Below are 222298 nucleotides of genomic sequence, written 5' to 3' on the forward strand. Positions count from 1 at the left end.
CTGATCGGCGCCGACCTGCGCCTCGTCCCGGCGGTTCCCTATTCCAACCCCGACAATTACGTCCGCTATTCCGGCCGGCTGGCCGAGGAACTGGCGAAGACCGAGCCGAACGGCGTCGTCTGGGCCAACCAGTTCGACAACACCGCCAACCGCGAAGGCCACCGCACCACCACCGGCCCGGAGATCTGGGAGCAGACCGGCGGCAAGCTCGACGCCTTCACCTGCGCGGTGGGCAGCGGCGGCACGCTGGCCGGCATCGCCCTGGCGCTGAAGGCGCGGAACCCGAACATCCGCATCACGCTGGCCGACCCGATGGGCGCGGCCCTGTTCAGCTACTACACGAAGGGGGAGCTGAAGTCGGAAGGCAGCTCCATCACCGAAGGCATCGGCCAGGGCCGCATCACCGCCAACCTGGAAGACGCACCCATCGACGACGCGGTGCAGATTCCGGATGAAGAGGCGCTGCCGATCGTCTTCGACCTGATCAAGACCCAGGGTCTGGTTCTGGGCGGCTCGTCGGGCATCAACATCGCCGCGGCGATGCGGGTGGCGCGCGACCTCGGCCCCGGCCACACCGTGGTGACCATCCTGTGCGACGGGGGGCAGCGTTACCAATCGAAGCTCTTCAATCCTGACTTCCTCCGTGAGAAGAATCTTCCCGTGCCAGACTGGCTGGCCTGATTCCTTCCAAGGGAGCCCCAGGGAAGACATGGACGTGCTTTTCCGCGAGGACGCCTACGCCCGCAGTTGCATCGCCACCGTCGCCGCGGTGGACGAACGCGGCATCCGGCTCGACCGCACCGTCTTCTATCCGACCGGCGGCGGGCAGCCGGGCGACAGGGGGGTCCTGCGCTTCGACGGGCTGGAGGTCCGCATCAAGGACACGGTGAAGGGCGACGGCGGCCCCGACGACGTCATCCATGTGCCGGAGGACGGGCAGGATCTGCCCACCCCCGGCACGGCGGTTGAAGCGGTGATCGATTGGGACCGCCGGTACCGCCACATGCGCATGCACACCGCGCTGCACCTGCTGTGCGCCGTCGTTCCGGGATCGGTCACCGGCGGCCAGATCGGCGCGGACAAGAGCCGGCTCGACTTCAACGTCCCGGCCGAATCGCTGGACAAGGACGCCATCGCGGAGGCGGTGAACAGGCTGATCGCCGCCGACACGCCCGTCGGCACCCAGTGGATCACCGACGAGGAAATGGCGGCGAAGCCGGAACTGGTGCGGACCATGTCGGTGAAGCCGCCGACCGGCAGCGGCCGGGTGCGCCTGCTGAGCGTGGAAGGCGTCGATCTGCAGCCTTGCGGGGGCACCCATGTCGCCCGCACCGGCGAAATCGGCGGAATCGAGGTGACGAAGATCGAAAACAAGGGCAAGCAGAACCGGCGCATCGTCATCGCGCTGAAGGACTGACTGCTTATCCGACGATTCTCTGCCCGAACGATCCAATTCAAGGACGCGCAGCATGAGCGACAGCACCGTTGACCCGCTGACCGGCCCCGTCGTCTCCACCGACTGGCTCGCCCGCAACCTCGGCCGGCCGGGGCTCAAGCTGCTCGACGGGTCCTGGCACATGCCGGCCCTGAAGCGCGACATCCGGGCGGAGTTCGCCGCCAGCCATATCCCCGGTGCTCGACTGTGCGACGTGGACGAGGTGGCGGCGCCGGACACCCACCCGCTGCCCCACATGGCCCCGGACGAGCCGACTTTCGCCGCGAAGATCGGCGCGCTGGGCATCGGCGACGGCGACACGGTGGTGGTCTATGACACCGCCGGCATGGCGACCGCGGCGGCGCGCGTCTGGTGGCTGTTCCGCCTGTTCGGCTTCGACCGGGTGGCGGTTCTGGACGGTGGCCTGCCGAAATGGCTGGCGGAAGGACGCCCGACCGAATCGGGCGAACCCGCTCCTGCCCAACCGGCGAGCTTCACCGCGCGCAGGCGGCCGGACCTGATCCGCAGCGCCGATCAGGTGCTCGCCAACATCGATGCGAAGGCCGACCAAGTCACCGACGCCCGCGCCCAGCCGCGATTCGAAGGCGCGGTGACGGAGCCCTGGCCGGGCCGGCGCAGCGGGCGGATTCCCGGCAGCTTCAACCTGCCCCACACCGACCTGATCGACCCGGAAGCCAAGATCCTGCTGCCGCCGGACACCATCGCCGCCAAGGCGCGGGCCGCCGGGCTGAACCTCGACCGGCCGGTGGTCGCCTCCTGCGGCAGCGGCATCACTGCCTGCGTCATCGCGCTGGGTCTTGCCACCGCCGGCAAGCAGGATGTGGCGATCTATGACGGCTCCTGGGCCGAATGGGGCCTGCGCGAGGATCTTCCGCTGGAAACCGGGCCTTCGGAAGCCGTGGCGCGGCAGCCGTGACCGATCCCGTCACCGTCCGGCCATGCAGAGCGGAAGACCGCGACGCTGTCGTAGCGCTGTGGACGGCCTGCGGGCTGGTGGTGCCATGGAACGATCCGGCGGCTGATTTCGCGCTGGCTCTGTCGAAGGAGAATTCCACCGTCCTTGCCCTCTGTCTCGGCAACCGCATCGTCGCCACCGCCATGGTTGGCCAGGATGGACACCGCGGGTGGATCTATTACCTCGCGGTCGACCCCGCCCATCGGGGCAACGGCCTGGGCCGCCGCATGGTCGTCGAGGCAGAAAACTGGCTGGCGGCCACCGGAATGCCGAAGGTTCAGCTTCTGGTCAGAAGCACCAATGAACGGGTGCTGGCTTTCTACGAACACCTCGGCTACGTCAAACCACCCTCGACGTTGATGCAGAAATGGCTGACCAACCCTTCTCCCTGACCCGCCCCGACGTCTCCGCCGCCAGCCGGCCGGGCCATCTGCCGGTGATCGTCACCTATCTGCAGATGACCGCGCCGCCGGCCCACGAGCCGGTGCGCCAACCCAAAGGCAATTTGTCGCTGCAACGGGCGAATCCGCCGACCTGGTCCTTCTACCGCTATCTCTACGACACGGTGGGGGAACCCTGGCTGTGGCACGAACGCCGCCGCATGCCGCGCAAGGAGCTGGAGCGCTCGATCCTCGACCCGCTGGTGGAGGTTTGGGTGCTTTATGTCGACGGCACGCCCGCCGGCTTCGCGGAGCTGGACCGGCGGACCAGCGAAACCGATCTGTCTTATTTCGGCCTGATCCCCGACTTCATCGGCCACAAGCTCGGCCCCTGGCTGCTCGACAGCATCATCCGCAAGGCGTGGGAGGGCGGCGCAAAGAAGCTGCTCGTCAACACCTGCAGCTTCGACCATCCGAAGGCCCTGCCGCTCTACCAGAGCATGGGCTTCGTCCCCATCCGCCACGTCGCCCGCGAGGTGCGCGACCCGCGGCTCGACGGCGTTCTGCCGCGCAGCGCCGGGGAGCATATTCCGCTGGCGGGGTGAGGTTGGGGCATCGCCAGCCGACATCCCCCTCCCCCTTGACCACCCCAGCCACCCCGCCCCATCTACCGCGGAAGGCCGGAACCCACGTGTGGGCCGGTGCGTTCCTTTGGGCGAGGCGGAAGCTCCGCCGTGACGAGCGGGAGATGGGGCCTTGGTGGGCTGGATCATACGGACGCTGGTGCTGTGCTTCGTCGTCGGCTTCGTGCTGTCGTTTCTGAACATCAACCCGGCCAACATCCTGACCAACAGCTGGCAGACGGTTCAGGATATCGCAGCGCTGTTGGTCGAAGCCGGCGGCTGGGCCTTGCCCTATATCCTGATCGGTGCGGTGGTGGTGGTGCCGCTCTCGCTGCTCGGGCTGATCCTGCGCTGGAACCGCTCCCGTCCGCCTTCTTGAGAAAATCCTGAGTGCGGACAAAAAAACAGGAGGCACCGGAACCGGAGCCTCCTGTGAAACAGGGAGGGTTAGAGACAGCCATAGGTTTACGCCCTCGCCCGGCCGGCCGCGTTGATGCATGTCAACGGAGCGGCGCTTTTTGGCGGCAGCCCTGGCCGCAAAGAAAAACCGGAGACATCCATGCGGATGCTCCGGTTCAGTGATACAGGGAGGGTTAGAGACAAGACGGACCTTATCCCGAAACGGATATGCCTTTCGTTGATCTGCATCAAAAGCAGCGAAAATCACCGCAGCCCGATTGCCCCGCATCCCTCAACCGAGAATCTCGGCCAGCGCCACGACCAGCGCCTTGTTCTCCTCCTCGCGCCCGACGGTGATGCGCAGGCAATCGGACAGGCCATAGTCGGTGACCGGCTTCACCAAAATGCCGCGCCGGGCGAGATGGTCGATCACCGCCTGGGTGCCCAGCGACGGGTCGGTCGGCACGCGGGCCAGCACGAAGTTGCAGACGCTGGGATAGACGCGCAACCCCACCCGCTCCAACTCTCGCGACAGCCAGGGCAGCCACTGCGCATTGTGGGCGAAGGTCGCCTCCTCATGCTCCGCATCGCTCAGCGCGGCGGCGGCGGTCATTTGGGCGGGCAGCGAGACGTTGAAGGCGCCGCGAATGGCGTTCACCGCCTCGATCACCGTGGAAGGGCCGTATCCCCAGCCCACCCGCAGGCCGGCCAGTCCATGCATCTTGGAAAAGGTGCGGATCAGCATGACGTTGTCGGAATTTTCGACGATCTCCGTCCCGTCGCTGTAGTCCGGCATCCGGCAATAATCGGCATAGGCCGAATCCAGCACCAGAAGCGTGTGAGACGGCAGGCCGGCCCGCAGCCGCTGCACCGCGTCGGCCGGGATATAGGTGCCGGTCGGGTTGTTCGGGTTGGCGAGGAAGCAGATCCGCGTGCGCTCCGTCGCGCGGTCGATCATCGCCTCCACATCCACGACCATGTCGCGCTCCGCCGCGACGACCGCGGTGGCGCCGGTGGCACGAATCGCCTTGATGAAGCCGCGATAGCCGCGCTCGTGGCACAGCACCTCGTCACCGGGGCCGGCGAAGGCCTGGGCGACCAGATGGATCAGCTCCTCCGATCCGGCGGTGCAGACGATATGGTCGGCGTCGATGGAATGGCGACGCGCAATGGCGTGGCGCAGCGGATCCTGGTCCCAGTCGGGATAGCAGTGGATGCGGGCCGCCGCCTCGCAATAGGCATCGAGGGCAAGCGGGCTGGGTCCAAGCGGATTGTGGGTCAGGGACAGGTCGATCCACCGGCGGCCGTCGCGGGGCGGGCGAACGGGACGGTACGGCTTGATCTGGCCAACGCTGGGACGGGGGCTGAGCAGGTCCATAACCTCGGTCTCCGTGAGCGATTCGGTCGAACAGCACGTCAGGCGACCGATTGAACCGCAAACCGGTGCGCGGCGCCACAGGACATTGCGCCGCGCACCATGAGTCGAGGTGCTTTGTTTCCCAAAGGCGGACCGACGGGAATTGCCGGTCCGCAGCCGGGATCAGTGGTTCAGGATTTGGCTGAGGAACAGGCGCGTGCGGTCCGATTTCGGATTCGAGAAGAAATTGTCCGGAGTGTCCTGCTCGACGATCTCACCGCGGTCCATGAAGATCACGCGGTCGGCGACCGACTTGGCGAAGCCCATCTCGTGCGTGACGCACAGCATGGTCATGCCGTCCTCGGCCAAACCGATCATGACGTCCAGCACTTCCTTGACCATTTCGGGGTCGAGCGCCGATGTCGGTTCGTCGAACAGCATCACCTTCGGGCTCATGCACAGCGACCGCGCGATGGCGACGCGCTGCTGCTGGCCGCCCGAAAGCTGGCCAGGATACTTATGGGCCTGCTCGGCGATGCGCACACGCTTCAGATAGCTCATCGCGATCTCCTCCGCTTCCGCCTTCGGCTTCTTGCGGACCCAGATCGGGGCGAGCGTGCAGTTCTCCAGCACGGTCAGGTGCGGGAACAGGTTGAAGTGCTGGAACACCATGCCGACTTCGCGCCGGACCAGTTCGATGTTCTTCAGATTGTTGGTCAGCTCGATCCCATCGATGACGATGGTGCCCTTCTGATGCTCCTCGAGCCGGTTCAGGCAGCGGATCATCGTCGATTTGCCAGAGCCCGACGGGCCGCAGACAACGATGCGCTCACCCTTCTGGACGCTGAGGTCGATGTTCTTCAGGACGTGGAATTCGCCATACCATTTGTTGACGCCGGTGCAGCGGATGATTTCCTCGCCGCTGAGGACGTGCTTGGCCTTGGCGGTGCCCTGGGACATGGCCTGGGACATGTGACGTGGTCTCCCTTGACGGCGTGGATCTAGCGACGGTGGCCGCGATTGAGATCGCGTTCCAGCTTCTGGCTGTACTTGGACATGCTGTAGCAGAAGACCCAATAGATCACGCCGATGAACAGATAGGCCTCGCGGTAGAAACCGCGCCAGGACGGATCGGACAGCGCGGCCTTCGCGGTGCCGAGCAGGTCGTACAGGCCGATGATGATGACCAGCGAGGTGTCCTTGAAGAAGCTGATGAAGGTGTTCACCAGCGGCGGAATGGCGATGGCCAGCGCCTGCGGCAGGATGATCTTGCGCATCTTCTGCCAATAGGACAGCCCCAGCCCGTCCGCGGCCTCGTATTGGCCCTTGGGGATCGCCTGCAGGCCGCCGCGGATGGCTTCGGCCATATAGGCGGCGGCGAACATGATGAAGGCGATCTGCGCGCGCAGCAGCTTGTCGATCGACACGCCGTTGGGCAGGAACAGCGGCAGCATCACCGACGCCATGAACAGCAGGCTGATCAGCGGTACGCCGCGGATCAGCTCGATGTAGGTGACGCACAGCACCTTCACCGCCGGCATGTTCGACCGGCGGCCCAGAGCCAGCAGGATCGCCACCGGGAAGGCCACGGCCAGACCGATCACCGACAGGATGAGGGTCAGCGGCAGGCCACCCCACAGCGTGTTCTCGACATAGGTCAGACCGAGAACGCCGCCCCACATCAGCACGGCGACCAGCGCCAGCCCGGCGGCCCAGACAAGCCCGAGCCAGGGCTTCCAGAACCGGCGGTCGCAGCTGACGACCAGCAGCGCGATGATGACGCAGATCGTCACCAGCGGGCGCCACTGCTCATCCCACGGGAACATCCCGAACATGATGAAGCGCAGCTTCTCGCTGATGAAACCCCAGCAGGCGCCGCCGGCATCCTGCCGGCAAACGGTGGAGGCGGCATCGAACCCGTGGGCGCGGATCAGCAGCCAGTTGACGAAAGGCGGGACCGCCGACGCCAGAAGGGCAAGCACCAACAGCGTCAGGACGGCGTTGTACCAGGAGTTGAAAAGGTTGTTCCGCAGCCACGCGAGGGGGCCGACGGTGTTGGCCGGCGGACGCTCGTCCGGCAGGCCGACGCTTTGCACGTTGTCGGTCATGGCCGTTACCGCTCCACCAGCGCGATGCGCTTGTTGTACCAATTCATGAAGATCGAGATGCTGAGGCTGATGACCAGATAGGTGCCCATGATCATCGTCACGCCTTCGATCGCCTGACCGGTCTGGTTCAGCGTCGTATTGGCGATCGACACCAGATCCGGATAGCCGATGGCGAGCGCCAGCGAACTGTTCTTGGTCAGGTTCAGGTACTGGCTGGTCAGCGGCGGCACGATCACCCGCAGCGCCTGCGGCAGGATGACGAGGCGCAGAGTCGGGCCGCCGGGCAGGCCGAGCGCACGCGCCGCCTCAGTCTGGCCCCAGTTGACCGCCGTGATGCCGCTACGCACCACCTCGGCGATGAAGGCGGAGGTGTAGATGGTCAGGCCGGTCAGGATGGCGAAGAACTCGGGCGAGATTGCGACGCCGCCTGTGAAATTGAAGCCCGCCAGCTTCGGCATATCCAGCGCCATCGGCGCGCCGCCGGCGAGCCAGGTTAGCAGAGGCAGGCCGACGATCAGCCCGAGCCCGGCCCAGCCGGCCGGAAAGATCTGCCCGGTCCGCGCCTGCCGCGCCTTTGCCCAGCGCGATACCCCCCAGGCAGCAATGACGGCGACCAGCAGGGCGATACCCATGTTGACCCAGACGGGGTCGGGGGCCGGAACCGGTACGCGCAGGCCGCGCTGGGACAGGAAGACGCCCGGAACCGGATTCAATGCCTGACGCACCGGCGGCAGGCTTTCCGATACCAGGGCGTACCAGAAGAACAGCTGCAGCAGCGGTGGGATGTTGCGCACGACCTCGACGAAGGTCGAGGCGAGCTTGGCGATCAGCCAGTTGCTGGACAGGCGGGCGACGCCGATGATCGTGCCGATGATCGTCGCCAGGATGACGCCGATGATCGACACCTTCAGCGTGTTCAGCACGCCGACCAGGAAGGCTCTGCCATAGCTGTCCTTCGGCGAATAGTCGATCAGCGATTCGCCGATGCCGAAGGCCGCTTCACGCTCCAGGAAATCGTAACCGGTCGCGATCGAGCGCCGCGCGAGGTTGTCGAGCGTGTTGGAAATCAGGAACCAGCCGACCAGGACGACCGCGCCGACCACCAGGATCTGGTAGACGATGGCACGGAACGTCGGGTCGCTGAGGGAAAACGATACGCCACCCGGCGGCGGAGCGCCTTGGGTGGTCCGGGTCTCGGTCGCCACGGACTACTCTCCCCCAACCATCGCGCCCCATACGGTGCCCACGCGGTCCCGGACGTTCTTCCGGGCATTTCCCACACCGTAGGGGATGCGACATGTCTCCCAATGCGGTCCCCTGCGCGGGCGCTTCACCGGCACCCTTCGCGACCGCTCCTCAAAGAACCGGAAGGCCGCCCCCGGCAACGGGCCTGCGGGCGGCGCTTCAAACGGTGCCGTGCCTTACCGGAACGGCTGGGCGTACATCAGGCCGCCCTTGGTCCACAGCGCGTTCAGGCCACGCTCCAGCTTCAGCGGGGTGCCCGGACCGACGTTGCGGTCGAAGATCTCGCCGTAGTTGCCGACCTTCTTGACGACGTTGTAGGCCCACTTCTCGTCCAGGCCCAGAGCCTTGCCCATGCCCGGCGTGGTGCCGAGATAGCGCTGGATGTCCGGGTTCTTGGAGTTGGTGAACTCGTCGATGTTCTTGGAGGTGATGCCGAACTCCTCGGCCTGGATGGTCGCGAAGACCGTCCACTTCACGATGTCGAACCACTGGTCGTCGCCATGGCGCACGGCCGGGGCCAGCGGCTCCTTGGAGATGACTTCCGGCAGGATGACATGGTCGTCCGGAACCGGGGCGACGCCGGCGCGGGTGCCGGCCAGACCGGACACGTCGGTGGTCAGCACGTCGCAGCGGCCGGCGAAGTAGGCGGCGTTGACCTCGTCGTTCGATTCGATGACGACCGGGTTGTAGCTCATGCCGTTGGCGCGGAAATAGTCCGCAAGGTTCAGTTCGGTCGTGGTGCCGGACTGGACGCAGACGGTGGCGCCGTTCAGCTCCTTGGCGCTCTTCACGCCCAGCTTCTTCGGAACCATGAAGCCCTGGCCGTCATAATAGGTGACGGGGGCGAAGTTCAGGCCGACGGAGGTGTCGCGGGTCAGCGTGGCAGTCGTGTTGCGCGACAGCAGGTCGACTTCGCCCGACTGGATGGCCGGGAAGCGCTGCTGGGCCGACAGCGGGGTGAACTTGACCTTGTTCGGGTCGTTGAAGATGGCGACGGCGACGGCACGGCAATAGTCGACGTCCAGGCCGGTCCAGTTGCCGGCGCTGTCGGGGTTGCCGAAGCCCGGCAGACCGGCATTCACGCCGCACTGAACGAAGCCGCGCTGCTTGACGGTGTCGAGCGTCGCAGCACCGGCTGCGACACTGGCGGAAACGACCACGGCCGCTGCGGCGGCGGCCAGGAACCCTGACTTCATATTATGAACTCCACCCTGTTCTTGCGTTCTTCGCATTTGAGCGGTCTGACGACGCGCCTGACAACGCCGGCCGATTGCTCCCGACGGGCCGGCACCTGGGCCAACCCTGTGGGGATCGCGACGCAGCCATGCGCGTGGGACAAGAGTGCATCAAGTTGATCCGACTTGTCGAATCCTCTGTGCATCGGTGGTGTTACCAGAAGATCGCGACAGCGGGCGGCCCCCCCGACACAATCGGCGATGGCCGCAGGGCTCTCGGGATGACACAATGTTCGGCCGTGCCGCCATCGCCCCCGGGGAGGCAACCTCACCGATGGGCGACTCAATGCGGGCCGGATTACCGCTCCAGCCAAACGGACAGTCGATGAAGGACGTCACGCAGGACACGATTCTCGTTCATGCCGGCCGCGATCCGCGGAACAACCACGGCATCATCAATCCTCCAGTCTATCACTGTTCGACGGTGCTGTTCCCGACCCTCGACGCGCTGGAGGAAGGCGACCGTAACATGCTGTCAAGCGTGCATTACGGCCGCATGGGCACACCCACGACCTTCGCCTTCGAAGAGGCGGCGGCAGAGCTGGAAGGCGGCTACAAGTCGGTGAACACCGGGTCCGGCCTCACCGCCATCGCCATCGCGCTGTCGGCCTTCACCAAGGCGGGTGACCATGTGCTGATCACCGACAGCGTCTACAGCCCCACCCGCCGGTTCGCCAGGGAAACGCTGGCCCCCTACGGAGTGGAGGTCGAATACTATGATCCCTGCATCGGCGCCGGCATCTCGGCCCTGCTGCGGCCAAACACCAGCGTGGTCTTCCTCGAATCGCCGGGATCGCTGACCTTCGAGGTGCAGGACGTGCCGGCCATCGCCGCGGCGGCGAAGAAGGCCGGCGCCACGGTCATGATCGACAACACCTGGGCCACCCCGCTGTTCTTCCGCCCCTTCGACCATGGCGTCGACGTGTCGATCCATGCCGCGACCAAATACATGGTGGGCCATGCCGATGCGATGCTGGGCGTCGTCACCTGCCGCGACGAGGCGACCTGGACCGCGGTGAAGAAGGCGGCGACCCGTTTCGGCATCTGCGGCGGGCCGGACGACCTCTATCTCGGCCTGCGCGGCCTGCGGACGCTGGCGGTGCGCATGCGCCAGCATCAGGAAAGCGCGCTGGCACTCGCCGACTGGCTGGCGACCCGGCCGGAGGTGACGCGCGTGCTGCACCCCGCCCGTCCCGACTTCCCCGGCCATGCCCTGTGGAAGCGCGACTTCACCGGGTCGAGTGGCCTTTTCTCCATCGTCATCGACCAGGTGCCGCGCAAGGCGCTGGCGGCGATGCTGGACGGGATGGAGCTGTTCGGCATGGGCTACAGCTGGGGCGGCTTCGAAAGCCTGATCCTGCCGACGCGGCCGGCCGCCGTGCGCTCCGCCACCCGCTGGACCGATCCGGGGCAGGTTCTGCGCCTGCACGCCGGGCTGGAAAGTGCCGACGACCTGATCCGCGACCTGGACGCCGGCTTCCGCCGGATGGCCGCCGCCCTGTAAGCTGCGGACCTGTGAGGAGTGATTTGCCATGACGGACACACCGTCTCTTGAATCGGCGCCGTTCGAAGAGGTTCTGGCCGCCATCCGCTTCACCGCTGACGGGCTGGTGCCCGCCATCGCCCAGGCGGACGGCACCGGCGAGATCCTGATGATGGCCTGGATGAACCGCGATGCGGTGGTCGAGACGCTGTCGACCGGCCGCGTCTGCTACTGGTCGCGGTCGCGCGGCGGGCTGTGGCGCAAGGGGGAGACCTCGGGTCAGGTGCAGCGGCTGATCGATTTCAGGGTCGACTGCGACGGCGACACCCTGCTGCTGATCGTGGAGCAGGACGGTGTCGCCTGCCACACCGGACGGCGCAGCTGCTTCTATCGCGCCTGGCGCGACGGGCGGCTGGAGACCATCCAGGAGGTCGAGACCGATCCGGCCATCCTCTATGGCGGGCATTCGCACAGCCACGGCTGAGGAGGCGGACGGGGACGAGTCGCCACCGACGCGATGACGGTTCGTGAAAGATCGTTGATCCACATCAACGCCGCACCCCCGCCGAAGGGTATAGAAACCCTCTTGTCTCTAACCCTCCCTGTATATGACTGCACCGGGCGTTCCGATGAACGCCCGGTTATTTTTTGCCCGGCCGCCGGCTTCGCAGTCTCGGTCAACGGATGGCGCGTTTGCGCCGCCGAACCTCTTTCGGACGATCCGCTCCGTCACTGTCTTCCGACCGGGGCCTAGCGCCTTCCTTTGCGCAACATGCCCTTCGGCCCGACAAACGGTGTCCTTTTGCAAGCCGAAGCCTGTCCATATGGGGGAGAAAACCCGCTTTCCGTCTCAACAGCGACCCACAGCAAGTCACAGATGCATCAAAACAAGAAACATAATGGACAGGTTCTTTAATCAATCTATGAACATCTGTGTCATTTCATCAAATCCCCTTTGTATTGCCCCTTTATCGCTTTTCGACAACCCCGGACCCATGGTTAACATCTTGTTAATCGTTAACAAAACGTTAACGGCACTGATGGAGAGACGCCATGCGCCAGTTCTGGGGGACTTCGAACAACGACACCATGACCGGCACCGCCTCTGACGACCGTCTCGACGGTCTGGACGGGGACGACCGTATCAACGGCGCCGGCGGGAACGATCTGCTGTATGGCGAGCGCGGAAACGACTCGCTGATCGGCGGGCTGGGCAACGACAGATTCCACGGCGGCGACGGCAACGATTGGCTCGGCGATCCCTATGGCGGGAACGAGGCCGGGAATGACTCGATGTGGGGCGATGCCGGCAACGACCAGCTGTTCGGCGGCGAGGGCAACGACTGGCTGAACGGCGGCACCGGCGACGACATCGTCAAGGGCATGCGGGGCGACGACACCATGATCGGCGGCAGCGGCAACGACATGCTGTATGACAGCTACCGTGACGGCGGCGCCGACCTGTTCCAGCCGGGCACCGGCAACGACACCATGGTCAGCTTTGCCGACGGACTGGTGGACCGCTTCCTGATCGAACAGGCGACCGGCGGCTTCGGCACCGACACCATCAACTACTTCGAGAAGGGCGTCGACCAGATCGAGTTCCATGGCTATGCCGCTTGGGAGATGGCGATGACCAGCAACGGCTCGGCGACCACCTTCGCCTTCACCGACGGCTCGTCGCTGACGGTCGACCAGATCGGGCTCAGCTCCGGCCACGACTTCATCTTCACCTGAACCCTGTCCGGACGGAGGGCTTCCGCGGGCGATGGGGTCACCCCGTCGGCGCGCGGGACCTCCGGCACGGCTTGGACTGTTGTACTGGCGGACACACCTGCGCCCTTTGAAGGCGCGCCGCCAGAAGAAGGGCTGAGAATCGATGGACCGACGCCGCCATTCCCACCGACCGCGCCGCCTCCTGCTGTCGGTGCCCCTCCTGTCGGCATTGGCGCTGGGCGCCTGCGCCGCCTCCTCCGACATGGGCGGCGTGCCTTCGGCCGAGGTGGCGACCAGACCGCCGATCGAACTGGTCGGACTGACGGTGCAGACGCCGGACGGCCGCCGCATCCTGGGCAACGTCTCCGATCTGGTGATCGGGCCGACCAACCGGGTGGAGCAGGCGATCGTCACCGTCGGAGCCCCCCGTTACCCGACCGAGCACAAGGTGACGGTCAACAGCGAAAACCTGCGCTATGCCCACAACCGTCAGGCCGTGATCCTCACCGGCATGACGGTGGAGCAGTTCGCCGCCCTGCCGCCCACGGGCGTCAGCGACCGCATGATGTCGCTTGGGGGCGGCCCTGGGGGCGGGGCTCCCCTCGCTACCGGCGGAATGGCGCCGACCGACTGGGCAGGGGCCACCCAGCCCCGCTGATCTCTTCCGCTGACCCTTTCCCACTGGAAACGCACGCAAAAAAAGGGGGCCGGACGAACCGGCCCCCATTCTCGTTCAGGCTTCCGTTCAGGCTACCCGCCGTCACTTGCCTTGAAGCTGCTTCATGATGTCGTCGGCCTGATTGTTCTCCGGCTCGGCAGGAGCGCCGAAGGGCGGAGCCACGTCCTGGTTGTCGAAGGCCGGAATCTCGATCTTCACGTCGTCCAGGTTGATCGCCGGGCCCTTGTCGCGGCCGGCATCCACCAACTGCGGGAAGGAGATGACGAGCGCGACCATGATGAGCTGGATGACCACGAAGGGCACCGCACCCCAATAGATCTGGCCGGTGGTGATCTTCGCCACCTTCTTGCCGGTCACCTTGTCGATGTAATCCGTCTTCGGCGCGACGGATCGCAGGAAGAACAGGGCGAAACCGAAGGGCGGATGCATGAAGCTGGTCTGCATGTTGACGCCCATCAGCACGCCGAACCAGATCAGGTCGATGCCCAGCTTGTCGGCAACCGGCCCCAGCAACGGAATGATGATGAAGGCCAGCTCGAAGAAATCGAGGAAGAAGGCCAGCACGAAGACCAGGATGTTGCAGACGATCAGGAAGCCCAGCTGACCGCCCGGCAGGCTGGTCATCAGATGCTCGACCCACAGATCGCCGTTGACGGCGCGGAACACCAGACCGAAGACGGTCGAACCGATCAGGATGAACACCACGAAGGACGACAGCTTGGCGGTGGAGTCCATCGCCTGGCGCATCAGGCCCCAGCCGAGCTTCCGCTTGGCGAGAGCCAGCAGGATGGCGCCGGTCGCCCCCATGGCGCCGCCCTCCGTCGGGGTGGCGATGCCGAGGAAGATGGTGCCCAGCACCAGGAAGATCAGCACCAGCGGCGGCACCAGCGAGGTGATGACGCGCAGAAGCAGCTGGAAACCACGCAGCGTACGGGCCTCCGGCGGCAGGGCCGGCACCGCCGACGGGCGGATGATGCTGGTGAGCAGGATGTAGCCGGTGTAGAGGCCGGTCAGCACGAGGCCGGGGACCAGCGCGCCGGCATACATGTCGCCGACCGAGCGGCCGAGCTGGTCGGCCAGCACGATCAGCACCAGCGACGGCGGGATGATCTGGGCCAGCGTACCCGAGGCAGCGATGACGCCGGTGGCGATGCGGCGGTCATAGCCGTAGCGCAGCATGATCGGCAGCGAGATCAGACCCATGGAGATGACCGACGCGGCGACGACGCCGGTGGTCGCCGCCAGCAGAGCGCCGACGAAGATCACCGCATAGGCCAGGCCGCCGCGGATCGGACCGAACAGCTGCCCGATGGTGTCGAGCAGATCCTCGGCCATGCCGGAGCGTTCCAGGATCAGGCCCATGAAGGTGAAGAAGGGAATGGCCAGCAGCGTGTCGTTGCGCATGATGCCGAACACGCGTTCCGGCAGCGCCTGCATCAGCGCCGGGGTCAACAGTCCCAGCTCGATGCCGATCAGGCCGAACACGAGGCCGTTCGCGGCCAGCGCGAAGGCGACCGGGAAACCCATCAACAGGAATAGCACCAGGGCGCCGAACATCAGCGGCGCCATATTGGCGGTTACGAACTCGACCATCAGGGGCGCTCCCGGTCCTTAGGAATGGCTGTGCATCTTCTCGCCCGGCTCGTCACGATGGCCGGTGAGATAGGCGATGCGCTTGATCAGCTCCGACACACCCTGTGCGGTGAGCAGGAAGAAGCCGACCGGGACCAAGATCTTCGCGGGCCAGCGGATCAGGCCGCCGGCATCGCTCGACATCTCGTTGGTGAGATAGCTGTCCAGGAACATCGGCCAGGACAACACCATGATCAGGATCGTCATCGGGAACATGAAGACCAGGATCCCGAAGATGTCGACCCAGGCCTGTACCCGTTTGGAGAAGCGACCCAGGATGATGTCGATGCGGATATGTTCATTGCGCAGGAACGTATAGCCCGCGCACAGCAGGAACACTGCCGAGAACAGATACCATTGCAGCTCCAGCCATGCATTGGAGCTGGTGTTCAACCCATAGCGGATGAACGCGTTGGCCGAACTGACGATGACGGCGACCAGCACGAGCCAGTATGCCAGCTTGCCGATGCCCTCGTTCACGGCATCGATCAGCCCGCTTAGTTTGAGCAGACCTCTCAAAGGAGAAACCTCCCTGTTGCAGGGGGCGCGGTCTTGGCCGTCCCCTTTTGCTTTTGTTGCAGCCGAATAGACGCGGCAGGTCGCAACCCTCTCTCGGACGGAGGGTATACCAAAAGATAGGATTGGACGGGACTATTCCTTTCCGGGCATTGACCGGCAAGGGCTACGTTGGAGCTACGTAGAAACACGTAGATCGGATTGCGGTGCGGACCGGGTGCTGTGCGAACCGGGTCCCCGGCACCGGACCCGCGTCACTCGTCCGCCGGAATGTCCGCGGTGCGCCAGCCGTCCTCGCCCAGGCATTGCAGCGGGTGGAACTTCGCCTTGTAGGCCATCTTGCGGCTGTGGGCGATCCAATAGCCGAGATAGACATAGGGCATGCCGGCCAGCCGCGCCCGTTCGATCAGGCCCAGGATCATGAAGGTGCCGAGGCTGCGGCGATCCTGCGCCGCATCGTAGAAGCTGTAGACCGCCGAATAGCCATCCGACAGCCGGTCGGTCAGCATGCAGCCCACCAGCTGGCCGCGGTCGTCACGGGCCTCCAAGAGGCTGGTGTCCGCCCTGCCCTCGTCCACCATGGCGGCGAAATCGCCCATCGCCATCCGGGCCATGTCGGAATCGCCGTGGCGGGAGTTCTGGTAGAGCGAGAAAAGCCGGTATTGCTCGGACGTGGCGTAGGCCGGCCGCTCGGTCAGCGTTACCCCGCCATTCAGCTTCAGCACCCGCCGCTGCGACCGCGACGGCACGAACTCCGCAACCGGGACGCGCACCGGCACGCAGGCCTGGCAGTTGGGACAGACCGGGCGATAGACGATGTCATGGCTGCGGCGGAAACCGGCCCGCGACAGGGTGGAGTTCACCTCGGTCGCGTAGGGACCGATCAGGCGGGTGAACAGCTTGCGTTCCACACGCCCCGGCAGGTAGGGACAGGGCATGGGCCCCGACCGGAAGAATTGCTGCAGGGGACGCTGCGGCGGCTGGATGACCGACATTCTGACCGACAACCACCACGACAGTGAGGACGATACGGAGGAGCGTCGCCGCCCCTCCGCCGAACCCGCAGCTTACTGCGACTGGCTCTGAACCGCCAGAGGCGGCTGAACGCCGAAGAAGGCCTGGGCGATCTCCGTGGTGATGACGCTCAATTGCAGCTGGATCCAGTCGAGATACTCGTGCAGGCCGTCGCGCAGCACCGCGTCGATCGGACGGGACAGCAGGGCGGCAAGCAGTTCGTCCACCCGCTCCATCGCCGCCGACCCGCCGCGCAGGTCATAGCGGGAGCGCATCCGAGTCAGCACCCCGTCGATCTGCCGCACGCACATCACGACCGACCGCGGGAACCCTTCGTTGAACAGCATGAAGCCGGCGACCGTGGTCGGCGACATGCCGCGGGGATAGACGCGGCGGAAGGCATGATAGCCGGCGGTGCAGCGCAGCACCGTCGTCCATTGGCTGACGTCCAGCGTGGAGCCGACCTCGACCGGAGACGGCAGCAGCGTGTGGTATTTGATGTCGAGCAGGCGCGTCGTCTGGTCCGCCCGCTCGATATACTTGCCCATCTGGTAAAAGTACCAGCCCTGGTCGCGGTAGAAGGTGCCCTCGGTGATGCCGGTGTGGGTCTGGCATTCCTCCTTGATCCAGGTGCAGACCTTGGACAGGTTCTGCGTCGCCACGTCCTTGACCGACATCTCCAACAGCTTGTTGTGGAACACGTTGATCTGCGTCCACATCTCCGTCGAGATCCAGGGGCGCAGGGTCCGCGCGTTCTCCCGCGCCATCCGCAGCATCGACAGCAGCGAATTCTGGTTCTGCGCGTCGAACATGTAATAGTGGATCACCGCCTCTGCCGTCGGGCGGTCGTGACGGCTGAAGAAATCCTTCTCGTCGGCGTTCAGCTGGACGATGGAGAACCAGTTGGTGGCTCCGCGGGTGTCGCGCGCGAAGGTCTCGTGCACGTCCAGGATGCGGGCCAGATTCTCGGCCCGCTCCATGTAGCGGGCCATCCAGAAAATGCACTCGGCGTAACGGGACAGCAGGTTCATGCCGCACCACCTTCCAGAACCCAGGTGTCCTTGGAGCCGCCGCCCTGGGACGAGTTGACGATCAGCGTGCCCTTCTTCAGCGCCACGCGCGACAGGCCGCCGGGCAGGACCCAGGTGCTCTTGCCGGTGATGGCGAAGGGGCGCAGATCGACGTGGCGCGGCTCGATGGCGTCGTCGCAGACGGTCGGGCAGACCGACAGGTCGACGACCGGCTGGCTGATGTAGTTGGACGGATCGGCCAGCAGCTTGGTCCGGCAATCCTCCAGCTCCGCCTTGCTGGCGCGCGGGCCGATGGTGATGCCGTAGCCGCCGGCCTCGCCCACCGGCTTCACCACCAGATCGGCCAGATTGTCCAGCGTGTATTGCAGGGCGTCCGGCTCGCGGCAGATGCGGGTGTCGACGTTGGGGATGATCGGGTCCTGGTCCAGGTAGTATTTGATCATCCGCGGGACATAGCAGTAGACCGCCTTGTCGTCGGCCACGCCGGTGCCGATGGCGTTCGCCAGCGCGACATTGCCCTTGCGGTAGGCCTCCAGGATGCCGGGCACGCCCAGCAGGCTATCGGGGTTGAAGGCCTTCGGATCGAGAAAGGCGTCGTCCAGCCGGCGGTAGATCGAGTGGACCGGGGCCAGACCGTTGGTCGTCTTCATGAAGACGCGGTCGTTGTCGACCACCAGATCGCGCCCCTCGACCAGCGGCACGCCCATCTCGCGCGCCAGGAAGATGTGCTCGAAATAGGCGGAGTTGTAGGTGCCCGGCGACAGCAGCACCACCTGCGGGTCGTCGACCGGCGCGATCTCCACCATGGCGTCGAGCAGCTTGTGGCCGTAATTGTCCACCGGGCGGATGCCGATGTCCTGCATCAGGTCGGGGAAGACCCGCTGCATCATGTGGCGGTTTTCGACGACGTAGGAGACGCCCGACGGCACGCGTCCATTGTCCTCCAGCACCCGGAAGGTGCCATGGCGGTCGCGCACCAGATCGGTGCCCATGATGTGGATGTAGGTGTTGAAGGGAACGTCCAGCCCGATCATCTGCGGCCGGAAGTTATGGTTCCCTTCGACCAGATCCCGCGGGATCACCCCGTCCTTCAGGATCTTCTGGTCGTGATAGATGTCGTGCAGGAACAGGTTCAGCGCGGCGACCCGCTGGGTGACGCCCGACTCCAGATGCTTCCATTCCGGTGCGGAGATCACCCGCGGGATCACGTCGAACGGCAGGATGCGGTCGACGGCGTCCTTGTCGGAATAGACGATGAAGGTGATGCCGAGATTGTAAAGCTCGCGCTCCGCATCCTGCGCACGTCGGCGCAATTCATCGAAATCGAGTGCGGCCAGCCTCTGGCGGATCAGCGCCGTATGTTCGGCCGGTAAATCCATGGCTCCGAACAATTCGTCGAAGTACAGGCCAGGATTGTAGGATGACAAAAGGTCGGACGGTTTGCCCTCGGGTACGCTCACAGACTCCCCCGCGCTTGTATCTGACCGATCATCGCGGGCCGGGCGGCATCGCCCCGGCCATGTCGCATTGTGCAGGAAGTATGACCCATCGCCGCGCGCTTTGAACAGGGCAAACGCGTGCGCCGTTGTGCGACGCGATCACAAAGCAAGAAATCGGACGCGGACGATTCCGGAAATTAGCGCCAAAGTACCGGTGGCGCGAACCCCCTATCGTGCTTTGGTGGCACCCGCGGCGGCATTGGGAGCGGCGGTATTGCCGGACTGGCCCCCGGCAGCGGGAGCCGCCTGGGTTTCGCGCAGCAGGACCATGGTGATGCGCCGGTTGCGCGGGCTGTTGGGCTGATCGGCGACCAGCGGGTCGCGGTCGGCCTTGCCGACGACATCCTGGATTCGCACCGGATCGATGCCGCCGGCCAGCAGGGCGCGGCGGGTGGCATTCGCCCGCTCCGTCGACAGGTCCCAGTTGTCGCGGCCCGACCCGGCCGGGAAGGGGGTGGAGTCGGTGTGGCCGCTGATCGACAGCTTGTTGGGCAGCTTGGACAGGGCCTTGGCCACCTGCTGCACCAGTTGGCGGGTCTGCGGATACATCTGGCCGGAACCACCGGGGAACATCGACACGCGGTCCTGGTCGACGATCTGGATGCGCAGGCCTTCCGGCGTCTGGTCGATCATCAGGTTCTGGGCCAGCGGCTCCAGTTCCGGCACCGACTGGATGGCCTGACGGATCTCGGTCGCGGCCTGCTGGAACTGACGGGCCTCCTTGGCCGCACCCTGCAGGCTCTCCATCGCCTCCTTCACCCGCTCACCGAAATCGGACAGCTTCTCGCCGGGCTTCTGGCCGGGAATGCCCAGCTGCTTGGCAAGTTCCTCCATCCGCTTCTGGAATTCGGCGCGGGTCTCATTCGGCTTCTGGTCGGCGACATCGGCATCCGCCGCGGCGCCGTTGGCCGCGGCCTCCGTGCCGGACTGGCCGGGACCGGTGCCCTGGCCGGGGCCGGCGGTGGATTCGGTCGGGTCGTCGGCGTCGTCGGTCTGCTGCGAGGAATAGCCGGGCGGTCCCGAAACCGGCACGTCGGCGGACATGGGCGAGCTGGGGGAGATCTGTGCGCCCGGCACCGTGATGGTCTTGCCGCCCAGCATGCCGCCGGAGCCCGACTGTTCCCGGCTGACCGAAACGGGCGAGAAATAGTCGGCGATGCCCTTGCGCTGGTCCGACGTGGTGACGTTCAGCAGCCACAGCAGCAGGAAGAAGGCCATCATCGCGGTCACGAAGTCGGCATAGGCGACCTTCCACGCGCCGCCATGATGGCCGCCGTGCCCGCCCTTCTTCTTCTTGATGATGATCGGCCGCTCGTTGCCGCCGGAATTCCCGCTCATGCCCTGGCCGTGGCGAATGGTTCGCAGCCCGAAGGCCGATTTTCGCGCGCGGCGCCCCGACGGAAGCCGCAGTGGAAGCAGCGGCCGTCCGCCGCGGCAAAACCCTGACCGGGTTTCATTAAGATCCGTTTAACGACGTTGCCGGGGGCGACGGAGAGGCGGAGATGCGGCTTGCGCGGGGTGGCGTGCTGGATTAATTCCGGCTATTTCCTACTTTGAGTGTCACCTTCGCCGGCTCCAAGGCCGCCGGCAGTTGCCCTGCCCTGTCATCCCCTCCACTTTGGCCCGCATCACAGGACGTCATGACCACCGAACAGCCGATCGATCCGCTTGCGTTCCGTTCCGCCCTCGGCTGCTTCGCCACCGGGATCGCCGTCATCACCACCATCGCCCCCGACGGGCTGCCGCTGGGGGTCACGGTGAATTCCTTCTCGTCGGTGTCGCTCGATCCGCCGCTGGTGCAGTTCTGCCTGGGCCGGGCGGCGATGTCCTTCGAAGCCTTCAACGTCGCGCCGCATTTCGCCGTCAACATCCTGGCTGCCGACCAGGAGGATCTGTCCAACCGCTTCTCCCGCCGCGACCTGCAGGAGCGTTGGGCCGGCCTGGAAACCACCACCGGCCGCGGCGGCGTGCGCCTGCTGGCCGGCTGCCTCGCGACCCTGGAATGCGACCGCGAGCATCTGCTGGACGGCGGCGACCACGTCATCGTGCTGGGCCGCGTGCGCAAGCTGACCTCGCGCGAGGACGGCGACCCGCTGCTGTATTTCCGCGGCCGCTACGCCCGTCTGGGCTGATTTGGTGAGTTCCTACCCGGCCGCGCGGTGAAGGTCGCGGCCGGTCAGGTGGATGTTGGCGTCGGGGTCAAGGGCGCGCGCCAGGATGCGCTGCTCGGTCGCCCGTTCGAACAGGGTGCGGTTCATGCAGACCTGCTGAACCGCCTCGTCCGGCTTCGGCGTATGGCCGACGATGCCCTGCAGGGTGCGGCGGGTGACGAAGACCCGGCCCAGATATTCCCCGACCTGCACCGGAAACTCCACGGCATCGGCCTCCTCGTTCCAGAAGGGCTCGTCGGGAAACAGGAAAATGGGCATCGGGTCCTCGGCAGGCAGAAATCACTTCAGAACATAGGTGATATCATAGCCGCTGCGTTTGAAGCGCGTCTTCAGCAGCGTCCCGTCCGCCGCGAACCACAGGTCGCGTTCGACATCGCCTTCGATGCGGTGATGGGCGGCCTCCTGCGCCTTGCCACCGGCCTCCACGCTCTCCGCCCCGACCTTGCGCGCCGCGACCTTGTAGGGGGCGCCGTCGATGACCGACAGAAGCTGCGTGTGTTTCAGCACCTGCGGCGTCCACAGGGTCAGTGGCAGGGTGCCGGCGGGCGCCTGCTGGGTCTTGCCGTCCACCGTCAGGCGATAGCCGCCGGCCTCGCGCGCCATCTCGATCCTGTGCGGCGTGCCGTCGTCGTCGGTGGTGGCGGTCATCGATTCGAGAATGCCGCCCTTCCACAGCTCCTCCCGCTTGTGGTCGTAGCGGAAGTTGATGAACAGCACCTTCACCCGCGTGGTTGCGGTGACGGTGACCTTGGTGCGGTCGCCCTGAGGGTCGATCTTCACCTGTTCGCTGCCGATGGGATCCTCGCCCATCAGGATCTGGTAGGTCAGCGTCCGTGCTGTTCCCTGGGCCGTCCCCTGGGCCGAGGCCGAGCCCGGCAGACTTATCAGCAGCGAGGCCGCCAGCAGGGCAGCGGACAGGGTGGCGCATTTGGTGCGCATCGTCGTCATGTGTGTTTCCTCCCGGTTTGGTGCGGTCAGCGGCTCTTGCGGCCGCTCAGTCGTCCAGCAGCTGCGCCAGCTTCATGGCGACGCCCATCGATCCCTCGACCTTCAGCTTGCCCATGGTGAAGGCCAGCATCGGGTTCAGCTTGCCGTTGATCAGCTTCTGCAGGTTTTCCGGCGAGATGCGGATGGTGCAGTCGGCCTCGGCATCCTCGCGGCTGATGCTGATCGGATTGGCGCGGCCATCGACCCGGATCACCTCGCCCTCCTTGCCCAGCAGGAAACGGACTGAGGCGTTGAGCGAGCGCAGATCGCCGCTGCGGCTGCGCAGTTCCTGCAGAATGTCGTCGACCATGAAAGCATGCCCTCAGGATTGTTCGTAGGACTGGCCTTGACAGTAGGCGCGCATTACGTTTACGTCAACGTCATAACGAAAGCGTTTCAGACGCCCGCCGCCCCTCGACTTCGGCTGCCAGGCGATCCGGAACGCGCCACCGCCGAGGGGAGCGAAACATGCCCGAGCCGCTTGCGCAGAGTGCCCACCCGACCACCGACGCCGCTACCGACTCCGCCCGGCCCTGGCTGGCGCATTATCCCAAGGGGATCGCCTGGGATCAGGACTTCGCGCCGATGCCGCTGCATAAGCTGTTCGAGGAAGCGGCCGGGCGTTATGCCGACCGCCCCTGCCTCGACTTCCTGGGCCGCCGCTACAGCTATGCCGAGGTTCTCAATCTGGTGAACCGAGCCGCCCGCGGCTTCCAGGATCTGGGCGTCGGGCCGGGGGTGAGGGTGGGCTTGTGCCTGCCCAACTGCCCGACCTACGTCATCTCCTATTTCGCGGTGCTGAAGGCCGGCGGGACCGTCGTCAACTACAACCCGCTCTATGTCGAACGGGAGCTGGAGCACCAGATCACCGACTCGCAGACCGAGATCATGGTGACGCTGGACCTCAAGCAGATCTACCCGCGCGTCGCGGCGATGCTGGACCGCACGCCGTTGAAGCGGATCGTCGTCTGCCGGATGGCGAGCATCCTGCCGGCGGTCAAGAAGGCGCTGTTCAGCGTGCTGAAACGCGGCGAACTGGCCGCGGTGCCGCGCGACGGCCGCCATCTCGATTTCGACAGTCTGCTGGTCAACGACGGCACGCTGCGCCCGGTACGGATCGACGGACTGCGCGACATAGCCGTGCTGCAATACACCGGCGGCACCACCGGCGTGCCGAAGGGCGCGATGCTGACCCACCACAATCTGCTGTCAAACGCCCGGCAGGTGCAGGCCTGGTTCCCCAATGTGGCGTTGGGCCAGGAGCGCATGCTGGCGGTGCTGCCCTTCTTCCATGTCTTCGCCATGACCGTGGTGCTGAACATGGGGCTGGCCTGCGGGGCCGAGTTGATCATGCTGCCGCGCTTCGAGACGGAGCAGGTGCTGAAGACCATCGCCAAGCGCAAGCCGACTCTCGTGCCCGGCGTGCCCACAATGTACAAGGCGCTGCTGGGCCACCCGCAGGTCGCCCGCTATCCGATGACCTCGATCCGCTACTGCATCTCCGGCGGCGCGCCGCTGCCGATGGAGTTGAAGCGGCAGTTCGAAACGGCGACCGGCTGTGTCCTGATCGAAGGCTACGGCCTGTCGGAAGCCTCCCCGGTCTGCGCCGCCAATCCGCTGAACGGTATCAACAAAGAGGGCTCCATCGGGTTGCCGCTGCCCGGCATCGCCATCGAGATCCGCGACCTGGAGGATCCCACCCGCAAGCTCGGCATCGGCGAGAAGGGGCAGGTGGCGATTTCCGGCCCAAACGTCATGGCCGGCTATTGGGGCCGGGCGGAGGAGAGCGACCGCACCGTGGTAGACGGCTTCCTGCTGACCGGCGATGTCGGCACGATGGACGAGGACGGCTACGTCTTCCTGCTCGACCGGCTGAAGGACCTCATCATCTGCAGCGGCTACAACGTCTATCCGCGCATGATCGAGGAGGCGATCTACCAGCATCCCGACGTGGTCGCCGTCTGCGTCATCGGGCTGCCCGACGATTACCGCGGCCAGACGCCGAAGGCCTTCGTGCAGTTGAAGCCGGGCGCCACCCTGACCACCGAGGCGCTGCGCGACTTCCTGCGCGACAAGATCTCCCGCATCGAAATGCCGACCGCTTTCGAGTTCCGCGAGGAACTGCCGAAGACCGCCGTCGGCAAGCTGTCGAAGAAGGAGCTGATCGCCGAGGCGCAGCAGGCTCTGTCGAACGGCGGATGACCCAAAGTCACCATCCTGACCCGGACGTAAAGGGAAGCCTTATCACGCGACGGCAGCTGTGCTACCAAACGGCAGGCGCATTGTGCCGGAAACGAACAAAAGGTCTTCCCAGGGATGGAACAGCTCTACACGGTCAACCAGCTTGCGGAAGAGCTGGGCATCACGCCGCGGGCTCTGCGCTTCTACGAGGTCAAGGGATTGCTGGCGCCCAACCGTGTCGGCAACAACCGGGTCTATACGAAGCGCGACCGCGCCCGGCTGAAGCTGATTCTGCGCGGCAAGCGCCTGGGTTTCTCGCTGGCGGAGATCCGCGAGTATCTGGACCTCTACAACGTCAATGGCGGGGTGGAGCAGCAGAAGAACCTGTTGAAGCGCGTGCAGAAGCGGCTGAAGGACCTCGCCCAGCAGCGCGAGGACCTGGAGGCCACCGTCCAGGAACTGCACGACATCGAGGTGCAGGTCGCCAATACCCTGGCGGAGCTGAAGGCCGCCACGAAGGACAGCTGACCGGTCGGGCGCCCGACGCGCTCCGGTCGGCCCTGACAAGGGATCGGAGCATGAAGGGACAGTCTCGACCTCAGACGGCAGCCGACCGCCTTCAGGGTGATGCGGGAGAGCGGTCATGAACCTGATCTTCCGGCTGCTGGCGGTTGCTGTCGCCGCCATCGTCGCGGTATTGCGCGGCCGCCGCGCCGGGTTGCTGGAGCCGTCGACGCTGCGGTTCCGGGTCTGGCCGACCGACCTGGACATCAACCTGCACATGACCAACGCGCGCTATTTCAGCGTGATGGATCTGGGGCGGGCCGATCTGACGATCCGCGTCGGGCTGGGGCCGGCGATCCTGCGCAACCGCTGGCAGCCGGTGCTGGGCGGGGCCACCATCCGCTACCGCCGCTCGCTGCGGCCGTTCCAGCGCTTCACCCTGGTCAGCCGGGTGCTGTGCTGGGACGACAAATACATCTTCATCGAACACCGCATGGAAACGCGGGGCGGGCTGGCTGCGCTGGCCGTCGTCCAGGGCGCCTTCGTCGGTGCCGGGAGTGTCATTCCGCCGGTCGAGGTGCTGGCGGAACTGGGCACCACCGCCGCCTCCCCACCGATTCCCGATGCGGTCGCCGCCTTGCGCGGACAAAGCCTGTCCGCCGCCTGAGTCGAAACAAGAACACCATCCGAGAGGAGACACGCCATCATGAAGGTGCTGGTGCCCGTGAAGCGGGTCGTCGACTACAACGTGAAGGTCCGCGTCAAGGCGGACGGCAGCGGAGTCGAGACCGCCAACGTCAAGATGAGCATGAACCCCTTCGACGAGATCGCCGTCGAAGAGGCCGTCCGCCTGAAGGAGGCCGGCAAGGCGACCGAGATCGTCGTCGTGTCCGTCGGCCCGACCCAGGCCCAGGAAACGCTGCGCACCGCCCTCGCCATGGGTGCCGACCGCGCCATCCTGGTGCAGACCGACGTGGAGACACAGCCGTTGGCCGTTGCCAAGGTTCTCAAGGCGCTGGTCGGGAAGGAGGCGCCGGGGATGGTGATCCTCGGCAAGCAGGCCATCGACGACGACTGCAACCAGACCGGCCAGATGCTGGCGGCTCTGCTCGGCTGGGGCCAGGGCACCTTCGCCTCCAAGGTCGTCGCCGGCGACGGCACGGTCGCAGTGACGCGCGAGATCGACGGCGGGCTGGAGACGGTGGAGCTGAAGCTGCCGGCGGTGGTCACCGCCGACCTGCGCCTCAACGAGCCGCGCTATGCCTCGCTGCCCAACATCATGAAGGCGAAGAAGAAGCCGCTGGAGACGGTCACGCCGGATGCGTTGGGTGTCGATGTGACGCCGCGGCTGAAGACGGTGAAGGTCGCCGAGCCGGCCAAGCGTCAGGCCGGCATCAAGGTGCCGGATATCGCCACCCTGGTCGACAAGCTGAAGAACGAGGCGCGGGTGATCTGAGCGGGCGCCGGCTTCGGTGCCCCCACCCTAACCCTCCCCCGCTACGCAGGGGAGGGAACTCGGCCGCTCTCCCGCATCAGCATTTACCCCCTCCCCCGCATCGGACGGACCTTCGGTCCGCCGAGAGCGGGGGAGGGTGGGGTGGGGGCAAGTGACTGCACTCCCACACCCCGCCCGACAGAGGAATCCGCCATGCCCATCCTGATCCTCGCCGACCACGACAACGCCAGCCTCAAGCCCGCCACCGCCCACGCGGTCACCGCCGCTGCCAAGCTCGGCGCCGACATCCACGTCCTGGTCGCCGGCCGCAACGCCGCCCCGGCCGCGGAACAGGCCGCCAAGCTGGCCGGCGTCGCCAAGGTGCTGCTCGCCGACGATGCCGCCTACGAACATGCCCTGGCCGAGCCGGTGGCAGCATTGCTGGTCTCGCTCGCTTCCGGCTACAGCCATCTCCTCGCCGCCGCCACCTCGGTGGGCAAGAATGTGCTGCCGCGCGTCGCCGCCTTGCTCGACGTGGCGATGATCTCCGAGATCACCGCCGTGGTCTCCGCCGATACCTTCGAGCGGCCGATCTATGCCGGCAACGCCATCGCCACCGTGCAGTCGGCCGACGCGGTGAAGGTCGTCACCGTCCGTACCACCGCCTTCGAGGCCGCCGCCGCCGCCAACGCCGCCCCGGTGGAAAGCGTCGCCGCCGTGGCCGACCCCGCCCTGTCCTGCTTCGTCTCGGCCGAGCTGTCGAAGTCGGAGCGTCCGGAGCTGACCTCGGCGCGCATCGTGATTTCCGGCGGGCGCGGCATGCAGTCGGGCGACAACTTCCACCTGCTGGAGGCCATCGCCGACAAGCTGGGCGCTGCGGTGGGTGCCAGCCGCGCCGCCGTCGATGCCGGCTTCGTGCCCAACGACTATCAGGTCGGCCAGACCGGCAAGATCGTCGCACCCGACCTGTATGTCGCCGTCGGCATCTCGGGCGCCATCCAGCATCTGGCCGGCATGAAGGACAGCAAGGTGATCGTCGCCATCAACAAGGACGAGGAGGCACCGATCTTCCAGGTCGCCGACTACGGCCTCGTCGCCGACCTGTTCAAGGCCCTGCCGGAGCTGCAGCAGGCGCTATGACCTGCGAGGCCGGGCCTCCCGCGCCGAGGCCCGGCCGCTTCGCCCTTGCCGAGGCCGGCCGGCTGTTCTATCGCTGACGGCACAGCAACCCGACAGCGGCAGGACGCCATGAGCATCGACGGCATCACCGGACTGGACCATCTGGTCATCGCGACCCGCGACCTGGACGCGGCGCGCGATGCCTACAGCCGGCTCGGCTTCACGGTGACGTCGCGCGGACACCACACGCAGCTGAAGTCCGCCAACCACACCATCCTGTTCCCGACCGGCACCTATCTGGAACTGCTGGGGATCGAGGAACAGCGTCCCGCCAACGCCCATTACGCCGCCTTCCTGCGCCAGCGCGAGGGCATCGCCGCCATCGCGTTGAAGACGCCGGATGCCCGCGCCGCCGCCGGGCCGCTGGCTGCTGCGGGCTTCCCGGCCGCGGAGTCCGTCGATTTCGGCCGACCCGTGGAGCTGCCGGAGGGGACGCGCGACGCCAGATTCACCATCACCCAGATCGATCCCGCCGCCACGCCTGCCGGCCGCGTCTTACTGTGCCAGCATCACACGCCGGAGCTCGTCTGGCGCCCCGACCAGTTGGAGCACGCAAACAGTGCCATCGGGCTGGAAGCGCTGGTGATCGCCGCCGCCGATCCCGACGCGGTGGCCGCGACCTATGCCCGGCTGCTGGGCGGCACCGTCACCGACCGCGGGGCCGCCCGTGTGGTGCAGCCGGGCCAGCCGGGCGACGGGCAGGTCCCGGTGATGGTCGCAACGCCGGACCGGCTGCATTGGGCCTGGACCGCCGATCCGGCCTTCGCCACCCCCCTGCCCTTCTTCGCCGGCTTCGTCTTGCGCGTTGCCGACCCGGTCAAGGCCCAGCAGGCCCTGCAGAAGAGCAAGGTGCCGACCGTGGTCGGCAACGGCGTGATGCGGGTGAACTCGCCCGGCGCCTGCGGTGCGATGATCGCGTTCGCGCAGGATTTCGACCTCGACTCCCTGATTCCGTGAGGTCGCGAGCCATCGGCAACCGCATCCGGTTCACATCGATATGAAATAGAGACAATTCGCGTCGAATTGGGCATAGGACGGGCAATATTGCTTGTGTAGTGTTCGGCGACGGTGGCACCCGCGGATGGGGTGCCGGCTGTGGAGATACACATGATGGCAGCGGGCGGGACCAGGGGTGCGGCGGGGGCTCCGGGGGCGGAGAACCACCCGATGCCGGATCCTCTGTTCGACGCCCTGCCCGTTCCGGCTCTGGTGCGCGGCGGCGATGGACGGCTGTGCGGCAACCGCTGTTTCCTTGCCCGGTTCGGCAGTGCGGACGCCATACCGGCCGATCTGGCAGAGGCGCCCCCCGGCACGGTGCGGGAGGTTGCCACCGGCTCCGGCGCGGGCGAACCGCGCGACCTGCTGGTCCGCGTCGGCGGCCCGCCATGGGTCGCGACGGTGGAGGACGTGACCGACCAGCGCCGCACCGCCCGCAGCCTCGATCTGGCGACCGAGAAGCTGGAGGAGGCGTATCACACCGCCAAGCTCGGTTACTGGGAATACGGCATCCGGTCGGGCGAGCTGGTGCTGACCGACTCCGCGCTCGCCGTGCTGGGCCATGGCCGCGACCGCTTCGCCTCCGGATTCGACGCTCTGCTGACCATCCTGCATCCGGACGACCGACCGCGCTTCGGCAACATGCTGGAAAGCGTGGTCGACAATCCCAAGCGGGTCTATGTCGAGTATCGCGTCCATGACGGGGATGGCCGGGTCCGCTATGTCTCCTCCTCCTGCGCACCGCGGCTGGATGCGGATGGACGGCTGACCCACGTCTTCGGCGTCATGATGGACAGCACCGAGCGGGCCGAGGCGGCGGCGCAGCTGGAGGCCGCCAAACAGCGGCTGGAGGAGGCCTACCGAACCGGCCATCTCGGCTATTGGGAATACGGCATCCACAGCGGCACGCTGGTCTGGAACCGCGAGGCCTTCGGCATCTACGGCCAGGATCCGGAACGGTTCGAGCCGACCTTCGACCGCCTGCTGGATATTCTCCACCCCGATGACCGCCTGTCCTTCGGCAACATGCTGGAGAGCGTGATCGGCAACTCCAAGCGGGTCTATGTCGAGTATCGGGTGCTCGATCCGGCGGGGGATGTCCGCTACGTGTCCTCCTCCTGCGCGCCGCGCTTCGACCTCGACGGGCGGCTGACCCACCTGTTCGGGGTGATGCTGGACACCACCGAGCGGGCACGCGCCGCAGAGGCCCTGCGTGCCGCCAAGGAACGGGTGGAACAGGCTTATCGCGACCTGCAGGACGCCCAGGACAGCCTGGTCCAGACCGAGAAGATGGCCTCGCTCGGCCAGCTCGTCGCCGGGGTGGCGCATGAGGTGAACGGCCCGGTCGGCGTGGCGCTGACCACCGCCTCGCACCTGCTGAGCCGGGCCGAGGACGTGAAACGCCAGTTCGCCGCCAACGCCCTGACCCGCTCCGCCCTTGCCGGATTCCTGGAGGTGGCGCAGGAGGCCGGGCAGCTTCTGGTCGGCAACACCGAACGGATCGCGTCGCTGGTCCACATGTTCAAGCAGGTGGCCGCCGACCAGACCGGCGACGAGCGCCGCACCTTCTACGTGCGCGAATACACCGAGGATGTGCTGCTGAGCCTGCACACGCAGATCGGATCGTCCGGCCACCGGGTGGAGCTGGTCTGCCCCGAAGCGCTGCAGTTGGAGAGCTTCCCCGGCGCCTTCGCCCGCGTGCTGACCCATCTGGTGCGCAACTCGCTGATGCACGCCTTCCGTCCGGAACAGAGCGGGCGGATCGTCATCGACATCCATGCCGACGGCGACGACTGGATCGAGGTGGTGCACGGCGACGACGGACAGGGCATCCTGGAGACCGATCTGCCGCGGATCTTCGATCCCTTCTTCACCACCGCGCGCCATGCCGGCTGCGTCGGCCTGGGCCTGCACATCGCCTATAATCTGGCGACGCAGACGCTGGGCGGCCAGCTGAGCGCCGGCAATGCCCCAGGCGGGGGCGCCGTCTTCACCCTGCGGGTGCCGCGGCAGGCACCGGATCTCGCCTGACGGGTTGGGCTTCGCCTACAGTCTGTCCGGTGCTTATTGAAGCACAGGACAGACTGTAGGCTTATGGTTTTCCGTGTGATTCACGCTTCAAGCGATTCCGCTTGAACCGATCACACTCTAAGCGACCGTCTGGCGTTCGCGCAGCAGCGGCTCCAGCGCCTCGGCGACAGCGCGCCGCAGGTCGGCGGCGATCACCGGCTTGTGCATGACACGGAAATTGCCGGCCTCCGCCTCCTGGGCACGGGCGGGGGCGGTGTCGCCGGTGACCAGGATGCCCGGCAGGATGCGGCCAAGGGCCAGACGCACCTCGCGGATCGCCTCCGTCCCGGTGCGGCCGTCGCGCAGGCGGTAATCGGCGACGATCAGGTCGGGCGGCGGCCCGCAATTGGCGAGATCCAGCGCCTCGGCGCAGGATTCGGCTGCCAGCACCGTGTAGCCCCATTCGGCCAGCATGGCGCGAAGCCCCTCGCGAACGATCCCATCATCCTCGATCACCAGCACCGTGGTCGCGAATGCCGGACGCGGCACCAAAGCCGGGTTGAGCGCCTTGGCGGGCGGCGACGGCGCCAGCGGCACCTCGACCGAAAAGACGGAGCCCTGGCCAGGCATGGAGCGCACCATCACCGAATGGCCGAGCATGACCGACAGCCGCCGCACCACCGCCAGCCCGAGGCCCAGCCCCTGGTCGCGGTTGCGGCTGGCATTGCCGACCTGCACGAACTCCTGAAAGATGTCGTCCTGCCGGTCGGCCGGGATGCCGATGCCGGTGTCCCACACCTCGATCCGCAGGTTCCCGCCGCGGCGGCGGCAACCGATCAGGATGCGCCCCCTGTCGGTGTAGCGCAGCGCATTTTCCACAAAATTCTGCAGGATGCGTCCCAGCAACATCGGGTCGCTGCGCACATGGGCGCGGCTGGGCACGATGTGCAGGATCAGCCCCTTCTGTACGGCGACGGATCGGCTGTTGGCGGCCACGCGGTCCATCACCTCGGACAGGGCGAACACCTCCACCTCCGGCACCACGACGCCGGCCTCCAGCCGGGATACATCGAGCAGACCGTCCAGCAGCATCTTCAGTGCGCCGAGCGCCCGTTCCATCGTGCCCAGAACGTTGCGCGTCATCCCGTCCGTGACCCGGCCGGACAGCACCTCCATCAGCAGCATCAGCGACTGAACGGGCTGGCGCAGGTCGTGGCTGGCGGCGGCCAGGAATTTCGATTTGGCGACATTGGCAAGGTCGGCCTCCCGTCGGGCATCGGTCAGCGCCGCCTGGGCGCGCTTGTGCTCGGAGATGTCGCGGACGGTCGCGATCAGGCTGACCAGCCGGTTGTCGTGGTCGCGCACCGGTGAAGCGCTCAGTTCCAGACAGCGGAGATCCTCCGGACCGTCGCCAGCCCGCGCCAGTTCCACCCGCGCGTCGCGGCCGACGACGATGGCGTCGCGCAGCGGCTGCAGCGCCGCCCGGTCGTTCGTGGCCCGTTCCAGCGCCGTCAGGGCGCCGCTGCCCATCAGGCCCGACATCGGCGTGCCCAGCAGCTTTTCCAGCGCCGGGTTGACATAAACGATGGGCATGCCGGGCTGGGTTGCGTCGGCGATCATGATGCCGTCGTTGCTCCAGGCCAACGCGCGGTTCCGGACGCGCAGGGCGCGGTCGGTGTGGCGGCGCCATTGCAGTTCGACGATGAAGGCGACGATGAACAGCAGGATCACCACCGTGGTGGCGACCGCCCAGCCGATGTAAAGGCGGGCATTGTCACGCCAGGGTCCGAAAACCGTTTCCACCGATTCGCCGACGATGGCGATCACCGGATAGTCCGGGGCCGACCGGAAGGCCAGGATCCGCTCCACCCCGTCGACCGGGCTGACCATGCGAAGATGGCCGATGGGGTTCTGCTTCACCGCCTGCCACAGTTCGGAGTTGGCGGTGCCACGGCCGGACAGGTTGTTGGAGCCGACATTGCGGGCGATGATGACGCCATCCGCGCGCAGCAGCGCCGCCGCCCCATCCGGGGGAAGCCCCAGCACGCGATAATAGCGGACGAAGGATTCGACCGGAATGTCGGCCACGGCGATGCCCGCGAAGGTGCCGTCGCCCTTCTCCAGCCGGCGCGAAACGGGGATCAGGATATCCTGCGTCTCCGACGACGCATAGGGCATGCCGATCACCAGCCCGCGCGGCGCGCTGTCGCGGGCGATGCGGAACTCGTCACGCTCGGTGACGCTGCCCTGGAAGGTCGCGCGTCCGCCGCCCATGGTCAGCAACCCGGCCGCATCATAAACGCGCACCCCCACCACCAGCCCCTCCTCGAAGGCGCGGCGGGCGTCCAGGCGCATGGCCCGGTTGCGTTCCGTATTGGCGATCAGATCCAGCAGAAGGTCGTCCACCCGGCGGAAGGTGGAGATCGCATGCTCCTCGACCAAGCGGGCGACGACGGCGGTCTTTTCATGGACCGTGAGGTCCAGCAGCCGCTCTTCCCGCTCCAGCCGGTCGAGCAGAATCCACCACAGGGCGGCAATCGCGAGCACGACCGCCAGGGCGGGCAGGACCAGACGTCCGCCGAAACCGGAGAAAAGCCAGAGCGCCCGCTTCACGTATACCCCGAACGCAGTGGATCGTCCGCCGGCCGCGTCCATCGGCGAAAGGCGGACGGCGGCGGCAGGCGGACGCAAGCATGCCGCAACGCAGATACGGACGCAACGGCGTTACCGGCAAGGTGGCAGCACAACCAAGTTGCTCCACCGATGCGAACCGGAGGTGGCGACGGCACACCCCGGACGCTCCGGCCATGTGCTCCGGCCATACGCTCCGGCCCACCGGCCAGCCGGCTGGGCAGGGCCGACCCGCCGAATTGCCGGCTTTGCGGAGTTCCGGCCGACCGCTATACCGCGGGAATGAGCTTTGCCCGCGCCATCGCCACCGTCGGCGGACTGACCCTGCTGAGCCGGCTAGCTGGCTTCGCACGCGACATTTTGACCGCCGCTGTGCTGGGGGCCGGTCCGGTGGCCGACGCCTTCTTCGTCGCGCTGAAGCTGCCCAACCTGTTCCGCCGCCTGTTCGCCGAAGGCGCCTTCGGCGTCGCCTTCGTCCCCCTGTTCGCCGCGGAACTCCAGACCCGCGGCCGGGCCGCGGCCGTCCGCTTCGCGGAAGAGTCGCTGGCGATGCTGCTGGCGATGCTGCTGCCCTTCACGCTGGCGGCCGTCGTCGTCATGCCATGGCTGATGCACGGCCTCGCCCCCGGCTTCTCCGACGAGCCTGCCAAGTTCGCCCTGGCCGTGGACATGGCCCGGCTGACCTTTCCCTATCTGGCGCTGATCTCTCTGGTGGCGTTGCTGGGCGGGGTGCTGAATGCGCTGGACCGCTTCGGTCCCTTCGCCGCCGCTCCCATCGCCTTCAACCTGACCCTGGTCGCCGCCCTGCTGGTCGCGCCACGGCTGGGGCTGGAACCGGGCATCGCCATGGCGGCGGCGGTCACCCTGTCCGGAGCGGTGCAGGTCGGATGGATGGCCTGGGCCTGCCGCAATGCCGGCGTGACCCTGCGCCTGCGCCGGCCCCGGATGACGGAGGGCATGCGGCGGCTGTTCCGGCTGATCGGGCCGGGGGCCATCGGGGCCGGCGTCATGCAGATCAACCTGTTCCTGAACATCGTGCTCGCCTCGCTGCTGCCGTCGGGCGCCGTCTCGTTCCTTTATTATGCCGACCGGCTGAACCAGATGCCGCTGGGCGTGATCGGCATCGCCATCGGAACCGCCCTGCTGCCGGTGCTGGCCCGCCACGCCGCCGCCGGTGACGAGGGCATGGTGCGCCATTACCTGAGCCGCGCTCTGGAATTCAGCCTGCTGCTCGGCCTGCCCGCTGCGGTCGCACTGGGCGTGGCGGGGGAGCCGATGGTGTCCGTCCTGTTCCAGCGCGGTGCCTTCGGCGCTCACGAGGCGCACGCCACCGCCATGGCGCTCGCCGCCTATGCCGTCGGCATCCCGGCCTATGTGATCGTGAAGTCGCTGAACGCCGCCTTCTTCGCCCGCCACGACACGGTGACGCCGGTGCGCGTCGCGGTCATCGTGACCGTCGCGACCGCCGCGCTGGCGCTGGTGCTGATGCCGTGGCTGGAGCATGTCGGCATCGCGCTCGCCACCGGGCTGACGGCATGGCTGGATGTCGGGCTGCTGGTGGCGGCGATGCGCAAGGGCGGCCTGTTCGACCTGGACGACCGGCTGAAACGCCGCGCCCCGCGCATCGCCGTGGCGGCGGTGGGCATGGGGGCGGTGCTGGCGCTGGGCGGCGGAGCGCTGGCGCCATGGCTGGAGGCTCCGTCCACGACAGCGCGCTTCGCCGCCCTGGCTCTTCTGGTCGCCGGCGGTGCCGCGGCCTTCGGAGCGCTGGCGGTGGCTCTGGGCGGGGCAAGCCTGGCGGACGTGAAGGGCATGCTGTCGAAATCCCCTGTTCCTGCAGAGGAGAGGGGATGACGATGCGGGGCTACCCCACTTGACGGCGGTCATAGGCAGTCGTACAAGCGAGCCCACGTGGTGATTTGGTCGACCGGCTTGCGGGCCACGTAAAACAACCCGCTAAAAAGGTCCGAGCCGCGTCCGCGCCTCGACCCGATCGGTCGGGGCTTTTTTTGTTTTCGGCCGGCCCTGCCCCACCGGCGATCTTCAGGGGAGAGTGGCGGAATGTCGCGCACCGATCATCGCAATCCGAACGTCTCGGGCCTGCGCCCGCGGTCCAAGCTGGTTCATGGCGGCATCCGCCGCTCGCAGTTCGACGAGACCTGCGAGGCGCTGTACCAGACCTCCGGCTTCGTCTACGGCTCGGCCGAGGAGGCGGAGAACGCCTTCGCCAACGACGGCTCGCGCCATGTCTATTCCCGGTTCCGCAACCCGACATCGGCGATGTTCGAGGATCGGCTGGCCGAATATGAAGGGGCGGAGTGGGCCTATGCCACCTCCAGCGGCATGGCTGCGGTGCATGGCGCGCTGATGAGCGGGCTGCGGACCGGCGACCGGGTGGTGGCGCCGCGTTCGCTCTTCATCTCCTGCTACTGGATCGTCAAGGAGCTGTGCAGCCGCTTCGGCATCGAATCGGTGTTCGTCGACGGCACCGATCTGGCGGAGTGGGAAGAGGCGCTGTCCAAGCCGACCAAGGCGGTCTTCCTGGAAACCCCGTCGAACCCCGGCCTGGAGGTCGTCGACCTGGAAGCCGTCTGCAAGCTGGCCCACGCAGCGGGTGCGGTGGTCGTCGCCGACAACGCCTTCGCGACGCCGGTGCTGCAGCGCCCGTTCGAGTTCGGCGCCGACGTCGTCATCTATTCGGCAACCAAGCACATCGACGGCCAGGGCCGCTGCCTGGGCGGCGTCATCCTGGCCAAGGACAGGAAGTACGGGTCGGACGTCATCCATCCCTTCCTGCGCCACACCGGCCCGACCATTTCCCCCTTCAATTCCTGGCTGCTGCTGAAGGGCATGGAGACGCTGGAGCTGCGCGTGCACGCCCAGTCGGCGGCGGCGCTGCAGGTGGCGGAGTTCCTGGAAAGCCATCCCAAGGTCGCCCAGGTGCTCTATCCGCTGCTGCCCAGCCACCCGCAATACGATCTGGTGCGCAAGCAGATGACCGGCGGCGGCAACATGCTGTCGGTCTTCCTGAAGGGCGGCAAGACCGAGGCGTTCAATGCCCTGAACGGCCTGCGGATGGTGATGATCTCCAACAATCTCGGCGATTCGAAGAGCCTGATCACCCACCCCGCCACCACCACCCATTCCAAGCTGACCGACGAGGAAAAGGTCGCCGCCCGGATCGAACCCGGCCTGCTGCGCCTGTCCGTTGGTCTCGAGGACCCGCAGGACATCATCGAAGATCTCGACCGCGCGCTCGCCGAGGCGTAAAGATCGTGCCGGAACTTATGCTGCAGTGCAGCGTTGACGCTGAAGCTCCGGTTCCGGCAACGATTTGAGAGAGGCGACGCCCATGTCACGACAGAACGCCGGCAACGGCCATCCCACCGACAGGCTTCTCGCGGTGGCGGGCCAGCTCACCAAGACCGGCCTTCGCAGCAGCGAAATGGGCGTCGCGGCAGCTCAGACCATCGGCTACCGCACGGCAATGATGGCGGCGGCGATGTCGAACCCCATCGACTTCGCCAACCCGGAATTCATCCGCATGGGGGCCGAAAAGGTCGAAGCGGCGGTGGAGGCTTTCCATGCCGTCGCCACCGGCATCAGCGAATTCGGGCAGGCCTGGTTCACCATGGTGACGAAGCAGACCCAGGCGGCTGCCGTCACCATCGGCGGCCTTGCCGCGTGCAAGAATCCGGTGGAGATCGCCGACGTTCAACAGCGCCTGCTGGCCGACGCGGTCGATGCCGGCATCCATGCCAACCTGCGCCTGATCGAGGCGACGGCGGCGCTGGCCGCCGCCGGCATGACCCCCGCCTACCGCAAGGTGCGGGCAAACGCCCGCCGCCTAGCCCGCGAACAGGCCTGATCGCTCACACCACGTCCGCCGGAGCCAGACGGCAGCAGCTGCCGTCATGCTCCACCTGGATGGTGGCGTGGCCGATGCCGAAGCGATCCTTCAGCACCGACGAGATTTCCAGCAGCAGCGCGTCGTCCTGGTTCATGCCGGGACGGACCAGATGGGCGGTCAGCGCGGTTTCCGTCGTGCTGATCGGCCAGATGTGCAGGTCATGCACCGCGGCGACGCCCGGCAGTCCGGCCAGATAGCGCTCCACCCCCGCCCGGTCGATGCCGTCGGGCACCGCATTCATCGCCAGCCGCACCGAATCGCGCAGCAATCCCCAGGTGCCGGCGACGATCACCAGCGCGATCACGATGCTGGTCACCGGGTCCAGCCAGAACCAGCCGGTGAAGCGGATGGCCAGCGCCGCCGCCACCACGCCGACGGACACCGCCGCGTCCGCCACCATGTGCAGATAGGCGCCGCGCAGGTTGATGTCCTGCTTCTGCCCGCCGATGAACAGCCAGGCGGTCCAGCTGTTGATGACGATGCCGATCGCCGCCACCACCATGACCGTGGTCTCCGCCACCGGTTCGGGTTCCACCAGCCGGGTCGCCGCCTCCAGCAGGATGGCGCCGACGGCGATCAGCAGGATCATCGCGTTCAGCAGCGACGCCAGGATCGAGGCGTTCCCGAAGCCGTAGGTGTAGCGCCCTTCCGGCAGACGTCGCCCCAGCCACGCCGCCCCCCAGGCCAGCAGCAGCCCCATCACGTCGCTGAGGTTGTGCCCGGCGTCCGCCAGCAGCGCGGTCGAGTTGGCAAGCAGCCCATAGACCGCCTCCACCACCACGAAGCCGATGTTCAGCAGCGCGCCCAGAGCGAAGGAACGGTCGTAGCCGGCGGGGGCGTGATGATGGCCGCCATGGGTATGGGGGCCGTGGGTGTGACCGCCATGGGAATGGCCGCCGTGGGTGTGTCCATGCGGCATGATGGAAAGCCTCGTCGGAAGGTGCATTGCAGCACACGCAACCATGGGCCCGCCGTCGCAGGAGGGCAAGAGCCGCGCAACGGTGGTCCGCCCCCTCTTGCGCCGATCCGCTGCGGCGCCTAGCTTCGCGCGGTCACTCACACCAACCGTGAACGAAGGAATTGGTCATGAAGGCGCGCGTCACCTGGGTGGACGGCAAGATGTTCGTCGGCGAATCCGGCAGCGGCCATGCCGTGGTGATGGATGGCGCGCCCGAATCCGGCGGTCGCAACGCCGGCATCCGTCCGATGGAAATGCTGCTGATCGGGATGGGCGGCTGCACCTGTTTCGATATCGTGATGATCCTGGAGAAGGGCCGCCAGCAGATCACCGACTGCGTCGCCGCCATCGAGGCCGAGCGGGCGGAGACCGACCCGAAGGTCTTCACCAAGATCCACGTCCACTTCACGGTGACAGGCCGCAAGCTGGATCCGGCCAAGGTGGAGCGCGCCATTGCGCTGTCGGCGGAAAAATACTGCTCCGCCTCCATCATGCTGGGCCAGACCGCGACCATCACCCACGACTTCGAGGTGGTCGAGGCGCCGTAAGGGCACCCTCCGCGGTTGCCGCCACCTTTTTCAGTTGCATCCATACGCATGAAAAGCGAAGGATCGGGCGAACCTTCCGCTCCTTCGCGATCATCGCGTGCGCATTCTCGCTCTGCTCATCCTTGTTGCTGCCTTCCCCGCCCTTGCCGACGACGAGCGATCCAGCCTGTCCGGATCAAGCCTGTCCGATTGGGGCGGGGTCGGGCTTTTGCAGATGCCGACTGCGCGGATGGCTCCCGACGGATCGATGAGCGGCGGGTTGACGGCGCTCGGCGACCTGCACCGTCACTATGCCATCTCCGCGCAGCCGCTGCCCTGGCTTGAGGTCACGGCGCGCAACAGCGCCTATCCCGGCTATTACGGCCTCAGCGAACCCGGCCTGGACCTCAAGCTTCGCCTGCGGCGGGAGGACGAACATGGTCCGGCACTGGTCATCGGCGGACGTGACGTGACCGGCTCCGGGCTCGACCTGCCGGGCAAGGGGCGCTTCGCCGGTGAGTACATTGCCCTGTCGCGCCGCTGGTGGGACCTGGACCTCACGGTCGGCATGGGATGGGGGACGCTCGGCGAGGCCGGGCAATTGCGCAATCCGCTGCGCTTCCTGGGCGGCCGGTTCCGCCGCGACCGCGACCCATCGGCATGGCCGACCAGCCGCGGACCAGGGGCATGGTTCAGCGGCGAGCGGGTGGCCCTGTTCGGCGGGGCGGAATGGCACATGCCGGCCATGGGACCGCTGGAAGGGCTGAGCCTGAAGCTGGAGTCATCCGGCGACCGTTTCCGGGCGCAGCGGCAGGACGAGCCGGGCTTCGATCCCGGCAGCCGCTACAGCCTCGGCCTGTCCTGGCGCCCGGTCTCCTGGGCCGATCTGGGCGCCGCCTATGAACAGGGGCGGCGGATGATGCTGCGCCTGTCGGTCCGTTTCGATCCAGCTGTGGATGCCGACCGCTTCCAACGCCCTCCCCCTGCGGTCGGGCCGCGGCCGTCGGAGGGGGCTGCGCTGTCGGCGGAGGCCATCGCGCTGGTCGCCCGCAGCCGCGGCCTGCCCGCGCGGTCCGCCCGCATCGACGGCGACGTGGCGACCCTCTGGCTCGACCCGGCCGGCGGCGGGCGTCTGCCGCTGGCACGCGAAGTCGGCGACGCGGCACGGCTGCTTGCCGATCTCGCCCCGCCGCAGGTGGAGAGGCTGCGCGTGGTCACCGGTGCGGCGGGAATCGCGTCCGCCGCCACCACCCTGCTGCGCCGCGATCTGGAGCGGGCCGCCGGTCACCGCGGCAGTTCCGAAGAGATCTGGCGCACGACCGTCATAGAGCCGTCCGCCGGCCCGGTGCCGGACTGGCGTCCGCGGCTCGACCTGTCGACCCGGCTGGTCGCGACCTTCGATCTGGCGGAACTTGGAACCCCGCTCACCCAACGCACCCACACCGATGTGATGCTGCGCGGCGAGCCTGTTCGCGGGCTGGTGCTCGGCGGCGGCCTGCGCATGAACGCCGCAAGCGACATCGACCTGCTCGATACCAACGCCCTGCCGGCCGCCCATCCGGTGCGTAGCGACCTGCCGCGCTATGTGGACCGCCCGCTGTCGCTCGACCATGCCTATGCGGCGTGGTTCGCCAACCCGGTGGACGGGCTGACCACGCGGCTGTCGCTGGGCCAGTTGGAAGAGATGTATGGCGGCATCGGCGCGGAGGCTCTGTACCAGCCGCTGGCCGCCCGCTGGGCTCTCGGCCTCGACCTCAATCAGGTCTGGAAGCGGCGGCCGGACAACCTGTTCGGCATCGACCAAGACGATGCGCGCGGCACCGGCCATGCCAGCCTCTATTGGGAGGCGCCGGGGGCGGGCACCACCACGGCGTTGCGGCTTGGGCGCTATCTCGGCGGCGACTGGGGCGGAACGGTGGAGGTGATGCGGCGCTTCGACGGCGGCATCGGCCTGACCGCCCACGCCACCTGGACCGAGGGGCCGGACGGCGCCCAAAGCCGCTTCGGCGGGCGGATGGATTGGGGGCTGGCGCTGGTGGTGCCGATCGGGGCATCGGGCTCGATGCCGGTCGGCGGCACCGTCGAGACGGCGGTGCGCACGCTGGGGCGCGATGCCGGGCAGCGCCTGCAGCAGCCGCTGCCGCTCTACGACCTGCGGGTGCCGGGAGGCTACGGCCGCCTCGCCGGCACATGGTCCCGCCTCTTGAACTGAGGTCAGCGGGCCGGCGCAGCGGTGGGGGTCGTGGCGGCGGTATGCGGGTCGAGGACCACGGTCGTCCATTGGCCCTGCCGGTCCATGGCGCTGGCGACGTACCGGTCGCCATCCTTGCGGAAATCACGCACCGACACAAAGCCGGCGGCGCTGAGCTGATTCAGCAGCGTGGTCTGCTGCAATTCGACCGGCTTCTGACCGGGAACGCGGCGGGCGCGCATATCGGACGAGGCTCCGCCGGAGCGTCCCATGCCGGTCGACATTGATCCGTCGGTGCCTGTGCTGCCGGAATAGGTGCTTGAATAGGTATGTTGCGCCATCACGGCGGGAGCCGCCGCGAGCGTGATGGCGAAAGCCGCCAACCAGAGCCTGCTCTTCATCTTTTCCTCTCCTGCGGATGGTCGCCGCGACCGGAGCGCGGCGTCGCCGGAGGTCGAACCGCCGGCCGTCAGGGGAAGGAAACGCCCAAGAGCGCCGATTGTTGCATAAATGCCAGAGCACCAAGGTCGGAGCATGCACGGCTATTCCGGACAATACAGGAATCGGGAACATCGTGCCCGCGGCATTGTTCTGTACTTCGAATGCCGCCGCACCGGTTGTGCTTACCGTCACCTTGGCCCGTCTTTCCGGAGTGGAAGACACCGGGGTGCGGAAATGACGGGACGGCGGATGCGTCCAAGACTTGTCTCATGCGCGACGCCAGAAGTTCTTTGCATATCTTCGGCCGAGCGAGGGAGGGTATGATGCTCTATTGGGCTCTTGTTTTCTTCGTCATCGCGCTCATCGCCGGCGCGCTCGGGTTCGGTGGGATCGCCTCGGCCAGTTCCGGCGTCGCACAGATCCTGTTCTTCCTGTTCCTGGTGCTGTTCGCCATCAGCCTGATCATGGGTCTGGTCCGGCGACGGTAGCGCCGGGGCAGCCACCGGGCGATCCGGCGATGGCTTACCCGTTTTGGGATGGAACCATCGGCGGATCGTCCGGTTGATTGCGGCATCTCCTGAGGCTGCTAGACTCTCTCCCCCAGAGGCCACGTCAGGGCCGGCAAGCCAGGACGGTGCTTCGATTGTCCCCGCCTTCGGCGGCGTCTCCCCCGGACGCCGCCGTTCCTTTTTCGCACCGCCAGAGACGCAGCCAGAGACGCAGACGGTGTGCGGACATGAGAACGGGGCGCCCGGCGACCGGACACCCCGTGTTCAACAAGGCTCGATACTGCGGTTCAGGCGTCCGCATCCTCCCCCGGATCGCGGCCTTCCATCAGCAGGCGGAGCGCGCGACGGCCGCGCGACAGGCGCGATTTCACCGTCCCGATCGAAATGGCGAGAATATCGGCCGCTTCGTTGTAGGAAATCCCCTCCAGGCCGATCAGCAGCACGACCTCCCGCTGTTCGTTCGGCAGCAGGGCGAGCGCGCGACGCAGGTCGCGAAGTTCCATCCGCACGAATTGCGACCCCGGTGCCGCGCCGATGGCAGCCTGCGCCTCAGCGTCGATGTCGACCACCGGCTGGCGGCGGCGAACGCCGTTGATGTGCAGGTTGCGCAGGATGGTGAACAGCCAGGCGCGCAGGTTGGTGCCGGGCCGCCACAGATGCAGGCGGGACAGCGCGCGTTCAAGGCATTCCTGGACCAGATCGTCGGCCAGCGTGGCATCGCGCACCATGGCGCGGGCGAAACGGCGCAGGCGCGGGATTTCCTCTTCGATCTGCCGGATCACCGCCGGATCAGGCGGGGCATTGGGATCTGGACGGAATTCGTCGGCGGCGGGCGTAGCGGCGGCTGGGTCGATGTGGGCCGCGTCCATCTCGGTTGCGTCATTCTTAGCCGCATCGCTTCCGGCTTCGGCCTCGATGGCCTCGGCATGAACGTTCAAATGGGTCTCCGTCTGAGCCGCGGCATTCTGCGCGCCGTTGGTGGCGGCGCGGCCGTTGCGGGCATCGGTGGGGTCCTGGTCAGTGTACGTCGGCGCGCAGTCCGAACGGGTCCGGCCGACGGCCTCGGCGCCGAAGGCTACAGGCTCGACCGGGGCCGGGCCGCGCATTCGGTGGCTCAAGGTGGTCGCGACGTGGTTCGCCATCGGTGAAACGATGCCTCCTTCAATGCCGTTCGCCACGGCCGTACCGACCGCTTTCGCGGTTCTCCGGCACTGCCGGGGCCTCCGGCGCGACGGCCCCGGACGAGGAGTGCTTCCTTCATCCGGGGCCGTCGAATTTGCAGCCGATTATCTGGCCCGATCCCTACGTAATGAGCGTACAAAGGGGCTGCCAGTTGGGAAAAAGGCTAGTGGGTCATACAATCGGGACAGATTACCCATAGAGTACCCCGTGTATCCCAGGGCAATCACCGTTCGGGCATTGGCTTAAAAATTGGTCCTTCGTTATCTCTCCAACACGATTGGAGGACGCATGACCAACTTTAAAATAAAAAGACCGACCAAGACACGCCGGTCGGTCTATGAATTTTTTATTGGTGGCGCCACATCAAGCAGTTTTGGCGACGTAGTGACAGGCAGCCTGCCTTCCGTTTTGCATTATGCCGTCAAATCTGCCGTTTGGTGCAGCAGACGCAGCGGCGTCCTCCCTGTGAGTTCTGACCTCGACCTTTCGATGGTCTCGAACGGTTTCAACAAAATCATACAGGGGGGTCCGGTGGAACACCACACGAACCTTTGCGGTACGCCGTCCGCGTCGCACGCGTCTGCAATCCAGCGGCGCAGAGGCCGAAAGGTCTCCAGCGGAGCGTGCATCGGTGCGCTGACCGCCGCCCTGATGCTGTCGGGCATGCTGGCCGCCGTTCCCGCCAAGGCCGGCGTGGCGGAAAAGACCGTCGCAGCGCTGGAGGCCCTCGCCAACAAGGGCAGCGTCCGAGCTCAATATGAACTGGCACAGCATTACGAACGGGCCGACGGGGTGAAGGCCGACCCGCGGCTGGCCTTATCGCTTTACTGCCGTGCGGCCCGTCAGGACTATGCCGACGCGGCATTGATGGCCGGGCGCATGCACATGGCGGGCGCCGGCGGCGTCAGCAAGGATGCGGAGCTTGGCCGTGCCTGGCTGCGGAAGGCCGCCGCGCTGGGCAGCGAACAGGCGGAGCGGCTGGTCGGCAGCGTAAGCGGCAACGTCAAGACCCCGGACCGCTGCGAACCGCCCAATCTGCGCTGGGGCGTCATCCGCAAGCCGCCCGCCGAAATCCGCGCCATGGTGCAGAAGATGGCGCCGACCTACGGCCTCGACCCCGATCTCGTCCTGGCGGTCATCGCGGTGGAGTCCGGCTATCGCGTCGACGTGGTGTCGAACAAGAACGCCCAGGGCCTGATGCAGCTGATCCCGGAGACGGCGGAGCGCTTCGGCGTCACCAATCCGTTCGACGCGGAACAGAACCTGCGCGGCGGCATGAAGTACCTGCGCTGGCTGCTGGCCTATTTCGACGGAAACGTCCCTCATGCGCTGGCCGGCTACAATGCCGGCGAGGGGGCGGTCCTGCAGTACAAGGGCATTCCGCCCTACCGCGAGACCCAGGATTACGTCGTCAAGATCCGCAGCATCTACGCGCAGACCCATCACCCCTTCAACCGCGGAATCGTGCAGTCCGCCGGCCTGATCAGCACCGCGCGAGAAGAGGTTGCCGAGCTGTCGCTTTCGACCAAGGCGCGCATCAGCGGAAAGCGCTGAGAACGACAGATTGCGACTCGGAAAAATGCGACTCGGGCGACTCGGGGCGTGGTTGGTTAACACTTTGGTTATAAAGAGACGATTACCCTCTGGGAGCGACGGATTTCGCAGGCGCTGGCGTCTTGGACAAGGACGCCTTCCCGCGTCACCCGCCAGCGTCTAACCCGCAACGTTTCATCCGAACGTTTCCCGAGGACCTGCCCGATGCCCATGGCCGCCGACGTCGACACCATCGAACGCACCTCCATCGTCGCCTACACGCTGTTGAACGAACTTCATGAAGTCCTGGCCCTGCCCAAGGCTCCGGATGACGTCACGCTCGGGATTCTGATGGGCATGGCCATGTTCCTCGACGACAAGGTCGGCCCGATGCGCGCCAAGCGCCTGATGAGCGAGGCGCCGTCCATCGTGCTGAAGACGGACGCCCATGTCACGGCCGACCAGACCCAGCGCATCATGCCGGTCCTGCGCGCCTTCGGCGACCACCTGAAGGAACTGCGCATGAAGGCCGAACGCCCGGTGAGCGGCACCGTCGGCTGACCGCCCGCCTTTCTCCAGACGGACCTTCGACCAGCCCCTTCAATCGGACGGACCCGGCGCCTGAAACAGCGCCGGGTTTTCGGTTTTTGCGCGATGGTCACGGATTGTCAGGCAGCTTGACCAATTGGTGAAATGGGCGGAAGCTTTCCGCCCATGGACTGGTTCACCGGGATCAGCATCGTCGCCATTGCGGCCGGCGTGACCATCAGCCTTGTCGTGCTGGTGGCCGTCGGATCGATCCGCCGCAGCCTGAACGAGGCGTCGGCGCGCCAGTCCCAGCAAATCCGCAAGCTGACGGAGACGGTGGCGACCCTGTCTGCGCAGCATCAGGCGGCGCAGACCCGCATCCAGCAACTGACCGACGCCAACCGCAAGATGTCCGACGAGCTGACGGCTCTCGGCGAGCGGCTGAGCGACGCCGACACGGTCCAGCGCGTGGCCGGCACGGCGAGGCTTCTTCATTGACCGCGACACTGCTTTCCGACTCCGCCAGTCCAGACGCCGCCCGCGAGCGCGACCGCTGGGCCGCCAGCGCCGATGCCTGGGACCGCTGGGCCGACCCGATGGCCGATCTGGCCGACAAGCTGAACCGCCCGTTGCTGGATTCCGCCGGACTGGCGGAGGGCGAACGGCTGCTCGATCTCGCGTCCGGTGCGGGAGAGCCGGCGCTGAGTGCCGCGCGTCGGGCCGGGCCGGGCGGGCTGGTGGTCGGCAGCGATCTCGTTCCCGGCATGATGGCCGGCGCGGTGCGCCGTGCCCGCGGCGTCGATGGGGCGGCGCCCGCCTTCACCGCGGCGGACATGACCGCCCTGCCCTTTGCCGATGCCGCCTTCGACCGCGTGACCTGCCGCTTCGGGATCATGTTCGTGCCGGCGGTGGAAGCCGCGCTGCGTGAAGTCCGTCGCGTGCTGCGCCCCGGCGGCAAGGCCGCCTTCATGGTATGGGGGCCGCGCGCCGGCAACGGCCTGTTCGCCGAGATCGGCGACGTCGTGGCCGCCCATCTGGGCGAGGATGGCAGCCTGGACCCGCTGTTCCGCTTTGCCGAGCCTGGACTGCTCGCCGACGCGATGCGGGCCGCGGGGTTCGGCGAGACCGCGGAGACCGACCTGACCCCGGTCCGCAAGGCCCCGGCCGGCCAGCCCTTCTGGCGCGCCGCCCTCGACATGAGCTTCGGCCACCGGTTGGGCGGCCTGGACGCGGCACGGCGCGACGCGCTGGAGGCGGACATCGCACGGTGGTTCGACGCGCAGGCAGTGGATGGCGTCGTGCCGGTGCCATCGCATGCCCGGATCGTGGTGGGTTGGTAAGGCCGGCCGCAGCGACCCTCTCCGAAAAGCAGAAAGGCCGGGCAGATGCCCGGCCTTTCCAATTTCAAACCACTTGTACTCAGGCGAAGGCTTTGTACGCGATCAGGGTGAAGGTATCGCGCACCCCCGGCAGGGTCTGGACATGCTCGGTCACGAAGCGGCCGATGTCGTCATCCTGCTTCAGATAGCACTTCATCAGCAGATCGTACTGGCCAGAGATGGAATGCACCTCCGACACCTGTTCGATTGCCTGCACGGCCTGATCGGCGACCTCATAGGCCTTTCCGAGATCACATTTGACCATGACGAAGATGGTCTGCACGGGCTCAGCCCTCCTGCGACTGTTCGGTCGAGCTTTCGGCGGACGGACGCGGGCGGGCGGAGCGCAGCATGAAGGCCGGCATATGGTCGCCGAAACCGATCACCGGCACGTCGTCGTCATCCTCATCACGGCGGCGACGGCGGTCACGGTCACGGTCACGGTCACGGCGCGGATCGTTGCCACGGCGCGCCTCGGCAGCGGCCAGCGATTCGCGGGGCTGACGCTCCTCGCGGACCGGACGGTCGTCGCGGGCAGCGCGCTCCTCGCGAACCGGCCGCTCTTCGCGAACCGGCCGTTCCTCACGGACGGCGCGCTCTTCGCGGGGCGGCCGATCCTCACGGACCGCGCGTTCCTCACGCGGGGCGCGGTCTTCACGGCCGCCACGGGGCGGACGGGCTTCCGACTTGACAGCGCGGCCGCCACGGCCACGGCCACGCCCGCGGGAGCTGCTGTCTTCCTCGCCGAACTCGGCCGTCTCCAGGCCGTCGATGGCGATCATGGGAATCTCCCGCTTGATGAGGCGCGCGATGGCGCCGACCAGTTTCGTGTCGTCGGGCGTGGCCAGCATGAAGGCGCGGCCCTTGTTGCCCGCGCGGCCGGTGCGGCCGATGCGGTGGACATAGTCGTCCGGGGTCAGCGGCACGTCGAAATTGAAGACGTGGCTGAGCCCCTGCACATCGATGCCGCGGGCGGCGACGTCGGAACAGACCAGCAGGCTGATTTCGCCCTGCTTGAAGCGCTCCAGCGTTTCGGTCCGCTTGGACTGCACCATGTCGCCATGCAGCGCGCCGACATTGAAGCCGTGGCGTTCCAGCGACTTCTGCAGCACGGCGATGTCACGCTTGCGGTTGCAGAAGATGAAGGCGTTCTTGACATCCTCGGTCTGCAGCAGATGGCGCAGCGCCTTGCGCTTGTCCATCTCATGCACCAGGACCATCGCCTGCGTCACCGTCTCCGCCGGCGAGGCGGGCGGCGCAACGCTGATCTCCATGGGGTCGCTGAGGAAGGCATCGGCCAGACGGCGGATTTCCGGCGGCATGGTCGCCGAGAAGAACAGGGTCTGCCGGTTCTTCGGCAGCTTGCTGACGATGCGCTCGATATCGGGAATGAAGCCCATGTCGAGCATGCGGTCGGCCTCGTCGATGACGAAGACCTTGATGTCGTTCAGCATGATGTTGCCGCGCTCGAACAGGTCTATCAGACGACCCGGAGTCGCGATCAGCACATCCACGCCGCGGTCGAGCTTCTTCACCTGTTCGGTGAAAGTCTCGCCGCCGATCAGCAGCGCCATGCTGAGCTTGTGGTGCTTGCCGTAGGTCTCGAAGCTTTCCGACACCTGGGCGGCCAGCTCGCGCGTCGGCTCCAGGATCAGGGACCGCGGCATCCGCGCCCGGGCACGGCCCGACGCCAGGATGTCGATCATGGGCAAAGTGAAGCTCGCCGTCTTGCCGGTGCCCGTCTGCGCGCAGCCCAGCACGTCGCGGCGTTGCAGGACACAGGGAATTGCCTGTTCCTGAATGGGCGTCGGTTGGGTGTAACCCTTGTCCTCGATGGCGCGCAGGACGTCAGGGCCAAGCCCAAGTTCCGAAAAAAGCATCCAACCTGTTTCTGTTCTGGAGTGCGCAAATCGAGCGATCATCGCTCGATGCCTGGATGAGGCCGAAGAATAGGTAGGCAAAGCGCCATGTCAATAGATCCGATGTTCCGAAGCCGAAAATAGGCGCGGAAACACGCCGCGTTGGCGAAATCGATACCCTGCGCTAGGCTGTCCGACGGCGTTGCCGCGAGTCGCGGCCATTGCCGGTGCCCTGGACAAGGGCGCCAAGCCCCAAATGGAACGGTCGAGTGCATTTGATGATTCTTCGTGCCCAGGAATCGGTGCTGGTGGTGGTCGACGTCCAGGAACGCCTGCTGCCGGCCATCCACGAATCCGACCGCGTCGTCCGGCATGCCGGGATGCTGTTGAAGGCGGCGGCCGCCCTGTCCGTGCCGGTGCTGGTGACGGAGCAGTATCCCCGCGGCCTTGGGCCGACGGTGGAGGCTGTGCGCGCCGACCTGCCGCCCGGCACCCCGGTGATCGAGAAGATCACCTTCGGCTGCACCGGAGAGCCGGCCTTCAATGCCGCGGTGGAGGAACTGAAGCGTCCGCAGATCGTGCTGTGCGGCACGGAGGCGCATGTCTGCGTGATGCAGACGGCGCTGGGGCTGCGCCAGCAGGGCCATGCGGTCTATCTGGTCGCCGACGCTGTGTCCTCGCGCACCCCCGCCAACCACGCCGCCGCGCTGGAGCGGATGCGCGCCGCCGGCGTCACCATCGTCACCACCGAGATGGTGCTGTTCGAATGGATGGAGCGGGCCGGCACGCCGGTCTTCAAGGTCGTCAGCGCCCTGGTGAAGTGAGCGCAGGAGAAGCCCGATGTCGAACAGCCGCCCGTCCGGGCGCCCTGCCCTGATCCTGCTGCCCGGCATGCCGCTGGATGCGGCGCTGTGGGATCATCAGCTCCGCCACCTCGCCGACGTCGCCGACCCGCTGGTGGTCGAGTTGGCGGAGTGCGAGTCGATCGCCGCCATGGCCGACAAGGTGCTGGCGACGGCGCCCGACCGGTTCGCCGTCGCCGGCCTGTCGATGGGCGGCTATGTCGCCCTGGAGATCCTGCGCCGCTCGCCGGAGCGGGTAGACAGGTTGGCGCTGCTCGACACCAACGCCCGCGCCGACACGGCGGAGGCGACCGCCACCCGGCGCGAGGCGGTGGCGCTCGCCCGCCAGGGCCGCTATGGGCAGGTGATCCGTGCCGCCCTGCCCCGCCTGATCCACCCCGACCGCATGGCCGACGAAGGTTTCGTCCGGTCGGTGCTGGACCAGATGGAGCGGGTGGGGGTCGACGGCTATGCCCGCGAGCAGGAGGCGATCATCAACCGTCCCGACAGCCGGCCCGGCCTCGCCGCCATCCGCTGCCCCACGCTGGTGGTCTGCGGACGCCAGGACGTGCTGACCCCGCCCGCCCTGCACGAGGAAATGGCGGACGCCATCCCCGGCGCAAGGCTGGTGCTGGTCGAGGACTGCGGGCACCTGTCGGCGATGGAACAGCCGCAGGCGGTGACCGCGCTGATGCGCGACTGGCTGCTGCGCGACTGACGGGTCGCGACTGCCGTCAGCAGTCGATGGCGCCGCAGAACAGGTCGGCCCGCCGGCTGGGGAACAGGGTGAAGGTCATGTCGCTGATCAGGCTGCGGAAATCCGGATCGTCCGGCCCCTGCGGCCGGTCGAGCCAGCCCGTGGCCGAGGTCAGCGCCCCGCCGGAGCGGCAGAACGCCCCCTGCACGACGATGGGTCCGCCCGGCGGCGAGGTGGGAATCGGCCCGTCGGTGCAGAGCGACGAGTTCAGCATCGTCTCCGCGACGTTGAAGGCCAGAACCACCTTGTAATCCCGCCGTGCCGTGTCGTTCGGCGTGGTGGTGAGGTTGGTCTTCACCCCGGACACGCGGTTCTGCATGTGGGGCAGGACCTTTTCCGCGAAGCGCTCCGGCGGCAGGCCGAAGGGGTCGCCATGCAGGACCACCCGCAGGTCTCGGTTCCCCGCCGCATAGGAGACCTCGCTGCGCGTGTAGGCGGGCGCTGGCTCGCTCGCCACCACCCGCTCGTTGGTGCAGGCGGCGAGGACGGAGGCACCCAGCAGCAGGGCGGCGAGCGGCGGGAGCATACGCATGATCGGATCGTCCGTTGGGATTTCTGCCCCCGATATGGGAGCCCGCGGCCGGCATGGCGAGTGGCGGCTCCCAATCGCGCTCGCCAGCCGCCCATTGAACCTAGACGTCGATATCGTCCGCCTTCACGAACTTCGCGTTGTCCTGGATGAAGCGGAAGCGAAGCTCCGCCTTCTTGCCCATCAGTTCCTCGACCAGGGAGCGGGTGCGCTCGAACTCCGGCTTTTCCTCCGGATCGGCGGCGTTGGGAACCACCACGCGCAGGAGCGAGCGCTTGGACGGGTCCATCGTCGTGTCGCGCAGCTGGGCCGGCATCATCTCGCCAAGGCCCTTGAAGCGGCTGATGTCGGGCTTCTTGCCCTTGAACATCTTCGACAGCAGCTCGTCCTTGTGGGCGTCGTCGCGGGCGTAGACCTGCTTGTTGCCGTGGCTGAGGCGGTAGAGCGGCGGCAGGGCGAGATACAGGTGGCCTTCCTGGATCAGGCCCGGCATCTCGCGGTAGAAGAAGGTCATCAGCAGCGACGCGATATGGGCGCCGTCGACGTCGGCGTCCGTCATGATGATGACCCGCTCGTAGCGCAGCTTGTCGGTCGAGAAGTCCTTGCCGACGCCGCAGCCCAGCGCCTGCACCAGATCGTTCAGCTCCTGGTTGGCCTTCATCTTGTCGACCGAGGCGCTGGCGACGTTCAGGATCTTGCCGCGGAGCGGCAGGATCGCCTGGGTCTCGCGCTGACGCGCCTGCTTGGCGGAGCCGCCGGCCGAGTCGCCCTCGACCAGGAAAAGCTCGGTGCCCTCGGGGGAGTTGCGCGAGCAGTCCGCCAGCTTGCCGGGCAGGCGCAGGCGGCGGGTGGCCGACTTGCGCGTCATTTCCTTGGACTGCTTGCGGCGCGCCCGTTCCTCGGCCTTTTCGATCAGGCGTTCCAGCAGGGCGTTGGCGCTCTGCGGATCGCCGGACAGCCAATGGTCGAAATGGTCCTTCACCGCGGTTTCGACGAGGCGCTGCGCCTCCGCCGTCACCAGCTTCTCCTTGGTCTGGCCCTGGAAATGCGGTTCGCGGATGAAGACCGACAGCAGGATGCAGGCGTCGCCCATCACGTCGTCGGCGGTGACCTGCCCGGCGCGCTTGTTGTTCGTCAGCTCGCCATAGGCCTTCAGGCCGCGGGTCAGCGCGGTGCGCAGGCCGGCCTCGTGCGTGCCGCCCTGGGGGGTCGGGACGGTGTTGCAGTAGGTGTGCGAGAAGCCCTCGTCGTCATCGGGCCATGCCACCGCCCATTCCACCCGGCCCTGGCCGTTGGGAAAGTCGAGAGCGCCGGCGAAGGGCGACGGCGTCAGCGTCTTGCGGTCCTTCAGCGCGGCGGTCAGGTAATCCAGCAGGCCGCCCGGGAAATGCAGGGTCTCCGACGCCGGCGTGGTGGCGTCGACCGACAGCAGCGCCGGATCGCAGCTCCACCGGATCTCCACCCCACGGAACAGATAGGCCTTGGAGCGCGCCAGCCGGTACAGCCGGTGCGGTTCGAAATGAGCGGTCTCGCCGAAGATCTCCGCATCCGCATGGAAGCGGATGGTGGTCCCGCGGCGGTTGACGTTGCCGCGGTGGGCCAGCGGCCCCTGCGGCAGGCCGCGGCTGTAGTCCTGGACGTAGAGCTGCTTTTCGCGGGCGATCTCGACGGTCAGCCGGTCCGACAGGGCGTTCACCACCGACAGGCCGACGCCGTGCAGGCCGCCCGAGGTCTGGTAGACCTTGTTGGAGAATTTGCCGCCGGAATGCAGCGTGGTCATGATGACCTCCAACGCCGACTTGCCCGGATATTTCGGGTGGTCGTCGATGGGGATGCCGCGCCCGTTGTCGCGGACCATCACCGTGCCGTCGGCGGCCAGCTCCAGGTCGATGCGGCTGGCATGTCCGGCCACCGCCTCGTCCATGGCGTTGTCCAGGACCTCCGCCACCAGATGGTGCAGCGCACGGTCGTCGGTGCCGCCGATATACATGCCCGGACGGCGCCGGACAGGCTCCAGCCCCTCCAGAACCTCGATGTCCTGGGCGGAATAGCTGTCGGCCTTGGGGGCCGTGTTCTCGAAAAGATCGCTCATGGCGGGATGATAGGAATTTCGTCAGGGGTGCGCAAGCGCGTCCTGGGCCGTTTATAGTGCGGTGCCACAGGCTTTGGGGCAGGAATTTTTCGTGACGCCGGAGGAAGCATGAGCGCAGCGGACGCATACGACTTCGACAATGGCCCTGCCCTGCGGGCCATCGCGATGCCGGCGGACACCAATCCGAACGGCGACATCTTCGGCGGCTGGTTGCTGGCGCAGATGGATCTGGCCGGCGGAACGGTGGCGGTGCGGCGCAGCCATGGCCGCGTCGCCACCGTCGGGATCGAGGCGATGACCTTCCACAAGCCGGTCTTCGTCGGCGACGAGGTCAGCTGCTTCGCCCGCATCGAGAAGGTCGGCCGCACTTCGTTGCGCGTCCGTATCGAGACCTGGGTGCGGCGCGAACGTTCCGGCTCCGACCCGATCAAGGTGACGGAGGGCGTGTTCACCTACGTCGCCATCGGCGAGGACCGCAAGCCGCGCGAGGTTCCGCCGGAGTGAGTGCCGTCAGGCCGCCGGTGCCTTGACGAAATGCTGATGCCCGTGGTCGCACTGGCCGCGGGCGTGCTTGTCGTCGCAGCTCTCGCCGGAGGTCAGGCCGATCCAGCCATGCAGTGTGGCGGGGTCGAAGCCGGCCTCGCGGCGGTCGCCGACCTGGATCAGCGGGCGGCGGATCAGGTCGCGGTCGGCCAGCATCGCGGACAATGCGGCGGACTCGTCGAGACCGTCGGGCTTGACGGCGCCCGACTTCACGGCGGCGGCGCGGCGGTTGAACCAGGCGTCGACGTCCTTGTCGCCGAAGAAGGCGCGGAGATCGGCAGCGGTCAGTTCGGCGGTGGCAAGGTCGCGTTCGACCAGCGTGTGGCCGGCGGCAGCCAGCTGCTGCTTCTGCTTGGCGTTCGCCGGACAACCGGCCATTCCGTAGAAAATCACCTCGGCCATGGGGCACTCCGCTGCTGGAGGAAGGGTCCTGATCCGGGGAGCAATCAGGACCGATTTCGTCCAGTCTAACGGCAGCGCAGCATGAAAAAGGGCGCGACGGAATGTCGCGCCCACATTTTTTATATGGGTATTCGGGAACAGAGCGCGAGACTCACTTCTGCAGGCGCTTCAGGGCATCCTCGACATACTGGTTGGTGTAGGTCTTGGACAAATCGATGCTGGCCGACGCCACCGCCGGGTCGAAGGCCTTCAACACCTTCAGTGCGGCTTCGGCGCCGACCTGGGTGAAGCGGCCGTCCGGTGAATAGGTCGGCTTGGAATGCTCGAAAGCCTGGGCGTAGAGCGACTTGTTGCCCAGGAAATACTCCTCCGGCAGCACCTTCAGCACGTCCTCCGTGCTGGCCTTGTTCAGCCACAGCATGGTGCGGACGAAGACGTCGGTCAGCGCCTGGGTGGTCTTCGGGTTCTCCTTGATGAAGTCGGGCTTCATGTAAAGCACCGCGGCGGGATAGGGACCGCCATAGACGTCCATGGTGCCCTTTTCCGTCCGGGTGTCGGCCAGGATGGTGATGTCGCCGTCGGCCTGGGCCTGGCTGATCACCGGGTCCAGATTGACGATGGCGTCGATTTCCCCGCGCTTGATCGCCGCGATGGCGCTGGGACCGCCGCCGACGCCGATGACCGAGGCATCCTCCGGCTTCATGCCCATGGAGGTGAGCACATAGTTCAGCATGAAGTTGGTGGAGGAACCGGGGGCGGTCACGCCGATCTTCTTGCCCTTCAGATCCTTCACCGACTTGACGGTGCCCGCCTTGTTGACGGCGGCCAGCACGATGCCGGGATAGCGGCCGAGCTGAGTCACCGCCACGATGGGCTGGCTCTTGGCCTGCATCTGGATGGTGTGGTCGTAGGCGCCGGTCACCACGTCGGCCGAGCCGCCGATCAGTGCCTGCAGGCTCTTGGAGCCGCCGCCGAAATCGTTGATCTCGACGTTCAGCCCGGCGTCCTTGAAGTACCCCAGCCGCTCGGCGAGCGTCAGCGGCAGGTAATAGAGCAGCGGCTTGCCGCCGACGGCGATCTTGATGTCGGTCTTCTCAAGTGCCTGCTGGGCTGCGGCCAGTCCGGCCGTTCCCAGCGCCAAGGTTCCCATGGTCACGGCGACCGCGGCGGCCGTGATCAGCGATTTGAGCTTCATCGTTTTCCTCCCCCAAATTTGAAATCAGTGCTGGCCGCCGCTGGTATCCTGCGGGCGCCAGTGCAGAAGCCGCTTTTCGATCATGGTGACGGCGGAATCGATCAGGACAACGAAGATCGTCAGCACCAGCATGCCGGAGAAGACGCCAACCGTGTCGAACACGCCTTCCGCCTGATGGATGCGGTAGCCGAGCCCGGCGGCGGAGCCCAGATATTCGCCCACCACCGCACCGACCATGGCGAAGCCGACGGCGGTGTGCAGCGAGGAGAAGACCCAGGACAGGGCCGAGGGCAGATAGACATGCCGGAACAGGTCGCGGGAGCTGGCCCCCAGCATGCGGGCATTGGCCAGCACCACCGGGCTGACCTCCTTCACGCCCTGGTAGACGTTGAAGAAGACGATGAAGAAGACCAGCGTCACCCCCAGCGCCACTTTCGACCAGATGCCGAGCCCGAGCCACAGGGCGAAGATCGGCGCCAGGACCACGCGGGGCAGCGCGTTGACCGCCTTGATGTAGGGGTCGAAGACGAGGGAGACCAACGGCGCGCGGGCGAACCAGAAGCCGAAGGCGATGCCCGCCACCGTGCCGATGACGAAGGCCAGCGCGGTCTCCAGCAGCGTGATGCCCAGGTGATACCAGATGACGCCCGAGGCGAAATCGGCCCAGGTGCGGGCCAGCACCGCCCCCGGCGTGCCGAAGAAGAAGGGGCTGAGGATCCCGGTGTCGGTCAGGACGTGCCAGACCAGGAAGAAGGCGATCAGGACGCCCAGCTGAAGCAGCAGGATGACCGGACGGCCGGGCAGGCGTTTGGCATGGGATCTCATGATGTCGTCACCGCAGCTTGGTCTGGGCGTAGCCCTTCAGAACTTCGTCGCGCAGCTGGCCCCAGATTTCCTTGTGAAGGTCCAGGAACTGCGGCGTCATGCGGATTTCCGCCACGTCGCGCGGGCGGTCCAGGTCGATCCGGTACTCGCCGATCAGCCGGGCGCCCGGGCCGGCGGACAGCACCAGCACCCGGTCGGACATGGCGATGGCCTCCTCCAGGTCATGGGTGATGAAGACCACCGACTTGCGGTCCGCCGCCCACAGCTCGAGCAGCTCGTTCTCCATCATCTGTCGGGTCTGGACGTCGAGCGCCGAGAAGGGCTCGTCCATCAGGATGATCTTGGGATCGACGATCAGCGTCTGGGCCAGCGCGACGCGCTTGCGCATGCCGCCGGAGAGCTGGTGCGGGAAACGGTCGCCGAACCCCTCCAGCCCGACGCGCGACAGCCAGGGTTGTGCGCGCTCCCGCGCTTCCGCCTTGGAAACGCCGCGGAACTCCAGCCCGGCAGCGACATTGTCGAGCGCCGATTTCCAGGGCATCAGCGCCTCGGCCTGGAACATGTAGCCGGCCTTGGGATTGATGCCGGTCACCGGCTGCCCGAAGGAAAGCGCGCGGCCCTCGCTGGGCTTCAGCAGGCCGGCGGCGACATTCAGCATCGTCGACTTGCCGCTGCCGGTCGGGCCGACGATCGACACGAACTCCCCGTCCGCGACGGTGAAGCTGGCTCCCTGTACGGCGGTATAGGAACGTCCCCGGCCGTCGGGTGAAGGAAAGGTGCAGGTCACGCCGTCCAGTTGGAGGGCGGGCGCCGCGGCGGCCTCGGCCATATCGGTGTGGTCCTTATCGTTCGGGCGGATCACTTTGGTTGGGAGATCATACTGTCCGAAACTCTTCCTATCGGCAACCGCTTGAGATCCCCATGAGATCCGTGACGAGCCATTCCGTAAACGCACCGCTTACGGTGTCAAAGAAGGGACCGCGGGCGTTATCGGTTGCAGCCGCGCCGGCCTGTCCCGCATCACTGTCATAGATCGAAAGCCAGCCCTTCATATCGCGGAGTCGAGATGCCCACGCTGCCGAAACGCCCGATGATCGCGCTTGCCGTCCTGGCCGCCCTGCTCGCCGCGTGGCTCGGCTTCGCGGCATGGTACGATCACAGCCAACGGGCGGACGAACAGCCGGCGACCTACAGCGCGTTGATCGAGCGGGCCGTCCGCGGCGAGATCGAGTCCGTCACCTTCTCCAACGGCATCGGACATGCGGTGGCCACGGACGGCAGCCGCTATCGCACCGTGATGCCGGTGACCGACGATCTGCTGAAGGAAATGCGCAGCCACAAGGTCGCCATTGCCTTCGGCGAGGGGCCGGACGGGCTGATGGCGCAGACGGTCCGCGTGCTCGACCGCGTGGCTCCCTTCCTGATGGTGGCCCTGCTGATCGGCGGACTGATGCTCAGCGGCGGGCAGTTCTTCGGCATGGGACGCGCAACCCGCGTGCGCCCGGAGGACACCGACACCGTCTTCGCCGACGTGGCGGGCGTGGACGAGGCCAAGGAGGAACTGCGCGAGACGGTGCAATTCCTGAAGGATCCGCGCCGCTTCGCCATGGCCGGCGCCCGCGTGCCCAAGGGCATCCTGCTGGTCGGCCCGCCCGGCACCGGCAAGACCATGCTGGCCAAGGCCGCGGCGGGCGAGGCCGGCGTGCCTTTCTTCGCCGCATCGGGTTCCGATTTCGTCGAGATGTTCGTCGGCCTGGGCGCAGCACGCGTCCGCAGCCTGTTCAAGACCGCCCGCGCGAGCGCGCCCTGCATCCTGTTCATCGACGAGATCGATGCGCTTGCCGGCAAGCGCGGCGAATCGAACAGCCATTCGGAACGCGAGCAGACGCTCAACCAGTTGCTGGTGGAGATGGACGGCATCGTCGAGGGCGGCGCGGTGGTGGTGATCGCCGCCACCAACCGGGCGGAAATGCTGGATGCCGCGGTGCTGCGCCCCGGCCGCTTCGACCGCCACATCCATGTCAGCCTGCCCGATGTGGCGGGGCGCGAGGCCATCCTGGGCGTGCATGCCGGCCGGCTGACGCTGGCCCCCGACGTCTGCGCCCGCACAGTGGCGCGCGGCACCCCCGGCTTCTCCGGGGCGGAGCTGGCGAACCTGACCAACGAGGCCGCCCTGTCGGCTGCGCGCCAGGGCCGTGTCGTCGTCACCATGGCGGATTACGAAGCCGCCAAGGACCGTGTGCTGATGGGCACCGAGCGCCGCAGCCTCGCCCTGTCGGCGCATGAGCGGCGGCTGATCGCGGTCCATGAGGCAGGCCATGCGCTGGTGTCCCTGCGCTGCCCGCAGGCCGACCCGATCCACAAGGCCACCATCATCCCGCGCGGCGGCGCGCTGGGCATGGTGGTGCGGCTGCCGGAAGGCGACCGCGTGTCGGTCTCCCGCGCCAAGCTGATGGCCGACATCGCCGTCGCCATGGCCGGCCGGGCCGCCGAGGAGATCGTTTTCGGCCCCGATCACGTCACCACCGGTGCTGAAGCCGACTTCCGCGCCGCCACCGACCTTGCCCGCCGCATGGTCACGGCGTGGGGGATGAGCGAGGAGATCGGCTATGTCGCCCATGCCGCCGTCGAGCCGGGTGCGCGATCCGAGCGCACCGCATGGCGCATCGACGAGGAGGTCCGGCGCATCACCGACGAAGGCATGGAGCATGCCCGCCGCCTGCTGCGCACCGACCGCGCCGCGCTGGACGGCATCGCCCAGGCGCTGCTGGAGCGCGAGACCCTGACCGGCGGCGAAATCACGGAACTGGCGGACCGACAGGAAGAGCGCGCGACGGAGGCGGCCTGAGACCGCGCTGGCAGGAAATTATGGGGTCGACGATCCTGCCCCACTCCTCCACCGACAGGAAATGTCCCGGATTGCGGCATGGATGCATACCGGAGTAGACTAATCCGGATGCGAATGGGAGTAATACGAGGGGGAACGCGATGACCGGACCGCTATCCCGCCGCACGGTTCTACGAACCGCGCTGCCCCTCCTGGCCTCCCTGCCCCTGCTCGCGGTCTGTCCGGTCCCCTCGCACGCGGCGCCAGCCGATGCTTCGGCCGTCGTCAGGGTCGGCGCCTACGAATTTCCCCCTTACGTCGATGAGACCGGCGGCGGCGTGACCCGCGACCTGCTGGACCTTTTCAACGCCGCCCAATCGGAACGGCGGTTCGAGATGGTTCGCACCGCCCCGCAGCGGCGGTACGAGGACCTGGAACAGGGGCGATTCGACATGATCGCCTTCGAATGCCGGAATTGGGGCTGGGAAGGCCGGGCGGTCGATGCCACCCGCCCCTTCCTGCGCGATGCCGAGGTGTTCATCGCCCGGGCGGCTCCCGGCATCGACCAGCGCTATTTCGACGATCTGTCCGGCAAGTCGATTCTCGGACGGCTCGGCTTCCATTACGCGTTCGCCGGGTTCGAGGCCGACCCGAAGATCCTCGAACAGCGGTTCCGCACCCGCGTTACGGTGACGCATGAAGGCAATGTCCGCAGCGTCGTCGCCGGCCGAGCCGATCTGGCCATCGTCACCCGCTCCTTCCTGACCCGCTTCCTGCAGCGCGAACCCGAACTGGCCCGGCAGTTGGTGGTGTCCGAGCGTTCCGACCAGATCTACGAGCACACCATCCTGACAAGGCAGGGGGGAAGCGTCGCGACCGCCTGGCTCGATTCGCTGCTCGACCGCCTCGCCGCGGACGGGCGCCTGGAGTCGCTGTGGCGGCGGAGCGGAATCCTGTCATGAAACGCCGCTCCTCCCTGCTGGCGCGGGTGGCCGGGGCCATCCTGTTGACGACCGCGACCATCGGATCGGCGTCCGTGCTGCTGTCGGAGTGGATCGTCGAGGGCCAACGCCACCAGGACCTGCTGCGTCGCGCCGAGTTGGTCGCGGCGACCCAGGCCGACGCGCTGAGCGGCCCGGTGTGGGAGCTGGACAACCGCAGCGCCCAGCGGATGATCGAGGCACTGACCGCCCGCGATCCCGCCATCCGCTCCATCACGGTCTTCGAAACCGACCGCAATGTGCCGCTGGCCGAGATCATTGTTGGCGGCGAGAACGACGCCGAACGCGTCACCGTCGAACGCCCCATCGTCCTGCATGGACGCGAAGGGCGGGTTCAGACGGTGGGAACCCTGCGGATCGCCTTTTCGACGGCGGAGGTCCGGCAGGCGACCCTGGATGCGCTGATACCGGTGGTCGGGCTTCTGCTGCTGTCGCTGCTGGGAGCGATGGCGGTGCTTGGCCTGACGCTGAACCGCATGGTGCTGCACCCGTTGCGCCGGTTGACCCAACTGGCCAGCGCCATGGCGCACGGCGACTATGGCGCCCGCATGGACACCGGCCGTACCGACGAGATCGGCGTGCTGGCCGACGGCTTCAACCGCATGGCGGCAACCGTGCAGGACCACACCAGCACGCTCGAAAGCCGGGTCCGCGACCGGACCGAGGCATTGGCCGCCACCAACCGCGCCATCATGGACAGCATCAACTATGCGCAGCTGATCCAGTCCTCGATTCTGCCATCGGCCGACGTGCTGTCCGCCGGCTTGACCGAGCATTTCGTCCTGTGGCGCCCACGCGACGTGGTCAGCGGCGATTTCTATGTCTGCCGGGAGGTGCCGGACGGATTCGTCGTCGCGGTCGCCGACTGCACGGGGCATGGCGTGCCCGGCGCCTTCATGACCATGACCGCCAGCGCGATGCTGAACAACGCACTGGACCTCCTGGGTGCGTCCGACCCGGCGGCGGTGCTTGCCGCCGTCGACCGCAAGGTCCGCGCCGCCCTGCACCAGGAGGGTGAAGCCCGCAATGGAGCCGAGTGCTTCGACAACGGTCTGGATCTCGCGCTCTGCCACATCCGGCCAGCCGACGGGAGGCTGGTTTACGCCGGCGCGCGCATTCCCCTGCTGATCGTCAGCGACGACGGCGTGACGGAACTGCGCGCCGACCGGCGCAGCCTGGGTTACCGCCCGGCCGGTCAGCCCGCAGGGCGCTGTGGAGCTGAGTCGTCCTTCACGAATCACAGCATTCTTCTGCGACCGGGCCAGACCTTCATCCTGGGAACCGATGGGCTGGCCGATCAGAGCGGCGGCGAGCGCGGACGCAGCTTCGGCAGAGCCCGCCTGCGGGAGATGCTCCGGCAGGGCGGCACCGGTCCGCTGGATCGGCTGAAGTCGGAGCTGGAAAACTCCCTCGACCATTTCCAGTCGGGCCACGAACAGCGCGACGACATCACGCTGTTCGGATTCCGCGTGCGGCTGACCGACGCAGCGGCGGCTTCCCAGCCGGGATCCGACAAGCGGGCCGCATAAAAGACCTGGACCGATTGTGCGAATCTGTTACAGAGATGTCACCTTTTGTGACAGGTTGTAACGCGCCATCTGCGACAGGCCAGGGACAAATTCAGAGGAAGTTTCCACGGCTTATCGACTTTGATTTAAAATTTAGACATCCTAGGGTATGTTCCACCCGTCGTAGTGGTGTGCAAAGGCGCGGCATCAGGGAGAGCACGGCATGGCAGGTCCGACGATCGTCGTGGTCGAAGATGAGAGTTCGCTCCGGTCCGACATGATTGAATACCTGACGGGCTGCGGATTTCATGCGATCGGCGCACGCGACGGTGCGGAACTCGACCGTCTGCTCCAGAGCCACAGCGCGTCCATCGTGGTCCTGGACGTGAACCTGCCGGACGAGGACGGGTTCAAGATCGCCGCACGTCTGCGCGATAGCCATGGCGCCGGCATCATCATGGTCACCGCCCGCAGTTCCACCGTCGACCGCATTGTCGGGCTGGAGATCGGCGCCGACGCCTATCTGGTGAAGCCGGTCGAATTGCGCGAACTTGAAGCGCAGGTGAAGTCGCTGCTGCGCCGGATGAGCGAACGCGCCGCCGAATCGGCGGCCCAGGCCGCCGGCAGCGCCGCACCGGCCGACCCCGTCCATGACGGCATCGACGAGGCGCGCTGGTCGCTGGACCCCACGGAATGGAGCCTGACCAACCCGGCCGGCATCCGCATCAGCCTGACCAGCATGGAAATGAAGCTGACCAGCCTGCTGGCTGCCCAGGCGCGCAAACCGGCGACCCGCGACCAGATCTCCCAGGCTCTGTACAATCGCCGCTGGAACCCGGAAGACCGTTCCATCGACACCGTCGTCGGCCGCCTGCGCCACAAGGTGGAGGGCGCCATCGGCGGCCCGGCTCCGCTGAAGTCGGTGCATGGCGTCGGCTATGTCTTTTCCGCGCCGATCCGGGTGCTGGGCGCGGCACAAGGTTAAGTCAGCCCTGCCCCGGCGTCCGGTGCGGGAACAGCAGCGTGAAACTGGTCCCACGGTCCAGCACGCTGTCCACCGTGATCGATCCCTTCAGAACGCCGACCACCAGATTGTGGACGATGTGCAGCCCCAGTCCGCTGCCGCCGCGTCCACGCCGCGTCGTAAAGAATGGCTCGAACACCCGGGCCCGGTCCTCCTCGCTCATGCCGCGGCCATTGTCGGTGAAGCACAGCCGGACGATATCCCGGGTCGGGAGGTCCACCGCGATCGCCATGTCGCCCGGCCGGCCATCGGCAAAGGCATGGGTCAGGGCGTTCATCACCAGATTCGACAGGATCTGCGACAGCACGCCCGGATAGCTGTCCAGTTCCAGATCGCCGGGACAGCTCACCGCCACCGCATGTCCCGACGGCCGCAGCTTCGGCTGCAGGCTGACCAGCGTATCCTGGATATAGGCGGCAAGATTGACGCTGCGCCGCTCCGCGCTGGCCCGGTCGACCGCGACCTGCTTGAAGCCGGCGATCAGCTGCGACGCCCGTTCGCAATTGCCCAGGATCAGGTCGGTGGTGTCGATGGCGGTGGCGAGGTAGCGGGCGAACTCCGCCTTGCCAAGTTCCCCCGCCTCCGCCCGGCGGCGCAGGGCCTGGGTGGCATCGGCGAGATGGGACGCGCAGGAGACGGCGATTCCGACCGGCGTGTTGATCTCGTGCGCGACCCCGGCGACCAGCGCACCGAGGGACGCCAGCTTTTCCGACTGGACCATCGCCTCCTGCGCCTCGCGCAGGCTTTCCAGCGCGGCTTCTGCCTCGCTACGCCGGCGTTCCAGCTCGTGGTTGGCGTCGCTCAACTGGGCCTGCAGGCGATCGCTGACCCGCACCAGCCGCTGCTGCTCCCGGGTGCTGAGTTCGAAGGCGGCAACGAATTCGCGGAATTCGGACAGACACTGCGGCGCCAGCGCCGCCAGCCTCGTCTCCAGCGCGCGGGCCTTGGCGAGGGCCTCCTCCTCCGCAGCGAAGAGGTTGAAGCTCATGGATCGCCGCTGGCGGGAATCTCCCGCATCCGGAAGACGACATGCCGCAGATCCTCGGCGAAATCCTCGCCCAGTTCGCGCATGGCCTCGTCGTTTTCCTCCACGCACCAGGTCAGCGTCACCGGCCGGCCGGTCTTGGCTACGGTCTCCAGCATCTGGAAGATGTTCATCAATGCTTTGGCGCTGGAACTGTTGAAATACAGCAATTCCATGTTGAAATGGATCGGAGCGCCATCGGTGCGGGCCAGATAGCCACGCAGCGCGTCGAACACCGGGCCGAAGAAGCCGGCGACGTCGTCGGGATAGGATTCGCCGGTCATGCGTAAATGGCCGCCGGCGAAGTCGAAGGAGACGCCCGGCGTGCGTCCGGTGGCGGGGATGGTCAGGCTGTCCATGGCTCGTCGCTCGGTTCGGCCGCTCAGACGCGGACCTTGAGGCAGAAGAAGCTGCGGTCCGCGTCCATCGCGTCGAAGTCGTAGTCGATGGGATCGCTGGCCCGCCGGGCGATCTCGATCAGCCCCAGGGTCGCACCGCGACTGCCGTCGTCCGGTTCCTCCCGAAGCTGTTCGCGGTAGTAGTTCTTGATGCCATCGCGGTCGAGGCTCTTCAGATGGTCCAGCCTCTGCTTCAGGCGTGGAACGTCACCATTGCGCACGGTGTTGCCGCAGACGATGAAGACCTTGCCGTCCTCCACCCCAATGGTCACCATTCCGGCGCTGAGTTCGACCGCGCGGCCGGCGCTGCCGGACATCTTTTCCGCCGAATAGCGGATGATGTTCTGCATCTGCTCGACAAAAACGGAGAAGACCCGGCGGATGGTGGGACCGTCGGCCTCTTCCAAAGCCATCTTTTCCCGCAACGCCTCGCCCAAGGAATAAAGTATCCCTTCCGACAAGTATCCGCTGAAGGAAAACAGAATACCCTTGTCATCCAGATCGCGTTTTATCGCCGCATACTGCTGTGCAAGCATGGGAGCCGCCGGATTTTCCGTCAGTGCCTGACATGTGCCAACTATCTCATTCCCTAGGCCAAAGGGCCATAGCCTTTCGAACAGGCGCGAGATCCGGAGCCATCACACCGGCAACACGACCCGAAAGGTCGATCCCTTGCCGAGTTCGCTGTCCACCGCCACGGCACCGCCATGAAGCAGAACAATCTGCTGCACGGTGTGCAGCCCTATACCGGTGCCCGGAATACCCGAGGCGCCGGAGCCGCGAAAGAAACGGTCGAACAGGCGCGGTATCTCCGATTCCGGAATACCCCGGCCACGGTCGGTCACTTCGATCACCGCCATCGCGCCGTCGGTATCGCCATGCAGCAGGATCGGCCCGCCCTGTCCGGAATATTTGACCGCGTTGTTGACCAGATTGGTCAGAACCAGTCCGATGAGATGGGCGTCGATTTCCGCGCGACGTGGCAACCCATCCAACTCCATCCGGAAGTCACGGTCCGGATAGGCGACGCGAAAGGGGCGGACGACACTGCGGATCAGATCGGGAAGATCGACCTCCGCGCGTTCGAGCACCAGCGCATTGCTCTGCAGCCGTTCGTCGGTCAGATGGGCGTCGATCAGGCCGGTCAAGCGCTGGACGCTGCCACGGATCACCGCCAGCCTTTCCAGCATCTCCGGCTCCACCTGTTCCGCCTTCATGGCGAGCAGCTGGGCGGCGCTGTCGATGATGGCGAGAGGGGTGCGGAACTCGTGGCTGACCATGCCCAGGAACTGGCGCTGGCGGTCGCGCGCCAGCAATTCGCACTCCAGCGCGCGCTCCACCCGTTCCTTGGCCAGGATCAGCGCCTTCTGGTTGGCGGCCAATTCGTTGGTGCGCTCCTCCACACGCCGCTCGAGCGAGCGGTTCAGCGCCACCAGCTCCTCATACAGGCAGACATTGTCGAAGCCGATCGCGACGCGGTTGCAGAACAGTTCCAGCAGCCGGTGCTCGTCGGGGGTGTAGGGCTCCGCCCGCTCCAGCCGGAAGACGGTCACTCCATGCTCGCGCGTGCGGAAAACCAGCACGCACCGGTCATCCCGGTACAGGTTGCGCTGGCTCCGCAGCACATCCTCGATCTCCGCCGTCGCGTCGGCCGGAAGAACGTCGGCAACGGGCATGCCGATGCTGCAGGCGAACTCCCCAAGTCCGGCCACCAGCGCCACCGACCGGCTGCCGTCACCGCGCTCCAGCGGACGGCAGGCAAGCACGGAGGGTGTGCCGCCCGGATCGACGAGACGGGCAATCTGCTCCACCAGCTGTTCGACGAAGGCGCGCATCGACCGCATTTCGAACAGGGAGGCCGATGCATGGAGGATGCGCTCCAGCCCCTGTCTGTTGCGTTCGATCGTCACGATGTCGCGCCACGCCCGCAGCGCGCTCACCAGCGTGGTGAACAGGCGCTGCGCCGTCAGCTCGCTCTTGGCCTTGTAGTCGTTGATGTCGTAGCCGACGATGACGTCGCGCTCCGGCGCCTGCCCCGGCTGGCCGGTGCGCAGGATGATGCGCATGCGCTGGTTTCCCAGCTCCTCCCGGATGTGGCGGACCAGCCGGAGGCCGGCATCCTCCGTCTCCATCACCACGTCCAGCAAGGCGACGGGAAGATCCGGCCGCAGCGCCAGCACCGCCTTCGCCTCTTCCGCCGACAAGGCGCTGACCACCTCGAAGGGACGGCCGTCGAAGTCGAAATCGCGCAGGAGCACTGCGGTCATCGCATGAACCTGCGGGTCGTCGTCCACCACCAGGATGGGCCAGGGCAAGCCCGACGGCCGTTGCGGACGCACCGCCGTGACGGTCCCGTCCTCCGGGCCGAACAGCAGTTCGTCGTCGGCCCCTCCCCCCATACCCGTCATGCCCCGCCTCCCCGTAGCCCTTGCAGGTTGGCTCCGGCCCTCCCGCCTGACCTGCCTGTACGACGTTCAGCTGTGATGGAAGCATTGTACGTCGCCGCTTCCAAGTCCGATTCGGCCTGTTCGGTAGCATTCGTTTCAATTTGTCGCATATGACCGAAGATTGTCGCCGGCCGCCGATAATCTTCCGTAAGAAGACGCCGTTTCGACTGAATGCGGAAGCTTCCGTAGGGAAAGGTTCAGTGTATTTACGACAACAAGGCTTCCAACCGGCAACGCCGCACCGCCGCGATTCCCTTTTCCCATTGGCCCGGATGGTTTCCCTCCCTGTCCCCACCGCTGCGCGCCGCACAGCGGTGTTCCCACTTTCCAACCCGACCATAACGAGACAATCGCAACAATTTCATCCCTGAATGGTTGTGGGATGACGGATGCGGGAGGTTGCGCTATGCTTGAGCATAGCCATCGCCCCGATTCAAAGGAACGCCACGTCCAGATGCCACCCGCCGGCTTCGAACGGGATGCACGCGCCGCCGGGACGACGACGTCCATTCACGGGCCGGATGCGGTTCGATTGGGACGCAAGGCCGCTTCGCCTGCGGTCCTGGCGCTGCTGGCTGGCGCCCTTGCCCTAACGGTCGCAATGCTGGCGATCGCCTTCCACCAGTACCGCAGCCAGGTGATGGCGGAGGCGGAGAGTCGCAGTTCCGCCATCGTCCGTGTGCTGGAGGAACATGCGGCAAAGACTCTCGGCATCCACGCCATGACGCTGTTTCACCTGGAATGGATGGTCGACGATCTGGGATGGGATCGGATAGACGGCTCCCCTCTGCTGCATGAACGGTTGAAGGCGCTGGCCTCGCAAACGCCGGAGGTTCAGTCCTACTGGATCACCGACGAGACGGGACGCGTCCGCGCCAGCAGCTTCGAATGGCCGATGCGCGTGCTGAGCGCCGCCGACCGCGAGTATTTCCGCGCCCATCTCGGTACCGGCGATGCCATCCATATCGGTCCGCGGTTGAGCGGCAAGATCAATTCGGAGATCTTCTTCACCCTCAGCCGCCGGATGGAACTGCCCGGCAACCGTTTCCAGGGCGTGGCGCAGATCTCTCTTCTGCCCGGCTATTTCGCCGACTTCTACCGGTCGGTCCTGCATGATCCGGGCGACATCATCCTGCTTCTGCGCGACGATGGCCGTGCGATTGTCCGGCAACCCCTGGGCAGCGCCCCGGACAATGCCGACATCGGCCATTTTCCTGAACTGATCGCCACGCCCAACGCGAACGGCACCTTCCGCGCCGTGACCTCCTTCGACGGGGTGGAGCGGGTGCTGGCCCGACGCAAGGTTCCCAATCTTCCGGTCTATGTGGTCTACGGCACCGATGTCGCCTCCATCGAAGCGGCATGGCGTGATCGGGTGGAGCCTTATGCCCTGTTCGCCGTCCCGTCGATCGGACTGCTCGGATTGCTCGGCGTCATCGCGCTGCGCCGGTCGCGGCAGGCCGCCGATGCGCAGGAAGCGCTGCGCCGCGCCAACGAAGCGCTGGAAAGCCGCATCGCCGAGCGGACCCGCCACCTGGACCAGGCGCTGGCCGACAAGGAGGTGCTGCTGCGCGACATCCATCACCGGGTGAAAAACAACCTGCAGGTCATTCTCAGCCTGCTGGAGTTGCAGGCCCAGCGCTCGCCGGAACTGGAGGCGCCGTTCAGCGAAGCGTTGAGCCGTATCAACACGATGGGACTGATCCATGAGCAGATCTACCGCTCGACCGGAGTGTCCTCGGTTCGGCTCGACGATTTCATCGAGGCGCTGATCGGCCATCTGAGCAGCTTCCACCGGCGCCCGGGTCGGGAGATCGCCATTCATCATGACGTGGAACCGGTTGCCATCGACTTGAACCGGGTGGTTCCCTTCGCCCTGATCCTGAACGAGGTGCTGTCGAACGCCTTCAAGCATGCTTTCGCGGATCGCTGTTCCGGCACCGTCACCATCGCCGTAACGGCGGAAGACGGCATGCTGCACCTGACGGTGGAGGATGATGGCACCGGCACCCCCGAGCCGGAGCCGGCAGTCGAGCCAGGACGGCGTTCCATGGGCATGGATCTGATCCGCGCCTTTGCCCGCCAGATCCGCGGCGAGTATCGCTTCACCCGCACAGTCGGCACGCGCTTCGACCTCGTCTTCCCGCTGGAGGACGAGGTGTCCTAGGGCCTGTTGACATTTGAGGAACGAAAGGGGATTCCGCTGGCCTCTGAAATCTGATTCAAGGCTTCCAAAAAGGAGGTATCCTTGGATCGGATGGTTCTGCGGGACGATCAGTGGGAGCGGATAGCGGCGCTTCTTCCGGGCAAAGTCGGCGATCCCGGCCGCTCGGGGGCGGACAATCGGCTGTTTCTGGAGGCGGTCCTGTGGATCGTCCGTGTTGGGTCACCCTGGCGGGACTTGCCCGAAGCCTTCGGTAATTGGAACTCGGTGTTCCAACGCTTTCGCCGATGGGCCAAGGCCGGTGTCTTCGATGAGGTCTTCGCCGCCTTATCGAGCGACGCGGACTTCGAGTACGCGATCATCGATGGAACGATTGTCCGGGTGCATCAGCACGGCACCGGCGCAAGGGGGGGACTCAGGCTCAGGCCATTGGCCGCTCTCGCGGCGGACTGACGACCAAGATCCTGGCCGTCGTCGATGGGTTGGGAAACCTTGGGCGCTTCATCCTGCTGCCGGGCCAACGACATGACAGCGTTGGCGTCGAACCGGTGCTGGACGGTATCGAGTTCTCCGCCTTGCTGGCTGATAGAGCCTTCGACAGCAACGCCATCCGCACCTTGATCGCCGAGCGTGGCGCGGTCGCCGTCATTCCGTCCAAGACCAGCCGCACCACTCCGATTCCCCATGACGCCGAAATGTACAAATGGCGCCATCTGGTCGAGAACTTCTTCTGCAAAATCAAGGAATTTCGCCGTATTGCCACGCGATACGACAAAACAGACACAAGCTACGCCGCTGCCATCAACCTCGTCGCTACCGTCTTGGCAACACGGTGAATGTCAACAGACCCTAGATCGGATCGCGTAAAATCGGAATCGATCTGGAGCGTGAATCCGATCGCCAAACATAAAGCTACAGCGTCGTGCATTTCATATTAAACGCACGACGCTGTAGACTCAGCGCTTGCCGCGTTTGGCCGCCGCGGTTGCCACGCTGTTGATCGGATCGTCGGTCTTCGGCAGTTTTTCCGCTATCCCATAAGCCAGTTCCCGTCGGCGCAGTTCGGCAAGGATTTCGTCGGGCGCGATGTCCAGGTCTGCCAGCAGGACGACGAGATTGTAGAGTAGGTCGGCCCCTTCCATCACCAGCGCGTCACGGTCGCCGCGCATGGCCTCGATCGCCACCTCGATCGCTTCCTCCCCCACCTTGCGCGCCATGCGGGCACGCCCCTGGGCCAGCAACTTTGCCGTGCGCGAGGCTTCGGGAACGGCGGATGGCTCGCGCCGCAGGGTTTGCACGGCATCGTACAGGCTGCGGAGCGGATCGGGACCGATGTATTGAACCATGGACTTGAAGTCGTTTTTTCCGCCTGGACTGTCAAGACGTTGGTTGGTCGTTCGAACATTTAAGCCATGCGCTGGGAGCGCCTCCGACGGTTCGATCGGTGAGAAATCGCTCGCTAAGCCGATTAATCGCTTTCCAAATGATCAGCCCAAGAAAATCTCGGTACAGCCGTAATTTTTGCAGCAACCAGCAATGCGCAAGAAGCATATTTGGCATTGGGTATACCAGAATATAGTCTCCTCACCAGCTTGATGGAGACCGATCATGACCACCGCCACTTTCCAGCCCGGCACCGACAACCACGCTTCGACCGATGCCCTGCATGCCGTCACCGAATTCCCGGTGGCCTGGTTCGAAGCCACTCCGGCCTATCTGGTCCTGCGCCCGGTTGCGGCCTTCCTGCGCGAATGGGTCGCCGCCACTCCGGCCGCCATCGTCCTCGGCCTGCTGAAGCACTGATCCGGCCGCCGACCTCCCCGCATTCTTCAACGGAGATCATCATGAGCAGCCTCAGCCTTCATCGCGGTGATCACGGCATTTCTGGCGACGGTCTGTCGCTGCATCCGCTCCGCGATTTCGTCGCGGATTGGCTCGAAGCCACCCCGGCGGCCATCCTGATGCGTCCGGTCGGCGCCTTCCTGGCGGACTGGGTGCAGGCCAGCCCCATGGCGATCCTGGTCCGCTCGCTGCAGCGCTGATGTCGGCGCAGCGCGTCGACCGGGTCCGAAAGGCGACCGCGGCACAGCCCGTCCACACGGGCGGCCGCGGCCTTTTCGTTTTTGGGCTCGTCCATCGTTGAGCCCGGCCGGCAGGGTACAGGGTCCGGTTATCGGCGCGTCACGCGCCGCCGCGAACATCCTCGACCAGCAATTCCAGCTTCGGCAGGTCGCGCACCACCAGCGCATCGGGGCGCCGTTCCAGAACACCGTCGCGGGTCAGATCGCTCAGCACGCGGGCGACAGTCTCGCGGGTCGTGCTGACGCGGGCAGCAATGTCGGAATGAACCGGAATGGGAGCGATGATCGCCGAGGTCCCCCGCTGCGTGGCCCGTTTGGCAAGGCGTAGAAGCTCAGCGTGGATGCGGTTGTTGGCGCCCAGCGTCGACAGTTCCATGATGCGGTCGGTGGCGCTGCGCAGCTTGTCGCACAGCCGCAGCATCATCGCCATCGCCAGTTCGGGGTGGGCCGCAACGAGCTGCTGGAAGGGCCGGGCCGGCAAGAAGGCGATCAAGGCCCCCTCCCCCAGCGCCACGACGGAGGCGGAGCGCGGCCGGCCGTCCAGCGCCGACATCTCCCCGACCAGTTCCCCGCTTTCGATGTCGCTGAAGCTCACCTCGCGCCCACCGGCGGAGTGGCTGACCACCCGCACGCGCCCGTCCACGATGAAGGCGACGTCACGGGTGTCCGCCCAATGGTCGATCAACTGCTCGTCCGGGGCAAAGCGGCGCCAGCGGCATTGGCGCGCCACGGCCGACCGCTGCTCCGCAGTCAGCGGGCGGAGCAGCGCGATGCGGTCCAGCCCGCCGGGTGGCGCTTCGGGCATGGCGTCTGAGTTCGGCAACTCGGCTTTAGACACGGGACTGTTTCGGCCTCCTGCCCGGACTGCTTGTTGCGCGAAAGAATAGCTCGACCTGCACAAAGGAGGAAGGCGTTGTGACCAATGGCCAGTGTCAACCCTCCGTTAACGCTGAGCGGGCAGAAGGGACTCGAGACCCCGCCGACCAGCCCCTCCTCCGCCCTCTCACCTGTTGCCGGAGCGTCGATCATGCCCAGCCTGTTCCCCGTGCCCACCGCCCGCCGCGTCGATTCCCAGCGCCTGCTGTCGGTCGCCCTGATCCCCCTCGCCGCGTCCATCGCCATGGCGAGCACGGTCGCCGCCACCGGCTTCACCGCCAGCCCGCTGGGCGAATCGACCAGCACGCTCGGCTTCCTTCTGGACTTCACCACATTTTGCTATCTGGCCGTCGCCATGGCCCACCTGTCGGGCGCGATTGCCGACCGCACCTGCGGCGGGATGGCCGCCGGCCTGTCGATGGACGAGTTCGACGCGCCGGAGCCGATCTCCGGCGAAGAGTTCTGGCAGGCCTTCCCCAACCATGTCGATGGCGCCGCCATCGCCGGGGCCGTCACCCTGCTGTGCGTGATCGCCGGATCGCTTGTCGGCTGACCCGTCCTCTCCACGCGGCAGTTGAGAGCGGCGCGCGCTTGCCCCACTATGGCGCGGGTAGACGACAGGCGGGTGGGCAGGCGTGAGCGGAGATCAGAAGGACCTGAAGGCACAGGAGAAATCCCAGCCGGCGGAACCGGCGCGGCACCGCCGCGAGGGCATCGGCTTCATGGGACGCCTGCGCGCCTATTTCCTGGCCGGCATCCTGGTCACCGCCCCCATTGCCATCACCGCCTATATCGCCTGGTGGTTCGTTTCGCTGATAGACGGCCATATCCGGCCCCTGATCCCAAGCGCCTACAACCCTGAAAACTACCTGCCCTTCTCGATCCCCGGCCTTGGGCTGCTGGTGGTGATCGTCGTCGTCACCCTGATCGGCGCCTTCGCCGCCGGCTATGTCGGCCGGCTGGTTCTGAGTGTCGGCGAAGGGGTGGTCGGGCGCATGCCGGTCGTCCGCTCCGTCTATGGCGCGGTGAAGCAGATCTTCGAAACCGTGCTTGCCAAGAAATCCAACGCCTTCCGCGAAGTGGTGGTGATCCAGTATCCGCGCCCCGGCGTGTGGTCGCTGGGCTTCATCACCGGCAATGCCCATCCGGAGGTGCAGTTGCAGCTGGCCGGACAGGTAGAGGAGATGGTCAACGTCTTCATCCCCTGCGCGCCGCCCACTGCCGGCTATCTGGCGATGGTGCCGCGTCGCGAGGTGACCGCGCTGAACATGTCGGTGGAAGACGGCCTGAAGCTGGTGATGTCCGGCGGCATCGTCGTTCCGCCCGAGCGCCGCCCGCCCCTGGTGGAGCCGCCGGCCGACCATGACCAAAATCCGGACGACGACCGGGATCAGCCCGACCGCAAGGTCTTGGCCGCCGCGTCGCGTTCGAAGAGGTAGAGCAGAGTCCGCAGCGCCTGCCCGCGCGGGCTGGCGAGATCCGGATCACGCTCCACCACCAGCCGGGCGTCGTCGCGCGCCACCGCCAGCAGATCGCCATGCACCGCCAGATCGGCCAGCCGGAAGCCCGGAAGGCCGGATTGGCGCGTGCCCAGCACCTCGCCGGCGCCGCGCAGCCGCAGATCCTCCTCGGCGATGACGAAGCCGTCCTCGGTGTCGCGCAGCGTCTTCAGCCGCGCCCGCGCCGTCTCGGTCAGGTTCGAGTCGAACAGCAGAAGGCAGCTCGACGGCTTCTCGCCGCGCCCGACCCGGCCGCGCAGCTGGTGGAGCTGGGCAAGGCCGAAACGCTCGGCATGCTCGATCACCATCACCGTCGCTTCCGGCACATTCACGCCGACCTCGATCACGGTGGTGGCGACCAGCACGTCGAGGCTGCCGGCGGCGAAGGCGGCCATCACCGCATCCTTGTCCGGCCCGCGCATCTTGCCATGCACCAGCCCGACGCGGTCGCCGAAGCTGGCACGCAGGAAGGCATGGCGTTCGGTGGCGGCGGCGAGATCGCTCTGCTCCGATTCGTCGACCAGCGGGCAGACCCAATAGACCCTGGCCCCCTCCGCCACCTTGCGCTGGATGCCGCCCACCACCTCCTCCAGCCGGTCGAGCGCGATGGTGACGGTCTGCACCGGCTTGCGGCCGGCCGGCTTCTCGGTCAGGCGCGACACGTCCATGTCGCCGTAGGCGGTCAGCGTCAGGGTGCGCGGGATCGGCGTCGCGGTCATCACCAGCACGTCCACCGCCCGCCCCTTGGCCGACAGCTGAAGGCGCTGATGGACGCCGAACCGGTGCTGTTCGTCGATCACCGCCAGCGCCAGATCCTTGAAGGCGACATCCTCCTGGAACAGGGCGTGGGTCCCGACCAGCAGCGGCAGCTCGCCCGATGCCAGCCGGTCGAGCACCGCCTGACGCGCCTTGCCCTTGTCGCGCCCGGTCAGCAGCCCGATCTCCACCCCCGCCGCCTTGCACAGCGGCTCCAGACTCTCGGCATGCTGGCGGGCGAGAATCTCGGTCGGTGCCATCAGGGCGGCCTGGGCGCCGGCCTCCACCGCGTTCAGCATCGCCATCAACGCGACGACGGTCTTGCCGCTGCCGACATCGCCCTGCAAAAGCCGCAGCATGCGCCGCTCGGCCGCCATGTCGGCGTAGATGTCCTCCAGCGACGCAGCCTGCGAGCCGGTCAGCGAGAAGGGCAATGCCGCCAGTGCGGCGCGGCGCAGGTTGCCGTCGCCCTGCGTCACCCGACCGGACAGCCGCCGCTGGCTGGCCCGCACCAGCATCAGCGCCAGCTGGTTCGCCAGCAGCTCGTCATAGGCAAGGCGGCAGCGGATGGGCGCGGTGGCGGCGAGGTCGCCCTCGTCCTCCGGCGTGTGGGCGCGGGTCAGCGCCTCCGCCCAGGTCGGCCATTGCCGGCGGGCGAGCCAAGCCGGGTCCTGCCATTCGTCGAGCTTCGGAACATCGCCGAGGGCGGCGCGCACCGCCTTGCGCAGGGTCTTGGCCGGCAGGCCGGCGGTCATGGGATAGACCGGCTCCACCAGTTCCAGCTCTTCCTTTGAATCGACTGGAACGACGGCATCGGGATGGGTGATCTGGGCGGTGTCGTTGAACCACTCCACCTTGCCGGAGACCACCATGGTGGTTCCCGCCGGAATCTGCTTCGACAGCCAATCGCCGCGAATGTGGAAGTAAACCAGTTCCAGAACGCCGGTCTCGTCGGTGCAGCGGATCTTGTAGGGATGGCGCGGGTTCACCGGCGGCGCATGCGAATCGATGCGCACCGTCAGGGTGGCGATGCGGCCATGCGGCGCCTGCGCGATCTTCGGCGAGAAGCGGCGGTCGACCACCCCGCAGGGCAGATGCCAGAGCAGATCGACCACATGGGCTCCGGCCAGCTTTTCCACCAGCTTGCCCAGCCGGGGGCCGAGGCCGGGGAGTGCCGTGACCGGTTTGAACAGCGGAAACAGGATGGCGGGACGCACGGGCGGGACGCTATCGGGAAAGCCTTGGACGGCCTTCAGAAAGCCGGTTGGACGGCGTGGCGTCAAGGCCGCTGGAGGCGATCCGAGAAAAGGCGGGCGGGGAAAGAAGGAACGGCGGAGCGCACCGATGGCCGGGGGCCTGTGGTGGGGGGCAACGTCGGCCGGGGAAATGGCCATGGACGCGCTCCGCCGATAGGTACCGTCCGGGGGCAAACGGGAGAACCGGCCGGTCATGTCCGATGGCAGGGGACCATCGGGAAGAGACACCAGATGAGAAGACGCTCTATCGTGACTGGCCGGTGTTTCAGGGGGGCTGGCCCGACCGCGTCACAAGAAGGACATTAGCCCGGCCGCCCTGTACCGAACCTGACCCGACCATGAAATTCGCGTCATGAAACGGCGTTCATGCTGGGGTGAAGCGCTGCTGTGGCCGCCTCCCGCCGCTGGGCCGCGGCGGCCAGACGGTAGAGTTCGTCGCCGTCCAGGATGATGACGATGCGGCCGTCGTTCAGAAGGGAGACGCCGCCGACCCCGGGCACATCGGCAAGACCGGGGTGGCTTTCGCGGACGAACAGGTCGCCCCGGCGCAGCAGCCTGTCGATCTCCAGCCCGATGCGGCGGTTGCCGTGGCGGAGCACGACGACAAGCCGCTGGCCGGAGCCGACCGGCGGCCATTCGCCTTCGGCGGGGAAACCCAGCGCGTCGGCCAGCCGGACCACGGGCAGCACCCGTTTGCGCCGCATCACGGTCCAGCAGCCGGACACGAGGTGGAAGTCGTCGGCGGTGAAGCCGCAGACCTCCTCGACGAAGCGGTCGGGGACCGCCAACACCTGATCGTCCACCTGGACCAGCAAGGTGCGCAGGATCGCGGCCGACAGCGGCAGGTCGATGGCGAAGGCTGTGCCCGCCCCCTCCCGCGTGCGGATGGCGATGCTGCCGCCCAGCCGGGTGATGGCGTTGCGCACCACGTCCATGCCGACACCGCGGCCCGAGGTTTCCGTCACCGTGTCGGCGGTGGAGAAGCCGGGGGCGAAGATGAACTCGCGCACGGCCTCGGGCGAGAGCCGCAGGCTGTCCTCCTCACCGATCAACCCCTGGCGAACCGCCTTGGCACGCACTGCTTCAGTGGCGATGCCGCGACCGTCGTCGGCGATCTCCACCACCACCCGGCTGTTGCGCTGGATGGCGCGGAGGCAAAGCGTCGCCTGGGCCGGCTTGCCTGCGGCCTCGCGGTCGGCCGGGGTCTCGATGCCGTGGTCGATGGCGTTGCGGACCATGTGCATCAACGGGTCGTAGAGCGTTTCCACCATGCTCTTGTCGATGCGCACCTCGCCGCCCTCCATGACGAAGCGCACCGACTTGCCCTGGATGCGCGCCAGTTCGCGCACGACGCGGGGGAACTGGTTGAACAGGGTTTCGATGGGCACGACGCGCAGGTCGAGCGCCGCCTCCCGCAGCCGGTCGACGGAGCGGCTGAGCTGGGTGTCGAGGTCGTGCAGATCGCGGCGGTGATGCTCCACGGCTTCCTGCAGGGCACGCAGATCGGGATCGCCGGCGCCCAGCCGCTCGGCCACAGCCGCCAGCGCCTTTTCGAGCCGCAGGTCGTTCGCCGTGGCGTTGAGGTCGCCGGACAGCAGGACCATGCCGTCGATGCGCGCCATGAAGCGGTCGACCACCTCCCCCGGCACGCGCAACACGCCGCCGCCGGGGGCTGCGGCCGGCCGGGCGGGAGCGGCGGGCATGGCCGGCAGAATGCCGGGAGCAGGGACGGCCATCGTCGCGGCAGCGGCGGGGGGAGTGAGTGCCGGGAGGGCTGGGCTTGCCGGTTCTTCGACGGTCCCGGCGGCGGTTCCCTCCTCGCTCGCCGCGGTCAGTTCGGAGGGGGTGCAGGACCGGATGCGCAGGAACCCGCCACCGGGATCGATGCCGGCCAGCGCGTCGGCCAGCGCGGAAAGTTCCTGCGGCGAGGCGATCAGCACGCGCAGCCAGGTCTTGCCGTCGATGAATTCCGGCCAGTTGGTGATCGCCCGTACCTTGCTGCCCATCCATTGGACGAAGCCGGACGCCACCTCCGCCGAGGTCTCCAGGAAGGCGGTGACCTCATAGAGGCGGACGGACGGGTCGGCGATGGCGGCGCGCAGGTCGGCGGTGCTGTCCGGAGACAGGAAACGCAGCAGGCCGGGGTCGAGCCCGAGGGCGGACAGTTCATCCGCGCTCAGCGGGCGACGCGCCTCCCCGGCCTCCATTTCGGCGGAGACGGCATCGACGAAGGCACGCAGGCGCCCTTCCAGCGTCGCGGCACCATCGGCGTCGAGATCCTCGGCCGGGTCGCGGGAGGCCCGCTCCGCCAGATCGGCCAGCGCGCTGCGGGCGTCGGCCAGCAGGATGGGCCAGTCGGCATGACCGGCGGCGGGTGCCCGGCGCATCACATCCGCCAGAACCCGCAACAGGGCGGAGCCGCGGGGAAGACGAACGATGTCCAACGTTGACGCCATCCGGTCGAGCAGGCCCGCCAACTCTCCGGCAGCGCCTCCATTGGCCAGTGCCGCCGGATCGGACAGCAGCGCATCGGAGCGGGCGCTGCCCTGGGCGAGGATCTGGGCATTGTGGTCGGCCAGCAGCGTCGCCAGGATCGTTGCCCCGGCGTCCTTGCCGGTCAGCCGGCCGATGCGGGCGCTGGCGGTGGCGACGCCCTGAAGCTCGCGCAGGATCGCGTCGGCATCGCGCGCAGCCAGCGCTTCGCGGAAGCGGCGCAGCGTGTCGGCGAAGGGAAGGAAGTTCAGCCGCTCGCAGGCCAACTCCAACCGGTCGGCGGTATCGTCGACGGTGCGGAGCCCCTCCTCATCCAAGCTGTCGAGGTCGAGCGCACGGGTCAGCGTCGCCATGCCGTCATGCAGCAGCCCGACGAAGAGACCGAGCATGCGCTCGTTTTCATGCAGCCGCACCGGTGGGGGCGGCGGCGATGCCGGTCCCGGCTTCACCGCCGAGGTCTCGCTGCCCAGCGCGTCGAGCCGTGCCAGCAGGTCGGCCGGCGCCTGCCCGTCCCGGCGGTCGCGGATGCCGGACTCCGCCAGACCGCGCAACGCATCCAGCGCTTCCAAAAGCGGGGCGGCGACCTCCTCCGTCAGGGGCAGCGCGCCGGTGCGCACGCGGCCGAGAATCGTCTCCGCCCGGTGGGCAACCGCCTCCATGGCGAAGAGGTCCATGGCTCGGGCCGCCCCTTTCAGCGAGTGGAAGGAGCGGAACAGGGCGGCGATCCGCTCGGTGTCCGGCCCGTCACCGGGCGTGGCGGAGAGCAGCTTTTCCAGCAGGTCGAAATGCTCGCCGGCCTCGACGCCGAACTGCCGCCACAGGGTCTCGATCAGTTCGCTGCTCATGGGTCACCGCGCAAGGGGGCGTCGAGCCGGGGATCAGGGCTTCACGGGCGGGGGAAGGCCGGCGGCGCGGCGGATGGCGGCGACGATGTCGTGGCCCTTCTTGTGAGCGAGGTCGAGGCTCATGGTGCCGGACGGCTTGGCGATGATCTCCACCGCTCCCAACGCGCGGGCCTCGGTCGCCTCGGGCGAGCCGACCTGGGCGACGGAGGAGATGATGATCACCTTGGCGCGCGACATCAGCGACAGATGCTCCATCACCTCCAGCCCCGACATCTCCGGCATTTCGATGTCGAGCAGGACGATGTCCGGCTTCAGGCTCTTGACCATCTCCAGGGCCACCTTGCCGTTTTCGGCCGCGCCGACGAGGGACAGCTCGTCGTCCGCGCGCACGATGTCGCCGATGATGGTGCGCATCAGCACCGAGTCATCGACCAGCAGGATCGTCGGCTTCGCCATCGGTTACAGTTTCCTATGCTTGCAGTGCCAAACGGCGTTCAGGTCGGGTGTCGTGGTCAGGCGAGTGAGAAGAGGGCATTCAGCTTGCGGGCGATTGCCGCGACCGGCAACACCTCCGTGGCGACACCGGCGCGGATCGCCGCCTTCGGCATGCCGTCGACGGCGCAGGTCGCCGGATCCTGGACCAGGACGCTGAGGCGCCGCTCGGCGAAGGCGGCGGCGCCGGTGCTGCCGTCTTCGCCCATGCCGGTCAGCACGACGGCGACAGGCGACTCCGCCGCCTCCGCTGCGCTGCGGAACAGCCGGTCGGCGGAGGGATGGTAGATGGTCCCGGCAGGGTCCGCCGCATGCAGGGAGAATCGGCCGGAAGGCAGACGGCGCACGATCCAGTCGCCGCCGCCGCGCAGGATGGTCACGGTGCCTGGATCGAGCACCGCACCGTCACCGCCCTCCACCACCGGCCGGCCGAGCGACCGGGCGAGCGAGGCGGCGAATCCCGCGGTGAAGCTGGCCGGCATATGCTGCGCCACCACCAGCGGACAGTGCAGCGGCCCCAGCGTGCCCAGCAGTTCCGCCAGCGCAACCGGTCCGCCGGTGGAGACGCCCACCACGATCAGGTCCGGGCGATGACCGCGAGCCACGGGGCGCGGAGCCACCGCCGGCTCCACCGCGGGCGTCGGCGACGGGGTGCGGACGGTCTCCCCGGTCAGAGCCATGCGCCAGCGGCCCCAGTGGCGAACCTTCTCGGTCAGCTGGCGTTCGATGGACGCCATGTCGAATGTGATGAAGGAGCTGTTCTTGCAGACGAAATCCACCGCACCGGTCTCCAGCGCCCGGATGGTGGCGGCCGCTCCCTCGGAGGTCTCGTTGGAGACCATGATGCAGGGCGGCCCCTTCTCCGCCGCAATGGCCTGCACCGATTCGATGCCGTCCATGATCGGCATGTTCAGGTCCATGGCGACGACATGCGGTTTCAGCTTGCGCGACAGGCGCAATGCCTCGGCACCGTTGCGGGCCTCGCCGACGATCTCGATGTCCGAGGCCGGTTCCAGCATCTTGCGGAGCGCGATGCGGACGAAGTTGCTGTCGTCGACCACCAGCAGACGGATGCGCGGATCGGTCATGGCGCTGCGGTCCCGGCCGGAAGGGCCCTGGTTGCGGAGGGAATGGCGGAAGAGGCGGCGGTCAGCCCCTCCGGCCGCAGCACCGGGATCAATGCATGGTCCAGACGGATGACCGCGGCGGTCAGGCGGTCGGACAGCGGATCGACGTCCTCCGCGGCGATCTTGCGGATGCGCTGGAGCTCGTCGGCGATCACCGCCACGGTTCCGCCGTCGATCTCCACCAGGATGGCGATCCCGGGCGTATCGGGCGCGGCGCCGACCGTCCCCCGCGACAACAACCGCCGCAGATCGAGCACCGGCAGAATGCGGCCGTCCACGTCGGTCAATCCGTCGAAATTCTCCGCCCCCTGCGGCAGACGAAGGCGGTCGGAGGGTTCCACGACGCGGCGCACCTGCTCGAATTCCAGGGCGTAGACCCGCGCCTCCACCACAAAGGTCAGGAAGCGGCGGTAGAAGCGGCGCGGCAGACGGCTTTCGGACAGATCGTCGTCCGGGTCGCCTCCCTCGGGTATGAAGCCACCGATGTCGTCGAGATGATCGCCCAGCATGTGCGCCCCGCTCTTCACGTCGAGCCAAGTTCCATCGTAATCCACCACCTGTGCCGGTGCACCGGCCTCGCCAGCGCGCACCCGGTCCAACGGCACGCGGACCACCCCGCGCACGCCGTCCATCCGCACGCCAACGGGGCCACGGCTGGTCCGCAGCACGGCGACATAGCCGCCGGTACGGTCGCCCACCCCCAGTGGATCGGTGACCAGCACGGACCGCTTCTGCACCGGCGCCACACCGCGCACGACGGCCGGCGCATTGGGCAGAGGGCGCAGGTCGGCCAATGGGAAGACCAGCAGGAGGTCGGCCATGTCCAACGCCTGCGGCCGCCCGGCGAGTTCCACCATCAGCAGGCGGATGCTTGCCCGCTCTCGCGACTGGTCGGGTGGCTCGGCGGCGGCCCCGGTCAGCGCGTCGGCATCGAACAGCCCGGCATGGACGGCGCCGCGCCCCAGTTCCATCCGATCCGGGTCGAGCAGGCGCAGCGAGCGGTCGCCATGGCGCAGGCGTCCGGCAACCGGCGTCCCGCAATCCTCCGGCTCCGCCTCGGCGAGCGTCACCCGCTCCGCCGGCAGTGTGCCGCCGATCCGGCCGGTGCGCAGGGCCAGCAGCCCGGCCCCGGCACGCAGCACGATCAGCAGGCCGCCCCGCCGGCCGCCGCTCCAAGCCAGCCCGAGCGACGGATAGCCGGCGATGTCCAGCACCGGCAGGATGCGCCCGCCGACGGTCGCCAGCCCTTCCACCTGCGGCGGGGCGAAGGGCAACCGGGTGGCGCGGGTCGATTCGGCAACCTCCTCCACCCGGTCGGACGGAACGGCAAAGGGAGTGCCGGCGATGTCGAAGCTCAGGAAGCCATGGGCCGTCATGGCGCAGCCTCCCGCCGCCGGTAGGCGAGCGCGCGGTCGCCGCGGTGACGCTCGAACCGGCCGTCTTCTCCCAGGCGGTCGGTGGTGCCCAGCACCAGCCAGCCGCCCGGCGCCACCGCAGCCGTCAGCAGGTCCAGCGCGCAGTCACGGCTGTCGTCGTCGAAATAGATCATCACGTTGCGGCAGGACACGAGGTCGAAGCCGCCCTCCGGCGCCCCATCCGGCAAATCCGCATCCATCAGGTTGTGGCGGACGAAGTGGACGATCCGGCGGGCATCGGCACGCACCCGGCGGTGCAGCGGCGCCTCGCTCCCCAGCGGGACGAACCAACCGTCATAACCATCCGGCATCTCGCGGAACGGCCCCAACCCTTCCCCACCATAGCAGGCGTTGGCAGCTTGCCGCACGGCGATGCGGCTGAGATCGGTCCCCAGCACCTGCACGTCCCAATCGGTTTCCAGGCCATGGCCGGTCCGGCGGGCCTCACCGGCGTCGGCCAGCGCCTCCAGCGTCACGATGGCGAGGCTGTAGGCCTCCTCCCCGGTGGCACAGCCGGCGCTCCACAGCCGCAGGGTCCGCGCGGCGCGGCGGTCGGCGATCAGCCGGGGAAGCAGGTGCCCACGCAGATGGGCGTGGTGCGGCAGGTCGCGGAAGAAATAGGTCTCGTGGATCGTCAGGTTCTCGATCAGGCTGAGCCAGTCCGGGCTGTCGGCCGGCGCCCGCTCGATCTGCCCCACCCACTCCTCCAGCACCGGCAAGGGCATCGCCGCAAGGATGCGCGCCAGCTTGCGTTCCAGCGGGCGGTCGTGGCGGATGCCCGCCTTGCGCCGGACATCGTCCAGCAGCCGCCGCGCCAGGGCGTCGAGCGGGCCGAGAGGGGTCCCGCCCTCGCTCACGGCGCCCGGAAGCGTTCGGCCAGCCGCCGCGTGTCGTCGGCCAGCCGGGAGAGGTGGACCATGGTCGCGGTGATCTCCTCCGACGCGGCGGCATTCTTCGACGCAACGGTGCGTATGTTGCCGACGTTCGATTCGATCTCGACGATGTGGTCCTGCTGATGGGCCATGGCGGCGGCGACCGATTGCACCATTCGGTCGATCTGGGCGACGCGCTCGGCGATGCCGTCCATCATCTGCACGACCTCCGCGGTGGCGGCCATCCCCTCCTCCGCCATCGCCGCGGCGGCCTCGACGATCTCGGCGATCTGGCGGGCGCTCTCCACGGCATTGTCGGCGAGCTTGCCGACTTCCTCGGCGACGACCTCGAACCCCTTGCCCTGCTCGCCGGCGCGGGCGGCCTCGATGGAGGCGTTGACCGACAGGATGTTGGTCTTCACCGCGATCTGAGTGATCGCCTCGGTGATGCGGCCGATGCGGCGGCTGTTGTCGCCGATGGTCTGCGACACCCGGACGAGCCGTGCCATCTCCAGCTTGCCCTTGTCGGCGAATCCGGCGGTGACGCGCACCATGTCGGAGGCAGCGCGTGTGCTGTCGGTCACCTCCGCAATGGCACGGACGGACCGGCCGACGGCGTTCACCACCCTGTCGAGATCCTCGGTCTGGATGGAAGCGCCGTCGGCGACCTGCGACACCGCGGTGCTGGCCTGGCCCGCAGCGACGGCGACCTGGGCCGCCTGCTGGCCGATACGCAGGAAGGAGTTGCGGGCATCCTCCACCAGGGCCGCCATTTCGGCATACCGGCCGGGCATCGCCGGCAGGTGCCTATCGCCATCGTCCGGCTCGTGGGTCAGGCGGCGAAGGGCGGCATGCAGCGCCTCCTGAGCCGACAGGGTGCGGGCCAGCGCCGCAGCGACCGCGCCCGTCTCGTCCCTGCGGAGGAGCGGTGCGGAAGCATCATCCGCCGTGCCGTCGGCAAGCCGAACGGCGGCATCCTGAAGCCGGGCCAGCGCGTCCGACAGGTCGAGCGCCAGCATGAGCGCGATAGTCAGCGCCAGGGCCAGCGCTCCGCCCGTCGCCAGCCACAGGGATTGCAGCGCGATGTCCGGGATCAGACGGGGCAGCAGAAGGGGCAGGAGCGCCGTAGCGGAAGGCAACAGGACGGCAATGCCGAACCGGGGAAGAACTCGCAGGCTGGCCGGAAAGGACATGGCGATGACGGCTCCTCACAATCGACCACGGGCGCTCCGCGACAACTCGCGGACGACGCACGCCCCCTTATGACTTGCCGGATGCACCCCAACCGAAGCAAGGTGATTCCGGCGGGTGATGACGGACGCCGCATGACGCGGTTGCGGTCTCCCGTCCTGTTGCCCGCTCAACCCGGCTCCGCCGCCACGCGGCCCTGAATGGACCTCCACCGGCATGTCGATCGCCACCCGAATCGCCCTGGGTTTCGCCGCCGTCCTGCTGCTGACCCTTGCCGTCGCCGTCGCCGGATGGAGCGGCCTGAACACTTACGCCACACAGGTGGAGATCGCCGCCCGCACCTCCCGCCTCGACACGCTGCTGCTCAGCGCAAGGCAGGAGGAGGCCCGCTATCTGATCGACGTCGATCCGTCCGCCAGCCGGCGGGTGCGCCAGCTGACCGAGCAGCTGAAGGCTGAAGCGGAGGCCCTGCTGGCCCAGCCCGGCCATGCCGTCGCCCCCGACGTGCTGCAGGACGTGCTGGCGAAGCTGGCGGCCTACCGGAAGTCCTTCGACGAGGTGGTCCAGCTGGAGGTCGAGCGCTTCGCCAGCCTGGCGAAGCTCCGCAAGCAGACGGCGGCCCTGCTGGTGGTGGCGCAGACGCTGACGCAAGAGCAGTCGGCGCACTATGCCGACGCGCTGGCACGGCTGAAGGCCGATCCCGGCGACGGAGCCGCTCTGCGGGCTTTGGAGTCCTCCGCCCTGCTGTCCACCATCGCCGGCCGGCTGATCCAGGAAACCCGCAGCGCCTTGCTGGACGTCCAGCAGTATCTGATCGAGCAGGGCGGGTCCGGCCGCAATTCACCGAACGCCGCCATCGACCGGCTGCTGACCATCGTCGGCGACGTCCAGAAGGCGTCCAGTGCCCCCGAAATCCTGCGCGAAGCGGCGAAGCTGACTGCCGCCGTGATGGGGGTGGAAACGGAATTCCTGCTGGTCGCCGACATCGTGGTCCGACGCAGCGCAGCCCGCGCGGCGATGCGCGAAGCAGCCGCATCCGTCAGCGATCAGGTCGCGCAATTGGTCCAGACCCAGACCGCGGAACGGGAGGCCGGCCGGTCGCGTGCCGTGCTGCTTCTGTGGAGCGGCGCACTGGGCGCGCTGGCGGTCGGCGCGGTGCTGTCGATGCTGATCGCCCGCAGCCTGACCGGCCCCATCGCTGCCACGACGGCAGCGGTCCAGCGACTTTCCGAAGGCGACCTGACGGTCGCGGTGCCCAACACCGGCCGCCGCGACGAGTTGGGCTCCATCGGTCGCGCCGTCGCCACCGTCATCCAGGTTCTGCACGGGCTGCATGGGGAAATGCATCGGTTGTCCGGCAAGCAGGTGGATGAGGCCGCGACGGGGCATCCCCCGGTTTTCCAGGGCGCCTATGGCGAAATGGTGGCGCTGCTGCAGGAGACCGGCGTCGCCTTCCGCGCCATCGGGGAGCAGGCGACACAGGTGGCCGTCGCGGCGGGCCAGGCGAGCACGGCCATCGCCCAGGTCTCCGACGGCGCATCGGAGCAGACCGACGACCTCGACCATGTGGCGACCGCGGTCGGCCAATCGGCCCGCGCCATCGCCCACGTCACCGACAGCACGCGCGACGCCTCCGACATGGTGAAGGACGCCGCCGATTTCGCCGACCGCGGCCGGGAGGACATGGCGCGCCTGCTGCGCGTGTCTCAGACCATCGCAGAGAACAGCCGCCGCATCGGCCGCATCACAGAAGCGATCACCCAGATCGCGGTGAAGACCAACATCCTGTCGGTCAACGCTTCCATCGAGGCCGCCCGCGCCGGCGAGCAGGGCAAGGGCTTCGAAGTGGTCGCCGAAGAGGTTGGCAAGCTCGCCGACAATGCGGTGGAGAGCGCCCGCCAGATCGCCGAGATCATCGAAGCCGCCGCCGCTCTGGCGGAAGAAGGCAAGGCCGTCACCGAACAGGCCCGTCGCCGCATGGATGGGCTGGCCGACCGGGTGGACCGCATCGACGGTGCCTTCCAGTCGGTCGCCGTGGCGATGGAGGAGCAGCAGGCATCGGTGCGTGAGATCGAACGGTCGGTTGAAAGCGTTCGAACCGTCGCCTCCAAAAACGCCGCCGCGTCGGAGGAGATCGCCGCGACCATGGTCCATCTCTCCCGGCTGGCCGACGAGACGCGGCGTCAGGTCTCGCGTTTCCAGAGCAGCTGAAGCACGGCTATTGCCAGGGTTGTTTCACGCCACACAGATGCCACGGCTGACAGCCGGAGCAAATCCATCCGATAGCGGTCCACTGCACCAATATCCGAAGTGGTAATTCTTAATCCCACGACAGAGATATATGGCATTTAAAGTTCTTTTAACCCTATTCCACGCTTAATCCACACGCGGGAACGCTCGGTCCCGAGAAGACACCCACTCGAACATTAGACCCACACGATACCGAGGGAGCTATCCATGCCCGCACAGATGGTCGCCGATGAAGTCCGCATGGCCAGCCGCATCCACGCGCGCCTTCTGGACGCCTTCATCGCCCTGACGGAGCGGGAACTGGCCGGACTGGCCCCGGGCTTCGCCGAAGAAAGCCTGCTGGAAGCGCTGGAAGGGCTGCGCGCCGCCCGCAAATCCTACGGCACGACCGCCGGGGTCATGGTCGTCTCGAATCTACAGTTGCCGCAGGCCTCCAACGCTGCATGATGCCGCGCCAGCAATGGCGATGACCAATCAGGCCGATTCCGTCTTGCGGGTCCGTGGCTTGCGCGTCTTGGGCGGCTCGCCTGCCACAGCTTCCGGCGCGACACCGGTCGGTTCGGTGGTCTTGACCGCCTTCGGCTTGGCGTTGGTGGTCTTGCGCGGCGCCTTCACGACCGCCACGACCGGAGAGCGGTCTGGAACCACCGCCGTTTCCGCCAGGATCGCACGTTCGGCCCGAAACCAGTGCTCGGCGTCACGCCCTTCCGGACAGCCCTCGTCCAGCCAGATCGCATAGGCGCGGTCACGGACGCGCTGCTCGACATCCACGGTCATCACATCTCCCCAGGGAATGGTGATCAGGTTTGCTGCACTGCAAAGTCTGCCGAAATTGTGGGGTACGCGCAACCAAGCGAATGGTTACCGGCACTCCGCCTCAGCCATCGGCCGTCATTCCGATGACGTTTCGCCGGGCTCCGACTGCCGGTTCTGCTGGAACTCTCGCCACTTGGCGACATTGCGATTGTGATCCGGCAACGACTTGGCGAAGACATGTCCGCCGGTCCCGTCGGCAACGAAATACAGGAACTCGTGCCGTTCCGGCTTCATCACCGCCTGAAGCGACGCCTTCCCCGGGTTGGCGATCGGGCCCGGCGGCAGGCCGGTGATCTGATAGGTGTTGTAGGGCGACTCGAGCTTCCAGTCATTGCGGGTCAGTGTCCGACCAAGGTCACCGCTGCCATGGGTCAAGGCGTAGATCACGGTGGGATCGGACTGCAGCTTCATGCCGGATTCGAGCCGGTTGACGAAAACGCCCGCTACCCTCGGCCGTTCCGCCGCAACGCCGGTCTCCTTCTCGACGATGGAGGCCAGCGTCAGCGCCTGCTGGGGGGTCTCATAGGGAAGGTTCGGCTCCCGGTTCCTCCACGCTTCCGCCAAGGCCTGCGTCATCGCAGTCTGCATGCGCTCGAGCAATGCGGGACGGCTGTCACCATAGGCAAAATGGTAGGTCTCCGGCAGGATGGAGCCTTCCTTCGGCGGCTTCGCGATCTCGCCGGTCAGCACCGTCTCGCGCTCCAGAAGCGCCACCACCTGGGCGGAGGTCAACCCTTCGGGAACGGTGATGCGGCGCACCACGGTGCGGCCCTGGCGCATTTGCTCCAATACGCCTTCGATGCTGATTCCGGCCGGGAACTGGTACTCGCCGGCCTTCAACTCGCGGAAGGTTCCAGTCAGCTTGGCTGCTGCGGCAAAAACCAGAGGAGATCCGATTACGCCGGAATCGCCCAACGTGATGGCAATAGCCTCCAAGCCACTGCCGCGGGGAATGACGACGGTCTCGGCCTGCTCAAGCGGTCCGGGTGAGGTGTAGCGCTGGACCCCCCAGACGCCTACCCCGCCCGCTGCAGCGGCCGCGAGGGCCAACGTCCCCGCGAATAGTCGGAGACCCCAGCCCATCGCTCACCTCATGAAGGCAGAAAATCGCAACGCCGGTGAAGGCCTTGGCTTACGCGAATTCCTTGAACACCAACGACGCATTGGTGCCGCCGAACCCGAAGGAGTTCGACAGAGCAGCACGGACACGGCGTTCCTGCGCCACCTTCGGCACCAGATTCACGCCCAGGCAGCTTTCCGAGGGATTCTCGAGATTCAGCGTGGGCGGAACGATGCCGTGGTTGATCGCCTTGATCGAATAGATCGCCTCGACCGCACCGGCGGCGCCCAACAGATGGCCGATGGCCGACTTGGTGGACGACATCGCCAGATTGTCCATGGCATCGCCGAACAGACGCTTCACAGCGCCGAGCTCGATCTCGTCACCCAGCGGTGTCGAGGTGCCGTGGGCGTTGACGTAATCGATGTCGGACGGGTTCATCCCGGCACGCTTCAGCGCAGCCTTCATGGCGCGGAAACCGCCGTTGCCGTCCTCCGCCGGAGCGGAGATGTGGTGGGCATCGCCCGACATGCCGTAGCCGACGACTTCGGCATAGATGGTGGCGCCGCGCTTCTTCGCGTGCTCCAACTCTTCCAGCACCACGACACCGGCACCCTCACCGATGACGAAGCCGTCACGATCCTTGTCGTAGGGCCGCGAGGCCTTTTCGGGCGTGTCGTTGAAGTTAGTGGACAGCGCGCGCATGGCGGCGAAGCCGCCGACACCGAGACGGCTGACCGCCGCCTCCGTACCGCCGGCGACCATGACATCGGCGTCGTCCCACATGATCAGGCGGGCGGCGTCGCCGATGGCGTGCGCGCCGGTCGAGCAGGCGGTGACGACCGCGTGGTTGGGGCCCTTGAAGCCATGCTGGATCGAAATGTGGCCGGAGGCCAGATTGATCAGGCAGGCCGGGATGAAGAAGGGCGACAGGCGGCGCGGCCCCTTTTCATTCATGGTCACGGCGCCATCGGCGATGCCCGGAAGGCCGCCGATGCCGGAGCCGACCATGACGCCGGTCCGTTCACGTTCCTCATCGGTCTGGGGAGCCCAGCCGGAATCCTTGATTGCTTCCTGTGCCGCGGCAATGGCGAAGATGATGAAGTCATCCATCTTGCGCTGATCCTTCGGCGAAACGAAGGAGTCGGCGTTGAACTCGCCCTCCCCTGTTCCGCGCGGGAGCTGCCCGGCGACTCTGGAGGCTAGGTCCGAAGCATCGAACCCCGTGATGCCGCGGATTCCCGAAGTTCCGGAAATCAGCCGCTCCCAGTTCAGCGTGTGGCCGACGCCGAGCGGCGTGACCATACCGAGGCCGGTGACGACGACACGTCTCATGAGGCTCTTCCTTGACCTTTCCTCGAAAATAATGTCGACGAACGAGTCGTCGACGGCCAGGCCCCGCGTTGCGGATGAAGCAGGTACGGTTTGCCTGGCCCTCGGGGGCTCAATGCCCGCGGCCCGATCAGGCGGCGGCGTTGGCCTTGATGAAGTCGATGGCGTCCTTCACCGACAGGATCTTCTCCGCGGCGTCGTCCGGGATCTCGACACCGAACTCTTCCTCGAAGGCCATGACCAGCTCGACGGTGTCGAGGCTGTCAGCGCCCAGATCGTCGATGAAGGAGGCGTTCTCCACCACCTTCGACTCCTCGACACCCAGGTGGTCCACAACGATCTTCTTCACGCGCTCGGCGATGTCGCTCATCTTTTAAGACCTTCCAATCCTTGAATCCGCTCGGGATAATCCGGTCGGAGCAACACGCGAAGAACGTGCCGTCCTGCCGCGAAAAGCCCCGTCCGATAACACATTTCAGCAGCCTTGACCAGCACCCGCGAGGGTTCCTGGTTGGCGCCGTTCTTCACACGTGGCGATACCGCCCCGTCGGATCCTCATCAGATCATGGCCATGCCGCCGTTGATATGCAGCGTCTGGCCGGTGACGTAGGCGGCCTCCTCGCTCGCGAGGTACACGACCCCGGCGGCGATCTCTTCCGGCTGGCCCATGCGGCCGGCCGGGATGACGGGGAGCAGCTTCTGCTTCTGCTCGTCGTTCAGGGCGTCGGTCATGGCCGTGGCGATGAAGCCCGGCGCGACGCAGTTGACGGTGATGCTGCGCGAGGCCAGTTCGGCCGCCAGCGACTTGGACATGCCGATCAGGCCTGCCTTCGACGCGGCGTAGTTGGCCTGGCCCGGATTGCCGGTGACGCCGACGACCGACGTGATGTTGACGATGCGGCCCCAGCGGCGCTTCATCATGCCGCGCATGGCGGCCCGCGACAGGCGGAAGGCCGCCGTCAGGTTCACGTCGATCACCGACTGCCAGTCCTCGTCCTTCAGCCGCATCGCGATCTGGTCGCGGGTCAGGCCGGCGTTGTTGACGAGAATGTCGATCTTCCCCAGCGCCGCCTCGGCGTCCTTGAACAGCTGCTCGGTCGCCGCCGCCTCGGAGAGGTTTCCGGGCACGACGAAGGCACGCTCGCCCAGTTCGGCCGCCAGTGCTTCCAGCGGGGCGACACGGGTGCCGGACAGGGCGACGGCGGCGCCCTGGGCGTGCAGGGCACGGGCGATCGATGCGCCGATGCCGCCGGACGCGCCGGTGACGAGGGCCGACTTGCCGGTCAGGTCAAACATGGATGGCCTCACGAGGCTGATGTATCAGGAGACTGTTGGTCACAGGGTCTTCAGGAACGACTCGACATCGGCCGGCGTGCCGACCGACACCGCCGCAAGGTCCTTGTCGATGCGCTTGGTCAGTCCGGCCAGCACCTTGCCCGACCCGACTTCAACAAGCCGCTCGACGCCCTGCTCCTTCATGGAGAGAACGCATTCGCGCCAGCGGACCATGCCCGTCACCTGTTCCACCAGCAGACGGCGGATGGCGTTGGGGTCCGACACGGCCGACGCCGTGACGTTGGCGATGACCGGAACGACCGGGGCCGAAATGGTGACGTTCGCCAGAGCCTCCGCCATCGCATCGGCGGCAGGCTGCATCAGCGAGCAATGGAAGGGAGCCGACACAGGCAGCCGGACCGAGCGCTTCAGCCCGCGTTCCGCTGCCAGCACGATGGCGCGGTCGATGGCCTCGGCACTGCCGGAGATCACCACCTGCCCGACCGAATTGTCGTTGGCGATGCTGCACACCTCGCCCTGGGCGGCGTCGGCGGCGATCGCCTGCGCCTGCTCCAGATCGGCGCCCAGCAGGGCAGCCATGGCGCCCTTGCCGACCGGCACGGCCTTCTGCATCGCCTGACCGCGCAGCTTCAGCAGGCGCGCGGTGTCGGCCAGCGTGAAGGCCCCGGCGGCGCAGAGCGCGGAATATTCGCCCAGCGAGTGGCCGGCGACGAACGCGGCATGCTTGGACAGGTCGACCCCGCCCTCGCTCGCCAGAACCCGCATCACCGCGACGCTGACCGCCATCAGGGCCGGCTGCGCATTCTCGGTCAAGGTCAGGTCGGCCTCGGGGCCTTCAGCCATCAGGCGCGACAGCCGCTGGTTCAGCGCATCGTCCACCTCTTCAAAGGTGAGACGAGCGACTTCGAACGCCTCGGCGAGTTCGCGGCCCATGCCGACGGCCTGGCTGCCTTGCCCCGGAAAGACGAACGCCCTGGTCATGCTTCGGTGTAACCCTGGATGAAAGCGCCCCGCCCCTGCGGCGGCACCATGGATTGGGCGACAGTCATACCCTCACTTTTTAGCAAGTCAAGCGACGCGCGATGACCAAAGCGCCAACGGCGCGATAAAACGCCACATATTAAGGGAGAACGCCCACGAAAAACCTCCCGGAGAACGGGGATGTTCGCGGGCGTTGTGCGCCGGGTCTTGGGCTGTATCCTGCGCTGCAAACAAAGCGGACAAATCAACGAGGCATCAAGGGCGGAACGGGAGGCCGGCGATCACGCCTTGCCGACCAGCACCACACGGGTCCAGGGCCTCAACCGCGCCAGCGCCTCCAGCACCATCGGCCCGACCAGCCCCGAGATCAGCGCAACGCAGAAGATCACGCCGTCCCCGGCATCCATGCGGTGCAGCAGCACGCGGGTCCCTGCGGCGAACATCGCGTGATGCAGATAGATCGCGTAGGAGGACGCTCCCACCATGCGGAAAACGCGGCTGGACGGCATCGCATGGAGAAGGGTCACGGCTCCGCCCATGCCGCACAGCAGCGCGACGCCGCTGTTCCAGCCGAAATGGGGCAAATACCCCCAGAGCGAGGCCTGATGCAGGGCGATGCCCAACCCCAGCGCCGTTCCGGCGGTACCCGGCAACATCGTGCCCGGCACCATCGCGCGGAAGCGGGTCACCCCCACCCCCAGCAGGAAATGCGGCAACAGGAAGCAGGCTTCGTTCACCGACAAGATATTCGAGTCGAAATGCACGGTCAGACAGGCGGCAACCGCGACTGCCATCGCGAGCGCAAATCGGCCCGGCCGGTCCATCAAATGCGCCGCGTCGAGCAACGCCACCACGGAGAAGATCAGGAACAGCGCCTGCAGGTACCAGAAATGGGCATAGGGGAAGACATAGATCCGCCACATCGAATCGGGGACGAGTGTCCCGTTGGCTCCGGGTGCGTGGGTCTGAAGGAAATAGAAGAGAGCGGACACCACCAGGAACGGGAAGCCCAGCCGGCGCAGCTTCTTGAGGAAGAAGGTCGTCAGCAGCTCGACCCGGGCCGGATTCACGGCATAGACGAGCCCGGAAATGAAGGTGAAGAGCGGCATGCGAATCAGCTCGAAGCTGTCGGTGGCGTACCGGTAGATGGAACCATCCGCCACCTGCATGCCCGCCCCCGGGGTGCCGACCACATGGTAGGCGACCAGCAGGATGCAGGCCAGCCCCCTCAACTCCACCACATGATACGGCAATAGATTCCTGCGCATGGCTACTCCGGGCACCGGGCTGACATCGCCGGAGGCGGGTCGGCAGGCCCGGATGGACCCAACCGCAAGCTCCGCCTTGAGCGGCTTGCGGAACATGGCGCCTGCGCAGGTCGATTGCACTTCGGTCAAATGCGCTGAAGCTATCCCCGGCGATATCCACCGTTGCACCGGGCTTACCCAGCGCACGGCCGGAGCGGCGCGCCCGGGCTCATCCGGCCGGTTCCCTGGAAAGGGGATGGTTTTCCCGAAGGTGGCAGCGCGAGCGGCCGGATTTCCGCTTGCTACCACCGCCGGCCTGTGCATACTGCGCCGCTTCATAACTCCTTGCCGGCGGTCCGCCGTCGGCTAGGCCCGGGCGGCTGATCCGATCCATGAGGGATGGGGCGCAGCGCCGGACCATGAACAGCCATGGGGAGTGCAATGGCACTTTACGAGTGCGTGCTGATCGCGCGCCAGGACATTTCGGCCGCCCAGGCCGAGCAACTCTCTGAGCAGTTCGCCCAGATCGTCCGCGACAACGGCGGCACGATCGCCAAGAGCGAATACTGGGGTCTGAAGACCCTCACCTACAAGATCAAGAAGAACCGCAAGGGTCACTACACCCTCTTCAACATCGACGCGCCGGCCGCCGCCGTTGCCGAGATGGAGCGGAACATGAGCATCAGCGAAGACGTGCTGCGCTTCATGACCGTGCGTGTCGACGCCCTCGATGCCAACCCGTCGGCGATGATGCAGAGCCGCAACGAGCGTAGCGAGCGCGGCGACCGTGGCGACCGTGGTCCGCGTCGCTTCGACGACCGTGGCCCGCGTCCGCCGCGTCGCCAGGAAAACGTTGCCGCCGCCGAAGGGGAGACCGCGTAAATGTCCGACAAGCAGACCACGGGCGCTCCCGCCCGCACCGGCGGCGCCCGCCGCCCGTTCTTCCGTCGCCGCAAGACCTGCCCGTTCTCGGGTGCGAACGCTCCGGCGATCGACTACAAGGACGTCAAGCTGCTGTCCCGCTTCATCTCCGAGCGCGGGAAGATCGTCCCGAGCCGCATCACCGCGGTCTCGACGAAGAAGCAGCGTGAACTGGCCCGCGCCATCAAGCGCGCCCGTTTCCTGGCCCTTCTCCCCTACGTGGTGAAGTAAGCCCGGCAAAGGGCCGAAGGGTTTCGGTGAAGGCAGTCAAGGGGTTTCCATGGCCTTGGGTCCGGCCGGTCCGCTGGTGGTCGCCGTCGGCGGCGGCCTGATAAGTGCGTTCTTCTACCTGTCCGTGATGTTCGGCGGGATGGGAGCGCTGATCCTGGGCTATCTGGCCCCCCTGCCCCTGTTCCTCACGGGACTGTGGCTGGGGGCGCCCGCGGCGACGATGGCCGGCCTGGCCGGCGCCGCCGCGGTGTTGCTGGGCACCTCCGGCAGCATGCTGGTGGCGCTGTCCTACCTGGTGACCGGGGCCGCCCCGGCGATCCTGGTGGTGCGGCAGTCGCTTCTGGCACGCTCACGAGAGGATGGAACCCTGGAATGGTATCCGCCCGGCCGGGTCCTGATGGGCCTAACCGGGATGGGCGTGGCGGCGCTGCTCGCCGCGGTGATCCTGACGCTCGGTCAGCCCGGTGGGCTGGAAGGGCTGATGCGGCAGACACTGGCTCGAGTCGTCGAGCCGGCGTTTCGCATGCAGGGCCAGCAGGCTCCGGATCCCGAGGCATTCTGGGTGGCGGCCGTCCTGCCGGGACTGGTTGCGGTCTCATGGCTTGTCATGATGATCGTCAACGCGGTGCTGGCGCAGGGGGCGCTGATGCGGTTCGGCCGCAACCGGCGCCCTGCCATGCGTCTGGCCGAGCTGGAGTTGCCAAACTGGCTGGCGCCGCTTTTCGCGGTGTCGGTCGCGGCGGCTTCGGTCGTGCCGGGAACCCTCGGGTTCCTGGCGGTCAATCTGGCGCTGATCCTGGCGGTTCCTTTCGCCTTCGCCGGGCTTTCGGTGGTTCATGTATTCGCCAGCAGCCGGTCGGCCCGCACGCTGATCCTCGTTGGCTTCTACATGATGCTGTTTCTCTTCGGGTGGCCGATCCTGCTTTTGGTCGGCCTGGGCATGATCGAGCAATGGATCGGGCTGCGCCGCCGGTTTTCCCCCGCGGCCCCCGGTCAGGAGGACGAGTGATGGAAGTTATTCTGCTGGAGCGGGTCGAGAAGCTCGGCCAGATGGGCCAGGTCGTCAATGTGCGTCCCGGCTTCGCCCGCAACTATCTGCTGCCGCAGCGGAAGGCCATGCGCGCCACCAAGGCGAACCTGGCCGTCTTCGAGAAGCAGAAGGCCCACCTTGAGGCCGTGAACCTCGAGCGCCGCAAGGACGCCGAGCATGTCGCGACCAAGATGGACAACGTGACGGTCGTCGTGATCCGTCAGGCCGCCGAGACCGGCGTCCTGTACGGCTCTGTGACCACCCGCGACGTTTCCGACGCGCTGACCGCCGCCGGCTATAAGACCGACCGCAAGCAGGTCCAGATCGATACCCCGATCAAGACCCTGGGTCTGTTCAAGCTGCGCGTCGTCCTGCATCCGGAAGTGTCGATCACGGTCACGGTCAACGTCGCCCGTTCGGCCGAAGAGGCCGAGCTGCAGGCCCAGCGCGGTGGCATGATCACCGCCGCCGACCTGCGCGACGAGGACGAGGAAGAAGAGACCTACGTCGAAGAGACCGCGACCGAGGAAGAGGAGGGCTGATCGCCCTTCTGCCAATGTCTGGCCGGACCTGTGTCCGGGAGGCTGCGGCATCGTCGCACCGCTCGTCCGGAAACCGCCCGCCCCAACCGGGGCCGGGCGGTTTTCCGCATTCGGGCGGGGGTTCCGCTGCGGAACCTCAGCACTGACCCGCATGCATATATCCGTGACGTCCGATTTGGGTAGCAGTCCTGACCGATCGACCGATTGTCGCACCCCCTCCCCACGCGCATGCTGGATTCGGCACCGCGGAAGGAGTTCGGCATGCTGCTGGTTCGTCTGCTTGCCGCCGCCAAGGGCGACGGAACCCTGAATCTCGTCACCGTCGATGGAGAACACCATCGGATCGGCTCCGGTCCACCCAAACTGACGCTTCGGCTCCACGACCGCGCTGTGGAGCGGGACCTGCTGATCAATCCCCGCCTGCGCTTCGGCGAAGCCTATATGGATGGGCGCCTGTCCATCGAGGGCGGCACCATCTACGACCTGCTGTCGATGCTGATGAGTGGCAGCGAGGTGCAGGGGGCGCTCGGCCGCGCCGTTGAAGCGCTGTCGCCGATTCTGCGCCGTGCGCAGCAGTACAATCCGATGCGGCGCTCACGGCAGAACGTCGAGCATCACTACAACCTATCGCGCGAGTTCTACGAACTCTTTCTCGACCGCGATATGCAGTATTCCTGTGCCTACTTTTCCGAACCGGGCATGTCGCTGGACGACGCGCAGGAAGCCAAGAAGCGCCACATCGCAGCCAAACTGCTTTTGGTGCCTGGGATGCGCGTACTCGACATCGGCTGCGGCTGGGGTGGCATGGCGCTTTATCTTGCCCGGCACACGGGAGCGCGGGTGACCGGCATCACGCTGTCCTCCGAACAGTTCGAGGTGGCGAAGCGGCGGGCCGAGGAGACTGGGCTGTCCGACCGCGTCACCTTCGAACTGCGGGACTATCGGGAGTTCGCCGGCACCCACCCGGCCGCATTCGACCGCATCGTCTCGGTCGGCATGTTCGAGCATGTCGGCGTGCCGCAGTACCGCACATATTTCGACGCCGTCCGCGGCATGCTGAACGAAGATGGCGTGGCGTTGATCCACTCCATCGGCCGGCTGAAGGAGCCGGGAGCCACCAATCCGTGGATTCGGAAATACATTTTCCCCGGCGGCTATTCCCCTGCTCTGTCGGAGGTGTTGCCGGTCATCGAGCGGTCCGGACTGTTCACGACCGACCTGGAGGTGCTGCGCCTGCATTACGCGGAGACCCTGCGCCATTGGCGCAGCCGGTTCGACGCGCGGCGGGACGAAGCTAAGGCACTGTATGACGAACGCTTCTGCAGGATGTGGGAGTTTTATCTGGCCGGTGCGGAACTTTCGTTCCTGCTGCAGGGGCACATGGTGTTCCAGGTGCAGGTCGCACGCAACTTGGGTGCGGTGCCGCTGACGCGCGACTACATGGTGAATGCGGAACGCCATCTGGCGAAGGGATCGGCCGGCATCGGTGCGAGCGTCGGCGGTGTGCCGATGCTCCGGCCCGCACACAGCCCGGAGTCGGCGAACTGACCGGTTGAACGCTGCGATCGGCGGCTTTCCGGCAATTTCCGACGGCTGGAACGGCAATATCCAGCCAACCGGTAATACCAATTGACCATCATGGCCGGCTGTAGTGCCGCGTTGCAAGCGGAATCATGCGACATCGACGCCTAAGCCGCCGCCGTGCCTTCCTTTCCGTCACGGGGCGATGCTATATAACCGCGATTGATTTCCGCCCGGGGTACCGGGGAGCCACCCATGCGGCATGCTCCCCGGCAACAAGCGCCCGCTGGACGACGCGCCCGGCTCCCAAGGAATGACAACGCCCTTACCCGTTCGGGGAGATCTCGCACCCATGACCAAGATCAAGGTAGCCAATCCGGTCGTCGAACTCGACGGCGACGAGATGACGCGCATCATCTGGCAGTTCATCAAAGACAAGCTGATCCTGCCCTACCTCGACATCGACCTGAAGTACTACGACCTCGGCATCGAGAACCGCGACAAGACCGACGACAAGGTCACCGTCGAGTCGGCGAACGCCATCAAGCAGTATGGCGTCGGCGTGAAGTGCGCGACCATCACCCCGGATGAGGCGCGGGTGAAGGAGTTCAACCTCAAGAAGATGTGGAAGTCGCCGAACGGCACGATCCGCAACATCCTGGGCGGCACCGTCTTCCGCGAGCCGATCGTCTGCTCGAACGTTCCGCGCTACGTCCCGGGCTGGACCAAGCCGATCATCATCGGCCGCCACGCCTTCGGCGACCAGTACAAGGCCACCGACTTCGTCGTTCCCGGCCCGGGCAAGATGACGATCAAGTGGGAAGCCGCCGACGGCAGCAGCCAGATCGAGCATGAGGTGTTCGACTACCCGAGCGCCGGTGTGGCGATGGGCATGTACAACCTCGACGATTCGATCGAAGGCTTCGCCCACTCCAGCTTCATGTATGGTCTGGAGCGCGGCTACTCGGTCTATCTGTCGACGAAGAACACGATCCTGAAGGCCTATGACGGCCGCTTCAAGGACATCTTCCAGAAGATCTTCGACGAGACCTATGCCGACCAGTTCAAGGCCAAGGGTCTGGTCTATGAGCACCGCCTGATCGACGACATGGTCGCCTCCGCCCTGAAGTGGGAAGGCGGCTTCGTCTGGGCCTGCAAGAACTACGACGGCGATGTGGAGTCGGACGTGGTGGCGCAGGGCTTCGGCTCGCTGGGCCTGATGACCTCGGTGCTGGTGACGCCGGACGGCAAGACCGTCGAGGCCGAGGCCGCCCACGGCACGGTGACCCGCCATTACCGCGAGCACCAGAAGGGCAAGGAGACCTCGACCAACCCGATCGCGTCGATCTATGCCTGGACCCAGGGTCTGGCCTATCGCGGCAAGTTCGACGATACCCCGGACGTGGTCAAGTTCGCCCAGACGCTGGAGCGCGTCTGCGTCGAGACCGTCGAGTCCGGCTACATGACCAAGGATCTCGCCATCCTGATCGGCCCGCAGCAGCCGTGGCTGACCACCAAGCAGTTCCTGGACAAGCTGTCGGACAATCTGGAAAAGAAGATGGCCGCCTGGTCGTAAGACCTGCACTGTCTTTCTCAGGGTGCGACGCCGCGTCCGGGTCAAACCGGATCGCGGCTCGGCTAGGGTTCGGGCGGGGAGTTTCGGCTCCCCGCCTTTTTCTTATCCGGTTCAGGAAGGACCCAACCCGATGCCCAACGATCTGTTCCGCGTCGCCGTCGTCGGCGCTGGCGAGACCGGAACGCCCCTGTTGCGCAAGCTGCTGGCCGCCCCGTTCGTCGAACTTCTGGGCGTGGCCGACCTTGATGCAGAGGCGCCGGGCATGCGCCTCGCCAGTCACCGCGGCGTCAAGACCACCACCGACTTTCAGGAATTGGCCCGGTTGGGCGAGCAGCTGGACGTGCTGATCGATGTCACCGGCGTACCGGCGGTCCGCGAATCCCTGCGCAAGGCGATGCAGGAAACCGGCAACCATCACACGGTGATCGTCCACGAGATGGTCGTGCAACTGATGCTGTCGCTCCTGAATGGCGAGTTGGTGCGCTTGAAGCACGATACGCAGGACTATTGAGGCGGCGGCGTTTGCAGGCTCCGCGAATTGCCTCATGATGGGCCGAGGGTGTCCACCGCGGCGCCCGCCCATATCGGGAGCCCATGTCAGGAGCGGCCATCGCATGGAACTCGGCATTCTGGTCATTGCGGCGTTCGTTCTGGTCGTCATCCTGGCGATCACCAGCGTTCGCATCGTCCCCCAGGGGTTCAACTTCATCGTCGAACGGCTGGGCCGTTATCAGGAAACGCTGCTGCCGGGCTTCAACGTCATTTTTCCGGTCATCAGCTCCGTCCGCGCGAAGGTCGACATGCGCGAGACGGTGGTGGACGTGCCGTCGCAGAGCGTGATCACCAAGGACAACGCCGCGGTGACCGCCGATGGCGTGCTGTATTTTCAGGTGCTTGATCCGATGAAGGCGACCTATGAGGTCAATGACCTGCAGCGGGCGATCCAGACGCTGGCGATGACCACCACCCGCACGGTGATGGGCTCCATGGATCTGGACGAGTTGCTGAGCCAGCGCGAAGCGATCAACGCCAGCCTGCTCCGCGCGGTGGACGAGGCGACTGCCTCCTGGGGCGTGCGGGTGACCCGCATCGAGTTGCGCGACATCACCCCGCCCGAGGACATCGTGCAGGCGATGGGCCGCCAGTTGAAGGCTGAGCGCCTCCGCCGTGCCCAAATCCTGGAGGCCGACGCGGAGAAGGAAAGCCAGATCCGCATTGCCCAGGGCAAGCTGGAAGCCGCCAAGCTGGAGGCCGAAGCGCGTGAACGACTGGCAGAGGCGGAAGCCAAGGCGACCCGACTGGTCTCGGAGGCGGTGGCACAGGGATCGAACCAGGCCCTGGGCTATTTTCTCGGCCAGAAATACATGGAGGCGTTGAAAGCCTTCGCCGCCTCTCCCAACCAGAAAACCATGATCCTGCCAGTGGAATTGGCTGGCGTCGCCGGTGCCCTGGCCGGGCTGGGCGATTTGGTGCGCGATGCCACCCCACCCCGGACGCCCGCCGCATCACAGCCCCCGCCGCGCAATCCGTGGTCAGTGCCACCGACTTCGTCCTCGGCGGACGGGGAGTGACCGCATGTCGCCGCTGCTGTGGGGAGCGCTGGGTGCTTTGCTGATTGCAGCGGAATTGGTGCTGCCCGGAATCTTCCTGATCTGGTTCGGCGGGGCGGCTTTGCTCACCGGCCTCGTCACTGCACTCTGGCACGATTGGGGGCTGATCAACGAGGCTGGCTTCTTCACCATCGCCGCGGGCACCGCAGTGGGCATCGCCATTGCCCATGCCCGGCGGCGCAACGCGTCGGCGGAAGTCGACGCCTCACGGATCAACGACCGTGCAGGCCAGTTGGTCGGTCGGGCAGTGATGCTGACTGAACCGATCGCCAACGGCCACGGACGCGTGTTCGTCGGCGACACGCTATGGGCGGTGGAAGGGCCGGACCGGCCGGCCGGAACCGCCATGGTGGTCGCCGGGCACCGCGGAATGATACTGCTGCTTCAAGATGCGACGGAGCCACCACGGCAGAGTACGTATCACGGTGCGGCGGAGTGACCGGGAATCCGCCGAAAAGGCGCTGCATGCCGACACACCGTCTCCTGCCCGACGGGGAGCCATCAAGCTCCGTTGGAGGAGCGCCGAGCACGAACAGGCGGTGAGAGCAGAAATCGTTGGCGTTGAGCGAGGTGGCTGCCGTTGTCCGTCGGCCCGTTGCGGGGTGGCGGCTTTATCCCCCTGCGACGGGTGAGCAAATCTCGACCAGACATCCATCGATATCGCGGACATAGCCGACGATCTGACCACAGGGCTTCTCGACCGGCGGTGATACGGCGTCCGCTCCCGCAGCGATGGCCGTCGCATAGGCCGCCCGCGGATCGTCGGTCACGAGAGCGATCTCGAAACCGGAGGAAATCTCGCCCTTGAGGTTGGGACGGATCGCGAGGCCATTCATTTCCGCCATCGGCTCGCCGGCGAAGGCCAAGGTCGTTTCTCCGGTATCGAGCTCCGCGTACAGGTTGCTTTCATGCACGAAGCGACGCTTCAGGCCAAAGGCACGTTCGTAGAAATCAATCGTGGCAAGCACGTCGGCAACATAGATGATGGTGTATCCGAGCTTCATGCTGCGCTCCCGACCTGTTTGCGGTGCCCCGCTTTCTGCGTTCTTCCCCTCGCAGCCACCAAACAAAAAAGCCCGTCTCTCCCCCGAGAGCGGGCTTTTTGAACAACCGTTCGGCGGATCAGGCAGCGCCGACGTTGCGGTCCTCGTCACGCTTCTTGCTGCCCGACGCCGGCTGGTAGGCCAGGGCGGCATGTTCGGCGCAATAGGGCATGCCGGGCAAAGCGGTCTTGCCGCAGAAATGGAAGTCCTGATGCTTGGGATCGCCGACCGGCCATTTGCACATCCGCTCCGTCAGAGCAAGAATGGTGGCGCCACGCGTCGGCTTCTTCTTGATAGGCGACGGCCGGCCTGACAAGCCCAGACGGTGGGCCTTGCCGATGACCGCGTTGCGGGTGATGTCTCCCAGAATGTCGGCGATCTCGCTCGCGCTCAACCCCTGGGACCAGAGATCCTTGAGCTGTTGAATCCGCTCGTCCGTCCAACTCATCCCCGAGTACTCCCGATCCGGTGTCCGGTTATGTTGTGGCAAACAGGTCACGGTCTAGTGCCGTTTTCCATAAGCCGCAACATTTTGTGCCAGCCGGTGAGGAAGCTACCAGATGACGGCCGCTGACGATAGGGGGCGCGGCAACATTCCTGTTGATAAGTCGGTGGGTAGACTCATGAATTCAGAGCGCCATACACCTCCTCGGCGACGCCGGACAGAGTGTCCCGGTCGAGCTCGCCAGTGACGGCCAGCGCCAAGCCATTGTCTTTCCAATACAATGCACGCACTCCACCATCCTGGGCGAAACGGAATGCCGAACCTGAGGTGTTAGGATCGGGGCGGATATACAACGTGATGCGACGCCCGGCCGCATCCTCGTACATGTACAAGGCCACAGGCCCAGCGGAATCGGCCAGAAGACGCCCGCCGATCAGCTGGTAGCCTCCCTTTGTGACTTTTGGGCAACGCATAGTCTTGCCCAGCCGCTTTGACAGCCAGTTCACCAGATGCGCCTCGTCCTCCACACCGATCTCGACCGGGTGGCGGACCTCGACGGAGAAAACGCGATGGGCGGCGACTGCATCGGCGATGAAGGCGGCGGTCGGCGCCTCTACCGCTCCGGCCATCCGCTCGCGCAGGAGCCAGCCGCCGGCCCCGCCGGCAACGAAGACCAGGAGAGAGGCGGCGACCGCCGTACCCCACACTGCCCCCCTGCCCCACTGCGCAACACTCCAGCGGCTGACCGCAGGGTCGGGATGCTCGCGCGCGGTGAAGGGCGGGGTCAGGCGGTCGGGCAGCGGCCGGTCGATCAGCGGACCGAAACACTGCCCCAGCATGGCCCGCTGAGCGCGGTAGCGTTCGAAGCGCTGGGCGATCTCGGGATGGTCGGCAAGATGGCGCTCGACGTCGGCCAGACGCTCCTCCGGCAATTCGCCGTCCAGCCAGGCATGCAGCTCGGCCTCGGTTACGGGATTGCGGGTGCCGCTCATCACTTGATCCTCCTGACCACCTGCTGGGTTCCACCGTCCAACAGGACCCTCAGCTTTTCGCGCGCCCGGGCCAGCCGCGACATCACCGTCCCGATCGGCAATCCCAGAACCTCCGCCACCTCGCGGTAGGACAGCCCCTCCATTCCCGTCAGCAGCAGGATGGTGCGGTGTTCGTCGCTCAGCTGGGCGAAGGCGCGGGCGAAGTCGCGCACCGCCCCGCGGTCGGCCGGCGGTGCGCTCAGCGCCAGATCGTCGGCCAGATCCTCCACCGGCACCTCCGCCCCGCGCCGCCGCCGCCCGCGCTGGCCGGAGATGTGCAGGTTGTGCAGGATGGTCATCAGCCAGCCGCCAAGCTTCGACGGGTCGCGCAGCGCATGGCGGTTGGCCAGCGCCTTTTCCACGCAATCCTGGACCAGATCGTCGGCGTCGGAACGGTTGCCCACCAGGGCGGTGGCATAGCGCCGAAGCCGCGGCACATGGTCGGCGATGGCGCGATCATCGATATCGGGCGGGCTCATCAAAGATCCGGGAAGGGCGTCGTCACCTGTCATGACGCCCTGCCCTGCCGCTTTATTCCGGCCGCGCCCATCGAAATTCACTGCCCCGGCGAGGAGAAGCCGGCCTTGCCGTCGAAATTGCAGAGGTTCTCGGTCTGGGTGAAGTCGATTCCGGCCTCTGCCAGCCGCCCCAGCAACTCGACGATGGCCCCATGCTGCACCGGCCCGCCATTCGCCAGGAAGCGGCAGCGCCAATGGTCGGTGCAGAAGACGTCGGCGTTGCCGTCCGGCCAGACCCGCTGCGAGCGGTTGGAGATGCTGGCGAGCGTCAGCGCCTCGGTCGACAGCGGCAGCACCAGCTCCGCCAGATCGTCGGGCAGGCCGCCGGACCATTGCAGGAAGACGTCGACCCCCACCAGTTCCTTGAGCGCGCGGACGCGCGGCGCCAGCCGGTTCAACCCGTCATAGGCCGGCCGCATGGTGGAGTAGCCGACCGGCGGCATGGTGACGGGGGTCTGCCCCAGCCGCTCCACCACCGCCTCGGCGAAGGCGTTGGTGCCGGCACGCACCCGGCCCAGGCCGCGGGCATAGATGTCGGCGGTGTGGATGCCGTCCTCGATGGTCTTCAGCCACGCATTGTGGATGCGCGCGGCGATGTCGCCCTGGCCGATATGGACCAGCATCATCACCGCGGCCATCAGCAGGCCGGACGGGTTGGCGATCCCCTGCCCGGCGATCATCGGGGCGGAGCCGTGGATCGCCTCGAACATGGCGCAGGTCTCGCCGATGTTGGCGGAGCCGGCCAGCCCGACCGAGCCGGTCAGCTGGGCGGCGATGTCCGACACGATGTCGCCGTACAGGTTCAGGGTGACGATGACGTCGAAGCGCTCAGGCTGGTCGGCCAGCCGGGCGGCGCCGATATCGACGATCATGTGGTCGGCCTTGATCTCCGGATAATCGGCGGCGATCTCGTAGAAGATCTTCAGGAACAGCCCGTCCGTCATCTTCATGACGTTGTCCTTGACGAAGGCCGTCACCTTTTGCCGGTGGTTGGAGCGGGCAAAGTCGAAGGCGTAGCGGACGATGCGCTCCGAGCCCGGACGCGAGATCAGCTTCACCGACTGGATCACGTCGTCGGTCTGCCGGTGCTCGATCCCGGCATAGAGGTCTTCCTCGTTCTCGCGGATGATGACCACGTCCATGCGCGGGTGCCGGGTCCGCACATAGGGGTGGTAGGACACGCAGGGGCGGACATTGGCGAACAGGCCCAGCGTGGTGCGGGCGACGACGTTGAGCGACTTGTTGCCGTATCCCTGGGGCATGGTGATCGGCCCCTTGAGGAAGACGCGCGTGCGGCGGATCGAACCCCAGCCGGCGGCATCCAGCCCGCCGGGGTGGCCGCGCTTGTAGACCGCCTCGCCCGCCGGAACCTCTTCCACCTTCAGCCGCGCGCCGGCCGCGTTCATCACATATAGCACCGCATCCGTGATCTCTGGGCCGATGCCGTCGCCGCGGGCGACCGTGACGGGGGTGATATCGCGCATGCACTCACTCCAAGGGGACGCGCGACCGTAGACGGAAACCGGGGGATTTTTCAATGGTTGGAGGCAGCGACGGATCGCAGCAACCGGCCGGCGGCGGCGGGGCGACCCCCTCTTCCCGCCGGGGCGAGGAAGAGGGGGCGGCAACCGGTCAGTGATGGGCCCCGGCGAGGCCGCCACGGCCGTCCGGCACGCCGATGCTGACATTCTGCATCATGCCCTGGTCCTCATGGTCGAGGATGTGGCAGTGCAGCACGAATTCGCCGATGAAGCGTTCGTAGCGGGTGCGGACGGTCACCTTGTAGGTGCCCTTCGGCGGCTCGGTGGAGCTGAGCGGCTGGGTGATGTCGCTCTTCACCCAGATGGTGTCCTTCCACACGCCCTTCATGCCGGCATAGTCGGGATCGCCGGAGCCGGCCTCGCTGACGTCACGCCCGTCGGGGCCGATGACCGACACGATCTGGAACGGGTTGACGTGGATGTGGAAGGGATGGCTGACGAAGTAGGACTGCAGTTCCCACTGCTGGGCCGTGCCCAGCACCACCGGCCGGTCGACCACGTTCGGCTGGTAGGCGGACGCACCCTTGGGGCCATAGGTGCCGTCGGGGTTCTGCACCACCTCGAAGCTGTTGGAGACCTGGAACAGCGGGTTGGTCCGCGTCGCCCCATTGGGCGGGATGTTGATGTAGAAGACCAGTTCCTGCTTGGGCTGGTGCACCACCTCATGCGCGGTGATCGGCGGATGGGCGGTGAAGCGGGTGAAGCGCGGGCAATAGGGGGTGTCGACCATCGTCTTGCCGAGACAACGGGCGTTCAGGTCGCCGATAACCTCCTTGGCGACGGCCGGCGCGTATTTGGTCGCGTTGACCGACAGCTGACGGATGATCTCCTTCACCGGGTCCTTGACCACGCGGTCGCCGCGCACGCGGACGAAGCCGAGCACGCCGGTGGAGGTCGCGGTCTGGTCGGGGCTGGCGTTGGCCGCCGCCGGCTTGTTGACCACGCAGTAGATGCCGGGTTCGGGGAAGTTGACCAGCAGGTCGTCGCGATAGCCCGGCTGCATCGGCACGCTGGTGCGCACCTGCCCCTCGGTCATGGTCAGGCCGTCCGAGGCGGCCAGGATGTAGGGGACCGGCTGTCCGGTGCAGCGTTCCTTGGCGAAGCGGTCCTGGTCGGCGGCTGACAGGGTCTTCTCCCGCTGGAAGAAGTCGGTGACGTCGAGCTTGCGGAACTCCACCGTGATGGGGGAGCGCACGCCGCCATGGATCAGGCGCCAGCGCTCGGTCTCGCCGACCTTGGCATTGGCGAAGATCGGACGCACGCGGCCGTTGACGGTGGTGAAGCGACCGGATTGTTCCCAGGTGCCCGGCCCGAACTGATCGTAGGACACGATCTCGCCCACCTCGCCCGGCGCGCAGCTCCAGTCGATGGACCCGTCTGGCTTGGTCTTCAGCTTGCCGTCCTTGGTGCAGGCGTAGGGGATCTGCTCGAACAGCAGGACCCGCTCGGTCATCGCCACGCCCTTGGGGCTCTTCAGCAGGGTGTCGAGATCGCCGTTGACATCGCGCGTCGGCGGACGGTCGCCGCGGATGATCAGCGCCCCGGCCATACCGCTGCCGACCTGCAGCGCGGTGGAGCCATGGCGGTGCGGGTGGTACCAGAAGGTGCCCGCCGGATGATCGGCCGGAATATTGTATTCATATTCGAACGCGACGCCGGGATTGATCGACACCAGCACATTGTCGCTGTTGCCGGTCGGGCTGACCCAGACGCCATGGCTGTGCAGGTTGGTGCCGTTGAAGCAGTGCGGGTTGTTGATGTCCGCCTGCGCCTGATTGTTGCAGTCCGGGTCGGGCGGCAGCTGGTTCTGCAGCTTGATGCGCACCGTGTCGCCCGGCGTCGCTTCGATGGTGGGGGCGACATAGGGGTGGTTGGGGTCGACATCGGTGCCGCGGTAGCTGCGCAGCCGCACCGGGTCGGGCCGGCCCTGCGCCGGGTTGCGGATGTAGCCGTCGGTGAAGGTCACGAACAGGTCGTAATTGCGCACCTGACCGGCATGCGGCCGGGGAGCCGCCTGCGGCTGGCGCAGCAGAAGCGAACCGGCGCGCGGCGAGGCCGAATTCTTCAGCAGCGGCGGATTGCCGAACGCCTCGCCGGCCGGCTCGGCAGCGCCCTTGGCAGGAGCGGTTGCCGCCATGGCGGCCGGCGCCGCGCCCAGCGCCAGGGGCAGCAGCAGACCTATTAAATATGCATTCTTCATGAAACGCTCCATCGGGAACCGGTCATGAAGCCTATTATGCGTCCTGAAAATTGTTAATTGTAACATTGTCACACGTTGAATCACTCCCCGGTCCCTAACCGCCTCCTGCCGGCCGCGGCGGCCCGGACAATGGTGGCCCGGACGGGGGCGGCCCGGACGATGGCGGCCCGGACGGGGCGGCTGGAACGTTTGAAACGCTGTGAACCGTTTTCGCGGCGGCGTTCAACCGTTCCATCCGCTTACCTGGAGGCCGTTCACCGGGAGCCGCTCACCGGGGGCCGCTCACCGGCGGCGGGTGTAGGGCCCGTCCCCGCCCTGCCGTTCCAGCGCGGACCCGAGATTCGGATAGGGATCGCTGGGATTGTAGGTCCAGGGATAGACGCCCTTCGGCCCCTCGGCCTCCGGCCGGGCAAGGATGGCGGCGATGTCGTCCGCTTCGGGCCGGCGACGTTCGCGGATCGCGCCGGGAACGCTGTCGTCGTCGAAAGCGGGGACGGGCGCAGCGGGCATCCCGGCGGCCGGCGCGTCCGGGGCGGCGGCAGCGGGGCAGCGGTTGCCGGGGGAGGTCTGGGCGGTGTCCGGCCGGTCGGCGCCGAAATCCTTCAACAGGCCCAGCTTCTCGGCCAGCCAGCGCACGGTGCCGGGATCGCCGATGGAAACCAGCCGTTCGATCTGCTCCGTCACCAGGGCGCGGAGCGAGGACAGGCGAAGCTCCGCCTCCCGGTTCAGCGCCTGCCTCTCCCACCAGACGCGATGGCGGAAGGGCTGCGAGCCGTAATAGGCCCGCCACAGCGTGGTGCGGCTGCACCCCATGGCACGGGCGACCTGCTGGAAGGAGGCGCCGCGCGCCAGCATGCCGGCGGCCATGATCCACTGTTCCTCGTGAAAGCGCGATCCGGGAACCAGCGAGCCCTCCGGCGGGACCGGCGGCTCTTCGGCCCAGCAGGGGAAATTGTCGGCGGGACGGGCGGTGGAGGTGGCGGCTTCGGCGGGGTTCAGGCAGTCGGGCATGGGGTGGCTCCTGGGTTGATTGGGCACAGGCTCCTATTTCAGCGGGAAAATCCGGTTCATGGTAGGATAAAAATCATATTTTTAACTTCGGCCCGTCCGATGGCCGAGCTGCCTCGCCATGGGACAGGGCGGCGGCAGCCGTCACCACCACGGCCGGCCACGGCATGGCCCGGCGGATGGGGCACATCCTTGGAAATCAGTTGATGAGAAAACAAGTCCGATTTGGACACATTCCGTTGAATGATACATCTTGCTGCAAAAGACGACCATTTTTGCGCGCCTACCATCGTAGTGATCTTAGGCGTCATTCAACGCGATGAGTATCGTCGACGACAATCACCCACCGAGACGAAAACTCGACGAGGATAGTTGTTATCGTCACGGCAAATGCAGATCATACGATTGCAATAAAAATCACTTCGTTTTCCACGCCCACACAATAGCGTTCATTATTTATTGAATACATGAGTACATCGAGAGACTCATTTCGTCATACATATCTGATTCTTTTTGAATCAATCAGATCGTTGATAAATAATTCAGTCGGAACGATATTCGATTTGCACCGGGCAACGATGTCTTGTGTGCGCTGGATTAACGATAGTCATAGAAACCAGGAGCATAGAAATGCGTTCTTCTTTCAAGGTTGGCATGATCGGCACCGTTCTGGCCATTGCGGCTTTCGCGGCCGGCGCCGCCCACGCCGACACGGTGGTCATCTCCTCCCACGCCATCGTCGGCGCGCCGGTGCAGAACCCCTCCGCCAGCATGACCTGGGCGGCGAATCCGACCACGGACAACCTGACGGTCCAGGTGGCCGGCAAGACCTGCACGCTGGTCAGCTCGGCCAAGGCCATCGGCTCCACCGGCTGCAACTATGCCCTGAACGTCGGCCCGGACGGCACGATCACCGGCGCGCTGACCGCCGGCAACCCGGGCTGCACCCCGACCGCCCAGGTCGCCAGCAGCTGCAAGTAATGCTCTAAGCATCGGCGGCATGGCTCACGCCACAGCCGCCGATGACGGTCCGGCAAGCACCCCCGCCCTCGCGTTCATCGCCGAGCCGACGCGGAGGGGGTGCTTGGCCGGATTTTTTGCGTTTGGAGAGAAGGGCGATTGAAAAGTAAGTACACAGTAGGGGATTTGCAAAAAATAGGCAGTCGCTTGATCCACTCTTTTACCAGGGCGCGAAGCAAGGACAGGCGAAGCTTTGCCTCCCGGTTCAGCGCCTGCCTCACCCACCAGACCCGATGGCGAAAAGCCTGCCACCCGTAATTAGGCTTGCCACAGCGTGGTGCGGCTGCAGCCCAAGGCGCGGGCGACCTGCTGGAAGGAGGCGCCGCGCGCCAGCATGCCGGCGGCCATCACCCACTGTTCCTCGTGGAAGCGCGAACCGGGGACTAGCGAGCCCTCCGGCGGGACGGGCGGTGGAGGTGGCGGCTTCGGCGGGGTTCAGGCAGTCAGGCATGGGGAGGCTCCTCAAGCTATAGGCAACCGCACCCAACACACAGGATTATGGGTTTAGCTATAGGGTGAAAATCCAATAAACTTTAACGCTCGATGCGTTGGTTAAGTTCTCCCGGCAATGCTGCTGAAGCTCGCCGCACTCTATCGAAGTGACGATCACCCATTTAAAAAAGTGGAATAGGGGAAATCAGCCCTATTCCACCGAGACATTAAGCTACTACTTTTGATGCAAACTCGCTAAATGTCGCCTGCTGCAAGTTCTTTATTGAAGCAACTACACCGACAAAATTTGGAACAGTTCTATTCACGCTTTCATTCGAAATACGATTTCTGGAAAAAGCTGACTCAAGTTGATTTGATAAAGACAGCATCATATCGACTATTGGCGTCCACAATTCAACCGCGCTTCCTGGACTAATATTATCGCGGAAAGTTAAATCAAAACGGTTCGGTATAGGCTTTGATAGTATTGTCTCCATGCATTGAGAAATCACATGAAGCAACAAATAATTGGATCCTTTATTATTCAGAAAGTCCAGACTGTTTTTTTCAATCTGAGTGAGTGATTGCTTGTCTTGCTTTTCTCTCGAAGAAAGATCGAGTCTTTTCTCATTTATAGCTTTCAAAAGAGAATAACAGAATACAATATGCCTAGCGGTTGTCCTTTCTGTGAATATTTGTCGGTAATTGTTTTCATTCGTCCAGAGCTCCGACTTTTTATCATAAGCTGTTACTGGGTTGCCGTGAAATGCCGACAAAGATTGACCGACCGTATACGAAGGAAGTGTAAACTTGCTCCTTTTGATGGCGTCGCTAGCCCCCCCACGCCTTCCACCTTCGTACTCAGCCTCGGGAATGTCATCGAATTCCAATCTCAGACGCTCTTGTATCTGATCAGTGCTCTTAAAGTCAGCAGCTTGCAGCTTGTTCTGAAGATTATTATATCTAACTACATTTGCTACGATAAAGTCTTTACTTGCCTTGACAAACCGAATCGGAATCTTGAGATCTCCAGACGGGTAGTTCTCGAGGCTGCCGATTGAGCCTGTAGTTTGCGCGCCATTTACGATTGCAATTCCAGTAATTTTCAGCTTTCTTCCGGACTTTGTGCGACGCCCAAGCTCATAATCGAGCACTAATGCTGTAACTCCGTTATTGTACACATAGAAATTCTTCGGCTGCGTGTTAGCAGTGCTTTTAATGCCGTTGTTAATGTTAGAATCACTATCTCTAGATCCTAGATACCCTCTCAGATTCGCAGAAAACAGGTCAGTCCCATATTTGTTGTATAATCTATACAGCCACTCACCACTTACATTAGTTACAACTGAACTCCAATCGGTCTCTTCGGTTTGCACAGCATCAGGAACAGAAAGATTAAACTCATCTGTTACAATGACCGTTCTCTCAGCCTGCATGTAAAGGCGACTAAGTTTATTTTTACACATTTCTTCAGAAAATATGTTGATGTCGCGACCAGAAGGGTAATTAGACAATGCTGCACGAGCAGATTTTTCAACCGCCCGAAGCTCTTCCTCGACATTTTTAGAGGAAGGATTATTGTGAACATACCATATATATATTTGCTTAACATCGCCAGAATTAATGGCTGACCTAAGTTCATCAGCTCGCCCCCTAATGCTGGGAGGCAATTTATCAATGTCTGCAGATAGAAGCCAAGTTATAGCGGTATTTAAATCAGATGCCTTGTTAGAAGGAGCAGCCTCGCGAACTCTCTGGGAAACATAACATTGGGCAATAATAGCAATTCTTCGTTCCTTATCGACGTATAGAACATCGCACTTCTTGTCATCACCACCTCCGGTGATGGACTCTGCTGCGATTGTTTGTATGTCATCAAGATTAAACCTAAGATTTATTGCGAAAACTCCGATTGCATCGTCTGACAGATTATAATTCTCCTTCATAATTCGGAATGCATTGAACCAGGAGGAATCTACATCTTGTGACATTATAGAGCCCTTACGATAATCTAGAAAATGGAAGCGGAGACATGATAATAGCACGCATGGGGGGAAATCAATCAAATCCGTTATCGCTTTCTAGCTTCGTGAAAACCGCATCATAAGCGAGGAAAAATTCCGCGATAGCATAGATAAAATTATCAATGCCTCAATGGTTTTCTCGCCACTTTTAAATTTTACTCTTAATGCTTAAAATAATAGCGAATAAATATAAAACGATATATTCAATAACCTGGACCGCACAACCACAAAGCGGTACACAACTTATTTCTAATACACATTCTCCCCAAACAAATTATCTTCATTTTGTTCTTCATTCTCACCTCCCCAACTCCCGCATAGCCCCGTCCAGCCCCTCCAGCGTCAGTGCGAACATGCGCCCGCCCATCAGGCGCTGGAGCAGGCGGGTGCTTTCCGTGTAGTCCCAGTATTGCGGAGGGGTCGGGTTCAGCCAGACCGCCTTGGCGTAGACCGACAGCAGGCGCTGCATCCACACCTGTCCGGCTTCCTCGTTCCAATGCTCGACGCTGCCGCCGGGGTAGACGATCTCGTAGGGGCTCATGGCGGCGTCGCCGACGAAGACCAGCTTGTAGTCGGCGGGATAGGTGTGCAGGACGTCCCAAGTGGAGATGCGCTCGGTATGGCGCCGCGCGTTGTCGCGCCAGACGCCCTCGTAAACGCAGTTGTGGAAGTAGAAGTGCTCCAGGTGCTTGAATTCGCTGCGCGCGGCGGAGAACAGCTCCTCCACCAGACGGATGTGGTCGTCCATCGAGCCGCCGATGTCGAGGAACAGCAGGACCTTGATCGTGTTGTGACGCTCCGGAACCATCTTCAGGTCGAGCCAGCCGGCGTTGTTGGCGGTGGCGCGGATGGTGCCGGGCAGGTCCAGCTCGCTGGCCGCGCCGCTGCGGGCGAATTTGCGCAGGCGGCGCAGGGCCACCTTGATGTTGCGGGTGCCGATCTCCACCCGGTCGTCCAGATTGCGGAACTCGCGGCGGTCCCACACCTTCACGGCGCGGCGGTGGCGGCTCTCGTGCTGGCCGATGCGCACGCCCTCCGGGTTGTAGCCATAGGCGCCGAAGGGGGAGGTGCCGGCGGTGCCGATCCATTTCGAGCCGCCCTGGTGCCGGCCCTTCTGCTCGGCAAGGCGCTGGGCCAGCGTCTCCATCAGCTTGTCCCAGCCGCCGAGCGCCTGGACCTGCGCCTTCTCCTCGTCGGTCAGGAAGCGTTCGGCCAGCTTGCGCAGCCACTCCTCCGGCAGGTCGGCGACGGGGACCTCCTCGCCGGCGGCTGGCGTGTCGTCGGTCAGGCCCTTGAAGGTGGCACCGAAGACGCGGTCGAAGCGGTCGAGATTGCGCTCGTCCTTAACCAAGCATGCACGACTGAGATAATAGAAATCCTCGACGCGGAAGGACGCGGTGCCCTGCTTCATGGCCTCCATGAGCGTCAGGTACTCCGTCAGCGAGACGGGGACGCCGGCCTTGCGCAGATCGAAGAAGAAACTCGTGAACATGAGAGCGGTCCTTCGCACGGTCCTACCAAGCGGAGAGTAATGCCCCAGCCGAGAGAACGCCATGAGCCTGCCGAACGCTTCATTGCCGAACGCCCCCCTCCTCGATTTCGCGCGGGCGCTGGATTTCGCCGCGCACAAGCACATCGACCAGCGCCGCAAGGGCGTGCGCGCCGAACCCTATGTCAACCACCTGTCGGAAGTGGCCCTGCTGGTGGCGGAGGCGACGGCCGGCAAGGACCCGGTCGTGGTGATCGCCGCGCTGCTGCACGACACGCTGGAGGACACCGACGCCAGCTATGAGGAGATCGAGCAGCTGTTCGGGGCGGAGGTGGTGCAGGTCGTCGCCGAGACCACCGACGACAAGCGCATGTCGAAGGCCGAGCGCAAGCAGCACCAGATCGACGCCGCGCCCCATGCCTCGACGCGGGCGAAGCTGGTGAAGCTGGCCGACAAGGTGTCGAACCTGCGCTCCATGGCGCACAGCCCGCCCGCCGACTGGCCGCTGTCGCGCAAGGTCGAATATTTCGAATGGGCGCATGCGGTGGTCGCCGGCCTGCGCGGCACCGACGCCCGGCTGGAGTCCCTGTTCGACCGCGCCTATCACGACGGGCTGGCGGAGCTGCGCGGACAGAGCGTGTGAGGGGGCCGGCATGCACGGGCCGGGAGGCTGAAACGGGGCCGGATTGATATCGCGCAATGCGGCTCCATGACGGAAGTCTTATGGAGAAGGGACAAAGCTGACGCCACCCGTGCCGCTGACGGCCGAGGAACCACGCCATGTCCCTTCCGCAAGACGACTCCACCCTCACCCGTCGCCCCGCCCAGGCCGCCAAACAGGGCGCACCGGCCCCGACCGAGCCGCATGAGGAGCCGGGCCGGCACTGGTTCGTGAACCGGCCGAAGGTCTATGCCGCCGACGTCAAGGGGCGTTTCCGCCAGTTGAAATGGGCGGCCCTGATCGTGCTGCTGGCGATCTACTACATCACGCCGTGGATTCGCTGGGAGCGCGGGCCGGGCATCCCGGACCAGGCCGTTCTGGTCGACATGGTCGGGCGCCGCGCCTATTTCCTGTGGATCGAGATCTGGCCGCAGGAGGTCTATTACCTGACCGGCCTGCTGATCCTGGGCACCTTCGGCATCTTCTTCGCCACCACGCTGGCCGGGCGCATCTGGTGCGGCTACGCCTGCCCGCAGACGGTGTGGACCGACCTGTTCATGTGGGTGGAGCGCAAGATCGAAGGGCCGCGCACCGCCCGCATCCGGCTGGACAAGGCGCCGATGACAGGGGCCAAGCTGGCGCGCAAGGGGGCCAAGCATGCGGCGTGGGTGGCGATCTCGGTGCTGACCGGCGGGGCGTGGGTCTTCTACTTCAACGACGCGCCGACGCTGATGAACGAGCTGCTGCACGGGCAGATCACCAGCGGCGTCGCCACCTTCATCGCGCTGTTCAGTTTCACCACCTATTTCTTCGCCGGCTGGGCGCGCGAGCAGATCTGCATCTATGTCTGCCCGTGGCGCAGCTTCCAGTCGGCGATGGTGGACGAGGACACCTTCCTGGTCACCTATGAGGACTGGCGCGGCGAGGGCCGCGCGCCGCTGCGCAAGTCGCAGAGCTGGGAGGAGCGCAAGGCGGCGGGGTTGGGCGACTGCATCGACTGCAAGCAGTGCGTCCATGTCTGCCCCACCGGCACCGACATCCGCGAGGGACAGCAGATCTCCTGCATCGGCTGCGGCCTGTGCGTCGATGCCTGCAACGACGTGATGAAGCAGATCGGCCGGCCCATCGACCTCGTGCGCTTCGACACCCAGTCGAACCAGATCGCCAAGATCGACGGCAAGCCGGAACGGGTGAAGCTGGTGCGCGCCCGCACCGTCATCTATTCGCTGATCATGCTGGTCGTGGCCTGCGCCATGGGCATCGCCCTGCTGCTGCGCCCGACGCTGGACGTCAGCGTGCTGCGCGACCGGGCGCCGCTGTTCGTGACGCTGTCGGACGGGTCGGTGCAGAACGCCTACACCATCAAGCTGCTGAACAAGACGCACATCGCCCGCAGCTATGCGGTGACGGTCGAGGGACTGACCGGCGCGCATCTGTCGGTGGCTGGCAATGACGAGGCCGGCAGCGGCACCAGCCTGACCCTGCGGGCGGAGGCCGACTCGGTGGCGACCTACCGCGTCTTCGTGAAGGTGCCGGCCGCGGCGGTGAAGTCGGGGTCGACGGATGTGTCGGTGATCGCCAAGGACCAGACCAGCGGCGAGGTCGGCAAGCACATCAGCGTGTTCATGGCGCCCTGATGGGCAAAAGGGAACCGGCGGAAAGCCCGACGCACTGGGCTTTCCGCTGTCCTGCGGAACCGCAGTCGCGGTGCGATCCGCCGCTACCGCAGGCTTAAGCTCAGGTTGCCAGATCGAGATATTTCAGGTCATTGCAATAGGTCATACTGGTATCGCCCTGCTTCAAATAGCATTCATTGAACTGAATCTTTTTGCCATCCTCACTGAAGCCGGAGAAGAAGTAATTGATCGTCGCCCCTTCTCCGGGATAGTGGTAATCTCCGCCATAAAAATAGTGGTCTTTGTTTAGATCGATGGAATATTTGTCTTTCCCAACCGTTATGGTCAACCACATTCTATTGAAATCACCCCACTTAGCGCCATCATAATCCATGACATATGTGCTTTTGTCATTGATCTTGGCCGGCTTTTTCATTTTGCTGTCCTGAGGGGAATTGAAAATAACGGTATCGTTGATCTTCAGATAATTGATCTCAAGGCTAGAGCAGGCCACATTGGTGAATGCGATGCTTCCCATTTTGGACTCTTCCTTTTCAATTGGAATTTCTGGAAACCATGACTGAGCGATTTGAATCAATCATGCAGTCTTGAGATACTTCAAGTCGCTTGAATATTTGTATCGGTCCAAATCAGGTGAGTTATAGGCGTAGTTGATCTGGATCGCTTTCTTGTCATCACTCAGCCCGCTGAGGATATAGCGCACTTTCGAACCGGAGCCAGGATAGCGGTACTGACCTCCGCCGAAATAGTGATCCTTGTTCAGATCAACCTTGTATGTTTGGCCATTCGTCTCGACTTCCATGATGAAATCGCTGAAACTCTGCCAATCCTTGTCTCTGTAATCAAACTCGACCGTCTGCAACCGGGCAATTTGGTATTGCCCGACCGATATGCTGGTTCCGTTGATTATCATTGACTTGAGATTCATTTTTCCACTCGTCAGATTGACGACACTGATATTCGCCATGGCCAGACCTCCATTGATTTGGTTGCGTCACCTTGCATCACCCCGCCGCACTGGCGTCATGGCAGGCAAAGGGCAATTTAAAGGAGGCGCATGCCAAAGAATGATCGACCATGTCGAATGATCGATCAAGCACTGGCGCGTTAAAGGTGTTTATTCGCCACAAAATTACAATTTTAAAACAGAGAAACCCGCATTCCATTCCCTGATGGTGACGAGTTGAATCAATTCTCTCCAAATGATTGAAAAACTTGTCGATCGTTGGAGATGACAGGACACCGGCGCACGGCTTTCCAATACCGGACTCGCAGGGAGTTGGAGAACTCCGCACAGCCCAACGATGTGGGCGCGCCTTCCTGTTGATCTGAGGCCGCGGTTGCCGGGCACGCAGAGCGGCCCGGACCGCGGCGCCGATCCCTCAAGTGCCGGCGAGCTTGGTTCTGGTGCGCTTGACCGTGGCCGGCGGCGGGGCGTCGCCGGTGGGGTCGTCGAGGGCGCTCAGCAGGCGTTCCTTGATCTTCGCCAGCTTGCCTTCATGCGTCACCTTCAGGCCGAAGACATCCTTCACATAGAAGACGTCGATGGCCTTCTCGCCGAAGGTGGAGACCTTGGCCGAACTGATCTGCAGGGTCAGGTTCGACAGCGCGCGGGTCAGGTCGTAGAGCAGGCCGGGACGGTCGCGGCCGCTCACCTCGATCACCGTATGGGTGGTGGAGGCGTTGTTGTCGATCAGCACGCGCGGCGGCACATGGAAGACGCGGGTGCGGCTGGCCTGGGTGGTGCGGCGGGTCGACAGGTCGTTCAGCGGCTTCAATTGGCCCGACAGCACCTTCTCGATCATCACCGACAGCTTGGCCAGCTTGTCGCCGCTCTCGAAGGCGCAACGCACACAAAAAATTGCAACTGATTTACACTCATTGTGATATGTTTGTGAATCATTTCGCGTATAAAATGTTATTTACAAAATGAAATATACTTATGATCATTTATCGAGGCAGAAGCACCTCTCAAATAGAGATGCATTATTATTAGCAACTAAGGAGGGTTGGAGATGGTCGGCTTTGTTAACTTCCCTAACGATGAAGACAATCCAGATAGCAACTTCTTTGGTCGTTGGGTCGACCTCGGACCTGTAAAGCTTGAAGAAAACGTGACAATCGAATGTTATTTCAGAACAAATGTGAATGCGAGAATGCCCCTCATCGGCTGGTTTGTCAGCAATGAGGAAGGTAATATAACCAATCAACTTTCAATCTCCGTCGGCCCAAAGATCCTTGGTGATGACAGGCCGATGTCATTTGTAAATGTTGCTTACAATTCTCATAAATACACAGTTCCTGATAGAAATAAAAGAATAAAATTTCTTATGGATGGTAAATGGCATCAAATTTCACTAAAAATTACAACTATAAAAAAAGAATTTGTCCAGAAAACCCAAGGACTTGATGTTTATATAGATGGAAATCTGGTTGGGGGAGCATCAGAAACACATATTTTTCAAGACAATCCAGAAACTGGTCGTCTTGTTTTAGGAAATGGCATGTTTTCAGTACAAGGCATAGATTATCAAAGCTGGATTGGAGATATTTCTGAAGTCAGAATATGGAATGGTGACAGGAATTTTCTGCCATACACTCGCGAGCCCGTGGCAGTTGATGCCGAATATCTGCGCGGCTATTGGCCTTTTTGGGGGGCGTACCCCAACGGCAAACAGAATGTGAGCACAAAGAGCTCGACTGGAACCTTTTCATCCCCCATCTTCAAAGACACCGTCTTCATGATCGAGAATGGCGGTTATTATAATCTCTACACGGATACGATCCTGAATGGGGTTTATAAAAAATTTCCACAATTTGAGACGGCAGCGGATAAGGAAGCAATTACATATATATTGGATGAACTAAAAAGCCAATCCCATGGGCGCGTCATCCAGAAAAATGTAGATAATCTGACTGAGTTTAGAAATATCTATAAAAACAGCTTAAACTCTATTGGGAACATATTTTCCTCTCTATCGAATCTGATTCCAAAAAAGGAATGGAATAATGATGATGTGAAAAAATCTTTTGAAATTGTAAAAGGGCAGCTCCTTGTTGAGCTGAATGCCGTTACGTTGGTATACAACTGCAGCAGCCGTCTATATGATTTCATGGATAATTATGCGATCAATGCCGAAAGTGCATTGACATCCTTGGCAAAACTATCGCCGATTCCCGACGATGTCGACGTGCAGATCGATATAGAAAAATACATCGAAGCCGCTCAATTGGCTTTGCGGGTGATATCGATCATTCTGGTTGAAAACAATCAGGAGACGCAATCCGAACAATCCCTGATAAACCCGGAAAAGGCAGTCGAAAATTTCGGGACCGCACTCGAAATCGCATCGGCGGTCATCGATTATTCAAACCCAAAGCCAACCGTATCCACGGATGGGGTCGTAACTTCAAATTATGTAAACATGAATAAAAAATTCATCAATTATTACAATGAGAGAAACGCAAAAATTGAATCTGTGGCAAAAGAAATGGTCGCAGATTGGGGTAAGCTGGAGTTCATTTCGCAAGACAATCGGGAGTTTATTTTTCCAAGAATATTAAGCGATTACGCCGCAAATGTCCTAAGGAGAAAAATTGCGAAGGAATTTGCCCTGTCGTGCCTATCAAGTTATTATACAAAATTCGTCTTTACCAACATGACGGAACCTTATCCATCCTATACCGGCATGGAGAATTTCCAGAAAATCGATATGAAGTTGGCAAAGGTAGAAGAATATTGGAGCTATATAGCGGGGAAGAAAAAATACAAGATAACCACGATATGCCGAGCCAACAATGGAAAAATTACAGAAGCTCCATCATTCGATATAGTCGATAATATTAACAATTTATTTGGTGGAGACACCATATCAACTCACTCGATACTATCCTATGACGACTTCAAAACAGAAACCCGCAATTGCGGAAACGGCCTTATCACCTTCTCCAAAGAAGGTTTCTCTGAGGAACAACTAAAGGAGTACATCGCGAACTGGGGCGATGAAGGTGATGGGCGAACCGTAACCGCGCCATAGCAACGGAAGGCGATCCACGGCTCGTTGCCCCTACAGCGTCGTGCGTTTTATATCAAACGCACGACGCTGTAGGCTTTTGTTCAGCGATAGGATAGACGCTCCAAATCGATTCCGATTTTGCGCGATCCGATCCGGCGCCATGCATCCTTCCGAATGCATGACGCCAGGAGTGCCGTAGAGCCGAAGGAGCGGTGACATCCGTCACCGGTGCCGGCCGACCGGATTTCGGGATCAGCGCCCGCCCTCGCCCTCGCCCCCGGTCACCTTCGTCCGCGTCCGCTTCACCGTGGCCGGCGGCGGGGCGTCGCCGCTGGGGTCGTCGAGCGCGCTCAGCAGGCGTTCCTTGATCTTCGCCAGTTTGCCCTCATGCGTCACCTTCAGACCGAAGACGTCCTTCACATAGAAGACGTCGATGGCCTTCTCGCCAAAGGTGGAGACCTTGGCCGAGCTGATCTGCAGGGTCAGGTTCGACAGCGCGCGGGTCAGGTCGTAGAGCAGGCCGGGACGGTCGCGGCCGTTCACCTCGATCACCGTGTGGGTGGTGGAGGCGTTGTTGTCGATCAGCACGCGCGGCGGCACATGGAAGACGCGGGTGCGGCTGGCCTGGGTGGTGCGGCGGGTCGACAGGTCGTTCAGCGGCTTCAATTGGCCCGACAGCACCTTCTCGATCATCACCGACAGCTTGGCCAGCTTGTCGCCGCTCTCGAACGCACCGCCACCGGCGGCGTCCTGCACCGAGAAGACGTCGAGCGCCATGCCGTTGGTCATGGTGAAGATGCGGGCATCGACGATGTCGGCGCCACAGGCGGCCAGCGCCCCGGCAAGGCGAGAGAACAGACCGCTGTGGTCGGTGGCGTAGATCGTCACCTCCGTCACCGCGCGGCCGCGGTCGACGCGGGTCTGCACCGTCAGCGGACGCTGCTCCCGCTCCGCATCGCGGACGATGCGGGCCTGATGGGCCAGCGTTTCGGCGTCGAAGGCCAGCCAGTAGGCGGGGTAGCCAAGGCCCTTGTGATGCTCGAAGGCGGCGTCGTCGAAGTCGGTCAGCTCGGCACGCAGGGCGGACTGGGCCGACTGGATGCGCCGCCCCCTGCCCTCCACCGTCATGCCGCCGGACATCATCTCTTCGGAACGGTTGTAGAGCTCGCGGAGCAGCGTGGCCTTCCAGTTGTTCCAGCGTTGCGGACCCACCGCGCGGATGTCCGCCACCGTCAGCACCAGCAGCAGGCGCAGGCGTTCCGGCGACTGGACCAGCGCCACGAAGTCGCGGACGGTCTTGTCGTCCTCCAGATCGCGCTTGAAGGCGGTGTGCGACATGGCCAGGTGCCAGCGCACCAGCCACGCCACCGTCTCCGTCTCCTCCGCCGTCAGGCCAAGGCGTGGGCAGAGCTTCTCCGCCACGCGGGCGCCCAGCACCGAATGGTCGCCGCCGCGGCCCTTGGCGATGTCGTGCAGAAGCACGGCGACATAGAGCGCCCGCTTCGACACCACCTTGTGGATCACCTCGGTGGACAGCGGCAGCTCGTCGGCATGCTCGCGTGCGGCGATCTTGTGCAGGATGCCGAGGGCGAACAGCGTGTGCTCGTCCACCGTGTAGACATGGTACATGTCATATTGCATCTGCGCGACGACCCGGCCGAAGTCGGGGATGAAGCGGGCCATCACCCCGGCCTCGTTCATGCGGCGCAGCGTGATCTCCGGATCCTTCGGCCCGGTCAGGATGTCGAGGAACAGCCGGTTGGCCTCCGGATCGTTGCGCAGCTTCGGCCCGATGGCGGACAGAGAGCGGGTGATGGAGCGCAGCGCCGCCGGGTGGATGTCGATGTCGTGGATCTGGGCGGTGTGAAACAGGCGGATCATGTCGATCGGCTGTTCCTTGAACTGCTTGTCGCTGCGGGCGTTCAGCCGCTCGCCGTCGACGATGAAGCCGTCCACGTCCTTGCGCCGGGCGACCGAGGCCAGCCGCAGCAGGTTGAACTTGGGCGGACGCTTCGATTCGGCCTCCAGCGCCGCGCAGAAGATGCGCGTCAGGTCGCCGACATCCTTGGCGACCAGGAAGTAATGCTTCATGAAGCGCTCGACGCCCTTGGTGCCGGCATGGTCGGTATAGCCCATGGCGGCGCCGATGCTGGTCTGGACGTCGAAGGTCAGGCGGTCTTCCAGCCGGCCGGTCAGGTAATGCAGGTGGCAGCGCGCGGTCCACAGGAAGTTCTGCGCCTTGGCGAAGCGCTGCGCCTCCTCCGGCGTCAGCACCTTCTTGCCGACCAGCTCATCGACGCCCTCGACGCGGTAGAGATACTTGGCGATCCAGAACAGGGTCTGCAGGTCGCGCAAGCCACCCTTGCCGTCCTTCAGGTTGGGTTCCAGCACATAGCGGCTGTCGCCCATCTTCAGGTGCCGGTTGTCGCGCTCCGCCAGCTTGGCCTCGACGAATTCGGGGCCGGAGCCGGCGACGACCTCCTTGTCGTAGCGCTTGCGCAGCTCGGCGAACAGCTTCCCCGGACCCCAGAGATAGCGCGATTCGAGAATGGCGGTGCGGATGGTGACGTCGGCCTTGGACTGGCGGATGCAATCGTCCACGCTGCGCACGGCATGGCCGACCTTCAGCCCCAGATCCCACAGGATATAGAGCATGTATTCGACCACCTGCTCCACCCGTGGCGTGCGCTTGTAGGGCAGCAGGAACAGCAGGTCGATGTCGGAGAAGGGCGCCAGCTCGCCACGGCCATAGCCGCCGGTGGCCGCCACGTCGAACACCTCGCCGGAGGTCGGGTTGGCGGTGGGGAAGATGAAGCGGACGGTGAAATCGGCAAGCGTGCCCACCACCCGGTCGGCGAGATAGCAGTTCTCCCGCACGCACTGTTCGCCCGATCCGCCATCGTCAAAGCGGCGCCGCACCTCCGCCCGCCCTTCGGCCAGCGTCTTGCGCAGGCAGGCGATCAACGCCGGGCGCAGCTTGTCGCCGGTGCCGTGTTCGGCGACCAGATCCTCAAGCTCCCCCGACAGCTTGCGGCGGGAGATGATGGCGCGCTTGTTGGGGATGGCCGACGCAGGGGTTTCAGGCGGAGTCGGCGTCTTGGAGCGGGCGGACAGCATCGGTCGGGGAAAACCTCGGCATTCTGGCGGCTTTCGGGCGATCCGGACTGGCCGCGGCATTCGCACTATAGCGGTAAAGCCTTCAGGTAGCACGCCCGCACTGGAAAACCAGCCCCACCGGCATGCTGCGGGATTCACAGATCTCACGGGCCATCAAGGCACTGCGATCACGGTACTTCTTCGGCCGTCATTCCCGCGAAGGCGGGAATCCATCCGTTCAAGGCGCTTGAATGCGGAGTTTCCTGGATCCCCGCCTTCGCGGGGATGACGCAAAGTTCCTTTGGTTCCAGGGGCTTAATGTCGCTCCAGGATCTGTGCATGCCACAGCACCGGCATGGGGGAGTGACGGCCGTCACAGCGCCACCCGGATTGCGGGGACAGACTGTCCCGCAAGGATCGCAATGCGGGAGACGGATCATGGCCGGCGGGAAGAGCATGGATCGCGCGGCGGGCGAGTCCCCGGCGAAGGGGCGGCGGGAGCTGGCGGCACTGAACGATGCGCTGACGCTGGCCGAACGGGGCCTGGGCCGTCAATCGACGGCGGCGCTGATGGCGCGGCTGCTGAGGGTGGCGGCGATGCATCCGCGGTCGGTGGACGACACGCTGATGTGGCAGGTCACCGACCTCGTCACCGGCGACGACGTGTCGGACGCGGTGAAGCTGACGCTGATCCGCATGGGCTGGGCGTCCATCGTCCAGGCGCAGTACCGGGCGCATGGGCTGCGGATGGTGGAGCCCAGGCTGGCGGTGATGGCGGCGGCATGACGGTGTCCGGGCATCCCGTACGGGGAGACCGAAAGTCGCCGTGCCTGCCTTAAGACGCCATCCTGCACGCCCAACCCGGAGAACCTGCCTTGTAACCTGATCTGCCAATACCAGATGAACTTGATCGCCCGCGAAGATCGAGCGGCGGGCGGCTGAGAGAGTCCATGTGCTCCCGCTTTGGTCAGTGGAGGGGCACATGTCCCAGGCAATGAAGCGCACCGACTACTCTTGCGAAGAGCTCCTCCTCTGGAGCCACAAGATTATCGAGAAGACGGCGGAAATCGGTGCATGTGCGGTGCGTGTGAAGGACTCCGTCAGGTATTTCTCCGCCCACGCCTCCGCACGGAGTGCGGCTCTTCGCGAGGACGCCGAAGTCAGGCAATCGCGGGCCGAGGAAATGCGCCTCTGGTGCCAACAGGCGGAGGTGCGGGCAAGACATGCGGTTGACGCGAATAGACGGGCTTTCCCGAACTCCGCAATCCTGCAAAACCTGTTCTACGCAAGGGCTTCCGTGGAAAACCTCCACACAGCGACCGAAGCCGCCAAGCGCCGACGGGATTCCTAGGCAAGTGCGTCTTCGACCCGCCCGCGGTCGCCATCCGCGCGCCCGCGGCGGCGCTATGGGATGCACAGATCTCGCATTTGCGAAAGAACAGCAGCTTTTGGTAGCGAGTAGCCCTTCTCCCCTTGCGGGGCGGGATCGGCCAAACGCCAACGGCGTTTTGCCGACCCGCGGGTTGGGATGAAGGGTGCGACCGGCTGAAAGCCGGTGGAAATCAAGGTTCCGCCCCTTGTATCTGGAATGGGTCCCAGTTTCGTGATGGAACTTGGATAGCGCCGGGTCCGGTGGCCACCGGACCCGGCGCGAGGCGGACGGCGCCCGATGCCCCTCAGGCCACAACCGTGGGTGAGCCATGGGACCGCTGCCTTTGTCACGCACGACCGAACAGTCGCCAGATCGTCCATCGCACGCGCAAGGCAGGTTACCGTGGCACACCTCATCTGTGGAGTGGATGTTTCGTCCGAGACGCTGGATGCCCGGATCGGCGACAGCGGGCCGATGAAGCGGTTCGACCGTACGTCGGAGGGGATCGCGGCATTGGCCGCCTTCTGCCGCGACAATGATGTCACCCTGGTGGCGATGGAGGCCACCGGCGGATACGAACGGCTGCCTTTCGGCCTGCTGTGGGGCCATGGCTTGCCGGTGGCGGTGCTCAACCCTCGCTCGGTGCGGCAGTTCGCCGAAGCGATGGGCTTCCTGGAGAAGACCGACCGGATCGACGCCGGCCTGATCGCCCGCTTTGCCGAGGTCAAGCGCATCACGCCCCAACCGCCGGCCAGCCAGAGCCAGCAACGCCTGCAAGCGCTGGTAACCCGCCTGCGCCAGCTCACCCAGACGCGCACGGTGCAGACTAACCAGCGCCGCTTGGTGACCGAGCCTACCGTGCTGGGCTCGATCGACGAGCTCGTCTCGCTGCTCAACCGCCAAATCCGGGCCTTCGAGACCGAGGTCGCTGCCATGATCGGAAAGGACCCGCTCTGGCAGCGGCTGGACGAGGCGTTCCGAACCATCAAGGGCGTCGCCGACCGCACCGTCGCCCGGCTCATGGCCGATCTGCCCGAGATCGGTACCTTGACCGGCAAAGCCGTCGCCAAGCTCGTCGGGGTCGCCCCGCTGGCGCGCGACAGCGGAAAGGCAACAGGAAAGCGACGGGTACGCGGCGGGCGTGATAGCGTCCGCTCCATCCTCTTCGTCGTCGCCGAGGTCGTCCGAAGACATGACCCCGACTTCGCTGCCTTCCACAAAAAGTTGAGCGACGCTGGAAAGCCTAAAAAGGCAATCCGCGTCGCCCTCGCCAGAAAGCTGCTCGTCAGGCTCAATGCCAAAGCCCGCGAGGTTCGTGCTGGACTCACTGTGGAGGCTTGACAGGCCAGACAGTCGCTCACCCCAACCCCTCTCCCGCGAGGGGAGAGGGGCTTTGCGTGCGAACAAACTCCAAATGCGATTGCCCCTGGCGGCGGCGGGGGTTCCCGTTGCCCGCGGGCGACCGCCGCGCTTATGCTGGCCTCCCCTCCACGGCCATGGACCGTCCGGTGCTGTCCTTCATCCTGTCGAAGCTGCTTTGGGCCGTGGTGGCGCCGGGCAACGCGCTGGTTCTGACGGTGGCTCTGGGCGCGCTGCTGCTGCGGACGCGGCGCTGGCAGCGGGCGGGCATGCGGATGGTCACGCTGGCGGCGCTCCTGCTGCTGCTGGTCACTTACACCGGGCTGGGCGCGCTGGTGGCGCTGCCGCTGGAGAACCGCTTCCCGAAGGCCGAGCCGGAGGGGCGCATCGACGGCATCATCATGCTGGGCGGCGCGCTCAACCCGCCGATTACCGCCGACCGCGGCGATCCCTCCCTCAACGACGCGGCTGAGCGGATCCTGGGCTTCGCCGATCTCGTCCGCCGCCATCCCGAAGCCAGGGCCGTCTTCACCGGCGGGTCGGGCCGGCTGCTGGGGCAGGAATACAAGGAGGACGTGACCGCCCGCGCAGCCCTGGCGCAGGCCGGTATCCCCGACGACCGCGTGATCTACGAGGCGCAATCCCGCAACACCTGGGAAAACGCCGTGTTCAGCAAGGAGCTGGTGAAGCCGGCACCGGGCGAGCGTTGGGTGCTCGTCACCTCCGCCATGCACATGCCGCGGTCGGTCGGCATCTTCCGCGCAATCGGCTGGGAGGTGATCCCCTACCCCGTCGATTACCGCACCCGGACCGGTGCCAAGCCCTTTCTGCGCATCGAGTTCGCCCAGAATCTGGTGATCCTCGACGATGCGGTGCGGGAATGGATCGGCCTGACCGCCTATTGGATGATGGGCCGCACCGATGCGCTGTTCCCGGCGCCCTGACATCCAGGATCAATTCTCACCTGTGTCATCGTGTTTCCCGGCATTTCCAGCCATTGGCGCGGCCGTGCCACTCGGCTAGAGTGCCGCCGCCTTGGCGGTTCGAGGCGACCGGGAGATCGAGGGGTTTGGCGGATGCGTCGCTGGCGCGGGGTGGGCAGGATCGTCGTGCTGGTCGGCGTGGCAACGCTCGCCGCCTGTGCGCAGAAGCCGGCCGGCACCGGCTCGGGCCTGCCGACCAGCGGCATCTACAAGGTGGGAAAGCCTTATCAGATCAATGGCGTCTGGTATTATCCCAAGGAAGACTACAGCTATGACGAGACGGGCATCGCGTCCTGGTACGGGCCCGGCTTCCATGAGAAGAATACCGCCAACGGCGAGATCTACGACCAGAACGAACTGACCGCCGCGCACAGGACCCTGCCGATGCCGAGCCTGGTGCGCGTCACCAACCTGGACAACGGCCGGTCAATCGTGGTTCGGGTGAACGACCGCGGCCCCTTCGCCAATGGCCGCATCATCGACATGTCGCGCCGCGGCGCCCAGTTGCTGGGCTTCGACGGTCCCGGCACGGCGAAGGTCCGCGTGCAGATCCTGGCGGAGGAAAGCCGCGCCATCGCCGCCGCCGCGCGCCAGGGAACCCCGGCGCCGCTGCTGGCGGAAATCGACGGCCCGCCGCCGAAGGCCGCCCCGCGCGGCCGGATCGAGGTGAGCGGACCGTCGGGTCCGGTGACGACGGTTTCGGCCTCGGCAGGCGCGCCGCGCCCGGCGGTGGTCGGCGCCCCGGTGCCGCCGCCCGCCACCGTCGCCGGCAGCATGTCGGAAGGCCGCTTCGTGCCGGCGCCGGTGGTGGCGCAGTTGCCGGTGAAGCCGCAGGAGGCGATCTATGTGCAGGTCGGCGCCTTCGGCAGCGAAGAGAATGTGGCGAAGGCCCGCGCCCGGCTGTCCGCCATGGGCCAGCGTGCCAGCGTCAGCCTGACGCGGTCGGGCGGCATGTCCCTGCATCGCGTCAGGGTCGGGCCGCTGGACAGCGTCGATCGTGCCGACACCCTGCTCAACCAGATCATACAGGCCGGCCTTACGGAGGCCAAAATCGTGGTGGATTGAACCGGCCAGCCGAAACCCACCTCGACCGCTCTGCCGAGCGCCTGTGACCGAGTGCCCTTGGAGGATTGTTGCCATGAACGCTGTTGTCGTCCGCCTGTGCGCCGTTTTCGGCCGTTCCGTCGCTGTCGCGGCCGGAATCGCGATGGCCGGGGCCACGATAGGCGCCGGCATGACCGCGGCCCAGGTCCAGGCCGCGACCATCGACACCATCGCCAAGCAGGCGATCCTGCTCGACCTGACCTCGAACACCGTGCTGTTCGAGAAGAACGCCGACGAGCGCATGGCGCCGTCGTCGATGAGCAAGATCATGACCGCCTATCTGACCTTCGAGGCGATCAAGGCCGGCCGCCTGACGCTGGAGAGTTCGCTGCCGGTCAGCGAGCGGGCGTGGCGGATGCAGGGCTCCAAGATGTTCGTGGAGCTTCACAACAACATCAAGGTCGACGACCTGATCAAAGGCATGATCGTCCAGTCCGGCAACGACGCCTGCATCGTGCTGGCCGAGGGTCTGGCCGGGTCGGAAGGCTCCTTCGCCGAGCAGGCGAACCGCAAGGCGCGCGAGCTGGGGCTGAAGAACACCAACCTCGTCAACTCCACCGGCTGGCCCGACCCCAACCACTACATGACGGCCCGCGATCTGGCGCTGCTGGCCGAGCATCTGATCAAGGACTTCCCGGAATACTACCATTATTATTCGATCCGGGAGTTCAAGTACCACGGCATCAACCAGGGCAACCGCAACCCGCTGCTGTATCGCGGCATGGACGTGGACGGCATGAAGACCGGCCACACCGACGCCGGCGGCTATGGCCTGACCGCGTCGGGCGAGCGCGAGGGGCGCCGCCTGCTGCTGGTCGTCAACGGCCTGCCCAGCATGCAGGCGCGCGCCGACGAATCGGCCCGCCTGATCGAATGGGGCTTCCGCGAGTTCGCCTCCTACACGCTCTACAAGGGCGGCGAGACCATCGAGCAGGTGCCGGTCTGGCTGGGCGAGCAGGAGACCGTTCCCGTCACCGTGCCGCAGAATCTGAGCGTCACCATGGGCCGCGCCGACCGCCCCGGCATGAAGGTGTCGCTGGTCAGCAACGCCCCCGTCGCCGCGCCGATCAAGAAGGGCGACACGGTGGGCAAGCTGGTGATCTCCGCCCCCGGCTTCCCGGGCAAGGAGGTGCCGGTGGTGGCCGCCCAGGACGTGCCGAAGGCCGGCATCTTCGGCCGCGCCTTCGCCGCCGCCAAGTACCTCGTCTTCGGCAACAGCCTGTGACCGTGACGACCATGCCGACCGCCTCAATTCCCGGCCATCGCGGGCGCTTCATCACGCTGGAAGGCGGCGAAGGGGCCGGCAAGTCGACGCAGCTGCGCCGGCTGGCCGAGACCCTGCGCGAGGCCCTGCGCGCCCGCGGCCTTGAGTTGGTGACGACGCGCGAGCCGGGCGGGTCGCCGGGAGCCGAGGAGATCCGCGGCCTGCTGGTGACCGGCGAGACCGGACGCTGGAGCCCGGTGACGGAGGCGCTGCTGCACACCGCCGCCCGCCGCGACCATCTGGAACGCACGGTCTGGCCGGCGCTGGAGGCCGGGAACTGGGTGCTGTGCGACCGCTTCTTCGACAGCACCATGGCCTATCAGGGCTATGGGCTGGGGCTGGGGCGCGAGCTGGTGGAGACCTTGCAGACGGCTGCGCTGGGCGGTTTCCGCCCCGACCTGACGCTGATCCTCGACATCGACGTGGAGACCGGGCTGCGCCGGGCGGTGGCGCGCCATGGCGGCGAGGACCGCTATGAGCGGATGGACATCGGCTTTCACCAGCGGCTGCGCGACGGCTTCCTCGACATCGCCCGGCGGGAGCCGGAGCGCTGCGCCGTGGTCGATGCCGACGCCGACCTCGACACCGTGCAGGCCCGCATCCGGGACGCGGTGGCCGGGCGGCTGGGGCTGGAGCTGACGCCGTGAGCAAGGCGCGCACCCCTGCCCCGGCGGCACCCGCCGCCGAAGAGGCGCTCGCACCCCGGCGCAACCCGGACCTCGTCGGTCATGGGGAGGCGGAACGGCTGCTGCTGGAGGCGTGGAACTCCGGCCGGCTGCCGCATGCCTGGCTGATCGGCGGGACGCCGGGGATCGGCAAGGCGACGCTGGCCTTCCGCTTCGCCCGCTTCGTCCTGGCGCAGGAGCAGGCGGGCGACAGCCTGTTTGGCGGGGCCGCGCCCGTCACCTCGCTGCATATCGGGCCGGACCATCCGGTGTTCCGGCGGGTGGCGTCGGGCGGGCATGCCGACATGCTGACCATCGAGCGCCAGCGCGACGAGAAGAAGGGCCGGCTGAAGCGCGACATCGCGGTGGACGACGTGCGCAAGATCGGCCCCTTCCTGCGCCGCACCTCGGCGGAAGGCGGCTGGCGCGTCGCGGTGATCGACGGCGCCGACCGCATGAACCTGAGCGGCCTGAACGCCATCCTGAAGATCCTGGAGGAGCCGCCGCCCGGCGCCCTGCTGCTGCTGGTCAGCGACAATCCCGGCGGCATGCTGCCGACCATCCGCTCGCGCTGCCGCAAGCTGACGCTGAAGCCGCTGGCCGAAGAGACGGTGATAGACCTGCTGGGGCAGCACCGGCCGGACATCGCCGCCGACGACCGCCCGGCGCTGGCCCGTTTGTCGGAGGGCAGCGTCGGCCGCGCCATCGATCTGGCCGACGCCGGCGGGCTGGCACTCTACCGCGAGATGATCGGGCTGCTGTCCGACCTGCCGCGCCTCGACATCGTCGCGGCGCATGCCTTCGGCGACAAGCTGACCCGCAAGCAGGACGACGGGATGTTCGAGACGGCGACGGAACTGCTGGTCTGGTGGCTGGCCCGCTTCGCCCGGTCGCTCGCCCGCGGCTCCTGGCCGGCGGAGGTGGTGCCGGGAGAGGCCGCCCTGATGACCCGGTTGGCCAATGCCCCCAACCCCAATGTTCGTAGTCTTGAACGTTGGGTGGAGGTGTGGGAAAAGGTTCAGCGTCTTTTCGCGCGCGCGGAATCCGCAAACCTGGACCGCAAGCAGGTGGTCCTGAACGCCCTGTCGGCGCTGGAAACGGCCGCCGCCTAGCGTTCCTTGAGACGAGCCGACAAACCTTTTTGGAAGAAAGTGCCGCAAATGGCCGGGCCGAAGACCTTCTACCTGACGACGCCGATCTATTACGTGAACGACGTGCCGCACATCGGCCACGCCTACACGACGCTTGCCTGCGACGTCCTCGCCCGGTTCATGCGCCTCGACGGCTATGACGTGAAGTTCCTGACCGGCACCGACGAGCATGGCCAGAAGGTGGAGAAGTCGGCGGAGAAGGCCGGCATCGCGCCGCAGGACTTCACCGACCGGGTGTCGCAGAACTTCCGCGATCTCGTCTCGCTGATGAACTACTCCAACGACGACTTCATCCGCACCACCGAGCCGCGCCACGTCAAGTCGGTGCAGGCGTTGTGGACGGTGCTGAAGGATCGCGGCGAGATTTATCTGGGATCCTACGCCGGCTGGTATTCGGTCCGCGACGAGGCTTTCTATGGCGAGGACGAGCTGACCACCAGCCCGACCGGCAAGAAGATCGCCCCGACCGGCGCTGAATGCGAGTGGGTGGAGGAGCCGTCCTACTTCTTCAAGCTCTCGGCCTGGCAGGACCGGCTGATCGAGTTCTATGAGCAGAACCCGGATTTCATCGCGCCGGCCGGCAAGCGCAACGAGGTGATGGCCTTCGTCAAGTCGGGGCTGAAGGATTTGTCGGTCAGCCGCACCACCTTCAAGTGGGGCATCCCGGTGCCGGGCGACGACGCCCACATCATGTATGTCTGGCTCGACGCGCTGGCGAACTACATCACCGCCGTCGGCTATCCCGACACCACCGGCGAGTATGCGAAGTACTGGCCGGCCGACCTGCACATGGTCGGCAAGGACATCCTGCGCTTCCACGCCGTCTATTGGCCGGCCTTCCTGATGGCCGCCGGCCTGCAGCCGCCGAAGAGGGTGTTCGCCCACGGCTGGTGGACCATCGAAGGCCAGAAGATGTCGAAGTCTCTCGGCAACGTCATCGCGCCGGAGACGCTGGTCGACACCTATGGCCTCGACCAGACCCGCTATTTCCTGCTGCGCGAAGTGCCGTTCGGCAATGACGGCGATTTCTCGCACAAGCAGATGGTCAACCGGATCAACGGCAACCTCGCCAACGATTACGGCAATCTGGTGCAGCGCGTGCTGTCGATGATCGGCAAGAACTGCGGCGCCGCGGTGCCGACGCCGGGCGAGTTCACCGAAGCGGACAACGCGCTGCTGGGTGCCGCCTACGGCATGATCGACATCGTGCGGGCGGAGATCAGGGCGCAGGCCTTCCACAAGGCGCTGGATGCCATCTGGGCCGTGGTCGGCGATGCCAACCGCTATGTCGACGAACAGGCCCCCTGGGCGTTGAAGAAGACCGATCCGGCGCGCATGGCGACCGTGCTGTATGTGCTGGCCGAGACGATCCGCCATCTCGCCATCCTGACCCAGCCGGTGATGCCGGACAGCTCCGCCCGGATCCTCGACCTGCTGGCGCTGGGTCCGGATGCGCGCGGCTTCGGCACGCTGGGTCCGGCGGGGGCGCTGGTCGCCGGCACGCCGCTGCCGACGCCGCAGGGCGTCTTCCCGCGTTACGTCGAAGAACCGAAGGCCTGAGTTCCGCTTATGCTCGTCGACAGCCATTGCCATCTGGACTTTCCCGATTTCGCCGAAGAGCTGGACGCGGTCGTCGACCGCGCCCGGCAGGCCGGCATCGGGCGGATGGTCACCATCTGCACCTATATCAGCCGGTTCGACCGCATCCTGGCGGTGGCGGAGCGCTATGACGACATCCTCTGCTCGGTTGGGGTCCATCCCCATCAGGCGGCGGAGGAGTTCGCCATCACCACCGTCGAGAAGCTGGTGGAGCTGTCGCGCCATCCCAAGGTGATCGGGCTGGGCGAGACCGGGCTCGATTACTTCTATGACAAGAGCCCCCGCGACCAGCAGCAGGAATGCTTCCGCCGGCATATCCGCGCCAGCCTGGAAACCGGCCTGCCGCTGATCATCCATACCCGCGACGCCGACGACGACACCATGCGCATCGTCAAGGAGGAAGCCGCCGGACAAACGGTGAAGGGGCTGCTGCACTGCTTCAGCTCTGGCCGCGCGCTGGCGGAAGAGGCGGTGGAGTACGGTTTCAGCCTGTCGCTGTCGGGGATCGTCACCTTCAAGAAGTCGGAAGACCTGCGCGCCATCGTGAAGGACGTGCCGCTCGACCGCATCCTGGTGGAGACGGACGCGCCCTATCTGGCGCCGATCCCCTTCCGCGGCAAGCGCAACGAGCCGGCCTATGTCGCCCACACCGCGGCCTGCGTGGCGGAGGTGAAGGGGGTGTCGGCCGAGGAGCTGGCGCGCGTGACCACCGACAACTTCTTCCGCCTGTTCGACAAGGCCGCCCCAGGCAAGGCGGCTGCATGACGCTGGACGGCGCATCAACCGGCGCGATGCGCGTGACCGTCCTCGGCTGCGGCGGGTCGCGCGGCGTTCCGGTGATCGCCGGTGTGCCGGGTGGCCAGTGGGGCCGCTGCGATCCTGCCAACCCGAAGAACCGCCGCATGCGCCCGTCGGTGCTGGTCGAGAGCGGCGGGGTGTCGGTTCTGGTCGACACCTCCCCCGACCTGCGGCAGCAGTTGCTGGACAGCGGCTGTGCGCGGCTGGATGCCGTGCTGTGGACGCACCAGCATGCCGACCATTGCCACGGCATCGACGAGCTGCGCGAGATCTGCCGGCAGATGCATGCGCCCATCGACGCCTATGGCTGGGACGAGCATCTGCGCGACATCGAGATCCGCTTCCCCTATTGCTTCGATCCGCTGCCGGAGGGGTATCCGTTCTACCGGCCGGTGCTGAAGACGCACCGCATCACCGGCCCGTTCAGCGTGAAGGGGCTGGAGGTGACGCCGTTCGAGCAGGACCACGGCTATATGCGGACGGTGGGCTACCGGTTCGGCGGCTTCGCCTATTCGACCGACGTGGTGCGGCTGGACGAGCGGGCCTTCGCGGCGCTGGCGGGGGTGGACACCTGGGTGGTCGATTGCGGCCGGATCGAGCCGCCGCATCCGGTGCATGCGCATCTGGCGCTGACGCTGGAATGGATCGAACGGGTGCAGCCGCGGCGGGCCTATCTGACCCACATGGACAACACGATGGATTACGACAGCCTGCGGCGGATTCTGCCGGAGGGGGTCGAGCCGGCGTATGACGGGATGGTGATCGAGGTGTGAGGGTGGCTAGCCCCCTCCCCATCCCTCCCCCGCTTCGCGGGAGAGGGGGTAGGACGCTTGTCGGAGTGACTTAACTGCCGAAGCGGCGGCAGTCCCCTCTCCCGCCAAAGGCGGGGGAGGGTTAGGGAGGGGGCAAAAGCCTGAACCTCCCCACCCAAAAGCCCCTTACTTCTTCTTCTCGAGCGGCGGGGCCGCGTAGACGAAGCGGTCGAAGCTGTATTCGGCGACGCGGAACCACAGATACTCTTCCTCGCGGAACTTCTTCCACGCCTCGTAGACCTTGCGGAACTTCTCGTTCTTTGCGGCCTCTTCCTCGTACACCTCGATGGCGGCCTGATAGCAGGCCTGCATCACCTCGTTGGGGAAGGGGCGCAGCTGGGTGCCGGCGGCGACCAGACGCTTCAGCGCGGTCATGTTCTGGACGTCGTACTTGCCCAGCATGTCCAGCGTCGCGTCGGCGCAGGCCGCCTGCAGCGCCGCCTTGTAGGCCGGCGGCAGCGAATCGAACTTCTCCTTGCCGAACAGCATGGAGACCTGCGGGCCGCCTTCCCACCAGCCGGGATAGTAGTAGTACTTGGCGACCTTGTTGAAGCCGAGCTTCTCGTCGTCATAGGGGCCGACGAACTCGGCGCCGTCGATGGTGCCCTTTTCCAGCGCCGGATAGATGTCGCCGCCGCCGATCTGCTGCGGAACGACGCCCAGGCGGGCCATGATGGTGCCGGCATAGCCGCCGATGCGGAACTTCAGGCCCTTCAGGTCTTCGACCGTTTTGATTTCCTTGCGGAACCAGCCGCCCATCTGGGTGCCGGTGTTGCCGGCGCCGATGGCGACGAGGTTATGGCCGGCGAAGAACTCCGCCATCAGCTCCTTGCCGCCGCCATGGGTCATCCAGGCGTTCTGCTGGCGCGCGTTCAGGCCGAACGGCATCGCCGCGTCGAAGGCGAAGGTCGGATCCTTGCCGACGTAGTAATAGGAGACGGTGTGGCCGCACTCGATGGTGTTGTCCTTGACCGCATCCAGAACCTGCAGCGCCGGGACGATCTCGCCCGCCGCGAAGACACGGATCTGGAACTTGCCGTCGGTCAGCTCGGCCACGCGCTTGGACACGAACTCCGCACCACCATAGATGGTGTCGAGGCTCTTCGGGAAGCTGGAGGCGCAACGCCACTTGATCTCGGGCGAGGACTGGGCGATGGCGGGGGCGGCAAGCGTGCTGGCGGCGACGCCCACACCGGCCGAGGTCAGAAATGCACGACGTTTCATCCAGAAGCTCCCTTTGTCCGTTCTCTGTTATGCGTTGTTATGCGTTCTTGTCACCGGACCGCGACCGGACGGCCCGCAACCGGCAGGACCGGCCGCTGGCTGCAGCCGGCCGCAGCAGGTCGAGCGAAAAAGCAAAATGGCTGGATTCTAAGCCCGGCCAAGCGGACGGCACGGCAAGGGGGCGTCTTGAGGCGGGAAGTCATGGGGCAGGCGTCACGGGAACCTGATGCGTCCGCGCATGGCCAGCCCAATCGGTCCCCCGGAGTTCCGCCATGTTCCTTGCGCGTCCTCCCAACCATCCGGGTTTGCAGCCGGCCTTCCGGCCGATCCGTCCCAGCTTTCTTTCGCTGTTCGGATTATGCAGGAAGCGAACGGTCGCGATCAAGCGCGAAGCGGAATTGACGTCCGTATTTCAGGGGTTTAACGGTGCGGCGGGAAGCCGCGGAGTCCATTCGGCCGGGCCGGCGGAGCGCAGGGCGACGCCGGGGCGTCGCTCCGGCTCATCACCGCTGCATCATCGCGCTTTCCTTGCCGCAGAGGAAGAACACCTTCGAATAGACCTTCAGCAGCGCGTCGGTCAGCGCCTGCACTTCCGGGCTGCCCATGGCGCGCGGCTTGGCGGGGTCGACATGCAGGACGCAGCTGTCCTTCACGTCGTTGAAGGCGGCCAGCGCATGGATGCGGTCGGGGCGGAACTCGTCGGGGAAATTCTCGTCCATCAGCCAGAAGCACTGGAAGTTCCGGCAGGATTGCGGCCGCTCCTCGTAGATCGAGCAGCCCTTGCCCTGGTCGCAGGACGCGCACCATTTGGCCGAAGGCTTCTTCAATTCCGGCACCCCCATCAGCTTGCAGCAGAGGGTGCATTCACCGCAGTTGCGGTCGGACATCACAAACTCCAAATCAGCGGCTCGCAACGGCTTCAGGCCGGTGCTGGCAGGGCGATGTGCGCGTCTTCGGCGGCCAGCAGCCGCTCCACCGCGTCCGGCGGGGCCGGGCGGGCGAAGTGATAGCCTTGGGCGTACTTGCACAGACCGCGCAGATACACCGCTTCGTCCGCCGTTTCCACCCCTTCCGCCACGGCGTCGAGCCGCAAAATGGTGGCAAGGCCGGCGATGACCTGGACGATGGCGGCGTTGCCCTCCCCCGTCGACACCGCGCGGACGAAGCTGCGGTCGATCTTCAGCACATCCACCGGCAGCTTGTGCAGGTAGGCCAGCGAGGAATAGCCGGTGCCGAAATCGTCGATGGACAGCCGGACATCCATGTCGCGGATGCTCTGCATCAGCATCCGGCATTCGTCCGGGTCCTGCATCAGCAGGCTTTCGGTCAGCTCCAGCTTCAGGCTCGACGGCGGGATCGGCACGGCGTCCAGCAGGTCGCGCACCGCCCCGACCAGATCGTCGTCGCGGAACTGGCGGGTGGAGACGTTGACGCTCATGAACAGCGGCGCCGGCCGCGGGAAGCGCGCCTGCCAGAGCGCCAACTGTCGCACCGCCTCGCCCAATGCCCAGCGGCCCATCGGCGCGATCAGGCCGGTCTCCTCGGCCAGCGGGATGAACTCCGCCGGCGGAACCAGGCCGCGGTCGGGGTGGTTCCAGCGCATCAGCGCCTCGAACCCGGCGATGGCCCCGGTCTCCAGCAGGACGATGGGCTGGTAATGCAGGCAGAGCTGGCCCTGTTCCAGCGCGGCGCGCAGGTCGGCCTCCATCCGCATGGCGGCCATCGCCTGCCGGCGCAGATTGGCGTCGAACACGTCGATGCGCGCCCGCCCGCCGCTCTTGGCGCGGTACATCGACAGGCTGGCGTCGCGCAGCATGTCCTCCGCCCGGTCATAGCCGGTCTGGCTCAGCGCCACGCCGATGGAGGCAGTCAGCACGAGGTCGCCCCCCTCCTCCAGCGTGATGGGGCGGGAGATGGCGCGGGCCATCCGTTCCGCCGCCTCCAGCGCGTCGCCGGCATCGTCCAGTTCGTCCACCAGCACGGCGAATTCGTCGGCGGACAGCCGGGCCAGCGTGTCGCCGACGCGGCGGCTGATGTCGAGGCGCTGGGCGACGATGCGCAGCACGCGGTCGCCGGCGCTGGTGCCAAGCGCGTCGTTGATCGCCTTGAAGCGGTCCAGGTCGATGATGATCGCGGCGAAGGGCCGGGCGCCGACCCGGCGGTTGCGGTCCAGCGCCTGCCCGATGCGGTCGAGCAGAAGGGTGCGGTTGGGCAGACCGGTCATGGCGTCGTGGACGGCGTCGAACAGGATCTGCTGCTCGGCCTTCTTGCGCGCGGTGATGTCGGTCATCGAGCCGGCCATGCGGACGGCGCAGCCCCGGTCGTCGCGCACCGCCAGCCCGCGCACCAGCATCCACAACTCCGCGCCGGCCTTGTCGCGGATGCGGAATTCATGCTGAAGGTGCGGGCGCTCGCCGGTCAGGTGCAGGTCGATGGCGGAGCGCAGCCCGTCCAGATCGCCGGGCAGGACATGTTGGAACCATTCGTCGACGGTGTCGCCGATCTCGGCGTCCCCATAGCCCAGCATCGCCTTCCAGCGCGGGGAGTAATAGACCTCGCCGCTGTCGATGTGCCAGTCCCACAGCCCGTCGGCGGCACCGGCGGCGGCGAGCGCATAGCGCTCCTCGCTCTGGCGCAGGCGCTGTTCGGCGAGCTTGCGGTCGGTGATGTCGGCGACGGAGCCGACCAGCCGGATCGGATAGCCCAGATCGTCCATCACCGCCATGCCTCGGCAGACCAGCCAGCGCCATTGCGCTTTGTCGGACGCGGCGGAAACGGAATCGGCACGGCGGACGCGGTGTTCGATCTGGAAGGGCACCGACAGCCCGACCATCTGCGCTTCGAACGAGGCGTGCAGCCAGTCGATGTCCTCCGGGTGGACCAGCGACAGCCAGTCGTTCGGCCGGTTGGTCTCGCGGCTGGGATCGCCCGGGGGCAGACCGAGGAAGTCCTTGAAGCGGGGGGAGAGATACAGCGTGTCGCTGCGCAGGTCCCAGTCCCAGACGCCTTCGGAGCCGGCCTTCTCCGCCAGCAGATATCGGTCGATGTTGGTGTTCAAGACCCCTCGTCGGACCCGTTGGCGGCGAGCGATTGGTGGGGCCTCCCACCGTTGAGGTCACGATTGTAGGGAGCGTTCGGTGAAGAATCCGTGAATGCTCTCAATGCGGGCGGGACCGCTTGTCATGACCGGTTCCCTTGGGGAGATTTTTTCCTATATTAGGATAGCTCGCCACCTCATCCGCGAACGGCACCGATGGATTGGTCCGATCAGGCAATCGTTCTGTCCGCCCGCCCCCAGGGGGAAGGGTCCGCCGTCGCGACCCTGCTGACGCGCGAGCACGGCCGCCATGCCGGCATGGTGATGGGTGGCCGGTCGGCGCGCCAGCGCGGCACTCTGGAACCGGGGACGCTGGTCCACGCCCGTTGGCGCGGGCGTCTGCCGGAGCATCTCGGCCATTTCACGCTGGAGTCGGTGAAGGGCTATGCCGCCAATTTCTTCGACGACGCCCAGGCGCTGGCCGCGCTGATCAGCGCCTGCGCCCTGTTGGAGGCGGCATTGCCGGAGCGGGAGGCCCACCCCGCCCTGTTCGACGGGCTGCTCGCCCTGTTCGACCTGCTGGACAGCCCGGCCTGGGCGGAAAGCTATGTCCGGTGGGAGATCGGGCTGCTGGCGGAGCTTGGATTCGGCCTCGACCTCGACCGCTGCGCGGTGTCGGGGGCCAACGACTATCTCGCCTATGTCAGCCCGCGCACCGGCCGCGCGGTGACCGCGTCGGTGGGCGAGCCCTATCGCGACCGGCTGCTTCCCCTGCCCGATTTCCTGGCCGGGCGCGGCGGCGGCGGGCCGGCTTCGGTGTCCGACGGGCTGCGGCTGACCGCGCATTTCCTGGAACGCCACGTGCTGAACGGGCCGCTGCCGCCCGCGCGCGAAAGGCTGAGAGAACGTTACGCGAACGCGGTAGCGCGTTCCGCCTGAAACTGCTAGACCCCATCATCATGAAGCCGCAAAACCCCGCCTCCGAAATCCTGGAAAAGCCGCTGGCCGACGCGCTCGGCGAGCGGTATCTCAGCTATGCGCTGTCCACCATCATGTCCCGCTCGCTGCCCGACGTGCGCGACGGGCTGAAGCCGGTGCACCGACGCCTGCTGTTCGCCATGAGCCAGCTCCGGCTGGAACCGACGACCCCGCCCAAGAAGTCGGCGCGCGTCGTCGGCGACGTGATCGGCAAGTTCCACCCGCACGGCGACAGCTCGGTCTACGACGCGCTGGTGCGGCTGGCGCAGGACTTCTCCGTCCGCTATCCGCTGGTCGACGGCCAGGGCAATTTCGGCAACATCGACGGCGATAACGCCGCGGCGATGCGATACACCGAAGCCCGCCTGACCGAAGTCGCCAAGGCCCTGCTGGAGGGCATCGACGAGGACGCGGTCGATTTCCGCCCGACCTATGACGGCGACGGCGACGAGCCGGCGGTCCTGCCCTCCAACTTCCCGAACCTCCTGGCCAACGGGTCCAGCGGCATCGCGGTCGGCATGGCGACCAACATCCCGCCGCACAATGTCGGCGAGATCTGCGACGCGCTGCGCCACCTGATCAAGCACCGCGACGCCAGCATCGAGACGCTGGTCGGCTTCATGCCCGGCCCCGATTTCCCCACCGGTGGCGTGCTGGTCGAGTCGCGGGAGAATGTGATCGAGGCCTACCGCACCGGCCGCGGCTCCTTCCGCCTGCGCGCCCGCTGGGAGGTGGAGAAGCTGGGCCAGGGCACCTGGCAGATCGTCGTCACCGAGGTCCCCTATCAGGTGCAGAAGGCCCGGCTGGTCGAGAAGATCGCCGAGCTGCTGCTGGCCAAGAAGCTGATCCTGCTGGAGGATGTCCGCGACGAATCGGCGGAGGATGTCCGCCTCGTCCTGGTGCCGAAGAGCCGGAACGTGGATCCCGAGGTGCTGATGGCCTCGCTGTTCCAGGCCACCGACCTGGAGATCCGCTTCTCGCTGAACATGAACGTGCTGGGCGCCGACCATGTGCCGCGGGTGATGAACCTGCGCGAGGTGCTGCAGGCCTTCCTCGACCACCGGCACGAGGTGCTGGTCCGCCGGTCCAACCACCGGCTGCGGCAGATCGACCACCGGCTGGAGGTTCTCGGCGGTTACCTCGCCGCCTATCTGAACCTGGACGAGGTCATCCGCATCATCCGCGAGGAGGACGAGCCGAAGCAGGAGCTGATCCGCGCCTTCACCCTGACCGACGTGCAAGCCGACGCCATCCTCAACATGCGGCTGCGCAACCTGCGCAAGCTGGAGGAGATGGAGATCCGGCGCGAGCACGACACGCTGACCGGCGAGAAGAACGGCCTGCTGGAGCTGCTGGGCGACGAGACCCTGCGCTGGAAGCGGATCGCCGAAAGCGTGGCCGAGATCAAGAAGAAGTTCGGCGGCGGCGCGCTGGGCAAGCGGCGCACCGACGTGGCCGACGCGCCGGCGGTGATCGAGGTGCCGCTGGACGCGCTGGTGGAGCGCGAGCCGGTGACCGTCATCTGCTCCGCCAAGGGCTGGATCCGCACGGTGCGCGGCCACCTGACCGACGCGGAAGCGGAGGATGTGAAGTACAAGGACGGCGACGCCCGCGGCTTCATCGAGCGCTGCGAGACGACCGACAAGCTTCTGGTCTTCGCCAGCAACGGCAAGTTCTTCACCATCGGCGTCGACAAGCTGCCGCGCGGCCGCGGATTCGGCGAGCCGGTGCGGCTGATGATCGACCTCGGCAACGACGTCGACATCGTCGACCTGTTCCGCCACCAGCCCGGCCGCACCCTGCTGGTGGTGTCGGAGGATGGCCGCGGCTTCCGCGTGGAAGAGGCGGAGGTGCTGGCCCAGACCCGCGCGGGCAAGCAGGTGCTGAACCTGGAGGACGGCAAGTCGGCCCGCATCTGCCATCCGGTGAGCGGCGACACCCTCGCCATCATCGGCAACAACCGCAAGATGCTGGTCTTCCCGCTGGATCAGGTGCCGGTGATGACCCGCGGCAAGGGCGTCCAGCTTCAGAAATACAAGGACGCCAGCGTCGCCGACGTGAAGACCTTCACGCTGGCCGAGGGCTTGAGCTGGAGGAACGGCGAGCGGAACTTCGTCGTCACCGACCTGACCGGCTGGATGGGCGACCGCGCCGGCCAGGGCAAGATGCCGCCGAACGGCTTCCCGAAGAACAACCGGTTCCTGTGAGGGGGGGGAGTTGGGGGTGCTTGCTGGTGCCCCCACCCTCCCACGGCTTCGCCGCGGGTCCCTCCCTCCCCCGCCCTCGGCCGACCGAAGGTCGGTTCGATCGCGGGAGAGGGTAGATTCGCAAGACGGCGGCAGTCCCCTCTCCCACCGAAGGTGGGGGAGGGTTAGGGAGGGGGCACCGCTGAGTGCCCCACCAAGTAAAATCGTCCCTACTTCGGCGCCGTGATCGTTGCCGACAGCGGCACGCGGCGCTCGACCAATGCCGAGGTGACTTCCTTGGCCTTCACCGGGTCCATGGCGGCCAGGATCGGCGCGGTCTTCTGTTCCTTCATCTTCTGGATGACGCCCAGCAGAACCGGCATGTCGAGTTCCTCGAAGATGCGGGCCGCTTCCTTCGGCTTCATCGTCTCGTAGATCTTCACCAGACTTTCCAGCTGGGCCGACTGCTTCTCGTCGCCCTGGGCCATCAGCTTCTGGATGTCGGCGCGGGTCTTCTCCATCTCCGCGACCTTCTGGTCGATCCGCTTCTCGGCGGCGGCCAGCAGGGCCTCGCGCTGCTCCATCTCCTTGGTGCGGCGCTCGATCTCGGCGCGGCGCTCGGCGAAATGCTGGAGCAGTTCCTGGTTGTCGATGGGACCGAGCGGAGCCAGGGGCGCGTTCGCCGGGCCGCTCGACCCGCCGGGGGCCGGAGGAGCCTCCTTGCCGGGCTGGCCGGCGCCGGCGTTTGCAACCGGCTTGGTGGTGGCGGCAGGAGCCTGACCCGGCGGCACCTGACCCGGCGGAACCTGGGCGGGCGGCGTCGCCGGGGTGGAGCTCTGCGGCCCCTGGGCGAGGCTGACCGGGAAGTCCGGCAGGCGGGCATCATGGGTGGCGAGGCGCCACAAATCGCCGACCCGGACCCCCAGCATCATCACCGCGACGAAGATGGTCAGCGGCAACAGGCGGAAACGGAAGCCGCGCAGCCGCGCCCGCAACCGCTCGGTCAGCGGCACGCGCGGCGACGCCGGCTTGCGCGGCTTGCCCTTGGCCTTGGCCTTGCCCTTCTTCGCCGGGAGCTTGGTGCCCGCGGCGGAACGCACCGCCGGCAGTTGCGCCTGCTGGGCCTGTTGGGTCGCCAGCGTGGAGGAGGTGCGGACGCCGGTCGGCGCGGCACCGGCCGGGCGGATCACGACCTTCTGTTCCTGAGAAGCTGCCGCCGTGGCGGGCTTGCCGTCATTGGTGCGCATGGTCATCCAAGCCCCTTACCGGCATTCTCGATCGCCTGCAGAAGTTCGCGTTCGGCCCTGGACAGGCTCTCGCCATCTCTGGTGATCGGATCCCGGGCAATGGGATCGCGCGGCTCGGCAGCCGGTTCGGCACGCGCGGCGGCGCGGCGCGGCGGCGCGTCCAGCCGGGCCGGCGGCGGGGCATGGTCGTGCTCGTCCTCGGCCGGCAGGCTGCGCAGGGCCGGACGCGGCGCCACCAGCGGCGTCTTGGCCGGGATGCGCGAGGCCAGCGCCGGAGCCACGGCATTGGAGCGCCCGCCATCACGCCCGCCGCCATCGCGCCCACTGTCGCGCCGGCCGCCGTCCCGCTCGCCGACACTGCCCAGCCGGTTGGCCAGCGCGTCGGCCGCCTCGATCATGAACTCCAGCTCGTCGCGCAGGGTCTGCGCCTTGTTGACGGTGCGCTGAAGATCCTCGCCGGTGTCGCTGGCCGCCTTCTTCAGCGTGCGCACGCCGGTCTCCGCCCGCGCCATCGCATCGTTCAGGCCCTGGATCAGCTCGGCCATCTCGCCGCGACTCTCGCGCAGCGCGATGATCTGCCGGTTCAGGATGATCGCATAGGCGATGGTCGCGGCCAGCAGGCCGACCATCACGACGTCGATGACGATGGAGATCAGCGGACTCATAGCCTCATGACCTCCTGCTTGGGCAGTTCCTTTTCCAGGCGGACGGCGATATGCCCGCCCTTGCGCCCCATCCGCCCCTGGAACATCGACACGTCGCCGCAGCGCAGCTCGATGGCGCCGTCGGGTGTGGCGTTCAGCAGGATACGGGTGCCGACGCGCCAGTTCAGCACGTCGTGCAGGGTCATCGTCACCTCGTCGAGCACGGCCGACAGGTCGACGTCCGTCACCATCAGTTCGGACGCCAGGTGGGTTTCCCAGATCGAGTCACGGCCGAACTTCTCGCCCATGAACATCTGGAGCAGCAGCTCACGCACCGGCTCCAGCGTCGCGTAGGGGATCATCAGCTCCAGCCGGCCGCCGCGATCCTCCATGTCGATGCGCAGCTTGACCAGCACCGCCGCGTTGGCGGGCCGCGCGATGGTGGCGAAGCGCGGATTGGTCTCCAGCCGGTCGAAGCGGAAGGTGACGGGCGACAGCGGATCGAAGGCGGCGGACAGGTCGGACAGCACCACATGGACCATGCGTTCCACGAGGTTGCGTTCGATGGTGGTGTAGGGGCGCCCTTCGATGCGCATCGCCGCGGTGCCGCGCCGGCCGCCCAGCAGCACGTCGACGATGGAATAGATCAGGGCGGAGTCGACGACCATCAGGCCGTAATTGTCCCACTCCTCCGCCTTGAAGACCGACAGCATCGCCGGCAGCGGGATGGAGTTCAGGTAATCGCCGAAACGGACCGAGGAAATCTGGTCGAGGCTGACCTCGACGTTGTCGGAGGTGAAGTTGCGGAGGCTGGTCGACATCATGCGGACGAGGCGGTCGAACACCACCTCCAGCATCGGCAGGCGTTCGTAGTTGACCAGCGCCGAGTTGACCAGCGCCATGATGCCGGAGTTGTCGCCGTCGCCGGCGCCACCCTGGTCGAAGCCCAGCAGGCTGTCGATCTCGTCCTGGTTCAGGACGCGGGTCGACCCGCCGCCGCCCACTTCGCCGACATCGCCGCTGTCCTCGGCCAATGCCGCCCATTCCGCGGCAAGCCGTTCCTCTTCGCTCAGTTCACCGGTGTCGCTCATCGGTCCACATCCCCACCTGACCGGACCCTCACTGGACCAGCATTTCCTTGAACAGCACGTCCTTCACCTTCACCGGATAGGCAGCGGCGGTGATGCGCAGAAGCAGTTCCTGTCGCAGCCGGTACATGCCGGCCGACCCGCGCAAATCCTCCAGCCGCAATTCGCGCAGATAGACCTGGAAGTTGTCGATGATGCGCGGCAGCACATGTTCCACCGCACCGACATCCTCCGGCTTCGACAGCTGGATGGAGATCTTGATCTTCAGGAAGGCCGGACGCTTGTTACCGGTGTTCAGGTTCACCAGCATGTCCGGCAGATCGTAGAAGACCGGGGCCGCATGCGGATCGGGCTTGCCGGGCTCGGCCGCATGCTCGCCTTCCGCCGCGGCATGTTCGCCCTCGGCCGCCTGTTCCTCCTTGCCCAGCAGGCTGTCGAGCAGGCCGGAGAAATAGACGCCGGCACCGGCGCCGATCAGCAGGACCAGGGGAAGGACGACGAACAGGACCAGCTTCTTGCCGCTGAATTTCTTCCGCGGCAGGCCGTCGGTCGAAAGTTCCCCGGCGTCGGTTTCGGCAGCCATGACATCCTGGTTCGTTCGAGGTGCGCAACAGGTGCAGGCATCCGCCGCCCGCCCCACCGTCTGTCCATGCCAAAGCTACTTTTGGGATAGTTAATAACTCCTTTCGAGTGGCTGATGGGACACCCCGGGCGAGCAGGTTTCACCCCGTTGTGGCGGTTTCGGCACGGTTCTTGATTGGGCCTGCCCGGCAGTCCGCCACCGCCCTGCCGCGCAAGGCCCAACCGCGCCCGGACTCCGCCCCCCGGCTGCCCGCCGCCCCCTCGGGATCGCGGGCTTGCCGTCCATCGCCCTGCCGCACCAGCCCTGCGGCGGGAACGGGAGAGTCTTGCCCGGCGGAACCCGGCAAGGAACGCCCGTACCCCGGCAGATTCTGCCCGGCATCCCCTGCCCCATGCGGCGGGATTGCCCCCGGCTTGCCCGGAGTCACGGGATTTCAGGGCTTCGGCGACGTTGGCACGGCACCTGCATTACCCCTTTCGCCGGTCGGACGCAGTCGCCCGATCCGTTCGCAAGGTGAAGAGGCCGCAAGATGGAAAATTCGATCTACGTCGCCCTGTCGCACCAGATGGCCCTGCGGCGCCAGCTGGACGTGACGTCGAACAACATCGCGAACGTCAACACGACCGGCTACAAGAACCAGCGGATGCTGTTCACCGAGTTCCTGGAAAAGCCCGGCCTTCACGAGAAGCTCAGCTTCGTCCAGGACCGCGCGGTGGTGCGCGACCTGTCCAACGGCGCCATGACCCAGACCGGCAATCCGCTGGATCTGGCGCTGACCGGCCAGGGTTACTTCACCGTCGATACGGCCAGCGGCCCCCGCTACACCCGTGCCGGCAATTTCCGCCTGAACGACGAGCGCCAGCTGGTGGATGCCGGAGGCCTGCCGGTCCTGGCCAACAACGGCCAGCCCATCACCATCCCGGCCGGCACCAGCGACGTGAAGGTCAGCGGCGACGGCACCGTCGCCACCGAGCTGGGCCCGGTGGGCAAGCTGAACATCGTCACCTTCAAGAACGAGCAGCTGATGACCGAGGTCGGCAACGGCCTGTACGTCACCGACGAGCAGCCCGAGCCCGCCCCGGCCGAGACCAAAGTGGCACAGGGATTGCTTGAAGGTTCGAACGTGAAGCCAGTGGTCGAGATGACGCAGATGATCGAACTTCAGCGCCAGTACATGTCCGCACAGCGGATGATGGACAACGAACACGAGCGCATCCGCACGATGCTTCAGCGTCTGGGCCGTACGGCCTGACCCCGACCGACGACGAGAGGAGAAGACCACCATGCGCAGCCTCGCCATCGGCGCCACCGGCATGATCGCCCAGCAGCTCAACGTCGAGACGATCTCCAACAACATCGCCAACTCGACCACCACTGGCTACAAGAAGCAGCGGGCGGAATTCCAGGACCTGCTGTACCAGAATTTCCGCCGCATCGGCTCGACCTCGTCGGATGCGGGCACCGTCGTGCCGACCGGCGTGCAGGTGGGTGCCGGCGTGCGCGTCGCCGCGGTGGCCCGCGTGCTGGAACAGGGCAACCTGAACATCACCGACAACAAGCTGGACGTCGCGATCAACGGATCGGGTTACTTCCAGGTGACTCTGCCCAGCGGTGACACCGCCTACACCCGCGCCGGCAATTTCAAGCTGTCGCCGGAAGGCATGATCGTCACCGCCGACGGCTATCCGGTCCAGCCGAACATCACCATCCCGAACAACGCGGTGGACATCTCCATCAACTCGTCGGGCGAGGTGCTGATCAAGCTGGACGGCCAGACCGCCACGCAGAATGTCGGTCAGATCCAGCTCGCCACCTTCGCCAACGCCGCCGGCCTGGAAGCCACCGGCGACAACCTGTTCATGGAATCCGGCGCCTCCGGCCAGGCGGTGACCGGCAACCCCGGCGCCCCCGGCTTCGGCCGCGTCACCCAGGGCGCCCTGGAGACCTCCAACGTCAACGTCGTGCAGGAGATCACCACCCTGATCACCGCACAGCGCGCGTACGAGATGAACTCCAAGGTCATCAAGACCACCGACGAGATGATGCAGCAGGCCAGCCAGATGAAGTAACGCCGGCACCGCCGGCGCCTCGCTTCAGCCTCGAATTCGGGAACCACCGCCATGATCCGCCACCTCGCCACCCGCCGCCTGCCCGCCCTGATCCTCGGCGCCGCCCTGCTGACCGCCCCGGTCGCCGCGCCGGCCGCCACGGCTCCGGGCGCGGGTGCGGCGGCAACCGGTACGACGGCGCCGGTTCCGGACGTCGTCTATGGCATGCCGCATGTGGAGGCGGTGCTGTCGGACGCGCTGTCGCGGATCGTCACCGTCGGCCGGCTCCAGATGGAGCTGGACAGCCGCGCGGTCGAGCTGCGGGCGCCCCAGGGCGCCGGCGGTCTGGCGGTGGAGAATCTCTATTACAGCCCGGTCCAGGGCCGCTTCGCCGCGGAGATCGTGGCAACGGGCAGCCAGGTCCGCCTGCCGGTGTCGGGCCGCGCCTTCGGCGTGGTGCAGATCCCGGTGCTGTCGCGCCGCGTCATCCCCGGCGACATCATCGGCCCGGGCGACATCGACTGGCTGGACGTGCGCGCCGACCAGACCACCAGCGACACCGCCGCCACCGACGCGCAGCTGATCGGCATGACGCCCAGGCGCGGCGTGTCCACCAACCAGCCCGTCCGCCTGCGCGACCTGCAATCGCCGCGCATGGTCGACAAGGGATCCCTGGTGACCATCACCCTGTCGACGCCGTCCATGACGCTGACCACCCAGGGCAAGGCCCTGCAGGACGGCGGCAGGGGCGAGGTCATCCGCGTCGTGAACACCCAATCCAACCGCATCGTCGAAGCGACGGTCGCGGGCCCCAACGTCGTCGCCGTGGCAAAGCCCGGCACCATCGCGCAGTGAGGAGAAAGCTCCAATGTCCGCCACCAAGACCGCCCGTCTGATCCGCTTCGCGATGATCGCCGCCGCCGCCACCTCGCTGACCGCCTGCGGCGCCGCCTCGCGCATCGCCGACATCGGCAAGGCGCCGGAACTGTCGACCATCCAGGACCCGCAGGCCAAGGCCGGCTATCAGCCGATCAGCCTGCCGATGCCGACCCCGCTGCCGACGGAGCGCAACCCGAACTCGCTGTGGCGGAACGGCTCGAAGGCCTTCTTCAAGGACCAGCGCGCCAACAAGGTGGGCGACATCCTGACCATCAACATCTCGATCTCCGACCAGGCCAAGCTGTCGAACGAGAGCAAGCGGTCGCGCGCCAACACCGAAGCGGCCGGAATGCCGAACCTGTTCGGCCTGGAGGGCGACACGCTGAGCCGCGTGCTGCCGTCGGGCGCCTCGGCGTCGAACCTCGTGAACCTGAACAGTTCCACCAACAATGACGGCAAGGGGTCGGTCGACCGCAACGAGCAGATCGAACTGAAGGTGGCGGCGCTGGTGACCCAGACCTTGCCCAACGGCAATCTCGTCATCCAGGGCCGTCAGGAGGTCCGCGTCAATTACGAGCTGCGCGACCTGCAGATCCACGGCGTGATCCGCCCCGAGGACATCACCGCCCAGAACACCATCAGCTACGAAAAGATCGCCGAGGCCCGCATCTCCTACGGCGGCCGCGGCCAGATCACCGACGTCCAGCAGCCGCGCTATGGCCAGCAGCTGTACGACATCATCATGCCGTTCTGAGGACGTTTCGCGAACTGAGCGACGGAAATCGCAGAAGAAACAAGGCCATAGCGGGAGAAATCCCCCTATGGCCGTGTTGCATGCCGTTTCATGACGAAACCCAGCAAATCCGCCGTTTTCCGATCATTCCCGAAAACTCCATGCAACACGGACGCAACACGGGCCGGCCGATTGTTCGCGCCCTGTTCCCGTGGGAAATTGCTGCCGCCCGGTGGGTTGTGCCGGGCCGATGTTGCCGGGGCGCATTGTCGACATGGATCAGGCCGGCGGCACAGCAAGCCGGCCCTGTACCGCTTCTGTCGGCTCGGCTATCCCGCCAACACGCCCGGCCGGATCACGATCATTAACCGCGCTGGGCTGGCGCGCGAGTGGGGGGCTGAGTTCAGGCGCAAGAAAGCCCGCCGGCCGGGTGGCGGCGGGCCATGGTGGGGTATGGATAGCTTTAGGCCTTCAGCAGAGCGATGATCAGGCCGGCGACCGCAACGATACCCGCATTTATCGCCAGCATGGTCCCGCCTATCGACCACAGCGTAGGGACCTGCCGAAGCTGGCCCTCGATGCCAGTCAAGCGCCCTTTCATCTCCGCGAGATCCTCCCGAACCTTCGGCATGCCGTCAGCGATCTGCTTGATTGATGGCACGAGCTCGCGAAGGGCCTTGTCGATGCCCTGAACCGTCTCTTCGAGCTTTGCAACGCGCTGTTCCATACCAGGATCATGGGGGCCACCCCCGCCGCCGTCAAGCGGGAGGGCGTCCAACCCGCGCGCCCTGCGGCGCCCTTCGGTCTCCGCCATCCGGCGCTCCCACCTTTCAAGTGGTTGCGTCATTTTTTCCCCCAATAGCTCTCGCGATTTTCTCAATATTCCCGACTACATTGTAAGCGCGCTCAACCTCATCCCTGTCTGCTTCTATCAGTTTTTCTATTCTGCCCATGAATTCCACTAAGCCTTTATCTGTCTCTTTCTCTTTAGCCAGCATCAACATGAATTCCGCGAACATCGTAAGCGCATCAATCTTGTTGATACTTCTCTCGGCAAGTGCACTGAGCGCAAGTACCGCCTCAGACAACAACTTTTCTTTTTCCATATCTGCCATAATAGGCTTCTTTCGCATATTGACCCGGTGGATGATGGTAGGCCCTGCTTGCCGTATTCTCCTTACCCGTCCCCCAGCCTGTTCATCACCCGCTCCAGCACGTCGGCAATCGTGCCTACCGTCTCCGGCGGCGCACCCGGCCGCTCGGAAGCAAGCCGCGTCCTCCCGCCCATTGCCTGACGCAGCGCTCCGGCCGGATCGTCAGCCATCATCACGCGCTCCAGGATCAGCTGCTCGACCAGCAGTTCGAGCGCGGCCACGCGGGCGGGGAGGTTGGTCATGGGGAGGTTGCCCGCCGCGAGGGTCAGCGTTTGAATGGTACGGAGCCCATCACCTGCTTGGAGCCGGCATCGTAGACGATGGCGCACTCCGGGGTAAATTTCAGGGCCTCAACCTTCGTGGCCGATTCGATTGGGAGGCTGATGGTCGCCCCCTGATAAGCCTCCCCGGTAACAACGAATGGCGGCAAAAGGCGACCGGCCATCATCACGTACATGCTGTTCTTGGCAACCATTGCATCTCGCGGGGCCATGGCCTTCGTTATCGCTGAAAATTCAGATGGCCAACCGCTCAGGGCCTTGCCGGGAACGAGGACGCCAGTATCCATCGTGGCAATCTTGATCACGTTCTTCTTCACGCCGAACGCATTGGAACCGACATAGGTTGAGGAGCCGACGCGCTTTGAAGAAGTCGGGATATACCCCTCTGCCCCGAGCGCCCACTTCGAAGGCAACAGCCCTATATACCGGGAGACGGTTGAGCCGATTGTGATCTGCCCCTTGTCAGCATCGTACGACATGCTGCTGGGCCGGAGCGGGAAGGCGAGGATAACGCGCTCCTGATCGGTTGTTGCTCTTGCCTTTGCGGCGATCTTCTCCAGGGCGGGCGTGAATTTCCCCTCATACTCGGCCGTCGTTTCGAACTCACCTTTCTTCCGTGCGAGCGGCCGCAGGGCTGCCAACAGGTCGTCGACCTTCATCGCCTTCGCCGGCCCCAGAGCCGCTGCCTCCTCACAAGACAAGCCGCGCTGAGGTTGAGCGGCTGTTGGCGTGGCCAATGGCGGAATTGCCGCCGACGTAGTCGCAATCGAAGAGTCAGCAGCCCCTTGCGGTACCGGCGTATCGCCTTTGGAGCAGTTGGCGCCATGGACCGTATAGATGATTCCTGTTAGGCCAGAACGGCATGTTGCAGCCCCACCGACATTGGAAGCGGCTGCTCCTGAATAGAATGCCTGGTTCGCTGCACCACGCGGCGATTGGCAAGCGCTCAGCGCCACTGCCGTTAGGCCCAATCCAACCGTCCAGGCACACTGCATCCCCGCCCCCTATCCCATGGCGAGAGCCGGAGCGGCTCAGCGCAACCAACATTATGAAGGGGCAATAGCCGGGAGTCGATATCGGGAAGAAACTGTGGCGAAAGAGCGCGGGCTGGACCGGAAGTGAGCTTGGTGCGTTCATTCTCCACCACGCTCATTCGGACGAGGCTCCGGCGGACGGGACAACTTGGCGAAGGCGCACACCAGGCGCGCCGTGATTCAGAAGCTCCAGGCCTGCATCCATCAGCGCGCGTTCAACCTTCCGCAGCGTCTCCGCATTTGCCTTGATCGGACCGTCACCTGCCTCCATTCGCCGGATGGTGTTGATCGCAACTCCAGCCGCATCGGCAAGCTGCTGTTGCTCCCATCCGATCAATGCGCGCGCCGCCTTCATCTGGCGGCTTAACGTGAGCGACATTCCTGTCCGCTGATGCTCTGACCTAAGCGAAAGTATTTCGGGTGCTGGCTTAGCAATGAACCTGGAATGCGCGCGCTTCGGTGCTGCATTCGCTATCAGTTGCTCTACCAGCGACTTCTTCGTAATGGCACGAGCAACAAGGATACCAAGATAGGTCTCTGGCAAGAGAAGAGCGCGTTTCTTTCCATTACACGCCGCACATGCCAATGTCAGATTTACCAGATCATTTTCACCACCAGCAGAAACCGGGATTATGTGATCGACGTGATTTGAATTTTCATCTCCACAATACTGACATTTCCCGGCATATGCTTTGATAATGGCATTCCTTACAATTGAAGGAATGGGCTGACGCGGCCCAAACTCGATTCGGTTCGCGTTGTCCTCTCCGTCCATGGGCTCACCCCTTGATCTTACGCAAGCGAACCCCCGGCTCACCACCGTTGAAAAACTCAATGCCCACCGCCTCCAGCGCCTGCTGAATGGAGTTCATGGTGCTGACCCGAGGATCGGTTGCACCACGCTCTATGTTGGCAAGGGCGGTTTCGGAGATGCCGGCGGCGGCAGCCAGATCGGATTGCTTCCAATCGAGAAGCACGCGGGCGGCTTTGATATGTTTCGGCGTTATCATAGGGGCATCCTAGCGCATACGGCCCCCAGGCACAACGGCGGTGAAGTTTATCTTCACTTCCCGCTTGACCGCCTCGAAAATGAAGTTTAACTTCACTTTCGGAAAGTCCATCAACTCTTATGAAAGGAGCATCTCGTGAAAGCCCGAGTCGTACCGGCCGCGCAACTTGCTCCACCCACCCTCGCCGACGACATCCTGCAAGGTGCCGACAGCATCGCGAAGTTCATGGGCGTCACGCGTCGGCAGGCTTACCATTTCGTCGCCGATGGCCGCATCCCGACCTTCAGGATCGGCGCCATCATCTGCGCGCGGAAGTCCACCATCCTGAATTGGATCGCCGATCAAGAGCGTCACGCCACCAGTTCCGCCATCGGCTGACCGCCGCCTGACGCTGCCCACACCAATGACCAGCCACCACGCAACGCGCCGTCCGGCGTGAACGCCCCTGCCTTGCCTGGAGGATCCAGCCCATGAGCCGCCTCGCCCTGATCGCCACCGCCGCGGCCGTCGCCGCCACCATCGCCGCCGGCGCCGCCTCCTTCGCCAACCAGCAGCCGGAGCCTGAGCCGGTGCTGCGGATCGCCACCGAGGGCGCCTTCGCCCCGTGGAACGCTACCACCGCCGACGGTAAGCTTGTTGGCTTCGAGGTTGACCTTGCGCAAGACCTCTGCCGCCGGATGCGGGTCCGCTGCGCCATCGTCGCCGAGGACTGGACCGGCATCCTGCCCGGCCTGCAGCAGGGCCGGTATGACGCTGTCATGGCGGGTGTCACGGCCACCGCCGAACGCGCCGCCGTGGTCGACTTCAGCGCCGCCTATGCCGCCGACCCCGCCGTGTTCGCGGTGCGGCCGGGCTCCGAGCTGGCCGGCGCGCTGCCTGACGTGGCGCACGCAGACCTCTCCGCCCCGGCCGGTCAGCGCATCGTCGGCAGCGCCGCGCGCGTCCTGGACGGGAAGGTGATCGCCGTGCAGGCCTCGACCATCCACGCCCACATGCTCGAGACGCTGTTCCCCCGCGCCCGGGTGCGCTTCTACGAGACGGTGGATGCTGCCGCCCTGGACCTCGCCGCCGGCCGCGTCGACGCGATGCTGACCGCCCTGACATCCATCGAGGCCCTGCGCGCCGCCGGCGGGAACCTGATCCCGGCCGGCCCCGCCTTCAGCGGCGGTGCGTTGGGCGGTGGCGTGGCTGTCGCCGTCCGCAAGGGCGACCAGCTGTCCGCCCACTTCACCCAGGCCATCGCCAGCGCCGCCGAGGACGGCACCACCGCGCGCCTGTCCGGCCGCTGGTTCGGCGCCGACCTGTCGGCAAAATAGGTGCCATCCGCCAATCCCCCACTCTTCGATGGAATGCCCGAGTGCGAGCGACAATCCATCAGGCGTTGGACAAGCTCTCAACTGGCATTGAGGAGAAATCCTTTCAGTAAACGTACTATTTAGGAACTCAACGCACCTCTGTGTTCAGCGGTTTTATTGGGAACGCGCACCGGCTCTCACACCCCGGTCGTCGACTTTCCTGCATCGCTCAATCATGGAGGCAGCTATGCCCGACACCCATCTCGTCATGCCCCGCACCCTGTCGGCTCCCTACGCCGAGTTGCTGGAGGCAGAAACGCCCCAAACTATGACGGCGAGCGATGCACCCCCGAACGGCACGGCTGCAGCAGCAGTTGCGTTCGCGCGGCTCCTCGCGTCCGGAGATCACGCAATGCAGCCGGAAACCACCACCGATAAGCCTGCGGCCAATGCGCCAGCCAGAGATACCGCGCATCCCCCGCATAGTCTGCGCGCCATGCTGCTGGGCAGCAGCACCCTTCCGGCACTCGGCATGACGATTGCCGAGGCCAGCCAGAAGACTGCGGAGCTGCTGGCGGAGAACGACGGACCCGCCCCGCTGAACGACGAGCAGGCCGACGCCCTCGCCGCCCGGTGGAGCGCGTTGGAGAACGCCGTCATACGCGCCGCGGCGGCGCTCTGCCGGGCCGTACGGCAGATGCTCAGTGTGACCAACGACGCCGAGGTGCTCGGGGTGTTCGTTCTGTCCCTCCGTCGCCACGCGCAGATGCTTGAGGCGAACATAAAGCGGTCTCAGTCGTTGATCGTCGGGCCTGACCTTTCCGTTCCTGAAGCTGGAGAAGAGGCGCCACAGGACACCCTTGCCAGCCTCTATGTACGGTGGGTCCAAGCGCGCGCTCGTTACCTTGATGAAGGGCTGTCCGAAGAAGACCACGAAGCCGCGGAAGCGGCTCTCGACGAACTCGAAGACCGGCTGGAACTGGAACCGGTGCAGCATCTTAGTGGCGCCATTGTAAAGCTGGGCTATTTTCTCAAGAGATCGAACGATCTGCTTGATGATGAGCTTCTGCCGAATATCGACGAGAGCAGCTCACGTCCATGGCCGCGCCTGCTTTTCCTGATCGAGGGCGGTGCCGACCAACTGCCCGCCAATATGCGGGAACCGTTCCGGGCGATGGTCACGGGGCTGCGGCAGCTGATGCAGCGGCATGTGAAGTTGGCGGAGGAGGCTGAACGAAGGGAGGAAGTCTATCAACTCCCCGAGGAGATTTCCCGAGCCATGCAGGCCGTATGCACGCGCAACAGGGCAGCGAGTGCGGATGAGGAGGTTCGGGCGCCTGATCTGGCACAGGGGCAGCGCGATGAAGCACTCAGGCGCTTCTGTGCGCTGAAGCCGGAACGGCGGGAAGCGTTCCTGTCGTTCATGCGCTTCTTGCCCGTTTCGTCCCATCTGCACAGCGCCATGCTGGACTTTGCTCGCGAGCATGGAATGACCTGGGAATACCGCCAATGGATGGAGGACCATCTCGCCGACATCCCGGCCGAACAAGGCGGTGCCAACGATCAGCACCAGGACGCCGACGCCTTCGCCGATACGGTCGCCGCCTTCGAGGCCGAGGCGCCCGCCACTCTGGCCCTGCCGCTGGAGCCGACCGGCCGCATGGTCGACGCCGGGGCCAGCGCCGCCGGCATCACCCCGGAGCAGTTCCAGGCCGCCTATGCCGCCGCGGTGGAGGCCCTGAAGCTGGAGCGCGCGGCATGACCATCCTCGCCTTCCCCACTCAGGACCGGGGCGCCCAGCGCCCCGCCGTCCCGCCGGAGACAACCATCGTCCGGCTGACGCTCGCCGAGGCGACGGACTGGCAGCGCAACATCGTGGCGGAGTGCCGGCGCCAGCGCGTGCTGACGCCCTCCCTGCCCGCCTTCCTGAAGCGCGCCGGTCTGATGGACCGCTGCACCTTCCTGTCCAGCGCCGGCCCGGCCGAACCTCTGTGCTTCCGGCACCTGGGGGTGCCGACCCTGTCGGTTCTCGGCCGCGCCTGGGGCCGGGCCGTCATCAACCAACCCGACGAAGCGGATCCCCATGTCGAGTTCGCGCACAGCATCGGGGCGCAGTATGCCGAGAGCATCGGCGCCGGCGAGGCGGTCTTCAACCGGGTGACGGTCTCGGGCGTCGGCCGGCCCTTCGTCTACACCCACGCCCTCTATGGGTGGGAGGACCGGGGCCGCCGCGCCGTCCTGTCTGCCGTCAACATCCAGACCCTGCATTGAGCGCGCCCGCGCCGCGTCCCGCAGGTCGAGCAGCACCGCCGGCCAGCTCCACCGCATGAAGTGGAGCGGCAGCCGCCCGACGCCCGCCTGCTGGTAGAGCACCGCGGGCAGGTGCTCCAACAGCGCCCGGCCGGCGCAGCGGCGCACCCACACCGGCACAGATTCCGGATCGACCAGCCCGACCACCCACCGCGGCGACCAGCGATCCAGTGCCACCAGCCGCGCTACGGCACCCAGCAGGTGGAACAACCCCCTGCCCCGCCAGTCCGGCCGGTTCCAGCCAGCGACGATCCACGCCACCGCCCCGCGCGTCTCATGTGCAGCCGGCGAGGCACAGAACCCGAACTCTTCCGACGGAGCAGCACCAGGATCATGGAACGCCGTCAGGTCACCGACTCGGGCGCCGAAGCTGACCGCCGAGCAGTCGAGCAGCACCACACCATGGGTGGCGACGAACTCGCCGTCAGCATCGACCGCAGCCACCCAGAAGGACGGTGCCGCCGCCGGCCGGGGAAGGAGGGGGAACCAATCGCCGCGGTGCCGGGCGTTCAGCCGCTGCAGCGCCTCCCATTCCTCAACCAGCACCAGGGTAACGCCGGCCGCCAGCCCGGCCGCGCACAGGGCATCTCGCGCCGCGCGCAGCACCGGCCCGTGCGGGCTCCCTTGCAGGGGCATCGTCTCGACAAGCCGCCGCATCACCGCGTTACCCCTTTCACCTTCTCGAAGGTGCGGTAAGCCCCGATGCCCAGCATCGGCACCAGAAGCCCCATCAGCGTATCCGTGTCGATCTGGGGCATGGGCGTGCCCGGCGACCAGATCGACAGGCCCCAGCCCATAAGCGGATAGCCGACGGTCTGGACCAGAAGGCCGAGGACGCAGACCCAGCCGACGGCCGGGCGCCAGCCGCTGACGAACAGGCTGGGATTGGCGGCCTCGGCGGTGTTGACGGCGAGCTGCGCCGTGTCGCCGGTCTGGAGCAGGGCGACGAGTTGGGCATTCGCCGACGCGGCGGCCTTCGCCTTGGCGTCCGGGTCGGGGATCTTGTCGATCAGGTCGGCGATGACGGGGGTCAGGGCGGTGATGAGGGGGATGGCTACGGCCATGAGATGCCTCCTTCAGGACATGAAAAAAGCCCGCAGCCGGGATGGCGCGGGCGGTCAGAAGCTCAATCACTGGGAGTCGGTCAAACCGGAAAGGTCACAGCCCCATCTTCGCGCGGGTCAGCGGCCCGACGATTCCATCCGGCTCCAGATTGTGCAGGAACTGCCACTTCTTCACTGCCAGGGTGGTAGCCGGCCCGAACGCGCCGTCAGCCTTTGCGCCGACGATCCGCTGGATCGCGCGCACCTCGTCGTCTTCGGCGCCGGCCGGCGCGTTGCCCATCTGCGGCATGGGGTGGGGCTGTTCGGACGGCATGGTCGCGGCGGCGCCGGAGAACAGCGCCGCCTCGGCCGCGCGACGGGCGACGAGGCCCGGCAGTCGGGTCGGCTTGCCGTTCACCGTGGCGTTGACCCAGCGGCCGAACTGGCCTGCGGCCTCGTCATAGTTGCCGGCGTTCAGCAGCTTCAGCAGGGTGGAACTGCCCAGGCTGCCAGCCCCCAGGTTGAAGACGAAGGAGGACAGGGCGCCGCGCTGATTGTCGTTCAGCGGCACTTTGACCAGGGCGTCGACGCGGGCGAGCGCGTCGGACAGGTCGTCCAGGAGCAGCTGCTCAGCCTGATCGGCGGTGATGGTCTGGCCCATCTTCACCCCGGCCGTGTGGCCGTAGCCGATGGTGGGAACGCCCGCCGGGCAGAGATAGGCTTTGAGATACAGACCTTCGAAATGCTTCACGAGGTCGACCGCGGCTTGGCAGACCGGCTTGGTGGTGATCGTCACCATGGTTCAGGTCCTTCTGGTGGTGGACTCGGCCGGCTGACCGAGCCGGAGGAACCCGCCGCAGATCGCGCGGCGGGCGTTGCAAAACAGGTGGGCGAGCAGCAGGAGGGCGGCGTCACGGTCGCCGCCACAGGCGGCCAGCGCCTGCTGCACCTCCTGCTCTGCGGGGGATGAGCTGTCGGGCATGGCGTGCTCCGGACATGAAAAAGGCCGCGCGAGGCGGCCGGTCGGGTGGAGTCTTGTCGCGTGGGGTCAGGGCGTTGGGTACGCCGCGCTATCCCGCGCCGCCTGGATCGCCTCCACCGTGCCGGCAGCGGCGATGGCCTCATTGACCCGCTCGCGCTCGCACTCGATCAGTCGGCCGACGGACTCCCAAGCGGCGGTTACGGCATCCCATTCAGTCAGTACCTGGGCGACCGTCACGGCGCGCCGCTCCGCGCGGTCGCCAGCCCACGGATAGGCGTCTGCGGCGGCGTCGGCAGGGCGCCCCGCATCGACCCAGCGACCCACCTCCGCCTGTTTGGCGGCGTAGGTGGTCGCTTGGCCAGGCACCGCGGTCAGATAGGCCTCACGCGCACGGCCGGCTGCCTCGTTGTTGGCAGTGACTGCTAAGGCTCGGGCGGCAGCCAGGGCGGCGGCGATCTCCTCGGGCGGGATCGGCTCCACGCCCCACACCCGGACGATCCGGTCATTGTCCGGGTCCGGCGTGTCGACGTAGGTGGTGGCCTGACGGTGGGTGCTTGCGTCGAATGACGGCACAGTTTCGAAGATGTCCATCGCTTACACCCCTACGATGCCAAAGCCTGCCGGAGCCGCGTAAATCGTCGGCCAACGAAAACGGACGCTGTTGTCGACACTGTTGCCGTCCAGATAGCCGGCCGGATACATCGGGGTGCCGGCGGCGAAGCTGAAGGCGGCGTTGGTGCCGGATGCGGGGTCTCCGCTCGCCTGCCAGACGCCGTTTTTCGCGAACCAAATTTTTCCGGCGGCCACATCGACCGCAACAGAAATGATATCTCCGGCCGTGTAGCTGGAACCGAACGCCGTCGAACTTCCGCCACTTGCCTTGTTACCGCTCTTGCTGTAGGCGAAACCAAGCGCGTTATCGTAATACCGCGCGCCGGCAGCCAGAGAAACGGAGCCTACGGAAACGCCTATGCCGGGTCCGGTCGAAGGAGTCGTAACTGAAACCACCTCGACTTCAAAATACCGCTTATCGGTGATTGCCGTCGTCCCGCGACCAGAGCCGTATTGCGAAGTGCCAGTGGCCCCAAGCTTTCGGCCGCTCTCCGACACCACTAGGGATGTATCTTTGTCCGTGCTGGACCAGAACGGCCCGACCGTTGACGCCGTGCTGTTCTTCATCCCCTTCCACGTCGATCCGGTCGCTATTGCAATCAGCCATTCGCCGGGCGCAAGCGTGATGCTGGCCTGTCCGCTGATCGTGCCGGAGGGCGGGGCAACCGTGATCGTGCCGGCGCCAGAGTTGAGAAAGTAGACTGCGAACCCATTGCTGACCGCAGCCGCGGAAACCAGAGTGGCAGTGAAGGTGCTGGTGCAGTCGAAGAGCTTTCCAGCATCCGAAGAGGATACCGTGTAGGTGCTGGATAGGCTCGTAACAGGAAGAGACACAGCGCCCGATCCAGAGCCACCAGACAGCCGCCAATACGCCCCGTCGTATGTCGCCACGTATTTGCTGCCGTATGCCACCGCCCCGATCAACAGGGCGTTTCCAGCATAATCAAGCAACGGCTTGGCGGACGTAGAGCCCACGGCAAGTGTCATGTGCCCGTCAGCGACGGAGGAAGACGTTGCCGCCGTGGTGATTAGCGGCGTGGCGACAGCGCCGGCTTCCAACTGCGCGCCGACAGCGTAGAAGCCATAGCCGGACACGCCTGTGTAATTGTCGTTTCCGCTGGCGTCGCGGGAGTTGAGGTACAGGCCGCCAGTCGTCCTAGAGTTGTTCATCCTGCCGGAAATCGATACCCGGTAGATACCGCCCGGCAAGGCGTCTATGGCCGCTGCGGCATTACTGCCGGCGCCAAGAGTGAATGCCGACACCGTACCGGCGGACAAGTCGAAGGTGGCATACACGCCGTCAGCGAAACTGCTATCCAAGAACATCAGCCTGCCTTTGGTGCGCTCGGCAGCCTTGACATATATGGATGCGGTATAGGTCGTGCTGGCGCTTAGGCCGGACACCGAGACATAGTATGCGCCATGCTGGCCTGACACAGCGGTTTCTGCGATCTTGTCCATGACCGACTGACCATCGATCCAGACAGAGGCATCGGCCGTTACCGTGTTGCCAAGCTTGCCCCATGTTCCATTATCCAACTGCTTGGAATATGGCAGCAGGTTTGTGCGCGTGACGCTCGCGTTCGTGGCGCCAGCGACCCACTCCACGGAGGGGTTCCCGGTCAGCACAGACAGAGATCCAGAAAGCGTCTGCGCATTTGCTGTGCCGGCGCTGGTGCCGTACCAGACCGGACCAGCGCCGGCCGCGCCGGCCGGGCCGGTGGCGCCGGGCTGTCCGCCGATGCCGATCACCCACGACGACGGCGTGCCGCTGCCCGTCGTGCCACCGGTCGGAACGGAGATGACCAGCGCACCCGTCGTGGTGTCGTAGCTGGTCACGCGGCCCGTCATGGCGTTGGCGCTATTCGAGGCGTCCGCCACCACCACGTACATCCCCGCCACAAAGCCCTTGGTGGACGGGCTGGCGACCGTCAGCGTCTTGGTGCCGGTGCCGATGGCGACATCGCTGGTGGAGGACGTGGCGACAAGCGAAGCGCCCAAACCATTGCGGCGCGCGTCCATCTCCTCAATGAGGTCGTCGAAAAAGCCGTCCCAATTCTCCACGTACTTGAACGGCAGCATATCGGCCACCGTCCAGTCGCGTCCGTTGAAGATCGCCATCAGATCAGTTCCTCCGCATTCATCGACCAGCCATAGCGCCGGTGCGACGTCGTGGTGATGCCGGCGGTATCGACCAGCGCAGCGTAGATGGTTCGGCGGAACTGGATGGATGGATCGTCGTTCTGGTCGTAGACCAGCAGGAAATCCCCATCCTTGCCGAGTTGGTTTTCGATCTCGAAGCCCGTCGCGAAGGCGTCCCGCTCGGTCATCGCCTCAAAGGTCATCGTCATTGTTCGGTAGCGCGGACGACGTCTGACCAGGCGCCGGCCGCCGCGGGTCCGGCGGGTTTCGCTCGGGTCCACCGTCCGGACTTGGAACCCGTACTTCACCCGGTGGGACCAAGCCTCCCCCGCCATGAAGCGACCCGCCTGGAAATAGCCGGCCGGGTTGTCGACGTCGTTCACGTAGGTGAAGAGATATCGGCCGTAGACGGTGGAGGGAGCAAAATGCAGGTCGATGGTGCCGCCCGGATAAGCCGCGGTGTCGATGCCGTCGAAAGAGAAAGCGCCGAACGGGCGGGCGCCCCAAATCTCGGTGGCCACCCGCATCCGCTCCATGCCGGTATCGTAGACGGGGGCGCCGCTGTTGGTCGGGCTGTTGGTGACGACGTGCCGGCGCTTGGCCTGGACGGTGCCGTTGTGGTTGAGGATGGCGAAGCAACTCAGCGGCACCAGCCGGCCGAAGTCGATCCGCCAATAGGTGGAGGTCTCCGCCGCGTCGGTTGACCGGGCAAGCTCCATCACGTCCTGTGTCTTCAGGTTGTTCAGCGACAGCCCGCCCGTGCCGATCCATGACCCTTCGGAATAGGTCCCGTCATCGGTCGGTTTCTTCCATAGCGCCTGCATCAGCCCATCACCTTCATGGTCAGGGTTTCATCGTTGGCGTTCCTCTCGATCTCCAGGGCGATGCCGCGCCAGCCGGCCGACAGTCCATAGCGGCCATCGGTCAGCTTGACCGTGTGGCCGACGGTCAGCCCTGGAGTGATCGGCACCGTGACGGAGAAGCCTTTCCGCTTGGCGGCATAGAGCGAAAGGCGCCGGTCCCGCTCGGCCACGGCGTCCGCTTCCGCATCGAAAAGGGTCTGCGCCTCTTCTTCGGTGGCCAGCAGCGACGCCGCTTCAGCCGCCGCATCGGTGGCCACGGCGGTCCACCGGTATTCATTTTGGAACGCCTCCCGGTTAGCCGCGGTGACGTTGACTTGGTCCAGCTCGTCGGCGGTGAACACGACGCCGAAGGGGCGATAGCCCAGCTTGAGGGACTTCATGCGCCGTTCCACCGGTTCCGGTGTCAGGTCGATGATGTCCCGCGCGTCGAACTCATAGTCGGCGGTTGCCGCCGGCCCCTCGTAGCGGCCGAGAGACAGGAGCCGGTCATCCCCGAACCCCCAATACGCCCCGACGGTGGCCGACAGTTCGTCGATGACGTCGCGCACCTTCGGCACGCTGGAGCCGTCGCACCAGTAACCCAGCACCGCGGGTTGCTTGAGGCTGAAGGCGGTGAAGGAGTCGCTGTCCAGGTCGTCGTCGGACAGCGTCGTCATGGTGGCGACCAGATGGCGCACCAGATCGGCGAAGCGGCAAATCCAGGTGCCGGAGACCGTCACCCCGTCCGCGTCGATGGTGAAGCGCCCGGACGGCTTCTGCCCGAGACGGATCAGCCCGGCGGCCTTGGCCGTTGCCACGTTGTTGCCGGTGATCGACGCGGCAACCAGGGTGTCGTAGGAGCCATAGTCCCCGACCGCCGCCGGATAGTCGACGCCCTTGTCACGGGCGGCCAGAAGGGTGGAGAAGCCCAGCGGGTCGACCATGTAGACGTTGTTGGCCGCGTCGATCAGAACCGGCTCAATCTGCCGGCGCCGGCCGATCAGCCACGGCTTTTCCCGCCCCTTCAGTTCCGCCGTCCCGTCGATGCCGCCGGCCCCGCCGAACTGCCCGCGGCTGGCGGGGGTGTCCAGCAACACCAGCAGGTCGCGAAGCTGGATTTCGATGGCGTCGCCAAGGACCAGTTGCTCCGCGGCGCCGGAGAACAACACCCCGAAGTCGGCCAGTGCCGGCCGCTCCAGGGGCGAATAGAGGACTTCGACCAGCCGGCCGTCCCAATCCAGATCGGAAAGCCAATCGTCGGCTCCGTCGTCATTGCCGAGCGTGACGGAGCCGAAGGACGTCTCCGAATAGCCGCCGATGGCGGTCCCATTGAAAAGGCTCCGCTTGACGGTCAATGGAGTGTCGATCCGCCGCACGAAGTAGGTGTTTGAAGGGCTGTCTTCCGGCTCCGTCGTGAACCCGACGTCGGATCGGTAGACGGGCCGGACGGCGCCAAGATCGGCGTCGTACGGCTCCGCGCGCATCAGGTAGGGCATGGATTACCTCACACCTGCCACCCGCCGCCCGAGTGGTTCGGGCGACCGGGCGGCTTGTCTAGCCAGGGTCTTGAGCGCCGGGAGCGCTTCGTCGTTGCCGGAGTCGATGGCCTCCACCACCCGCTCCAGGACCGCAATGGCACGGTCCAGACGTTGCTCGATGCCGCGGGTGTTGACAGTGGAGGCGCCGGCCGACCGGAGAGGGGTGACGTTGCCGGACCAACGGTCATTGGCCGCTTCGAAGGCTCGCGCGATGCGCAGACTATCGACGGAGGAGGCGACTGCCGCCGCCCCGCCCTGCCACAGCAGTTCCGGCCCTTGCTCGCCCACCCACACGGCACCAGGCGGCGTGGACAGGGTGCCGGCGGCGAAACCGGGCACGCCAGCGGCGTGAGCCTGCGCCCGGATGGCCGCTTCGAAGGCGGCTTGGTGCCCGAGCTTCACCCAGGCATTCAGGCCGGCGTCAATCCCGCTGTCATAGCCGGCGGCACGGACTGCGGCGGCCTGCTGGTTGCCCGACAGGGCATCCCATGCGGCCTGGATATCGCCAGGGGCGCCGTAGCGCGCGCCGCCGGCAATCGAGGTGACGTTGCCCTCGAAGGCCGCCGCCCGCGTGCCGCTGGTCGCCAGCCAGATATTGAACGCCTCGTCGACCTGCCCGCCCCAGCCCATCGCGCGAGCAACGCCGAACTGCTGCTCGGACGACAGGCCATCCCATGCCGACTGGACCGCCGCCGGTGCGCTGTAATGCGGCCTGTTGTCGTTGGCGCCGGTGCGGGCCAGCAGGGGGCCGAGAGTGCCTTGCCAGTAGGCAAAGGACTGGTCCATCACGTCTTTCAGCCCGACCAGCGCGCCATACTGACGCTCCCCGAGCCGGGCGGCGTCTGCCCGTTGACGCTGCATCTCCTTCAGCGTCTCGTTGGCGGCCTTTAGTTGCTGTTCGGCCGTATCCACACCAAGCGCGGTGGTGTCGCCAAGCTCCGCGAACACGGAGCGGACATAATCGTAATCCGTGGTGGAGGTGGAGCCGAGAAAGCCCTTCGCCAGTTGAACCAGGGAGGGGCCAAGCGACAGCAGGGTTTGCTTGGCGGCGTCCCGGTCTTCCGCGGCGGAAGCAACGTCACGGTAAGTGGTGAGCGCGGTTCCGAACTGCCGACGCGCCTCCTCCAACCGATCCTTGGCGTTCAGAGGCGAATTGTCGTTGAGCGCCAAAGCATCGTAGGCCGACCGGAACTCACGCGCCGATTGTGCCAGTTTTACCGCACCGTCGGTGAGTGAGGCAATATAGTCCTGCTGCGCCGTGATTTGCTGGTCATAGGCGGCCAGAACGTCAGCCTGCGCCAACTTGAAGGCTTGCAACGCCCGCTCGGCCGCCTGGACCTGCTGGAGCTGCGTCGTGTCGTAGCCGCTGGCGGTGGCGAGTGCCGCCGCCTGTTGCGCGTCCAGCGCGATCAGGCCGGCGCCGCGGGCGTTGCCTACTGCGGCCTGCATCCGGGCGTTCAGGTCGGCGGCATAGGCCGTCCGCTCCGCCGCCGCTGCCGCCGCGTCGGATGCCGCCGCCGCATCGCGCATGCTGACGGCCAAGTCGCGGACGCTGCCGGTGAACAGGGTCGCCACCACGTCGAGATCCGAAGACGACAGGCCCTCAAGCACGCCGCGCAGCGATGCGTCGAAGATTTCCGCCGCCCGTGCGGTGTCGGCCCCAACCGCCGCGAGATTGCGGGCGTTGATGTCCCGCGCGCTGACAAGATCGTTGATGCTGTTGACGTAATCCCTGCCCAGGGCGGCGTTCAGCGCACGGTTCGCGTCGTTCTCCGCGTTCGACTTGATCCGGGCGCGGGTCTCCGCCTCGATCTGGTCGGTATAGGCCGCCATCTCCGGCTTGAGCTGCACCACAGCCTCCCGGATCGCCGCGAACTGACCGGTCAGCGCCGCCATTTCCTGTTCGCGCTGGGTGAAGTCGACCGGGTTGCGGAGTTGGTCCAGGTACGCCTTGAGCTGGTCGGTTGCGGCCGAAACATATTCGGCCCCGAGGTCCAGCTTCTTCGCCCTCTCGAACTCCTCCAGCATCGGCTTCATCGCGTCCGCCGTGGCTTCCTTGGCGGACTTCGTGAAGCTGGCCAGCGACTTGTCCAGGGCGGCCAGAGCGGTGTTGCCCGCATCGATGGCCGCACCAAGGGCGATGTCCTTCGCGGCCTCTTCGAAATCCTTGGCTTTGCTGTTTCTGATAGCCTTGGTCGTGGACGCGCCAGCATCCTTCAGCGTGCCCGAGTCCAGCAGCGCATAGCGGTACATGGCCGCCACATCGTCGCCGAACTCGCGATACGGGAGGCTGCCGCTGACATACAGCCCTTTGTTCGCGGTCCTGCCGATACCAAGGTCACGGGTCAGAGACCCACCACCCAGCAGCGCCGCATTCACGGTCAGGGCAATCGCATCGCCAAGTTTCTGGGCTTCTGCGATGTCACCGCCATTGTCGGTCAGGTATCCGCCGGAGGTGACGGATTTGCCGTCTGCGCTGCGGTTGATACCGCTGGAAACGGTCGGGCCAACGGTCGCCTTCTGCGTGCCGAGCATGCCCATGATCGCGCCGACCACCGCGGAAATGGCAATGCCCCACGGGCCACCCATTGCACCGAGACCCATCAGACTGGACAGATATCCCGCACCAGCCCCGGCCGCGGCGCCGGACAGACCGCCGACGAGCTTCGAATTGGTCGCCGTGCCAAGAGCGCCGCCGACCAAGCCACCACCGAAGGCGCCCGCGCCGGCGGCCCCCAAAACGCCGCTCAGCGTGCCGCCCGCCGTGCCGGCCGCGCCGCTGGCGGTGCCGCTGTAGGACGCGTTCAAGGCCGCGGTGTTGCCGGCGTTCACGATGCCGTTGGCCGCGTTCAGGCTGCCGGCCTGGATCGCTCCGGTGGACGCGCCGATGATCGGATTTGCCGTGCCGATGACGGTGGCACCGCCGCCGACGCTCGACATGCTGACGGCCGAACCCCACAACGGGGTGTTCATGATGTTGCCGGTGATGTTGGACAGGCCCAGCTTGTCCATGGCCCAACCGCCGGCCTTCGACAGGGCGGTGTTGGTCAGGCTGCCGGTCAGGCCGTTGGTGGCGGCCCCTGCCGCACCGGCGGGCGCCTGGATGCCGAACAGCGACGGCATCGACCCGACGATCTGCATGGTGATCGGCAGGACGATGTTCTGGTTCAGCATCTCCACCCCGAGACGCTTCGCCCAGTTCTTGAAGAACTGGAGCGCGTCCCCGGCCTTGGCTTCGCCGGTGATCTGGTCCCACAGGTTTTGAGAGATATCCTTGCCGATATCGGTCGCAACGCGGGTGACGTCCTGCTGGTACTTCTCCAACGCGCGGAGCGCCTCCACGTCCGCCTTGGCCTTGGCGTTACGCGCTTCCGTGCTGTCGTAGAGCGCGCCGGCCTCCTCCTTTACCTTGGCGAGATAGGCGTCCATTTCCGCGCCGGACAGCTTCCCGCGGTTCTGCAGCTCGAACTCCATCGCCTTGTTGGCGACGAACCGCTCGCGCTCCGACAGTCCGAGCGCGTCAGCTTCGCTCTTCAGCCGGTCGATGTACTTGTCGGCCTGCTCGATGGTCTTCGCATGCTGTTTCGTCTGCCGCTCGGCCTCCCCCGCACCCTGTTCCGCGGCGCGGGTGGCCTCTTCCTGTGCCTTCTTCTGTTTCTCCAGCGTGTCGATCTGTTCTTGCCGGGCGACGGCTTGGTCGATCAGCGTGCGGGTGCCGGCATCCACCGCCCTGTAGTCGGACACCCCGGCCGCGGTCATCGCTTCCGTCTGCAACTTCGCCCGGAGCTTCGCGGCGTTGGACCGGTCGAAGGTGTCGACCTGGACGCCAAGGTCTTTAATCTGACCGCGCAGGCTTTCCCGCAGCTTCTCCGTCTGCTCGGCCAAGGACTTGGTGGAGCCGGCGGCTTGCCCGGTCGTCTCCGCGGCGGTGCGGGCGCCGTCGTTGAACTCGCCATAGGTGCCGCGCAGGACCAGCAGCTCCTTCCGCAACTCGGCCACCCGCTTGCGCCGCGTCTCGACCACGTCGTCCAGCGTTCCGGCGCCAAGCGCACGGCGGGCGCCCAAATCGTTGCGGGCGTTGGTCTCGGCGGCCTGCGCCGCGACAAGATCGGCCTCTGCCTTGCGCAACACCTCTTCGCGGGCCGCAATGACGCTGCGCCGTTCCGCCTCCATGGCGGTGCGGACGGTTCCGGACGCCGTCGCCAGTTCGCCGCTGACCTTGGCCGCCAGCTCCATCGCCTTGGCGTAGCTGGTGAAGGCCGTCTCGGCATCGTCCGCGCTTTTGCCCATCCCGAAGATGACACCGGCCGCCACCGACGCCACGGCGATCAGCGCGCCGATTGCCGCGCCGGCCGGGCCGAAGGCGCCCGCGATCTGCGGCCCCTGCTGCGCCATGATGATGAAGGCATTCGTCCCCATCTGTGCCTGAACGGCGACGTCCTGGATCTGATAGCCGAGATTGCCCATCACGCCGCGCAGCCGGCCGGCGCTTTCCCCCGCGGCGTCCTGTGCCGCCGCCGCCATCTTCGTCGCCGCAGCCCCCGCCTGGATGTCCGCCCCGGCTTGGCGCGCAGCCTGCCCGGTCCGGGTATAGGCGGCGGCAAGCTGCGGCTGCAGCCGGGCGGCCTCCTCCATCGACCGCCAGCCGTTCTTCACCTGGACGTCCAGCGTCTCCAGCGCGCCCTCCAGGGTCTTGTAGGTGCGGCGGAGCTTGTCGACCTGCTGCGCATCCTGTTCGCGCTGCTGGTAGGCCTTGCGCTGGTCCTCCGTCAGGGCGGTGTAGCCGGCCGACAGCTTGGACGTGCTGGCGTTCAGTTGCTCCAATTCCTGCCGGGCGCCGTCGACGCGGGTTTTGCCGAGCTGGTCGATCTGCTGCGTCACCGCCTCAAGGTCGCGCTTCGCCTGCGCGACGTCGGCCTCTACAGCAAAGCGAGCGGTGACGTTGCGGCCAGCCATGGGCATGCTCCGGTTTCGATGGGAAAGGCGGTTTTGACCCAGGTCAAAACCAGGACGTAGCTACGTGCGTACGTAGACCGCCGGTATGGGTGCCGGCGGCCTTCGCATCAGCGTTCCGTTGCGAGGAGTTCGGCCTCGGCCCCGCTCATGATCTCGAAAGCGTCGAGCATGATCGCGGCTTGGTCGCCGTAGCCGCCGGACTCCGGAAGGTGCCCGGTGGCGGGGATGATGCCGGCGGCCATGCCGCCGATGCGTCCGGGATGGGGACGGTAGGCGCGCCAGTAGCGCACCATTTCCAGATCCCCGTCGGACAGGGTCAGGCGGGGGTTGCGGCTGTACCGTTCGCCGAAGATTTCCCACGCCGAACCGTCGGGCGCTTCTTCTTCGCCGTCGGGGAAAGCGTCCGGCTGGAGGCTGACCGCGACGGCGATACGGAGTTTTTTTCCATGGCCTTGGCCGGCTGCATCAGGTTCAGGATTTTGAACCCAACCGCCCGCATCTCGTTTTCGTCCAGATGGCCAAGCGTTTCGTCCGTGGTGAGATTGCCCCGGCGGCCGAACGGCGCGGCGTTGCCGTCGGCGTCCTTCACGCCTTCCCATCCCAGCAGGAAGTGACGGCAAGCGATGAAGGGTGCGACCGACAGGTAATATTCAAAGTCGCCCTCCACCCCGGCATAGCGCCCGCCAAGCCCGCGGGCGATGCGGGCGATTTCCGTGTATCGGTCGCGCAGTTCCGGGTCCGCGTCGGCCGGCTTGCCAACCGCTTCCACGGCGTCGACGATCTCCAGCGCTTCCGCCAGATTGTCGGGGGAAATAGCCTCGATATCGGCGCGCAGAGCGGCGTAGAGCGCCTTGTCGCCGGCATAGGTGGCGCCGGTGGCCAGCAGGTCGCGGCGGAATGCGGCGCGCTGGAGGTGGCTCGGCACGGCGAGACGATAGACCGGCTGCGGCGCCGCGTCGATCTCGGCTTGCACGGCGTCGATCATGGCTCGGAAGTCGGACCGCGCCTTATCGCTTTCCGCCTTGCTCAGCAGGTCACGCAGAGTGGCGAGAAAATCGAGCCGCGGGGTGAAATGGACGACGTCCTTGGACGAAATGGGGAGCATGAAAGGTGTCCTCTGCCGGGAAGGGGGCGGGTGGCGCCGGCAACACCACCCGCGACAGGCGCACGAAGGCGCCCAGTCGGCCGTCGCCGACCGGTTGCCCGGTTGCCGCCGGGGTCTCGGGTCAGAAAATGCAGATGAAGCCGCCCGCGTCCTGACCGGTGCAGGCGAACTGATGGGTCAGCGTCATCAACCCGTTGCGGTCGCCCGGCTGCAGGTTGGTGTACTGCGTCGCCGGGAGGGTCAGGCCGATCCGGTTCCCCGCCACCGCGCCATAGCTGGCGTGGACGATCTGCGCCGCGCCGGAGCGGAAGGCGGCCATGCTGTCGCGCGTGGCGACCAGCAACTCCAGGGGATCGCAGGAACCCGTCATGTTGCGGGCGGTGATGATGGAAGGGTCGTAGCCTTCGGCGGCGTTCGGGTTGTCCGGGTTGGTCAGGCTGTTGCCGAACTCGACGGACAAGCTGGACATGGCCGATGCAACACGGTTGACCAGCGCCTTGCCGCCCTTCCAGATCGGCGGGCGGGTGGCGTCGTAGACCAGCCCGGCCGGGACGCTCGCATCCCCCTTCGACACGAACATACCGGTGAAGGTGAAGCTGAACCGGCCGGCGTTGCCGCTGGTCAGCCGCATGGTCGCGTTGCCGCGGGCGCCCACCACCTTGTAGAGCAAGCCGTCCATGTAGAGGTACAGGGTCAGCGACGGAATGGAGGTGGAGGCGGGCCGATACAGCACGTTCACCGGAACCTGATAGCTGGTCCCGGTCGACAGGGCCGTCCCGAACTGGTCGGTCAGGGTGGCGACCTTGCCGGCGGTGTAGTCGGCCACGAAGGACGTGGCGCCGGCCGCCGGATTGCCGGTCAGCAGCAACGGCATCCCGCGGTAGGTCTGCGCCGTACCGCTGGCGCCGGCCCCCAGCGTCAGGCTGGTGGTGGTGCCGGCGGTGGCGGCTTCCGCCGATGCAGGAACGGCGGTGCTGGTGATGATCTCGGCCCATCCACTGGCCTTCAGCAGCTTGCCCCACTCCGGCGCTGTGCCGGGGGCGCCGGAGCCTTTCAGGTAGACGTCACAGGTGATCTGTACCGTCATGCCGCCGGTGATCGGGCCGCGCCCGTCCAGGCTGCCCGTCGCCTCGTTGGTCTGGACGATGTTGGGGTTGAAGCTGATTTGCGGGTTTTCGACCAGCACGGCATCGGTGCCGGCCACCGGGGAGGCGTCTTCGCCTTCCGTGGTCTCGATCTTCGCCAGCAGGGCGGCGTTACGGGTGCGCAGTGCCATGGGGGCAGCTCCTTACTGGTCGGCCGACGGGACGGCCCCGGCGGGCGCATCGCTGGCGGGACGGCGGGACTTGGCGACAGGCGCCGCGGCGGTTTCGGGTGCTTCAGCGGCCTTGCGCGCGGCCTCCTCCACCCCCGTCGGGTTGACGAGTTCGCCATTGCGAAGCTCGAAGGTGTGGGCAGGCGTCGGCACCTCCGCCGCCGCCCGGTGGGACGGGATGGTCATGGGGATGGTCTCCAGGTTGAAGAGAGGTCAGGGGGCGAAGGCGTAGGGGTCGCCCGGCCGGGTCCAATACTCGACGTCATAGGCGGCGAAGACGTCGCCAACTCCGCCGATGCCGTCGCCGTCGGCCGCGCTCTGGTCGGCGTCGGCAAGGTTCACGTCCACCGCCACGCCCCCTAGCGTCGGGTCGGCTTCAACGGCGCGCTGCAGGGCGGCCCACAGATCGGCAAGGGCTTGGTCCAGCCCTTCGTCGGTGTCGGCCTTCAGCACGGCGGTGACGGTGATCCGCTCCAGATTGCGGGTTACCGCGGCGCTGGTCTGTTCGGAGGCGCCGGGGGCCGACCGCATCAGCAGGGCCGGCAACTGGTCCAAGTCGTCGTCGTCGGACAGCGGCTTGCGGCGCGCCCGATAGACCTTGATCGTGCCGGGGACGTTCTCCGCCGCGACGGTGCCGAGCATCGTCGCGAATGCGGACAAGACCTGTTCACGGACGGAGATGGGCATTACCGCAACTCCAGGCGCCAGAGGAGCCGATCAGCGTCCGACCGGCCGGCCTTCTGGATCGTGTAGGATTTCCCGCCGATGGCGAGCGTTCCCGCCTCCTTCATCATCGGGACTTCCGAGACCCGCACCTCTGCAATCCGGCTGGGCGTCGTCACGTCCACGCCATCGCCGCGCCAGTCCGTATCGGGCTGGCGGAAGACGGCGCGGCAGGGGGTGGGAACGCCACCGGGGCCGGGAGCGGTATAGGTGGCGTCCGACGCCATGTTCGGATCAGCGAACAGGACGCCGAACATGGCGTCGAAGACGCTCACGGTCAGGCCGTGCCGTTGAGGCGGACGGTGCCGGTGGCGGACGGGTTGGCGGCCACCTCCAGGGCGCAGCCGATCAGCGTGTTGCTGGTCGCCGTGGTGGTGGCCACCTTGTTGGTGTCGTCCCAATAGACCTTCGCGCCGACGGTCCAGGCCTGCGCGCTGGTCTTGGCCAGGGTGAATACGCCTTCGGTGCAGATGTCGACGCTGGCGCCGCTGACGGCGTCCATGGTGGCGACGCCGAACAGGGAGCCGACCAGACAGCCGGCGCCGCTGGCCACGTCGTAGGGGGCGGAAACGGTCACAGTCTTGCCGGGCTGAACGAAGTTCTTCATCTCGGGATCTCCAGAAACGGCGAAGGCGCCGCAGCGGGCGCCCTCATGCCGTCGTTATGGGGGTGGTGGATCAGTTGCCGGCGTTGCGGTAGGCGCCGCGGTAGTCGACCGCGCCGCAGCCGAAGTCCAGGGTGACGCGCAGCGACACGCCGTCGGTCCGGAAACCCTCTTCGGTCACGAAGCGGGGGCCGGGGTTGCCCGCCAGATAGCCGTAGACGAACACTTCGGCGACCGACGGGTCCGCGAACAGCCACCAAGCGTTGCCGGTGATGTTGGCGTCCGCCACGGTGGACAGGCGGCCCGAGAACGGGTTGACGTTGCCGGCCTGCTGCGGCTGGATCGCCGCAATGAGCTGTTCGGCCTCCGTTTCCTTGTCCGGACCGCACACGATCGTGGACGGGGTGATGTTCAGCTTCAGCCCGTCGATGCTGGTCTGTTTGCGCATCGCGGCGCGGCCATCGCTCACGGTCGAAACGCCGATGGCGCCACCCGACGCGGCAAGGTTGCCGTGGCCCGAGTGGAAGACAGCCTTGTTGTCCGACAGGGTCGGGCCGGCGCCGCTGTTCTTCAGCATCATGGCGTAGAAGGTGGCGTTTTCGAAGTCGGCCACACGGCGCGACGCCATGTTGATGAGGTCGTTGAAGGCGCCCAGGTCATCGTTGATGAACACCCGGCGGCTGATGTTCACGATGCGGCCGAAGCTGGACAGCGTGACGGTTTCCCGGCCCTCCGAAACGGTGCCGTCCTTGATCTCGCCGGTCTCGCCATACTCCAGCAGCGGCGGGAAGTCGCCGGCCTGGAGGAACTTGGTCGGCTTGAAGTCGTTGAAGTCGCGGCGCCGCGCGATTCTGCGATAGGTCGGGGTCGCGGCCTGATAGGTGCGCAGCAGCACCTTGTTGGCGGCGGCCTCCAGCAGCAGCGGGAAGTCCGACGTGCTGTGCATCGCACGCCGCATGATCTCGTCCGGATTGCGGGAACGGATGCCGCACAGGTCGGCCGCCATCTCCAGCATGCTGGCGCCCATGTAGCCGCGCGCCCGCTCGTTTTCCGGGGCCGTGTAGGTGGCGCGGGCGACGATGGCGTCGGCCATGGCCGAACGGACCGCTTCCGGGTCGTCATGGGAGACGCCGACGCGGATCGAGGAGGACGGGGACTGTTCCGACCGGGCGGCAAGCGCGGTCAGGGCGGCGGCGTTGACCGCTTCGGCCGTAGAACCGCCGTCGACATGGGCGCGGACGAAGTCGGCACCCAGCGCGTGACGCTGCGCCACGTCGTTGACATGGGCGATGCGGGCGCGCTCGGCCGCGATGGCGGCATTCAGAGCGGCGGCATCGGTGGCGCGGGTGTTGTTGGCGGGCATCTCGTGGCCCGGCTCGTGCTGGACGCTGTCCGGCATGGTGGCACTCTCCTTGTTGGCGGGCGACGCCCGGTTGATAATCTCGCAGGGGGTGGTAGACAGATCGGCGGAGCGGGTGCCCGCGCCGGCATCGGCACCGATCGGCACCATGGACAGTTCCATCGGCATCCAGTCGATGGCGCGGTAGGTGGCGGGCTTGCCCTCTTCCTGCGTCACCTCGAATTTGCGGACGGCGTAGCCGACGGAAACGTTCCGGATGATCCCGTTCTTGATGTCGTTCCAATACGGATCGACGTCCGGCCGATCCGAAAAGCGCACCGTGGCCGTTCCCTGCGTACCGTCGACCGCGGCACGCTCCACTACGCCCAGGACTTGGCTCAGGTCATATTGGCCGTGGTTGTTCAGGACCGGCGCGCCGCTGTTGAGGCGGGTCAGGTCGCAGTGTTCCGGATCGAGGGACAGCACCTCCATGAAGCGCTCCCCGGTGCGGTAGTTGACGCGGGGAACCGCGGCGCCCGTCGACCAGACCAGCTCGATGGTGCGCGCGGCTTCGTCCACCGTCTGGACAGCCGCCGCGCGCGTCTGCATCGGCATGTCCATGGTCAGGCTATCAGGCATCTTGCGGGTCTCCTTGCTGCGCCTGCTGTGCCCCGCCGGCCTTCGTCACCTTGCGGGGATCGGTATCGAGCGTGACGCCCACGTCATCCATGGCGGCATTGATCCGGGCGATATCCGCGAGCTGCTGTTTCGGATCGAAGCCCCACAGGCCGACGAAGTGGTCCCACGTCATCCGGCCGGTGCGGACCGCGAGAATATCGGCCTGCATGTCCTTCAGCGGGTCGATGGGCTCATGTGCCGGCGTCGCCCATTCGACCGGATAGTCCCCGGCCGGAAGCGCGCCGGAGAGGACCGCCGTCTCGATGAAGCGCCGCCAGACCGGCGCGCAGAACATCGGGATCAGCATTTGCCATTGCGCCTGTTCGACCAGCCGGCGGAATTCCACCTTGCCGGCGCGAAGGCTGGAGTAGTTGGCCTGCCGGAGGTCTCCGGTCATCTGGTCGTAGGTGACGCCCGTCCCCACCGCCATCGCCATGAGGGTATGCAGGGTGAAGGGATCGAAGGACGGCGACGCGGTCGGGTTCAGGAATTGGACGGTTTCGCCGGGCTTCAGGTACGGGACCATGCCCGGCTCCATCCCCTCCACCCGCCGGCCGTTCTCCGTCTCGCTGCCGATACCGATGGGGTTTTGCCCGCCGTCATCGGTGGACGTCACCACCATTCCGATACAGGCCTCCATCCGCGCCCGGACGATGGCGGCCTCGTGGAAGTCGTCCAGGTCGCGCGCCTTCAGCAGCACGGGCGCGAACCACGGCACGCCGCGAACCTGACCGGACCGCAGCTTGCGATAGACGTGCATCACCTCCGATGCCGGCACCAGGGCGCTCGTCAGGCCTTCCGCCGTGACGCTGTAAGGGTCGCCGGGGTGGGTGCGGAACAACCAATAGCCGATCCGCCGGTCCAGTGCGTCGAACTCCACGCCCTGAATGGTGCGGCGACCGGTCAACGTGCTGTCGCGGGAGGAGTCCAGGAAGTCGCCCTCCAGGACTTGCACCTGATAGGGGACCGGCAAGCCATCTCCCGGCCGGCGGTTGCGGTGGCGGGGGAGCACTTCGCCACCCTCCACCACCGTCCGCATGATGAGGGTCTGGAGACCGGCAAAGTCCAACTGCCCTTCGGCGTCGCATTGCTCGCACCAGCGCCGGAACAGGGCGTTGGTCCGCTTGTCCAACTCCTCATTGCCGGTGCGGCTCTGCGGCATGATGCCGGTTCCGACCACGTTCGCGGCCCAAATGTCGACCACGCGGGCGGCATAGGGGTTGTTGCGCACCAGATCGCGGGAGCGGGCGCGCAGGCGGGCAAGGGCGGGTCCGATTTCGGCGTTCGCCGACGTGCCGCTGGTGTTCCAGCCGTCCGTCCGCCGGCCGGTGGTGGCGCCGTCGTAGCTGCGCCGCATCATTTCCATGGCAACGCGCGCACGCGCACGCTTGGCGCCGGACTCCGGGGCAATCCAGCCGATGGCCTTGTCCAGAATGTTCATGCTCAGCCCCGCGAAAACTTGGTGACGCTGGTCCGGGAGACGGGCCGCGCCGGGTGGAGCGGGTTCGCCGCGCCGATTGCTTTCGCCGTGACGGCGATTGCCGTCTCCAGGTCGCGCATAGAGCGGTAGTCCACCCGCTTGCCGTCGATGGTGACGCTGGTCGTGCCGGCGGCCCATGCTTCGACCAGGGTGTTAAGGTGCGTCTGCGTCAGTGCCATGCTCTACCGCCTTCCCCATCCGCCACCGCGCCCGCCAAGCCAGCCGCCGCCGGCCGGGCGCCGTTCTTCCTGCCGGGGCTGTTCCTGCTCGGCCACCGGTGCCGGCGCCTCTGTCGCTTTTACCCGCGGCTGCTCGGCCTTCACCGGCACCGCAAGCGCCTTCCGCAGTTCGGCCCATCGCGCGGCGGTCCAGCGCTCCAACCCCATGGCCACGGTACAGGCGCGGGCATATTTCCAGCCGTCCAGTGCCTCCGTGGCGTGGACTTGTTTCCACTCGCCCCGGCCCTCGATCCACTGGTCGCCGACAAGCTGTTTGCACACCTCTTCGGTGGCCAGCCTGTTGAGGTGGACATAGCCGGCCGGGAACCCGGCGCCGTCGGCCGCCTCTTCATCGGTGGGCGGCTGCAGGCTCAGCTTGCCGTAAAGTTCCAGGGTCAGGACGTGGCCGCCGACCATGCCGAGTTGGAGACCGCGCCTGCGCCTGCCGCCCGTGGGGTTGGCCTCTCGCACGCTGGACCACGCGAAGGACGGCGCGCCTATCGTGCTGGCGCCCTTCACCGGAATGACCAAGCCCGGATGCCGCTTCGCCCATGCCTCCACCTGCGTGGTGGCAAAGCCCGTGTCGGCCCCGACCTTCGACAGCCGCAGATCGACGCCCGACGGATGCCGCCATGTGCCGTGAATGACGCTGGACGCTTCGTCCCACACCGCGGCGTCGTAGGGGTTGCCGGGGATCACGACGTGATCGACCAGCCAACATTGGAAGTCCTGCCCCCACGCCCACACGAACAGCTCAAGGCGACCGGGGCTTTTCTGAACGTCGAGACCGGCGGTCAACACCAGCCCGTCGACCGGCACGCCCTGATAGTCCTCCCGGCGGTCATAGAGGACGCGCCATTGCGGCGCCTCTCCCTTCACCTCGTAGGTCTCGGCCAACACCTGATTGACGAAGACGCGGAGCTTGTTCGGGTCCTTTCGCGCCCGGACGAACTCCTTGGCGATCTCCAGCCACGCGGCGCCGGGAAACTGACTGTAGGCGGCCCAAATGTGGAAGGACCGATGCGGCCAGTTCTGCGGCGCATGCGCCCGCCACTCGCCGCGTTCATCCATGTCCGCCTTGTGATCCTCCTCGATCACACAGCCGTTGACGCAGACGTACCAAGCCTTGGTCGGCGCATCCTTCGGCTCAAAGCGGATGCCGGCGCCGGTGCCATCGCCGAAGGTGAGGATCTGCATCTCGCCGCAGTGCGGACAGGGGACATACCGGTATTCCTGCGTCCCCTGCTCGAACAGCGCGTCGATCTTGGAATGCCCCTTGATCGTCGGGGTGGAGCCGGCCGCCTTCAGCGGATCGTCGGAGGTGAGGCACCGCTTGAAGGCAAGCTCCACTTGATCGCCTTCGACACCAGCCGTCGGGGGGTAGCCGTCCGGTTCCTCCAGGATGACCTTGTCGGCGGTGATGCGGCGGAACTCCTTCGGGCTGTTCGCCCCCTTGATCTTGATCCACCCGCCGGGAAACCGCTTCGACCGGATGGTGTTGCTGCTGTTCCGCGTCTTGGTGGAGAACAGCCGCCGCACCGCCGGCCAGAGGATCAGCTTGGCCACGTCATCCTTGGCGAAGTCCTCTGCGTCGTCGATGGTCGGCTGATAGACCAGCACCCGGCTGGGCAGCTGGTCGGCGCAATAGGCGATGTAGTTCTTGACGATCTGCGAATAGCCGATGCGGCTCGATTTCTTCGCCGTGATCTGCCGGACGTCCGTCTCGGTGAAAGCGTCCATCATGCCGATCTGGAAAGGGAACGGGCGATAGCGCGTGCCGTCCTCCAGCCGGGCATTCTTGAGCGACCATTCCGACAGCGTCATCCGCCGGCGGGGCTTCAGCGCCAGCAGCCACCGGGCGACATGCTCGGCCAGCAGGGCGCCGCGGACGCGGAGGATGTCATTCGTCTGCATCGTCGTCCCCGTCGTCGTCTCCGCCGCCCATTTCTTCGGTGATCCGAGCCGCGCTCAATTCGTCCAGCGCATCCTCCAGCGCATCGGCGATGCGGTCTTTCAGCCGGCCGTCGGTCTTGGCCACCTTCGCGGGAATGCGGTTCAGCTTCGCCTTGACCATTTCGATGACGGACACCACCGCGGCGGTGTAATCGGCAATCGGCACCAACTCGCCCCGCTTCTCCGCGTTGCGCATGGCGTAGTGGTCGGCCTGTTCCTTCGCCAGCCGGGCTTTCTCCGCGACAAGGTCCAGGCCTTCCGCTTCAGCGCCATCCGACGCCCGGCCGGCTGCCCGCTCCCGAAGGTGCCGGATGTAGGCCACCCGGCAGGCGTCCAGGTCCATCTGACTGCGCGCGTCAGCGTTGAAAACGCCCCGCGCTTTGAGGTCCCGGACGGAGCGGTCGGTCAGATCGAGGTGTTCGGCGACTTCCTTTTGAGTTGCCATGACCACACCCCACCCACACGCCATAGGGGAAGCGGAACCCCCTTCTGGAATTTTCACACCTGGACGATGATCGGACTTGTCCCACCCGTTATAGGGGGGCCACCCGGAGGGACCCACGATACCCCCCTACCCCACCCCATCCCCCTAGGGTGCCCTGCCCTGCCCGTCAGGCGGCCCGTGGTTGGCCTCTGGCGCATCGGACGCGCGATGGAGCGTCCCCACGGACGGCGCATCAGCGGCCATCCTGTGGGCCGGCCCTATGGGGAGGGTCAGTCTCCCGTGGTCGGGCTGGTCAGGGTCCGGACGATGGGGCGGACTGCCCGACGGTGGACCCGACCGGCCGGGAACGTCCGGTCGACCAGCAGCAGGTCGCCGTAGACCAGGGCCAGCACCACCATTGCCGCACCCCACGCCTTCGCCCGATCCATGGTCACCACCCCACCATGACCCACCACCCTACGGTGATGACAGCCGCAGCGGTGAGGATGCCGGCGGCGTAGCCGGTGGCGAGACCGATGGTGAAGGCGTCCCTGTCGGGGAGGCGGTGAGTTGCCGTCCCCTGCGTCGGGATGGAAGGAGTGGCCAAAGCGTCCACCGCGGCGATGGTCGACCGCATGGAGCGGCGGGGAGGCTGCGGCCATTCGGTCAGAGGCTCGAGCATCTGGCGGTCTCCGTCACTCGGCCTTCAGCACGTCAGCGATCATGGCGGGGAAGCGGGTCTCCCACTGCCGGATGACGCTGTCCAGGTCCAGGCGCTTGCGGATGGTCGCTTCCTTCACCAGGACGAACATCAGCGTGAGCTTGGACTGTCGGCCTTGTGCGAGGCGCCCAGCCGTGGCCTTGCGGACGCCGCCGGACTTGCCCGCGATGACGTCAGCGAACAGCAGGACCGACTTGCCGGCGGCGATGGACCGCAACGGGCCGAACCGCTCGGCCACCTGTTCCGGGGTGAGAAAGCGACCGCGCGCACCCTTGGGGCAGTTCTTCGTTGGGATGGCCAGCCAGCCCCGCTTGGAGCGGATCGTCGCCCCGTCGTTGAAGGCGTCGATGATCCCTTCCCACTTCACAGCCGATGCGGCCTTGCCCCGGACGAACACCTCTGCGGCGGGGTGAATGCTGTAGTTGCCGCCCCCTGGATAGCCGGCATAGCCCAGCGCCCGGCCCAGCTTGCCGAGACCGGCGTTCGCCATGGCGGTCCGCATCTCGTCACGCATGGTGGACGCGGCGTGTTCCGTGGTGTCGGTCAGCCGACGGGCGGTCGACTCCGTCCATTCGTTGAAGGCGTCGTTCAAGCTGCCGGTGATGGTGACGCTGGCGCGCACGTCAGCTCACCTTCTCCACCGCGCCCACCTGCAACCGGGCAAGGATGGCGGCGTTCTGCTCCACCACCCGCTCGACCTGCTCGGCCAAGGCGTTCGTGGCCTTGGCCTGCTCGGTCATGCTGGTGATGACAAGTTGAAAGGTCTCATTGCCGGGGCCGGGCTGCGGCCTGCGCGTCCAGATCCAGGCGACCGCAACACAGCCGAGCACGATGACCGCTGCGACCTGCGCGGCCGGAGACAGGATGGAGATACGGGTCAGCGTTTCCCCAACATCGGGGATCGGTAAGGGCAGATTGTCCATGTGCGGTGATCCCCGAAACGACGAAACCCGCCACAGCTGAGCCGGGCGGGCAAAGGATGGCGGTCGAAGCTGACCGATGGGTGTATGCTGGTGGCGCTTGCGGCCTCGACAACCGGGAAACCGCCGGTCCGGTTCGGTGGGCGGGAAGCCGTCGACCGCTACGGGGAGAGTGGCGTACCCCCAGGCCGCAGGCACCGCCCCGTGTTGCCCGCGGCCCCGGAACAGAAAACCCGCCGCGGCAGGACCGGGCGGGTTGAGATCAGGCTGGCGGATTAAGTCGAGCCTGAATTAATGACACATTCACCTCTACCCCTTATCCGTTAACAAATTCTGAAGACCGATTCATTTTCGACTTCCCCGGCTCGTTTCCCTCGAGCGGCAGGCGGAAGTGCTCGGCCACCCGATCCAGGCCCAGCCGCAGCAGCGGCAACCACTCGCGCACTGCCGGCGCCGCTTCCTCGACGCACACCGCCTCCAGCACGGCCAACGCCTCCCCCGGCCCGATCAGCCGCTGAAGCTTGCGGAGATGAAGTTTTGCCCGAAGCCACGCACCGTCGATGTCGGATTCCCGTTCCAGCGCCAGCAGGTCGATCACCTGCGGAGCGAGGTCCTGCGGGCATTCCGACGCAATCGGCAGCCGCGCGACCTTGGCGTGTCGGCTCGGCGCTTCGGCCAGGCGGTCCCAGCGCCGGCGGAGGATGGCGTAGCTGGAGCCGGCCCGGAACTGGCGGTCGGTGATCTCCCCCAGCAGGCGCAGCCGACCGAGGGGGTAGCCGGCCCATTCGTCCTGCATCGCCTTCCGGAGCTTCGCGTCGACGGTCATGCATGCCATCCCCATCGCCCTTGCCCGCTGCGCCAGCGCCTCGTCGGGGATCACCGGCCCCTGCTGTTCCCGATTCGCCCGGCTGATCCTGCCGCTCGGTTCCCGGATCCCCACGGACCGCTTGCGGCCACGGCGACGTGCGGCCTTCTTCGCCTTCATGCTCAATGCGATTCCCCCGCTTTGGCAGGCACTTCGTCGAAGCCGTTCTGTCCGCCGAACAGGTCCCGCACTGCCAGCTGTTCGGTTCTGCGACGGCGTCGAATCGGGCGCGGCAGGTACACGACGCGCTCCCGCTCGACGATCCGCTCCACCGGTACCAGCACTCGGCGGACGGTCGGCTCCGGAGCCTGCTGGACCAACCGGCGCAGGTCGGCGATCAGCTCGGACTTCGCCTCGTGGAACCGCTCGGGATTGTTCCAACAGGGGGTAAGGCGGCGGAGACGGCCGACCAGTTCGTTCAGCGCCTCGGGTAACGGGGCCGTCATGCGGCACCTCCGGCGCTGCCGGCTGCGGCGGGAGGGAGCCAGCCGGGCTTGAAATCCGGAATGACCTCCAGGATCACCCGGTCGGGGATCATGCAGCTGCGGTGCCCCGGAATCTCGCCCCACCGCGGCTCCCACCAGCCGGTGCGGATCCAGTGCCGCAGCCGCTGGCGGGACTGGTCGTGCGGATCGACCTCGTGCGGGTCTCCAGCCGAACCGGACGACGCCCGGCTGCCACCGCCGTCCAGCGCTCGGCGATGCTGGGCGACCCGGTCTGCAAGCGAGTTCTTCAGCGCGGCAAGGCTGGTCGGCGGGGTCGGGTTCTTCCAGTCCCGCACGGCGCGCTGGATGACCTCGGTCAGCAGCTCGACCGTGCCGCCAGCGTCGAGGTGCTGCTGGGCCAGCGCCTCCAGGGTCATCCGGGGAGCGATCTGCTCGGCATGCTCCGGCCATCGGGCGTCCTTGGCCGCGACGAACGCATCGACCACCGCCACCGCCCCCGGCGATGCGCGCCCGGCGGTCGGAGGAGGGGTAGGGGGTGGTGGTTCTTTCCTCTTCCTTTCCCCTTCCCTTCCCTTCCCTTCCCCTTGATCTTGCACAAGAGGCGTGGGGCACGCGTCCACCACGCGTGCGGCACGCGTCAATTCTTCAGCATTCTCAACGCCTTCCGGCGGCGCGGGTAAAATTGAGGCAGTTTCGCGGTTGTTGATGATCTGATGCCGCGTGAAGCCCGGAATGAAGCCGTATTCACGCCCCTGTGACGCGTAACGCACGAGAAAGCCACGCGTGGTCAACGCGTCGAGCACGCGTGAAAAATCGACATCGTCATAGGGCAGGCAGTCGAGCTTCAACTCGTCCGGCTCCCATCGGAACCGCCCTTCGCGGTCGGCCACCGTCCACAGCCCGGCGAAGGCGACGCGGAGCGGCAGACCGGTGTCGCGCTCGGCCAGATAGAGGCGCCGGTGCCGAAAGAAGTCGGGCTTGATGCTGCGGATCCTTGCCATGCTTCAGGCGTTCCCGTGGTCGCGGTAGAGGTTGCTGAAGAGCGTGCGCGGCCCGTCGAAATGGGCACGGATGGTGCCGATCGGACCATCGCGGTTCTTCTCGATGATGATCTCGGCGATGCCGCGGGCCTCGTCGGAGCGGCGGGTCCAGCGCTCGTAACGCTCGTTGAACTTGTCGTCGGATTCGTCCGGCCGGCGGCCGGGTTCGGTGCGCGAGAGGTAGTATTCCTCGCGGTAGAGGAAGGCGATGACGTCGGCGTCCTGCTCGATGGAGCCGGACTGCCGGAGGTCGGCCATGCTGGGGCGCTTGTCCTCCCGCATCTCCAGCCCGCGGTTCAGCTGTGCCAGCAGCAGGACCGGCGCCTGGAACTCTTTCCAGATCGAGCACAGCGCAGCGGTGATCTCGGTGATCTTGGCCGTCTCGCCTTGCTTCTCGGCCTGCGGCGAAGCGCGCATGCGGTGGAGGTGGTCGACGATGATCAGGTCCAGGCCGTGGCGCCGCTTGTGCCGACGGCAGGTCCGCCGGATGTGGGAGACGGTGACGCCCGGCGTATCGTCGAGATGAATGGGCAGCGCGCCCAACTCCGCCTTCGCGTCGATCAGCCGGCACCACTCCTCGTCGGTCAGATCGCCCTGGGCCTGTCGGTCGGCCGGAATCCCGGTGTGGGCGGCGAGATGCCGGCGGGACACCTTCTCCGCCGCCATCTCGGTGGAGAAGCCCAGGACGCGGGCACCGGTGCGCGCGGCCGCCAGCATGATGGTGTTGAAGGCCAGCGCCGACTTGCCCATCGAGGGGCGAGCGCCCAGCACATAGAGGCCGGGCAGAAGACCGCCCAGCTTCGCGTCGAGATCCGCCAGCCCCGTCGTGATGCCGAGCGGCTGACCACGGTTCCGCCAGGCGCGTTCGGTGGCGGCCAGCGCAGCCTCCACCCCTTCGGCCGATGACAGCACCGGGCGCAGGGCGCCCCCGCGCTCGCCCAGCTCGAAGAGCTGCGATTCGGCCTCCTCGATCAGGACGGCCGCATCCTTGTCCACCCCCGGCCGGCCGGCGGTTTCGATCATATCGAACCCGATCTCGATCAGCTGCCGGCAGAGGAAGGCATCGCGGATGGTGCGACCATAGTCAGCGGCGTTCACCACCGTCACGACATTGCCGACCAGCTCCGCGAGATAGCCGACCTCGTCCCGGCCGCCGTCGCCCTGGCGCTCGAAGGCGGACTGCAGTGTCACCGGGTTGGCCGTCTGGCCGCGGTCGATCATCGCCGCGATGGCGGCGAAGATGCGCTGGTGGAGAGGATCGTGGAAATGCTCCGGCCGCAGGAAATCGGCGACCCGCTCGAAAGCACGGTTGTTGACCAGGATCGCGCCGAGAAGCGCCTGTTCGGCCTCTTCGTTGCTCGGGACCCTGACTTCCGGCAGGGCGATGGCATGGCTCACGTCGGCAAGCCCTCCAGATCGCGAGCGAGCGCATCCAGACGCTGGGCGATGACACGCAACTCGTCGCGGCTGACGGCACGCTCCGCGATGGCCTCGCGCAGGTCGGCGGCGATGCCCCGCGCCCGCTCGGCCGGAGGGTGGCGCGCGACGATCCGGCGCGTGGGCTGTACCGGGAGGCGCGTGACAACGTTCGGCCGGTCAGGCAAGGGCGCCTCCCATGAAGGACGAGATGAGGAACGGAGACGATTCGTTCGCCGGCTCCGGCAGGCCCATCGGCGGAGCCGGGTCCAGTGCTTCCCAGATCATCTCGTCCAGGCATCCGGCGATCAGCCGGGCGCCCATCGGGGAAATGAATGGGGCCGTCGGATCGGTCGGTCGGCGGCGCGGATGGGTGATCCGCAGCCGGTCCGCCAATCGCGGGAAGCGCGCCCGGCGGCGCGGGCGCGGTGGCTCCTTCAGGGCGGGAATCCTGCGCTTCACAGCGTGCCTCCCCCGCCCTGGGCGGCTTCCTGTTGGGCGATCCAGTTCAGGATCGTGGACTTCCGGGCGCAGATGATAGCGCCGATCCTGAACGTCGGGATGCGGCCATCGGCGACGAAGTGATAGGCCTGCCGACGCGTGACGCCCATGAACTTCGCGATGCTGTCGGCGCCCTGGAGGAGGTCGTCGGCGAGCGTGGGCGGGGCGGCGGGAGGGGCGATCTGGGCGACCGGTGCGGGGCTGGGCGTGGCGACCAGAGCCGCCGTCTTTGTCGAGACGCGGCGCATCAAGCGGCCCTCCCCCACTGCCCGGCGGCGATCAGCTGGCGCAGGTCGTTGGCGGCGGCGCAGGCGAGACGGTGGTCGGAATCGCCATCCGCCGGAACGCCTTGCTCGGTCTGCCAGATGACCAGCTTCGCCAGCACGCCGGCCGGGGTGGTCGCGGGGGTGGCGGCGATTTCGGCGCGGACGGCGTCGAGCGTCCATCCCTGTGCGTCGAGTTCGGCATTCAGCTCCACCATGGCCGGATCGTCGTCCAGCGGCGCGCCACGCTCCCGCAGTTCAGCGGCGCGGACGGAGAGCTGATCGTCCAGCGCCTTTGCCTGGGCTTCCACCTCCAGCCAGTGCAGGCAGAGGGCGACGGCTCGGTCGGGAAGCTGGGCCAGCAGGGCGCGGGCTTCCGCCTCGAAAGCCGCAGTGGCGGCGTCGAAGGGGAAAGCAGCCGCACCTCCATCCTGTTGAAAGCCCGCGTGCAAAGGCTGAGCATCCTTGCGCCGCGGGCGTGCCGAGGGCACATTCACTTTCATCGCTTGTCCTCCTCTTGGGTAAGCGGACGGTCAGCGGTGGGGTGGTCGCCAAACTCACCCCCACCGCTGGCCACCTTTGCGACCATCTGACGAATGGCTTCTGCGCGGCTGAGAGTTGACGACCGCTTGCTCCGCCAATCATCAACCTGAGCGAGAAACAACGCGTCAGTTCTCATTTGAAATGAACGGTCGTTATCCAGTGAATTCGGTTCTTTTTTTCTGATCATTCGCTTCATGATCAGCCCCTCATTTCAACTTTCTTCACTGCATGGTCATTCAATCCTTTTCGGATGAAGTGTCTGATTGCAGCGCCTCTTGCTGGAATTTCGTGCTGCTCACGCCGCCAACGATCAACAGCTTCGATGTCAGCTTCTTCGAGTACCACTTGAACCACCTTCGTGGTTCCTGCCTTTCGCCCTTGATCTCGTTCCATGTGAACTCCCAACCGATAGTGATATCACAATCTATTCTGATGACTCGAAACCGTCAATGTGATTGTGATATCTTATTGAATGTTGAAGTTAGTATGTTGTTGGGATTAAGCTCCGCCTATGAGCAGGCCAAAAACCATGGACGCCCGAATTGCGCTGTCGATAACCAATGAACTGGTTGGCGCAGTGGATGAATGGCGTCGTCAGGAACCCGACATCCCTCCCCGATCTGAAGCGATTCGCCGTTTAGTGGAACGGGGCCTCGTTCAAGAACGCGATGGCCTTTGGGCAAATTGCGCTGAAGAACTCTACAAAATTCTCTCGGGCCTTCATGATGAAGGCGCAATTACTGATGCAACAATGGAGAGCGCCAACGAGATATTTGGCGGGACCACAGGCGAAGCAGTTGCAAGCCTCAGGGTATCCAGAGCAACGTACGGAGCGCCGCAGCCGGATTTTCATGGCGCAATTGAAAAATCTTTGATTGAGCAAGTCAGTAGATGCCAAGACTTGTTCGCAATAAATAAACTATGGAAATCAAGCGCGAACACTATTTTCTCTCTTGGGAATGAAAACCGAGCATTATTCCACAGAGCGTGCGGGCTTTTCGCACTAAAAAAAGCAGAGCTTTTAACAGGTGAAGAGGCCGCTTTCTTTGAAATGCTCGATCCTCCAGGGCCTTCACCTCGGGAAGTCGAGGAGCAGGCAGAAATTGACCGACGTGGTGGTGGAGGTTGGATTTTTCACGAAGGTGCCGAGGCTGGCCTTATTGGCGATCCGGTTGCTCCACCCTACCGACTGCCTCTTGCCCGCGAGCTGTGGTTTAAGGGCTACATCGACGGACTAGGGAAGCGACAGACGCTGTCCGCAGATGATGCCGCAGATTGGCTTCGCGAATATCGCAAGCGTCGCGATCAGAACGTCCAGCGAAGCCCAGACCTGTTGCCTGCATCTGACGATCCAGAGAACCCAGAGGAACTGGAAGGGCCAAGCCCATGACTTCCCTTCCTGTCTTCCCAAAATAATGATGGCTCATTCCACAGAGAATATAAAATAGGAGTGGAAAATGCCCCGGAGATCAAAGAATCACAGAACAATTTACGATTTGCCGATTACGCTTGACTGCAAACATTGTGACGGGAAATTCTCGAATTCGCGCGAATGGTTTTCTAGAAACGATTACTTCATATGCCCTAAATGCGCAAAGCCGAGCAGCTTCCGCAAGGATGAAATCCCCTCGATTCACGGCGAACAATTTAAGAGGGTAAAAGATGGCGCGAATGCTATGCAAAGCGATGGCTCAACAGAATAAGCCCGACCTCGGCGTCCGGGTGATCGCCTCCCCCGCCCCCTCCGGCAGGATGATCCTGCCGTCAGCGAGAAATTTTCTGTAGCTACGTTTAATCTTGCCTCGCCTATTTTCTGGAGTTACATTAAACCCATGAAGATCGTCTACGACCCTCCGAAGCGCATCACCAACCTGGACAAGCACGGGCTGGACTTTGCCGATCTGGAGGACGGGGCGTTCTTCGAAACCGCCTTGGTCATCCCGTCGCGCGATGGCCGCTTCAAGGCCGTGGGCTGGCTGGGCGACGTGCTGGTGGTCGTCGTGGTGTTCAAGCCGCTGGGAACGGAGGCGCTCTCCGTCATCAGCATGCGCCCGGCAAGCATCAAGGAAAGGAAGCTCCTGACATGACCGAAGACCGGAAGCTGCTGACCGAATTTCAGCCGGGACGCGGATACAGCAAAGAGGACTGGGACGAGGTGTCCGACAACCCGGAACTGACCGAGGAGGAAATGCGGCAGGCCCGCCCCTTCGCCGAAGTGTTCCCGCAGCTGGCGGAGAGCCTGAAGCGCGGCCGGGGACGTCCGCCGGTGGAGAAGCCCAAGCAGCAGGTGACGCTGCGCCTGGACGCCGATGTGATCGAGCGCTTCAAGGCCGGCGGGCCGGGCTGGCAGTCCCGCATCAACGACGAACTGCGCAAGTCCGTGGGGCTGTAACGTCTTGCGCTCACGCACATCGTAGCAGCGCCAACCACCGAGAGGGCGCCATGGGCCGGATGATGTCCAGCCGGGAGTTCAACCAGAACCCCAGCGAAGCCAAGCGAGCCGCCAAGGATGGCCCGGTGATCGTCACCGATCGCGGGGAGCCGGCTTTCGTGCTGCTGCGCTATGACACCTATCGGCGCCTGTCGGGCGAACAGGGCGGGTCCATCGTCGAGCTGCTGCGCCAGGACGATGCCGGCGCCGACTTCGATTTCGAGCCGCCGCGGATCGGCGACATCGCCCGGCCGGCGGTGCTGGACTGATGCTCCTGCTCGACACCAGGAACGCCGCCTGATCGCGGCGCCCGCCCTTTCCCTTCTTCGTCGAGGAATCACCATGGCGTCGGTCCGAAAGCGCACCCTGCCGAGCGGGGAGATCAGGTGGCAGGTCGACTACCGCGATCAGGCCGGCAAGCGCCGGGCTCGCCAGTTCGCGACGAAGCGGGAGGCGGTGGAGTTCGAGACGAAGGCACGGGCGGAGGTCGCCGCTGGCACCCACCTGCCCGCCTCCGACTCGATCACGGTCGCCGAGCTGGCCAAGCGCTATGTCAAGCATCTGACGGTTCGGCGCGACACCGGCCAGGCCATGGAGCGTGCGACGCTCGCCACCTACGAGAGCTGCATCCGCTGCCACATCACGGATCCAGAGGTCGGGATCGGCACGCTGAAGCTGGCGGCGCTGCGCACCGTCACGGTCGCCGAGTTCCGGGACCGGCTGCTGGAGGCCGGCCGCTCGGTCGCCATGACGAAGCGGATCATCGCGACGCTGGGGTTCATGCTGGCCTTCGCCCGGGCGAACGACCTGATCTTCACCGATCCGACCGAGGGCGTCACCGTGCGCCGGCCGGGCCGGTCCAGCGCCGCGATCTCGCACGAGTCGGCGCGGCAGCTGCGGACCAACGTCAAGCGGCTGCTGGATGCCGCGGACGATGAGTTCCGCCCCTACCTGATCGTCGCCTCCCTCGCCGGCCTGCGGGCGTCGGAGCAGCGCGGCCTGCGCTGGGCGCATGTCGATCTGGATGCCGGCTTCATCCATGTCCGCGAGCGCGCCGACATCTACAACGAGATGGGCGATCCGAAGAGCAGCGCCGGCACCCGCGATATCCCAATCGGCCCGATGGTGGTCAACACGCTGAAGGCCTGGAAGCTGCGCTGCCCGCAGTCGGAGCTGGGCCTGGTGTTCCCGAACCGGAAGGGCGGCGTGCGTGCCCAGACCGATATCCACCGGCTCTGGTTCCGGCCGCTGTGCGAGAAGCTGGGGATCGCGATGCGGTGGCACGACCTGCGGCACTTCGCGGTGTCGGCCTGGATCGACCAGGGCTTCAGCGTGAAGGCGGTGATGACCTTCGCCGGGCACAAGGACTACCGGATGACGATGGAGCGGTACGGGAAGCTGTTCCCGTCCGAGGATCACCACCAGGCGGTCGCCGACATGGAGCGACGCCTGTTCGGATAGCCGGCGCCGGTGCAACACGGCTGCAACACGAAAATGCTACAGCGTTGATTTTATGTCGCTTCTCACGCCTGAAAATTGGAATGCCGTTCTGAGGACAACTCCGGGATCGTCACCGGAATGGACCGGGCGGAGGGAGCCACCCATGCGGGATGGCCCCCTCCGCCTGCCGTCCGTTGGAGCTGGCGTTCACTCGGGAAAAATCTGCCGCCCGGCGGGTCGTGCCGGGGCGATGTTGCCGGAGACCGCTCCCTCATCGGGATGCTCCGGAACGTCGCTTTTCCGTCGCCGCGCCCACATCGATCGGCAGGCCGACGGCCCGGCGTCCTTTACTGGTAGCCGCCTTCGCGGGCGCGGTCATTTGCCGCCTCTTCCTGGGCTTTCTCGGTACGGCTGTCGATCTTGCCGGTGTCGCCGGCAGGCTTCCCGGGCTGGTCGTCGCGCTTTGCGTCGTCCGGCTGCTGCTGTTTGGGCTGGTCCGTCATCGGGGCGCTCCTCGGTCGCATGTGGTGTGACGAGGAGAAAACAGCCGGAGTCCGGGATCATCCCGGCCGGTCAGCCCACGGGCCGCTCGGCCACGGTGTCGGACTCGTCGCGGGCGGCGTTGATCTGGTCCAGAGTGCGGCCGCAGCCGGTGCAGATCTCGCCGTCGATGGCGCACATGCCCAGGCAATCGGGATCGTCGCTCATGCGGTCGGGCCTTTCCGGCTGGTGGTGGAGCCGTTCCATCCCTAGCCGAAAGCCTCTCGTTCCTCAAGATGTGCGCCGGCATGGATTGTCATGGCATGACCTGCCCCGGTTTACATGGCGGCCCTTCGACGGGGTAGCCCGGATTGCGGCACACGCGCGACTGCATTAGAAGCTCTGCGTAGCCTGATGATTGCGAAGGTATTCATGCCGACGGCGTTGCTGGTGTCCTGCGCGATGTATCGTTACGGCACGGCACGGATGCCGGCGGCACTGAAGGCTGCGGGCTTTCGCGTCTTCGCGATTTGTCCGCAAAACTCCCTGCTGGAGTTCAGCGACAGCATCGACGGCAGGCACAGTTTTCCTGCCGGAATCAGTCCCGACGACCTGACCGTGATCGCAGCGCGGGCCACAGCACAGCTTCGCGCCGATATCGTGATCGCCTGCGAGGAAACCGCCGTCAAAGTGCTGAACTCCGCCGACCGGTTGATCGCGCAGGTGCCGGCGGACAGTGCCGATGCGCGATGCCTTCGCATGGTCGGGGCGTGGTATGGGGGCCAATGCTGGGAGTCGTTGCGGTCGCAATGCGTGGAGCATGCCGCCGCCGCCGGTATCCGCACGCCACGGCAGATCATCGTCGAGCCGGGCCGAACCGGCATCGACGATCTGGCCGGACTCGGCACGCCGCTGCTGTTGAAGTGGGACTACAGCTCGGCCGGCCGCGGGGTTCAACTGGCCCGCTGCCCCCGGAAGGCGCTGGAGCTGGCGGCGCGGGCCGCGACCGGCCGGCCGGAGCAGGACGCCGCGATGCCCGCCGACGGACGGATCGTCGCGCAGGACTTCATCCGGGGACCGGCGGCGTCGGTGTCGTTCAGCGCGCTGCACGGCCGGATGCTGGAGGGATTCGCCTATACCGCGCTTCACCACCAGCCGGAGCCCTTCGGTCCGGCGTCCGTGATCGAGGTGGGCGACCATCCCGCGCTGATCGACATGGCCAGACGCATAGTGGAGCTGACCGGATATTCCGGCTTCGGCGGCATCGACGCGATCCTGCCGGACGATGGCAGCCCGCCGGTCTTTCTGGAGTTCAATGCCCGTCCGACCCAGACCGGCCATCTCGGCAGCCTGGTGGGGGCCGATCTGTGCCGGGCGATGGCCTGTGCGCTGGAAGGCCGCCCCTATGACGGCAGCGTCGGCCGGAGCGCCGCCATGCCGATCGCCCTGTTCCCGGCGGAATGGATCCGCGATGCCAACAGCCGCTACCTCACGACCGCACACCATGATGTGCCATGGAACGAGCGCCGGATGACGGCAGCGATCCTCACCATCACCCCGCAGCTCCACCCGGCCTGACGCCTCACCCCGGCCATCGTTTCAGCGACAGCGCGCCGGAGAGTCCGCCCGACCGCTGCGCACACGACAAAGGCACCGGTCGGGACGACCGATGCCTTGTTCGGAACTGCGTGACGGCAGCGGCGGCAACGCAGGGCTTCGCCGCCGGCGACCGGGACCGGCGGCTGTTCCCTGCGGCCGCGCGACGTCAGTCGTCGCGCTGGGTGCGTTCCATCCGCTCGTGCCGCTCCTGGGCTTCCAGGCTCAGCGTCGCGATGGGGCGGGCATCCAGCCGGCGGACGGAGATGGGGTCGCCCGTCTCCTCGCAATAGCCGTAGCTGCCGTCGACGAGACGTTCCAGCGCCGCGTCGATCTTGGAGATCAGCTTGCGTTCGCGGTCACGCGTTCGCAGTTCCAGCGCGCGGTCGGTCTCCGCCGAGGCGCGGTCGGCGATATCCGGTTCCTGGATACCGCCTTCCTGGAGGCTGTTCAGCGTGCCGGTGGATTCCGCGAGCAGTTCCGCGCGCCAGCGCAGCAGCTTCTGGCGGAAATACTCCCGCATGATCGGGTTCATGAACTCCTCGTCTTCCGACGGGGAATAGTTCTGGGGCAGAAGCGGCGACGTCATCCGAAAGCATCCAGCGAAAAAGGGGTGATCCGGGCGGCGCGGAGTATAGGCACGCCACGTCAGGACCGCAACCCTATGGTTCGCCCCCGCAACGACCAAACAAGCCCTTGGAATAAAAAAGATTTGTCACCGTGGCGAATCAGCCGCCCCAACCCGTGCGCGCAGGGCGGCCAGATCGCCGCCGGCCTGTCAGGAGGTGAGCTTCGCCAACTCCACCTGCGCGCGCAGGTCGATTTCGTCGAGAATCTCGGCCAGTCCGGGGTCGTCGACCTGGGCGCGGCGGGACTGGACCACCTTGGCGAGATCCACCAGCTTCTGAACCGACAGGGTGCCGGACAGCAGGCCGTGCTGGATTTCCTCCAGCCGGTCAAGCATCTCTTCCGCCCGCATCTTCCCGCGCGAGGCACGCGCGGTGGCGTCGTCGGTCGCATCGACCTCCTGCAAGGCCAGCACGCCCGCAACCCCGGCCGTCGCGGCGGTGCCGCTGACCCCGTGGGCGGAGCCGGTCTCTCCCACCAGCTGCTTGGAGAACGCGGCGCCGGAAGAGCCTTCGGCCTTGCCGGTGCGGCGGACCGAACCGCTGCCGCGTATGTTTCCGGTGCCTTCGACTTTCATGATCCGTGCAACCGTTTGCAGTAAAGGATGCGTAAACGCGCGCACTGTAGATGGATCAACCTTAACATCCGGTCAAGGCTTGCCGCAATCGGGCAAAAATTGCCGGGCGGCTGTGACCGAAACGCGTCATATCGCGGGCGTTTTTCGGGACATTGACCGAGCGCTGCCGTTTGCTGCGTCTGGCACGGCGTTTGTATAGGACCGGGCACGAGTTCAGGAGTGTCCGCGTCATGATCCCCACCGCCCTTCGCCTTCTGCGCCGCCGCGCCGTTCTGGTCGTGCTGACCGCCCTGCTGGCGTTCGGTGTCCAGGCGGCGCCGGCATTCGCCGCGTCCGCCCGTATCAAGGACATCGTCGATGTGGAGGGCGTGCGCGACAACATGCTGATCGGCTATGGGCTGGTGGTCGGCCTGAACGGTTCGGGCGACAGCCTGAACAACTCGCCCTTCACCGAACAGAGCCTGACCGGCATGCTGGAGCGGATGGGCGTCAACACCCGCGGCACCAACCTGCGCACCAAGAACGTCGCGGCGGTGATGGTGACGGCGACGCTGGGCGCCTATGCGGCCCAGGGCACGCGCATCGACGTCACCGTGTCGGCGATGGGCGACGCCAAGAGCCTGCTGGGCGGCACCCTGCTGGTCACCCCGATGATCGGCGCCGACGGCGAGGTCTATGCCGTGGCGCAGGGACCCATCGCGGTGTCGGGCTTCACCGCCCAGGGCCAGGGCGCCAGCGTGACGCGCGGCGTGCCGACCTCCGGCCGCATCTCCTCCGGTGCCATCGTCGAGCGGGAAATCCAGTTCTCGCTGGCCGAACTGCCGGTGCTGCGCCTCAGCTTGCGCAATCCCGACTTCACCACCGCCCAGCGCGTGGCGACCGCCATCAACATCCAGCTGCGCGGCAACCGCGCCCAGGCGACCGACCCCTCCTCCGTCCTGATCAACGTGCCGGAGACGCGGCGTGGCGACGTGGTGGGGCTGGTGACGGAGATCGAACAGCTGCGCATCACCCCCGACCAGGTCGCCCGCGTGGTGGTGGACGAGAAATCCGGCGTCATCGTGATGGGCGAGAATGTCCGCATCTCCACCGTCGCCATCGCCCAGGGCAACCTGACGATCCGCATCACCGAAACCCCGCAGGTCAGCCAGCCCGGCCCCTTCAGCCAGGGCCAGACCGCGGTGGTGCCGCGCACCGACATCCAGGTCGACGAACAGTCCAACAACCGCCTCGCCGTGATGAATGCCGGGGTGACGCTGCAGGAGTTGGTACAGTCCTTGAATGCGCTTGGCGTGGGACCGCGTGACATGATCGCCATTCTCCAGTCGATCAAGGCCGCCGGAGCCCTGCAAGCCGAGATCGAGGTGATCTGATGTCCATGAGCTCCGCCATTTCCGCCGGTTTCGGCGTGCGCACCCAGGCAAGGATTTCCGATCTGGAGGCAAAGACCGACCCGGCAAAGCTTGCCCAGCTGCGCAAGTCGGCCAACGAGTTCGAGAGCCAGTTCATCTCGCAGATGCTGGGCCCGATGTTCGAGGGGATCGGCACCGACGAGACCTTCGGCGGCGGGCGCGGCGAGGAGATGTTCCGCCCGATGCTGATCGAGCAGTTCGGCAAGCAGATCACCCAGCGCGGCGGTTTCGGCATCGCCAATCAGGTTTACGGAGAGCTTCTTCGCGCCCAGGAGGCCAGCCATGGATAAGGTCGACGTCCGTTTCCCCCAGCAGGCCAAGCCGGCCGCCAACCTGCCGAAGAACGCGCAGGAGCGCGCGGTGGCCCTCGTCGAGCTGATGGGCCGCCTGACCGCCCTGCTGGAGCGCGAGGCCGCCGCCGTCCGCGCCCGCCGCCCGGCGAAGGAGCTGGCCCAGATCGTCAAGGACAAGCAGCCGATGACGCTGGTCTATGAGGAGATCAGCCGTCTGCTGCGCGTCGACCGCGAAGGGTTGATGGCGCTGCCGACGGAGCTGAAGACCGCGCTGAAGGAGGCGACCGGCAAGCTCTATGCCGCCACCGCCGACAATGCCGAGGCCCTGCGCATCGGTGGCGAGGCCCAGAAGGTGATGGTCGACACCGTGGTCACCGTGATCACCCGCCAGCAGAAGGCGCCCACGACCGCCTATGCCGCGCATATGGGCGGCGGCCGCGGCTATTCCCCGCCGCCCAGCGGCCCGCGCACTTCGGCGGCGCTCAACACCCGGCTTTGAGCGACGCTCGCCGACAGCCTTCATCCGTGACTGCCGAGACGTTTCGGACGGCCGCCTTCCCGATCTGGAGGGCGGCCTTTTTCTTTGCGGGGGGCGGCTCTTGCGTCGCCGGCGGATCGCTGCGGCAAGAAAGACCCCGAGGAGGGGATTTTTTGCCGGTCTCGGCCCTGTCATGGGGCCGGAACTGCCGCCCTGCTCCTCCCCTGCCCCTCCCCGGGACGTCCGCGGAGCCCGTCCGGCAACTGGCCCGCTCGTTGCATTGATACCGCCGCATCGCCGTCGGTGCGTTCCGCCGTCCCAATGAGGCCGTTCCATGGATATCCAATCGAACAACATCGCCGCGTCCTTGTTCGACGGTCTCGCCCAGTCCCAGCAGACCCAGGGGACGGCGGCGAAGAATGATATGTTTTCCAAGATGATGGACCGCATGCTGGCCGATGCCGCCGCGCGCAAGCGCGAGCAGGCCGCCGATGCAGCCCGCGAGTCCGCCAACGACGCGAAGGAGGCCCGCGCGGCCGACGCGCAGCGCAAGGCTGCCGTCCGGGCGGAGCCCAAGCCCGATCCAAACCGCGACACCCGTGCCCAGGCCGCCCGCCGGAGCGATGCGGATGCCGAGCCGGCCCGGACGCAGGACACGAAGGCCGCCAGGACGGACGGCGACCGCGATGTCCAGAACGACCGCAAGCCGGTCAAGAACGACAAGCCGAAGGAGTCCGCCAAAGCCGACGGCACCAAAGCCGACACCGGCAAGGCCAAGATCGCCAAATCCGATGCGGCAAAGACCGGTACGGAAGCCGCGGGCAGCGATCAGGCTGAGGCCGGCGATGGGACGGATACGGCAGTTGCGGATGCCGGAGTTGCACGGACCGGCATCGACGCGGCGACGACCGACGGGGGCGGGACCGGTGACGCGTCCGCCGAGGATGCCGGGACGGAAGAGCAGACCGCCGACCAGCCGCCGTCCGCCACCATTGCCCCCGTCCCGCAGCCGAGCGATCCGATCCTCGCCGGATTGACGGTGGCTGGCCAGCCGGGCGCCGCCGGTGCGGCCGGCGATGAAGGCCAGGGCGGCGATGCGGCTGCCGGTGCGGCCGCCGCCGGCGCGACGGCCGGTGCCGTCGATCCGGCCGCCCAGCTTGCCCAGGCACAGGCCGCGGCCGGCACGCCGAATGCGGCGCAGGCCGGTGCAGACGCCGCGGCCAAGGGTGCCGCCGATGCGCACCCCCTGGACGGAGACGCCGCCCGGCAGGCCCAGGCCGCGGCCATGACCGGGGTCGATGGCGGCGCGAAGAGCGGAGAGGAGGCGGCGGCGGCTCTGCCGGACGATGACGCCGCCCTGCCCGACCGTTTCGCCGATCTGCTCGCCGCCGCCAAGGCCAAGTCCGGCGAGGCCAAGCAGGGCGGCAAGCAGGCCGGCGCCGATGGCGGCAGCCGGAACGACGCGCAGCCCCAGACCATGCCGCAACCGACCGCAACCGCTCAGGCGGTTCCGCCGGTCGCGGAAACGGTTGCCGCGTCGACCGCCGCCAGGGCGACCGGCGCGCTCGAGGGGATCGAAGGCGCAGGTGCCGCCGCGGCCCACGGCCATGGCGCCGCCGGCGTCCACACCCATCCGGCGCTGGCCGCCATGGAGGGGATGCACGGCAGCATTCCCGGCATCGACCAGCCGCAGGCGACCGCGACGCTGCGCCCGTCGCGCGGCAGCGCCGGCATGCCGATGGGCGTGCATGACCAGATCGCCGTCCATATCAAGAAGCAGGTCGGCGACGAGGTCGACCAGTTCACCATCAACCTGCACCCGGCCGAACTGGGGCGGATCGACATCAAGCTGGACATCGGCGCCGACGGCCGGGTCAGCGCGATGGTCGCGGTGGAACGGGCTCAGACCCTCGAACTTCTGCAGCGCGACAGCCGCGGTCTGGAACGCGCCTTGCAAGAGGCTGGACTGCAGACGGACTCCAACAGCCTGAACTTCAGCCTGCGCGGCGAAGGCAACCCCTTCGGCAATGACGGGCGGGGCGACGGCAAGGGGAACGGCGGGGGGCGGCGTGGCCGCGGCCTCGACGGAGGTGGCGATCAGGACACGTCCGACACCGCCGTCTACACCGCGACGCTCGGCAACGGACGTCTCGACATCCGCGCCTGACGCCCGGCAAAGCCTGCCGCCGCCGCCCCGAAGACATCGGCCGAACGGCCAAGAAGGACAACCGCCATGACGACGACCAGCACCACCCCGACCGTGAACCAGTTCGGCACCTATTCGGGCGGCTTGTCCACCGGGTCGAAGACGGCGACCGAGACCTCCAAGACCCCGCAGACCGACGCCGACAAGACCGCGTCGGCAACCAAGGGCCTCGGCGACAATTTCCAGACGTTCCTCACCATGCTGACCACGCAGATGAAGAACCAGGACCCGCTGAAGCCGTTGGACACCAACGACATGACCAAGCAGCTGGTCGATTTCGCCAACGTCGAGCAGAACATCGGCACCAACAGCCGCCTGGACAAGCTGGTGCAGTTGCAGTCCACCGGCACCGCCTCGACCAACCTGGCCTATCTCGGCCGCATGGTCGCCTTCGAAGGCGACAGCTTCCAGTACACCCAGGGCATGACCCAGGCGCCGCTGGGTTACGAGCTGGCGACCTCCGCCAAGTCGGTGCGCGTCGACATCCTGGACTCCAAGGGCAACATCATCCGCTCCATGCAGGGCGAAACCACCGCCGGGACCAAGCACACGGTCGATTGGGACTTCAAGGACAACAACGGCCGTCCCGTGCAGCCGGGCGCCTATCGCCTGAACATCGCCCCGGTGTCGGAGAACAAGGACACCACCATCAAGACGACCACCTATACCTTCGGCACCGTCGCCGGCATCGGCAACAACAAGGCGGGCGAGACCGTGCTGAACATCGGCTCCAGCGAAGTCCCGCTGTCCAAGCTGACGATGGTTTACTGACGGGCATTTTCCGATGGGGCGGCCGGCGATCTCCGGCCGCCGGACAGGGGCGGCGCCCCGGCTCATCCGTTCGGGACGGGGGCTACCCCGCGATAAAAAGTTAACCCTATCGTTTAGCCATTTGTTAAGTGCCGGCGCCTAAAGTACCCCGAAATCGTGGAATCCATAGTTTGGGTTGGAGCGTCCGCGCATGGCACTCATAGAACTCGACACCGGTGACGACTCTGCGGCCGGTGCATCGGTCATTGGTCCTGAGGGGCGTCCCATGACCGAAAGCGATCTTCCCCCGCCCGACACCAAGCGTTGGGTGATGCGCCGCAAGGCGGAAGTGGTCGCGGGCGTCCGATCCGGCCTGATCAGCCTGGAGGAGGCCTGCCGCCGCTATACCCTGTCGGTGGAGGAATTCCTGTCCTGGCAGCGGCTGATCGACAGCCACGGCATGCGGGGCCTGCGCGCCACCCGCCTGCAGGACTACCGTCCCGGCCAGCCCGTCCGCGACCGGGTCGGCGCCGACTGACCCATCGGGCGGAATTGAAGAAGCGCCGCAGGTCTGGCCTGTGGCGCTTTTTGCGTTTCAGGCGGTGACGGTTGGGAGGGTGTCGGCTGACGATGGCTTTCCGCCGCACGCCCCGTCGATCAGCGTCGCCGCCGCACTCGCCACCGCCCCGTTGCCCGGCCCCAGATCCAGCGCGCGGCCGGCGGCGTAGGCGCCTTCCATCAGCAGTTGCAGTTGCCCGGTCAGCCGGTCCGGATCGTCCGCTCCGGCAGCGGCGGCCAGCGCGCGCAGGCGGTCGCGGACCATGCGCTTGTGGGCCAGCGCCATCGCGTGGGCGGGGTTGGCCGGGTCGCGCAATTCGGCGGCGGCGGTGGTGAAGGGACAGCCCTGGAATTTCGGGTGGTCGATCCAGTGGCCGAGCGCCACGAACAGCGCCTTCATCTGCGCCCGCGGGTCGCCGGGATGGCGGGCGGTCACCCGGTCCCACCATGCCGCATGCTGGGCGCTGTTGCGCTCCAGATAGGCGCAGACCAGATCGTCCTTGGACGCGAAGTTGCGGTACAGGCTCATCTTCGCGACGCCGGATTTGGCGATGATCGTGTCGATGCCGACCGCGCGGATGCCCTCGCGGTAGAACAGTTCCGCCGCCGTATCGAGAATCCGTTCCCGCGCCGGTTTCCTGGCCGTTGCCGTCTCTGCCATCCGACCCCACCCGTTCAGGACGGCCCCGCTGCAAGCTTGGCCGTTGACAATGATACAGACCTGTCTCTACCATCGGGCGGAAGAGACAGGTCTGTATCATAGCCGGCCGATCCGGCCCTGACCACCACGACGAACGGAGTTCCGGGGGATGCGCTATTTCGAGGATATTGCGGTGGGCGACCGCTTCACCGGCGGGCCGCTGACGGTCGAGGCGGCGGAGATCGTCGCCTATGCCGAAAAGTTCGATCCGCAGCCCTTCCATCTGGACGCGGAGGCGGCGAAGGACACGCTGTTCCGCGGGCTGGCGGCGAGCGGCTGGCACACCGCCGGGATGACGATGCGCATGATCGTCGGCAGCAATGCGGAGTTGGCCGGCGGCTATGTCGGCATGGGGGTCGATCAGATCGGCTGGCCCCGCCCGACCCGTCCCGGCGACGTGCTGCGCATCGAGATGGAGGTGCTGGAGGCCCGGCGCTCCGTCAAGCGGCCCCACCAGGGCGTGCTGCGGGTGAAGACCACCACCTTCAACCAGAATGACGAGGTGGTGCAGACCATGATCGCCAACCTGCTGGCGCCCGGCCGCCCAACCTGAACAAGAAAACGCCTGACCAAGAAGAAAGCCCCCGCAACCGGTCCGGTCGCGGGGGCCGTGATTGTCGATACGGCCTGCCGATAGAGCTTGCCGATAGAGCCGTCAGCGCTTCAGGCCGGCGGTGAAGGCGAAGTTGTCGAAGGAGTTCTCGGCCACCCGGAACCACAGATACTCGTCGTCGCGGAACTTCTTCCACGGCTCGTAGATCTTGGCGAATTTCGGGTTGGTCTTCGCCGTCTCCTCATACAGCTCGGTGGCGGCCTTGTAGCAGGCCTCCATCACGTCGCGCGGGAAGGGACGCAGCTGGGCGCCGCCGCCGACCAGACGCTTAAGCGCCGCCGGGTTCTCGGCATCGTATTTGGCGGCCATGGTCACGTTGGCTTCGAAGCAGGCGGCCTCCAGGACGGCCTGGTACTGCTTGGGCAGCTGTTCCCACTGCTGCTTGTTGACCAGCAGCGAGACGTTCAGCCCGCCTTCCCACCAGCCCGGATAGTAATAGTACTTGGCGACCTTGTTGAAGCCGAGCTTCTCGTCGTCGTACGGGCCGATCCACTCGGCGGCGTCGATGGTGCCCTTTTCCAGCGACGGATAGATGTCGCCGCCGGCGATCTGCTGCGGCACGACGCCCAGCTTGGACAGAACCTGGCCGGCGAAGCCGCCGATGCGGAACTTCAGGCCCTTCAGGTCCTCGACGGTCTTGATCTCCTTGCGGAACCAGCCGCCCATCTGCACGCCGGTGTTGCCGGCCGGGAAGTTCACGACGCCGTAGCCGTCGAAGAACTCGCGCAGCAGCGGCATGCCGCCGCCGCTGTAGATCCAGGCATTCTGCTGGCGGGCGTTCAGGCCGAACGGCACCGTCGCGTCGAAGGTGAAGGTCGGATCCTTGCCGACATAATAGTAGCTGGCGGTGTGGCCGCACTCGACCGTGCCGTTCTGCACGGCGTCCAGCACCTGCAGGCCGGGGACGAGTTCGCCGGCGGGGAAGGCGCGGATGGTGAACTTCCCGTCGGTCGCCGCGGCGACGCGGGCGGCGATGGTGTCGGCGCCACCATAGATGGTGTTCAGGCTCTTGGGAAAGCTGGACGCCAGACGCCAATGGATTTCCGGCTGGGACTGCGCGATGGCGGGAGCCGCCAGCGTGCTGGCGGCGACGCCGACGCCAGCCGAGGTCAGGAAGGAACGGCGCTTCATGAACGTTTCCTCATCGTTATGGCCGTGACGCCCATTGCGTGAAGGCGTCTTTTGCCGAACAGAAGACACTATGGTGCCTGAACAATCCTAGAATTCGCAGCGGCTTTCCGGCAATTCGTCGAAATGCATGGCTTCCATTCCCCTCCTGTTCCACCGCGCGGAAAATACAGCGCGAACGCAGGACTGTGGCGGCGCCGACATACTGTCGCCGCCCCGGGGATTTTCAAAGCACTGCATCGCGGGATCATGCGAAGACCGGGTCTGCTCCCGAGAGCATCCATCAGCCGCATCGATCAACCGCGGAACCGTCTTGCCGTCACCCGAATGGTTACGTGTACCGATGATATATGCGACGCCCGGAAAGCTACACACCCCTACTTTCGTTCATGGGCCGAGCAGGACGGGAGTCACTGTCCCATGCCGCGGTCAAGCGCTTTGCGCACGCATGAAAGCGAGAACGCAAAATTACATACAACTTTCAGCTTCCGACTGGCAGGGATACTTGGCATGGTTGCGCCGCGGTCGGGGCGGTGGAACGGCCACCGCCCGCGCCGCACTGACGGAGGGCAAGAGGATGAACCAAATCCTCACTCTCCTGATCCTGCTGTTGCAGTTGCTCAAGCTGATGCTTGAGTCTCTGAACCGCTGATCGGGTGGGCGTGCCGGGGGTGATCACCCCGGCGCGCCTTCCCCGAAAATAATGCGTTTTCACGCCGTCGGCAACGGCTCACCCCAGCGCGCGCTTCACCATCGGCGACAGCGTGTCCAGCATCGCCGGATCGCGGTGGGAGTATTTCGGGCATGGAAACGGACTGCAATCGCCGTGGCGCCGTCAGCGGCCGCCGCGATCCGGCCGCAGCGGCCCGGCCAGACACAGCAGCAGCGCTCCCAACAGCAGCCCGGCGGCCAGCCCGCCGGCATGGGCGCCCCATCCGACCTCCGCCAGTGGCGACCCGGCGGGCGGCGGCACCAGCGTCATCGCCGCGTTGAGTAGCGCGAAGACGACGACCGCTCCCTGCACCAGCCGCCGGGGAAGGCGGCGCGACAGCAGCCCGAAGCGCGGGCGCATCCACAGGAAGGCCCCCATCAGCGCGCAGATCGCCCCGCTCGCCCCGATCAGCGGCGCCATCCGGTCGGCGGCCAGCAGCCCCTCCGTCAGCGCCGCCGCCACCGTGCCGGCGAAGAACAGCAGCAGATAGCGCAGATGCCCGGCCTCGCGCTCCACCACGTCGCCCAGCAGCCACAGCACCGCCATGTTGGAGGTCAGGTGCGTCAGGTCGCCATGGATCAGCACATGCCCGAACAGCCCGCGCCACAGGGCGGCGGTGGGCAGCGGCCCGGCCAGTTCGACCGTTCCGAAGAAATAGGCGGGGACGAAGGCAAAGGATTCGGGCGGAAGCCGCAGCACGAAGGCAAGGACGCACAGCAGGATGACGGTGCGGTTGGCATAGGGCGGAACCGCTGCGGCGGTGACCGGCCGCTTCCCGCCGCCCCTGCCCCGCTCCTGCCGATCCCCTGGCCGATCCCCTGGCCGATCCCCTGGCCGCTCCCCCGGCCGGTCCAGAGCCAGCGCCATTCCCCGCCTCCGCCCTTCGGTCACGCCATGCCGGTCCCCAAGCGTTGCCGCGGCGATCGGTCTCACCCCAATGTAGGAAGGGGTATTGTGGAAGAACAGGCGTTTTCCGCAGCATCCGCCCCCTTCCTATACCGGTCGGACGGATTGGAGAGGCGCCCGCCAGCTGTCACAGTGGCTCTACCATCCGGCGAGGATCCCTCCGCCGGACAATGACAACCGGGGAAGAAACGACCATGAACGAACGTCAGGATACCGGCATCATGACGGTGGAACGCCAGGGCCGCGTCATGGTGCTGACCATGAGCGACGCCGGCACCCGCAACGCGCTCGGCCTGCGGATGATGGCCGCCGGCCGCGACGCCCTGGACGAGGCGACGCACGACTCCGGCATCGGCGCCGTCGTGCTGACGGGGGCCGGCGGCGCCTTCAGCTCGGGCGGGCACCTGACCAATCTCTATCACCATGGCAGCCGCTCGCGGTCGGAGAACCGGGACGGGATCGAGCGCTTCCACGGCTGGGTCCGCGCCATGCGCGAATGTCCGAAGCCCATCGTCGCCGCGGTGGAAGGGCCGGCCGCCGGCGCCGGATTCTCGCTGGCGCTGGCCTGCGACCTGATCGTCGCGGCGGAGGATGCCCAGTTCCTGACCGCCTATGTCAAGGTCGGGCTGACGGCGGACGGCGGCGCCTCCGCCTCGCTGGCCCGCGCGCTGCCGCCGCAGCTTTATGCCGAACTGATGCTGACCGGCGGCCCGGTCGACGCCGCCCGCCTGCATGCGGCCGGAGTCGTCAACCGGGTCACGGCACCGGGACAGGCGCTACCGGCGGCCATCGCCTGGGCGCAGACCATCGCGGAGGGGCCGAGCGGCGCCATGGGCCGGGCCAAGAAGCTGATGGAGCTGGCCTATGGCAGCTTCGCCACCCAGCTCGCCCGCGAAAGCGACCTGTTCGTCGAAGCCCTGCACCATGGCGAAGCGAAGGAGGGCATCACCGCCTTCTTCGAAAAGCGCCCGCCGGTATTCCACAAGCGCTGACGGATCCGGCCGACGGCCGTCAGCGGAGCAGGGTCAGCGGACCAGGACGTGAGCAGCCTCCTTGGTCCGCGCGACCGCCCCGGCCACCTGATTGACCGCCGTGGAGATCGCCGCGATGTTGGATGTCACGGTCGCCACGGCGGCGGACGCGGTCTGCATGTTGGCCGACATGTTCTGAGTGACCGCACTCTGCTCCTCGACCGCCGAGGCGGTGCCGGTCACATGCTCCCGCACCACGGAAACCGCCTCGCGGATGGCGTTCAGCGCAGTGGCGACTTCGGTCGAGGTCGACTGGATGCCTTCGATTTCGGTGGAGATCTGCTCGGTCGCCCTGCCGGCCTGATTGGCGAGGTTCTTCACCTCCGACGCCACGACGGCGAATCCCTTGCCGGCCTCCCCCGCACGGGCCGCCTCGATGGTGGCGTTCAGGGCCAGCAGGTTGATCTGCCCGGCGATGGAGTTGATCAGCCCGACGATGCCGTTCATCGCCTGGGCGGCGGCGGCCAGCCGATCGGTGCTTTCACCCACCGCGACGGAGCGGTCGAAGGCGCCGTCGGTCGCGGCACGGGCACGGGCCATGCTCTGCGAAATCTCGCCGATCGAGGCGACGAGTTCCTCCGCGCTGGCCGCCACCGCCTGGACACTGGCGGACGTCGAGCCGGCGGCGTCGCTGGCGGAGCCCGCCTCGCCCAGCGACAGGTGAAGCGCCTGATCGACCTCGCCGAAATTTTTGTCGATCATCACCTTCAGATTGTTGAGGAGGACGATCTGGGCGGTGATGTCCACCGCAAACTTCACGACCTTCGTCACCTGCCCCTTCTCGTCGAAGATCGGGTTGTAGGCGCCTTCGATCCACACCGGATTGCCGGACTTGGCGATGCGCTTGTACTGCGCGGCCTGGAATTCGCCGCGGCGCAGCGTCTCCCAGAAGCGGGCATAGTCGGCGCTGTCGCGCACGGCCGGCTCGACGAAGATACGGTGGTGCTTGCCGATCACCTCGTCCCGTCGGTAGCCCATCACCTTGAGGAAGTTGTCGTTGGCCTTGGTGATGGTTCCGTCCGTTGTGAACTCGATCACCGCCTGAGATCGGTCGATCGCCGCCATCTGAGCCGCATAGTCGAGATTCTCCAGCCGCTCCTTGGCATCGGCCCATTCGACCACGAAGCCGATCCGCTGCCCGTTGTCGGTCAGCGGCGTGACCAGCAGGTCGAACTGGTGACCGCCGACCTTGATGGTGGCGCTGTACGGCTTGGTCAGGGTGGCCAGCATCCGGCGCTGGTGATCGGGATTCTTGTGGAACGCGTCGATGTTGCTGCCGACCAGCCGGCTCACATCCAGCCGGGGCAACTCCTTGCGCAGGTCTCCCTCGACCTCGCGCAGCAAGGAAACCACGGCGGGATTGACGTGAACGATCGTCAGATCCTCGTCGGCCACCATCACCTTGGCCCGCAGAGCGTCCAGCGCCGACATCTTCCGCATCAGCGCCTGTTTGATTTTCCCCCGTCCGAACATTGCCTGCCCCGCCCCTTGTCCAAAACTCTGCACCCGATGATACATAGGCATGCAACCGGTTCAATTGGGGGAACTCCGGCATACGCCGCTAATCCAAAATATTCACAAACCACTGATTTGACAGCAGTTGATAATTTTCAATAGAATGCAGCCTTCGCCCCGACACGCTTTGGTGGAATGCCGCCGCCGCAAACGGTCGTCAGCGGGCCGAAACCATATTACTTCTTATGCGTAATTTATTTCCTTGAGCGGCAACGCATCCATTTGCCTTCCCGGGGGGCCTCCCGCACGCAGCCACGCGCTACCCCGCCGCAATTGACACATGCGCAGGTTCCACATGGTGTTGCCGGGCCGGCAGGGATGTGTCCCGGCCGGCGATCCGAAAGGAGGTGACGCGAGTGAAGACGTTCCTGAAGTGGCTCGACCGCTTCTGGTTCAAGTTGAAGATCGAGTTCCAAGCCGGCTTCAACAAGGACCGGGATAGCTAAGGGCCGACGGGCGGGGCCGGGAAACCGGCTCCGCCTTCAGGATGGAAACTCGCGTCACCTCCTGCCCACAAAGCTACCATGGCCGCTGTGGAGTTCAAGGAGGCAGACGGACGGCACGATGCCACCCACCGGATTGCGGCAGCGATGGCGCACACCATTGAGAGGCGATTTTCCCGGAGTATCACGTCACCATACGTTCGCATGTTGATGTCCTGTATGGAATGGTTGTATTAATTCCAAGCATGACACAACCGCGCCGCCCCTTGTCCGATGCCGAACGGCTCGACTGGATCCGCCTCATTCGCACCGAGAATGTGGGGCCGATCACCTTTCACCGCCTGCTGGAGCAGTATGGCAGTGCCCGCGCGGCGCTGGACGCCCTGCCGGACTTGGCACGGCGGGGCGGGCGGACCAAACCGCTGCGCGTCGCTTCCAAGGCGGAGGCGGAGCGGGAGATGCAGGCGAACCGCCGCTTCGGCGCCCGCCTGATCTGCGCCTGTGAACCCGACTACCCCGAACCGCTGGCCGCGGTCGACGATGCGCCCCCGGTGATCTCGGTGGCGGGTCACGCCCATCTGCTGAAACGGCGCGCGGTCGCCATCGTCGGCGCACGCAACGCCTCGCTGAACGCCAAGAAGTTCGCCGAGTCGCTGGCGCGGGAGCTTGGCGCCGCCGGGCTGCTGGTCGTTTCCGGCCTTGCCCGCGGCATCGACACCGCGGCCCATGCCGGCTCCATCGCCAGCGGAACCGCCGCGGTGCTGGCGGGCGGCATCGACGTCGTCTATCCGCCGGAAAATGAAGGACTCTACCGCGACATCGTGGCGCAGGGCGTGGTGGTGGCGGAATGCGCCATCGGCACCCAGCCGCAGGCCCGCCATTTCCCCCGCCGCAACCGCCTGATCTCCGGCCTGTCGCTGGGCGTGCTGGTGGTGGAGGCGGCGTTGCGCTCCGGCTCGCTCATCACCGCGCGGATGGCGCTGGAACAGGGGCGGGAGGTGATGGCGGTTCCGGGATCTCCGCTCGACCCGCGCTGCCACGGCACCAACAACCTGCTGCGCCAGGGGGCGACGCTGGTGGAACGGGTCGACGACGTGCTGCACACCATCGAGAACCTGCGGCCGCCGACGCTGGCGGAACGGCCGCGCGACCTGTTCAGCGCCGCCGGACTGACCCCCGGCCCCGCCGCGGAACCGGACGAATCCGACCTTGAAAAGGCACGCGCCCTGGTCCTGGAAAACCTGGGCCCCTCGCCCGTCACCATTGACGAACTCGTCCGCGGGTGCCAATTGTCCGCTCCGGTGGTGCTGACCGTGGTTCTGGAACTTGAGCTTGCCGGCCGAGTCCAGCGTCTTCCCGGTCATCAGGTCTCTCTCGCCTGATCGGCACCGCCGTGGTTTGGGTGGGCATACGCGAAGGGCTGGTTTCTTGCCGGGCAGCAACGTCGTCATCGTCGAATCGCCGGCCAAGGCGAAGACCATCAACAAGTATCTGGGCGACGACTATACCGTCATCGCCAGCTTCGGCCATGTCCGCGACCTTCCGGCGCGGGACGGTTCGGTGCGCCCGGATGAAGACTTCGCGATGGAATGGGAGCTGGGCGACCGCTCCAAGCGCCACATCGACGAAATCGCCAAGGCGGTGAAGTCGGCCGATCGCGTCTATCTCGCAACCGACCCGGATCGCGAGGGAGAGGCCATCGCCTGGCACCTGTCGGAGCTGCTGCGCGAAAAGCACCTGACCGACAATCGCGACGTCCAGCGCATCACCTTCAACGAGATCACCAAGAGCGCGGTGCAGGCCGCCATCGCCAACCCGCGCGACGTGTCGCGCGAACTGGTCGACGCCTATCTGGCGCGCCGGGCGCTGGATTATCTGGTGGGCTTCACGCTGTCGCCGGTGCTGTGGCGCAAGCTGCCGGGCTCCAAGTCGGCCGGCCGCGTGCAGTCGGTGGCGCTGCGCCTGATCTGCGAGCGCGAATCGGAGATCGAGGTCTTCAAGCCTCAGGAATACTGGTCCATCGCGGTCGGCTTCACCACGCCGGCCGGGGCCGGCTTCACCGCGTCGCTGACCCAGCTGGACGGCAAGCGGCTCGACAAGTTCGGCCTGCCCAACCGCGAGGCCGCCGAGGCCGCGGTGGCGAAGATCCTGCCGCAGAGCTTCGCCGTGTCGTCGGTGGAGCGCAAGCAGAGCCGCCGCAACCCGTCGCCGCCCTTCACCACCTCCACCCTGCAGCAGGAGGCCTCGCGCAAGCTGGGCTTCGGCGCCACCCGCACCATGCGGACCGCGCAGAAGCTGTATGAGGGCGTGGACATCGGCGGCGAGACGGTCGGCCTCATCACCTATATGCGAACCGATGGCGTCAGCCTGTCGCAGGAGGCCATCGACGGCGCCCGCAGCCTGATCGGCAGCCAGTATGGCGAGCGCTATGTCCCGGCCCAGCCGCGTGTCTACAAGACCGCCGCCAAGAACGCCCAGGAGGCCCACGAGGCCATCCGGCCGACCGACCTGCAGCGCCGTCCCGACTCGGTCGCCGGCTATCTGGAAAGCGACGAGCTGCGGCTCTATGAGCTGATCTGGAAGCGCACTCTGGCCAGCCAGATGGAAAGCGCCGTGCTGGATCAGGTGGCGGTGGACATCGCCAACCCGTCGAAGGACGTGGTGCTGCGCGCCACCGGCTCCATCGTCGTGTTCGACGGCTTCCTGAAGGTCTATCAGGAGGACCGCGACGACGCCGCCGAGGACGACCAGCAGGAACGCCGCCTGCCGGCGATGGACCAGGGCGACGCTCTGGCCCGCGGCGACATCGCCCAGGACCAGCATTTCACCCAGCCGCCGCCGCGCTATTCCGAAGCCAGCCTCGTCAAGAAGCTGGAGGAGCTGGGGATCGGCCGGCCGTCCACCTACGCCTCGATCCTGCAGGTCCTGCAGGACCGCAACTATGTGCGGCTGGACAAGCGGCGCTTCATCCCGGAAGACCGCGGCCGGCTGGTGACCGCCTTCCTGGAGAATTTCTTCCACCGCTATGTGGAGTACAACTTCACGGCGGAGCTGGAGAACCAGCTGGACGAGATATCCGACGGCAAGATCGACTGGAAGACCGTCCTGCGCGACTTCTGGACCGCCTTCGACGTGGCGGTGAACGGCACCAAGGATCTGACGATCACCCAGGTGCTGACCACGCTCGACAACGAACTCGGTGCCCATTTCTTCCCCGCCGCCACCGCGGACGGCCACGACCCGCGCGTCTGCCCGGTCTGCCGCGAGGGCCGGCTGGGGTTGAAGCTGGGCAAGATGGGCGCCTTCATCGGCTGCTCGCGCTATCCCGAATGCCGCTACACCCGGCCGCTGGCCGTCGCCAACGACGAGAACGGCGAGGCGCAGGAAGGCCCGCGCGAGCTGGGCAACGATCCGGAAACGGGTCTGCCGGTGACGGTGCGCCGCGGCCCCTATGGCGCGTACATCCAGCTGGGCCCGGCGCCGACCGTCGCCGCCCCGCCGGAGGAACCGGCCGTCGAGGAACCTGCGGCGGACGGCAAGAAGCCCAAGGCGAAGAAAAAGAAGAAGGACGAGGCGCCGAAGCCCAAGCGGGTGTCGCTGCCCAAGGGCATGGCCGCGGCGGACGTCGATCTCGACACCGCGCTGAAGCTGCTGGCCCTGCCCCGCACCATCGGCAACCATCCGGAGACCGGCGAGGAGATCAGCGCCGGCATCGGCCGCTTCGGTCCCTACCTGAAGCACGGCAGCGTCTACAAGTCGCTGACGCCCGATGACGACGTGCTGACCATCGGCATCAACCGCGCCGTCGACCTGCTGGCCGGCGCCGCCAAGAAGGCGTCGGCCCCGGCCAAGACGCTGGGCGACCACCCCAAGACCGGCAAGCCGATCACCATGGGGTCGGGCCGCTTCGGCCCCTATGTTAAGCACGCCAGCGTCTATGCCTCGATCCCGAAGGGGACCGAGCCGGACAGCGTCACGCTGGAACAGGCGCTGGAACTGATCGACGCCAAGGTTGCCAAGGACGCCGCCAAGAAGGGCAAGGCTCCGAAGGACGCCGAACCGGCAAAGGCCGAGGGTGCGGAGGCGGAGAAGCCCGCAAAGGCCAAGGCTGCGGCCAAGAAGCCCGCCGCCAAGAAGGCGACCAAGGCCAAGGCCGCCAAGGACGCTCCGGCGGAAGCCGCCGCGCCGAAGAAGAAGACCGCCAAGGCATCGTAACCGAAATCCCCTCTCCCGCCATGGGGCTAGCGGATCCACACATTTCGCGTTTGCGAAAAGACGTGCAGCTTGGCATTGAGGACAGCCCCTCTCCCCTCGCGGGAGAGGGGTTGGGGTGAGGGGGCGCAAATCAGGATCGCACCGGCCTTGCGGCCGCCGCACCCCTCATCCCAACCCTTCTCCCGCAAGGGGAGAAGGGCTTTTCACCACCGGTGGTTGCCGATATTTAGCAGAGGCGAGATGTGTGAATGCCATAGCCCGCCATGGGAGGGGGGATTTTTCGGGGCTATTTTCCTACCAATAAAGAAGACATATAACCGCTTCAGACAGAATTTTCTGTTGAAACCCCCGTCGGCCTGTCGTCTCATTGTCCCTGCCCTGCAGGTTCCCCGTGTCACCCGCAGTCCCGGCGCGTTAAGCTGCCGGCGGTGCGCAACCAAAGGAATACGGGAGGACAACGACCATGAGCGCCGCGGTTTCGACACATGAGCCCCATGCCCCGCAGGATGCCCCGCTGGTCCTGCGCCAGGACCGCGATGGGGTTGCCACGCTGACGCTGAACCGGCCGAAGGCCCGCAACGCGCTGTCGGTGGGGCTGATGGCGGCGCTGCAGGACGCGCTGGACGCCATAAACGAGGATAGCAGTGTCCGCGCCGTGGTGCTGGCCGGGGCCGGCGGCGCCTTCTGCGCCGGGCATGACCTGAAAGAAATGCGCGCCGCCCCGTCGCGCGAGCTGTACGAGGCGCTGTTCACCCAGTGCTCCCGCCTGATGCTGACGATCAACCGCGTCCGCCAGCCGGTGATCGCCAAGGTGCGCGGCGTGGCGACCGCCGCCGGCTGCCAGTTGGTCGCCACCTGCGACCTTGCCTATTGCGAGGAGGAGGCGCGCTTCGCGACGCCGGGCGTGAATATCGGGCTGTTCTGCTCGACGCCGATGGTGGCGCTGACCCGCGCGGTCGGGCGCAAGGCGGCGATGGAGATGCTGCTGCTGGGCGACCTGATCGACGCCGAGGAGGCGGAGCGCATCGGCCTCGTCAACCGCGCGGTGCCGGCCGACCAGCTGGACGAGGTGGTGGACAGCGTCGCCGCCAAGATCGCGGCCAAGTCGCCGCTGACGCTTGCCACCGGCAAGGAGGCCTTCTACCGCCAAATCGAGCTGGATACCGAGGGCGCCTATGCCTATGCGGCCAAGGTGATGACCGAGAACATGATGGCGCAGGACGCCGCCGAGGGCATCGACGCCTTCCTGGGCAAGCGCACGCCGGTGTGGTGCGGCCGATGAGCGAGACCAGGATTACCGAGCCGGCCGACTATACCGACGCCTTCCTGCGCGGCGTGCTGGAAACCACGAAGAGCATCGCCGTGGTGGGGGCCAGCGCCGATCCGGTGAAGGCCAGCTTCTTCGTGATGAAGTACCTGCGCGACAAGGGCTACACGGTCATCCCGGTCAACCCGAAGATGGCGGGACAGACCATCCTGGGCCTGCCGGTCTATGCCAGCCTCAAGGATCTGCCGGAGCCGCCGGACATGGTCGACATCTTCCGCAACTCCGCCGCCGCCGGCGGGGTGACGGACGAGGCCATCGCCGCCGGGGCCAAGGTGGTGTGGATGCAGCTGGGCGTGCGCAACGACGATGCGGCGGCGCGGGCGCAGGCGGCCGGACTGACCGTGGTGATGGACCGCTGTCCGAAGATGGAGATCCAACGCCTCTATGGCGAGATCGGCCGGATCGGCGTCAATTCCAACCTATTGGTGACGCGCCGCATGGCGCCGGCGAAATCGTTCAAAAAACTGATCTGAAAAATTGGGGGAATCACGCAGATGACTGAGCAGAAGAACTTCGGTTTCGAAACCCGCGCCATCCATGCCGGCGCCGCTCCCGATCCGGCGACCGGCGCGCGGCAGACGCCGATCTACCAGACCACCAGCTTCGTCTTCGACGATGTCGACGACGCCGCCTCGCTGTTCAACCTGCAGAAGGTCGGCTTCATCTATTCCCGCCTGACCAACCCGACGGTGGCGGTGCTGGAGGAGCGGCTGGCGAACCTGGAAGGCGGCGCCGGCGCCACCGCGACCTCGTCCGGCCATGCGGCGCAGCTGCTGGCCCTGTTCCCGCTGATGGCGCCCGGCGACCACATCGTCGCGTCGAAGAAGCTCTATGGCGGCTCGCTGAACCAGCTCGGCATCAGCTTCCCGCGCGCCTTCGGCTGGCAGCCCAGCTTCGTCGACACCGATACGGTCGACAACGTCAAGGCGGCGCTGACCGAGAAGACCAAGGCGATCTTCGTCGAAAGCCTCGCCAACCCCGGCGGCGTGGTGACGGACATCGAGGCCATCGCCAGGATCGCCGATGAGGCCGGCATCCCGCTGATCGTCGACAACACGCTGGCCACCCCCTACCTGATCAACCCGATCCAGTGGGGCGCCACGCTGGTGGTGCATTCGACCACCAAGTTCCTGTCCGGCAACGGCACCTCGGTCGGCGGCGTGGTGGTGGACAGCGGCAAGTTCGACTGGAGCAAATCCGGCAAGTTCCCGGCGCTGAGCGAGCCGGATCCCGGCTATCACGGCCTGCGCTTCCACGAGACCTTCGGCCATCTGGCCTTCACCATCCACGGCCATGCCGTGGGCCTGCGCGACCTGGGGCCGAGCCAGGCGCCGATGAACGCCTTCCTGACGCTGAACGGCATCGAAACCCTGCCGCTGCGCATGCAGCGCCACGCCGACAGCGCGCTGAAGGTGGCGCAGTTCCTGGAAAGCCATCCGGCGGTGAGCTGGGTCAGCTATGCCGGGCTGGAATCGTCGAAGTACCGCGATCTCGCGAAGAAGTACCTGCCGCGCGGTGCCGGTGCGGTGCTGACCTTCGGCGTCAAGGGCGGCTTCGAGGCCGGCGTGAAGGTGGTGGAGAGCGTCGAGCTGTTCAGCCACCTCGCCAACATCGGCGACGCCCGCTCGCTGATCATCCACCCGTCCTCGACCACCCACCGCCAGCTGTCGGCGGAGGCCCAGGCCTCGGCCGGCGCCGGTCCCGAGGTGATCCGCCTGTCCATCGGGCTGGAGACGCCGGAGGACATCATCGCCGACCTGGATCAGGCGCTGAACAAGACGATTGCGTGAGGATTTGCCGGGGGGCGCGCCGGGAGGACCGGCGCGCCCCGACGGCGGACAGGTCGGTTCGTAATGACATTGTCATTGCGCTGTGGCAGGCTGTCTCCCTAACCGGAGGTGGCCGCCATGCAGCCTGTCGAACCGTCAGAAGAGAAGTCCCGGCGCGAGACGCTGAACATCCGCATCCGCCCGGAAGAGCGCAGCCTGATCGACCGGGCGGCCCAGGCGCAGGGCAAGAACCGCACGGATTTCATCCTGGAGGCCGCCCGCCGCGCCGCCGAGGATGCTCTGCTCGACCGCGCGATCATCGCGGCCAGCCCCGAGGCCTACGCCGCGTTCCTCGCCCGGCTCGACGCGCCGCCCAAGCCGAACGAAAAGCTGCGCCGGACCTTGCGGACACCGGCACCCTGGGACAGCGAATGACGCTGTCCGCGCCCGAGCCGCTTGCATCCCACCATCGCGTCGACCTGTTCGAGTCCGGCACGCCGTCCTTGGACAATTGGTTGAAACGCCGCGCCATCGCCAATCAGGCCAGCGGCGCATCACGGACATTCGTCGCCTGCGCCGGGGACGAGATCGCCGGCTATTACGCTCTGGCATCGAGTGCGGTCGCGGTTGCCGGTGCGCCGGAACGCTTCCGCCGCAACATGCCCGATCCGATCCCGGTGGTGGTGCTGGCGCGGCTCGCCGTTTCCCGGACACGGCAGGGGCAGGGCCTCGGCCGGGCGCTGTTCCGTGACGCCGCCCTGCGGGTGGTGCAGGCCGCCGATCTGATCGGCGTCCGCGGGCTGATTGTCCATGCGCTGTCGGAAGAGGCGAAGGGGTTTTACCTTCGCCTCGGCCTCGATACCTCGCCGATGGACCCGATGATGCTGATGGTCACGCTGGCCGAGCTGCGGGACAATCTGTAATGCACCTCACTCCGCCGCGGGCAGCGGCGCCGCCACCGGTTCGGCCTTGCGGCGGTCGTCGGGCAGCAGCAGGGCGGCGGCAAAGGCCAGGGCGGCCAGCGCCGACAGGGTCAGGTAGAGCATGGTGAATTCGCTGGTGCGCTCATAGACCCAGGCGACCAGCTGGACCGCCAGCGGGCCGGAACCGAAGGACAGGATGTATTTGGCGCCGAAGGCCAGCCCGCGATGCTTGTCCGGGGTATAGCGGGCCAGCAGCATGTTCTCCGCCGGGATCTGCGTCTGCGAGGCGATGACGACCAACGCGGCGGCCGCCACCAGCGGCAGGTCGGCCAGCACCGCGACCGCCGCCATCAGCGGGATCTGAAACATCAGGCAAAGCATATAGACCCGCTTCAGCGAATGGCGGTCGGCCAGAACGCCGCCGATCATCTGCGGCAGGGCCGAGATCAGATAGACCGCCGTCACCAGCCCGCCGACCCCCAGCGTTCCGCCGCCGAGCCAGCCGCCCAGCCGCGCCTCGAACAGCTTGGGCAGCACCACCTGCATGGCGTTGAAGATCAGGCCGGCGCAGACCATGGTCAGCGACAGCACGAAGAAGGCGCGCACCACGTCGCCGCGCGACGGCTTGGGCTGCGGTTTCACGTCGGCATGACGGTCCTGGACGATGCCGCTCATGATCAACAGGGCCAGGGCGGCGCCCATCGCGAGGCAGATCGCGCCGGGGATGATGAAGGCCATGCGCCAGTTCAGCCAGTCCGTCAGGCTGCCGGCGACCACCGCGGCGGTGGCGACGCCGAAGGTGCCGAACAGGCCGAGCCAGCCCATCGCCTTGCCGCGATTCTCCGCATTCGCCATCATCCAGGCCATGCCGACGGGGTGGTAGATCGACGCCCCCAGCCCGAGCAGGGCCAGCGACCACATCAGCATCTCCGGCCCGTCCGACAGCCCGGCCAGCACCGCCCCGCCGCCGGTCATCAGGTAGAAGACCGCCATCATGCCGGCCGAGCTCCAGCGGTCGCCCAGCCATCCGGCCAGCGGCGCCCCCAGCCCAATCATGAAGGCCCCCAACGTCCACAGCCGGATCAGCTCGTCATAGGAGAGCTTCCATTCGGTTTCCAGCGCCAGCACGATGGTCAGGAACAGCGCCGACACGATGTGCATCAGCGTGTGCCCGACCCAGGCGAACCCGACCGACAGACGGGCCGAGGTCGGCGACGGCAAGGCGGCACTGGCGGATGGATGACTCATCGAACGTCTCCGGCCCCGGATTTGTCGTCACGGGGGAATGTTTCGCGGGCAAGCTATGGGCAAAGGCTGGCACGGGATGGTTGAACCGTCCAATGCGCCTGCCTCATGGCGGGCATGCCCATTGCGGCCCCGGATCAGTCGTTAACGTTCCCGCGCATCTTCTTCACCTCCGACCGCTTGGCCTTGCCCTCCAGCCGCCGCTCCTTCGAGCCCTTGGTCGGTTTGGTCGGGCGGCGGGGCGGCGGCGGTGGGGCGGCGGCGTCGCGGATCAGGTCGATCAGGCGCTCGCGGGCATCTTCCCGGTTGCGGATTTGCGAGCGGTGGCGGTCGGCCACCAGGATCAGCACGCCGTCCTGGGTCAGTCGGGAGCCGGCGAGCCGTTCCAGCCGGTAACGCACCGGATCGGGCAGATTGGGCGAGCGGCGCACGTCGAAGCGCAGCTGGACCGCCGACTCCGTCTTGTTGACATGCTGGCCGCCGGGGCCGGAGGCGCGGACGAATTCCTCCTGCAGCTCGCTTTCGTCCAGGCTGATTCGGGGGGTGACCCTGATCATTCAACCCTCTCCGACGGTGGCTCCAGCGGATTCCGGGCACGGAAGGCGCGGGCGAGCGCGGCGAAGCCGGCGACGTCGATCTCCTCCGCCCTTGCGGTCGGGGTCAGGCCGGTTTCCTCTAGCAGGGCTTCGGCATTGCCCAGCGACTTCAGGCTCTGGCGCAGCATCTTGCGGCGCTGGCCGAAGGCGGCGGCGGTGACCTGCTCCAGCGCGCGCCAGTCGGCCGGCTCCGGATTGGCCCGCGGGGTCAGGTGGACGACCGTCGATTCGACCTTCGGCGGCGGGGTGAAGGCGCGCGGCGGCAGGTTGAACAGCACGCGGGCGTCGGAACGCCATTGGGTGATGACCGACAGCCGGCCATAGGCCTTGCTGCCCGGCTTGGCCACCAGCCGGTCGGCGACCTCCTTCTGGAACATCAGCGTCAGGCTGACATAGGCCTCGATCCGCGCCAGCCAGCCGAGCAGAAGCGGCGTCGCGACGTTGTAGGGAAGGTTCGCGACGATGGCGCGCGGGGCGGGCGCCAATTCCTCCGGGTCCACCGTCAGGGCGTCGGCCTCGACGATGGACAGCCGGCCCTGGGACGCTTCGATCACGTCCTGCAGCGCCTCGATGAAGCGGCGGTCGCGTTCGATGGCGATGACCTTCACCGCGTCGGTCGCCAGCAGCGCGCGGGTCAGACCGCCGGGACCGGGGCCGACCTCGATGGCGGTGGTGCCGGCCGGCAGATTGGCCGAGCGCGCGATCCGCCCCGTCAGGTTCAGGTCGAGCAGGAAGTTCTGCCCCAGCGCCTTGCGCGCCTCCAGCCCGAAGCGCGCGATCACGTCGCGCAGCGGCGGCAGGGCGTGCGGGTCGAAAGCGGCGGCGGCGGGAGCGGCGGGGGCGGAGATCGGGTCGGTCATTCCCGACTTATAGGCATCCCCCGCGCGCTTCACCAGACGGCAGTTTGCAACAGTTGCTACAGCAGGCGGCGCAGCAGCACGACGGCGACCACGCCACCCGCCACCGCCACCACCATAGGCACCCGCCGGGCGATCAGGCAGACGAAGGCGGCGGCCAGCGCGTCGGACGGGCGCGACAGGGCGGCGGGCGTCACCAGCGCCACCAGCACCGCGCCCGGCGTTGCCTCCAGCGCGGCACTCGCCGCCGGACCCAGCTGCACCCGCGCGATCAGCCACGGCCCGCCGATCCGGGTCATCCAGGTGACCAGCGCCCCGCCCAGCACGATGGCGAAGACGTTCCAGTCCAGATGCAGCGACTCAAGCATTGGGCGCCCTCCCCTGCCACTTGGCTTGAACGGCGGCGACGGCGCCGCCGGCCAGCGCACCGGCGATGATGTGCCAGGTCCCGCCGGGCGACAGCGCATGGACGGCCAGCGCGGCGGCGGCACTCGCCAGCCAGGGCGGCAGCGAGCCGACACCGCGCCAGAATCCGGCGAGCAGGCAGAGGAAGACGGCGATGAAGGTGAAATCCAGCCCCCAGGCGGCGGGATCGGCGATCAGGGCACCGGCCAGCGTCCCGGCCACCGTGCTGGTCAGCCACGCCAGATACAGCGTCGCCGCCACCCCGTACCAATAGGCCAGCGTCAGTTCCGGCCCGCGGCGCAAGGCCAGCGCCCATTGCTCGTCGGTCATGAAGAACAGCGCCAGACCGGCCCGCGCGCGCGGGATGCCGCGGAAGCGCGGCTCCAGCGTCGCCCCCATCAGCAGGTGGCGCAGGTTGACCAGCAGGATCGCGCCGACCACCGCCAGCGCGGCGCTGCCCCCGCTCCCATTCTTGTCCAGCAGTTCGACCGCGACGAACTGGGAACTGCCGGCGAAGACCAGCGCGCTCATCAGCCCCATGTCGAGCGCCGACAGCCCGGCCTTGGCGGCGAGGCTGCCCAGCAGGAAGCCAAAGGGAACCGCGCCCGCCACGATGGGCAGGCAATGGACGATACCCGCCGCGAATTCCTGCCGCGGGGATGCCGGGATGGTGATGCTTTCCATACTCATGTGCGGCAAGCTAGACGGCGGCGGCGGGCGCGTCTTGGATGGGATTGCTGCCGCGCCGGTATTGGCCGGGGGAGACGCCGACCCGGCCCTTGAACACCCGGTTGAAATGCGCCTGATCGCAGAAGCCGCAGGCCAGCGCCACATCGGCCAGCGGCAGCGGCCCGATCAGCATCCGCTTGGCTTGCGCGACCCGGCGGTCGGTCAGATAGCCGTGCGGGGTCGTTCCCACCGCCGCGCGGAAGACGCGCAGCAGATGGAAGCGGCTGAGCCCCGCCGCCTCGGCGAGATCGGCCAGTTCCACCGCACTGTCAAGATGGGCGTCCAGATACTCCCGCGCGCGGCGAACGGCTGCCGGTTCCTGCCCCGCCTCGCGCGGGCGGGCGGTCAGGTCGCCATGGCGCAGGGCCAGCGCGGTGAAGGCGCGCAGTGCGTCGGTGTCGGTGCGCAAGGGTTCGCGATGTGGCCCCTCCAGCCCGTGGTGCAGGCCGCGCAACAGCTGGAACAGTTCCGGGTCGTCGAGTTCGGTCGCGGCGAAATGCGGCGTGACGGGGCGGCCGAGCGCGTCGGCCATCGCCTGCTCGAACAGGGCCACCGACGGGTAGAACATGCGGTAGGCATAGCCGTCCTCGGCCGGGCGGCCGTCGTGCAGAATCTCCGGGTCGAGCACCACGACCTGCCCGGCCCGCGCCACCCGTTCGGCACCGCGGCAGCGATACAACTCGGTTCCGGCGGTGATGACGCCGACCACATAGGTCTCATGCGTGTGCGGCGCATAGATGTGGCGCTGGAAACGGGCGTTCAGGCACTCCATGCCGTCGAAGCGCGCTTCCCGCCACAGCCGGGCGAAGTCGCCGTGGGCCGCCGGAGTCTCCAACAGTGCGGATTGCTGGTCCATGCCGCAGTCTAACAGGCAGGAGAGGCGCTCGTCTTGGATAGGATTGCTGGGACAGGATTGCCGGGACAGGATCGCGGCCTACCCCACGCGCCGGCCGACGGCATGTTCCGCCGGGTCGCCGGGATGGTCGGGGAACGGGACGCCATGGCCGGGCTGGTGGCTGTCATGGACCAGACAGGCATCGGCGATCAGCGGCCACAGGTGGGAACGGAGAAAGCGCTGGTCCTGCCAGCGGTCGGCCTCCGCCGCGGCGAAGCTTGCGGTCAACGGTTCCAGCGGCGGCAGCAGCCCGGCAACCCCGCCCCACATGCCGGCCAGCATCAGTTCGCTGTGCAGCGGGTGGTCGCGCATGACGTGGAAGGGCTTGCCGGAGGCGATCCATGCCTCGACCGCCGCTCGCTCGCGCGGACCGACCCGCGAATCGCAGTCACGGCAGACGAAACGGCGGACGGTCGGATCGTCGGAGGCCAGGAAGCGCCAATAGAGGCCGCTGACCGGACCGCTGCCGGGCGGCATGACCACCCGTTCCGCCCCCAGCGCATCCAGCTCCGCCAGAATCTCCGGCGGCACGCTGTCGTCGTGGTAGATCCGGCAGGTCCAGCCGGGATAGACCGACCGCACCAGCCGGGCATTCTCCACCGCGCCGTGGCGGTAGATGTCGGCCGTCCCCCACAGGCTGAAGGCCACCACGTCGCGGATTCGTCCCTCCGGGGCGGCGGGACGGTCGCGAAGCCGCTGCAGGGCAAGCGCCGCGCCCTCCTGCGCCGCGATCCGCGCCTTCATCGCGAGGAGCCTGTCGCCCTGGGCCAGCGCCTCCGCCTCCCGGTAGGACTGGAAGAGAAGGATGGCGAGGTTCTCGCGCGCGTCGAGAAAATCGGGCGCCAGCGCCACCGCCCAGCCCATGATGGCAGCCGCCCGCTCCAGCGCCGCCAGATCCAGGCCCGCTGCCCGCCGGGTCAGGACGCCGAGGTTGAAGAGCGCCCCGACATGGTCGGGCTGCAGCGCCAGCGCATGCCGGTAGCAAGCCAGCGCATCCTCCGCCCGTCCGGCGCGGGAGAGGGCGTTGCCGAGTTGGAACAGCCGCTCCGCCGTCGGCGGCTCCACATCTATCAGGCGCGACAGGTCGGCGACCGCCTCCTCCGCCCGGCCCCGTTCCAGCCGGTGGATGCCGCGCAACTCCAGAAGCAGGGCCAGCCGTTGCCGGGTCTCGCCGTCCTGCGGGTCGAGCCTCAGGGCCCGGCCCAGCGCGTCGATGGCGGCGCCGGTGTCGCCCGTCATCTGCGCCGCCACGCCGAGCAGAGCCAGCGCCGCCGCGTCTTCTGGCCGCAGGGCGGCGGCGCGGCGCTGGCCGACCATGGCCTCCGCCGGAAGCCCGAGCGCCAGATAGATCTTGCCGAGGTCGCGGTGGTAATCGGCGATGTCCGGCTGGGCGCGAACCGCCGCGGCGATCCGCGGCGCCGCGTCCTGCAGGCGGCCGGTCTGTGCCAGCAGCATGCCCAGCAGATGGGACGCGGCATGCGTTGCGGGAGCGGCGGCGAGGATGCGGCCATAGAGGGTTTCCGCCTCCCGCAGCCGCCCGGCCCCGTGATGGTCGATTGCGACCCGCAAGGCTTCCTGAACCGAGGCCATGACACTCCCCAAACACATCGCGGACACTGACGGACGAAGCCTGCCGATAGCATGGCGGCCGGCGCGTTACACACTGTTACACAGCCGCACCCCGCCGGATATTGTCCAGTTACAGTCGCGCGCGATCATGGCCGCCAACAAGAACGACACCGGATCGAAGGCGCCTGCCATGACCGTTTCCAAGACCATGACCCGCGACGTGGTCACCCCCGTCACCATCGTCACCTTCGTCGTGTCCACCGTGACCGGCATCATGCTGCTGCTGCACTGGAACACCGGGCTGGTGCGCTTCTCCCACGAATGGCTGAGCGTGGTGTTTTCCGCCATCGCGCTCTGGCATCTGGTGAAGAACTGGCGCGCCTTCGTCGGCTATCTGAAGCGGTACGCCGCCCAAGCCGCCTTCGTCGCCAGCATCGTCGTGTCGGTGGTCTTCACCGGCATGACCGGCACCACCGGCGGCGGCGGCGTCAATCCGGGCGCGGTGTTCGGCGCGCTGTCGAGCGCCACGCTCGAAGCGGCGGCGCCGGCGCTGGGGCTGCCCGCCGACAAGGCGGTGGAGGTGCTGAAGGCCGCCAACATCGAAGCTGCACCGGGCGAGACGCTGACCGCCATCGGCGAACGCGCCGGCAAGACCGGGGCGGCGGTCGCCAGCCTGCTGGCTGCCAAACGGCCGCTCTGACGCCTACTCCTCCTCGCCGTCGCCGAGCAGATAATCGATGTCGCCACCGTCGAGAGCGCTGACCAGCCCCTTGCCCTCGATGGTGGCGGCGGACAGGCTGCCCTTGCGGCGCTGCAGGTCGAGGATGCGTTCCTCCACCGTGTTGGCGGCGATCAGTTTGTAGACGAAGACCGGCTTGTCCTGGCCGATGCGATAGGCGCGGTCGGTCGCCTGATCCTCGGCGGCGGGGTTCCACCAGGGATCGTAATGGATCACCGTGTCGGCGGCGGTCAGGTTCAGGCCGCGGCCGCCGGCCTTCAGGCTGATGAGGAAGACCGGAACCTCGCGGTTCTGGAAGCGGTTCACCGGCTCGGCGCGGTCCAGCGTGCGGCCGGTCAGCTCGACATAGGGAACCGCCGCCTTCTCCAACTCCAGCTTGATCAGGTCGAGCATGGTGGTGAACTGCGAGAAGATCAGGATGCGGCGGCCTTCCGGCACCATCTCCTTCACCATCTCGGTCAGGGCGGCCAGCTTGGCGCTGTGGCGCCCCTTGCCGCCACCGACCCCGCCCAGCGATTTCAACAGGCGCGGGTCGCAGCAGACCTGACGCAGCTTCAACAGCGCGTCGATCACCGCGATGGCGTTCTGGCCCAGCCCCTTGCCGCTGGCGGCCAGCGCCGCGCGCACCGTCTCGTTCACCGACAGGCGGATGGTCTCGTAGAGGTCGCGCTGGTCGCGGTCGAGGTCGATGCGCACCACCACCTCGGTCTTCGGCGGCAGCTCCTTCGCCACCGCCTCCTTGGTGCGGCGGAGCAGGAAGGGGCGGATGCGGCGCATCAGCAGGTTGGCGCGGGTGTTGTCGCCGCGCTTTTCGATGGGCACGCGGTAGCGCTTGCCGAACTCCTTGCGGTCGCCCAGCAGGCCGGGCATCAGGAAGGCGAACTGGCTCCACAGCTCGCCCAGATTGTTCTCCACCGGCGTGCCGGACAGGCAGAGCCGGTGCCGGGCGGGCAGCGCCGCCACCGCGCGGGTCGCCTTGCCGTCGGGATTCTTGATCGCCTGCGCTTCGTCCAGAACGATCATGTGCCAGGTCAGCCGCTTCAGCAGGTCGATGTCGCGCGCCACCACGCCATAGGTGGTCACCACGATGTGGGCACGGTCGAGCTCGGCCAGCTTGCCGTGGCGGTCGACGCCATGCAGCACCACCACCCGCAGGTGGGGAGTGAAGCGTTCCGATTCCGCCACCCAGTTGGGCACGAGGCTGGTCGGCACCACCACCATGCAGGGCTCGGTCAGCCGGCCCTCATGCTCCTCCATCGCGATGTGGGCCAGCGTCTGGGCGGTCTTGCCCAGCCCCATGTCGTCGGCCAGGATGCCGGCGACGTTGTTGGCGCGCAGGCTCTGCATCCAGGCGAGGCCGCCGCGCTGGTAGTCGCGCAGCTCGCCCCGGAAGCCCGGCGGCGGCGCCATGTCGCCGGGCATCTCGTCGGCGCGCAGGCGCTGGAGATAGCCGTCGATCTGCGCCGTCTCGTCGCCGCGCCGGGCGATCAGGTCGTCGATGTCCAGCAGGGAATCGGCCTCGGCCAGCGGCACCTTCAGCCGGTCGCCGCTGCTGCGCCCGCTGTCCAGCATGGCTTCCAGAACGCTGAGCAGCCGCTCGATGCGCTCGGCCGGCAGGGCCAGGACGTTGCCGTCGTCCAGCACGATATGGGCGCGGCCGTCGATGATGCGGGTGGTCGACAGGCCGCCCTTCTCCACCAGCCGGGCGAGGATGGGCAGCAGCGGCTGGCGCACGCCGTCGATCTCGACGCCGACATCCAGGTCGAACCAGCCGTCGCCGGCGTCGCGCACCGCGACCTCCACCTCGGCCCCCGGCTCGATCACCTTGGTGCCGAAATCGGCGCCGACCTCCATGATCCAGCCGGCCTTGGTCAGGGCCGGGACCTCGGTGGCGAGGAAATGCTGCCAGCGCTCCTCCACGTCGCGGCCGGTCAGCCAGTGGACCCGCGCACCGCGGGCGTTGAGCGCGCCCTTCGGCGGCTCGATCCGCGCCTGGGCGAAGCCGAGGCCGGACAGACGGTCCAGCGCCGCCTGCTCGTCGGCCTTGTCGCGGCGGACGAAGGTGACGTCGCCGAACTCGTCCTCGTAGCGGGCGAACTGGCGCTGGTCGTCGGGCTCGATCTCAACCGGGCGGCCGGCTTCGCCATAGTCGAAGGACAGGCGCAGCACGTCGACCAGCCCGTCGGCCGGCGTCACCACCCGGCCCAGCCGCGCGATGATGCGCGGCGACCGCTCGACGATGGCCGCGGCGTCGGCGGCGCCGCTGCGCACGCCGGGAATGGCGTTGTCGCGGAAGTTGGAACCCGGCATCGGCGGCGGCGCTGTGATGCGCGGCATCGACGCGACATTGCCGCGCGACGGGCCGAACAGGCGGGACGGCGTCGATTTGGACGGAACCGGCGGCGGGACCGGCGCGGGCGGCACCGGCTTGGCCTTCGGCACCTCCACCACCTGGAGATCGACCGGGAAGACGGTGCCGGTGGCGCTGTCGACGCACCAATAGGACTGGCCCTTCACCAGCACGCTGCGTTCGGGCAGGCCGGTGGGGCGCAGCTTGCGGGTGGCGGGATCGCGGAAGGTGCGGACGGTGCGGCCCGGCGCCTCGGCCAGCGGGGTGCCGTCGCGCCAGCGCAGCCGCCCGGTGGAAAGCAGGCGGCGCAGCAGGCGGTCCACCGCCTCCCCCCGGCTCTTGGCGACGGGGGTGCGCTCGGTCCCGCCGCCGCCGAGCAGGCGGGCGATGGCACGGTCGGCGTCGCCGTCGAGCGAGCGCGGCGCCTTCGCCAACACGTCGCGCGGGGTGGCGGGGCTGCTGTCGGCCGATCCCTCCGCCACGAACTCCGCCAGGATGTAGCAGGCGACGTCGCCCTGCCCCGGCTCCAGCGTCCAGCGCAGGCTGCGCACCGGCTCGGGCTTCGGCGCGGTCGGCGAAGGGGGAGGAGGCGCGACGTTGCGGATCGGCGGCGGGACCGGCGCGCGGACCAGCGACAGCGGCGGTTTGGGTGCGGGAGGAGACGGGGGTGCGACAGCAGGAACTGGAGGAGGAGGCGGGGGTGGCGCGATCGGCGCCTTCACGTCGGCGACGTCGAACAGCGAGGCACGGCGCCATTCCGGGCGGCTTTCCAGCGCCAGCATCGCCGCCGCCGCCATATGGGCGCAAGCGTTGCGGCCGCAGGTGCAGCTGCGGTCGAGCACGACGCCGCGCTTGCCCTGCACCGGGTACACCGTCACCCCCAGCCGGCGGCCGAGGTCGCTGACCTCCGCCTTGATCCGGTCGCCGCCGGGGGGGCCCAGCGTCACCGCACCGGTCATCATCAGCGTGCGGCCGCGTTGCAGCGTCTTGGCATCGAAGACGCGCGTCAGGTCCTCCTGGGCGAAGGGGACGGCGGCGCCACCCGAAGGGCCACGCGGCAGGGCATCGAATAGCGACATGCGGTGCGGAAGTGACCTGGCCGGAACGGAACAGAAACGGGGCGTCGGTATAGGACCTTGCGCCGTGGGACGCAAGCCCCTGGCTCACGCTTGCGGGGGTGCCGGGCTTCCGGGGGCTGGAACCTCCGGGTCACGCGCGACCGCCCGTCATACCACAGGACGCCGCCGGCTTCATCCCGATTGGTGGCTTATCCGCGGGTGCCTGGGAAGACCCGGCCGGCCAGCTCGCACAGTCCGGCGCCGCTGCCGAAATGGTATGCCACGCGGCGGATGGTCCCCTCGACGAAGGAGGGGTCGCCGGCATGGACCAGCAGGGCGAGGCCGAGCGCCAGCGCCCCCAGCAGCCAGGGCGACACGCGCAGGCGCGGCGCGCCGTCCTTGCGGCTGGTCCACAGGAACAGCAGGACCGACAGGCCGCCGATCAGCAGACCGGCCACCACCTCCGCACCCGAATGGGCCGACACCGCGACACGGGACACGCCGATGGCCAGCACCAGCGCGACCGCCGCCAGCGGCAGCCCGACCCTGAGCCAGACGGAGCCGGCGTTGCGCGCCGCCAGCGCCGCCACCGATCCGTAGAAGACGGCGGCGAAGGCGGCATGACCGCTGGGGCTGACGAAGCGGTCGCCGGCGAACAGCGAGGGAAACAGCGGAAAGTCAGGCAGGCCGCAGCCATGCCCCACCAGCTTCAGCACCACCATGG

The 222298-nt window shown here is 66.3% G+C and carries 222 protein-coding genes, 2 pseudogenes and 1 riboswitch (2 of these 225 only partly in view); of the genes and pseudogenes, 99 read left to right on the forward strand and 125 right to left on the reverse strand.

The window, feature by feature from the left end; translation table 11 throughout:
• From AZOLI_RS06900 to AZOLI_RS06925, 6 genes are all read left to right on the forward strand, one after another.
• Nucleotides 1–681 carry the 3' portion of a cysteine synthase A gene (locus AZOLI_RS06900; RefSeq protein WP_014247881.1) on the forward strand. Its footprint begins 321 nt before the window's first position, so 681 of the gene's 1002 nt are visible here — the last part of the coding sequence; the start codon falls outside the window, past its left edge; its stop codon occupies nucleotides 679–681.
• A gap of 28 nt (nucleotides 682–709) precedes the next feature.
• Nucleotides 710–1417, forward strand: a complete 708-nt coding sequence (locus tag AZOLI_RS06905; RefSeq protein WP_044549816.1) for an alanyl-tRNA editing protein — start codon at nucleotides 710–712, stop codon at nucleotides 1415–1417.
• A 52-nt stretch (nucleotides 1418–1469) separates the two neighbouring features.
• The gene (locus tag AZOLI_RS06910; RefSeq protein ID WP_014247882.1) at nucleotides 1470–2372 is read left to right on the forward strand and encodes a sulfurtransferase; all 903 of its coding nucleotides are present in this window, start codon (nucleotides 1470–1472) and stop codon (nucleotides 2370–2372) included.
• Complete coding sequence (locus tag AZOLI_RS06915; protein ID WP_014247883.1) at nucleotides 2369–2803, forward strand: GNAT family acetyltransferase; 435 nt, start codon at nucleotides 2369–2371, stop codon at nucleotides 2801–2803. Before AZOLI_RS06910 ends, AZOLI_RS06915 begins: the two co-directional genes overlap by 4 nt.
• A complete protein-coding gene (locus tag AZOLI_RS06920; protein WP_014247884.1) occupies nucleotides 2779–3396 on the forward strand; it encodes a GNAT family N-acetyltransferase in 618 nt (205 codons plus the stop codon). Before AZOLI_RS06915 ends, AZOLI_RS06920 begins: the two co-directional genes overlap by 25 nt.
• Nucleotides 3397–3550: 154 nt before the next feature.
• Nucleotides 3551–3793: a hypothetical protein gene (locus AZOLI_RS06925; protein WP_236783757.1), complete on the forward strand. Its 243-nt coding sequence runs from the start codon at nucleotides 3551–3553 to the stop codon at nucleotides 3791–3793.
• A 312-nt stretch (nucleotides 3794–4105) separates the two neighbouring features.
• On the opposite strand, the gene AZOLI_RS06930 is transcribed toward AZOLI_RS06925, so the two are convergent.
• From AZOLI_RS06930 to AZOLI_RS06950, 5 genes are all read right to left on the reverse strand, one after another.
• Nucleotides 4106–5191 carry a pyridoxal phosphate-dependent aminotransferase gene (locus AZOLI_RS06930; RefSeq protein ID WP_014247887.1) on the reverse strand — a complete coding sequence of 362 codons (1086 nt, stop codon included), beginning with the start codon at nucleotides 5189–5191 and terminating at the stop codon, nucleotides 4106–4108.
• Nucleotides 5192–5353: 162 nt separating this feature from the next.
• On the reverse strand, nucleotides 5354–6142 hold the full coding sequence (locus tag AZOLI_RS06935; protein WP_014247888.1) for an amino acid ABC transporter ATP-binding protein: 789 nt from the start codon (nucleotides 6140–6142) through the stop codon (nucleotides 5354–5356).
• 29 nt (nucleotides 6143–6171) lie between these two features.
• A complete protein-coding gene (locus tag AZOLI_RS06940; RefSeq protein ID WP_014247889.1) occupies nucleotides 6172–7278 on the reverse strand; it encodes an amino acid ABC transporter permease in 1107 nt (368 codons plus the stop codon).
• 5 nt (nucleotides 7279–7283) lie between these two features.
• Entirely contained in the window at nucleotides 7284–8483 is a 1200-nt protein-coding gene (locus AZOLI_RS06945; RefSeq protein ID WP_014247890.1) for an amino acid ABC transporter permease, read from the reverse strand.
• A gap of 216 nt (nucleotides 8484–8699) precedes the next feature.
• On the reverse strand, nucleotides 8700–9719 hold the full coding sequence (locus AZOLI_RS06950) for an amino acid ABC transporter substrate-binding protein (protein ID WP_014247891.1): 1020 nt from the start codon (nucleotides 9717–9719) through the stop codon (nucleotides 8700–8702).
• Nucleotides 9720–10083: 364 nt separating this feature from the next.
• On the opposite strand from AZOLI_RS06950, the gene metC reads away from it, so the two are divergent.
• The 4 genes from metC to AZOLI_RS06970 all read left to right on the forward strand — a co-directional run bounded on the left by metC (nucleotide 10084) and on the right by AZOLI_RS06970 (nucleotide 13615).
• Nucleotides 10084–11262: a cystathionine beta-lyase gene (metC, locus tag AZOLI_RS06955; RefSeq protein ID WP_014247892.1), complete on the forward strand. Its 1179-nt coding sequence runs from the start codon at nucleotides 10084–10086 to the stop codon at nucleotides 11260–11262.
• 28 nt (nucleotides 11263–11290) lie between these two features.
• Complete coding sequence (gene hisI, locus AZOLI_RS06960) at nucleotides 11291–11725, forward strand: phosphoribosyl-AMP cyclohydrolase (RefSeq protein ID WP_014247893.1); 435 nt, start codon at nucleotides 11291–11293, stop codon at nucleotides 11723–11725.
• 569 nt (nucleotides 11726–12294) lie between these two features.
• Entirely contained in the window at nucleotides 12295–12978 is a 684-nt protein-coding gene (locus AZOLI_RS06965) for a calcium-binding protein (RefSeq protein WP_014247896.1), read from the forward strand.
• Nucleotides 12979–13120: 142 nt separating this feature from the next.
• Entirely contained in the window at nucleotides 13121–13615 is a 495-nt protein-coding gene (locus AZOLI_RS06970) for a PRC-barrel domain-containing protein (RefSeq protein ID WP_014247897.1), read from the forward strand.
• A gap of 102 nt (nucleotides 13616–13717) precedes the next feature.
• Here the strand turns inward: AZOLI_RS06970 and AZOLI_RS06975 are convergent, their stop codons facing one another.
• The 6 genes from AZOLI_RS06975 to AZOLI_RS07000 all read right to left on the reverse strand — a co-directional run bounded on the left by AZOLI_RS06975 (nucleotide 13718) and on the right by AZOLI_RS07000 (nucleotide 20666).
• A complete protein-coding gene (locus AZOLI_RS06975; RefSeq protein ID WP_014247898.1) occupies nucleotides 13718–15229 on the reverse strand; it encodes a TRAP transporter large permease in 1512 nt (503 codons plus the stop codon).
• Nucleotides 15230–15247: 18 nt separating this feature from the next.
• Nucleotides 15248–15787, reverse strand: coding sequence for a TRAP transporter small permease subunit (locus AZOLI_RS06980; RefSeq protein WP_014247899.1), 540 nt, complete (start codon nucleotides 15785–15787; stop codon nucleotides 15248–15250).
• A gap of 251 nt (nucleotides 15788–16038) precedes the next feature.
• Nucleotides 16039–16779, reverse strand: a complete 741-nt coding sequence (locus tag AZOLI_RS06985; RefSeq protein WP_014247900.1) for an arginyltransferase — start codon at nucleotides 16777–16779, stop codon at nucleotides 16039–16041.
• Nucleotides 16780–16851: 72 nt separating this feature from the next.
• A complete protein-coding gene (locus AZOLI_RS06990) occupies nucleotides 16852–17829 on the reverse strand; it encodes an alpha-E domain-containing protein (RefSeq protein WP_014247901.1) in 978 nt (325 codons plus the stop codon).
• Complete coding sequence (locus AZOLI_RS06995) at nucleotides 17826–19208, reverse strand: circularly permuted type 2 ATP-grasp protein (RefSeq protein ID WP_244442452.1); 1383 nt, start codon at nucleotides 19206–19208, stop codon at nucleotides 17826–17828. The genes AZOLI_RS06990 and AZOLI_RS06995 overlap by 4 nt, the downstream gene beginning before the upstream one ends.
• Nucleotides 19209–19496: 288 nt before the next feature.
• Nucleotides 19497–20666 carry a flagellar motor protein MotB gene (locus AZOLI_RS07000; protein WP_014247903.1) on the reverse strand — a complete coding sequence of 390 codons (1170 nt, stop codon included), beginning with the start codon at nucleotides 20664–20666 and terminating at the stop codon, nucleotides 19497–19499.
• A gap of 302 nt (nucleotides 20667–20968) precedes the next feature.
• On the opposite strand from AZOLI_RS07000, the gene AZOLI_RS07005 reads away from it, so the two are divergent.
• Nucleotides 20969–21460: a flavin reductase family protein gene (locus AZOLI_RS07005; protein ID WP_014247904.1), complete on the forward strand. Its 492-nt coding sequence runs from the start codon at nucleotides 20969–20971 to the stop codon at nucleotides 21458–21460.
• Nucleotides 21461–21472: 12 nt separating this feature from the next.
• Here AZOLI_RS07005 and AZOLI_RS07010 read toward each other — a convergent pair whose 3' ends face one another.
• Genes AZOLI_RS07010 through AZOLI_RS07020 form a run of 3 tightly spaced genes read right to left on the reverse strand, consistent with a single transcriptional unit; the run spans nucleotide 21473 to nucleotide 22796 of the window.
• Complete coding sequence (locus AZOLI_RS07010) at nucleotides 21473–21757, reverse strand: DUF1488 domain-containing protein (protein ID WP_014247905.1); 285 nt, start codon at nucleotides 21755–21757, stop codon at nucleotides 21473–21475.
• A 21-nt stretch (nucleotides 21758–21778) separates the two neighbouring features.
• Nucleotides 21779–22447 carry a DUF6134 family protein gene (locus AZOLI_RS07015; protein WP_014247906.1) on the reverse strand — a complete coding sequence of 223 codons (669 nt, stop codon included), beginning with the start codon at nucleotides 22445–22447 and terminating at the stop codon, nucleotides 21779–21781.
• Between the two features lie 46 nt (nucleotides 22448–22493).
• Nucleotides 22494–22796 carry an SCP2 sterol-binding domain-containing protein gene (locus AZOLI_RS07020; RefSeq protein WP_014247907.1) on the reverse strand — a complete coding sequence of 101 codons (303 nt, stop codon included), beginning with the start codon at nucleotides 22794–22796 and terminating at the stop codon, nucleotides 22494–22496.
• Nucleotides 22797–22954: 158 nt separating this feature from the next.
• Between AZOLI_RS07020 and AZOLI_RS07025 the strand changes: the two genes are divergently transcribed.
• The 7 genes from AZOLI_RS07025 (at nucleotide 22955) to AZOLI_RS07055 (ending at nucleotide 30812) form a co-directional block, all read left to right on the forward strand.
• On the forward strand, nucleotides 22955–24688 hold the full coding sequence (locus AZOLI_RS07025; protein ID WP_014247908.1) for a long-chain-fatty-acid--CoA ligase: 1734 nt from the start codon (nucleotides 22955–22957) through the stop codon (nucleotides 24686–24688).
• Nucleotides 24689–24802: 114 nt separating this feature from the next.
• Nucleotides 24803–25195 (forward strand): MerR family transcriptional regulator, encoded by a 393-nt coding sequence (locus AZOLI_RS07030; RefSeq protein WP_014247909.1) that lies wholly within the window; start codon nucleotides 24803–24805, stop codon nucleotides 25193–25195.
• Between the two features lie 115 nt (nucleotides 25196–25310).
• The gene (locus AZOLI_RS07035; RefSeq protein ID WP_014247910.1) at nucleotides 25311–25838 is read left to right on the forward strand and encodes a thioesterase family protein; all 528 of its coding nucleotides are present in this window, start codon (nucleotides 25311–25313) and stop codon (nucleotides 25836–25838) included.
• 39 nt (nucleotides 25839–25877) lie between these two features.
• Nucleotides 25878–26627: an electron transfer flavoprotein subunit beta/FixA family protein gene (locus AZOLI_RS07040; RefSeq protein ID WP_014247911.1), complete on the forward strand. Its 750-nt coding sequence runs from the start codon at nucleotides 25878–25880 to the stop codon at nucleotides 26625–26627.
• A gap of 192 nt (nucleotides 26628–26819) precedes the next feature.
• On the forward strand, nucleotides 26820–27746 hold the full coding sequence (locus AZOLI_RS07045; RefSeq protein WP_014247912.1) for an electron transfer flavoprotein subunit alpha/FixB family protein: 927 nt from the start codon (nucleotides 26820–26822) through the stop codon (nucleotides 27744–27746).
• 108 nt (nucleotides 27747–27854) lie between these two features.
• A complete protein-coding gene (locus AZOLI_RS07050; protein ID WP_014247913.1) occupies nucleotides 27855–28742 on the forward strand; it encodes a VOC family protein in 888 nt (295 codons plus the stop codon).
• Nucleotides 28743–28952: 210 nt separating this feature from the next.
• The gene (locus AZOLI_RS07055; protein WP_014247914.1) at nucleotides 28953–30812 is read left to right on the forward strand and encodes a PAS domain-containing protein; all 1860 of its coding nucleotides are present in this window, start codon (nucleotides 28953–28955) and stop codon (nucleotides 30810–30812) included.
• Between the two features lie 117 nt (nucleotides 30813–30929).
• On the opposite strand, the gene AZOLI_RS07060 is transcribed toward AZOLI_RS07055, so the two are convergent.
• Complete coding sequence (locus tag AZOLI_RS07060; RefSeq protein ID WP_244442453.1) at nucleotides 30930–33404, reverse strand: hybrid sensor histidine kinase/response regulator; 2475 nt, start codon at nucleotides 33402–33404, stop codon at nucleotides 30930–30932.
• A gap of 300 nt (nucleotides 33405–33704) precedes the next feature.
• On the opposite strand from AZOLI_RS07060, the gene murJ reads away from it, so the two are divergent.
• The 3 genes from murJ to AZOLI_RS07075 all read left to right on the forward strand — a co-directional run bounded on the left by murJ (nucleotide 33705) and on the right by AZOLI_RS07075 (nucleotide 37290).
• Entirely contained in the window at nucleotides 33705–35276 is a 1572-nt protein-coding gene (gene murJ, locus AZOLI_RS07065; RefSeq protein WP_014247916.1) for a murein biosynthesis integral membrane protein MurJ, read from the forward strand.
• Between the two features lie 47 nt (nucleotides 35277–35323).
• A riboswitch (SAM riboswitch) is annotated at nucleotides 35324–35403 on the forward strand.
• 80 nt (nucleotides 35404–35483) lie between these two features.
• Complete coding sequence (gene metZ / locus AZOLI_RS07070) at nucleotides 35484–36692, forward strand: O-succinylhomoserine sulfhydrylase (protein ID WP_014247918.1); 1209 nt, start codon at nucleotides 35484–35486, stop codon at nucleotides 36690–36692.
• 82 nt (nucleotides 36693–36774) lie between these two features.
• Complete coding sequence (locus AZOLI_RS07075) at nucleotides 36775–37290, forward strand: phasin family protein (RefSeq protein WP_014247919.1); 516 nt, start codon at nucleotides 36775–36777, stop codon at nucleotides 37288–37290.
• A 4-nt stretch (nucleotides 37291–37294) separates the two neighbouring features.
• Here AZOLI_RS07075 and AZOLI_RS07080 read toward each other — a convergent pair whose 3' ends face one another.
• The gene (locus AZOLI_RS07080; RefSeq protein WP_014247920.1) at nucleotides 37295–38251 is read right to left on the reverse strand and encodes a cation diffusion facilitator family transporter; all 957 of its coding nucleotides are present in this window, start codon (nucleotides 38249–38251) and stop codon (nucleotides 37295–37297) included.
• Between the two features lie 167 nt (nucleotides 38252–38418).
• Here AZOLI_RS07080 and AZOLI_RS07085 point away from each other — a divergent pair, with 167 nt between their 5' ends.
• Together AZOLI_RS07085 and AZOLI_RS07090 are read left to right on the forward strand one after the other, a co-directional pair.
• Nucleotides 38419–38838 (forward strand): OsmC family protein, encoded by a 420-nt coding sequence (locus AZOLI_RS07085; RefSeq protein ID WP_014247921.1) that lies wholly within the window; start codon nucleotides 38419–38421, stop codon nucleotides 38836–38838.
• A 97-nt stretch (nucleotides 38839–38935) separates the two neighbouring features.
• Nucleotides 38936–41029 (forward strand): YjbH domain-containing protein, encoded by a 2094-nt coding sequence (locus AZOLI_RS07090; protein WP_014247922.1) that lies wholly within the window; start codon nucleotides 38936–38938, stop codon nucleotides 41027–41029.
• Nucleotides 41030–41031: 2 nt separating this feature from the next.
• Here the strand turns inward: AZOLI_RS07090 and AZOLI_RS07095 are convergent, their stop codons facing one another.
• A complete protein-coding gene (locus AZOLI_RS07095) occupies nucleotides 41032–41409 on the reverse strand; it encodes a hypothetical protein (protein ID WP_014247923.1) in 378 nt (125 codons plus the stop codon).
• Between the two features lie 363 nt (nucleotides 41410–41772).
• On the opposite strand from AZOLI_RS07095, the gene AZOLI_RS30790 reads away from it, so the two are divergent.
• On the forward strand, nucleotides 41773–41937 hold the full coding sequence (locus AZOLI_RS30790) for a DUF1328 domain-containing protein (protein WP_014247924.1): 165 nt from the start codon (nucleotides 41773–41775) through the stop codon (nucleotides 41935–41937).
• A 308-nt stretch (nucleotides 41938–42245) separates the two neighbouring features.
• On the opposite strand, the gene AZOLI_RS33160 is transcribed toward AZOLI_RS30790, so the two are convergent.
• Nucleotides 42246–43100: an RNA polymerase sigma factor gene (locus AZOLI_RS33160; protein WP_014247925.1), complete on the reverse strand. Its 855-nt coding sequence runs from the start codon at nucleotides 43098–43100 to the stop codon at nucleotides 42246–42248.
• 691 nt (nucleotides 43101–43791) lie between these two features.
• Here AZOLI_RS33160 and AZOLI_RS07110 point away from each other — a divergent pair.
• The 4 genes from AZOLI_RS07110 (at nucleotide 43792) to AZOLI_RS07125 (ending at nucleotide 46541) form a co-directional block, all read left to right on the forward strand.
• Nucleotides 43792–44694, forward strand: a complete 903-nt coding sequence (locus tag AZOLI_RS07110; RefSeq protein ID WP_014247926.1) for a lytic transglycosylase domain-containing protein — start codon at nucleotides 43792–43794, stop codon at nucleotides 44692–44694.
• A 204-nt stretch (nucleotides 44695–44898) separates the two neighbouring features.
• Nucleotides 44899–45234, forward strand: a complete 336-nt coding sequence (locus AZOLI_RS07115) for a hypothetical protein (protein WP_014247927.1) — start codon at nucleotides 44899–44901, stop codon at nucleotides 45232–45234.
• A gap of 153 nt (nucleotides 45235–45387) precedes the next feature.
• Complete coding sequence (locus tag AZOLI_RS07120) at nucleotides 45388–45699, forward strand: hypothetical protein (RefSeq protein WP_014247928.1); 312 nt, start codon at nucleotides 45388–45390, stop codon at nucleotides 45697–45699.
• Nucleotides 45696–46541 carry a class I SAM-dependent methyltransferase gene (locus AZOLI_RS07125; protein ID WP_014247929.1) on the forward strand — a complete coding sequence of 282 codons (846 nt, stop codon included), beginning with the start codon at nucleotides 45696–45698 and terminating at the stop codon, nucleotides 46539–46541. The genes AZOLI_RS07120 and AZOLI_RS07125 overlap by 4 nt, the downstream gene beginning before the upstream one ends.
• Before the next feature lie 79 nt (nucleotides 46542–46620).
• Here AZOLI_RS07125 and AZOLI_RS07130 read toward each other — a convergent pair whose 3' ends face one another.
• Together AZOLI_RS07130 and AZOLI_RS07135 are read right to left on the reverse strand one after the other, a co-directional pair.
• Nucleotides 46621–46863 carry an Lrp/AsnC ligand binding domain-containing protein gene (locus AZOLI_RS07130; protein ID WP_014247930.1) on the reverse strand — a complete coding sequence of 81 codons (243 nt, stop codon included), beginning with the start codon at nucleotides 46861–46863 and terminating at the stop codon, nucleotides 46621–46623.
• A 4-nt stretch (nucleotides 46864–46867) separates the two neighbouring features.
• Nucleotides 46868–48460: a DEAD/DEAH box helicase gene (locus AZOLI_RS07135; RefSeq protein ID WP_014247931.1), complete on the reverse strand. Its 1593-nt coding sequence runs from the start codon at nucleotides 48458–48460 to the stop codon at nucleotides 46868–46870.
• 257 nt (nucleotides 48461–48717) lie between these two features.
• Between AZOLI_RS07135 and AZOLI_RS07140 the strand changes: the two genes are divergently transcribed.
• Together AZOLI_RS07140 and AZOLI_RS07145 are read left to right on the forward strand one after the other, a co-directional pair.
• The gene (locus AZOLI_RS07140; protein ID WP_044550609.1) at nucleotides 48718–49263 is read left to right on the forward strand and encodes a hydrolase; all 546 of its coding nucleotides are present in this window, start codon (nucleotides 48718–48720) and stop codon (nucleotides 49261–49263) included.
• Between the two features lie 16 nt (nucleotides 49264–49279).
• The gene (locus tag AZOLI_RS07145) at nucleotides 49280–49999 is read left to right on the forward strand and encodes an alpha/beta fold hydrolase (protein WP_014247933.1); all 720 of its coding nucleotides are present in this window, start codon (nucleotides 49280–49282) and stop codon (nucleotides 49997–49999) included.
• 16 nt (nucleotides 50000–50015) lie between these two features.
• Here AZOLI_RS07145 and AZOLI_RS07150 read toward each other — a convergent pair whose 3' ends face one another.
• On the reverse strand, nucleotides 50016–50570 hold the full coding sequence (locus tag AZOLI_RS07150) for a hypothetical protein (protein ID WP_014247934.1): 555 nt from the start codon (nucleotides 50568–50570) through the stop codon (nucleotides 50016–50018).
• A 100-nt stretch (nucleotides 50571–50670) separates the two neighbouring features.
• Nucleotides 50671–52659: a DNA topoisomerase IV subunit B gene (gene parE, locus AZOLI_RS07155; RefSeq protein WP_014247935.1), complete on the reverse strand. Its 1989-nt coding sequence runs from the start codon at nucleotides 52657–52659 to the stop codon at nucleotides 50671–50673.
• 108 nt (nucleotides 52660–52767) lie between these two features.
• On the opposite strand from parE, the gene AZOLI_RS07160 reads away from it, so the two are divergent.
• Nucleotides 52768–53163 (forward strand): acyl-CoA thioesterase, encoded by a 396-nt coding sequence (locus tag AZOLI_RS07160; protein WP_014247936.1) that lies wholly within the window; start codon nucleotides 52768–52770, stop codon nucleotides 53161–53163.
• 6 nt (nucleotides 53164–53169) lie between these two features.
• On the opposite strand, the gene AZOLI_RS07165 is transcribed toward AZOLI_RS07160, so the two are convergent.
• The 4 genes from AZOLI_RS07165 to AZOLI_RS07180 form a co-directional block, all read right to left on the reverse strand.
• Nucleotides 53170–53604 (reverse strand): ArsC/Spx/MgsR family protein, encoded by a 435-nt coding sequence (locus AZOLI_RS07165; protein WP_014247937.1) that lies wholly within the window; start codon nucleotides 53602–53604, stop codon nucleotides 53170–53172.
• A 151-nt stretch (nucleotides 53605–53755) separates the two neighbouring features.
• Nucleotides 53756–54799: an ABC transporter substrate-binding protein gene (locus AZOLI_RS07170; RefSeq protein WP_014247938.1), complete on the reverse strand. Its 1044-nt coding sequence runs from the start codon at nucleotides 54797–54799 to the stop codon at nucleotides 53756–53758.
• A gap of 24 nt (nucleotides 54800–54823) precedes the next feature.
• The gene (locus tag AZOLI_RS07175; RefSeq protein ID WP_014247939.1) at nucleotides 54824–55624 is read right to left on the reverse strand and encodes an ABC transporter permease; all 801 of its coding nucleotides are present in this window, start codon (nucleotides 55622–55624) and stop codon (nucleotides 54824–54826) included.
• 7 nt (nucleotides 55625–55631) lie between these two features.
• Nucleotides 55632–56453, reverse strand: coding sequence for an ABC transporter ATP-binding protein (locus AZOLI_RS07180; RefSeq protein ID WP_014247940.1), 822 nt, complete (start codon nucleotides 56451–56453; stop codon nucleotides 55632–55634).
• Between the two features lie 237 nt (nucleotides 56454–56690).
• On the opposite strand from AZOLI_RS07180, the gene ftsH reads away from it, so the two are divergent.
• From ftsH to AZOLI_RS07200, 4 genes are all read left to right on the forward strand, one after another.
• On the forward strand, nucleotides 56691–58472 hold the full coding sequence (gene ftsH, locus AZOLI_RS07185; protein ID WP_014247941.1) for an ATP-dependent zinc metalloprotease FtsH: 1782 nt from the start codon (nucleotides 56691–56693) through the stop codon (nucleotides 58470–58472).
• Nucleotides 58473–58612: 140 nt separating this feature from the next.
• The gene (locus AZOLI_RS07190; RefSeq protein WP_014247942.1) at nucleotides 58613–59413 is read left to right on the forward strand and encodes a substrate-binding periplasmic protein; all 801 of its coding nucleotides are present in this window, start codon (nucleotides 58613–58615) and stop codon (nucleotides 59411–59413) included.
• Nucleotides 59410–60981, forward strand: coding sequence for a SpoIIE family protein phosphatase (locus tag AZOLI_RS07195; RefSeq protein WP_014247943.1), 1572 nt, complete (start codon nucleotides 59410–59412; stop codon nucleotides 60979–60981). The genes AZOLI_RS07190 and AZOLI_RS07195 overlap by 4 nt, the downstream gene beginning before the upstream one ends.
• 202 nt (nucleotides 60982–61183) lie before the next feature.
• The gene (locus AZOLI_RS07200; protein WP_014247944.1) at nucleotides 61184–61945 is read left to right on the forward strand and encodes a response regulator transcription factor; all 762 of its coding nucleotides are present in this window, start codon (nucleotides 61184–61186) and stop codon (nucleotides 61943–61945) included.
• Between the two features lies 1 nt (nucleotide 61946).
• On the opposite strand, the gene AZOLI_RS07205 is transcribed toward AZOLI_RS07200, so the two are convergent.
• From AZOLI_RS07205 to AZOLI_RS07220, 4 genes are all read right to left on the reverse strand, one after another.
• A complete protein-coding gene (locus AZOLI_RS07205; RefSeq protein WP_014247945.1) occupies nucleotides 61947–62972 on the reverse strand; it encodes a sensor histidine kinase in 1026 nt (341 codons plus the stop codon).
• Nucleotides 62969–63367, reverse strand: a complete 399-nt coding sequence (locus tag AZOLI_RS07210; RefSeq protein WP_014247946.1) for a DUF1987 domain-containing protein — start codon at nucleotides 63365–63367, stop codon at nucleotides 62969–62971. Before AZOLI_RS07210 ends, AZOLI_RS07205 begins: the two co-directional genes overlap by 4 nt.
• Nucleotides 63368–63390: 23 nt before the next feature.
• Nucleotides 63391–63942: a SiaB family protein kinase gene (locus tag AZOLI_RS07215; protein ID WP_044549819.1), complete on the reverse strand. Its 552-nt coding sequence runs from the start codon at nucleotides 63940–63942 to the stop codon at nucleotides 63391–63393.
• A gap of 102 nt (nucleotides 63943–64044) precedes the next feature.
• Nucleotides 64045–65814 (reverse strand): ATP-binding response regulator, encoded by a 1770-nt coding sequence (locus AZOLI_RS07220; protein ID WP_014247948.1) that lies wholly within the window; start codon nucleotides 65812–65814, stop codon nucleotides 64045–64047.
• 571 nt (nucleotides 65815–66385) lie between these two features.
• Between AZOLI_RS07220 and AZOLI_RS07225 the strand changes: the two genes are divergently transcribed.
• Nucleotides 66386–68020 (forward strand): sensor histidine kinase, encoded by a 1635-nt coding sequence (locus tag AZOLI_RS07225; protein ID WP_244442454.1) that lies wholly within the window; start codon nucleotides 66386–66388, stop codon nucleotides 68018–68020.
• 90 nt (nucleotides 68021–68110) lie between these two features.
• Nucleotides 68111–68853, forward strand: a pseudogene (locus AZOLI_RS31025) (IS5 family transposase).
• A 120-nt stretch (nucleotides 68854–68973) separates the two neighbouring features.
• Here the strand turns inward: AZOLI_RS31025 and hisE are convergent.
• Nucleotides 68974–69363 carry a phosphoribosyl-ATP diphosphatase gene (hisE, locus tag AZOLI_RS07240; protein ID WP_014247950.1) on the reverse strand — a complete coding sequence of 130 codons (390 nt, stop codon included), beginning with the start codon at nucleotides 69361–69363 and terminating at the stop codon, nucleotides 68974–68976.
• Between the two features lie 262 nt (nucleotides 69364–69625).
• Here hisE and AZOLI_RS07245 point away from each other — a divergent pair, with 262 nt between their 5' ends.
• Together AZOLI_RS07245 and AZOLI_RS07250 are read left to right on the forward strand one after the other, a co-directional pair.
• Nucleotides 69626–69820 carry a hypothetical protein gene (locus AZOLI_RS07245; protein ID WP_014247951.1) on the forward strand — a complete coding sequence of 65 codons (195 nt, stop codon included), beginning with the start codon at nucleotides 69626–69628 and terminating at the stop codon, nucleotides 69818–69820.
• A gap of 41 nt (nucleotides 69821–69861) precedes the next feature.
• Complete coding sequence (locus tag AZOLI_RS07250; RefSeq protein ID WP_014247952.1) at nucleotides 69862–70059, forward strand: hypothetical protein; 198 nt, start codon at nucleotides 69862–69864, stop codon at nucleotides 70057–70059.
• A gap of 139 nt (nucleotides 70060–70198) precedes the next feature.
• Here AZOLI_RS07250 and AZOLI_RS07255 read toward each other — a convergent pair whose 3' ends face one another.
• Nucleotides 70199–70903: a Crp/Fnr family transcriptional regulator gene (locus AZOLI_RS07255; protein ID WP_014247953.1), complete on the reverse strand. Its 705-nt coding sequence runs from the start codon at nucleotides 70901–70903 to the stop codon at nucleotides 70199–70201.
• Between the two features lie 222 nt (nucleotides 70904–71125).
• On the opposite strand from AZOLI_RS07255, the gene AZOLI_RS07260 reads away from it, so the two are divergent.
• Together AZOLI_RS07260 and AZOLI_RS07265 are read left to right on the forward strand one after the other, a co-directional pair.
• A complete protein-coding gene (locus AZOLI_RS07260) occupies nucleotides 71126–71527 on the forward strand; it encodes a hypothetical protein (RefSeq protein WP_014247954.1) in 402 nt (133 codons plus the stop codon).
• Nucleotides 71528–71609: 82 nt separating this feature from the next.
• Complete coding sequence (locus AZOLI_RS07265; protein ID WP_014247955.1) at nucleotides 71610–72413, forward strand: DUF502 domain-containing protein; 804 nt, start codon at nucleotides 71610–71612, stop codon at nucleotides 72411–72413.
• Here the strand turns inward: AZOLI_RS07265 and recG are convergent.
• The 7 genes from recG to AZOLI_RS07300 form a co-directional block, all read right to left on the reverse strand.
• Nucleotides 72365–74446, reverse strand: a complete 2082-nt coding sequence (gene recG, locus AZOLI_RS07270; protein WP_014247956.1) for an ATP-dependent DNA helicase RecG — start codon at nucleotides 74444–74446, stop codon at nucleotides 72365–72367. The two genes, AZOLI_RS07265 and recG, sit on opposite strands and share 49 nt — an antisense overlap.
• Nucleotides 74447–74835: 389 nt before the next feature.
• Complete coding sequence (locus tag AZOLI_RS07275; RefSeq protein ID WP_014247958.1) at nucleotides 74836–77823, reverse strand: chemotaxis protein CheA; 2988 nt, start codon at nucleotides 77821–77823, stop codon at nucleotides 74836–74838.
• Nucleotides 77824–77856: 33 nt separating this feature from the next.
• On the reverse strand, nucleotides 77857–78279 hold the full coding sequence (locus AZOLI_RS07280) for a response regulator (RefSeq protein ID WP_014247959.1): 423 nt from the start codon (nucleotides 78277–78279) through the stop codon (nucleotides 77857–77859).
• A 56-nt stretch (nucleotides 78280–78335) separates the two neighbouring features.
• On the reverse strand, nucleotides 78336–79403 hold the full coding sequence (cheB, locus tag AZOLI_RS07285) for a chemotaxis-specific protein-glutamate methyltransferase CheB (RefSeq protein ID WP_014247960.1): 1068 nt from the start codon (nucleotides 79401–79403) through the stop codon (nucleotides 78336–78338).
• Nucleotides 79400–80818 carry a chemotaxis protein CheW gene (locus AZOLI_RS07290; protein ID WP_014247961.1) on the reverse strand — a complete coding sequence of 473 codons (1419 nt, stop codon included), beginning with the start codon at nucleotides 80816–80818 and terminating at the stop codon, nucleotides 79400–79402. The genes cheB and AZOLI_RS07290 overlap by 4 nt, the downstream gene beginning before the upstream one ends.
• Nucleotides 80815–81714 (reverse strand): CheR family methyltransferase, encoded by a 900-nt coding sequence (locus tag AZOLI_RS07295; RefSeq protein WP_014247962.1) that lies wholly within the window; start codon nucleotides 81712–81714, stop codon nucleotides 80815–80817. The genes AZOLI_RS07290 and AZOLI_RS07295 overlap by 4 nt, the downstream gene beginning before the upstream one ends.
• The gene (locus AZOLI_RS07300; protein ID WP_014247963.1) at nucleotides 81711–82922 is read right to left on the reverse strand and encodes a methyl-accepting chemotaxis protein; all 1212 of its coding nucleotides are present in this window, start codon (nucleotides 82920–82922) and stop codon (nucleotides 81711–81713) included. Before AZOLI_RS07300 ends, AZOLI_RS07295 begins: the two co-directional genes overlap by 4 nt.
• 214 nt (nucleotides 82923–83136) lie before the next feature.
• Here AZOLI_RS07300 and AZOLI_RS07305 point away from each other — a divergent pair, with 214 nt between their 5' ends.
• A complete protein-coding gene (locus AZOLI_RS07305; protein ID WP_014247964.1) occupies nucleotides 83137–85131 on the forward strand; it encodes a methyl-accepting chemotaxis protein in 1995 nt (664 codons plus the stop codon).
• A 246-nt stretch (nucleotides 85132–85377) separates the two neighbouring features.
• A complete protein-coding gene (locus tag AZOLI_RS07310) occupies nucleotides 85378–85617 on the forward strand; it encodes a hypothetical protein (protein ID WP_014247965.1) in 240 nt (79 codons plus the stop codon).
• Nucleotides 85618–85644: 27 nt separating this feature from the next.
• On the opposite strand, the gene AZOLI_RS07315 is transcribed toward AZOLI_RS07310, so the two are convergent.
• The 7 genes from AZOLI_RS07315 to AZOLI_RS07345 all read right to left on the reverse strand — a co-directional run bounded on the left by AZOLI_RS07315 (nucleotide 85645) and on the right by AZOLI_RS07345 (nucleotide 92043).
• Nucleotides 85645–85947 (reverse strand): DUF2934 domain-containing protein, encoded by a 303-nt coding sequence (locus tag AZOLI_RS07315; protein WP_014247966.1) that lies wholly within the window; start codon nucleotides 85945–85947, stop codon nucleotides 85645–85647.
• A 114-nt stretch (nucleotides 85948–86061) separates the two neighbouring features.
• The gene (gene mltG, locus AZOLI_RS07320; RefSeq protein WP_014247967.1) at nucleotides 86062–87069 is read right to left on the reverse strand and encodes an endolytic transglycosylase MltG; all 1008 of its coding nucleotides are present in this window, start codon (nucleotides 87067–87069) and stop codon (nucleotides 86062–86064) included.
• A gap of 49 nt (nucleotides 87070–87118) precedes the next feature.
• Entirely contained in the window at nucleotides 87119–88381 is a 1263-nt protein-coding gene (gene fabF, locus AZOLI_RS07325) for a beta-ketoacyl-ACP synthase II (protein WP_014247968.1), read from the reverse strand.
• A 127-nt stretch (nucleotides 88382–88508) separates the two neighbouring features.
• Nucleotides 88509–88748 (reverse strand): acyl carrier protein, encoded by a 240-nt coding sequence (locus tag AZOLI_RS07330; protein WP_014247969.1) that lies wholly within the window; start codon nucleotides 88746–88748, stop codon nucleotides 88509–88511.
• Nucleotides 88749–88936: 188 nt separating this feature from the next.
• Nucleotides 88937–89674 (reverse strand): 3-oxoacyl-[acyl-carrier-protein] reductase, encoded by a 738-nt coding sequence (gene fabG / locus AZOLI_RS07335; protein ID WP_014247971.1) that lies wholly within the window; start codon nucleotides 89672–89674, stop codon nucleotides 88937–88939.
• A gap of 39 nt (nucleotides 89675–89713) precedes the next feature.
• Nucleotides 89714–90655 carry an ACP S-malonyltransferase gene (gene fabD, locus AZOLI_RS07340; protein WP_014247972.1) on the reverse strand — a complete coding sequence of 314 codons (942 nt, stop codon included), beginning with the start codon at nucleotides 90653–90655 and terminating at the stop codon, nucleotides 89714–89716.
• A 281-nt stretch (nucleotides 90656–90936) separates the two neighbouring features.
• Nucleotides 90937–92043, reverse strand: coding sequence for an acyltransferase family protein (locus AZOLI_RS07345; protein ID WP_244442553.1), 1107 nt, complete (start codon nucleotides 92041–92043; stop codon nucleotides 90937–90939).
• Nucleotides 92044–92343: 300 nt separating this feature from the next.
• Between AZOLI_RS07345 and rpsF the strand changes: the two genes are divergently transcribed.
• The 9 genes from rpsF to AZOLI_RS07390 all read left to right on the forward strand — a co-directional run bounded on the left by rpsF (nucleotide 92344) and on the right by AZOLI_RS07390 (nucleotide 99772).
• On the forward strand, nucleotides 92344–92784 hold the full coding sequence (rpsF, locus tag AZOLI_RS07350) for a 30S ribosomal protein S6 (protein WP_014247974.1): 441 nt from the start codon (nucleotides 92344–92346) through the stop codon (nucleotides 92782–92784).
• Nucleotides 92785–93054: a 30S ribosomal protein S18 gene (gene rpsR, locus AZOLI_RS07355; RefSeq protein WP_012974291.1), complete on the forward strand. Its 270-nt coding sequence runs from the start codon at nucleotides 92785–92787 to the stop codon at nucleotides 93052–93054.
• 49 nt (nucleotides 93055–93103) lie between these two features.
• Nucleotides 93104–94063, forward strand: coding sequence for a DUF2232 domain-containing protein (locus tag AZOLI_RS07360; RefSeq protein ID WP_014247975.1), 960 nt, complete (start codon nucleotides 93104–93106; stop codon nucleotides 94061–94063).
• The gene (rplI, locus tag AZOLI_RS07365) at nucleotides 94063–94626 is read left to right on the forward strand and encodes a 50S ribosomal protein L9 (protein ID WP_014247976.1); all 564 of its coding nucleotides are present in this window, start codon (nucleotides 94063–94065) and stop codon (nucleotides 94624–94626) included. The genes AZOLI_RS07360 and rplI overlap by 1 nt, the downstream gene beginning before the upstream one ends.
• 261 nt (nucleotides 94627–94887) lie before the next feature.
• Nucleotides 94888–96174, forward strand: coding sequence for an SAM-dependent methyltransferase (locus AZOLI_RS07370; RefSeq protein ID WP_085938472.1), 1287 nt, complete (start codon nucleotides 94888–94890; stop codon nucleotides 96172–96174).
• A 325-nt stretch (nucleotides 96175–96499) separates the two neighbouring features.
• Nucleotides 96500–97723 carry an NADP-dependent isocitrate dehydrogenase gene (locus tag AZOLI_RS07375; RefSeq protein ID WP_014247978.1) on the forward strand — a complete coding sequence of 408 codons (1224 nt, stop codon included), beginning with the start codon at nucleotides 96500–96502 and terminating at the stop codon, nucleotides 97721–97723.
• Nucleotides 97724–97853: 130 nt separating this feature from the next.
• Nucleotides 97854–98234 (forward strand): oxidoreductase, encoded by a 381-nt coding sequence (locus AZOLI_RS07380; RefSeq protein WP_014247979.1) that lies wholly within the window; start codon nucleotides 97854–97856, stop codon nucleotides 98232–98234.
• A gap of 103 nt (nucleotides 98235–98337) precedes the next feature.
• Nucleotides 98338–99294, forward strand: a complete 957-nt coding sequence (locus tag AZOLI_RS07385) for an SPFH domain-containing protein (protein ID WP_014247980.1) — start codon at nucleotides 98338–98340, stop codon at nucleotides 99292–99294.
• A 4-nt stretch (nucleotides 99295–99298) separates the two neighbouring features.
• On the forward strand, nucleotides 99299–99772 hold the full coding sequence (locus tag AZOLI_RS07390) for an NfeD family protein (RefSeq protein WP_044549825.1): 474 nt from the start codon (nucleotides 99299–99301) through the stop codon (nucleotides 99770–99772).
• A gap of 172 nt (nucleotides 99773–99944) precedes the next feature.
• On the opposite strand, the gene AZOLI_RS07395 is transcribed toward AZOLI_RS07390, so the two are convergent.
• The 7 genes from AZOLI_RS07395 to AZOLI_RS07425 form a co-directional block, all read right to left on the reverse strand.
• The gene (locus AZOLI_RS07395) at nucleotides 99945–100337 is read right to left on the reverse strand and encodes a VOC family protein (RefSeq protein ID WP_014247982.1); all 393 of its coding nucleotides are present in this window, start codon (nucleotides 100335–100337) and stop codon (nucleotides 99945–99947) included.
• 118 nt (nucleotides 100338–100455) lie between these two features.
• Nucleotides 100456–100824, reverse strand: a complete 369-nt coding sequence (locus AZOLI_RS07400) for a GcrA family cell cycle regulator (protein ID WP_014247983.1) — start codon at nucleotides 100822–100824, stop codon at nucleotides 100456–100458.
• 173 nt (nucleotides 100825–100997) lie between these two features.
• Entirely contained in the window at nucleotides 100998–101813 is an 816-nt protein-coding gene (locus AZOLI_RS07405; protein ID WP_014247984.1) for an anti-sigma factor family protein, read from the reverse strand.
• Entirely contained in the window at nucleotides 101813–102331 is a 519-nt protein-coding gene (locus AZOLI_RS07410) for an RNA polymerase sigma factor (RefSeq protein ID WP_244442455.1), read from the reverse strand. The genes AZOLI_RS07405 and AZOLI_RS07410 overlap by 1 nt, the downstream gene beginning before the upstream one ends.
• A gap of 77 nt (nucleotides 102332–102408) precedes the next feature.
• Nucleotides 102409–103854 carry an NADP-dependent isocitrate dehydrogenase gene (locus AZOLI_RS07415; RefSeq protein ID WP_014247986.1) on the reverse strand — a complete coding sequence of 482 codons (1446 nt, stop codon included), beginning with the start codon at nucleotides 103852–103854 and terminating at the stop codon, nucleotides 102409–102411.
• A gap of 148 nt (nucleotides 103855–104002) precedes the next feature.
• Nucleotides 104003–106111, reverse strand: a complete 2109-nt coding sequence (locus AZOLI_RS07420) for a multicopper oxidase family protein (protein ID WP_014247987.1) — start codon at nucleotides 106109–106111, stop codon at nucleotides 104003–104005.
• Nucleotides 106112–106393: 282 nt separating this feature from the next.
• On the reverse strand, nucleotides 106394–107122 hold the full coding sequence (locus AZOLI_RS07425) for a hypothetical protein (protein ID WP_014247988.1): 729 nt from the start codon (nucleotides 107120–107122) through the stop codon (nucleotides 106394–106396).
• 627 nt (nucleotides 107123–107749) lie between these two features.
• Here AZOLI_RS07425 and AZOLI_RS07430 point away from each other — a divergent pair.
• On the forward strand, nucleotides 107750–108100 hold the full coding sequence (locus AZOLI_RS07430) for a hypothetical protein (RefSeq protein WP_162488010.1): 351 nt from the start codon (nucleotides 107750–107752) through the stop codon (nucleotides 108098–108100).
• Between the two features lie 297 nt (nucleotides 108101–108397).
• Here the strand turns inward: AZOLI_RS07430 and AZOLI_RS33165 are convergent, their stop codons facing one another.
• From AZOLI_RS33165 to AZOLI_RS07440, 3 genes are all read right to left on the reverse strand, one after another.
• A complete protein-coding gene (locus AZOLI_RS33165) occupies nucleotides 108398–108487 on the reverse strand; it encodes a helix-turn-helix domain-containing protein (protein ID WP_244442456.1) in 90 nt (29 codons plus the stop codon).
• 311 nt (nucleotides 108488–108798) lie between these two features.
• Nucleotides 108799–110517 (reverse strand): AIPR family protein, encoded by a 1719-nt coding sequence (locus AZOLI_RS31030; protein WP_162488011.1) that lies wholly within the window; start codon nucleotides 110515–110517, stop codon nucleotides 108799–108801.
• A 376-nt stretch (nucleotides 110518–110893) separates the two neighbouring features.
• Nucleotides 110894–112087, reverse strand: a complete 1194-nt coding sequence (locus AZOLI_RS07440) for a vWA domain-containing protein (RefSeq protein WP_014247992.1) — start codon at nucleotides 112085–112087, stop codon at nucleotides 110894–110896.
• Between the two features lie 61 nt (nucleotides 112088–112148).
• On the opposite strand from AZOLI_RS07440, the gene AZOLI_RS07445 reads away from it, so the two are divergent.
• Both AZOLI_RS07445 and ccoG read left to right on the forward strand, forming a co-directional pair.
• Nucleotides 112149–112727: an HD domain-containing protein gene (locus AZOLI_RS07445; RefSeq protein WP_014247993.1), complete on the forward strand. Its 579-nt coding sequence runs from the start codon at nucleotides 112149–112151 to the stop codon at nucleotides 112725–112727.
• Between the two features lie 137 nt (nucleotides 112728–112864).
• Nucleotides 112865–114382, forward strand: a complete 1518-nt coding sequence (gene ccoG / locus AZOLI_RS07450; RefSeq protein WP_014247994.1) for a cytochrome c oxidase accessory protein CcoG — start codon at nucleotides 112865–112867, stop codon at nucleotides 114380–114382.
• A 100-nt stretch (nucleotides 114383–114482) separates the two neighbouring features.
• On the opposite strand, the gene AZOLI_RS07455 is transcribed toward ccoG, so the two are convergent.
• The 3 genes from AZOLI_RS07455 to AZOLI_RS07465 all read right to left on the reverse strand — a co-directional run bounded on the left by AZOLI_RS07455 (nucleotide 114483) and on the right by AZOLI_RS07465 (nucleotide 116235).
• On the reverse strand, nucleotides 114483–114899 hold the full coding sequence (locus AZOLI_RS07455; protein WP_044549828.1) for a hypothetical protein: 417 nt from the start codon (nucleotides 114897–114899) through the stop codon (nucleotides 114483–114485).
• A gap of 60 nt (nucleotides 114900–114959) precedes the next feature.
• Nucleotides 114960–115349: a hypothetical protein gene (locus tag AZOLI_RS07460; RefSeq protein ID WP_014247995.1), complete on the reverse strand. Its 390-nt coding sequence runs from the start codon at nucleotides 115347–115349 to the stop codon at nucleotides 114960–114962.
• A gap of 415 nt (nucleotides 115350–115764) precedes the next feature.
• Nucleotides 115765–116235, reverse strand: coding sequence for an ACT domain-containing protein (locus tag AZOLI_RS07465; protein ID WP_044549832.1), 471 nt, complete (start codon nucleotides 116233–116235; stop codon nucleotides 115765–115767).
• Nucleotides 116236–116397: 162 nt separating this feature from the next.
• Between AZOLI_RS07465 and AZOLI_RS32345 the strand changes: the two genes are divergently transcribed.
• Entirely contained in the window at nucleotides 116398–118419 is a 2022-nt protein-coding gene (locus AZOLI_RS32345; protein ID WP_162488012.1) for a LamG domain-containing protein, read from the forward strand.
• Nucleotides 118420–118650: 231 nt separating this feature from the next.
• Here AZOLI_RS32345 and AZOLI_RS07470 read toward each other — a convergent pair whose 3' ends face one another.
• Nucleotides 118651–121515: a [protein-PII] uridylyltransferase gene (locus AZOLI_RS07470; RefSeq protein ID WP_014247997.1), complete on the reverse strand. Its 2865-nt coding sequence runs from the start codon at nucleotides 121513–121515 to the stop codon at nucleotides 118651–118653.
• A gap of 417 nt (nucleotides 121516–121932) precedes the next feature.
• Between AZOLI_RS07470 and AZOLI_RS07475 the strand changes: the two genes are divergently transcribed.
• The 10 genes from AZOLI_RS07475 to AZOLI_RS07525 all read left to right on the forward strand — a co-directional run bounded on the left by AZOLI_RS07475 (nucleotide 121933) and on the right by AZOLI_RS07525 (nucleotide 132562).
• Complete coding sequence (locus tag AZOLI_RS07475; RefSeq protein ID WP_014247998.1) at nucleotides 121933–122280, forward strand: hypothetical protein; 348 nt, start codon at nucleotides 121933–121935, stop codon at nucleotides 122278–122280.
• 988 nt (nucleotides 122281–123268) lie between these two features.
• Nucleotides 123269–124207, forward strand: coding sequence for an IS110-like element ISAli8 family transposase (locus AZOLI_RS07485; protein WP_014248000.1), 939 nt, complete (start codon nucleotides 123269–123271; stop codon nucleotides 124205–124207).
• Nucleotides 124208–124374: 167 nt separating this feature from the next.
• Complete coding sequence (locus AZOLI_RS07490; RefSeq protein ID WP_162488013.1) at nucleotides 124375–125169, forward strand: YdcF family protein; 795 nt, start codon at nucleotides 124375–124377, stop codon at nucleotides 125167–125169.
• 132 nt (nucleotides 125170–125301) lie between these two features.
• A complete protein-coding gene (locus AZOLI_RS07495) occupies nucleotides 125302–126273 on the forward strand; it encodes a septal ring lytic transglycosylase RlpA family protein (RefSeq protein ID WP_014248002.1) in 972 nt (323 codons plus the stop codon).
• A gap of 73 nt (nucleotides 126274–126346) precedes the next feature.
• Nucleotides 126347–127537: a D-alanyl-D-alanine carboxypeptidase family protein gene (locus AZOLI_RS07500; RefSeq protein ID WP_014248003.1), complete on the forward strand. Its 1191-nt coding sequence runs from the start codon at nucleotides 126347–126349 to the stop codon at nucleotides 127535–127537.
• 11 nt (nucleotides 127538–127548) lie between these two features.
• Nucleotides 127549–128223, forward strand: a complete 675-nt coding sequence (gene tmk / locus AZOLI_RS07505; RefSeq protein ID WP_014248004.1) for a dTMP kinase — start codon at nucleotides 127549–127551, stop codon at nucleotides 128221–128223.
• Nucleotides 128220–129353: a DNA polymerase III subunit delta' gene (locus AZOLI_RS07510; protein WP_014248005.1), complete on the forward strand. Its 1134-nt coding sequence runs from the start codon at nucleotides 128220–128222 to the stop codon at nucleotides 129351–129353. Before tmk ends, AZOLI_RS07510 begins: the two co-directional genes overlap by 4 nt.
• A gap of 48 nt (nucleotides 129354–129401) precedes the next feature.
• Complete coding sequence (gene metG / locus AZOLI_RS07515) at nucleotides 129402–130952, forward strand: methionine--tRNA ligase (protein WP_014248006.1); 1551 nt, start codon at nucleotides 129402–129404, stop codon at nucleotides 130950–130952.
• Between the two features lie 9 nt (nucleotides 130953–130961).
• Complete coding sequence (locus tag AZOLI_RS07520) at nucleotides 130962–131756, forward strand: TatD family hydrolase (protein WP_014248007.1); 795 nt, start codon at nucleotides 130962–130964, stop codon at nucleotides 131754–131756.
• Nucleotides 131753–132562, forward strand: a complete 810-nt coding sequence (locus AZOLI_RS07525; RefSeq protein WP_014248008.1) for an MBL fold metallo-hydrolase — start codon at nucleotides 131753–131755, stop codon at nucleotides 132560–132562. Before AZOLI_RS07520 ends, AZOLI_RS07525 begins: the two co-directional genes overlap by 4 nt.
• A gap of 165 nt (nucleotides 132563–132727) precedes the next feature.
• Here AZOLI_RS07525 and AZOLI_RS07530 read toward each other — a convergent pair whose 3' ends face one another.
• The 3 genes from AZOLI_RS07530 to AZOLI_RS07540 form a co-directional block, all read right to left on the reverse strand.
• A complete protein-coding gene (locus AZOLI_RS07530; protein ID WP_014248009.1) occupies nucleotides 132728–133825 on the reverse strand; it encodes a TRAP transporter substrate-binding protein in 1098 nt (365 codons plus the stop codon).
• A 503-nt stretch (nucleotides 133826–134328) separates the two neighbouring features.
• Entirely contained in the window at nucleotides 134329–134712 is a 384-nt protein-coding gene (locus AZOLI_RS07535) for a hypothetical protein (protein WP_014248010.1), read from the reverse strand.
• A gap of 32 nt (nucleotides 134713–134744) precedes the next feature.
• Entirely contained in the window at nucleotides 134745–136883 is a 2139-nt protein-coding gene (locus AZOLI_RS07540) for a sensor domain-containing protein (RefSeq protein ID WP_014248011.1), read from the reverse strand.
• Between the two features lie 195 nt (nucleotides 136884–137078).
• On the opposite strand from AZOLI_RS07540, the gene recO reads away from it, so the two are divergent.
• On the forward strand, nucleotides 137079–137801 hold the full coding sequence (gene recO, locus AZOLI_RS07545) for a DNA repair protein RecO (RefSeq protein WP_014248012.1): 723 nt from the start codon (nucleotides 137079–137081) through the stop codon (nucleotides 137799–137801).
• Between the two features lie 20 nt (nucleotides 137802–137821).
• Complete coding sequence (parC, locus tag AZOLI_RS07550) at nucleotides 137822–140047, forward strand: DNA topoisomerase IV subunit A (protein ID WP_014248013.1); 2226 nt, start codon at nucleotides 137822–137824, stop codon at nucleotides 140045–140047.
• 209 nt (nucleotides 140048–140256) lie between these two features.
• On the opposite strand, the gene AZOLI_RS07555 is transcribed toward parC, so the two are convergent.
• Genes AZOLI_RS07555 through AZOLI_RS07570 form a run of 4 tightly spaced genes read right to left on the reverse strand, consistent with a single transcriptional unit; the run spans nucleotide 140257 to nucleotide 143588 of the window.
• Nucleotides 140257–141279 (reverse strand): magnesium transporter MgtE N-terminal domain-containing protein, encoded by a 1023-nt coding sequence (locus AZOLI_RS07555; RefSeq protein WP_014248014.1) that lies wholly within the window; start codon nucleotides 141277–141279, stop codon nucleotides 140257–140259.
• Nucleotides 141276–141938, reverse strand: coding sequence for a DUF6468 domain-containing protein (locus tag AZOLI_RS07560; RefSeq protein WP_014248015.1), 663 nt, complete (start codon nucleotides 141936–141938; stop codon nucleotides 141276–141278). The genes AZOLI_RS07555 and AZOLI_RS07560 overlap by 4 nt, the downstream gene beginning before the upstream one ends.
• Complete coding sequence (gene fliM / locus AZOLI_RS07565) at nucleotides 141935–143008, reverse strand: flagellar motor switch protein FliM (RefSeq protein WP_012974444.1); 1074 nt, start codon at nucleotides 143006–143008, stop codon at nucleotides 141935–141937. The genes AZOLI_RS07560 and fliM overlap by 4 nt, the downstream gene beginning before the upstream one ends.
• A 28-nt stretch (nucleotides 143009–143036) precedes the next feature.
• A complete protein-coding gene (locus tag AZOLI_RS07570; protein WP_014248016.1) occupies nucleotides 143037–143588 on the reverse strand; it encodes a flagellar basal body-associated FliL family protein in 552 nt (183 codons plus the stop codon).
• Nucleotides 143589–144117: 529 nt separating this feature from the next.
• Here AZOLI_RS07570 and flgF point away from each other — a divergent pair.
• Genes flgF through flgH form a run of 4 tightly spaced genes read left to right on the forward strand, consistent with a single transcriptional unit; the run spans nucleotide 144118 to nucleotide 147269 of the window.
• Nucleotides 144118–144840: a flagellar basal-body rod protein FlgF gene (gene flgF, locus AZOLI_RS07575; protein ID WP_014248018.1), complete on the forward strand. Its 723-nt coding sequence runs from the start codon at nucleotides 144118–144120 to the stop codon at nucleotides 144838–144840.
• A gap of 31 nt (nucleotides 144841–144871) precedes the next feature.
• Nucleotides 144872–145657, forward strand: a complete 786-nt coding sequence (gene flgG, locus AZOLI_RS07580; protein WP_014248019.1) for a flagellar basal-body rod protein FlgG — start codon at nucleotides 144872–144874, stop codon at nucleotides 145655–145657.
• A 51-nt stretch (nucleotides 145658–145708) separates the two neighbouring features.
• Nucleotides 145709–146491, forward strand: a complete 783-nt coding sequence (flgA, locus tag AZOLI_RS07585; protein WP_014248020.1) for a flagellar basal body P-ring formation chaperone FlgA — start codon at nucleotides 145709–145711, stop codon at nucleotides 146489–146491.
• 13 nt (nucleotides 146492–146504) lie between these two features.
• On the forward strand, nucleotides 146505–147269 hold the full coding sequence (flgH, locus tag AZOLI_RS07590; protein ID WP_014248021.1) for a flagellar basal body L-ring protein FlgH: 765 nt from the start codon (nucleotides 146505–146507) through the stop codon (nucleotides 147267–147269).
• 442 nt (nucleotides 147270–147711) lie between these two features.
• On the opposite strand, the gene AZOLI_RS07595 is transcribed toward flgH, so the two are convergent.
• The 6 genes from AZOLI_RS07595 to AZOLI_RS07625 form a co-directional block, all read right to left on the reverse strand.
• On the reverse strand, nucleotides 147712–148062 hold the full coding sequence (locus AZOLI_RS07595; RefSeq protein ID WP_014248022.1) for a hypothetical protein: 351 nt from the start codon (nucleotides 148060–148062) through the stop codon (nucleotides 147712–147714).
• Between the two features lie 16 nt (nucleotides 148063–148078).
• Complete coding sequence (locus AZOLI_RS07600; protein WP_044549840.1) at nucleotides 148079–148363, reverse strand: hypothetical protein; 285 nt, start codon at nucleotides 148361–148363, stop codon at nucleotides 148079–148081.
• 62 nt (nucleotides 148364–148425) lie between these two features.
• Entirely contained in the window at nucleotides 148426–148644 is a 219-nt protein-coding gene (locus tag AZOLI_RS07605; protein WP_014248023.1) for a hypothetical protein, read from the reverse strand.
• A 23-nt stretch (nucleotides 148645–148667) separates the two neighbouring features.
• Nucleotides 148668–149342: a hypothetical protein gene (locus AZOLI_RS07610; RefSeq protein WP_044549843.1), complete on the reverse strand. Its 675-nt coding sequence runs from the start codon at nucleotides 149340–149342 to the stop codon at nucleotides 148668–148670.
• Between the two features lie 490 nt (nucleotides 149343–149832).
• Entirely contained in the window at nucleotides 149833–150492 is a 660-nt protein-coding gene (locus AZOLI_RS32960; RefSeq protein ID WP_081505915.1) for an HNH endonuclease, read from the reverse strand.
• 4 nt (nucleotides 150493–150496) lie between these two features.
• Nucleotides 150497–150727 carry a helix-turn-helix transcriptional regulator gene (locus AZOLI_RS07625; RefSeq protein ID WP_014248024.1) on the reverse strand — a complete coding sequence of 77 codons (231 nt, stop codon included), beginning with the start codon at nucleotides 150725–150727 and terminating at the stop codon, nucleotides 150497–150499.
• 135 nt (nucleotides 150728–150862) lie between these two features.
• On the opposite strand from AZOLI_RS07625, the gene AZOLI_RS07630 reads away from it, so the two are divergent.
• The 5 genes from AZOLI_RS07630 to AZOLI_RS32350 all read left to right on the forward strand — a co-directional run bounded on the left by AZOLI_RS07630 (nucleotide 150863) and on the right by AZOLI_RS32350 (nucleotide 155028).
• Entirely contained in the window at nucleotides 150863–151105 is a 243-nt protein-coding gene (locus AZOLI_RS07630; RefSeq protein ID WP_014248025.1) for a hypothetical protein, read from the forward strand.
• A gap of 92 nt (nucleotides 151106–151197) precedes the next feature.
• The gene (locus tag AZOLI_RS07635; RefSeq protein ID WP_014248026.1) at nucleotides 151198–152043 is read left to right on the forward strand and encodes a transporter substrate-binding domain-containing protein; all 846 of its coding nucleotides are present in this window, start codon (nucleotides 151198–151200) and stop codon (nucleotides 152041–152043) included.
• Nucleotides 152044–152269: 226 nt separating this feature from the next.
• Entirely contained in the window at nucleotides 152270–153784 is a 1515-nt protein-coding gene (locus AZOLI_RS07640) for a hypothetical protein (protein WP_014248027.1), read from the forward strand.
• Nucleotides 153781–154293, forward strand: coding sequence for a hypothetical protein (locus tag AZOLI_RS07645; protein WP_014248028.1), 513 nt, complete (start codon nucleotides 153781–153783; stop codon nucleotides 154291–154293). Before AZOLI_RS07640 ends, AZOLI_RS07645 begins: the two co-directional genes overlap by 4 nt.
• Nucleotides 154294–154665: 372 nt before the next feature.
• Nucleotides 154666–155028: a hypothetical protein gene (locus AZOLI_RS32350; RefSeq protein WP_162488014.1), complete on the forward strand. Its 363-nt coding sequence runs from the start codon at nucleotides 154666–154668 to the stop codon at nucleotides 155026–155028.
• On the opposite strand, the gene AZOLI_RS07650 is transcribed toward AZOLI_RS32350, so the two are convergent.
• The 35 genes and pseudogenes from AZOLI_RS07650 to AZOLI_RS32370 all read right to left on the reverse strand — a co-directional run bounded on the left by AZOLI_RS07650 (nucleotide 154989) and on the right by AZOLI_RS32370 (nucleotide 183394).
• Nucleotides 154989–155396: a 3TM-type holin gene (locus AZOLI_RS07650; RefSeq protein WP_014248029.1), complete on the reverse strand. Its 408-nt coding sequence runs from the start codon at nucleotides 155394–155396 to the stop codon at nucleotides 154989–154991. The genes AZOLI_RS32350 and AZOLI_RS07650 overlap by 40 nt on opposite strands.
• A gap of 94 nt (nucleotides 155397–155490) precedes the next feature.
• On the reverse strand, nucleotides 155491–155709 hold the full coding sequence (locus AZOLI_RS33800; RefSeq protein WP_429725897.1) for a peptidoglycan-binding domain-containing protein: 219 nt from the start codon (nucleotides 155707–155709) through the stop codon (nucleotides 155491–155493).
• 18 nt (nucleotides 155710–155727) lie between these two features.
• Nucleotides 155728–156174, reverse strand: a pseudogene (locus tag AZOLI_RS07655) (lysozyme); the annotation flags it as partial.
• A 3-nt stretch (nucleotides 156175–156177) separates the two neighbouring features.
• The gene (locus AZOLI_RS07660; RefSeq protein WP_014248031.1) at nucleotides 156178–156357 is read right to left on the reverse strand and encodes a hypothetical protein; all 180 of its coding nucleotides are present in this window, start codon (nucleotides 156355–156357) and stop codon (nucleotides 156178–156180) included.
• Nucleotides 156358–156423: 66 nt separating this feature from the next.
• Entirely contained in the window at nucleotides 156424–156948 is a 525-nt protein-coding gene (locus tag AZOLI_RS07665) for a hypothetical protein (protein WP_014248032.1), read from the reverse strand.
• Nucleotides 156949–156951: 3 nt separating this feature from the next.
• Nucleotides 156952–159090 (reverse strand): phage head spike fiber domain-containing protein, encoded by a 2139-nt coding sequence (locus tag AZOLI_RS07670; protein WP_014248033.1) that lies wholly within the window; start codon nucleotides 159088–159090, stop codon nucleotides 156952–156954.
• Entirely contained in the window at nucleotides 159090–159935 is an 846-nt protein-coding gene (locus AZOLI_RS07675; RefSeq protein WP_014248034.1) for a hypothetical protein, read from the reverse strand. Before AZOLI_RS07675 ends, AZOLI_RS07670 begins: the two co-directional genes overlap by 1 nt.
• A complete protein-coding gene (locus AZOLI_RS07680; protein WP_014248035.1) occupies nucleotides 159935–161449 on the reverse strand; it encodes a hypothetical protein in 1515 nt (504 codons plus the stop codon). Before AZOLI_RS07680 ends, AZOLI_RS07675 begins: the two co-directional genes overlap by 1 nt.
• Nucleotides 161450–161452: 3 nt before the next feature.
• Nucleotides 161453–166447, reverse strand: a complete 4995-nt coding sequence (locus AZOLI_RS07685; protein WP_014248036.1) for a hypothetical protein — start codon at nucleotides 166445–166447, stop codon at nucleotides 161453–161455.
• A 107-nt stretch (nucleotides 166448–166554) separates the two neighbouring features.
• A complete protein-coding gene (locus tag AZOLI_RS07690) occupies nucleotides 166555–166740 on the reverse strand; it encodes a hypothetical protein (protein WP_014248037.1) in 186 nt (61 codons plus the stop codon).
• Nucleotides 166741–166763: 23 nt separating this feature from the next.
• On the reverse strand, nucleotides 166764–167552 hold the full coding sequence (locus AZOLI_RS07695) for a hypothetical protein (RefSeq protein ID WP_014248038.1): 789 nt from the start codon (nucleotides 167550–167552) through the stop codon (nucleotides 166764–166766).
• Between the two features lie 121 nt (nucleotides 167553–167673).
• The gene (locus AZOLI_RS30295) at nucleotides 167674–168828 is read right to left on the reverse strand and encodes a hypothetical protein (RefSeq protein ID WP_014248039.1); all 1155 of its coding nucleotides are present in this window, start codon (nucleotides 168826–168828) and stop codon (nucleotides 167674–167676) included.
• Nucleotides 168829–168840: 12 nt separating this feature from the next.
• Complete coding sequence (locus AZOLI_RS07705) at nucleotides 168841–169053, reverse strand: hypothetical protein (protein ID WP_014248040.1); 213 nt, start codon at nucleotides 169051–169053, stop codon at nucleotides 168841–168843.
• A gap of 27 nt (nucleotides 169054–169080) precedes the next feature.
• Complete coding sequence (locus AZOLI_RS07710) at nucleotides 169081–169554, reverse strand: hypothetical protein (protein WP_014248041.1); 474 nt, start codon at nucleotides 169552–169554, stop codon at nucleotides 169081–169083.
• Nucleotides 169554–169865, reverse strand: a complete 312-nt coding sequence (locus AZOLI_RS07715; RefSeq protein ID WP_014248042.1) for a head-tail joining protein — start codon at nucleotides 169863–169865, stop codon at nucleotides 169554–169556. Before AZOLI_RS07715 ends, AZOLI_RS07710 begins: the two co-directional genes overlap by 1 nt.
• A gap of 2 nt (nucleotides 169866–169867) precedes the next feature.
• Entirely contained in the window at nucleotides 169868–170197 is a 330-nt protein-coding gene (locus AZOLI_RS07720; RefSeq protein ID WP_014248043.1) for a DUF2190 family protein, read from the reverse strand.
• Nucleotides 170198–170267: 70 nt separating this feature from the next.
• The gene (locus AZOLI_RS07725; RefSeq protein WP_162488015.1) at nucleotides 170268–172172 is read right to left on the reverse strand and encodes a prohead protease/major capsid protein fusion protein; all 1905 of its coding nucleotides are present in this window, start codon (nucleotides 172170–172172) and stop codon (nucleotides 170268–170270) included.
• The gene (locus AZOLI_RS07730) at nucleotides 172165–173652 is read right to left on the reverse strand and encodes a phage portal protein (RefSeq protein ID WP_014248045.1); all 1488 of its coding nucleotides are present in this window, start codon (nucleotides 173650–173652) and stop codon (nucleotides 172165–172167) included. Before AZOLI_RS07730 ends, AZOLI_RS07725 begins: the two co-directional genes overlap by 8 nt.
• Before the next feature lie 2 nt (nucleotides 173653–173654).
• Complete coding sequence (locus tag AZOLI_RS07735; protein ID WP_014248046.1) at nucleotides 173655–173870, reverse strand: phage head-tail joining protein; 216 nt, start codon at nucleotides 173868–173870, stop codon at nucleotides 173655–173657.
• A 3-nt stretch (nucleotides 173871–173873) separates the two neighbouring features.
• Nucleotides 173874–175823 (reverse strand): phage terminase large subunit family protein, encoded by a 1950-nt coding sequence (locus AZOLI_RS07740; RefSeq protein WP_014248047.1) that lies wholly within the window; start codon nucleotides 175821–175823, stop codon nucleotides 173874–173876.
• A complete protein-coding gene (locus AZOLI_RS07745) occupies nucleotides 175810–176307 on the reverse strand; it encodes a phage terminase small subunit (protein WP_014248048.1) in 498 nt (165 codons plus the stop codon). Before AZOLI_RS07745 ends, AZOLI_RS07740 begins: the two co-directional genes overlap by 14 nt.
• 269 nt (nucleotides 176308–176576) lie before the next feature.
• Nucleotides 176577–176735: a hypothetical protein gene (locus tag AZOLI_RS32355; RefSeq protein WP_162488016.1), complete on the reverse strand. Its 159-nt coding sequence runs from the start codon at nucleotides 176733–176735 to the stop codon at nucleotides 176577–176579.
• Between the two features lie 2 nt (nucleotides 176736–176737).
• Nucleotides 176738–176968 (reverse strand): hypothetical protein, encoded by a 231-nt coding sequence (locus AZOLI_RS07750; RefSeq protein WP_014248049.1) that lies wholly within the window; start codon nucleotides 176966–176968, stop codon nucleotides 176738–176740.
• Nucleotides 176969–176981: 13 nt separating this feature from the next.
• Nucleotides 176982–177629, reverse strand: coding sequence for a DUF6441 family protein (locus AZOLI_RS30300; protein WP_014248050.1), 648 nt, complete (start codon nucleotides 177627–177629; stop codon nucleotides 176982–176984).
• Nucleotide 177630: 1 nt separating this feature from the next.
• Complete coding sequence (locus AZOLI_RS07760; protein ID WP_014248051.1) at nucleotides 177631–177930, reverse strand: hypothetical protein; 300 nt, start codon at nucleotides 177928–177930, stop codon at nucleotides 177631–177633.
• Nucleotides 177931–178243: 313 nt separating this feature from the next.
• Nucleotides 178244–178912, reverse strand: a complete 669-nt coding sequence (locus tag AZOLI_RS07765; protein ID WP_044549846.1) for a hypothetical protein — start codon at nucleotides 178910–178912, stop codon at nucleotides 178244–178246.
• Between the two features lie 2 nt (nucleotides 178913–178914).
• Complete coding sequence (locus tag AZOLI_RS07770; protein ID WP_014248053.1) at nucleotides 178915–179238, reverse strand: hypothetical protein; 324 nt, start codon at nucleotides 179236–179238, stop codon at nucleotides 178915–178917.
• The gene (locus AZOLI_RS32360; RefSeq protein ID WP_014248054.1) at nucleotides 179235–180239 is read right to left on the reverse strand and encodes a hypothetical protein; all 1005 of its coding nucleotides are present in this window, start codon (nucleotides 180237–180239) and stop codon (nucleotides 179235–179237) included. Before AZOLI_RS32360 ends, AZOLI_RS07770 begins: the two co-directional genes overlap by 4 nt.
• A 3-nt stretch (nucleotides 180240–180242) precedes the next feature.
• Nucleotides 180243–181676 carry a DnaB-like helicase C-terminal domain-containing protein gene (locus tag AZOLI_RS07780; RefSeq protein ID WP_014248055.1) on the reverse strand — a complete coding sequence of 478 codons (1434 nt, stop codon included), beginning with the start codon at nucleotides 181674–181676 and terminating at the stop codon, nucleotides 180243–180245.
• A complete protein-coding gene (locus AZOLI_RS07785; RefSeq protein ID WP_014248056.1) occupies nucleotides 181673–181882 on the reverse strand; it encodes a hypothetical protein in 210 nt (69 codons plus the stop codon). Before AZOLI_RS07785 ends, AZOLI_RS07780 begins: the two co-directional genes overlap by 4 nt.
• The gene (locus AZOLI_RS07790; RefSeq protein ID WP_044549848.1) at nucleotides 181875–182156 is read right to left on the reverse strand and encodes a hypothetical protein; all 282 of its coding nucleotides are present in this window, start codon (nucleotides 182154–182156) and stop codon (nucleotides 181875–181877) included. The genes AZOLI_RS07785 and AZOLI_RS07790 overlap by 8 nt, the downstream gene beginning before the upstream one ends.
• Nucleotides 182153–182443 carry a hypothetical protein gene (locus AZOLI_RS07795; protein WP_044549851.1) on the reverse strand — a complete coding sequence of 97 codons (291 nt, stop codon included), beginning with the start codon at nucleotides 182441–182443 and terminating at the stop codon, nucleotides 182153–182155. Before AZOLI_RS07795 ends, AZOLI_RS07790 begins: the two co-directional genes overlap by 4 nt.
• Nucleotides 182443–182910, reverse strand: a complete 468-nt coding sequence (locus tag AZOLI_RS07800) for a hypothetical protein (RefSeq protein ID WP_162488017.1) — start codon at nucleotides 182908–182910, stop codon at nucleotides 182443–182445. The genes AZOLI_RS07795 and AZOLI_RS07800 overlap by 1 nt, the downstream gene beginning before the upstream one ends.
• 47 nt (nucleotides 182911–182957) lie before the next feature.
• Nucleotides 182958–183197, reverse strand: coding sequence for a hypothetical protein (locus AZOLI_RS32365; RefSeq protein WP_162488018.1), 240 nt, complete (start codon nucleotides 183195–183197; stop codon nucleotides 182958–182960).
• Between the two features lie 2 nt (nucleotides 183198–183199).
• Nucleotides 183200–183394 (reverse strand): hypothetical protein, encoded by a 195-nt coding sequence (locus AZOLI_RS32370; RefSeq protein WP_162488019.1) that lies wholly within the window; start codon nucleotides 183392–183394, stop codon nucleotides 183200–183202.
• 136 nt (nucleotides 183395–183530) lie between these two features.
• Between AZOLI_RS32370 and AZOLI_RS32375 the strand changes: the two genes are divergently transcribed.
• From AZOLI_RS32375 to AZOLI_RS07825, 5 genes are all read left to right on the forward strand, one after another.
• A complete protein-coding gene (locus AZOLI_RS32375; protein ID WP_162488020.1) occupies nucleotides 183531–184391 on the forward strand; it encodes a hypothetical protein in 861 nt (286 codons plus the stop codon).
• Between the two features lie 442 nt (nucleotides 184392–184833).
• Nucleotides 184834–185088, forward strand: a complete 255-nt coding sequence (locus tag AZOLI_RS07810) for a BrnT family toxin (RefSeq protein WP_014248063.1) — start codon at nucleotides 184834–184836, stop codon at nucleotides 185086–185088.
• Nucleotides 185085–185393: a BrnA antitoxin family protein gene (locus AZOLI_RS07815; RefSeq protein ID WP_014248064.1), complete on the forward strand. Its 309-nt coding sequence runs from the start codon at nucleotides 185085–185087 to the stop codon at nucleotides 185391–185393. Before AZOLI_RS07810 ends, AZOLI_RS07815 begins: the two co-directional genes overlap by 4 nt.
• 50 nt (nucleotides 185394–185443) lie before the next feature.
• Entirely contained in the window at nucleotides 185444–185701 is a 258-nt protein-coding gene (locus tag AZOLI_RS07820) for a type II toxin-antitoxin system Phd/YefM family antitoxin (protein WP_014248065.1), read from the forward strand.
• Nucleotides 185702–185774: 73 nt separating this feature from the next.
• A complete protein-coding gene (locus AZOLI_RS07825) occupies nucleotides 185775–186893 on the forward strand; it encodes a tyrosine-type recombinase/integrase (protein WP_014248066.1) in 1119 nt (372 codons plus the stop codon).
• 326 nt (nucleotides 186894–187219) lie between these two features.
• On the opposite strand, the gene AZOLI_RS32380 is transcribed toward AZOLI_RS07825, so the two are convergent.
• A complete protein-coding gene (locus AZOLI_RS32380; protein WP_014248067.1) occupies nucleotides 187220–187375 on the reverse strand; it encodes a hypothetical protein in 156 nt (51 codons plus the stop codon).
• 70 nt (nucleotides 187376–187445) lie between these two features.
• The gene (locus AZOLI_RS31040; RefSeq protein WP_014248068.1) at nucleotides 187446–187580 is read right to left on the reverse strand and encodes a DUF1289 domain-containing protein; all 135 of its coding nucleotides are present in this window, start codon (nucleotides 187578–187580) and stop codon (nucleotides 187446–187448) included.
• Nucleotides 187581–187784: 204 nt separating this feature from the next.
• Here AZOLI_RS31040 and AZOLI_RS07830 point away from each other — a divergent pair, with 204 nt between their 5' ends.
• On the forward strand, nucleotides 187785–188930 hold the full coding sequence (locus AZOLI_RS07830; protein ID WP_014248069.1) for an ATP-grasp domain-containing protein: 1146 nt from the start codon (nucleotides 187785–187787) through the stop codon (nucleotides 188928–188930).
• Between the two features lie 187 nt (nucleotides 188931–189117).
• On the opposite strand, the gene dksA is transcribed toward AZOLI_RS07830, so the two are convergent.
• Together dksA and AZOLI_RS07840 are read right to left on the reverse strand one after the other, a co-directional pair.
• Nucleotides 189118–189537: an RNA polymerase-binding protein DksA gene (gene dksA / locus AZOLI_RS07835; protein ID WP_012974451.1), complete on the reverse strand. Its 420-nt coding sequence runs from the start codon at nucleotides 189535–189537 to the stop codon at nucleotides 189118–189120.
• Between the two features lie 189 nt (nucleotides 189538–189726).
• Complete coding sequence (locus AZOLI_RS07840) at nucleotides 189727–190152, reverse strand: flagellar assembly protein FliX (RefSeq protein ID WP_014248070.1); 426 nt, start codon at nucleotides 190150–190152, stop codon at nucleotides 189727–189729.
• Nucleotides 190153–190382: 230 nt separating this feature from the next.
• On the opposite strand from AZOLI_RS07840, the gene AZOLI_RS07845 reads away from it, so the two are divergent.
• The 6 genes from AZOLI_RS07845 (at nucleotide 190383) to AZOLI_RS07870 (ending at nucleotide 195829) form a co-directional block, all read left to right on the forward strand.
• On the forward strand, nucleotides 190383–191525 hold the full coding sequence (locus AZOLI_RS07845; protein ID WP_014248071.1) for a flagellar basal body P-ring protein FlgI: 1143 nt from the start codon (nucleotides 190383–190385) through the stop codon (nucleotides 191523–191525).
• Nucleotides 191525–191854 (forward strand): rod-binding protein, encoded by a 330-nt coding sequence (locus AZOLI_RS07850; RefSeq protein ID WP_044549856.1) that lies wholly within the window; start codon nucleotides 191525–191527, stop codon nucleotides 191852–191854. Before AZOLI_RS07845 ends, AZOLI_RS07850 begins: the two co-directional genes overlap by 1 nt.
• On the forward strand, nucleotides 191847–192356 hold the full coding sequence (locus AZOLI_RS07855) for a hypothetical protein (protein WP_014248073.1): 510 nt from the start codon (nucleotides 191847–191849) through the stop codon (nucleotides 192354–192356). The genes AZOLI_RS07850 and AZOLI_RS07855 overlap by 8 nt, the downstream gene beginning before the upstream one ends.
• A gap of 313 nt (nucleotides 192357–192669) precedes the next feature.
• Nucleotides 192670–194502, forward strand: coding sequence for a flagellar hook-length control protein FliK (locus AZOLI_RS07860; protein ID WP_014248074.1), 1833 nt, complete (start codon nucleotides 192670–192672; stop codon nucleotides 194500–194502).
• Between the two features lie 66 nt (nucleotides 194503–194568).
• Nucleotides 194569–195312 carry a flagellar hook assembly protein FlgD gene (locus AZOLI_RS07865; RefSeq protein WP_014248075.1) on the forward strand — a complete coding sequence of 248 codons (744 nt, stop codon included), beginning with the start codon at nucleotides 194569–194571 and terminating at the stop codon, nucleotides 195310–195312.
• A 265-nt stretch (nucleotides 195313–195577) separates the two neighbouring features.
• A complete protein-coding gene (locus AZOLI_RS07870) occupies nucleotides 195578–195829 on the forward strand; it encodes a CtrA inhibitor SciP (RefSeq protein ID WP_014248076.1) in 252 nt (83 codons plus the stop codon).
• Nucleotides 195830–195886: 57 nt separating this feature from the next.
• Here the strand turns inward: AZOLI_RS07870 and AZOLI_RS07875 are convergent, their stop codons facing one another.
• Nucleotides 195887–196510, reverse strand: coding sequence for a TetR/AcrR family transcriptional regulator (locus AZOLI_RS07875; RefSeq protein WP_014248077.1), 624 nt, complete (start codon nucleotides 196508–196510; stop codon nucleotides 195887–195889).
• Nucleotides 196511–196658: 148 nt separating this feature from the next.
• Between AZOLI_RS07875 and AZOLI_RS07880 the strand changes: the two genes are divergently transcribed.
• Nucleotides 196659–197102, forward strand: a complete 444-nt coding sequence (locus AZOLI_RS07880; RefSeq protein ID WP_014248078.1) for a MaoC family dehydratase — start codon at nucleotides 196659–196661, stop codon at nucleotides 197100–197102.
• Nucleotides 197103–197204: 102 nt separating this feature from the next.
• Here AZOLI_RS07880 and AZOLI_RS07885 read toward each other — a convergent pair whose 3' ends face one another.
• Complete coding sequence (locus AZOLI_RS07885; RefSeq protein WP_014248079.1) at nucleotides 197205–198293, reverse strand: TRAP transporter substrate-binding protein; 1089 nt, start codon at nucleotides 198291–198293, stop codon at nucleotides 197205–197207.
• 832 nt (nucleotides 198294–199125) lie between these two features.
• Nucleotides 199126–199869, reverse strand: coding sequence for a rhomboid family intramembrane serine protease (locus tag AZOLI_RS07890; RefSeq protein WP_014248080.1), 744 nt, complete (start codon nucleotides 199867–199869; stop codon nucleotides 199126–199128).
• A gap of 233 nt (nucleotides 199870–200102) precedes the next feature.
• Here AZOLI_RS07890 and AZOLI_RS07895 point away from each other — a divergent pair, with 233 nt between their 5' ends.
• The gene (locus AZOLI_RS07895) at nucleotides 200103–200900 is read left to right on the forward strand and encodes an oxepin-CoA hydrolase, alternative type (protein WP_014248081.1); all 798 of its coding nucleotides are present in this window, start codon (nucleotides 200103–200105) and stop codon (nucleotides 200898–200900) included.
• A 33-nt stretch (nucleotides 200901–200933) separates the two neighbouring features.
• Here AZOLI_RS07895 and AZOLI_RS07900 read toward each other — a convergent pair whose 3' ends face one another.
• A complete protein-coding gene (locus tag AZOLI_RS07900; RefSeq protein WP_244442457.1) occupies nucleotides 200934–202379 on the reverse strand; it encodes a methyl-accepting chemotaxis protein in 1446 nt (481 codons plus the stop codon).
• A gap of 763 nt (nucleotides 202380–203142) precedes the next feature.
• Here AZOLI_RS07900 and dprA point away from each other — a divergent pair.
• The 7 genes from dprA to AZOLI_RS07935 all read left to right on the forward strand — a co-directional run bounded on the left by dprA (nucleotide 203143) and on the right by AZOLI_RS07935 (nucleotide 211131).
• Entirely contained in the window at nucleotides 203143–204279 is a 1137-nt protein-coding gene (gene dprA, locus AZOLI_RS07905; RefSeq protein WP_044549860.1) for a DNA-processing protein DprA, read from the forward strand.
• A gap of 46 nt (nucleotides 204280–204325) precedes the next feature.
• On the forward strand, nucleotides 204326–207112 hold the full coding sequence (gene topA, locus AZOLI_RS07910; protein WP_014248084.1) for a type I DNA topoisomerase: 2787 nt from the start codon (nucleotides 204326–204328) through the stop codon (nucleotides 207110–207112).
• 463 nt (nucleotides 207113–207575) lie between these two features.
• On the forward strand, nucleotides 207576–208394 hold the full coding sequence (locus AZOLI_RS07915) for an enoyl-CoA hydratase (protein ID WP_014248086.1): 819 nt from the start codon (nucleotides 207576–207578) through the stop codon (nucleotides 208392–208394).
• Nucleotides 208391–208912 carry a CoA-binding protein gene (locus AZOLI_RS07920; protein ID WP_014248087.1) on the forward strand — a complete coding sequence of 174 codons (522 nt, stop codon included), beginning with the start codon at nucleotides 208391–208393 and terminating at the stop codon, nucleotides 208910–208912. Before AZOLI_RS07915 ends, AZOLI_RS07920 begins: the two co-directional genes overlap by 4 nt.
• A 21-nt stretch (nucleotides 208913–208933) precedes the next feature.
• Nucleotides 208934–210229: an O-acetylhomoserine aminocarboxypropyltransferase gene (locus tag AZOLI_RS07925; protein WP_014248088.1), complete on the forward strand. Its 1296-nt coding sequence runs from the start codon at nucleotides 208934–208936 to the stop codon at nucleotides 210227–210229.
• A gap of 117 nt (nucleotides 210230–210346) precedes the next feature.
• Nucleotides 210347–210643 carry a DUF1778 domain-containing protein gene (locus AZOLI_RS07930; RefSeq protein ID WP_014248089.1) on the forward strand — a complete coding sequence of 99 codons (297 nt, stop codon included), beginning with the start codon at nucleotides 210347–210349 and terminating at the stop codon, nucleotides 210641–210643.
• The gene (locus tag AZOLI_RS07935; protein WP_014248090.1) at nucleotides 210640–211131 is read left to right on the forward strand and encodes a GNAT family N-acetyltransferase; all 492 of its coding nucleotides are present in this window, start codon (nucleotides 210640–210642) and stop codon (nucleotides 211129–211131) included. The genes AZOLI_RS07930 and AZOLI_RS07935 overlap by 4 nt, the downstream gene beginning before the upstream one ends.
• Nucleotides 211132–211137: 6 nt before the next feature.
• Here AZOLI_RS07935 and AZOLI_RS07940 read toward each other — a convergent pair whose 3' ends face one another.
• The 7 genes from AZOLI_RS07940 to AZOLI_RS30310 all read right to left on the reverse strand — a co-directional run bounded on the left by AZOLI_RS07940 (nucleotide 211138) and on the right by AZOLI_RS30310 (nucleotide 217448).
• Nucleotides 211138–212379 carry an MFS transporter gene (locus tag AZOLI_RS07940; protein WP_014248091.1) on the reverse strand — a complete coding sequence of 414 codons (1242 nt, stop codon included), beginning with the start codon at nucleotides 212377–212379 and terminating at the stop codon, nucleotides 211138–211140.
• A 134-nt stretch (nucleotides 212380–212513) separates the two neighbouring features.
• On the reverse strand, nucleotides 212514–212933 hold the full coding sequence (gene arfB / locus AZOLI_RS07945; protein ID WP_014248092.1) for an alternative ribosome rescue aminoacyl-tRNA hydrolase ArfB: 420 nt from the start codon (nucleotides 212931–212933) through the stop codon (nucleotides 212514–212516).
• The gene (gene rsmA / locus AZOLI_RS07950) at nucleotides 212930–213832 is read right to left on the reverse strand and encodes a 16S rRNA (adenine(1518)-N(6)/adenine(1519)-N(6))-dimethyltransferase RsmA (protein ID WP_014248093.1); all 903 of its coding nucleotides are present in this window, start codon (nucleotides 213830–213832) and stop codon (nucleotides 212930–212932) included. The genes arfB and rsmA overlap by 4 nt, the downstream gene beginning before the upstream one ends.
• A gap of 56 nt (nucleotides 213833–213888) precedes the next feature.
• The gene (locus AZOLI_RS07955) at nucleotides 213889–214197 is read right to left on the reverse strand and encodes an AzlD family protein (protein ID WP_014248094.1); all 309 of its coding nucleotides are present in this window, start codon (nucleotides 214195–214197) and stop codon (nucleotides 213889–213891) included.
• Nucleotides 214190–214924: an AzlC family ABC transporter permease gene (locus AZOLI_RS07960; RefSeq protein ID WP_044549864.1), complete on the reverse strand. Its 735-nt coding sequence runs from the start codon at nucleotides 214922–214924 to the stop codon at nucleotides 214190–214192. The genes AZOLI_RS07955 and AZOLI_RS07960 overlap by 8 nt, the downstream gene beginning before the upstream one ends.
• A 10-nt stretch (nucleotides 214925–214934) precedes the next feature.
• Nucleotides 214935–215819 carry an AraC family transcriptional regulator gene (locus AZOLI_RS07965; RefSeq protein WP_014248096.1) on the reverse strand — a complete coding sequence of 295 codons (885 nt, stop codon included), beginning with the start codon at nucleotides 215817–215819 and terminating at the stop codon, nucleotides 214935–214937.
• A 78-nt stretch (nucleotides 215820–215897) separates the two neighbouring features.
• Entirely contained in the window at nucleotides 215898–217448 is a 1551-nt protein-coding gene (locus AZOLI_RS30310) for a tetratricopeptide repeat protein (protein ID WP_014248097.1), read from the reverse strand.
• Nucleotides 217449–217617: 169 nt separating this feature from the next.
• On the opposite strand from AZOLI_RS30310, the gene AZOLI_RS07975 reads away from it, so the two are divergent.
• Nucleotides 217618–218127 carry a DUF4405 domain-containing protein gene (locus AZOLI_RS07975; protein WP_244442458.1) on the forward strand — a complete coding sequence of 170 codons (510 nt, stop codon included), beginning with the start codon at nucleotides 217618–217620 and terminating at the stop codon, nucleotides 218125–218127.
• A 3-nt stretch (nucleotides 218128–218130) separates the two neighbouring features.
• On the opposite strand, the gene AZOLI_RS07980 is transcribed toward AZOLI_RS07975, so the two are convergent.
• Nucleotides 218131–221595, reverse strand: coding sequence for a DEAD/DEAH box helicase (locus AZOLI_RS07980; protein ID WP_014248099.1), 3465 nt, complete (start codon nucleotides 221593–221595; stop codon nucleotides 218131–218133).
• A 188-nt stretch (nucleotides 221596–221783) separates the two neighbouring features.
• Nucleotides 221784–222298, reverse strand: partial view of a phosphatase PAP2 family protein gene (locus tag AZOLI_RS07985; protein WP_014248100.1) — the 3' portion only. The gene runs 151 nt beyond the window's last position; only the last 515 of its 666 coding nucleotides appear in the window; its start codon lies beyond the right edge, outside the window — the gene reads right to left on this strand; its stop codon occupies nucleotides 221784–221786.

The sequence above is a fragment of the Azospirillum lipoferum 4B genome (genome assembly GCF_000283655.1).
Classification (GTDB): domain Bacteria; phylum Pseudomonadota; class Alphaproteobacteria; order Azospirillales; family Azospirillaceae; genus Azospirillum; species Azospirillum lipoferum_C.

Bases quoted from the DNA above. Each gene is read 5' to 3' on its own strand.
- AZOLI_RS06905 (WP_044549816.1), top strand. From the start codon at position 710: ATGGACGTGCTTTTCCGCGAGGACGCCTACGCCCGCAGTTGCATCGCC.
- AZOLI_RS06910 (WP_014247882.1), top strand. From the start codon at position 1,470: ATGAGCGACAGCACCGTTGACCCGCTGACCGGCCCCGTCGTCTCCACC.
- AZOLI_RS06920 (WP_014247884.1), top strand. From the start codon at position 2,779: ATGGCTGACCAACCCTTCTCCCTGACCCGCCCCGACGTCTCCGCCGCC.
- AZOLI_RS06930 (WP_014247887.1), bottom strand. From the start codon at position 5,191: ATGGACCTGCTCAGCCCCCGTCCCAGCGTTGGCCAGATCAAGCCGTAC.
- AZOLI_RS06935 (WP_014247888.1), bottom strand. From the start codon at position 6,142: ATGTCCCAGGCCATGTCCCAGGGCACCGCCAAGGCCAAGCACGTCCTC.
- AZOLI_RS06940 (WP_014247889.1), bottom strand. From the start codon at position 7,278: ATGACCGACAACGTGCAAAGCGTCGGCCTGCCGGACGAGCGTCCGCCG.
- AZOLI_RS06950 (WP_014247891.1), bottom strand. From the start codon at position 9,719: ATGAAGTCAGGGTTCCTGGCCGCCGCCGCAGCGGCCGTGGTCGTTTCC.
- metC (WP_014247892.1), top strand. From the start codon at position 10,084: ATGAAGGACGTCACGCAGGACACGATTCTCGTTCATGCCGGCCGCGAT.
- hisI (WP_014247893.1), top strand. From the start codon at position 11,291: ATGACGGACACACCGTCTCTTGAATCGGCGCCGTTCGAAGAGGTTCTG.
- AZOLI_RS06965 (WP_014247896.1), top strand. From the start codon at position 12,295: ATGCGCCAGTTCTGGGGGACTTCGAACAACGACACCATGACCGGCACC.
- AZOLI_RS06970 (WP_014247897.1), top strand. From the start codon at position 13,121: ATGGACCGACGCCGCCATTCCCACCGACCGCGCCGCCTCCTGCTGTCG.
- AZOLI_RS06975 (WP_014247898.1), bottom strand. From the start codon at position 15,229: ATGGTCGAGTTCGTAACCGCCAATATGGCGCCGCTGATGTTCGGCGCC.
- AZOLI_RS06985 (WP_014247900.1), bottom strand. From the start codon at position 16,779: ATGTCGGTCATCCAGCCGCCGCAGCGTCCCCTGCAGCAATTCTTCCGG.
- AZOLI_RS06990 (WP_014247901.1), bottom strand. From the start codon at position 17,829: ATGAACCTGCTGTCCCGTTACGCCGAGTGCATTTTCTGGATGGCCCGC.
- AZOLI_RS06995 (WP_244442452.1), bottom strand. From the start codon at position 19,208: ATGGATTTACCGGCCGAACATACGGCGCTGATCCGCCAGAGGCTGGCC.
- AZOLI_RS07000 (WP_014247903.1), bottom strand. From the start codon at position 20,666: ATGAGCGGGAATTCCGGCGGCAACGAGCGGCCGATCATCATCAAGAAG.
- AZOLI_RS07005 (WP_014247904.1), top strand. From the start codon at position 20,969: ATGACCACCGAACAGCCGATCGATCCGCTTGCGTTCCGTTCCGCCCTC.
- AZOLI_RS07010 (WP_014247905.1), bottom strand. From the start codon at position 21,757: ATGCCCATTTTCCTGTTTCCCGACGAGCCCTTCTGGAACGAGGAGGCC.
- AZOLI_RS07015 (WP_014247906.1), bottom strand. From the start codon at position 22,447: ATGACGACGATGCGCACCAAATGCGCCACCCTGTCCGCTGCCCTGCTG.
- AZOLI_RS07020 (WP_014247907.1), bottom strand. From the start codon at position 22,796: ATGGTCGACGACATTCTGCAGGAACTGCGCAGCCGCAGCGGCGATCTG.
- AZOLI_RS07025 (WP_014247908.1), top strand. From the start codon at position 22,955: ATGCCCGAGCCGCTTGCGCAGAGTGCCCACCCGACCACCGACGCCGCT.
- AZOLI_RS07030 (WP_014247909.1), top strand. From the start codon at position 24,803: ATGGAACAGCTCTACACGGTCAACCAGCTTGCGGAAGAGCTGGGCATC.
- AZOLI_RS07035 (WP_014247910.1), top strand. From the start codon at position 25,311: ATGAACCTGATCTTCCGGCTGCTGGCGGTTGCTGTCGCCGCCATCGTC.
- AZOLI_RS07040 (WP_014247911.1), top strand. From the start codon at position 25,878: ATGAAGGTGCTGGTGCCCGTGAAGCGGGTCGTCGACTACAACGTGAAG.
- AZOLI_RS07045 (WP_014247912.1), top strand. From the start codon at position 26,820: ATGCCCATCCTGATCCTCGCCGACCACGACAACGCCAGCCTCAAGCCC.
- AZOLI_RS07050 (WP_014247913.1), top strand. From the start codon at position 27,855: ATGAGCATCGACGGCATCACCGGACTGGACCATCTGGTCATCGCGACC.
- AZOLI_RS07055 (WP_014247914.1), top strand. From the start codon at position 28,953: ATGCCGGATCCTCTGTTCGACGCCCTGCCCGTTCCGGCTCTGGTGCGC.
- murJ (WP_014247916.1), top strand. From the start codon at position 33,705: ATGAGCTTTGCCCGCGCCATCGCCACCGTCGGCGGACTGACCCTGCTG.
- metZ (WP_014247918.1), top strand. From the start codon at position 35,484: ATGTCGCGCACCGATCATCGCAATCCGAACGTCTCGGGCCTGCGCCCG.
- AZOLI_RS07075 (WP_014247919.1), top strand. From the start codon at position 36,775: ATGTCACGACAGAACGCCGGCAACGGCCATCCCACCGACAGGCTTCTC.
- AZOLI_RS07080 (WP_014247920.1), bottom strand. From the start codon at position 38,251: ATGCCGCATGGACACACCCACGGCGGCCATTCCCATGGCGGTCACACC.
- AZOLI_RS07085 (WP_014247921.1), top strand. From the start codon at position 38,419: ATGAAGGCGCGCGTCACCTGGGTGGACGGCAAGATGTTCGTCGGCGAA.
- AZOLI_RS07095 (WP_014247923.1), bottom strand. From the start codon at position 41,409: ATGAAGAGCAGGCTCTGGTTGGCGGCTTTCGCCATCACGCTCGCGGCG.
- AZOLI_RS30790 (WP_014247924.1), top strand. From the start codon at position 41,773: ATGCTCTATTGGGCTCTTGTTTTCTTCGTCATCGCGCTCATCGCCGGC.
- AZOLI_RS33160 (WP_014247925.1), bottom strand. From the start codon at position 43,100: ATGGCGAACCACGTCGCGACCACCTTGAGCCACCGAATGCGCGGCCCG.
- AZOLI_RS07110 (WP_014247926.1), top strand. From the start codon at position 43,792: ATGCTGTCGGGCATGCTGGCCGCCGTTCCCGCCAAGGCCGGCGTGGCG.
- AZOLI_RS07115 (WP_014247927.1), top strand. From the start codon at position 44,899: ATGCCCATGGCCGCCGACGTCGACACCATCGAACGCACCTCCATCGTC.
- AZOLI_RS07120 (WP_014247928.1), top strand. From the start codon at position 45,388: ATGGACTGGTTCACCGGGATCAGCATCGTCGCCATTGCGGCCGGCGTG.
- AZOLI_RS07135 (WP_014247931.1), bottom strand. From the start codon at position 48,460: ATGCTTTTTTCGGAACTTGGGCTTGGCCCTGACGTCCTGCGCGCCATC.
- AZOLI_RS07140 (WP_044550609.1), top strand. From the start codon at position 48,718: ATGATTCTTCGTGCCCAGGAATCGGTGCTGGTGGTGGTCGACGTCCAG.
- AZOLI_RS07145 (WP_014247933.1), top strand. From the start codon at position 49,280: ATGTCGAACAGCCGCCCGTCCGGGCGCCCTGCCCTGATCCTGCTGCCC.
- AZOLI_RS07150 (WP_014247934.1), bottom strand. From the start codon at position 50,570: ATGCGTATGCTCCCGCCGCTCGCCGCCCTGCTGCTGGGTGCCTCCGTC.
- parE (WP_014247935.1), bottom strand. From the start codon at position 52,659: ATGAGCGATCTTTTCGAGAACACGGCCCCCAAGGCCGACAGCTATTCC.
- AZOLI_RS07160 (WP_014247936.1), top strand. From the start codon at position 52,768: ATGAGCGCAGCGGACGCATACGACTTCGACAATGGCCCTGCCCTGCGG.
- AZOLI_RS07165 (WP_014247937.1), bottom strand. From the start codon at position 53,604: ATGGCCGAGGTGATTTTCTACGGAATGGCCGGTTGTCCGGCGAACGCC.
- AZOLI_RS07170 (WP_014247938.1), bottom strand. From the start codon at position 54,799: ATGAAGCTCAAATCGCTGATCACGGCCGCCGCGGTCGCCGTGACCATG.
- AZOLI_RS07175 (WP_014247939.1), bottom strand. From the start codon at position 55,624: ATGAGATCCCATGCCAAACGCCTGCCCGGCCGTCCGGTCATCCTGCTG.
- AZOLI_RS07180 (WP_014247940.1), bottom strand. From the start codon at position 56,453: ATGGCCGAGGCCGCCGCGGCGCCCGCCCTCCAACTGGACGGCGTGACC.
- ftsH (WP_014247941.1), top strand. From the start codon at position 56,691: ATGCCCACGCTGCCGAAACGCCCGATGATCGCGCTTGCCGTCCTGGCC.
- AZOLI_RS07190 (WP_014247942.1), top strand. From the start codon at position 58,613: ATGACCGGACCGCTATCCCGCCGCACGGTTCTACGAACCGCGCTGCCC.
- AZOLI_RS07195 (WP_014247943.1), top strand. From the start codon at position 59,410: ATGAAACGCCGCTCCTCCCTGCTGGCGCGGGTGGCCGGGGCCATCCTG.
- AZOLI_RS07200 (WP_014247944.1), top strand. From the start codon at position 61,184: ATGGCAGGTCCGACGATCGTCGTGGTCGAAGATGAGAGTTCGCTCCGG.
- AZOLI_RS07205 (WP_014247945.1), bottom strand. From the start codon at position 62,972: ATGAGCTTCAACCTCTTCGCTGCGGAGGAGGAGGCCCTCGCCAAGGCC.
- AZOLI_RS07210 (WP_014247946.1), bottom strand. From the start codon at position 63,367: ATGGACAGCCTGACCATCCCCGCCACCGGACGCACGCCGGGCGTCTCC.
- AZOLI_RS07215 (WP_044549819.1), bottom strand. From the start codon at position 63,942: ATGCTTGCACAGCAGTATGCGGCGATAAAACGCGATCTGGATGACAAG.
- AZOLI_RS07220 (WP_014247948.1), bottom strand. From the start codon at position 65,814: ATGACGGGTATGGGGGGAGGGGCCGACGACGAACTGCTGTTCGGCCCG.
- hisE (WP_014247950.1), bottom strand. From the start codon at position 69,363: ATGGTTCAATACATCGGTCCCGATCCGCTCCGCAGCCTGTACGATGCC.
- AZOLI_RS07245 (WP_014247951.1), top strand. From the start codon at position 69,626: ATGACCACCGCCACTTTCCAGCCCGGCACCGACAACCACGCTTCGACC.
- AZOLI_RS07250 (WP_014247952.1), top strand. From the start codon at position 69,862: ATGAGCAGCCTCAGCCTTCATCGCGGTGATCACGGCATTTCTGGCGAC.
- AZOLI_RS07255 (WP_014247953.1), bottom strand. From the start codon at position 70,903: ATGCCCGAAGCGCCACCCGGCGGGCTGGACCGCATCGCGCTGCTCCGC.
- AZOLI_RS07260 (WP_014247954.1), top strand. From the start codon at position 71,126: ATGCCCAGCCTGTTCCCCGTGCCCACCGCCCGCCGCGTCGATTCCCAG.
- AZOLI_RS07275 (WP_014247958.1), bottom strand. From the start codon at position 77,823: ATGAGCAGCGAACTGATCGAGACCCTGTGGCGGCAGTTCGGCGTCGAG.
- AZOLI_RS07280 (WP_014247959.1), bottom strand. From the start codon at position 78,279: ATGGCGAAGCCGACGATCCTGCTGGTCGATGACTCGGTGCTGATGCGC.
- cheB (WP_014247960.1), bottom strand. From the start codon at position 79,403: ATGACCGATCCGCGCATCCGTCTGCTGGTGGTCGACGACAGCAACTTC.
- AZOLI_RS07290 (WP_014247961.1), bottom strand. From the start codon at position 80,818: ATGACGGCCCATGGCTTCCTGAGCTTCGACATCGCCGGCACTCCCTTT.
- AZOLI_RS07300 (WP_014247963.1), bottom strand. From the start codon at position 82,922: ATGTCCTTTCCGGCCAGCCTGCGAGTTCTTCCCCGGTTCGGCATTGCC.
- AZOLI_RS07305 (WP_014247964.1), top strand. From the start codon at position 83,137: ATGTCGATCGCCACCCGAATCGCCCTGGGTTTCGCCGCCGTCCTGCTG.
- AZOLI_RS07310 (WP_014247965.1), top strand. From the start codon at position 85,378: ATGCCCGCACAGATGGTCGCCGATGAAGTCCGCATGGCCAGCCGCATC.
- AZOLI_RS07315 (WP_014247966.1), bottom strand. From the start codon at position 85,947: ATGACCGTGGATGTCGAGCAGCGCGTCCGTGACCGCGCCTATGCGATC.
- mltG (WP_014247967.1), bottom strand. From the start codon at position 87,069: ATGGGCTGGGGTCTCCGACTATTCGCGGGGACGTTGGCCCTCGCGGCC.
- fabF (WP_014247968.1), bottom strand. From the start codon at position 88,381: ATGAGACGTGTCGTCGTCACCGGCCTCGGTATGGTCACGCCGCTCGGC.
- AZOLI_RS07330 (WP_014247969.1), bottom strand. From the start codon at position 88,748: ATGAGCGACATCGCCGAGCGCGTGAAGAAGATCGTTGTGGACCACCTG.
- fabG (WP_014247971.1), bottom strand. From the start codon at position 89,674: ATGTTTGACCTGACCGGCAAGTCGGCCCTCGTCACCGGCGCGTCCGGC.
- fabD (WP_014247972.1), bottom strand. From the start codon at position 90,655: ATGACCAGGGCGTTCGTCTTTCCGGGGCAAGGCAGCCAGGCCGTCGGC.
- rpsF (WP_014247974.1), top strand. From the start codon at position 92,344: ATGGCACTTTACGAGTGCGTGCTGATCGCGCGCCAGGACATTTCGGCC.
- rpsR (WP_012974291.1), top strand. From the start codon at position 92,785: ATGTCCGACAAGCAGACCACGGGCGCTCCCGCCCGCACCGGCGGCGCC.
- AZOLI_RS07360 (WP_014247975.1), top strand. From the start codon at position 93,104: ATGGCCTTGGGTCCGGCCGGTCCGCTGGTGGTCGCCGTCGGCGGCGGC.
- rplI (WP_014247976.1), top strand. From the start codon at position 94,063: ATGGAAGTTATTCTGCTGGAGCGGGTCGAGAAGCTCGGCCAGATGGGC.
- AZOLI_RS07370 (WP_085938472.1), top strand. From the start codon at position 94,888: ATGCTGCTGGTTCGTCTGCTTGCCGCCGCCAAGGGCGACGGAACCCTG.
- AZOLI_RS07375 (WP_014247978.1), top strand. From the start codon at position 96,500: ATGACCAAGATCAAGGTAGCCAATCCGGTCGTCGAACTCGACGGCGAC.
- AZOLI_RS07380 (WP_014247979.1), top strand. From the start codon at position 97,854: ATGCCCAACGATCTGTTCCGCGTCGCCGTCGTCGGCGCTGGCGAGACC.
- AZOLI_RS07385 (WP_014247980.1), top strand. From the start codon at position 98,338: ATGGAACTCGGCATTCTGGTCATTGCGGCGTTCGTTCTGGTCGTCATC.
- AZOLI_RS07390 (WP_044549825.1), top strand. From the start codon at position 99,299: ATGTCGCCGCTGCTGTGGGGAGCGCTGGGTGCTTTGCTGATTGCAGCG.
- AZOLI_RS07395 (WP_014247982.1), bottom strand. From the start codon at position 100,337: ATGAAGCTCGGATACACCATCATCTATGTTGCCGACGTGCTTGCCACG.
- AZOLI_RS07400 (WP_014247983.1), bottom strand. From the start codon at position 100,824: ATGAGTTGGACGGACGAGCGGATTCAACAGCTCAAGGATCTCTGGTCC.
- AZOLI_RS07405 (WP_014247984.1), bottom strand. From the start codon at position 101,813: ATGAGCGGCACCCGCAATCCCGTAACCGAGGCCGAGCTGCATGCCTGG.
- AZOLI_RS07410 (WP_244442455.1), bottom strand. From the start codon at position 102,331: ATGAGCCCGCCCGATATCGATGATCGCGCCATCGCCGACCATGTGCCG.
- AZOLI_RS07415 (WP_014247986.1), bottom strand. From the start codon at position 103,854: ATGCGCGATATCACCCCCGTCACGGTCGCCCGCGGCGACGGCATCGGC.
- AZOLI_RS07420 (WP_014247987.1), bottom strand. From the start codon at position 106,111: ATGAAGAATGCATATTTAATAGGTCTGCTGCTGCCCCTGGCGCTGGGC.
- AZOLI_RS07425 (WP_014247988.1), bottom strand. From the start codon at position 107,122: ATGCCCGACTGCCTGAACCCCGCCGAAGCCGCCACCTCCACCGCCCGT.
- AZOLI_RS07430 (WP_162488010.1), top strand. From the start codon at position 107,750: ATGCGTTCTTCTTTCAAGGTTGGCATGATCGGCACCGTTCTGGCCATT.
- AZOLI_RS33165 (WP_244442456.1), bottom strand. From the start codon at position 108,487: ATGGCCGCCGGCATGCTGGCGCGCGGCGCCTCCTTCCAGCAGGTCGCC.
- AZOLI_RS31030 (WP_162488011.1), bottom strand. From the start codon at position 110,517: ATGAAGGAGAATTATAATCTGTCAGACGATGCAATCGGAGTTTTCGCA.
- AZOLI_RS07440 (WP_014247992.1), bottom strand. From the start codon at position 112,087: ATGTTCACGAGTTTCTTCTTCGATCTGCGCAAGGCCGGCGTCCCCGTC.
- AZOLI_RS07445 (WP_014247993.1), top strand. From the start codon at position 112,149: ATGAGCCTGCCGAACGCTTCATTGCCGAACGCCCCCCTCCTCGATTTC.
- ccoG (WP_014247994.1), top strand. From the start codon at position 112,865: ATGTCCCTTCCGCAAGACGACTCCACCCTCACCCGTCGCCCCGCCCAG.
- AZOLI_RS07455 (WP_044549828.1), bottom strand. From the start codon at position 114,899: ATGGGAAGCATCGCATTCACCAATGTGGCCTGCTCTAGCCTTGAGATC.
- AZOLI_RS07460 (WP_014247995.1), bottom strand. From the start codon at position 115,349: ATGGCGAATATCAGTGTCGTCAATCTGACGAGTGGAAAAATGAATCTC.
- AZOLI_RS32345 (WP_162488012.1), top strand. From the start codon at position 116,398: ATGGTCGGCTTTGTTAACTTCCCTAACGATGAAGACAATCCAGATAGC.
- AZOLI_RS07470 (WP_014247997.1), bottom strand. From the start codon at position 121,515: ATGCTGTCCGCCCGCTCCAAGACGCCGACTCCGCCTGAAACCCCTGCG.
- AZOLI_RS07475 (WP_014247998.1), top strand. From the start codon at position 121,933: ATGGCCGGCGGGAAGAGCATGGATCGCGCGGCGGGCGAGTCCCCGGCG.
- AZOLI_RS07495 (WP_014248002.1), top strand. From the start codon at position 125,302: ATGCGTCGCTGGCGCGGGGTGGGCAGGATCGTCGTGCTGGTCGGCGTG.
- AZOLI_RS07500 (WP_014248003.1), top strand. From the start codon at position 126,347: ATGAACGCTGTTGTCGTCCGCCTGTGCGCCGTTTTCGGCCGTTCCGTC.
- tmk (WP_014248004.1), top strand. From the start codon at position 127,549: ATGCCGACCGCCTCAATTCCCGGCCATCGCGGGCGCTTCATCACGCTG.
- metG (WP_014248006.1), top strand. From the start codon at position 129,402: ATGGCCGGGCCGAAGACCTTCTACCTGACGACGCCGATCTATTACGTG.
- AZOLI_RS07520 (WP_014248007.1), top strand. From the start codon at position 130,962: ATGCTCGTCGACAGCCATTGCCATCTGGACTTTCCCGATTTCGCCGAA.
- AZOLI_RS07525 (WP_014248008.1), top strand. From the start codon at position 131,753: ATGACGCTGGACGGCGCATCAACCGGCGCGATGCGCGTGACCGTCCTC.
- AZOLI_RS07530 (WP_014248009.1), bottom strand. From the start codon at position 133,825: ATGAAACGTCGTGCATTTCTGACCTCGGCCGGTGTGGGCGTCGCCGCC.
- AZOLI_RS07535 (WP_014248010.1), bottom strand. From the start codon at position 134,712: ATGTCCGACCGCAACTGCGGTGAATGCACCCTCTGCTGCAAGCTGATG.
- recO (WP_014248012.1), top strand. From the start codon at position 137,079: ATGGATTGGTCCGATCAGGCAATCGTTCTGTCCGCCCGCCCCCAGGGG.
- parC (WP_014248013.1), top strand. From the start codon at position 137,822: ATGAAGCCGCAAAACCCCGCCTCCGAAATCCTGGAAAAGCCGCTGGCC.
- AZOLI_RS07555 (WP_014248014.1), bottom strand. From the start codon at position 141,279: ATGACCATGCGCACCAATGACGGCAAGCCCGCCACGGCGGCAGCTTCT.
- AZOLI_RS07560 (WP_014248015.1), bottom strand. From the start codon at position 141,938: ATGAGTCCGCTGATCTCCATCGTCATCGACGTCGTGATGGTCGGCCTG.
- fliM (WP_012974444.1), bottom strand. From the start codon at position 143,008: ATGAGCGACACCGGTGAACTGAGCGAAGAGGAACGGCTTGCCGCGGAA.
- AZOLI_RS07570 (WP_014248016.1), bottom strand. From the start codon at position 143,588: ATGGCTGCCGAAACCGACGCCGGGGAACTTTCGACCGACGGCCTGCCG.
- flgF (WP_014248018.1), top strand. From the start codon at position 144,118: ATGGAAAATTCGATCTACGTCGCCCTGTCGCACCAGATGGCCCTGCGG.
- flgG (WP_014248019.1), top strand. From the start codon at position 144,872: ATGCGCAGCCTCGCCATCGGCGCCACCGGCATGATCGCCCAGCAGCTC.
- flgA (WP_014248020.1), top strand. From the start codon at position 145,709: ATGATCCGCCACCTCGCCACCCGCCGCCTGCCCGCCCTGATCCTCGGC.
- flgH (WP_014248021.1), top strand. From the start codon at position 146,505: ATGTCCGCCACCAAGACCGCCCGTCTGATCCGCTTCGCGATGATCGCC.
- AZOLI_RS07595 (WP_014248022.1), bottom strand. From the start codon at position 148,062: ATGGCGGAGACCGAAGGGCGCCGCAGGGCGCGCGGGTTGGACGCCCTC.
- AZOLI_RS07600 (WP_044549840.1), bottom strand. From the start codon at position 148,363: ATGGCAGATATGGAAAAAGAAAAGTTGTTGTCTGAGGCGGTACTTGCG.
- AZOLI_RS07605 (WP_014248023.1), bottom strand. From the start codon at position 148,644: ATGACCAACCTCCCCGCCCGCGTGGCCGCGCTCGAACTGCTGGTCGAG.
- AZOLI_RS07610 (WP_044549843.1), bottom strand. From the start codon at position 149,342: ATGAAGGTCGACGACCTGTTGGCAGCCCTGCGGCCGCTCGCACGGAAG.
- AZOLI_RS32960 (WP_081505915.1), bottom strand. From the start codon at position 150,492: ATGGACGGAGAGGACAACGCGAACCGAATCGAGTTTGGGCCGCGTCAG.
- AZOLI_RS07625 (WP_014248024.1), bottom strand. From the start codon at position 150,727: ATGATAACGCCGAAACATATCAAAGCCGCCCGCGTGCTTCTCGATTGG.
- AZOLI_RS07635 (WP_014248026.1), top strand. From the start codon at position 151,198: ATGAGCCGCCTCGCCCTGATCGCCACCGCCGCGGCCGTCGCCGCCACC.
- AZOLI_RS07640 (WP_014248027.1), top strand. From the start codon at position 152,270: ATGCCCGACACCCATCTCGTCATGCCCCGCACCCTGTCGGCTCCCTAC.
- AZOLI_RS07645 (WP_014248028.1), top strand. From the start codon at position 153,781: ATGACCATCCTCGCCTTCCCCACTCAGGACCGGGGCGCCCAGCGCCCC.
- AZOLI_RS32350 (WP_162488014.1), top strand. From the start codon at position 154,666: ATGGAACGCCGTCAGGTCACCGACTCGGGCGCCGAAGCTGACCGCCGA.
- AZOLI_RS07650 (WP_014248029.1), bottom strand. From the start codon at position 155,396: ATGGCCGTAGCCATCCCCCTCATCACCGCCCTGACCCCCGTCATCGCC.
- AZOLI_RS33800 (WP_429725897.1), bottom strand. From the start codon at position 155,709: ATGCCGTCCGAACAGCCCCACCCCATGCCGCAGATGGGCAACGCGCCG.
- AZOLI_RS07660 (WP_014248031.1), bottom strand. From the start codon at position 156,357: ATGCCCGACAGCTCATCCCCCGCAGAGCAGGAGGTGCAGCAGGCGCTG.
- AZOLI_RS07665 (WP_014248032.1), bottom strand. From the start codon at position 156,948: ATGGACATCTTCGAAACTGTGCCGTCATTCGACGCAAGCACCCACCGT.
- AZOLI_RS07670 (WP_014248033.1), bottom strand. From the start codon at position 159,090: ATGGCGATCTTCAACGGACGCGACTGGACGGTGGCCGATATGCTGCCG.
- AZOLI_RS07675 (WP_014248034.1), bottom strand. From the start codon at position 159,935: ATGCAGGCGCTATGGAAGAAACCGACCGATGACGGGACCTATTCCGAA.
- AZOLI_RS07680 (WP_014248035.1), bottom strand. From the start codon at position 161,449: ATGCCCTACCTGATGCGCGCGGAGCCGTACGACGCCGATCTTGGCGCC.
- AZOLI_RS07685 (WP_014248036.1), bottom strand. From the start codon at position 166,447: ATGGCTGGCCGCAACGTCACCGCTCGCTTTGCTGTAGAGGCCGACGTC.
- AZOLI_RS07690 (WP_014248037.1), bottom strand. From the start codon at position 166,740: ATGGTGCGCTACTGGCGCGCCTACCGTCCCCATCCCGGACGCATCGGC.
- AZOLI_RS07695 (WP_014248038.1), bottom strand. From the start codon at position 167,552: ATGCTCCCCATTTCGTCCAAGGACGTCGTCCATTTCACCCCGCGGCTC.
- AZOLI_RS30295 (WP_014248039.1), bottom strand. From the start codon at position 168,828: ATGGCACTGCGCACCCGTAACGCCGCCCTGCTGGCGAAGATCGAGACC.
- AZOLI_RS07705 (WP_014248040.1), bottom strand. From the start codon at position 169,053: ATGACCATCCCGTCCCACCGGGCGGCGGCGGAGGTGCCGACGCCTGCC.
- AZOLI_RS07710 (WP_014248041.1), bottom strand. From the start codon at position 169,554: ATGCCCATCTCCGTCCGTGAACAGGTCTTGTCCGCATTCGCGACGATG.
- AZOLI_RS07720 (WP_014248043.1), bottom strand. From the start codon at position 170,197: ATGAAGAACTTCGTTCAGCCCGGCAAGACTGTGACCGTTTCCGCCCCC.
- AZOLI_RS07725 (WP_162488015.1), bottom strand. From the start codon at position 172,172: ATGCCTGATAGCCTGACCATGGACATGCCGATGCAGACGCGCGCGGCG.
- AZOLI_RS07730 (WP_014248045.1), bottom strand. From the start codon at position 173,652: ATGAACATTCTGGACAAGGCCATCGGCTGGATTGCCCCGGAGTCCGGC.
- AZOLI_RS07735 (WP_014248046.1), bottom strand. From the start codon at position 173,870: ATGGCACTGACGCAGACGCACCTTAACACCCTGGTCGAAGCATGGGCC.
- AZOLI_RS07740 (WP_014248047.1), bottom strand. From the start codon at position 175,823: ATGCAGACGAATGACATCCTCCGCGTCCGCGGCGCCCTGCTGGCCGAG.
- AZOLI_RS07745 (WP_014248048.1), bottom strand. From the start codon at position 176,307: ATGGCAACTCAAAAGGAAGTCGCCGAACACCTCGATCTGACCGACCGC.
- AZOLI_RS32355 (WP_162488016.1), bottom strand. From the start codon at position 176,735: ATGGATCGGGCGAAGGCGTGGGGTGCGGCAATGGTGGTGCTGGCCCTG.
- AZOLI_RS07750 (WP_014248049.1), bottom strand. From the start codon at position 176,968: ATGCTCGAGCCTCTGACCGAATGGCCGCAGCCTCCCCGCCGCTCCATG.
- AZOLI_RS07760 (WP_014248051.1), bottom strand. From the start codon at position 177,930: ATGGACAATCTGCCCTTACCGATCCCCGATGTTGGGGAAACGCTGACC.
- AZOLI_RS07765 (WP_044549846.1), bottom strand. From the start codon at position 178,912: ATGAAGGCGAAGAAGGCCGCACGTCGCCGTGGCCGCAAGCGGTCCGTG.
- AZOLI_RS07770 (WP_014248053.1), bottom strand. From the start codon at position 179,238: ATGACGGCCCCGTTACCCGAGGCGCTGAACGAACTGGTCGGCCGTCTC.
- AZOLI_RS32360 (WP_014248054.1), bottom strand. From the start codon at position 180,239: ATGGCAAGGATCCGCAGCATCAAGCCCGACTTCTTTCGGCACCGGCGC.
- AZOLI_RS07795 (WP_044549851.1), bottom strand. From the start codon at position 182,443: ATGCGCCGCGTCTCGACAAAGACGGCGGCTCTGGTCGCCACGCCCAGC.
- AZOLI_RS32365 (WP_162488018.1), bottom strand. From the start codon at position 183,197: ATGAAGCGAATGATCAGAAAAAAAGAACCGAATTCACTGGATAACGAC.
- AZOLI_RS32370 (WP_162488019.1), bottom strand. From the start codon at position 183,394: ATGGAACGAGATCAAGGGCGAAAGGCAGGAACCACGAAGGTGGTTCAA.
- AZOLI_RS32375 (WP_162488020.1), top strand. From the start codon at position 183,531: ATGGACGCCCGAATTGCGCTGTCGATAACCAATGAACTGGTTGGCGCA.
- AZOLI_RS07810 (WP_014248063.1), top strand. From the start codon at position 184,834: ATGAAGATCGTCTACGACCCTCCGAAGCGCATCACCAACCTGGACAAG.
- AZOLI_RS07815 (WP_014248064.1), top strand. From the start codon at position 185,085: ATGACCGAAGACCGGAAGCTGCTGACCGAATTTCAGCCGGGACGCGGA.
- AZOLI_RS07820 (WP_014248065.1), top strand. From the start codon at position 185,444: ATGGGCCGGATGATGTCCAGCCGGGAGTTCAACCAGAACCCCAGCGAA.
- AZOLI_RS07825 (WP_014248066.1), top strand. From the start codon at position 185,775: ATGGCGTCGGTCCGAAAGCGCACCCTGCCGAGCGGGGAGATCAGGTGG.
- AZOLI_RS32380 (WP_014248067.1), bottom strand. From the start codon at position 187,375: ATGACGGACCAGCCCAAACAGCAGCAGCCGGACGACGCAAAGCGCGAC.
- AZOLI_RS31040 (WP_014248068.1), bottom strand. From the start codon at position 187,580: ATGAGCGACGATCCCGATTGCCTGGGCATGTGCGCCATCGACGGCGAG.
- AZOLI_RS07830 (WP_014248069.1), top strand. From the start codon at position 187,785: ATGCCGACGGCGTTGCTGGTGTCCTGCGCGATGTATCGTTACGGCACG.
- dksA (WP_012974451.1), bottom strand. From the start codon at position 189,537: ATGACGTCGCCGCTTCTGCCCCAGAACTATTCCCCGTCGGAAGACGAG.
- AZOLI_RS07840 (WP_014248070.1), bottom strand. From the start codon at position 190,152: ATGAAAGTCGAAGGCACCGGAAACATACGCGGCAGCGGTTCGGTCCGC.
- AZOLI_RS07845 (WP_014248071.1), top strand. From the start codon at position 190,383: ATGATCCCCACCGCCCTTCGCCTTCTGCGCCGCCGCGCCGTTCTGGTC.
- AZOLI_RS07850 (WP_044549856.1), top strand. From the start codon at position 191,525: ATGTCCATGAGCTCCGCCATTTCCGCCGGTTTCGGCGTGCGCACCCAG.
- AZOLI_RS07855 (WP_014248073.1), top strand. From the start codon at position 191,847: ATGGATAAGGTCGACGTCCGTTTCCCCCAGCAGGCCAAGCCGGCCGCC.
- AZOLI_RS07860 (WP_014248074.1), top strand. From the start codon at position 192,670: ATGGATATCCAATCGAACAACATCGCCGCGTCCTTGTTCGACGGTCTC.
- AZOLI_RS07865 (WP_014248075.1), top strand. From the start codon at position 194,569: ATGACGACGACCAGCACCACCCCGACCGTGAACCAGTTCGGCACCTAT.
- AZOLI_RS07870 (WP_014248076.1), top strand. From the start codon at position 195,578: ATGACCGAAAGCGATCTTCCCCCGCCCGACACCAAGCGTTGGGTGATG.
- AZOLI_RS07875 (WP_014248077.1), bottom strand. From the start codon at position 196,510: ATGGCAGAGACGGCAACGGCCAGGAAACCGGCGCGGGAACGGATTCTC.
- AZOLI_RS07880 (WP_014248078.1), top strand. From the start codon at position 196,659: ATGCGCTATTTCGAGGATATTGCGGTGGGCGACCGCTTCACCGGCGGG.
- AZOLI_RS07885 (WP_014248079.1), bottom strand. From the start codon at position 198,293: ATGAAGCGCCGTTCCTTCCTGACCTCGGCTGGCGTCGGCGTCGCCGCC.
- AZOLI_RS07890 (WP_014248080.1), bottom strand. From the start codon at position 199,869: ATGGCGCTGGCTCTGGACCGGCCGGGGGAGCGGCCAGGGGATCGGCCA.
- AZOLI_RS07895 (WP_014248081.1), top strand. From the start codon at position 200,103: ATGAACGAACGTCAGGATACCGGCATCATGACGGTGGAACGCCAGGGC.
- AZOLI_RS07900 (WP_244442457.1), bottom strand. From the start codon at position 202,379: ATGCGGAAGATGTCGGCGCTGGACGCTCTGCGGGCCAAGGTGATGGTG.
- dprA (WP_044549860.1), top strand. From the start codon at position 203,143: ATGACACAACCGCGCCGCCCCTTGTCCGATGCCGAACGGCTCGACTGG.
- AZOLI_RS07915 (WP_014248086.1), top strand. From the start codon at position 207,576: ATGAGCGCCGCGGTTTCGACACATGAGCCCCATGCCCCGCAGGATGCC.
- AZOLI_RS07920 (WP_014248087.1), top strand. From the start codon at position 208,391: ATGAGCGAGACCAGGATTACCGAGCCGGCCGACTATACCGACGCCTTC.
- AZOLI_RS07925 (WP_014248088.1), top strand. From the start codon at position 208,934: ATGACTGAGCAGAAGAACTTCGGTTTCGAAACCCGCGCCATCCATGCC.
- AZOLI_RS07930 (WP_014248089.1), top strand. From the start codon at position 210,347: ATGCAGCCTGTCGAACCGTCAGAAGAGAAGTCCCGGCGCGAGACGCTG.
- AZOLI_RS07935 (WP_014248090.1), top strand. From the start codon at position 210,640: ATGACGCTGTCCGCGCCCGAGCCGCTTGCATCCCACCATCGCGTCGAC.
- AZOLI_RS07940 (WP_014248091.1), bottom strand. From the start codon at position 212,379: ATGAGTCATCCATCCGCCAGTGCCGCCTTGCCGTCGCCGACCTCGGCC.
- arfB (WP_014248092.1), bottom strand. From the start codon at position 212,933: ATGATCAGGGTCACCCCCCGAATCAGCCTGGACGAAAGCGAGCTGCAG.
- rsmA (WP_014248093.1), bottom strand. From the start codon at position 213,832: ATGACCGACCCGATCTCCGCCCCCGCCGCTCCCGCCGCCGCCGCTTTC.
- AZOLI_RS07955 (WP_014248094.1), bottom strand. From the start codon at position 214,197: ATGCTTGAGTCGCTGCATCTGGACTGGAACGTCTTCGCCATCGTGCTG.
- AZOLI_RS07960 (WP_044549864.1), bottom strand. From the start codon at position 214,924: ATGAGTATGGAAAGCATCACCATCCCGGCATCCCCGCGGCAGGAATTC.
- AZOLI_RS07965 (WP_014248096.1), bottom strand. From the start codon at position 215,819: ATGGACCAGCAATCCGCACTGTTGGAGACTCCGGCGGCCCACGGCGAC.
- AZOLI_RS30310 (WP_014248097.1), bottom strand. From the start codon at position 217,448: ATGGCCTCGGTTCAGGAAGCCTTGCGGGTCGCAATCGACCATCACGGG.
- AZOLI_RS07975 (WP_244442458.1), top strand. From the start codon at position 217,618: ATGACCGTTTCCAAGACCATGACCCGCGACGTGGTCACCCCCGTCACC.
- AZOLI_RS07980 (WP_014248099.1), bottom strand. From the start codon at position 221,595: ATGTCGCTATTCGATGCCCTGCCGCGTGGCCCTTCGGGTGGCGCCGCC.